Annotated in this window: 203 protein-coding genes, 9 tRNA genes, 3 pseudogenes and 1 riboswitch (2 of these 216 only partly in view); of the genes and pseudogenes, 91 read left to right on the top strand and 124 right to left on the bottom strand. The window is 60.5% G+C overall.

The genetic code is table 11. The annotated features are described in order from the left end of the window. Positions 1 to 1,053, bottom strand: the 5' portion of a protein-coding gene (locus GO014_RS03175; protein WP_157289090.1) for a D-alanyl-D-alanine carboxypeptidase family protein. Its footprint begins 105 nt before the window's first position; only the first 1,053 of its 1,158 coding nucleotides appear in the window; its start codon is at positions 1,051 to 1,053; the stop codon falls past the left edge of the window. 161 nt (positions 1,054 to 1,214) lie between these two features. Here GO014_RS03175 and GO014_RS03170 point away from each other — a divergent pair, with 161 nt between their 5' ends. Next, complete coding sequence (locus GO014_RS03170) at positions 1,215 to 1,805, top strand: DJ-1/PfpI family protein (RefSeq protein WP_157289089.1); 591 nt, start codon at positions 1,215 to 1,217, stop codon at positions 1,803 to 1,805. 34 nt (positions 1,806 to 1,839) lie between these two features. Here GO014_RS03170 and GO014_RS03165 read toward each other — a convergent pair whose 3' ends face one another. Beyond that, entirely contained in the window at positions 1,840 to 2,256 is a 417-nt protein-coding gene (locus tag GO014_RS03165) for a DoxX family protein (RefSeq protein ID WP_157289088.1), read from the bottom strand. Positions 2,257 to 2,349: 93 nt separating this feature from the next. On the opposite strand from GO014_RS03165, the gene GO014_RS03160 reads away from it, so the two are divergent. Continuing rightward, entirely contained in the window at positions 2,350 to 2,766 is a 417-nt protein-coding gene (locus GO014_RS03160; RefSeq protein WP_116590286.1) for a winged helix-turn-helix transcriptional regulator, read from the top strand. Positions 2,767 to 2,774: 8 nt separating this feature from the next. On the opposite strand, the gene GO014_RS03155 is transcribed toward GO014_RS03160, so the two are convergent. Beyond that, positions 2,775 to 3,674 carry a division plane positioning ATPase MipZ gene (locus GO014_RS03155; protein ID WP_157289087.1) on the bottom strand — a complete coding sequence of 300 codons (900 nt, stop codon included), beginning with the start codon at positions 3,672 to 3,674 and terminating at the stop codon, positions 2,775 to 2,777. Positions 3,675 to 4,287: 613 nt separating this feature from the next. On the opposite strand from GO014_RS03155, the gene GO014_RS03150 reads away from it, so the two are divergent. The 3 genes from GO014_RS03150 to GO014_RS03140 all read left to right on the top strand — a co-directional run bounded on the left by GO014_RS03150 (position 4,288) and on the right by GO014_RS03140 (position 6,410). After that, the gene (locus GO014_RS03150; RefSeq protein ID WP_104894474.1) at positions 4,288 to 4,437 is read left to right on the top strand and encodes a DUF1127 domain-containing protein; all 150 of its coding nucleotides are present in this window, start codon (positions 4,288 to 4,290) and stop codon (positions 4,435 to 4,437) included. A gap of 138 nt (positions 4,438 to 4,575) precedes the next feature. Further along, positions 4,576 to 5,958 carry a methylenetetrahydrofolate--tRNA-(uracil(54)-C(5))-methyltransferase (FADH(2)-oxidizing) TrmFO gene (gene trmFO, locus GO014_RS03145; protein ID WP_157289086.1) on the top strand — a complete coding sequence of 461 codons (1,383 nt, stop codon included), beginning with the start codon at positions 4,576 to 4,578 and terminating at the stop codon, positions 5,956 to 5,958. After that, positions 5,955 to 6,410: a YiiD C-terminal domain-containing protein gene (locus GO014_RS03140; RefSeq protein WP_157289085.1), complete on the top strand. Its 456-nt coding sequence runs from the start codon at positions 5,955 to 5,957 to the stop codon at positions 6,408 to 6,410. The genes trmFO and GO014_RS03140 overlap by 4 nt, the downstream gene beginning before the upstream one ends. Positions 6,411 to 6,423: 13 nt before the next feature. Here GO014_RS03140 and GO014_RS03135 read toward each other — a convergent pair whose 3' ends face one another. The 4 genes from GO014_RS03135 to yajC all read right to left on the bottom strand — a co-directional run bounded on the left by GO014_RS03135 (position 6,424) and on the right by yajC (position 10,643). Beyond that, positions 6,424 to 7,269, bottom strand: a complete 846-nt coding sequence (locus tag GO014_RS03135) for a phytoene/squalene synthase family protein (RefSeq protein ID WP_157289084.1) — start codon at positions 7,267 to 7,269, stop codon at positions 6,424 to 6,426. After that, complete coding sequence (locus GO014_RS03130; protein WP_157289083.1) at positions 7,269 to 7,658, bottom strand: Mth938-like domain-containing protein; 390 nt, start codon at positions 7,656 to 7,658, stop codon at positions 7,269 to 7,271. Before GO014_RS03130 ends, GO014_RS03135 begins: the two co-directional genes overlap by 1 nt. Before the next feature lie 6 nt (positions 7,659 to 7,664). Then, positions 7,665 to 10,232 carry a protein translocase subunit SecD gene (secD, locus tag GO014_RS03125; protein ID WP_116590280.1) on the bottom strand — a complete coding sequence of 856 codons (2,568 nt, stop codon included), beginning with the start codon at positions 10,230 to 10,232 and terminating at the stop codon, positions 7,665 to 7,667. 63 nt (positions 10,233 to 10,295) lie between these two features. Continuing rightward, positions 10,296 to 10,643 carry a preprotein translocase subunit YajC gene (gene yajC / locus GO014_RS03120; RefSeq protein WP_116590279.1) on the bottom strand — a complete coding sequence of 116 codons (348 nt, stop codon included), beginning with the start codon at positions 10,641 to 10,643 and terminating at the stop codon, positions 10,296 to 10,298. Between the two features lie 201 nt (positions 10,644 to 10,844). Between yajC and GO014_RS03115 the strand changes: the two genes are divergently transcribed. Next, complete coding sequence (locus GO014_RS03115; protein WP_343030738.1) at positions 10,845 to 11,708, top strand: ATP-binding protein; 864 nt, start codon at positions 10,845 to 10,847, stop codon at positions 11,706 to 11,708. A 79-nt stretch (positions 11,709 to 11,787) separates the two neighbouring features. Here the strand turns inward: GO014_RS03115 and GO014_RS03110 are convergent, their stop codons facing one another. From GO014_RS03110 to GO014_RS03060, 11 genes are all read right to left on the bottom strand, one after another. Beyond that, complete coding sequence (locus GO014_RS03110) at positions 11,788 to 13,071, bottom strand: peptidoglycan DD-metalloendopeptidase family protein (protein WP_157289082.1); 1,284 nt, start codon at positions 13,069 to 13,071, stop codon at positions 11,788 to 11,790. 175 nt (positions 13,072 to 13,246) lie between these two features. Continuing rightward, positions 13,247 to 14,020 carry a 5'/3'-nucleotidase SurE gene (surE, locus tag GO014_RS03105; protein ID WP_157289081.1) on the bottom strand — a complete coding sequence of 258 codons (774 nt, stop codon included), beginning with the start codon at positions 14,018 to 14,020 and terminating at the stop codon, positions 13,247 to 13,249. After that, positions 14,021 to 15,349, bottom strand: a complete 1,329-nt coding sequence (serS, locus tag GO014_RS03100; RefSeq protein ID WP_157289080.1) for a serine--tRNA ligase — start codon at positions 15,347 to 15,349, stop codon at positions 14,021 to 14,023. Positions 15,350 to 15,466: 117 nt separating this feature from the next. Further along, positions 15,467 to 16,300 carry a twin-arginine translocase subunit TatC gene (gene tatC, locus GO014_RS03095; RefSeq protein WP_116590275.1) on the bottom strand — a complete coding sequence of 278 codons (834 nt, stop codon included), beginning with the start codon at positions 16,298 to 16,300 and terminating at the stop codon, positions 15,467 to 15,469. Beyond that, positions 16,301 to 17,116: a twin-arginine translocase TatA/TatE family subunit gene (locus GO014_RS03090; protein WP_157289079.1), complete on the bottom strand. Its 816-nt coding sequence runs from the start codon at positions 17,114 to 17,116 to the stop codon at positions 16,301 to 16,303. It abuts the gene before it with no gap. Positions 17,117 to 17,177: 61 nt separating this feature from the next. Further along, complete coding sequence (locus tag GO014_RS03085; RefSeq protein ID WP_104894486.1) at positions 17,178 to 17,396, bottom strand: twin-arginine translocase TatA/TatE family subunit; 219 nt, start codon at positions 17,394 to 17,396, stop codon at positions 17,178 to 17,180. A gap of 120 nt (positions 17,397 to 17,516) precedes the next feature. Further along, positions 17,517 to 18,188 carry an SMC-Scp complex subunit ScpB gene (gene scpB, locus GO014_RS03080; protein ID WP_343030735.1) on the bottom strand — a complete coding sequence of 224 codons (672 nt, stop codon included), beginning with the start codon at positions 18,186 to 18,188 and terminating at the stop codon, positions 17,517 to 17,519. Continuing rightward, positions 18,181 to 18,972: a segregation and condensation protein A gene (locus GO014_RS03075; RefSeq protein ID WP_179952911.1), complete on the bottom strand. Its 792-nt coding sequence runs from the start codon at positions 18,970 to 18,972 to the stop codon at positions 18,181 to 18,183. The genes scpB and GO014_RS03075 overlap by 8 nt, the downstream gene beginning before the upstream one ends. Before the next feature lie 78 nt (positions 18,973 to 19,050). Beyond that, the gene (locus GO014_RS03070) at positions 19,051 to 21,105 is read right to left on the bottom strand and encodes an SPOR domain-containing protein (RefSeq protein WP_157289077.1); all 2,055 of its coding nucleotides are present in this window, start codon (positions 21,103 to 21,105) and stop codon (positions 19,051 to 19,053) included. 73 nt (positions 21,106 to 21,178) lie between these two features. Then, the gene (argS, locus tag GO014_RS03065; protein WP_157289076.1) at positions 21,179 to 22,924 is read right to left on the bottom strand and encodes an arginine--tRNA ligase; all 1,746 of its coding nucleotides are present in this window, start codon (positions 22,922 to 22,924) and stop codon (positions 21,179 to 21,181) included. Between the two features lie 89 nt (positions 22,925 to 23,013). Then, a complete protein-coding gene (locus GO014_RS03060; protein ID WP_157289075.1) occupies positions 23,014 to 24,162 on the bottom strand; it encodes a deoxyguanosinetriphosphate triphosphohydrolase in 1,149 nt (382 codons plus the stop codon). 87 nt (positions 24,163 to 24,249) lie between these two features. Here GO014_RS03060 and GO014_RS03055 point away from each other — a divergent pair, with 87 nt between their 5' ends. From GO014_RS03055 to xth, 3 genes are read left to right on the top strand one after another with little or no spacing between them, the layout of a single operon-like run. After that, positions 24,250 to 24,603, top strand: a complete 354-nt coding sequence (locus GO014_RS03055) for a HesB/IscA family protein (protein WP_104894492.1) — start codon at positions 24,250 to 24,252, stop codon at positions 24,601 to 24,603. 58 nt (positions 24,604 to 24,661) lie between these two features. Next, positions 24,662 to 25,759 carry a serine hydrolase domain-containing protein gene (locus tag GO014_RS03050; protein WP_157289074.1) on the top strand — a complete coding sequence of 366 codons (1,098 nt, stop codon included), beginning with the start codon at positions 24,662 to 24,664 and terminating at the stop codon, positions 25,757 to 25,759. A 17-nt stretch (positions 25,760 to 25,776) separates the two neighbouring features. Continuing rightward, positions 25,777 to 26,556: an exodeoxyribonuclease III gene (gene xth / locus GO014_RS03045; RefSeq protein ID WP_157289787.1), complete on the top strand. Its 780-nt coding sequence runs from the start codon at positions 25,777 to 25,779 to the stop codon at positions 26,554 to 26,556. A gap of 4 nt (positions 26,557 to 26,560) precedes the next feature. Here xth and GO014_RS03040 read toward each other — a convergent pair whose 3' ends face one another. Beyond that, on the bottom strand, positions 26,561 to 27,367 hold the full coding sequence (locus GO014_RS03040; RefSeq protein WP_165836930.1) for a tetratricopeptide repeat protein: 807 nt from the start codon (positions 27,365 to 27,367) through the stop codon (positions 26,561 to 26,563). 531 nt (positions 27,368 to 27,898) lie between these two features. Here GO014_RS03040 and GO014_RS03035 point away from each other — a divergent pair. Beyond that, positions 27,899 to 28,221 (top strand): annotated as a pseudogene (locus tag GO014_RS03035) (ATP-binding cassette domain-containing protein); the annotation flags it as partial. Between the two features lie 174 nt (positions 28,222 to 28,395). Here GO014_RS03035 and GO014_RS03030 read toward each other — a convergent pair. The 4 genes from GO014_RS03030 to GO014_RS03015 all read right to left on the bottom strand — a co-directional run bounded on the left by GO014_RS03030 (position 28,396) and on the right by GO014_RS03015 (position 34,727). Further along, positions 28,396 to 31,149, bottom strand: a complete 2,754-nt coding sequence (locus tag GO014_RS03030) for a valine--tRNA ligase (protein ID WP_157289072.1) — start codon at positions 31,147 to 31,149, stop codon at positions 28,396 to 28,398. Between the two features lie 456 nt (positions 31,150 to 31,605). After that, positions 31,606 to 32,397, bottom strand: coding sequence for a DUF2497 domain-containing protein (locus tag GO014_RS19335; protein WP_157289071.1), 792 nt, complete (start codon positions 32,395 to 32,397; stop codon positions 31,606 to 31,608). Between the two features lie 185 nt (positions 32,398 to 32,582). Then, entirely contained in the window at positions 32,583 to 33,947 is a 1,365-nt protein-coding gene (locus GO014_RS03020) for a TolC family outer membrane protein (protein WP_157289070.1), read from the bottom strand. 126 nt (positions 33,948 to 34,073) lie between these two features. Continuing rightward, positions 34,074 to 34,727 (bottom strand): protein-L-isoaspartate O-methyltransferase family protein, encoded by a 654-nt coding sequence (locus tag GO014_RS03015; RefSeq protein ID WP_157289069.1) that lies wholly within the window; start codon positions 34,725 to 34,727, stop codon positions 34,074 to 34,076. A 720-nt stretch (positions 34,728 to 35,447) separates the two neighbouring features. Between GO014_RS03015 and GO014_RS03005 the strand changes: the two genes are divergently transcribed. The 10 genes from GO014_RS03005 to GO014_RS02960 all read left to right on the top strand — a co-directional run bounded on the left by GO014_RS03005 (position 35,448) and on the right by GO014_RS02960 (position 44,302). Further along, positions 35,448 to 35,521: transfer RNA gene (locus GO014_RS03005), tRNA-Cys, on the top strand. Positions 35,522 to 35,615: 94 nt separating this feature from the next. After that, entirely contained in the window at positions 35,616 to 36,803 is a 1,188-nt protein-coding gene (locus tag GO014_RS03000) for a benzoate/H(+) symporter BenE family transporter (protein WP_246204360.1), read from the top strand. Beyond that, entirely contained in the window at positions 36,800 to 37,414 is a 615-nt protein-coding gene (gene mobA / locus GO014_RS02995; protein WP_157289068.1) for a molybdenum cofactor guanylyltransferase, read from the top strand. Before GO014_RS03000 ends, mobA begins: the two co-directional genes overlap by 4 nt. Positions 37,415 to 37,510: 96 nt before the next feature. Then, a tRNA-Asn gene (locus GO014_RS02990) sits at positions 37,511 to 37,586 on the top strand. A gap of 99 nt (positions 37,587 to 37,685) precedes the next feature. After that, positions 37,686 to 38,906 (top strand): MFS transporter, encoded by a 1,221-nt coding sequence (locus tag GO014_RS02985; RefSeq protein WP_157289067.1) that lies wholly within the window; start codon positions 37,686 to 37,688, stop codon positions 38,904 to 38,906. Next, complete coding sequence (locus tag GO014_RS02980) at positions 38,903 to 39,355, top strand: SRPBCC family protein (protein ID WP_157289066.1); 453 nt, start codon at positions 38,903 to 38,905, stop codon at positions 39,353 to 39,355. The genes GO014_RS02985 and GO014_RS02980 overlap by 4 nt, the downstream gene beginning before the upstream one ends. Positions 39,356 to 39,408: 53 nt before the next feature. Then, on the top strand, positions 39,409 to 40,824 hold the full coding sequence (locus tag GO014_RS02975; RefSeq protein ID WP_343030734.1) for a cryptochrome/photolyase family protein: 1,416 nt from the start codon (positions 39,409 to 39,411) through the stop codon (positions 40,822 to 40,824). A gap of 157 nt (positions 40,825 to 40,981) precedes the next feature. Beyond that, positions 40,982 to 42,031 (top strand): cysteine synthase A, encoded by a 1,050-nt coding sequence (locus GO014_RS02970; protein WP_157289064.1) that lies wholly within the window; start codon positions 40,982 to 40,984, stop codon positions 42,029 to 42,031. A gap of 95 nt (positions 42,032 to 42,126) precedes the next feature. Beyond that, complete coding sequence (gene cls, locus GO014_RS02965) at positions 42,127 to 43,578, top strand: cardiolipin synthase (protein ID WP_246204358.1); 1,452 nt, start codon at positions 42,127 to 42,129, stop codon at positions 43,576 to 43,578. 10 nt (positions 43,579 to 43,588) lie between these two features. Then, the gene (locus GO014_RS02960) at positions 43,589 to 44,302 is read left to right on the top strand and encodes an alanyl-tRNA editing protein (RefSeq protein ID WP_157289063.1); all 714 of its coding nucleotides are present in this window, start codon (positions 43,589 to 43,591) and stop codon (positions 44,300 to 44,302) included. A gap of 14 nt (positions 44,303 to 44,316) precedes the next feature. Here GO014_RS02960 and GO014_RS02955 read toward each other — a convergent pair whose 3' ends face one another. From GO014_RS02955 to GO014_RS02935, 5 genes are all read right to left on the bottom strand, one after another. After that, positions 44,317 to 45,342, bottom strand: coding sequence for a transporter substrate-binding domain-containing protein (locus GO014_RS02955; protein WP_157289062.1), 1,026 nt, complete (start codon positions 45,340 to 45,342; stop codon positions 44,317 to 44,319). Between the two features lie 107 nt (positions 45,343 to 45,449). Continuing rightward, on the bottom strand, positions 45,450 to 46,253 hold the full coding sequence (locus GO014_RS02950; protein WP_157289061.1) for an amino acid ABC transporter ATP-binding protein: 804 nt from the start codon (positions 46,251 to 46,253) through the stop codon (positions 45,450 to 45,452). A 5-nt stretch (positions 46,254 to 46,258) separates the two neighbouring features. Beyond that, positions 46,259 to 47,395 (bottom strand): amino acid ABC transporter permease, encoded by a 1,137-nt coding sequence (locus GO014_RS02945; protein WP_157289060.1) that lies wholly within the window; start codon positions 47,393 to 47,395, stop codon positions 46,259 to 46,261. Positions 47,396 to 47,405: 10 nt separating this feature from the next. Then, complete coding sequence (locus tag GO014_RS02940) at positions 47,406 to 48,941, bottom strand: amino acid ABC transporter permease (protein ID WP_157289059.1); 1,536 nt, start codon at positions 48,939 to 48,941, stop codon at positions 47,406 to 47,408. A gap of 175 nt (positions 48,942 to 49,116) precedes the next feature. Further along, positions 49,117 to 50,133: an amino acid ABC transporter substrate-binding protein gene (locus GO014_RS02935; RefSeq protein WP_157289058.1), complete on the bottom strand. Its 1,017-nt coding sequence runs from the start codon at positions 50,131 to 50,133 to the stop codon at positions 49,117 to 49,119. 220 nt (positions 50,134 to 50,353) lie between these two features. Between GO014_RS02935 and metC the strand changes: the two genes are divergently transcribed. Further along, positions 50,354 to 51,541 (top strand): cystathionine beta-lyase, encoded by a 1,188-nt coding sequence (gene metC / locus GO014_RS02930; RefSeq protein WP_157289057.1) that lies wholly within the window; start codon positions 50,354 to 50,356, stop codon positions 51,539 to 51,541. Here the strand turns inward: metC and GO014_RS02925 are convergent. After that, positions 51,523 to 52,260, bottom strand: a complete 738-nt coding sequence (locus tag GO014_RS02925; protein WP_157289056.1) for a phosphatase PAP2 family protein — start codon at positions 52,258 to 52,260, stop codon at positions 51,523 to 51,525. The genes metC and GO014_RS02925 overlap by 19 nt on opposite strands. A 104-nt stretch (positions 52,261 to 52,364) precedes the next feature. Here GO014_RS02925 and GO014_RS02920 point away from each other — a divergent pair. The 3 genes from GO014_RS02920 to GO014_RS02910 all read left to right on the top strand — a co-directional run bounded on the left by GO014_RS02920 (position 52,365) and on the right by GO014_RS02910 (position 53,744). Further along, positions 52,365 to 52,441: transfer RNA gene (locus tag GO014_RS02920), tRNA-Pro, on the top strand. Positions 52,442 to 52,468: 27 nt separating this feature from the next. Next, the gene (locus GO014_RS02915) at positions 52,469 to 52,774 is read left to right on the top strand and encodes an ETC complex I subunit (RefSeq protein ID WP_116590191.1); all 306 of its coding nucleotides are present in this window, start codon (positions 52,469 to 52,471) and stop codon (positions 52,772 to 52,774) included. 103 nt (positions 52,775 to 52,877) lie between these two features. Next, positions 52,878 to 53,744, top strand: coding sequence for a TraB/GumN family protein (locus tag GO014_RS02910; protein WP_157289055.1), 867 nt, complete (start codon positions 52,878 to 52,880; stop codon positions 53,742 to 53,744). Positions 53,745 to 53,796: 52 nt separating this feature from the next. Here the strand turns inward: GO014_RS02910 and GO014_RS02905 are convergent, their stop codons facing one another. The 8 genes from GO014_RS02905 to GO014_RS02870 form a co-directional block, all read right to left on the bottom strand. Continuing rightward, positions 53,797 to 54,948: a Gfo/Idh/MocA family protein gene (locus tag GO014_RS02905; protein ID WP_157289054.1), complete on the bottom strand. Its 1,152-nt coding sequence runs from the start codon at positions 54,946 to 54,948 to the stop codon at positions 53,797 to 53,799. A gap of 23 nt (positions 54,949 to 54,971) precedes the next feature. Next, positions 54,972 to 56,030 (bottom strand): sugar phosphate isomerase/epimerase family protein, encoded by a 1,059-nt coding sequence (locus tag GO014_RS02900; RefSeq protein ID WP_157289053.1) that lies wholly within the window; start codon positions 56,028 to 56,030, stop codon positions 54,972 to 54,974. A gap of 171 nt (positions 56,031 to 56,201) precedes the next feature. Next, on the bottom strand, positions 56,202 to 57,344 hold the full coding sequence (locus tag GO014_RS02895) for a Gfo/Idh/MocA family protein (protein WP_157289052.1): 1,143 nt from the start codon (positions 57,342 to 57,344) through the stop codon (positions 56,202 to 56,204). Positions 57,345 to 57,347: 3 nt separating this feature from the next. Beyond that, positions 57,348 to 58,097 (bottom strand): sugar phosphate isomerase/epimerase family protein, encoded by a 750-nt coding sequence (locus GO014_RS02890; RefSeq protein WP_157289051.1) that lies wholly within the window; start codon positions 58,095 to 58,097, stop codon positions 57,348 to 57,350. A 180-nt stretch (positions 58,098 to 58,277) separates the two neighbouring features. Further along, complete coding sequence (locus GO014_RS02885; RefSeq protein ID WP_157289050.1) at positions 58,278 to 59,360, bottom strand: ABC transporter ATP-binding protein; 1,083 nt, start codon at positions 59,358 to 59,360, stop codon at positions 58,278 to 58,280. Between the two features lie 6 nt (positions 59,361 to 59,366). Continuing rightward, positions 59,367 to 60,284: a carbohydrate ABC transporter permease gene (locus tag GO014_RS02880; RefSeq protein WP_246204447.1), complete on the bottom strand. Its 918-nt coding sequence runs from the start codon at positions 60,282 to 60,284 to the stop codon at positions 59,367 to 59,369. Between the two features lie 17 nt (positions 60,285 to 60,301). Continuing rightward, positions 60,302 to 61,240, bottom strand: coding sequence for a carbohydrate ABC transporter permease (locus GO014_RS02875; protein WP_157289048.1), 939 nt, complete (start codon positions 61,238 to 61,240; stop codon positions 60,302 to 60,304). A 97-nt stretch (positions 61,241 to 61,337) separates the two neighbouring features. Further along, complete coding sequence (locus GO014_RS02870; RefSeq protein WP_116590182.1) at positions 61,338 to 62,579, bottom strand: ABC transporter substrate-binding protein; 1,242 nt, start codon at positions 62,577 to 62,579, stop codon at positions 61,338 to 61,340. Positions 62,580 to 62,803: 224 nt separating this feature from the next. Here GO014_RS02870 and GO014_RS02865 point away from each other — a divergent pair, with 224 nt between their 5' ends. The 3 genes from GO014_RS02865 (at position 62,804) to GO014_RS02855 (ending at position 64,844) form a co-directional block, all read left to right on the top strand. Beyond that, a complete protein-coding gene (locus GO014_RS02865) occupies positions 62,804 to 63,850 on the top strand; it encodes a substrate-binding domain-containing protein (protein ID WP_157289047.1) in 1,047 nt (348 codons plus the stop codon). Between the two features lie 58 nt (positions 63,851 to 63,908). After that, a tRNA-Arg gene (locus tag GO014_RS02860) sits at positions 63,909 to 63,985 on the top strand. Between the two features lie 112 nt (positions 63,986 to 64,097). Further along, positions 64,098 to 64,844 carry an HAD hydrolase-like protein gene (locus GO014_RS02855; protein WP_179952910.1) on the top strand — a complete coding sequence of 249 codons (747 nt, stop codon included), beginning with the start codon at positions 64,098 to 64,100 and terminating at the stop codon, positions 64,842 to 64,844. 3 nt (positions 64,845 to 64,847) lie between these two features. Here GO014_RS02855 and GO014_RS02850 read toward each other — a convergent pair whose 3' ends face one another. Continuing rightward, positions 64,848 to 65,405 carry an ArsR/SmtB family transcription factor gene (locus tag GO014_RS02850; protein ID WP_157289045.1) on the bottom strand — a complete coding sequence of 186 codons (558 nt, stop codon included), beginning with the start codon at positions 65,403 to 65,405 and terminating at the stop codon, positions 64,848 to 64,850. A 130-nt stretch (positions 65,406 to 65,535) separates the two neighbouring features. Here GO014_RS02850 and trhA point away from each other — a divergent pair, with 130 nt between their 5' ends. Further along, a complete protein-coding gene (trhA, locus tag GO014_RS02845; RefSeq protein ID WP_246204356.1) occupies positions 65,536 to 66,222 on the top strand; it encodes a PAQR family membrane homeostasis protein TrhA in 687 nt (228 codons plus the stop codon). On the opposite strand, the gene GO014_RS02840 is transcribed toward trhA, so the two are convergent. Beyond that, on the bottom strand, positions 66,206 to 66,571 hold the full coding sequence (locus tag GO014_RS02840; RefSeq protein WP_343030729.1) for a DUF192 domain-containing protein: 366 nt from the start codon (positions 66,569 to 66,571) through the stop codon (positions 66,206 to 66,208). The two genes, trhA and GO014_RS02840, sit on opposite strands and share 17 nt — an antisense overlap. 161 nt (positions 66,572 to 66,732) lie before the next feature. Further along, positions 66,733 to 67,353, bottom strand: a complete 621-nt coding sequence (locus GO014_RS02835) for a cold-shock protein (protein ID WP_425482049.1) — start codon at positions 67,351 to 67,353, stop codon at positions 66,733 to 66,735. 189 nt (positions 67,354 to 67,542) lie between these two features. Between GO014_RS02835 and GO014_RS02830 the strand changes: the two genes are divergently transcribed. The 4 genes from GO014_RS02830 (at position 67,543) to GO014_RS02815 (ending at position 68,867) form a co-directional block, all read left to right on the top strand. Beyond that, positions 67,543 to 67,965 (top strand): VOC family protein, encoded by a 423-nt coding sequence (locus GO014_RS02830; RefSeq protein WP_116590356.1) that lies wholly within the window; start codon positions 67,543 to 67,545, stop codon positions 67,963 to 67,965. Positions 67,966 to 68,098: 133 nt separating this feature from the next. Further along, on the top strand, positions 68,099 to 68,575 hold the full coding sequence (locus GO014_RS02825) for a YcbK family protein (RefSeq protein ID WP_157289042.1): 477 nt from the start codon (positions 68,099 to 68,101) through the stop codon (positions 68,573 to 68,575). Between the two features lie 93 nt (positions 68,576 to 68,668). Then, a tRNA-Glu gene (locus tag GO014_RS02820) sits at positions 68,669 to 68,743 on the top strand. 49 nt (positions 68,744 to 68,792) lie between these two features. Further along, a tRNA-Glu gene (locus tag GO014_RS02815) sits at positions 68,793 to 68,867 on the top strand. Positions 68,868 to 69,518: 651 nt separating this feature from the next. Here GO014_RS02815 and GO014_RS02810 read toward each other — a convergent pair. From GO014_RS02810 to GO014_RS02785, 6 genes are all read right to left on the bottom strand, one after another. Next, on the bottom strand, positions 69,519 to 70,766 hold the full coding sequence (locus GO014_RS02810; RefSeq protein WP_157289041.1) for an SAM-dependent methyltransferase: 1,248 nt from the start codon (positions 70,764 to 70,766) through the stop codon (positions 69,519 to 69,521). Positions 70,767 to 70,994: 228 nt separating this feature from the next. Beyond that, entirely contained in the window at positions 70,995 to 72,785 is a 1,791-nt protein-coding gene (recJ, locus tag GO014_RS02805) for a single-stranded-DNA-specific exonuclease RecJ (RefSeq protein WP_157289040.1), read from the bottom strand. A gap of 117 nt (positions 72,786 to 72,902) precedes the next feature. Then, on the bottom strand, positions 72,903 to 73,889 hold the full coding sequence (gene glpX / locus GO014_RS02800) for a class II fructose-bisphosphatase (protein WP_157289039.1): 987 nt from the start codon (positions 73,887 to 73,889) through the stop codon (positions 72,903 to 72,905). 28 nt (positions 73,890 to 73,917) lie between these two features. Then, complete coding sequence (locus GO014_RS02795) at positions 73,918 to 75,258, bottom strand: homoserine dehydrogenase (RefSeq protein ID WP_246204445.1); 1,341 nt, start codon at positions 75,256 to 75,258, stop codon at positions 73,918 to 73,920. Between the two features lie 259 nt (positions 75,259 to 75,517). After that, positions 75,518 to 76,489, bottom strand: a complete 972-nt coding sequence (locus tag GO014_RS02790; protein ID WP_157289037.1) for an ABC transporter substrate-binding protein — start codon at positions 76,487 to 76,489, stop codon at positions 75,518 to 75,520. A gap of 68 nt (positions 76,490 to 76,557) precedes the next feature. Then, positions 76,558 to 77,769, bottom strand: coding sequence for an LL-diaminopimelate aminotransferase (locus tag GO014_RS02785; protein WP_157289036.1), 1,212 nt, complete (start codon positions 77,767 to 77,769; stop codon positions 76,558 to 76,560). Positions 77,770 to 78,196: 427 nt separating this feature from the next. On the opposite strand from GO014_RS02785, the gene GO014_RS02780 reads away from it, so the two are divergent. Further along, positions 78,197 to 79,486 carry a glycosyltransferase gene (locus tag GO014_RS02780; RefSeq protein ID WP_116590161.1) on the top strand — a complete coding sequence of 430 codons (1,290 nt, stop codon included), beginning with the start codon at positions 78,197 to 78,199 and terminating at the stop codon, positions 79,484 to 79,486. 62 nt (positions 79,487 to 79,548) lie between these two features. Then, positions 79,549 to 81,546, top strand: coding sequence for an NAD-dependent epimerase/dehydratase family protein (locus tag GO014_RS02775; RefSeq protein WP_157289035.1), 1,998 nt, complete (start codon positions 79,549 to 79,551; stop codon positions 81,544 to 81,546). 47 nt (positions 81,547 to 81,593) lie between these two features. Here GO014_RS02775 and lon read toward each other — a convergent pair whose 3' ends face one another. Beyond that, the gene (lon, locus tag GO014_RS02770; RefSeq protein WP_157289034.1) at positions 81,594 to 84,020 is read right to left on the bottom strand and encodes an endopeptidase La; all 2,427 of its coding nucleotides are present in this window, start codon (positions 84,018 to 84,020) and stop codon (positions 81,594 to 81,596) included. A gap of 289 nt (positions 84,021 to 84,309) precedes the next feature. On the opposite strand from lon, the gene rocF reads away from it, so the two are divergent. Then, on the top strand, positions 84,310 to 85,281 hold the full coding sequence (gene rocF / locus GO014_RS02765) for an arginase (protein ID WP_157289033.1): 972 nt from the start codon (positions 84,310 to 84,312) through the stop codon (positions 85,279 to 85,281). Between the two features lie 96 nt (positions 85,282 to 85,377). Here the strand turns inward: rocF and clpX are convergent, their stop codons facing one another. The 3 genes from clpX to GO014_RS02750 all read right to left on the bottom strand — a co-directional run bounded on the left by clpX (position 85,378) and on the right by GO014_RS02750 (position 87,954). Beyond that, positions 85,378 to 86,655, bottom strand: coding sequence for an ATP-dependent Clp protease ATP-binding subunit ClpX (gene clpX / locus GO014_RS02760; RefSeq protein WP_104894562.1), 1,278 nt, complete (start codon positions 86,653 to 86,655; stop codon positions 85,378 to 85,380). 174 nt (positions 86,656 to 86,829) lie between these two features. Continuing rightward, positions 86,830 to 87,459, bottom strand: a complete 630-nt coding sequence (locus GO014_RS02755; protein WP_104894563.1) for an ATP-dependent Clp protease proteolytic subunit — start codon at positions 87,457 to 87,459, stop codon at positions 86,830 to 86,832. A 267-nt stretch (positions 87,460 to 87,726) separates the two neighbouring features. Further along, positions 87,727 to 87,954, bottom strand: coding sequence for a hypothetical protein (locus tag GO014_RS02750; protein ID WP_343030726.1), 228 nt, complete (start codon positions 87,952 to 87,954; stop codon positions 87,727 to 87,729). Positions 87,955 to 88,091: 137 nt separating this feature from the next. Here GO014_RS02750 and GO014_RS02745 point away from each other — a divergent pair, with 137 nt between their 5' ends. After that, complete coding sequence (locus tag GO014_RS02745; protein WP_157289032.1) at positions 88,092 to 89,348, top strand: cytochrome P450; 1,257 nt, start codon at positions 88,092 to 88,094, stop codon at positions 89,346 to 89,348. On the opposite strand, the gene GO014_RS02740 is transcribed toward GO014_RS02745, so the two are convergent. The 5 genes from GO014_RS02740 to GO014_RS02720 all read right to left on the bottom strand — a co-directional run bounded on the left by GO014_RS02740 (position 89,345) and on the right by GO014_RS02720 (position 92,609). Beyond that, entirely contained in the window at positions 89,345 to 89,989 is a 645-nt protein-coding gene (locus GO014_RS02740; protein WP_157289031.1) for an SdpI family protein, read from the bottom strand. The two genes, GO014_RS02745 and GO014_RS02740, sit on opposite strands and share 4 nt — an antisense overlap. Positions 89,990 to 89,994: 5 nt before the next feature. After that, entirely contained in the window at positions 89,995 to 90,396 is a 402-nt protein-coding gene (locus tag GO014_RS02735; protein WP_157289030.1) for a VOC family protein, read from the bottom strand. A 62-nt stretch (positions 90,397 to 90,458) separates the two neighbouring features. After that, positions 90,459 to 90,941 (bottom strand): 30S ribosomal protein S9, encoded by a 483-nt coding sequence (rpsI, locus tag GO014_RS02730; RefSeq protein WP_157289029.1) that lies wholly within the window; start codon positions 90,939 to 90,941, stop codon positions 90,459 to 90,461. 1 nt (position 90,942) lies between these two features. Beyond that, complete coding sequence (rplM, locus tag GO014_RS02725; protein WP_104894569.1) at positions 90,943 to 91,407, bottom strand: 50S ribosomal protein L13; 465 nt, start codon at positions 91,405 to 91,407, stop codon at positions 90,943 to 90,945. Positions 91,408 to 91,547: 140 nt separating this feature from the next. Continuing rightward, positions 91,548 to 92,609: a COX15/CtaA family protein gene (locus GO014_RS02720; RefSeq protein WP_343030724.1), complete on the bottom strand. Its 1,062-nt coding sequence runs from the start codon at positions 92,607 to 92,609 to the stop codon at positions 91,548 to 91,550. A gap of 79 nt (positions 92,610 to 92,688) precedes the next feature. Between GO014_RS02720 and GO014_RS02715 the strand changes: the two genes are divergently transcribed. Further along, complete coding sequence (locus GO014_RS02715) at positions 92,689 to 92,913, top strand: DUF2842 domain-containing protein (RefSeq protein ID WP_157289028.1); 225 nt, start codon at positions 92,689 to 92,691, stop codon at positions 92,911 to 92,913. A 19-nt stretch (positions 92,914 to 92,932) separates the two neighbouring features. On the opposite strand, the gene GO014_RS02710 is transcribed toward GO014_RS02715, so the two are convergent. After that, entirely contained in the window at positions 92,933 to 93,973 is a 1,041-nt protein-coding gene (locus GO014_RS02710; RefSeq protein ID WP_157289027.1) for a polysaccharide deacetylase family protein, read from the bottom strand. Positions 93,974 to 93,989: 16 nt separating this feature from the next. Next, complete coding sequence (locus tag GO014_RS02705; protein WP_157289026.1) at positions 93,990 to 96,476, bottom strand: GumC family protein; 2,487 nt, start codon at positions 96,474 to 96,476, stop codon at positions 93,990 to 93,992. A 151-nt stretch (positions 96,477 to 96,627) separates the two neighbouring features. On the opposite strand from GO014_RS02705, the gene GO014_RS02700 reads away from it, so the two are divergent. The 5 genes from GO014_RS02700 (at position 96,628) to GO014_RS02680 (ending at position 100,812) form a co-directional block, all read left to right on the top strand. Then, positions 96,628 to 97,179, top strand: a complete 552-nt coding sequence (locus GO014_RS02700) for a polysaccharide biosynthesis/export family protein (protein ID WP_157289025.1) — start codon at positions 96,628 to 96,630, stop codon at positions 97,177 to 97,179. Continuing rightward, entirely contained in the window at positions 97,179 to 98,309 is a 1,131-nt protein-coding gene (locus GO014_RS02695) for a glycosyltransferase (RefSeq protein ID WP_157289024.1), read from the top strand. Before GO014_RS02700 ends, GO014_RS02695 begins: the two co-directional genes overlap by 1 nt. 101 nt (positions 98,310 to 98,410) lie before the next feature. Next, on the top strand, positions 98,411 to 99,925 hold the full coding sequence (locus GO014_RS02690; RefSeq protein WP_157289023.1) for an undecaprenyl-phosphate glucose phosphotransferase: 1,515 nt from the start codon (positions 98,411 to 98,413) through the stop codon (positions 99,923 to 99,925). A 234-nt stretch (positions 99,926 to 100,159) separates the two neighbouring features. Next, positions 100,160 to 100,564: a hypothetical protein gene (locus tag GO014_RS02685; protein WP_157289022.1), complete on the top strand. Its 405-nt coding sequence runs from the start codon at positions 100,160 to 100,162 to the stop codon at positions 100,562 to 100,564. Between the two features lie 59 nt (positions 100,565 to 100,623). After that, a complete protein-coding gene (locus GO014_RS02680) occupies positions 100,624 to 100,812 on the top strand; it encodes a hypothetical protein (protein ID WP_157289021.1) in 189 nt (62 codons plus the stop codon). Here the strand turns inward: GO014_RS02680 and GO014_RS02675 are convergent. The 4 genes from GO014_RS02675 to GO014_RS02660 form a co-directional block, all read right to left on the bottom strand. Next, positions 100,792 to 101,766, bottom strand: a complete 975-nt coding sequence (locus GO014_RS02675) for a phosphotransferase enzyme family protein (RefSeq protein ID WP_157289020.1) — start codon at positions 101,764 to 101,766, stop codon at positions 100,792 to 100,794. The two genes, GO014_RS02680 and GO014_RS02675, sit on opposite strands and share 21 nt — an antisense overlap. Before the next feature lie 61 nt (positions 101,767 to 101,827). Next, positions 101,828 to 101,904 (bottom strand) — tRNA-Pro (locus GO014_RS02670). 490 nt (positions 101,905 to 102,394) lie between these two features. Further along, positions 102,395 to 102,904 (bottom strand): hypothetical protein, encoded by a 510-nt coding sequence (locus GO014_RS02665; protein WP_157289019.1) that lies wholly within the window; start codon positions 102,902 to 102,904, stop codon positions 102,395 to 102,397. A 745-nt stretch (positions 102,905 to 103,649) separates the two neighbouring features. Continuing rightward, positions 103,650 to 104,417 carry a hypothetical protein gene (locus tag GO014_RS02660; RefSeq protein WP_157289018.1) on the bottom strand — a complete coding sequence of 256 codons (768 nt, stop codon included), beginning with the start codon at positions 104,415 to 104,417 and terminating at the stop codon, positions 103,650 to 103,652. Between the two features lie 179 nt (positions 104,418 to 104,596). Between GO014_RS02660 and GO014_RS02655 the strand changes: the two genes are divergently transcribed. Next, on the top strand, positions 104,597 to 106,714 hold the full coding sequence (locus GO014_RS02655) for a MobA/MobL family protein (protein WP_157289017.1): 2,118 nt from the start codon (positions 104,597 to 104,599) through the stop codon (positions 106,712 to 106,714). Between the two features lie 273 nt (positions 106,715 to 106,987). Here the strand turns inward: GO014_RS02655 and GO014_RS02650 are convergent, their stop codons facing one another. From GO014_RS02650 to rfbA, 3 genes are all read right to left on the bottom strand, one after another. Further along, on the bottom strand, positions 106,988 to 108,277 hold the full coding sequence (locus GO014_RS02650) for a sugar transferase (RefSeq protein ID WP_157289016.1): 1,290 nt from the start codon (positions 108,275 to 108,277) through the stop codon (positions 106,988 to 106,990). A gap of 61 nt (positions 108,278 to 108,338) precedes the next feature. Next, a complete protein-coding gene (rfbC, locus tag GO014_RS02645) occupies positions 108,339 to 108,893 on the bottom strand; it encodes a dTDP-4-dehydrorhamnose 3,5-epimerase (RefSeq protein WP_343030722.1) in 555 nt (184 codons plus the stop codon). Continuing rightward, positions 108,886 to 109,764 (bottom strand): glucose-1-phosphate thymidylyltransferase RfbA, encoded by an 879-nt coding sequence (gene rfbA / locus GO014_RS02640; RefSeq protein ID WP_343030721.1) that lies wholly within the window; start codon positions 109,762 to 109,764, stop codon positions 108,886 to 108,888. Before rfbA ends, rfbC begins: the two co-directional genes overlap by 8 nt. A 106-nt stretch (positions 109,765 to 109,870) precedes the next feature. Here rfbA and GO014_RS02635 point away from each other — a divergent pair, with 106 nt between their 5' ends. Both GO014_RS02635 and GO014_RS02630 read left to right on the top strand, forming a co-directional pair. Further along, positions 109,871 to 111,382, top strand: a complete 1,512-nt coding sequence (locus GO014_RS02635) for a hypothetical protein (protein WP_157289015.1) — start codon at positions 109,871 to 109,873, stop codon at positions 111,380 to 111,382. 798 nt (positions 111,383 to 112,180) lie between these two features. Further along, on the top strand, positions 112,181 to 112,897 hold the full coding sequence (locus GO014_RS02630; RefSeq protein ID WP_157289014.1) for a hypothetical protein: 717 nt from the start codon (positions 112,181 to 112,183) through the stop codon (positions 112,895 to 112,897). 5 nt (positions 112,898 to 112,902) lie between these two features. On the opposite strand, the gene GO014_RS02625 is transcribed toward GO014_RS02630, so the two are convergent. Genes GO014_RS02625 through GO014_RS02600 form a run of 6 tightly spaced genes read right to left on the bottom strand, consistent with a single transcriptional unit; the run spans position 112,903 to position 119,096 of the window. Further along, positions 112,903 to 113,298 (bottom strand): GtrA family protein, encoded by a 396-nt coding sequence (locus GO014_RS02625; protein ID WP_157289013.1) that lies wholly within the window; start codon positions 113,296 to 113,298, stop codon positions 112,903 to 112,905. Position 113,299: 1 nt separating this feature from the next. Further along, the gene (locus GO014_RS02620) at positions 113,300 to 114,610 is read right to left on the bottom strand and encodes an NAD(P)/FAD-dependent oxidoreductase (RefSeq protein WP_157289012.1); all 1,311 of its coding nucleotides are present in this window, start codon (positions 114,608 to 114,610) and stop codon (positions 113,300 to 113,302) included. 1 nt (position 114,611) lies between these two features. After that, complete coding sequence (locus tag GO014_RS02615) at positions 114,612 to 115,559, bottom strand: NAD-dependent epimerase/dehydratase family protein (protein ID WP_157289011.1); 948 nt, start codon at positions 115,557 to 115,559, stop codon at positions 114,612 to 114,614. Between the two features lie 5 nt (positions 115,560 to 115,564). Next, positions 115,565 to 116,317, bottom strand: a complete 753-nt coding sequence (locus GO014_RS02610) for an SDR family NAD(P)-dependent oxidoreductase (RefSeq protein ID WP_157289010.1) — start codon at positions 116,315 to 116,317, stop codon at positions 115,565 to 115,567. After that, entirely contained in the window at positions 116,314 to 117,636 is a 1,323-nt protein-coding gene (locus tag GO014_RS02605) for an FAD-binding oxidoreductase (protein ID WP_157289009.1), read from the bottom strand. Before GO014_RS02605 ends, GO014_RS02610 begins: the two co-directional genes overlap by 4 nt. Then, positions 117,633 to 119,096 (bottom strand): UbiA family prenyltransferase, encoded by a 1,464-nt coding sequence (locus GO014_RS02600; protein WP_157289008.1) that lies wholly within the window; start codon positions 119,094 to 119,096, stop codon positions 117,633 to 117,635. The genes GO014_RS02605 and GO014_RS02600 overlap by 4 nt, the downstream gene beginning before the upstream one ends. 1 nt (position 119,097) lies before the next feature. Here GO014_RS02600 and GO014_RS02595 point away from each other — a divergent pair, with 1 nt between their 5' ends. From GO014_RS02595 to GO014_RS02575, 5 genes are all read left to right on the top strand, one after another. Beyond that, on the top strand, positions 119,098 to 120,030 hold the full coding sequence (locus GO014_RS02595) for a glycosyltransferase family 2 protein (RefSeq protein WP_157289007.1): 933 nt from the start codon (positions 119,098 to 119,100) through the stop codon (positions 120,028 to 120,030). Positions 120,031 to 120,098: 68 nt separating this feature from the next. Further along, a complete protein-coding gene (locus tag GO014_RS02590) occupies positions 120,099 to 120,893 on the top strand; it encodes an ABC transporter permease (protein ID WP_157289006.1) in 795 nt (264 codons plus the stop codon). Next, positions 120,883 to 122,214, top strand: a complete 1,332-nt coding sequence (locus GO014_RS02585; RefSeq protein ID WP_157289005.1) for an ABC transporter ATP-binding protein — start codon at positions 120,883 to 120,885, stop codon at positions 122,212 to 122,214. Before GO014_RS02590 ends, GO014_RS02585 begins: the two co-directional genes overlap by 11 nt. 24 nt (positions 122,215 to 122,238) lie before the next feature. Then, positions 122,239 to 122,874 (top strand): class I SAM-dependent methyltransferase, encoded by a 636-nt coding sequence (locus tag GO014_RS02580; protein ID WP_157289004.1) that lies wholly within the window; start codon positions 122,239 to 122,241, stop codon positions 122,872 to 122,874. Positions 122,875 to 122,888: 14 nt separating this feature from the next. Continuing rightward, positions 122,889 to 124,049 (top strand): class I SAM-dependent methyltransferase, encoded by a 1,161-nt coding sequence (locus GO014_RS02575; RefSeq protein WP_157289003.1) that lies wholly within the window; start codon positions 122,889 to 122,891, stop codon positions 124,047 to 124,049. 112 nt (positions 124,050 to 124,161) lie between these two features. On the opposite strand, the pseudogene GO014_RS02570 reads toward GO014_RS02575, so the two are convergent. The 7 genes and pseudogenes from GO014_RS02570 to GO014_RS02540 all read right to left on the bottom strand — a co-directional run. Beyond that, a pseudogene (locus tag GO014_RS02570) lies at positions 124,162 to 124,284 on the bottom strand (integrase core domain-containing protein); the annotation flags it as partial. A gap of 32 nt (positions 124,285 to 124,316) precedes the next feature. Further along, positions 124,317 to 126,602: a glycosyltransferase family 2 protein gene (locus GO014_RS02565; protein WP_157289002.1), complete on the bottom strand. Its 2,286-nt coding sequence runs from the start codon at positions 126,600 to 126,602 to the stop codon at positions 124,317 to 124,319. Positions 126,603 to 126,614: 12 nt separating this feature from the next. Continuing rightward, positions 126,615 to 127,499 (bottom strand): dTDP-4-dehydrorhamnose reductase, encoded by an 885-nt coding sequence (gene rfbD / locus GO014_RS02560; RefSeq protein WP_157289001.1) that lies wholly within the window; start codon positions 127,497 to 127,499, stop codon positions 126,615 to 126,617. A 1-nt stretch (position 127,500) separates the two neighbouring features. After that, entirely contained in the window at positions 127,501 to 128,559 is a 1,059-nt protein-coding gene (gene rfbB / locus GO014_RS02555; RefSeq protein ID WP_157289782.1) for a dTDP-glucose 4,6-dehydratase, read from the bottom strand. Between the two features lie 403 nt (positions 128,560 to 128,962). Further along, complete coding sequence (locus GO014_RS02550) at positions 128,963 to 129,853, bottom strand: tyrosine-type recombinase/integrase (RefSeq protein ID WP_157289000.1); 891 nt, start codon at positions 129,851 to 129,853, stop codon at positions 128,963 to 128,965. Beyond that, complete coding sequence (locus GO014_RS02545) at positions 129,850 to 131,814, bottom strand: AAA family ATPase (RefSeq protein ID WP_157288999.1); 1,965 nt, start codon at positions 131,812 to 131,814, stop codon at positions 129,850 to 129,852. The genes GO014_RS02550 and GO014_RS02545 overlap by 4 nt, the downstream gene beginning before the upstream one ends. A 122-nt stretch (positions 131,815 to 131,936) precedes the next feature. Continuing rightward, positions 131,937 to 133,094 carry a DUF4357 domain-containing protein gene (locus GO014_RS02540; protein ID WP_157288998.1) on the bottom strand — a complete coding sequence of 386 codons (1,158 nt, stop codon included), beginning with the start codon at positions 133,092 to 133,094 and terminating at the stop codon, positions 131,937 to 131,939. Positions 133,095 to 133,629: 535 nt separating this feature from the next. On the opposite strand from GO014_RS02540, the gene GO014_RS02535 reads away from it, so the two are divergent. The 5 genes from GO014_RS02535 to GO014_RS02520 all read left to right on the top strand — a co-directional run bounded on the left by GO014_RS02535 (position 133,630) and on the right by GO014_RS02520 (position 138,246). After that, entirely contained in the window at positions 133,630 to 134,904 is a 1,275-nt protein-coding gene (locus tag GO014_RS02535; protein WP_157288997.1) for a hypothetical protein, read from the top strand. Between the two features lie 74 nt (positions 134,905 to 134,978). Beyond that, positions 134,979 to 136,910, top strand: a complete 1,932-nt coding sequence (locus GO014_RS02530) for an AAA family ATPase (RefSeq protein WP_179952909.1) — start codon at positions 134,979 to 134,981, stop codon at positions 136,908 to 136,910. A 2-nt stretch (positions 136,911 to 136,912) separates the two neighbouring features. Next, a complete protein-coding gene (locus GO014_RS19590) occupies positions 136,913 to 137,221 on the top strand; it encodes a DUF6634 family protein (protein WP_425482048.1) in 309 nt (102 codons plus the stop codon). Positions 137,222 to 137,392: 171 nt separating this feature from the next. Beyond that, the gene (locus tag GO014_RS02525; RefSeq protein WP_157288995.1) at positions 137,393 to 138,037 is read left to right on the top strand and encodes a nucleotide-binding protein; all 645 of its coding nucleotides are present in this window, start codon (positions 137,393 to 137,395) and stop codon (positions 138,035 to 138,037) included. Next, on the top strand, positions 138,037 to 138,246 hold the full coding sequence (locus tag GO014_RS02520) for a hypothetical protein (RefSeq protein ID WP_157288994.1): 210 nt from the start codon (positions 138,037 to 138,039) through the stop codon (positions 138,244 to 138,246). Before GO014_RS02525 ends, GO014_RS02520 begins: the two co-directional genes overlap by 1 nt. An 845-nt stretch (positions 138,247 to 139,091) precedes the next feature. Here the strand turns inward: GO014_RS02520 and GO014_RS02515 are convergent. The 3 genes from GO014_RS02515 to GO014_RS02505 all read right to left on the bottom strand — a co-directional run bounded on the left by GO014_RS02515 (position 139,092) and on the right by GO014_RS02505 (position 141,574). Continuing rightward, positions 139,092 to 139,904, bottom strand: a complete 813-nt coding sequence (locus tag GO014_RS02515) for a site-specific integrase (protein WP_157288993.1) — start codon at positions 139,902 to 139,904, stop codon at positions 139,092 to 139,094. Between the two features lie 310 nt (positions 139,905 to 140,214). Beyond that, a complete protein-coding gene (locus GO014_RS02510) occupies positions 140,215 to 141,369 on the bottom strand; it encodes a tyrosine-type recombinase/integrase (protein ID WP_157288992.1) in 1,155 nt (384 codons plus the stop codon). 131 nt (positions 141,370 to 141,500) lie between these two features. Continuing rightward, positions 141,501 to 141,574, bottom strand: a tRNA-Arg gene (locus GO014_RS02505). Between the two features lie 223 nt (positions 141,575 to 141,797). Here GO014_RS02505 and GO014_RS02500 point away from each other — a divergent pair. The 8 genes from GO014_RS02500 to GO014_RS02465 all read left to right on the top strand — a co-directional run bounded on the left by GO014_RS02500 (position 141,798) and on the right by GO014_RS02465 (position 149,385). Next, on the top strand, positions 141,798 to 142,961 hold the full coding sequence (locus tag GO014_RS02500) for an integrase (RefSeq protein WP_343030718.1): 1,164 nt from the start codon (positions 141,798 to 141,800) through the stop codon (positions 142,959 to 142,961). Between the two features lie 200 nt (positions 142,962 to 143,161). Next, positions 143,162 to 143,428 (top strand): MerR family transcriptional regulator, encoded by a 267-nt coding sequence (locus GO014_RS02495; protein ID WP_157288991.1) that lies wholly within the window; start codon positions 143,162 to 143,164, stop codon positions 143,426 to 143,428. Positions 143,429 to 143,433: 5 nt separating this feature from the next. Beyond that, on the top strand, positions 143,434 to 143,793 hold the full coding sequence (locus GO014_RS02490; protein ID WP_157288990.1) for a hypothetical protein: 360 nt from the start codon (positions 143,434 to 143,436) through the stop codon (positions 143,791 to 143,793). A gap of 31 nt (positions 143,794 to 143,824) precedes the next feature. Next, positions 143,825 to 144,409 (top strand): HNH endonuclease, encoded by a 585-nt coding sequence (locus tag GO014_RS02485; RefSeq protein ID WP_157288989.1) that lies wholly within the window; start codon positions 143,825 to 143,827, stop codon positions 144,407 to 144,409. Further along, the gene (locus GO014_RS02480; protein WP_157288988.1) at positions 144,406 to 145,197 is read left to right on the top strand and encodes a hypothetical protein; all 792 of its coding nucleotides are present in this window, start codon (positions 144,406 to 144,408) and stop codon (positions 145,195 to 145,197) included. The genes GO014_RS02485 and GO014_RS02480 overlap by 4 nt, the downstream gene beginning before the upstream one ends. A 450-nt stretch (positions 145,198 to 145,647) precedes the next feature. Beyond that, positions 145,648 to 148,095 carry an AAA family ATPase gene (locus GO014_RS02475; RefSeq protein ID WP_157288987.1) on the top strand — a complete coding sequence of 816 codons (2,448 nt, stop codon included), beginning with the start codon at positions 145,648 to 145,650 and terminating at the stop codon, positions 148,093 to 148,095. Positions 148,096 to 148,474: 379 nt separating this feature from the next. Next, positions 148,475 to 149,041 (top strand): hypothetical protein, encoded by a 567-nt coding sequence (locus tag GO014_RS02470; protein ID WP_157288986.1) that lies wholly within the window; start codon positions 148,475 to 148,477, stop codon positions 149,039 to 149,041. Then, positions 149,038 to 149,385 carry a hypothetical protein gene (locus GO014_RS02465; RefSeq protein WP_157288985.1) on the top strand — a complete coding sequence of 116 codons (348 nt, stop codon included), beginning with the start codon at positions 149,038 to 149,040 and terminating at the stop codon, positions 149,383 to 149,385. The genes GO014_RS02470 and GO014_RS02465 overlap by 4 nt, the downstream gene beginning before the upstream one ends. A 235-nt stretch (positions 149,386 to 149,620) precedes the next feature. On the opposite strand, the gene GO014_RS19475 is transcribed toward GO014_RS02465, so the two are convergent. Further along, on the bottom strand, positions 149,621 to 150,622 hold the full coding sequence (locus tag GO014_RS19475) for a tyrosine-type recombinase/integrase (protein ID WP_157288984.1): 1,002 nt from the start codon (positions 150,620 to 150,622) through the stop codon (positions 149,621 to 149,623). A gap of 350 nt (positions 150,623 to 150,972) precedes the next feature. Here GO014_RS19475 and GO014_RS02455 point away from each other — a divergent pair, with 350 nt between their 5' ends. The 7 genes from GO014_RS02455 (at position 150,973) to GO014_RS02425 (ending at position 159,819) form a co-directional block, all read left to right on the top strand. Further along, positions 150,973 to 151,299, top strand: coding sequence for a hypothetical protein (locus GO014_RS02455; RefSeq protein ID WP_157288983.1), 327 nt, complete (start codon positions 150,973 to 150,975; stop codon positions 151,297 to 151,299). A 480-nt stretch (positions 151,300 to 151,779) separates the two neighbouring features. Next, positions 151,780 to 152,361, top strand: coding sequence for a hypothetical protein (locus GO014_RS02450; protein ID WP_157288982.1), 582 nt, complete (start codon positions 151,780 to 151,782; stop codon positions 152,359 to 152,361). Positions 152,362 to 152,572: 211 nt separating this feature from the next. Further along, the gene (locus GO014_RS02445) at positions 152,573 to 153,193 is read left to right on the top strand and encodes a hypothetical protein (RefSeq protein ID WP_157288981.1); all 621 of its coding nucleotides are present in this window, start codon (positions 152,573 to 152,575) and stop codon (positions 153,191 to 153,193) included. Between the two features lie 12 nt (positions 153,194 to 153,205). Next, a complete protein-coding gene (locus GO014_RS02440) occupies positions 153,206 to 153,889 on the top strand; it encodes a hypothetical protein (RefSeq protein WP_157288980.1) in 684 nt (227 codons plus the stop codon). A 2-nt stretch (positions 153,890 to 153,891) separates the two neighbouring features. Further along, positions 153,892 to 155,328: a hypothetical protein gene (locus GO014_RS02435; protein WP_157288979.1), complete on the top strand. Its 1,437-nt coding sequence runs from the start codon at positions 153,892 to 153,894 to the stop codon at positions 155,326 to 155,328. Further along, positions 155,328 to 158,213 carry a hypothetical protein gene (locus GO014_RS02430; protein ID WP_157288978.1) on the top strand — a complete coding sequence of 962 codons (2,886 nt, stop codon included), beginning with the start codon at positions 155,328 to 155,330 and terminating at the stop codon, positions 158,211 to 158,213. Before GO014_RS02435 ends, GO014_RS02430 begins: the two co-directional genes overlap by 1 nt. Before the next feature lie 22 nt (positions 158,214 to 158,235). Continuing rightward, on the top strand, positions 158,236 to 159,819 hold the full coding sequence (locus GO014_RS02425) for a cell wall hydrolase (RefSeq protein WP_157288977.1): 1,584 nt from the start codon (positions 158,236 to 158,238) through the stop codon (positions 159,817 to 159,819). 79 nt (positions 159,820 to 159,898) lie between these two features. Here GO014_RS02425 and GO014_RS02420 read toward each other — a convergent pair whose 3' ends face one another. From GO014_RS02420 to GO014_RS02410, 3 genes are read right to left on the bottom strand one after another with little or no spacing between them, the layout of a single operon-like run. Continuing rightward, positions 159,899 to 160,525 (bottom strand): hypothetical protein, encoded by a 627-nt coding sequence (locus GO014_RS02420; RefSeq protein WP_157288976.1) that lies wholly within the window; start codon positions 160,523 to 160,525, stop codon positions 159,899 to 159,901. Further along, positions 160,522 to 160,935 (bottom strand): hypothetical protein, encoded by a 414-nt coding sequence (locus tag GO014_RS02415; protein ID WP_157288975.1) that lies wholly within the window; start codon positions 160,933 to 160,935, stop codon positions 160,522 to 160,524. Before GO014_RS02415 ends, GO014_RS02420 begins: the two co-directional genes overlap by 4 nt. 13 nt (positions 160,936 to 160,948) lie before the next feature. Further along, positions 160,949 to 162,010: a hypothetical protein gene (locus GO014_RS02410; RefSeq protein WP_157288974.1), complete on the bottom strand. Its 1,062-nt coding sequence runs from the start codon at positions 162,008 to 162,010 to the stop codon at positions 160,949 to 160,951. A gap of 220 nt (positions 162,011 to 162,230) precedes the next feature. Here GO014_RS02410 and GO014_RS02405 point away from each other — a divergent pair, with 220 nt between their 5' ends. Further along, a complete protein-coding gene (locus GO014_RS02405; RefSeq protein WP_157288973.1) occupies positions 162,231 to 162,653 on the top strand; it encodes a thermonuclease family protein in 423 nt (140 codons plus the stop codon). A 10-nt stretch (positions 162,654 to 162,663) separates the two neighbouring features. On the opposite strand, the gene GO014_RS02400 is transcribed toward GO014_RS02405, so the two are convergent. From GO014_RS02400 to GO014_RS02350, 11 genes are all read right to left on the bottom strand, one after another. Further along, positions 162,664 to 163,227 (bottom strand): hypothetical protein, encoded by a 564-nt coding sequence (locus GO014_RS02400; protein WP_157288972.1) that lies wholly within the window; start codon positions 163,225 to 163,227, stop codon positions 162,664 to 162,666. Between the two features lie 141 nt (positions 163,228 to 163,368). Further along, positions 163,369 to 163,445 (bottom strand) — tRNA-Arg (locus GO014_RS02395). Between the two features lie 741 nt (positions 163,446 to 164,186). Then, positions 164,187 to 165,848, bottom strand: coding sequence for a thiourocanate hydratase (locus GO014_RS02390; RefSeq protein WP_157288971.1), 1,662 nt, complete (start codon positions 165,846 to 165,848; stop codon positions 164,187 to 164,189). Positions 165,849 to 165,851: 3 nt separating this feature from the next. After that, positions 165,852 to 166,940, bottom strand: a complete 1,089-nt coding sequence (locus GO014_RS02385; RefSeq protein WP_157289780.1) for a thiohydantoin desulfurase — start codon at positions 166,938 to 166,940, stop codon at positions 165,852 to 165,854. Beyond that, positions 166,940 to 168,193, bottom strand: a complete 1,254-nt coding sequence (locus GO014_RS02380) for a Zn-dependent hydrolase (protein WP_157288970.1) — start codon at positions 168,191 to 168,193, stop codon at positions 166,940 to 166,942. Before GO014_RS02380 ends, GO014_RS02385 begins: the two co-directional genes overlap by 1 nt. Then, positions 168,190 to 169,551 (bottom strand): dihydroorotase, encoded by a 1,362-nt coding sequence (locus GO014_RS02375; protein WP_157288969.1) that lies wholly within the window; start codon positions 169,549 to 169,551, stop codon positions 168,190 to 168,192. Before GO014_RS02375 ends, GO014_RS02380 begins: the two co-directional genes overlap by 4 nt. Positions 169,552 to 169,571: 20 nt before the next feature. Then, complete coding sequence (locus tag GO014_RS02370; RefSeq protein WP_157288968.1) at positions 169,572 to 170,324, bottom strand: ABC transporter permease; 753 nt, start codon at positions 170,322 to 170,324, stop codon at positions 169,572 to 169,574. Beyond that, a complete protein-coding gene (locus GO014_RS02365; protein WP_157288967.1) occupies positions 170,321 to 171,253 on the bottom strand; it encodes an ABC transporter ATP-binding protein in 933 nt (310 codons plus the stop codon). The genes GO014_RS02370 and GO014_RS02365 overlap by 4 nt, the downstream gene beginning before the upstream one ends. After that, positions 171,250 to 172,440: an ABC transporter permease gene (locus GO014_RS02360; RefSeq protein ID WP_157288966.1), complete on the bottom strand. Its 1,191-nt coding sequence runs from the start codon at positions 172,438 to 172,440 to the stop codon at positions 171,250 to 171,252. The genes GO014_RS02365 and GO014_RS02360 overlap by 4 nt, the downstream gene beginning before the upstream one ends. A gap of 155 nt (positions 172,441 to 172,595) precedes the next feature. Then, the gene (osmF, locus tag GO014_RS02355) at positions 172,596 to 173,507 is read right to left on the bottom strand and encodes a glycine betaine ABC transporter substrate-binding protein OsmF (protein ID WP_157288965.1); all 912 of its coding nucleotides are present in this window, start codon (positions 173,505 to 173,507) and stop codon (positions 172,596 to 172,598) included. A 55-nt stretch (positions 173,508 to 173,562) separates the two neighbouring features. Next, positions 173,563 to 175,146: an aromatic amino acid lyase gene (locus GO014_RS02350; RefSeq protein ID WP_343030716.1), complete on the bottom strand. Its 1,584-nt coding sequence runs from the start codon at positions 175,144 to 175,146 to the stop codon at positions 173,563 to 173,565. Between the two features lie 128 nt (positions 175,147 to 175,274). Here GO014_RS02350 and GO014_RS02345 point away from each other — a divergent pair, with 128 nt between their 5' ends. Continuing rightward, positions 175,275 to 176,435 (top strand): LysR family transcriptional regulator, encoded by a 1,161-nt coding sequence (locus GO014_RS02345; RefSeq protein WP_179952908.1) that lies wholly within the window; start codon positions 175,275 to 175,277, stop codon positions 176,433 to 176,435. Between the two features lie 64 nt (positions 176,436 to 176,499). After that, the gene (locus tag GO014_RS02340) at positions 176,500 to 177,891 is read left to right on the top strand and encodes an FAD-containing oxidoreductase (protein WP_157288962.1); all 1,392 of its coding nucleotides are present in this window, start codon (positions 176,500 to 176,502) and stop codon (positions 177,889 to 177,891) included. Positions 177,892 to 177,959: 68 nt separating this feature from the next. Here GO014_RS02340 and GO014_RS02335 read toward each other — a convergent pair whose 3' ends face one another. The 15 genes from GO014_RS02335 to GO014_RS02265 all read right to left on the bottom strand — a co-directional run bounded on the left by GO014_RS02335 (position 177,960) and on the right by GO014_RS02265 (position 198,415). Continuing rightward, on the bottom strand, positions 177,960 to 178,967 hold the full coding sequence (locus GO014_RS02335; protein WP_157288961.1) for a LacI family DNA-binding transcriptional regulator: 1,008 nt from the start codon (positions 178,965 to 178,967) through the stop codon (positions 177,960 to 177,962). Positions 178,968 to 179,046: 79 nt separating this feature from the next. Beyond that, complete coding sequence (locus GO014_RS02330) at positions 179,047 to 181,164, bottom strand: beta-galactosidase (protein ID WP_157288960.1); 2,118 nt, start codon at positions 181,162 to 181,164, stop codon at positions 179,047 to 179,049. A 72-nt stretch (positions 181,165 to 181,236) separates the two neighbouring features. Further along, entirely contained in the window at positions 181,237 to 182,112 is an 876-nt protein-coding gene (locus tag GO014_RS02325; RefSeq protein ID WP_157288959.1) for a 2-hydroxy-3-oxopropionate reductase, read from the bottom strand. Positions 182,113 to 182,115: 3 nt separating this feature from the next. Beyond that, a complete protein-coding gene (hyi, locus tag GO014_RS02320) occupies positions 182,116 to 182,901 on the bottom strand; it encodes a hydroxypyruvate isomerase (protein WP_343030715.1) in 786 nt (261 codons plus the stop codon). A gap of 12 nt (positions 182,902 to 182,913) precedes the next feature. Next, on the bottom strand, positions 182,914 to 184,647 hold the full coding sequence (locus GO014_RS02315; RefSeq protein WP_246204355.1) for an ABC transporter ATP-binding protein: 1,734 nt from the start codon (positions 184,645 to 184,647) through the stop codon (positions 182,914 to 182,916). 3 nt (positions 184,648 to 184,650) lie between these two features. After that, positions 184,651 to 185,826 carry an ABC transporter permease gene (locus GO014_RS02310; RefSeq protein ID WP_157288958.1) on the bottom strand — a complete coding sequence of 392 codons (1,176 nt, stop codon included), beginning with the start codon at positions 185,824 to 185,826 and terminating at the stop codon, positions 184,651 to 184,653. Next, entirely contained in the window at positions 185,826 to 186,812 is a 987-nt protein-coding gene (locus tag GO014_RS02305; RefSeq protein WP_116590457.1) for an ABC transporter permease, read from the bottom strand. Before GO014_RS02305 ends, GO014_RS02310 begins: the two co-directional genes overlap by 1 nt. A gap of 21 nt (positions 186,813 to 186,833) precedes the next feature. After that, positions 186,834 to 188,942, bottom strand: coding sequence for an alpha-amylase family protein (locus tag GO014_RS02300; protein WP_157288957.1), 2,109 nt, complete (start codon positions 188,940 to 188,942; stop codon positions 186,834 to 186,836). 84 nt (positions 188,943 to 189,026) lie between these two features. Continuing rightward, a complete protein-coding gene (locus GO014_RS02295; protein ID WP_157288956.1) occupies positions 189,027 to 190,955 on the bottom strand; it encodes an ABC transporter substrate-binding protein in 1,929 nt (642 codons plus the stop codon). Positions 190,956 to 191,295: 340 nt separating this feature from the next. Then, positions 191,296 to 192,333 carry an osmoprotectant NAGGN system M42 family peptidase gene (locus GO014_RS02290; protein WP_157288955.1) on the bottom strand — a complete coding sequence of 346 codons (1,038 nt, stop codon included), beginning with the start codon at positions 192,331 to 192,333 and terminating at the stop codon, positions 191,296 to 191,298. Next, positions 192,330 to 193,133 (bottom strand): FadR/GntR family transcriptional regulator, encoded by an 804-nt coding sequence (locus tag GO014_RS02285; protein ID WP_157288954.1) that lies wholly within the window; start codon positions 193,131 to 193,133, stop codon positions 192,330 to 192,332. The genes GO014_RS02290 and GO014_RS02285 overlap by 4 nt, the downstream gene beginning before the upstream one ends. Continuing rightward, on the bottom strand, positions 193,130 to 193,936 hold the full coding sequence (locus GO014_RS02280; RefSeq protein WP_157288953.1) for an ATP-binding cassette domain-containing protein: 807 nt from the start codon (positions 193,934 to 193,936) through the stop codon (positions 193,130 to 193,132). Before GO014_RS02280 ends, GO014_RS02285 begins: the two co-directional genes overlap by 4 nt. Then, entirely contained in the window at positions 193,933 to 195,717 is a 1,785-nt protein-coding gene (locus GO014_RS02275) for a dipeptide/oligopeptide/nickel ABC transporter permease/ATP-binding protein (protein WP_157288952.1), read from the bottom strand. The genes GO014_RS02280 and GO014_RS02275 overlap by 4 nt, the downstream gene beginning before the upstream one ends. After that, positions 195,714 to 196,661, bottom strand: a complete 948-nt coding sequence (locus GO014_RS02270) for an ABC transporter permease (protein WP_157288951.1) — start codon at positions 196,659 to 196,661, stop codon at positions 195,714 to 195,716. Before GO014_RS02270 ends, GO014_RS02275 begins: the two co-directional genes overlap by 4 nt. A gap of 188 nt (positions 196,662 to 196,849) precedes the next feature. Further along, positions 196,850 to 198,415: an ABC transporter substrate-binding protein gene (locus GO014_RS02265; protein ID WP_157288950.1), complete on the bottom strand. Its 1,566-nt coding sequence runs from the start codon at positions 198,413 to 198,415 to the stop codon at positions 196,850 to 196,852. A 134-nt stretch (positions 198,416 to 198,549) separates the two neighbouring features. On the opposite strand from GO014_RS02265, the gene GO014_RS02260 reads away from it, so the two are divergent. Beyond that, positions 198,550 to 199,194, top strand: coding sequence for a DUF1028 domain-containing protein (locus GO014_RS02260; RefSeq protein ID WP_157288949.1), 645 nt, complete (start codon positions 198,550 to 198,552; stop codon positions 199,192 to 199,194). A gap of 35 nt (positions 199,195 to 199,229) precedes the next feature. Here the strand turns inward: GO014_RS02260 and GO014_RS02255 are convergent, their stop codons facing one another. Further along, positions 199,230 to 200,897 carry a Na/Pi cotransporter family protein gene (locus tag GO014_RS02255; protein WP_157288948.1) on the bottom strand — a complete coding sequence of 556 codons (1,668 nt, stop codon included), beginning with the start codon at positions 200,895 to 200,897 and terminating at the stop codon, positions 199,230 to 199,232. Between the two features lie 291 nt (positions 200,898 to 201,188). On the opposite strand from GO014_RS02255, the gene ugpB reads away from it, so the two are divergent. The 8 genes from ugpB to GO014_RS19330 all read left to right on the top strand — a co-directional run bounded on the left by ugpB (position 201,189) and on the right by GO014_RS19330 (position 208,160). Beyond that, positions 201,189 to 202,514, top strand: coding sequence for a sn-glycerol-3-phosphate ABC transporter substrate-binding protein UgpB (gene ugpB / locus GO014_RS02250; protein WP_157288947.1), 1,326 nt, complete (start codon positions 201,189 to 201,191; stop codon positions 202,512 to 202,514). Between the two features lie 104 nt (positions 202,515 to 202,618). Further along, positions 202,619 to 203,503, top strand: a complete 885-nt coding sequence (gene ugpA, locus GO014_RS02245; RefSeq protein WP_157288946.1) for a sn-glycerol-3-phosphate ABC transporter permease UgpA — start codon at positions 202,619 to 202,621, stop codon at positions 203,501 to 203,503. Between the two features lie 12 nt (positions 203,504 to 203,515). Next, positions 203,516 to 204,364, top strand: a complete 849-nt coding sequence (gene ugpE / locus GO014_RS02240; RefSeq protein WP_116590737.1) for a sn-glycerol-3-phosphate ABC transporter permease UgpE — start codon at positions 203,516 to 203,518, stop codon at positions 204,362 to 204,364. A gap of 3 nt (positions 204,365 to 204,367) precedes the next feature. Next, entirely contained in the window at positions 204,368 to 205,420 is a 1,053-nt protein-coding gene (locus GO014_RS02235) for a sn-glycerol-3-phosphate import ATP-binding protein UgpC (protein WP_157288945.1), read from the top strand. Positions 205,421 to 205,460: 40 nt separating this feature from the next. Continuing rightward, positions 205,461 to 206,210, top strand: coding sequence for a glycerophosphoryl diester phosphodiesterase (locus tag GO014_RS02230; protein ID WP_425482061.1), 750 nt, complete (start codon positions 205,461 to 205,463; stop codon positions 206,208 to 206,210). Positions 206,211 to 206,251: 41 nt separating this feature from the next. Next, complete coding sequence (locus tag GO014_RS02225; RefSeq protein ID WP_246204351.1) at positions 206,252 to 206,998, top strand: DeoR/GlpR family DNA-binding transcription regulator; 747 nt, start codon at positions 206,252 to 206,254, stop codon at positions 206,996 to 206,998. After that, positions 206,995 to 207,768 (top strand): HAD family hydrolase, encoded by a 774-nt coding sequence (locus tag GO014_RS02220; protein WP_157288943.1) that lies wholly within the window; start codon positions 206,995 to 206,997, stop codon positions 207,766 to 207,768. Before GO014_RS02225 ends, GO014_RS02220 begins: the two co-directional genes overlap by 4 nt. 266 nt (positions 207,769 to 208,034) lie before the next feature. Then, complete coding sequence (locus tag GO014_RS19330; RefSeq protein ID WP_281261859.1) at positions 208,035 to 208,160, top strand: hypothetical protein; 126 nt, start codon at positions 208,035 to 208,037, stop codon at positions 208,158 to 208,160. Here GO014_RS19330 and GO014_RS02215 read toward each other — a convergent pair. Both GO014_RS02215 and GO014_RS02210 read right to left on the bottom strand, forming a co-directional pair. Continuing rightward, positions 208,157 to 210,259 carry a CHASE2 domain-containing protein gene (locus GO014_RS02215; protein WP_157288942.1) on the bottom strand — a complete coding sequence of 701 codons (2,103 nt, stop codon included), beginning with the start codon at positions 210,257 to 210,259 and terminating at the stop codon, positions 208,157 to 208,159. The genes GO014_RS19330 and GO014_RS02215 overlap by 4 nt on opposite strands. 3 nt (positions 210,260 to 210,262) lie before the next feature. Beyond that, positions 210,263 to 211,156 carry a helix-turn-helix domain-containing protein gene (locus GO014_RS02210; RefSeq protein ID WP_157288941.1) on the bottom strand — a complete coding sequence of 298 codons (894 nt, stop codon included), beginning with the start codon at positions 211,154 to 211,156 and terminating at the stop codon, positions 210,263 to 210,265. A 214-nt stretch (positions 211,157 to 211,370) separates the two neighbouring features. Between GO014_RS02210 and GO014_RS02205 the strand changes: the two genes are divergently transcribed. Beyond that, a complete protein-coding gene (locus GO014_RS02205; protein ID WP_157288940.1) occupies positions 211,371 to 213,377 on the top strand; it encodes an aldo/keto reductase in 2,007 nt (668 codons plus the stop codon). Positions 213,378 to 213,415: 38 nt separating this feature from the next. Here GO014_RS02205 and GO014_RS02200 read toward each other — a convergent pair whose 3' ends face one another. Together GO014_RS02200 and trxC are read right to left on the bottom strand one after the other, a co-directional pair. Then, on the bottom strand, positions 213,416 to 214,834 hold the full coding sequence (locus tag GO014_RS02200; RefSeq protein WP_157288939.1) for an MFS transporter: 1,419 nt from the start codon (positions 214,832 to 214,834) through the stop codon (positions 213,416 to 213,418). An 80-nt stretch (positions 214,835 to 214,914) separates the two neighbouring features. Then, entirely contained in the window at positions 214,915 to 215,346 is a 432-nt protein-coding gene (gene trxC / locus GO014_RS02195; protein ID WP_157288938.1) for a thioredoxin TrxC, read from the bottom strand. Between the two features lie 266 nt (positions 215,347 to 215,612). Continuing rightward, positions 215,613 to 215,757: riboswitch (FMN riboswitch) on the top strand. A gap of 99 nt (positions 215,758 to 215,856) precedes the next feature. On the opposite strand from trxC, the gene GO014_RS02190 reads away from it, so the two are divergent. The 7 genes from GO014_RS02190 (at position 215,857) to iolB (ending at position 223,614) form a co-directional block, all read left to right on the top strand. After that, on the top strand, positions 215,857 to 216,828 hold the full coding sequence (locus tag GO014_RS02190; protein WP_157288937.1) for a DMT family transporter: 972 nt from the start codon (positions 215,857 to 215,859) through the stop codon (positions 216,826 to 216,828). Between the two features lie 108 nt (positions 216,829 to 216,936). Next, positions 216,937 to 217,767: a MurR/RpiR family transcriptional regulator gene (locus GO014_RS02185; protein ID WP_157288936.1), complete on the top strand. Its 831-nt coding sequence runs from the start codon at positions 216,937 to 216,939 to the stop codon at positions 217,765 to 217,767. A 102-nt stretch (positions 217,768 to 217,869) separates the two neighbouring features. Next, on the top strand, positions 217,870 to 219,789 hold the full coding sequence (locus GO014_RS02180; RefSeq protein ID WP_157288935.1) for a bifunctional 5-dehydro-2-deoxygluconokinase/5-dehydro-2-deoxyphosphogluconate aldolase: 1,920 nt from the start codon (positions 217,870 to 217,872) through the stop codon (positions 219,787 to 219,789). Further along, the gene (gene iolD, locus GO014_RS02175) at positions 219,786 to 221,633 is read left to right on the top strand and encodes a 3D-(3,5/4)-trihydroxycyclohexane-1,2-dione acylhydrolase (decyclizing) (RefSeq protein ID WP_157288934.1); all 1,848 of its coding nucleotides are present in this window, start codon (positions 219,786 to 219,788) and stop codon (positions 221,631 to 221,633) included. The genes GO014_RS02180 and iolD overlap by 4 nt, the downstream gene beginning before the upstream one ends. Positions 221,634 to 221,642: 9 nt before the next feature. Then, complete coding sequence (gene iolE, locus GO014_RS02170) at positions 221,643 to 222,560, top strand: myo-inosose-2 dehydratase (protein ID WP_157288933.1); 918 nt, start codon at positions 221,643 to 221,645, stop codon at positions 222,558 to 222,560. Between the two features lie 57 nt (positions 222,561 to 222,617). Next, complete coding sequence (locus GO014_RS02165) at positions 222,618 to 222,869, top strand: hypothetical protein (RefSeq protein WP_157288932.1); 252 nt, start codon at positions 222,618 to 222,620, stop codon at positions 222,867 to 222,869. Further along, complete coding sequence (iolB, locus tag GO014_RS02160) at positions 222,814 to 223,614, top strand: 5-deoxy-glucuronate isomerase (protein WP_157288931.1); 801 nt, start codon at positions 222,814 to 222,816, stop codon at positions 223,612 to 223,614. The genes GO014_RS02165 and iolB overlap by 56 nt, the downstream gene beginning before the upstream one ends. 6 nt (positions 223,615 to 223,620) lie before the next feature. Here iolB and GO014_RS02155 read toward each other — a convergent pair whose 3' ends face one another. From GO014_RS02155 to GO014_RS02120, 8 genes and pseudogenes are all read right to left on the bottom strand, one after another. Continuing rightward, complete coding sequence (locus GO014_RS02155) at positions 223,621 to 223,992, bottom strand: VOC family protein (RefSeq protein ID WP_157288930.1); 372 nt, start codon at positions 223,990 to 223,992, stop codon at positions 223,621 to 223,623. Between the two features lie 230 nt (positions 223,993 to 224,222). After that, positions 224,223 to 224,723: pseudogene (locus GO014_RS02150) on the bottom strand (Gfo/Idh/MocA family oxidoreductase); the annotation flags it as partial. Positions 224,724 to 224,824: 101 nt separating this feature from the next. Continuing rightward, entirely contained in the window at positions 224,825 to 225,280 is a 456-nt protein-coding gene (locus tag GO014_RS02145; protein ID WP_116590716.1) for a MerR family transcriptional regulator, read from the bottom strand. 105 nt (positions 225,281 to 225,385) lie between these two features. Further along, on the bottom strand, positions 225,386 to 225,697 hold the full coding sequence (locus GO014_RS02140; RefSeq protein WP_104894606.1) for an integration host factor subunit alpha: 312 nt from the start codon (positions 225,695 to 225,697) through the stop codon (positions 225,386 to 225,388). 223 nt (positions 225,698 to 225,920) lie between these two features. Then, a complete protein-coding gene (locus tag GO014_RS02135) occupies positions 225,921 to 226,901 on the bottom strand; it encodes a beta-ketoacyl-ACP synthase III (protein WP_343030713.1) in 981 nt (326 codons plus the stop codon). Then, positions 226,898 to 227,968 carry a phosphate acyltransferase PlsX gene (plsX, locus tag GO014_RS02130; protein ID WP_116590762.1) on the bottom strand — a complete coding sequence of 357 codons (1,071 nt, stop codon included), beginning with the start codon at positions 227,966 to 227,968 and terminating at the stop codon, positions 226,898 to 226,900. Before plsX ends, GO014_RS02135 begins: the two co-directional genes overlap by 4 nt. An 84-nt stretch (positions 227,969 to 228,052) precedes the next feature. Further along, entirely contained in the window at positions 228,053 to 228,604 is a 552-nt protein-coding gene (locus GO014_RS02125) for a YceD family protein (protein ID WP_157288928.1), read from the bottom strand. Beyond that, entirely contained in the window at positions 228,601 to 229,158 is a 558-nt protein-coding gene (locus GO014_RS02120) for a ubiquinol-cytochrome C chaperone family protein (protein WP_157288927.1), read from the bottom strand. Before GO014_RS02120 ends, GO014_RS02125 begins: the two co-directional genes overlap by 4 nt. 136 nt (positions 229,159 to 229,294) lie before the next feature. Between GO014_RS02120 and GO014_RS02115 the strand changes: the two genes are divergently transcribed. Then, positions 229,295 to 229,732: an outer membrane protein assembly factor BamE gene (locus tag GO014_RS02115; protein ID WP_116590712.1), complete on the top strand. Its 438-nt coding sequence runs from the start codon at positions 229,295 to 229,297 to the stop codon at positions 229,730 to 229,732. Positions 229,733 to 229,787: 55 nt separating this feature from the next. On the opposite strand, the gene GO014_RS02110 is transcribed toward GO014_RS02115, so the two are convergent. Then, positions 229,788 to 230,686 carry the 3' portion of an MFS transporter gene (locus GO014_RS02110; protein WP_157288926.1) on the bottom strand. Its footprint extends 292 nt past the window's final position, so 899 of the gene's 1,191 nt are visible here — the last part of the coding sequence; its start codon lies off the right edge, out of view; its stop codon occupies positions 229,788 to 229,790.

The raw sequence follows: 230,686 nt of genomic DNA, 5'->3' as shown, positions 1-230,686 counted from the left end.
CGTGCCGAAGATCGGCATGTGCGCCGGACGGGGCCGCGGCAGGGCAATGCCGGTGCGGATGCGGCCAAGATCGATGGCAGTGTATTCGACAACAGCGAGCTCTTCGGTCAAATAAGAGGGTTGGTCTTTCAGGCCCATCGGGAAGGCCGCTTCCTGGGCCGCCACATATTCCTTGGCGTCCTTGCCGCAGATCAGAGGTCGCATGTCGACAGGCGCGGCGCCGACGGCATTGGCAAGCGACAACACGCTCTGACCGGTCGGTTGCAATCGGCCGCCAAGGGCATTGAGAAACAGTTCGGCAGCTCGTTCATTGCGTTCGCGACCGGATGAGCCGCCCAGCACCACCGCCAGAAGCTGGCGCCCATTGCGATTGACCGTAGCGACGATATTGAGGCCGGACGCGCAGACATAGCCCGTTTTCATGCCGGTGGTCCCGGCAAAGCCTTCGAGAAGGCCGTTGTTGGATTCGTGGCGCGCCTTGCCCAGATTGACCACGCCAGTGCGGAACATGGGCATGTATTGCGGGAAACTCTGCTCGATATAGAGCGCGATAATGGCCATGTCGCGCGCCGAGGAGACCTGGCGCGGGTCATGCAGTCCGTGCGGATTGACAAAATTGGTAGCTGTCAGCCCCATGCGCCCGGCGGTCTCGTTCATCTTGGCGACGAAGTCTGACTCGCTGCCACCGACCGTTTCGGCGATGGCGACAGCAATGTCATTGGCCGATTTGACCACTAGAATGTAAAGCGCGTCCTTGAGGGATACGGTGCTGTCGATCTTGAGGCCGGATTTGCTCGGCGCCTGGTTATAGGCATTGCGCGAAATGGTCACCGGCGTATCAAGGGTTACCGTGCCCTTGGCCAGTTCCTCGAAGGTCACATAGGCCGTCATCAGCTTCGTCAGCGAGGCGGGATGCCAAGGCTGGCCGGCCTCTTCCGCATAGAGCACTTGTAAGGTCGCACGATCAACCAGCAGCATTGGATTGGCCCAGGCCTGGTTCAGGCCGGCAAAGGTCAGGACCAGGGCGAGCAGCAATCGACGGACAAGCAGCAAGGTGGAGCGACTCCATACGGCATTTCGGAAAGCGGGCCCCTCATACCAGCCGATCCAGGCAAGCTCAAGCGAGGCCCGGGCACCTGACAGCCATGTGAAGGTGCTGACACGGCCTGTCACACCACAGGTACACCGTTGCATCAACGAAATGGAGACAGATGATGACCACCTTGCTGACGATACTGACGCCCGGCTTCGCCGATTGGGAAACCGCATTGCTCAATGCCGGCGCACGAGAATATTACCGGCTCGACACCCGCTTTGCGACGCCCGGCGGCGAACCGGTCACGTCCGCAGGTGGACTAAGGCTGGCGCCCCAGCTTGCCATCGAAGAGATCAATCCCACCGACTACGACGCCCTGCTGGTCAATGGCGGTAGCATCTGGCAACAGCCGGACGGCCCCGACCTGACCAAATTGCTGCAATCTGCCCAGGCGGCGGGCGTGGTGATTGGCGGGATCTGCGACGGTGTCATTCCGCTGGCCCGTGCCGGACTGCTCGATGACAGGCGCCACACGGCGAATGGTCCCGAGAGCCTGCCACAGACTGGATATGGCGGGGGCGCGTTCTTTATCGGGTCCCCAAGGGCCATTCTTGATCGCGGCATCATCACCGCGCCGGGAACCGCACCCGTGAGTTTCATGGGGGCAGTTTTGGAAGCGCTGGGGCTGCGCACCGGAGACCTTGACTTCTATCTCGGCCTTTATGCTGCCGAGCACCACGCCGGAGCGCCATCGGTTGGACCGTCGTAAAGTCTCGGTGCCAATTGTCGGATTTGGCCGAGTGTTATGCGCTGCGAGCGGTGACTGGCGCCTTAAGCAAGCGCCCCCAAAGAACGAAAAGCGACAACGCCAGCAGGACAATGTTGACCGGCAGAACGCCGTATTCGCCACGCATTGTGTGCAGTCCAAATGCCAGAACCTGAATCACCGAAAAACCAACCGCTGCCAGGGGCGTCAGACCAGGCAGGGTACGGGTAGCAGCCGGCAGGATGATGCCGATGGCGCCCAGAATTTCAATGGTGCCGACAAATCTGGTCAGCAATTCGGGGTAGTCGCCGGCATAAGTGAGGCCCGACGCCACCAAGGCGTCGATGGGCTGGCTTACCTTCATGAACCCGGCCATCACATAGACGCCGGCCAGCAGGGCCTGGCCAACCCATAGCGCGATGTTCCAACCCTTCTTTGTATCTGATCCACTCATGGCATATCTCCTCCCGATTGCGTTGCACCCTGGTATAGACTAGTAACTGTGTCTATATTAGTGACTGGGTTACGCAGACAAGGAGGCACATAGATGTCACTTACCGATACTTCGCAGCACTCCAATTGCTCGGCCATGTCGGATGTGCTGAACCGCATTGGCGACAAGTGGAGCGTCCTGGTCGTCGGCATGTTGGGCCAGAACGAAATCCTGCGTTTCAACGAACTCAAGCGCCTGATCAATGGCGTTTCCCAACGCATGCTGACTCTGACGTTACGCAATCTGGAGCGTGACGGGTTGGTGACGCGCACCATCTATCCCGAGGTTCCGCCGCGGGTAGAATACAGTCTGACCGAACTGGGCAAGACCCTGCAGGTGCCGATCAGTGCCTTGTGGGACTGGTCAGCGGAAAACCATGGGGCCATTGTCGAGGCCCGGGCGATCTATGACGCCCGCGAGTCAACCGTGGCTGCGGACAATTCACGCAAGATTGCCTATGCGCGCGGCTAATCGCGGGTTCAGGAATCGTTGTGGGCCATATGGCTGAAGCGGTTCACGTCACGCGGCGGCCGTGCGAGAACTTCCCTGCGCGCCTCGGCACGCCGACTGGCCGGCAGGTTTAGCGCGTTGACCAGCGAACGATATTCCTGCCGCGCGCTCATATGCGACATGGATGGCACACCACCCAGCAGTTCATCGTCCAGGGGGTCGAACACGGTCATCCCCGTGGCGAAAAGTGAGCGGAAAATAACCCGCTCGGCAATACCATCGGCAACGCGGCAGCCAAGCCGCATGGCGATGCGCTCGAGCATGGTCTGCACTTGACGCATGTTTCTTGATGAGAGCATCGAGATGCGGTTGCGGACCAGAACCCAGTCGATATTACGACCATCAATGGCCAGGCGTTCGGACCGCGCGCGTTGCACCAGCCTTGCATAATGGCTCAATTCACGGGGCTCTCCAGTCACCGGGTCAACCTGGGCCATAACGCTGAGGTCGATCAGGCTGTCATTGACCGGTGTGATCAAGGTATCGGCGAGGGAATGGGCCAAACGCGCCAGATTGGTATCAAAGCCTGGGGTGTCGATAACGATGAAATCGGCCGTGCCCTCGACCTCGCCAATGGCCTGACGAAACAGGTCGAACTCGATACGATGGTTTTCGCGGGCCGAGTCACCGCGGGCCAGCGGAAGATGATAGTGCGTCGTGTGCGGCACGCTGAGGCCTTTGGCCCGCGCCCAGTCCCGTCGATTGCGCACATAGTGCGTCAGAGTCTGCTGGCGGCTGTCGACATCGATAGAGGCCACCTTGTGGCCCTGGTAGAGCAGGTACACGGCCAGATGGAAGGCGGTGGTCGACTTGCCCGAACCACCCTTCTCATTGCCCACAACAATGACATGCGCGCCTTGCCGCACCATCGAATCCTCAAATCAGTTGCCGGAGTGTGTTGATTTGGGGCCGATGACACAAGGGAAATCATGGTGGACGCATGGGGAATACCTCAATCCAACAGTCCCAGAATTGCGCATGGTCACCGCCCAGCACGGCTATTGCGTCATTTCTATGAACTTTCCATGCGCTTGACGCATGCAGGGGGTGTCCGCGCGACGCTAGCTGGGCCCGGACTAGACGTGCATCCTCCCCATGCATCGCGATCAACCAAAAGGGATTCGACCCATGTTTGTGCGAGCCGTCTGGCGCTTAAAGCGTCTGGTCGATGTCAAGCAAGCGTTGCGGGAAATGGACGTTCCTTCAACGCGAGACGCCGATCTGCTGGGGATTTCTGGCCCTGACTTCTCCAAAATGACGCGGTCCCTTTTCGACCGCTGACTTTCCGAACCACGCAAACCTATTTCAGGCGGCCGCCGGTTGACCATCCGGCGGCCTTCTTCTTGCCCGATCCATGAATGGCTACTTAACAGGCACTGCCCAAGCCTTGCACCAATTGCATAGCTAGTTTGACCATTCTCTATCTCCTCACTGGAGATAAGTGGACCTATATCTCTGTTCGTAAACAACAGGAGACATCCGATGGACATTCGTAAGACCTTCAAGAAATGGGCCGCCTACCAGCAGACCGTCCGTGAGCTTGCCGCTCTCGACAACCGCCAGCTCAATGACCTGGGCATCTCGCGCACCGACATCAGCCGCGTTGCTCGCAATCATGCCGACGCTCTATAACATCGACGGCTCAAACATCGTAAACCGAACGCTCGCCTCTCTTTGAGATGCGGGCGTTTTTGTTTTCGGAGCTCTCGTGCTCCGGACACGCGAAAACGCCGATTGCTCCAAGCCCGCGGGCTTGGTATCTGGCTCGCCATGTCACATGAACCCATTCACATTATCGGCGGTGGCCTGGCCGGATCCGAAGCCGCATGGCAGGCCGCAGAGTCCGGTGCCAAGGTCATACTCCACGAGATGCGGGGCGTGCGGGAGACCGACGCGCACCAAACCGACGAACTGGCGGAACTGGTCTGTTCCAACTCTTTCCGCTCGGATGACCATGAGCAGAACGCCGTCGGGTTGCTGCACGAAGAGATGCGGCGCTGCAACTCGGTCATCATGCACGCGGCTGACCAGCACAAATTGCCGGCAGGTGGTGCCCTTGCCGTCGACCGGCACGGGTTTTCGCGCGCGGTGACAGAGGTGATATCAAACCACCCTAATATCAGCATTGTGCGCGAGGAAATCGCCGGCTGGCCACCGAGCGAGTGGCAGCACGTAATCATTGCGACGGGTCCCTTGACCTCTCCGGCGCTGGCCGAGGCCGTCCTGGAAAAGACAGGCGAGGATTCGCTGGCCTTTTTCGACGCGATCGCGCCGATCGTGCACTATGACAGCATCAACCACGACATCGCCTGGAAACAATCGCGCTATGACAAGGTCGGGCCGGGCGGTACGGGAGCGGATTATCTGAACCTGCCAATGGACCAGGATCAGTACTTCGCCTTTGTCGAGGCTCTGAAGAGCGCGCCTCTGCACGAATTCAAGGATTGGGAAAAGGTCCCCTATTTCGATGGCTGCCTGCCGATTGAGGTGATGGCAGAGCGCGGGGTGGAAACCTTGCGCCACGGCCCGATGAAGCCGGTGGGCCTGACAAATCCGCGGAATCCGACGGTCAAACCCTATGCCATTGTGCAGCTACGGCAGGACAATGCGCTGGGTACGCTGTGGAACATGGTCGGGTTCCAGACCAAGATGCGCTACGGCATCCAGGCAGAAATCTTCCGCATGATTCCGGGGCTGGAGAACGCGCAGTTTGCGCGGCTTGGCGGGTTGCACCGGAATACATTCATCAATTCGCCCAAGGTGTTGGCGCCGGATCTCAAGCTGAAAGTTGATCCACGCATTCGCTTTGCCGGACAGGTGACGGGCGTCGAAGGTTATGTGGAAAGCGCCGCGGTCGGGTTGATCACTGGCCGGATGACAGCCGCCGAGGCGCTGGGGGGATCGCTTGCAATTCCGCCGGCCACGACGGCGCTGGGCGCCTTGATTGGCCACATTACCGGCGGGCACATCGAGGCAGAGAGCTATAGCGGCGCACGCAGCTTCCAACCGATGAACGTCAATTTTGGCCTGTTTCCGGAGGTGACGGTCAGCAAGCCCGAAGGCGTGAAGCGCTGGCGCGGCCCGGAAAGGACTATTGCCAAACGACGGGCCATCACGAGCCGGGCGCTTGATGACCTCAGGGCCTGGGCATGACGGCTTCGGCGCTGGCCGAGTACCTTTGCACCCACATGCCGCTTTCGCGGTCGATGGCTGTTTCAGTTGTCTCGGCCAGCAGCACAGAAGTCGTACTTGAAGCGCCCCTGCCCCCCAATCTCAATGTCCACGGCACCATGTTTGGCGGCAGCATTGCCACCCTTGCGCTGTTGGCGGCGTGGTCGGTCGTGCATCTTCGGCTCGAGGAGGAGCAGTTCGCCGGCGAACTCGTGGTCAGCCGTTCTGAAATAGACTATCTGAGACCCGTTTCTGGCTCGGCACGGGCGATCGCACGGCTCGACGGACTGGATTGGGATCGCTTTTCCCGCCAATTGGACCGGCACGGCAAGGCGCGGCTGACCGTCACCGCCCAGGTCCTGTCAAACGAGCAGATCGCGGCACGGATGGTTGGGACGTTTGCCGCAATCGCCGATAGTGAAGCGGAAATGTGAAGCCCGGCAGGCTCTATCGGTTCTGCAGCGTCCACCAGGCGAGGCGCGCAATCTTGCGCCAGTCGGCATCATCCTGTGGGGCCGCGTAGAGGTTGGTGCTTTGCTTTTGCCAAAGCTCGAGTTGCGCCTCAAGGACCGGTAGAACGGCAAAGGCCGGACGCAGTGGAGACGGCAATTGGGCTATGGCCAGCCGCGCCTTGTCCAGATGGTCGCGTGCCAGTTCAGCAATCTGACTCAGGGCCGCGTGCAGCCCCTCGCTCTCCTGACCGGCAAATATTTCTTCCTCTCGCACACCGTTGGCTTCCAGGATCGACCAGGGCAGCATGATGCGGCCTTGCGCCGAGACAAAGCCAAAGGCGCGAAGATGACCGATCATGGCCTGGCCGACCCCAAGATGACCGGCAGCATCACCCGGCTCGACCGGCTCGCCCTCGTTTAGGATCATGGCGGCGAGCTGGAACAGCGTCGAGGCGGTCTCCCCGGCGTAGCCTTCAAAGGTTTCCAGATCGGGCATGGGATCGTCATAGAGATCGAAGCGGCGCGCTCCGATCAGGCGCAGCAGGGTACCTGTCGGCAATTGGTAGCGCTCAAGCGTTTCAAGAAGGGAGGCGGCCAAGGGGTTCTGTTGCACGGCACCGTGCCCCTGCCCCGTTATGGCGTCGCTCCACCATTGCAGCCGGATTTCGCCCGGTTGTGGACCGGAAACGCGGTCCCGTACGGTGGCGATATCCGTATTGAAGGCGTAAAGCGCGGTGACACCCGGACGCGCCGCGGCAGGCAAGACGAGAGTTGCAAGATAGCGGTCGCGATCCCCCTGGCGCAAGGCTTGCGCGGCAAAGTCGAAGCTCTCGCCCGCCATCAGCGGGCCTTTTCCACGGCGATAAGCGCCGCACCGACTGCGCGTTCCTCGGCCAGCAGGACATTGTAAGTCCGCACGGCGCCGCCGGTCTGAGTTGCCTCGATAATGATCCTGTGATCGCGGAGCGCCTGACGAATTGCCGGATCGATGGCCACAATATCCGTCCCCAGACCGATCAGGAGGACATCAAGTTTTGACGCCTGAGCCAGAACGGGGCTCAGGCTCTCAAGCGTCAGTGCATCAGCCGAGGTCACGCCCCAGCTTTGCATACCCTCGGGCAGACAAAGCAGGGATCCCTTGTGGGACATTTCGGCAAAGCGGAAGCCGCCATTGCCATAGGCATCAATGCCCACTTGGCGCGGAAAGCGACCTTTTTCGAGGGCGCTCATGAACGATCAGCCTGCAGCACTGTCCGAGGATTCTTCGGCATCAGTCACGTCCTTGCCTCCATCTGCCTGATCGGCCCGAGAAGTCAGACCGAGATAGATCAGGATGGGTGCGGCGATAAAGATGGACGAATAGGTGCCAACCAGAACGCCCCAGGCCATGGAGATGGTGAAGCTGCGAATGACTTCTCCACCAAAAACCACCAGGGCCATGAGCGCCAGGAAAGTCGTAGTTCCAGTCAGGATGGTGCGCGGCAAGGTGGAGTTGATGGCGATATCAATGATCTCAGCCAGGGCCACCTTCTTGTACTTCATACGGTACTCGCGGATTCGATCGTAGACCACGACCGTATCGTTGAGAGAATAGCCAACAATGGTCAGGATCGCCGCGATGCTGGAGGCATTGAACTCGAGCCCTACAAAAGCAAACAGGCCGATGGTGAGGATGACGTCGTGCGCCGTCGAGATGATGGCGCCAACGGCAAATTGCCACTCAAAGCGGAACCAGAGATAAACCAGAATGCCCAGCAGGGCCACGCCAAGGCCAATAGCGCCTGTCATGGCCAGCTCACTCGAAACGGTCGGTCCAACCGTCTCGGTACCGCGCATGGTGTAGTCGAGTGCCTCGACAGCCAGTCGAACCTCTTCAACAGCGACTTGCTGTGCTGATGCGCCGCCATCCTGAGTCTGGACACGCACAAGCAGGCTGTCGGCCTCACCAAAGCCCTGCACCTGCACGTCGCCAAGGCCAAGCTGGGACAATGCTTCGCGAACATTGCCGGGCTCGGCGACGCCGTCATTGGCCTGGATTTCCATGGACGAACCGCCACGGAAATCGATGCCTAGGTTCAGCCCGTGAATGCCAAACCAGCCCAGCGACAGAATTGAGGCCACTATCGAAAAGGCGATGACACCTCTTCGAACAGCCATGAACGGTATTTTTGTACCGTCTGGAATGATGCGCAGCAACTGGATACGCAACGTCTTCGGACGCGCCCACTTGTACCAGCGGCCGACGATGAACAGGGTCACGAGATAGGCCGTGAACAGCGTAGTCAGAATACCGATGGCCAGCGTAACAGCAAAGCCCTGCACCGGGCCCGAGCCAAGATAGAACAGCACTACAGCCGCGATGAGCGTTGTGATGTTCGCGTCAAGAATTGTGGCCATGGCGCGCTGGAAGCCCGCCTCAATGGCAGCAATCTTGCTGCGGCCAGCCGCCATCTCCTCGCGAATGCGCTCAAAAATCAGCACATTGGAGTCCACCGCCATGCCGATGGTCAGAACGATACCGGCAATGCCAGGCAAGGTGAGTGTTGCCCCGAGCATGGACAGCACACCCAAAATAAGCGCCACATTGATGATCACCGCCAGATTGGCAAAGACACCAAACAGGCCATAGGCCAGCATCATGAAGACAACCACCGCAATGGCGCCGATGATGCCGGCCGTAACACCGGCGCGGATGGAGTCCGCACCAAGCCCGGCGCTGACCGAACGCTCCTCCACAATATCAAGGCTGGCAGGAAGCGCGCCCCCGCGCAGCAGCACGGCGAGGTCGTTGGCCGATGCGGTGGTGAAGCTCCCGCTGATTTGGCCAGAACCGCCGGTGATCGGTTGCTGAATTACGGGCGCGGTGATGACCTGATTGTCGAGCACGATGGCAAAGCGCTGGCCAACATTGTTGGAGGTAATCTCACCGAAGGTGATCGCTCCTCGGGTATCGAACCTGAAGCTGACAACCGGGATACTGCGCTGCTGGTCATAGGCCGGCTGTGCATCGACCAAGGATTCACCACCAAGCGCGATGTCTTCATAGAGCAATTCACGCGAGCCGTCCTGGCTGGGCAAGATCATGGTGCCCGGGGGCAGCCCCTGTGCTTCAGCCTGATCGGCGGTCATGCCTGGATAGACCATGTGAAATGTCAGGCGCGCCGTTTGGGAAATGATGTTCTTGAGGCGGGTAGAATCGCCAAAACCGGGAACCTGGACCAGAAGACGGTTGGTACCCTGGCGTTGAATGCTCGGCTCGGTTGTTCCCAATTCGTCGATACGGTTGCGCACGACCTCAATGGACTGCGCCACAAGGCTCGACATGCGCTGTTCGATACCCTCGGGGGTCAGCGTAACTGTGACGAGATTATCCCCACGGGGAGCGATGGCGATCTCATTGGTGCCACCGACGCCGGAAAACATCTGTCCGCCGACCGTGTTCTGCAAATTCTCTAGGGCCGTCAGGGCGGTAGCCTGCTGGCTGGCATCCATCAGTTCGATGGTGATCGAGTTGGTCGTCGGATCAGTGGTGATGATGTTCCCGATGCCGTTGTCATTGGCCAAGATGCTGCGTGCATCGCGGCGCAGATCGGCAAGGCGTTCTGTGACAATGCTTTCTTCGTTGACCTGCAACAGCAGGTGCGAGCCACCTTGCAGGTCCAGACCCAAAACCACGGTTTCGCTCGGCAACCAGTCGGGCAGCGCGTCGCGTGCCGCTTGCGGCAACATGCTGGGCAGCGCGAAGAGCACGCCCAACACGATGATGGCGAACATGACAATGGTACGAATGGGCGAAAACTGCATGGAAGAGCGTCCTGAAAGCAAAAGCCGGAGCCCTAAGGCTCCGGCGAGCAGACTGTGCCAGCCTTAGGCGGGCTTGTTGTCGTTGACCGGCTCGGACTTGGAGCGCACATCAGCAACCATGCCGCGCACGACCTTAACCTTGACACCCTGTGCAACCTCAACTTCGAGGTCTTCACCGTCGACGGCCTTGGTGACCTTCCCAACAATGCCACCAGTGGTCACGACGGTATCACCGCGACGGATGGCCGAGAGCATGGCTTGTTGCGCTTTCATGCGCTTCTGCTGCGGGCGGAAGATCAGAAGCCAGAAGATCAGCACCAGAAGGGCGATCGGCATAAGCTGGATGAAGATGTCAGCCATGCCACCAGGGGCCCCAACCGCGTCCTGAGCATAGGCGGGCGTTACAAACATCAAGCGAACTCCTTATTGATTCTTTTTTCGTGCGTTGGAGGAAGGGGCGGCCCGGTCCTGTGTCAACAGGCGGTGGACGCTATCGGGCTTGCCTGCACTTGCGCCCCGGCCAAAATCGCGCGGACTATACATTTGGGGTTGGCGTATTGCAAAGCCAATAAGGACGCGCAGATTGCCGCGTGAAAGCTGAAGGACCACAGGGTGAAGACCAAGGACTATCTGAGCCGGATTGCGGACGCGCTTGAGACCATCGCAATCGCCGTGTCTCAGGACGAGAGCGCCAAGCGTTTCGAATTGGGAGAAGCTAACGCCTATCATTGGCAGGGGGAAAGTGGCCAGTTGATGGCTATCCCCAAGGTTAGCCGGGTTCCCTTGTCGATGCTGCGCGGCATCGATCAGGTGCGCGATATTCTTCTTGCCAATACCGAGCAGTTTGCGCGCGGTCATGGCGCCAACAATGCCCTGCTATGGGGTGCGAGGGGCATGGGCAAATCCTCGCTCGTCAAGGCAATTCATGCCGATATCAGCGCCCGCGAGGAGTTTGAGCGGCTCGTGCTGGTGGAAATTGCCCGGGAGGACCTGGAGTCCCTGCCCCAATTGATGCGCGCGATCGCCTCCGGGCCGGCGCGGTTTATCGTCTTCTGTGACGATCTAAGCTTCGACAGTGGGGAAACCAGCTACAAATCCTTGAAGACGATCCTGGATGGCGGTCTGGAAGGCCGGCCTGACAATGTGCTGTTCTATGCCACCTCGAACCGCCGCCACCTGATGCCGCGTGACATGATCGAAAATGAGCGCTCGACTGCGATCAATCCAAGCGAGGCCGTCGAGGAGAAGGTTTCCTTGTCTGACCGATTCGGGTTGTGGCTTGGCTTTCACAATTCCGACCAGGAAAACTATCTCGCCATGGTCGCAGGCTATGCCGACTATTATCGCCTCTCAATTGATGCGGACACGCTGCGGGCACGGGCCATTGAATGGGCCGCCACTCGCGGCTCCCGCTCAGGCCGGGTCGCCATTCAGCTCGTGCGGACACTGGCGGGTGAAGAAGGCAAGGCCGTTTGATATTTGTCGACGCACGGCAAATCAAAAAAGGCCGGAGCACCACTTCCGGCCTTTTCCAATCTGGAGGTCTGGATTCGCCTCAGCTTGCCAGCAGTGGCACCGGATCAACCGGGGTAGCGCCTTTGCGCAGCTCGAAGTGGAGCTGTGGCCTGGATACCGAGCCGGTCTGACCCACAGCGCCGATTGTGTCGCCGCGACTGACCACGGCACCCTTGGCGACGCTCATCGAGGCCAGGTGAGCATAGGCTGAGACATAACCATTGGGGTGACGGATCAGAACGAGGTTGCCATAGCCCTCGACGCCAGAACCGACATAGATAACAGTGCCGTTTTCAGCGGCCTTCACAGAAGACCCCTCGGGCACATCGATGTTGATGCCGGTGCCGCGCGAGGCTGCGAAGTCGGTGATGACACGGCCGGACACGGGCCAATGGAATTTCTCGCCCGAGGCGGTGGGTTCAGCGGCCGGAACCGGCGTGGTCGGTACAGAGGCGACCTGGGTTACTTCGGCACCAGAAGGCGCAACTTCCGGCGCAGGCGGCGCGGACTTCGTGGTGGTCGCCTGCTGCAGGACATTGCCCCCGGACAGATTGGACGGTCGCGAGGCTGGCATGACCGGCGCGGACGTGTCCTGACTGGCGCTGGCCACTTCGACGCGCTGAGTATTCAACAGATCGGAGCGACCGGGAATGATGATCTTCTGGCCAACAATGATCTTGTCGGGCGAGCTCAGGCCATTGGCGTGCACGATGGCCTGAGTGGTCACATCATATTTGCGCGCGATGGTGTAGAGCGACTCGCCGCCCGCAATGGTGTGCGTGTAGGCATTGGCATTGGCGTCGGCCTGTACCGGCACGTTGGAATTGACCGGCAATGCGGCGCTGGAAGGATTGGTGCCCATGGCGACGGCGGCTGGAACGGCCGGCAGCGGGGCAAGATTTTGCTGAGCAGGCATGGCTTGCGTGTTTCCCATAGATGACGACGAACTCAATGCAGGCAGGGCCTGGGTCTGCACCGTGGCGGCAGATGCTCCGATCGGCGAAGTGGCACCGGAGGGCTGCATGAAGCCGCCATTGACCGGCGCCGTTGGCAGCGTATTGCCGCCGTTCCAGGCTGCGCCGACATTTGCCGGCGGCAGAAATTCCATGCTGGCAACCTGCACCGGCTGGGGCGCACCTATGGTCGGAGGCATGGGCTGATTGAGGGTTGCGGGGGCCGACTGCGCGACCGAGCCCGTGACGGTGTTGTCGCTAAAACTGCGACCCCCGAGGCTCGAACAGCCGGACAATCCAACGGCGGCGATCATTACACCGGCAACGGCGACCGCACTTCTATGGGTCCGCGGAAAAACGCGAATACTCATCGGCTTACTCGTACGCAGGTACTCAACAACTGAGCTTGACGCTACGCCGGTAAGGTAAAGACGAGTTTAAGGTCGATGCGATTTGAGCGAAATCGTATCGGGGTGATTCAGAGGTGGGTAAGGTTAAGGAGGCGGCCCTGGACCCCAAAGATGAACGGGAGGCGCAATGCTTCCCCTATGACCTTTTGAGGGAGAGGCCACCTAGCCGTTTGAGGGCGCCGTTATGAGTCTGCTGAAGCGCGAAAGGCGTCACGGTAATGGCATTACCCCGGCGCAGGACCTCGAAGTCCGCCGCGGGATCGAGCGGTTGGGGTGTTTCGGGGATGGCCATGAAAAACTGGCCTTCATTGTCGCTTGGATAATAGCGAATAGGTGAACGCGAGAAGCGCTGATGCGCGACTGCAGTAAGGCCGACGACTTCCTCGGTGGTGCAGAACGGGAAATTGACATTGTAAAAGACGTCGTCGCCGTCATGCGCCGCCAGGATGGCCGACACCACTTCGGCGCCGTAGCGGCGGGCATTGGCCCAGTCCGGCTTGTGGGAGACTTCGTAGTCCATGGACTGGCTCATGGCGATGCCGATGGCGCCTTGCAGCACACCTTCGCGCGCACCCGCTGCCGTCCCCGAGCAATTGACGATATCGCCCAGATTCTGGCCGGCGTTGACGCCCGAGAGCACGAGGTCCGCCGGCCTGTCACCCAATATATGGGTCATGCCGGCAACCACGCAGTCAGCGGGCGAGCCGCCAGTGACGGCGAACCGCCTGGGCCCCCTGGAGTCGAATGACAGTTCCCGGCCAAAGGTGAAGCGATGCCCAGCTCCGGACTGATTGCCGTCCGGGGCCACGATCCACACATCATCAGACATCGCGTGGGCGATATCGGCCATGATGGCGATGCCGGGCGCATCGACACCGTCGTCATTGGTAATGAGGATGCGCAGGCTCATCTATTTGCCGCCGATGGAGGTCAATCCGCCCATATAGGGCTGCAACGCCTCGGGGATGAGCACAGAGCCGTCTTCCTGCTGGTAGTTCTCCAGCACCGCAATCAGACAGCGCCCGACAGCGGTACCGGAGCCGTTGAGGGTGTGAACATAGCGCGGGGCCTGCTTTTCGCCGGATGGGCGATAGCGGGCATCCATGCGACGTGCCTGGAAATCACCGCAGACCGAAACCGAGGAAATTTCACGATAGGTGTCCTGCCCCGGAAGCCAGACTTCAAGGTCATAGGTCTTGCGGGCACCAAAGCCCATGTCGCCCGTGCACAGCGTCATCACCCGATAATGCAGGCCAAGGCGATGCAGCACGGTTTCGGCGCAGGCGAGCATGCGCTCGTGCTCGTTGATCGATTCTTCGGGCGTGGTGATGGAGACCAGCTCGACCTTGTCGAACTGGTGCTGGCGCAGCATGCCGCGCGTATCGCGCCCGGCGGAGCCGGCCTCGGAGCGGAAGCAGGGCGTAAGAGCCGTGAAGCGCAGGGGCAGTTCTTCTTCGGCAAGGATGGATTCGCGGACGAAGTTGGTCATCGGCACTTCGGCGGTGGGGATCAACGCCAAGCGACCCTCGCCATGGGGTGTGAAGAACAGATCTTCCTCAAACTTGGGAAGCTGCCCAGTGCCATAAAGGGCATCATCGCGGACCAGAACGGGCGGCTGGACTTCGAGATAGCCGTGCTCGGTGGTGTGCAGATCGAGCATGAACTGACCCAGGGCGCGCTCGAGCCGGGCGATCTGGCCCTTCAATACAACGAAGCGGCTGCCGGAGAGCTTGGCGGCGAGTTCGAAGTCCATGTCCTTTTCGGCGACGCCGATTTCGAAATGCTCCTTGGGCGCGAAGGCAAAGCTCGGCCTGGCCGGACGCGCCTTTGCAGCGGTTTCGGCGGTGCCATTGGCGCCGAAATATTCGACATTGTCGGCTTCATCCTCGCCAAAGGGCACATCGTCGAGCGCCATATTGGGGATGGCCGAGAGGGCGTCGCGCAGTTCCTTTTCCACGGCGCGTTCTTCGGCCTCGCCAGTGGGGATGTACTCCTTGAGCGCGGCAACCTCGGCCATCAGCGCCTGAGCCTTGGCCTCGTCCTTCTGGGCCTTGGCCTGGCCGATCTGCTTGGAGAGGCTGTTGCGCTTTTCCTGGGCTTCGTTGAGCTTGACGATGATGGCGCGGCGGCGTTCGTCGATCGCGATGAGATCGGAGGACCGCACGGACACGTTCTTGCGCTGGCTCATGGCCGCGTCGAAAGCGTCAGGGTTGTCTCTGATCCACTTGATATCGAACATTGCTTGCTACGGGCCCTGCCCGCCTCTTCATCGCTAGCGCAGGCCTTGGGTGACGAGCCCGGAACACGCCTGCGAGCGCTTCGGGCACAGAATAACTGCGCCCGAAATCGAGCGCAGCTAGTCGGAGGATGAGCCAGACAGCTCCGCATCCTGTGCGGCCAAAGCCGCCTCGCGGCGCTTCTGCACGTAGCGGACCGACAGGATAGCGAGTTCGTAGAGAGCATACATCGGCATGGCAAGACCGATCTGCGAGATCGGATCAGGCGGAGACACGAGGGCGGCCAGGGCCAGAATGCCCACGATCGCGTAACGGCGCCCCTTGCGAAGCATATTCACATTGACCAGATCGATCTGCGCCAGCAGCGTCAACACGACGGGCAACTGGAAACAGATGCCGAAGGCCAGGATGAGCGTAGTGGCGAGGCCAAGATATTCAGAGACCCTGGCGAGCAACTTGATTTCGTCGGTCTGCATACCAGCAAAAAAGCCAAGCGCAAGCGGCAGCACGACGAAGTAGACCATGGATGCGCCAAGCAGGAAAAACACCGGTGTGGCGACAAGGTACGGGATAAGTGCCTTGCGCTCGTGCTTGTATAGCCCCGGCGCCACAAAGCCGTATATCTGGGTAGCCACATAGGGAAAACCCAGGAAGACAGCGCCAAAAAGCGAGAGGTTTAGCTGGGTGAAGAAAAATTCCTGCGGGGCAGTATAGATCAACTCCATATCGCCCGGGTTGGGATATATGGAGCGGTATGGGTTCAGCAGAACGTCAAATATCTGACCTGCGAAAATGAAGCACACCATCATCAAGGCCACCACTGCGATGGCGCTGCGGATCAGGCGCTTGCGCAGTTCGGTCAGGTGCTCGAGCAGTGGCGCTTCGCTGCCGGCGAGCTCGTCAGCAATCTCGGGCTTGCTCTTGTCATCGATCTTGGGCTGCGTATCGGCCATTTATTCTGTCTTTCCGGCCGTTTCGGCAGTCTTCTTGCGCGGGGTGCGAGGCTTGGCCGGTTTTTTGGCCGGCTCAGCGGTCTTGACTGTCGCCTTGCGCGCGGGCTTCGCAGTTGCGCTGCGCGCGGGGCGCGCCTTAATGGGTTTTGCCGTTTCGGTGGTAGGCGTATCAGCAGCCTGAGCCTTTGCGGACGGTTTGCGGGCCGACCTGGATGCTGGTGACTTTCCGGATGCGGCTTTCGCCGTGCCAGACTTGGCACTAGCAGACTTGGCACTAGCAGACTTGGCAGTGGCAGACTTGGCAGTGGCAGACTTGGCAGTGGCAGACTTGGCCGCGGCTGGCTTTGCCGCGGTCGCTGTGCTGTCCGCCGCCCTGGATGTCCGCGCCGGCGCCTTCACCGGTTCGGGCTTGTTGGTCGTAAAGCCGTACTCTGCAGCCATTTCGTCCGCAGACTTCTTGGCAGGTGCCATACCGGCCTGTTGCTGGATGGCCTCGACCACGCTCTCCTGCCTGGGATCGGTCGGCTTCAAGGCGCCACTGGGGCTCTCCTGACCGTCCTTGCCCATGCTGTTGAAATCCTTGCGAATCTCGTCGGCAGTTTTCTTGAGCGGCGAGGTAATCGAGGTCCGCAGATTGCGCACCTCATCAAGCCCCGTGGTCCTGTTGATCTCGCGCTGGAACTCGCGTCCCATGCGCTGGACCTGACCAATCACCTTGCCAATCCTGCCCATGACAACGGGCAGGTCTTTGGGGCCGATAAAGATCAGCGCAAACACGCCGATCACCAGCATCTCTGTCCAGCCTAGGCCGAGCATTTATTCAGTCTCCGGACGACGGCCAGGCCGCCTCTCGTGAAATGGTTCAAGGTGGTGCCGCTCAGGCGTCCTTGCTCTTGTCCACTTCCTTGGCATCGACGGTGCTCGGCGCATCTGCATGTAGACGCTCGGCAGGTTTGTCGTCGTCCTTCATACCCTTCTGAAAGGCTTTAATGCCGGAGGCAACCTCACCCATCATGCCGGAAATCTTCCCGCGGCCGAACAGCAGGATAACGACGACGGCAACAACGAGAATGCCCCAAATAGACGGCGCGTGCATAATGGTCTCCCTAGAACTCTGTTACGCGTTACACGCGATAGATAGACCGAGAAATAGGTTCAAATGCACCTGAACACAAGAACGTGTTCCTTTTCACCCTCGGGAAAACCCGATTCACGGTCACGTTTCCTCATCTTCTGGCTCCAGATCGCCCAGATCGGCAGGATCGAGCGGATCTTCGTCGTCGCGCAGGGCGCCGTCGAGCGGCAGCGGAATCTGCATATCAGCCGGCAGGCGACCCGACAGGAGGCCCGCACCCTTGAGTTCGTCCAGTCCGGGCAGGTCGGACAGGCGTTCCAGACCAAAGTGATCGAGGAAGGCATCAGTGGTGCCGTAGGTGACTGGCCGACCCGGCGTACGGCGTCGGCCGCGCATGCGGACCCAGCCGGCCTCCATCAAGAGATCGAGCGTGCCCTTGCCGGTGGCGACGCCGCGCACCTCCTCGATTTCGGCCCGGGTCGCGGGTTGGTGGTAGGCGATGATGGAGAGCGTTTCGAGCGCTGCGCGCGACAGCGGGCGGGTCTCATGTTCTTCGCGCCTGAGCAGGAACCCAAGGTCCTCGGCAGTGCGAAATGCCCAGCCTTCGCCGCGCCGGACAAGGTTGACGCCACGCTCGGCATAGACTTCCTGCAGCCGCAGGAGCAGTCCCGGTATGTCGACCCCTTCACCCAGATAAGGCGCAAGGTCGGAGGGGCGCAAAGGCACGTCCGACGCGAAAAGCAGGGCCTCAAGAATACGCAGATGGCGGCGCAAGACTTCGCCGGACTGTTCACCAGCCTGTTGCTCACTCACTGGATTCACTCCGCCGGCGGCGCATGAACAAGGGGCCGAAGGTTTCGGTCTGACGGATGTCGATCTGCCCCTGCCGGACCAGTTCCAGGCTGGACGCGAAAGAAGACGCGCGAATGGTGGCCCGCTCGCCGGGCGTCGCCAGATAATCGACCAGGTAGGCGTCGAGCGATATCCACTCCTGGCTTTCGCCAATCAGCCGCTGGAGAATGTCGCGCGCGTCCTGCAAGGACCACACGGTGCGCAGGAGCGGGGCATAATCTGTGGCGATGCCGCGTTCGCGCTGGCTCGAATAGGCCTTGAGCAGATCGTAAAGGCTCGCTTCCCAAATCGAATGCCGGGCAATTTCCATGGGCTCGGGCGCGCCGCGCGGGTAGATCTGGAAGCCGAGGCGCGGCCTGTTCATCAATCTGTTGGCCGCCGTGCGCATGGCTTCCAGGCGCTTGAGCCGGAACTGCAGCATGGCGGCGAGCATTTCGCCGCTCGGCTCGTCGTCTCCGGCTGCCTGGGGCACCATCAGGCGGCTCTTGAGATAGGCCAGCCAAGCCGCCATGACGAGATAGTCGGCGGCGACCTCGATGCGACGCACGCGCACCTTGTCGATGAAGCTGAGATATTGCTCGGCAAGCGCCAGGATGGAAATGCCGGAGAGGTCGACCTTCTGACGCCTGGCCAGATCGAGAAGCAGATCCAGCGGCCCTTCATAGCCTCCCACATCAACACGCAAAACGTCTTCGACGGCCGGAGGCGCCGGTGGGTCGAACCAGTTGGTTTCTGCCTGTGTCATGGGCTGTCGATCAGGATGGCGATCATGCGTCATCCTTGTCCGCTGGCGCGGCACGCGTCAAGCAAGGCCATTCCGGCGTCAGAGCAAGATGCAGTCGCCGCCGGCAGCTTTTACGTTGGTGCAGATATTGGCTGCACTTTCGCGGGAATTGGCGGGCACCAGGACGCGGAAGTAGATGCCGCGTTCCCCCAGATCGACGCGCTGGATCTCCAGGCTCGCGCCACCGAACAGCACCCCGTAGCGGGTGGCGATAGCCTGCGCAGACTGGCGGGCGGCCTCTTCGCTGCGCTGTGAGGCCAATTGCACATAGGCCGAAGCCGATCCGCCGGAAGCGGTTGCGGCCGCCTGTTGCTGGGCAGGCGGTGTCGCCACGGGTTCAGACGCGACCGGCGCAGGGGCTGCATTTGCGGCAGCAATAGCTGCCGATGCCAGGGCGGCGAAATCGGACGGACGCTCCATCGGTACGCGAACCGTGCTGCCGGGAACGGCAGTTCCGGTGGCGTCGACGACGGCAATGTCCGAACCAGGTTCAGCAAAGCTTGCCGCCGGCACCGGCGTTTCCGGCGCCGTCTCTGTGGCGGCAGCAGGCGTGGGCGTTTCGGTCTGCGCGCTGGCGATCAGATCGGGGGTCGAGAAATCGGCGCCCGGCACCTCGGGGACATCAGGGCGGTCGACCGGCAGGATAGCCGAACCGGCCAGGCTGTCATCACCGCTGACAATGGTGCCGTCGGGCCGCACGGTGACAGTGCGCACCTTGCGATTGACAAGACCGTCCTGATTGGGATCGACCGTGGTTGCCCCGGAATCGTCGAGCACGCCGACGCTAGTGGGGGCGCTGTTGGCGGCAACGACCGCCTCGGTATCCGCCTGGTCACGCGAAACCAATTGCTCGTCATCGCCGGTATTGGCACCGGAAATCTCGTTGAACACCACAGATTGTGGCGCTTCTGTCGTTTCCTCTACCTGCGGAACTTCCTTGGTAGGGGTGGTATCAGCGACCAGCAATGGTGCCGGCCCGGTCGTGGTTCCGCCCTGCCCCAGGACCCAATACAGACCAAATCCGGCAACGGCCAGCAGGCCGACTGCCACCAGAGGTCCGACCACGGCGCGGTTGATGCGGCGCGGCTCACGCTGCGGCTCGGCCAGGGCTTCGGTTTCGTTCGCGGTGGCATCGGGATCGCCGCGGCCATTGCCGTTGACCCATTCCACATGAGCACCGGTGGCGGCGGCGGCGGCCAGGATGGCTTCGTCCACCGAACTCATATCATCGGTACGGATTGGCGGCGCCGACTCGGCGGGCTTTGGCGCCACGGACTTTGCTTCGACGGCCTTGGCAGCTGCCGGTGTGGCGACTGTCGGGGTCGCGAGGCTGCGCAGGGCGGGGCTTGCCGGAGCGGCTGCAGGCGGCGCCATACGAACGGCCGGGCCGACCAGACGCTCGATCTCATCGAGCGGGTCGACAGGCTCGTCGGCCTTTTTGGGTTGAACCGGTTCCGGTGATGCGGACACTGCAGGCTGCTGCCGTTCGACGGCCTGCGTCGGGGCCGGCGGCCTGGCCGAGCCGTCGCCAAGGCCGAATATGGGGGGCATGCCGAAATTGTCGTCGCTACGGGGGGGCGGCTCGGGTTTTGCTTCAGGCGCAGCTGGCGCTGCGATCGGCTCCGGGGCCGAGAGGTCTGTTGCGAGTTCAGCCGCGATCAGATCAGCCAGGCTGTCCTGGTCGAGTGGCGCCAGATTTGCTCCGGCCGGCTCGGTGGTGGTGTCGTCCGCCTGCTGCGGCGCGTGGGTGACGGCGGGCGCTGGGCTGGTGGCAGTACTGCCCTGCCCCGCACTGAGGCCGACATCGAACGAGAACGGCTCGGCTTTCGGCGTGGCGGGTGTCGTGTCAGCGCCGGGTATGCGCACTGGTGTCGGAGCGGGCCGGGGCGCCTGGCCTGTGGCGCTGGGAGACAGATCGGAACGGGGCGCGGGCTCTGCCCGGGGCTCCCCGGGAATGCGCACGGTCGATGGCTGTTCCTTGGCTTGCGGCTGGTCGCCACGCGCCTCATCGGCCATCAGGCGTGCCAGCTCGGCAATGAGATCGTCGGGTGCTTCAGTCTGTGCGGCCATCGATTGCGGTTTCGCTGACGTCATTTGGCAGCGCCCCTAGAATGCGGAATGTCCTGTCAAGGATTTTGCCGCGTATTTTCACACCAATGCGCCCGAATTATGAAAGCTCTTCGGGTGCAGAGACCCCCAAAATCCCTAAGCCGTTGCGGATTACCTGGCGAACGGCGTCGACGAGTGCGAGTCGCGCTAGGGTCAACTTCGGGCTCGAAGGGTTAACAAATCGTAACTGCGGATCATCCTTGCCCTTGGCCCAGAAGCCATGCAAGGCCCCGGCAAGCTCGTGAACATAGAAGGCAATCCGGTGCGGCTCATGGGCAATCGTGGCCGCGGCCACGGTGCGGGGCCAGGCGCCCAGCAGCCGAATCAGCTCGATATCTGCAGCGCTGCCAAGCAGTTCCAGCTCCGCGCCAGCGAGGGCAATAGGCGAAACGTCGAGCTCGGGCATGTCTCGTTCTGCTGTTCGGAAGATCGAGCAGGCGCGCGCATGGGCGTATTGGACATAAAAGACCGGATTGTCGCGCGTCTGTTCCTTGACCAGGGCGAAATCGAAATCCATGGACGCGTCATTGCGCCGGAACAGCAGCATGAAGCGGGTCGCATCGGCGCCGACTTCATCGACAACGTCGGCCAGCGTGACCAGGTCGCCGGAGCGCTTGGACATCTTGAATGGCTCGCCATTCTTGAGCAGCCGGACCAATTGGCAGATGCGCACGTCAATATCGGCTTCGCCTTTGGACACGGCTTTGACTGCGGCCTGTAGGCGTTTGACGTAGCCTGAGTGGTCGGCGCCGAGCACATTGATCATGTGCTTGAAGCCGCGCAGATATTTGTTGCGGTGATAGGCGATGTCAGCAGCGAAATAAGTGTAGGAGCCGTCGGACTTAATCAGGGCGCGATCAGTATCGTCGCCATAGTCGGTGGCGCGGAACAAGGTCTGTTCGCGATCTTCCCATTCCTCGGGCGTCTTTCCCTTGGGGGGCTCAAGGCGCCCTTCATAGACCATGCCTTCTTCACGCAACCAGTCCAACGTGGTCTGGATGTCGCCGCCCTGACCGTGCAGGGTGCGCTCAGAAAAGAACACTTCGTGATGGATGTTGAGCTGTGCGAGGTCGGCCTTCACCAAGTCCATCATGGCGGCAAGGGCCGCTTCGCGCGCGATCAGAACGGCCTCGTGCTCGGGCATATCCAGCAAAGACTTGCCGTATTCGGAGGCCAGCGCCTTGCCGACAGGCACCAGATAGTCGCCCGGATAAAAGCCGGGCGGAATCTCGATGGTTTCCCCAAGAGCCTCGCGATAGCGCAGCATGGCCGACTGGCCAAGGATGATGGTCTGCCCACCGGTGTCATTGATGTAGTATTCCCGGGTGACATCATAGCCCGACCAGGCCATCAGGGACGCCAAGGCATCGCCGAATACGGCGCCACGAGTGTGACCGACATGCATCGGGCCGGTGGGGTTTGCCGAAACAAATTCAACATTGACCCGTTCACCCTTGCCCAGATCGGAACGGCCGAAATTCTCGCCCTGTGCGCCGACGGCCTGGAGCACCTGATGCCAGATTGAATCTGCAAGCCGGAAATTGATGAAACCGGGGCCCGCAACGTCCACCGAAGTCACGTCTGGCGCCGATTTGAAGCGCTCCACCAGTCCGGAAGCCACTTCGCGCGGGTTCTTGCCCAGCGGCTTGGCCACGACCATTGCGGCATTGGTCGACAGGTCACCATGGGCGGGATCGCGCGGCGGCTCCACGACCACGCGCGCAAGCAACTCGTCCTCGAGCTGGGGATAGTCGGCACGCAGGGCCTCGATGACCCGGGTAGTGAAGAGGGCAAAAATGTCCATGTCAAACCTGTGGGGAGACTGTCCTGGTCACGTTCCCCCAATGTAAAGTGGAAACACTTTTTGCGGGTAACGCTCCTGTGGCGCCGGGGTTAACGGAAATCCGGTCGAGCGTCAAACAGACGCTGGTGTTCATCAAGGGCATAGGGATCGGTCATCCCGGCAATAAAATCGGCGACAATGCGCGCGCGGTCTGCCCCCTGCACTGCCCTGCCCGCGTCACCCCAGCGCCCCGGCATGTCCGCGTCGGACATGTAGGCTGCAAACAAGCGCTCAACGACAGCCTCACTCTCGCGGACCGGCACCATGACGTCCTCATGGCGATAGACGCGCGCAAACAGGAAGGATTTTAGCGCCTTTTCAGCGTCCGCCACTGCTGAAGAGAATTGCACCAGTGTCCGCCCCGCCAGCCGCACATCCTCGGGGGAATCGACTCCGGCTGCGGCAATATTTTCCGAGCCGGTGGCGATGACATTTTCGACCGCCCGGGTGATCATCCTCCGCTGGACTTCATGGGTCTGGCGTTTGACGGCGATACCGGGATAACGCTCCAGCACTTCCTCAACGATCGGCCCGGCCATTGGGACACCGATGAAATCATGTAAGGTCACAAGGTTGGCGCGCAGCGCGTCGTCAATGTCGTGCGCATTATAGGCGATATCGTCGGCAATGGCGGCGACCTGCGCTTCGAGGCTTGCATAGGTGGCGACCCGCAGATCGGCAGGCGCGGGAATTTCGGCGAGGTCCACCAAATGCGGCAGCGGCCCATTGTGCTTGAGGATGCCTTCGAGAGTTTCCCAGGTCAGATTGAGCCCGTCATGCTCGGCATAACGGTTTTCGAGGCGTGTAACGACGCGTAGCGCCTGGACGTTGTGATCGAACCCGCCAAAGGGCTCCATGGCCCGGTCGAGCGCCCGTTCTCCCGCATGGCCAAAAGGGGTGTGGCCCAGATCGTGGCTGAGAGCGATGGCTTCCGCCAGGTCCTCATCGAGACGCAACGCCCGGGCAATAGAGCGCGCAATCTGGCTGACTTCCAGTGTGTGGGTCAGGCGATTGCGAAAGTGGCGACCTTCATGGGCAAGAAATACCTGGGTCTTGTGTTGCAGCCGCCGGAAGGCAGTCGAATGGATAATCCGGTCGCGATCGCGCTGGAATTCAGAGCGCGTGGGGCTTGCGCCGGTGCCGAAAAGCCGCCCCAAGGACTGGGATGACTTGCTGGCATAGGATGCGATGTCTCTCATCTGGTCTCTTCCGGGCCTTTGCAACGGCGCATTGAACGCCTATCTTAGGACGAGCGTTATGACATTACGACTGACCCGGGATTTCCCATGACCGACGCCGCACTTGCCGATGCCCCTGCCGTAACCCTTTCAGACCGCGCCGCCAAGCGTGTGTCGCGCATCCTGTCCAAGGAAGCGCCTGGCACGGTGCTGCGCGTCTCGGTGGCCGGAGGCGGCTGCTCGGGCTTCCAATACGAATATAATCTGGTGCAGGAAACGCCCGGCGAAGATGACCTGGTTCTGCAAAAGGGCGACGCCACGGTGCTGATCGATTCCCTGAGCCTTGAATTCATGGGCGGAGCCGAAATCGACTTCGTTGACGACCTGATCGGCCAGTCGTTCCAGATCAAGAACCCCAACGCCGTCGCTTCCTGTGGCTGCGGAACCAGTTTCGCCGTCTAAGCTTCACCTCCTGTGCACCGGACGCAAAGGTCCGGGCGGATCAGGAGGAATCACGATCATGACCAGCCGCATCGACGCCGTGATGGATGCCGCCATCGCCAATCAGAAGATTGCCGGTGCGGAGGTGATTGTCACCCGTCATGGGGATATCGCCTACCAACGGAGCGCCGGATGGTTTGACCGTGAGGCGGATCGCCCGATGATCGACAATGCGATCTATCGGCTGGCTTCGCTCACCAAGCCCATTGTTGGCGCGACGGCCCTGGCCATGGTGGACAAGGGAATGATCGGGTTGGAAGACCAGGTGAGCCGGCATATTCCGTGGTTTGCGCCTCGCCTGAAGGACGGACGGGAAGCAGAGGTCACAATCCATCATCTGCTTACGCACACTGCCGGCCTCGCCTACAGCTATCCGCAGGACCCGACGATTTCGACGGGTCTGGGACCGACAGAACTGGACCTGGAAGAAAACTTTGCCCGTGTCGCAAGACACCCGCTCGATTACGAGCCAGGAACGGCGTGGCAATATTCCGTCGCCATAGATGTTCTTGGCGCTGTGCTGGCGCAGATTCATGGGGGCACGCTGGATGACGCGGTGAAGACGCACATCACTGGTCCGCTGGGCATGGCCGGGACAGGTTTTTTCGTGGCCGACGCGAAACGGCTGGCCAAGCCCTATGCCGATGGCATGCCGCCCGTGCCGATGTCGGATCCACAGACTGTTCAAGGCGACAACGGACCTTTGGTCTTCTCGCCATCACGCATATTCAGCAAATCGGCCTTCCAGTCCGGCGGGGCGGGCATGGCGGGCACGCCCGCAGACATGCTGCGATTCTTCGAAGCCATGCGCACTGGCGGCGGCGGGGTGGTGCGGCAAGAGACGGTTGCGCGCGCGTTCTCAAATCAGATCGGCAATGTCGAGCGCGACCCAGGGCAACGCTTCGGCTATCTTGGCGCTATTGTCGACGATCCGGTTGCTGCCAATTCACCATCCGCCGAAGGTGCGATCCAATGGGGCGGCGTGTACGGACACTCCTGGCTTGTCGACCCGGCCAACGGCCTTTGCATTCTTTCCATGAGCAATACCGCAGTTGAGGGGTGCACGGGGCGCTATCCAAAGGATATCATCGCCGCCGTCTATGCCGACCTGATCTAAGGCGAAATCCAATGACCCTGCGCGTTGCTACCTGGAACATCAACGGCATCAAGGCCCGGCTGGAGCTGGTGCTGCGCTGGCTGGAGGAGGAGAAACCTGACATTGTCGGCCTGCAGGAGATCAAGACCGTCGACGAGGGCTTTCCGAAAGCCGAGTTTGAGGCGCTCGGCTACAATGTCGAAACGCATGGGCAGAAAAGCTGGAACGGGGTGGCCCTGCTCTCCAAGCTGCCCTTTGACGAGGTGCATCGCGGCCTGCCTGGCAATGACGAGGATGAGCAAGCGCGGCTGATCGAGGGGGTGTATTCGGTCGCCGGAGGCATTGTGCGGGTATGCAATATCTATCTGCCAAATGGTAACCCGGTGGATACCGAAAAATTCCCCTACAAGCTGGCTTGGATGGATCGGCTCAATGCCTTTGTCGAGGGCCGGCTGGCGCTCGAGGAGCCGTTCATCCTGATGGGTGACTTCAATCTTATCCCTGCACCGATCGACGCCCACGACCCCGATGCCTGGTGGGGCGACGCGCTCTACCGGCCGGAGAGCCTCGAGAAGTTCCGTATTCTGAGGAATATGGGCATGACTGATGCCTTGCGAGCCATCACAGCCGAAGAGGCCTATACGTTCTGGGATTTCCAGGCGGGGGCATGGCGGCGCAATGCCGGCATCCGCATCGACCATGTGATGCTCTCCCCGCAGGCGGCGGACCGACTGGACGATGTAGTTGTGCATAAGGATGTGCGCGGCTGGGACAAGCCCAGTGACCACGTGCCCGTGGAAGGCGCCTTCAGCTTCTGAACAGTCAGAACTCGGCGCTGACCACCACGCCTGAATTGGCCATTTCAACTGCAGCGGCGCGCGTTTCGGGCGTCGCCACCGACATGGCGCGCTTGAGCAGTTCCTCGGCTGCTGCGAGGTCGCTGGTGCCCAGGCAGGTGGTTCGCGCGAAGTTGAGCCACATCAGTCCCTCGGCGGGACGCGGCGGATAGCTCTCCATGCCGTTGAACAGAAGGTTGCCCAATTGCGCCTGGGCCAGGCAGTGCCCCTTATGCGCAGCCGATTGCAGCCAGCGAGCAGACAGCATGGGGCTCAGGCCAAGCCCGTCTTCCTGCTGATAGAGCAGACCGATACGATATTGCGCCTCGGCATCACCGAAATAGGTAGCCGCATGCATCAGCATCCGATGATATTCGGCCGGGTTCTGGGAGACGCCGGCTTCGGGCACGCCCATGCGGAAATACTCGCCCAGCTTGACGAAGGAATTGGCGACGATATCGGCTTCGAGCCCGCGGGGCGCGGTATCGGCATGCTGATTGGCGATCTGTGCGAAGTAGCCGAAGGCCTTGACCGGGTCCTTGTCGACCCCTTCGCCATTCTCATACATCGTGCCCAATTGCCAGAGCGCCAGAGGCCGACCGGCGGCAGCGTCGCTCTCGAGCGCGGACAGATAGGTATCATTGGATACAAAGGCGCCCGTTCCATCGAGCGTGCGGGCGAAGTCAAGCGCCGCATCGGCCGCCGTCTGGGCGTACGCTGGGGCGGCCAGGCCAAAGGCCAGCATCGCTCCGGACACGGCGCAGGCAAGGGACTTGTCCCAAGTGGTGCGCATAACACTCCTTTCGCCCACAGTGCCGTGGGCGCTACCGACTGACGATCCCCGTAGCGGGCTCGTCGTTGCGGTGCCCCGGTCGGGCACACCGCATCTGATCAATAATAATATTGCCCGAATGAAGTGGCCGGACAAAGCAAAGTCTGAACAAGTCGTAAATGCGCTTTGTGACCGCATTCGGCCCATCCCATCACAACGATGTTCCATGCGCAGCGCACCGGTCTGGCGCGCGCTTGCCTGGGGAACCATTCTGGTTCGCAAATGGGTGTCCATTGCCACCGTTTCTGGCGCTTCGCGCCACTCGTCCTAACCTGCGTTCACGGGGAAGTTGACTCAACCCAGGCGCGCCTTCGACGCGTCAGGAGGAGTGATCGCATACGCCCCCGAATGCCATGCGTACTGCTTTAGGGTTAGATTGTGGCGGGAAACATCGCCAAATCGTTGATGTGAGATTTCCGTATTCTGAATCGGTATCGATGTTGCGAAATCGTCACAGATGCTGATGCCTGCTTCGCCGCACATTGTGCCAGGCAGCGCGGCGTGAAGTTGACGGGCGGGCAGAACAGCGGCTGACCATCGCCCGGGCGTTTCTCAAGAATCCGGCCGTCCTGATCTTTGACGAGGCCACCAGCGCGCTGGACAATGATAGTGAGCGGGCTATTCAGCAATCCCTGCTCTCACTAGCCAAGGGACGTACGACGCTGGTGATCGCCCACCGGCTGTCCACGATCCGCCACGCCGATCGTATCCTCGTGCTCACGCGCGAGGGGATCGTCGAGGAAGGTACGCATGACGCATTAATGGCCAAATCTGGCGTCTATGCCGATCTGCACAGCCTGCAGGGGCGCCTATAGGCTGGAAGCTCGGGCGCCACAGCGGTGACGCCCGCCGCCACCGGCAGGTGTTCTGGAAGACGGGCACAAGGTTCCTGAGCCACGATGCCTCCTATCCAATGTGGCCCCACTCCCTAAACGGGCTTTCGCGCCGAAACATCGGGAGTGGGTATCGACGGCATGGGTTTGCCTGGCTCAGCTCAGGCGGGTGAGTGCATCCTGAATCTTGGCGCGCCGCTCGACGGCGGCCTCGCGGCGCTGCTTTTGTTCTTCGATGACCTCTTCAGGCGCCTTGGCCACGAACTGCTCATTGCCCAGTTTCTTGTCGATCTGGGCGATTTCGCCGTCGAGCTTGGCCACTTCCTTTTCAAGACGCGCCTTTTCGACAGCAATGTCGATGACGCCCGCAAGGGGCAAGGCAAAGGTGGAGTCCCCGACAACAAATTGTGCTGACTCGCCCGGCACTTCATTCTGCGGAGAGATTTCGTCGAGGCGGGCCAGGCGGGAGATCAGCGAAGTGCCCGCCACCAGACGGGACAACGTCTGCTCCCCTGCCCCGGTGACGACCATTTGCAGCTTGGCCCCAGCCGGCACATTCATTTCGGCCCGCACCGAGCGGACATTGGAGATGACATCGATCAGCCAGGCCAGCTCGGCATCGGCGGCGGCATCTTCCAGACCCGACAGGTCTGGCCATTCGGTGGTGATGAGCATGCCGTCGCGCGCTGGTCCAAACTTTCCGGTTTCGGCCCAGAGTTCTTCGGTCACGAAGGGCATCATGGGATGGAGCATGATCAGGATCTGGTCGAGTGCCCAGGCGGCAGTGGCGCGGGTCTCGGCCTTGGCGACCTCGTCCTCGCCATTGAAGACAGGCTTGGCGAACTCGACGAACCAGTCGCAGAATGTGCCCCACACAAAATCATAGGCGCTGTTGGCCGCTTCGTTGAACTTGTAGTCCTCAATGCCGGCACGGACCGCCACTGCGCCGCGCGCGGTAGCGCCCACAATCCAACGGTTGAGCGCCAGCGTGTTGGCCTTGGGATCATAGCCCTCAACGCGGCGGCACTCATTCATCTCGAGGAAGCGCGCAGCGTTCCAGAGCTTGGTGACGAAGTTACGATAGCCTTCCACGCGGCTGATGGCGAGCTTGAGATCGCGGCCCTGTGCGGCCATGGCGGCGAGGGTGAAGCGCGTGGCGTCGGCACCATATTCGTCGACGAGCTTGAGGGGATCAATCACGTTCCCCTTGGTCTTGCTCATCTTCTGGCCCTTTTCGTCGCGGACCAGGGCGTGCATGTAAACCGTGTGGAACGGCTCCTTGTCGAGGAATTCGAGGCCCATCATCATCATGCGGGCGACCCAGAAGAAGATGATGTCGAAACCGGTGACCAGCACATCGGTGGGGTAGTAGCGCTTCAGCTCGGGCGTCACATCCGGCCAGCCCAAAGTGGAGAAGGGCCACAGAGCCGAGGAAAACCAGGTGTCGAGTACGTCCGGATCGCGGGTCAGTTCGACCGGATTGCCATAGTGCTTTTCGGCCAGGGCCTTGGCCTCGGCCTCATCATAGGCGACGAAAGCCTCGTTATCCGGGCCGTACCAGGCAGGGATCTGGTGACCCCACCAGAGCTGGCGCGAAATGCACCATGGCTTGATGTTTTCGAGCCAGGCGAAATAGGTGTTCTCGTATTGCTGCGGCACGAATTTGGTGCGGCCTTCGCGCACCGAGGCCAGCGCCGGCTCGGCCAGCACATCAGCCTTGACCCACCACTGGTCGGTCAGGAAGGGCTCGATGACGACGAGTTTGGACTTCTCGTCGTGGGGCACCATGATCTTCTTGTTTTCGATGTGATCGAGACCGCGAGTCGCATCCTCTTCGGCCAGAGCCGTCAGGTCCGCGACGATGGCCTTGCGCGCCTCGAAGCGATCAAGCCCCCGATAGGCTGCCGGAACGAACTCATCGCTGACGATAGTCCCGCGCGTCGTGAAGACATTGATGGGTTCCAGACCGGCGCGGGCGCCAACCTCGAAGTCGTTGAAATCGTGCGCCGGGGTGATCTTCACCGCGCCGGTGCCCAATGTGGGATCGGCATAGTCGTCGGCCACGACGGGGATACGGCGCCCCACCAGCGGCAGTTCGACGAACTTGCCGATCAGGCCCTGATAGCGCTCGTCTTCCGGATGCACGGCCACGGCGACGTCGCCCAGCATGGTTTCGGGACGGGTGGTTGCGACGATGATGTAGTCGCGGATTTCCGTGCCGGTGACATTGCCCTCTTCATCGGTCACCGGGCACTCGTAGGTCACGCCATCGGCAAGCGGATAGCGCAGGTGCCACATGTGGCCCTTGACTTCGATATTCTCAACTTCGAGGTCCGAAATCGCAGTCTCAAGGCCCGGATGCCAGTTAACCAGCCGCTTGGCGCGGTAAATGAGGCCACGCTTGTAGAGTTCGACAAACACCTTGGTCACGGCGCGAACCATTTGGTCGTCGGGTTGGCCACGATCGCCCATCGTGAATTTCTCGCGGCTGAAATCGGCCGAAGCACCAAGGCGCTTCAACTGATTCATGATCGTGCCGCCGCTCTCGGCCTTCCACTCCCAGACGCGATCGATAAAGGCGTCGCGGCCCATGGTGCGGCGGTCAAGCTGCTTTTCGGCAAGCTGGCGCTCGACGATCATCTGGGTGGCAATGCCGGCATGATCGGTGCCTGGCTGCCAGAGAACATCCTTCTTGAGCATGCGATTGAAGCGCACAAGAATGTCCTGAATGGTGTTGTTGAGCGCGTGACCGATATGCAGGGAACCAGTGACGTTGGGTGGCGGAATAACGATGGTGAAGGTTTCAGCACCCGGCTTGGCCCCTGCCCCGGCCGCAAAGGAATTTGTCTCCAGCCAGGCATCATAGATGCGGCTCTCAACGGCGGCGGGTTCGTAGGTCTTTTCTAGCATTGGGCTACTCGCAACAGCAGCGACCCGCCAGGTGAGACCTAGGCGGGCCGGAGAAAGGTTGGCAGACTTCAAGCAAATGCTGCGTGCGGGGTCAACAGCAACCAGCCCGGGTGCGACGGCGTTCCGTTCCCATACCCGCTATCGCCCATGGCGCCAGGATCAGCCATGAAAGACGCCGCCAAGCCAGGAACGATAATTGCGGGGCTGATCGCAGCAACGGCAATAGCTGCGGGCGCACGGACCATGGCAGGCGACACGGCCGCAGAAATCAGAGCCAATAGCGAGCGCCTTATCTGCATGCAAAAACGAGTTGGCTACGAGCTTGGCGCAGCGTCGACTGCAGATGCAACTAAACGCGATCAACAGGCGCTTGCGGGACTTGGACTTACAGCGGCGGCTCGACAGCCTGCCGCGGCCACCGACAAACATGGTCCAATCGACGAAAGGCCTCTAGGGTCACTCGCCGCGGGAGACGCGGGCGATTTCCTTTTCCACCATGCGCTCGACAACCGCTGGCAGGTTCTCGTCGAGCCACTCCTTGAGCATGGGGCGCAGCATGTCGCGCATCATCGCTTCGATGGTCAAGCCAGGATTGCCAATGCCAAGGGCGCTCAACTTGCCAATAGAGCCGCGGACTGCAGCACGCGTCGCAGGCTCGAGCAATTGATCGGCCATATCGGTAGTCAAAGTCGGATCCGGCAGGGACTCAGCCTGGGCAACAGGCTCTTCGATGACAGGCTCTGGCTCCGGCGCAGCCTCAAGCTCAGGATCAAAAGCCGGCTCCGGCTCGGGCTCGGGCTCGGGCTGGACTGCGGGCTCCGGCGCAGACTTGGCGGCGGGGGCCGGCGGATCGGCCGGCAGCTCACGCGCGGGCGCCGGCTCAAAGCTGGGCAAGTCGTCTTCGGCGTCGAAGGTCACATCCTCGGCTTCGACCAGTCTGGGCGCCTCGGTCTCAGCGCTCTCCGTGTCCGCCAGGATGGAATCGAAGCTGAAGCCATCAGCATCTTCGCCCTCTTCAATGATCTGGGAAGGCGACAAAGCCAGGGGTTCGATGTCGTCCAGCATATCGCTTAGATCGCGATCATCCTGATCCCCTAACGGTTTCGCGGGCGCCGCCTGCATGGGGGGCGGTGCAGATTGCGCGGAGGGACGGCGCGGTGCACCAGCGGCATCATCATCGGCAATGATCTGTCGGATGGACGACAAAATCTCGTCCATGGACGGTTCTTTATGTGCCGGCTTGTTCATCAGTGCCTCTTACTCATGCGCCCGACCGGGTCGACGTCCGCAGCCGACAACCCTGATTCGTAAGCATTAGCTTAACCATTTGGAGTCGACTTAGGAATCATCCCAAGGCTGTAAGTGATGGTCTTCCACGAAAAGTTGAGGCCGGGACATGCCCGGCCATAAGATCTTGCAGTGCCTTGGGCGATCTATTCGACGACCGTCCGCAATTCCTGCCAGACATCCTCGACCGCCTGAGTGTAGGGCACGGCCGTCTTGATCCGGACCGGCAACCCGAGGTCGCGCGCTGTCAGGCGCCCCATGGCGCTCAGCAGGGAGAAGGTCGCCACGGTCTTGCCGTTGGACGCATTGATCAGTGCTTCACGTGCGCTGGTCAGATCGGCTTGGGCGTTGAGCACGTCGAGCGTGGTTGCGGTACCCAGGTCACGCTCCTGAATGACACCATCGAGCACGGTGTTGCTGGAGGTGACCGCAGCCTGCGCCGCACTGATCTGCGCGTCAGCACTCTGGATGCCGGTCCAGGCAGAGATCACGGCCTCCCTGATCTGGTCATAGACACCCATGGCGTCCACTTCCGACTTGATTTGATTGAGATTGGCCTGGCGCACGCCAGAGCCGATAGCGCCACCCGCATAGATGGGAATGTTGATCTGGAAGCCAAGCGACCCGCGAATGCCGTCCTGTGCGCCGCCGGAGGGGCCCGTCCAGCTCGTGCCAACAGAACCGGTCACCGTCGCGGTCGGGCCAAAGGCGGCTTTCGCCGCGTCGCTGCTGGCCTGGGCCGCGCGAATGCTGGCCTTTGACAGCAGAATGGCCGGATGGCCGATTTCGGCCTCCGAAATGGCGGCGTCGATCGAGCGCGGAATGAGATTGGCATAGTCATGGCTGGTTGAGAGACCTTGCGGGCGCTGACCGACCAGACGCTGGAAGGTGGCTTCGCTTGTCTGCAGGGTGCTTAATGCGGCCTGATAGGCGGCCTGGCCCTGGGCAAGTCGAGCCTCCGCCTGCGCTACATCAATGCGGGTGCCTTCGCCGACATCGAGGCGGTCCTGCGCCGACTGCAACTGCGCCTGGAAGAAGCTGATGTTCTCCTGACGCAGGGACAGCAAGTCCCGGCCGCTCAGCACCGACATATAGGCTTGCACCACCTGGAGCAGAACATTCTGCTCGGTATTGCGGATCTGAAACTCGGCCACTTCGGCCGCGGCCCGGGCCGCTTCCACACGGGCGGCGGTACGATTGTTGTCGTAGATGGTCTGGTTGTACGAAAGGCCTGTCGAAAGCGATTGCCCACTGGTCCAGTTGCCGCCAACAAGGCTAGCACTCTGGCTGCCGCTGATCGAAGCGCCAATGGTGGGAAGGGCGCCCGCCTTTGCCTGAACGATGCCTTCAGACGAGGCTTTGGCGCTGAGCAAGGCAGATTGCAGGTCCGGTGCGTGATCATAGGCGGCGGCCAGCGCCTGGCTGATTGATTGCGCGTGCGCAGCGCCCAGCGATGCGCCGGTCAGCAGAAGCGCACAGGCAGTCGTCCGCAAAAAACCAAGACTATTCATAAACCCGTCTCCTGACCCATTCACCCATACGCGTAGCAAATGGGGTTCACAACCGACTCGGGCCAACCCTACCAAACATTAATTGCATCTTCATGCCCGTGCGTGACCCGATAGCAACAAAACGCGTCAAAAGACGAACTCTTCCGGAACATCGTTCGACAGTATTGGGGGCAGCATGGCGTTGAAATGCGTCCCTGAGATCACACCGTCTGCTTGCCGAATCCATACCGTTGCTACCCCCGTGCGACCGGCGCCGATCACCGCCACAAGCCGTCCACCCGGCGCCAGTCTTTGCAGATAGGTATCCTGAACATTACCTATCGCCCCTTCGAAGAGCATGGCGTCGTAAGGGCCTGCATCCAGAGCTTCGTGCTCCTGGGTGAGAACCGAGGCGTTCGCCACGCCGATCCGACTCAGATTGTGGACCGCAATCCTTGCCAGGTCTTTATCAGGTTCATAGGCGACAACCGAGGCGGCGATTTTACTCAGAACGGCCGACGAGTATCCCGTGCCGCAGGCGACATCGAGAACACGGTCAGCCGGATCGATGGCGGCCAGTTGAGCGATGCGGGCAAACTCAACCGGCGAGGCCAGCTTCCGTCCATGGCCAATGTCGTGCTGGGCATCACTATAGGCGAGCGCGGCGCGATGTTCGGGCACAAAGATTTCCCGAGGAACCGTCAACAACGCGGATAACAGGCGTGGCTCGACTACTGAACTCACGGCGACCTGGCCGTCGACCATAGCCTTGCGCGCCAATGAAAGATCGTTCCCGGCCATATCCGCCCCCCGCCTGCATATGCCGGACGTGAATATGCAAGGATGCTATCCGAGGCAAGTGTCTGCCGACTCGCGCGGCAATTTATTCGCTATCGGGCGCCGATTGGGCGTTAGCGGGTTTAGCTGGGCGCGGTTTGCCAGGATCGACAGGCTGATTGAGCCTGGTTCCGTCGGGGCGGCGGCCCAGATCATCTATATTGTCGTCCTTCTGCTGACCCGGTTCCGTTTTTTCGGGCGCGCTTTCGTTTTTCTGGTGGCTTTTCGTCATTTGCATTTCCCTCGTGGAATGGAGGGGCAACTGACATACAGGCCAAGCGTTCCATAAAAGCAGGCCTCAGGAACACTAGTTCAAGCATCGGCCCTATTCCCGTCGGCCGGAGGGGCTTGGCCGCTTGAACTGGTCGGTCAAAGCCAGGAGCACAACCATATGCAGGCGCTCCGGCGTAGTGGGGGGCTTGAGGCATTTGACTCGAGACGAGACGGTGTAGCGCGCGCCGTTTCGTTCCCCTGTCGCCGTGTAGACGAGGTACTTGCTCGCTTCGTCATAGTAGGACGCGGTGACCTTGAACTGCATAAACTGCCCGCCTGTCCCAACCGGCTAATTGGACACGCTTGAATAGTATGCACAGGCCGACCGCCGCCGTGCTGGCCAGAAAATTCACAGTGCAACACACAACCTATTGCATAAGCGATTATCGTCCAATAGGTACAGCGCCCAGAGGCCGCGTGGCGGAGTGGTTACGCAGCGGATTGCAAATCCGTGTACTCCGGTTCGATTCCGGACGCGGCCTCCATTTCCAAATATGACCAAAGCCAACCGAATCGCCCTGGGTGGTGCGAACCTTTGCAAGCGGGTAGTTTCCGCGCGACCAATTCCCAGGAACTGCCATGACCATCGGCGCGCCAACGATCACCCGGACAGATTATGCCCAACCGGTCATGGCCGGCGTATTGGCGGCAATTGTCGGCTATGCCAGCACCTTCACGCTCATTCTTGCAGCCCTCACGGCAGCTGGCGCTTCGCCACAGCAAGCTGGCTCCGGGTTGTTCTCGATCTGTATCGCCATCGGCATTCTCAATATCGTCGTGGCCTGGCGCATCCGCATTCCGGTGAGCTTTGCCTGGAGTACGCCCGGAGCGGCCTTTTTGCTGACCGTCGGCGAGCCGGTCGGTGGCTTCCCGGCCGTGGCCGGAGCGTTTCTAGTGTGTGCGGCTCTTGTTGTCCTGACAGGGCTCATCAAGCCGCTGGCCCAGGTCATTGCCGCGATTCCCGCGGCGATCGCCAACGCCATGCTGGCGGGGATGCTGCTGACGCTTTGCCTTGCGCCACTAAACGCGGTTGCCGAGATGCCCTGGCAAGCCCTGCCCGTCATAGTCGTCTGGGCCGTTAGCCTGCGTTTTGCACGGCGCTATGCGGTGCCGTTGGCGGTCGTCGCGGCTGGCATAATTCTGGCGACCACAACTCAGTTGCCTGAAGGGACATTCGGCAATGCCTGGCCGGCGCTGGTGCCGGTAATGCCCAGTTTCACCATCGACGCCATCGTGCGCATCGCCCTGCCGCTCTATGTCGTCACCATGGCATCGCAGAACCTGCCTGGCCTGGCCGTAATGCGCGCCAATGGATACGCGCTTCGCCCGTCGCCGCTCTTCACCCTGACCGGGGTCGCCAGTGCGGCAACGGCGGTTTTTGGCGGGGTGACCAGCAATCTGGCGGCGATCACTGCTGCAATATGCGCGGGCCCGGAGGCGCATCATGACCCTGACAGGCGTTGGCCGGCCCCGGTCGCGGCCGGTTTCACCTATCTCGTGCTTGGTCTTGCTGCCAGCCTAGCCGCAGCATTCATCGCCGCTGTGCCGCCGCTGCTGATTCAGGCCGTGGCCGGGCTGGCGCTGTTTTCCAGCCTGGCTGCCGCACTGGCGGGAGCTCTGGCCGTTGAGGAGGTGCGTCTGCCCGCAATCCTGACCTTCGTGACAACCGCATCGGGGATAACTGTTGCCGGAGTCGGGGCACCGTTCTGGGGATTGGTTGGCGGAATCCTTTTGCTGCTCCTGCTCCGTCAAAGGCAGACCCATTGAATACCCAATTCCTCATTCTGGCCGGCGGCAGCGGGAGCCGACTGGGTCAGGTTCGCAAGGCAGAAATCCGCCTAGGCGGATCGTCCCTGCTGGAAAGGGTCGCCAATCGGTTACGCATTGAGCGAAGCACACTTTTCATCTCCACGGGTGCTGGCCTGCCAATGCCCAGTGCAATTGGCACTGCCCTGCCCGACCTCGACACACCGCTTGGAGGCCCCTTGGCCGGCATCGTCGCGGCGGCGGCGCATTTGCGCCATCATGCACCAGGGGACAGTGTGCTGCTCTCGGTTGCAGTCGACACACCGTTTCTACCCGAGGACTTTGCTGCTCGGTTGCTGGCGGCGCTAGAGCACGGGGCACGGGCAGCCAAGGCGTGCTGGCGGGGCAATGCCTATCCAACCAACGCGGCCTGGCGGCTGGCCGACCTGCAGGACCTGCCTGAGCAAGCGGCGGCAGGGACGGTTGCACAAAGTCCCAGGGCGCTTCTGGCGCAATTGGGCGCTGTCTCTGTCGATTGGGAGACGACGCACGCCTGCGATCCCTTCGCAAATCTCAACACCATTTCCGACCTGCTAGCCCTCTCTCACCGCGTGCAGGGTTCATCAGACTGACAAGATATTCACATGAGATGAGATTTGGGGCTTGGCAAACCGGATCGGTTTGGTTACACGGACCTCGCTTCGCCAAGACGGCGTTGCAAAAAGTGTTCCGCGATAGCTCAGTTGGTAGAGCAAGCGACTGTTAATCGCTGGGTCGTAGGTTCGAGTCCTACTCGCGGAGCCATTTCTTCCCCTAATTCGACTGAATAGTGTGTCCGGGCGATTGCTCTTGCCGTGCTAGAGGCGTAGGACGGCAGCGTTTTCGACTGTCCAGCGATTTCCCATGACCACCATTACCGCGGCCCCCGCGCCCGACGCGCAGCGCGCTGCCCTGTCCATTATTCTTGCCGTCAGCGGCGCCCATTTCCTCAATGACCTGCTGCAGTTTCTGCTTCCGGCGCTTTATCCCTTGCTCAAGGAAAATTACGGCCTGAGCTACCTGCAGATCGGCCTACTGACGCTCGGGCAGCAAATTACTGCCTGCCTGCTGCAACCGGCCTTCGGACTGTCGGGCGACCTCAAGCCCAAGCCCTATTGGCTGGCCTTGTCGATGGTGATCGTGGCTGCAGGCGTTGCCATGCTGGCGGCGGCCAGCGGGTTCTGGCTGCTGTTCTTTGCCGCAGTGGTCCTCGGTACCGGCTCAGCACTTTTCCACCCCGAAGCATCGCGTGTGGCGCGCATGGCGTCAGGCGGGCGGCTGGGCTTTGCCCAGTCGCTGTTTCAGGTCGGTGGCAATGCGGGAACCGCCCTTGGCCCCCTGGCCGCTGCGTTGATCCTGCTGCCAATGGGCCAGAGTAGCGTCTTCTGGTTCCTGATCGTTGCGGCGCTCGGCCTGCTACTGATGACCCATGTGGGCCGCTGGTTTGTCGACCATCAGCGGCAATTGGCGTTGCGACCGACAATCCCAGTCAGTAAGCCGGCGCTGTCGCGCCAGCGCCTGACCGTCGCCTTCGTGGTGATCGGGGCCTTGCTGCTCAGCAAATTCATCTACATCGAGGGCCTGAAGAGCTATTACGCCTTCTTCCTGATCGAGAAGTTCGCCCTCTCCGCCCAGGAGGCGCAATTCTTTCTCTTCGCATTTTTGGGCTCGGTAGCGGCGGGCACATTTATTGGCGGTCCCGTGGGTGACCGCTATGGCCGGCTGACGGTGATCTGGGTGTCCATATTGGGCGCCCTTCCATTCACGCTGGCCCTGCCCTATCTCGACCTATTCTGGACCTGCGCCATGAGCATCATGGTGGGCCTTATTCTCTCATCGGCCTTTTCGGCGATGGTGGTCTATGCCCAAGAACTGGTACCGGGCAAAGTCGGGATGGTTGCGGGTTTTGTCTTTGGCTTCGCCTTTGGCATCGGCGCGCTGGGCGCTGCAGTCATGGGAGCCCTAGCGGATTGGATCGGCATGATCGCCGTGTTCCAGATTTGCGCCTTCCTGCCGGCACTTGGTATTCTGACCGTATTGCTACCCAAGACAGCCGAACTGCATCCGGAAAGGAAACAAGCATGAGCAATGGCATGGAAGCCGACAGCGAAAGCCAGATCACGCTGACCCGTACCATTGCAGCGCATGTCTCCGACGTGTTCGCAGCCTGGACAGACCCGGCCCTGATTGAGCAGTGGGAGGCCGATGAGGCCGAATTCGACGCATTCGAAGGCGGACAATACCGTTTCGTGACCTTTGCCGAGGATGAAGGCGAGGAGGACCATGAAGTCAGCGGCGAGGTGCTGACCTATGTAGAGGACGAGCGGCTCGTCCTCTCCTGGATCCACAAGGACGAGGACGAAGAAAGTGAGTTGATCTTCGTCCTCGACATCGTGTTCAAGGCGATAGCGGACGACAGCACCAGCATCACGCTGACCGAGCGCGGCCTGCCGCACGCAGACGCGCAGACGCGCATCTTTTCGATGGAAGCCTGGAGCGCCGCACTTGAGGAACTGGCTGAATTGATGGAATAGCACTGAACCGGATCGGCGTTGTGGGCGTATTGCCCAAGACAAAGAGGTTCGATGTGTCCACCGTTTTGGTCTGGCTGCGCAATGATCTGCGCCTTTCCGACAACCCCGCCCTGGATGCAGCACGGCGCTCTGGCGAGCGCGTGGTTGCGCTTTACGTGCACGAATCCGACGAGGCAATCCGCGCGCCTGGCGGTGCGGCACGGTGGTGGTTGCATCGGAGCCTGACGGCTTTGGGCGAGGACCTCGCCGACAAGGGTATCGCGCTGCGGGTCGAGAACGGTCGTGCCGCCGAGGTCGTTGAGCGGATTCGGAGTGACGACGAGGCGGGCGCGGTGCATTGGAACCGGCGCTATGCGCCCGGGCAGAGAGAGGTCGACGCGGCTGTCAAGGCCGGTCTGCGCAAGCAGGGCGTGGACGTCAGGTCGCACGCCGGGAATGTATTGCTGGAGCCCTGGGAGATCGTGACTGGGCAAGGCAAACCCTATTCGGTTTTCACGCCGTTCTGGAAGGCACTCAAGGAGCGCGATATTGCCCGCCCCCTGCCCCAGTCTGCGAAGGGAAAAAACGTCACCGCAGGCCAGATCGACAGCGACTACAGGCAGCCCGAATGGGCCGGAAAGCTCACACAATATTGGGACATTGGAGAAGCGGCGGCACAAGAACGGCTTGAGCAATTTCTCGAGGAATGCGTCGAGGACTATCCCAAGGGGCGGGACTATCCGGCGCGGGCGGTCACCTCACACCTCTCAGCGCATCTCCGATTTGGCGAGATCAGCCCGAGGCAGATCTGGCACACGGCATGGGCCTTTGCTCACGCCCATCCAGATAGCACGTCTGCGGTCGAGAAGTTCCTGTCCGAATTGGCATGGCGGGATTTCAGCTATCACCAGCTTTATCACCGCGACGACATTGCCAACAAACCGATGCAGGCCAAGTATGGCGACCTGAAATGGCGCCACGCGCCGGAGCAACTCAAAGCCTGGAAGACCGGACAGACTGGCATCCCAATCATCGACGCCGGGATGCGCGAACTATGGGAAACCGGCTATATGCACAACCGGGTGCGCATGTTGGTTGCCTCGTTCCTGACCAAGAACCTTCTTATCGACTGGCGCGAGGGCGAGCACTGGTTCTGGGATTGCCTAGTTGATGCCGATGATGCGAACAATCCGGCGAGTTGGCAGTGGGTGGCTGGCAGCGGCCTGGATGCCGCCCCCTATTTTCGCATTTTCAATCCGGTAACCCAAGGTGAACGGTTCGACCCGGATGGCGACTATGTGCGACGCTGGGTGCCAGAGGTGACAGCATTGCCCGACAAGTTCATCCATGACCCGAGCCAGGCGCCCGAAGGGGTGCTGGAGAAGGCCGGCATTGTGCTGGACGAAACCTATCCGCGCGCCATCGTGGATCTCAAGGAGACCCGCCGACGTGCGCTCGATGCCTTTGGGGCGCTATCCGCCGAGGCATGACCCGCGCAAATCTATGCTCCAATGGTCGTGTGCTGAGACCGGGCCTTGCGTATCATGGGAACTCAAGGAAAAGCGCTGCCGAATCCTGCGCTTGGCGCTTGCCGCGCCATGATCGCCACCCTACGATAAGTCTCTGTTCCTCCCAGAAAATAGAGTCATGGCCAAGCACGAAGACCTTATCTCCGCCATCGGCAATACGCCGCTGATCCGCCTCAATCGCGTCTCCACGCTGACGGGGTGCGAAATCTGGGGCAAGGCGGAGTTTCTGAACCCCGGCCAGTCGGTCAAGGATCGCGCGGCGTTGTTCATCATCCATGACGCGGTCAAGTCGGGTAAACTCAAGCCCGGCGGCACCATCGTGGAGGGCACGGCCGGCAATACGGGCATTGGCCTGACATTGGTGGCCAATTCGCTCGGCTTTAAATCGGTGATCGTCATTCCCGAAACGCAAAGCCAGGAGAAAAAGGACGCATTGCGCCTATATGGCGCCGAGCTGCTTGAGGTTCCGGCCAAACCCTATCGCAATTCCAACAACTACATCAAAGTGTCTGGACGCCTGGCCGAAAAGCTTAATGCGGAATTGCCAAACGGGGCGGTCTGGGCCAATCAGTTCGACAATGTCTCCAACCGCCGGGCTCACGTGGAAACCACGGGACCGGAAATCTGGCAGCAGACCAATGGCCGAATCGACGGCTTCATCTGCGCGGTGGGTTCTGGCGGCACGCTGGCCGGGGTGGCAGAAGCGCTGCGCGCGCGCAATCCTGACGTCAAGATTGGGCTGGCGGATCCCGAAGGGGCAGCGCTCTATGAGTACTATGCCCATGGCGAACTGAAATCATCGGGCGGGTCGATCACAGAAGGCATCGGCCAGGGGCGCATCACGGCAAATCTGGAGGGCCTCAAGGTCGATATGCCCTACCAGATATCAGACGCAGAAGCCCTGCCCTATATCTACGACCTGCTTGAACATGAGGGCCTGTGCCTGGGCGGTTCGAGCGCCATCAATATTGCTGGGGCCGTGCGCATGGCGCGCGATCTCGGGCCGGGCAACACTATTGTGACAGTGCTGTGCGACTACGGTAACCGCTATGCCAGCAAGATCTTCAATCCGGCATTCCTGCGCGACAAAAACCTGCCGGTTCCGGCCTGGATGGAAGAGCGTACACCCATCGACATTTCGAGCGTGATGGAGCCCGACCCAGCATAGTTTGTCACCGGCAAGACAGCGAACTTTCCGCAAGACACATTGCTGCCAACGGCTTGCCTGATAAGCTGCCAATCCATTCTAGCGAGTAGGCACGTTTGTTCGGCATAGACGACATACTCCGCGCCATCGTGGCGGACATGCATCTGGTGGCGCTGATCATGGGCGCCGTGTATCTTCTGGCCTTCGTGTGTGCGGTGCGGGAAATTCTGAACTCGCGCACCTCGCAGGGCTCGATTGCCTGGCTGCTGTCGCTGATGCTGCTGCCGATTCCGACAGTCTTCTTGTATCTGATCTTCGGCTGGAAGTTTTTCGACGACTACGCAACCGACCGCATGCAGAACGGCCGCGCAAACAGGCCGCTACGGGCCCGTGACCTTGCGCTGATCGACGGAGACACAGACGCCAAATGGCCGGTGCAGGTGCAGGTTTCAGAATTGCCGTTTCTCAAGGGCAATGATGTGGAGCTGCTGGTGGATGGGCAAGCAACATTTGATTCGATATTTGCCGGGATCGAGGCGGCCAATGAGTATCTTCTGGTCCAGTTCTACATAGTGCGGGACGACAGGCTCGGGCAGGAACTGGCCGAGCGGCTGATCGCCAAGGCAAAAGCCGGCGTCGCGGTCTATATGCTCTACGATGACATCGGCAGCACCGGCATGCCCAAGCGTTTTCGGCAAGAACTGCGAGACGCCGGCATCAAGGTCTCGAGCTTCAATCAGCGCCACAAGTTCCTGCGGCTGTTCGGTGCGACGCGGATCAATTATCGCAACCACCGCAAGATCGTTGTGGCCGATGGTCACCATGCCTGGGTGGGCGGGCACAATGTCGGCGTGGAATATCTTGGTGAAGACCCCAAGGTCGGCCATTGGCGCGATACTCATGTGCGCGTGTCGGGGCCGGCAGCGCTGGGCTGCGCCCTGCTGTTCCGCGAGGACTGGGAATGGGCCACGGGCGAGCGGCTGCCCAACCGCCCCCCCTCAGAGCTGAAAAGTTATGGCGATCAGTCCGTATTGGTGATGGGCAGCGGACCGGCGGACAAGCTCGAAGAATGCGCCATTGCCTTTACCGATCTGATCGGGCGCGCCCGAAAGCGGCTGTGGATCGTCAGTCCCTATTTCGTGCCGGACACAGATATTCGGACAGCATTGTTCGCGGCCCGACTACGAGGGGTCGATGTGCGGATCATGCTACCGGACAATCCGGACCATGCCCTGGTGTGGCTGGCCAGCATGGCGCATGCAGATGCCATGGTGCAGCATGACATTGCCGTCTATCGCTACACAGATGGATTCCTCCATCAGAAGGTGGTGCTGATGGACGAGGAAATGGCTACCGTGGGCAGCGTCAATTTCGACAACCGCTCCTTTGCCATAAATTTTGAGATCACCTTGTGGTTTACCGACGCCGAAACCATTGCCGGGGTCGATGCCATGTTGGCAAGGGACTTCGAATCCTGCCGCCGTGTCGGACTCTCAGAGGTAAACAGTCGCCTCTGGGCACTCCGCCTGGCCACGCAGGCCGCTCGCCTCTTGTCCCCCGTCTTATGAGGCTTTGTTGATGACCGAATTCCTGTTTCGCGACGACAGCTATCTGCAATCGACTTCTGCCCAGGTGGTGGAGGTCACGTCCGATGGCGGTGTCATTCTGGATCGGACGGTGTTTTACGCGACATCGGGCGGGCAACCCGGCGACAGCGGCCAGATCACACGAAGCGATGGCAGCCGGGTCGAAATTGCGACCGCTGTGCATCCCGATGGGGACAAAACCTGCATTGTGCATGTGATGGCCGACGGTTCGGCGCCCCCCCAGACCGGCGAGACGGTTTCCGTGGAGATTAATTGGGATCGCCGCTATCGCCTGATGCGCATGCATACGGCCTTGCATCTGTTGTCCGTCGTCTTTCCATTCCCGGTGACCGGCGGCTCGATTGGCGAAGACAAGGGGCGGCTGGATTTTGACATGCCGGAGGTGCCAGCTGATCTTGCGGCACTTGAGGCCCAGCTCAATTCCATGATTGAAGCCGATCACGCCGTCACTTCAGAGTGGATCAGTGATGCGGAGATGGCTGAGCAAACGGACCTGATCAAAACAATGAAGGTCAAGCCTCCCATGGGCCAGGGCAAGGTGCGGCTGGTGCGGATCGGAGACGTTGATTTGCAGCCCTGCGGAGGCACCCATGTGGCAGGCACGGCCGAAATTGGACGATTGGCGCTGGGAAAGATCGAGAAAAAGGGCAAGCAGAACCGGCGCGTCAGCCTGCTATTTGCCTGAGAAGCGACCTAACGTCAGCGAATGGGCGGCGCGTAGAGCAGGCCGCCATTGGCCCAGAGTGCGTTCTGGCCGCGTAGCATTGCCGCACCAGTCTGCGGTCCGAAATGACGGTCGTAAAGCTCGGAATAATTGCCAACTGCCCGAATGGCATCGGCCATGAAGGTTGGCCGCAGCTCCAGGGCGGCACCATAGTCGCCCTCAACGCCGAGTACCCGCCGGACGGCCGGAGTCCTGGCGGCCGACAGCGAGTCGATATTGAGGCTGGTCACCCCAACTTCCTCGGCCTCGATCAGGGCGAATATCGTCCAGCGCACAATCTGGAACCACTGATCGTCCTGATCGCGCACCACCGGTCCAAGGACTTCCTTGGAAATCCGTTCAGGCAGAATGCGATGCTGCGCGGGATCGGGCAGTTCGCGACGAATAGCCTGTAGCTGCCGCCCCGAGGCCGAAATTGCCTGACACAGCCCGCTGCGATAGGCCGTCGCCAGATCGGCGATCTCTTCATAGGCCACGGCGCGGTAGCCGGTCTGGTTGAGGAAGAAAAATTCATCGAGGGCGTCGATCTCGCCATAGCTGTCGGCCACGCAAATGCTGACATCGTCCAGCTCATAGGCGGACACGACACCCATGGCATTGGGCACGAGGAGTGCCTGACCGTCGAAGAAGGCCGGTGCTACATAGCGCGCGCCGTAGCGAATATCGCGTCCCATGGTCCAGGCACCGTTGCGCATGAACACATCCACCGCCCCGGTTTCGAGCGGGGCAAAGCGGGCTTCGCCCCGATAGGAGCGAAATTCGATCAGGTCGGGATTGCCAAAAATGGCCGCCGCCAGTGCACGGCACAGATCGACATCGAAGCCAGACCAACGGCCATCGATGTCCTGCTGGGAAAAGCCCGCAAGTGGATTGCTGGCGCCGCATATGAGAAAGCCCCGCTCCCGGACTGCCTCAAGGGTCTGTGCACCTGCGGGCGCGGAAAACACTGCAGCCGTCGCCATGGCGGTCAGAAACAGCAATGACTTGAACAACTTGCTCACCAGGATCGGCCTTCCACTTCCCGCTCAGCATATTGGACGGCACACCAGGGGGGTCAAGCCGCCCTCCGGCTCGACCCCCCGTTTTTTGGTCTCGAAAGCTTTGAGATCTAGTGCAGGATCTGGCTGAGGAACAGCTTGGTCCGCTCATGCTGCGGATTGGAGAAGAAGTTCTCCGGATCGTTCTGCTCGATGATCTGCCCCTGATCCATGAAGATCACCCTGTTGGCGACCTGACGTGCGAAGCCCATTTCGTGGGTCACGCAGATCATCGTCATGCCTTCTTCGGCCAAGCTGATCATCACCTCAAGCACTTCCTTGACCATTTCGGGGTCGAGTGCGGAGGTTGGTTCATCGAAGAGCATAATCTTGGGCTGCATGCACAGCGAGCGCGCGATGGCAACGCGTTGCTGCTGGCCACCGGAAAGCTGGCCGGGGAATTTGTTGGCCTGTTCCGGGATCTTGACCCGTTCCAGATAGTGCATCGCCGTTGCTTCGGCCTCGGCTTGTGGCGTGCCTCGCACCCAGATCGGTGCCAAGGTGAGGTTCTGCAGGATTGTCAGATGCGGGAACAGATTGAAATGCTGGAACACCATGCCGACCTCGCGTCGCACCTCGTCGATGCGCTTGAGGTCTGCAGTCAATTCTGTGCCGTTGACGATGATCTGTCCCTGCTGATGTTCTTCGAGACGGTTCATGCAGCGGATGAGCGTCGACTTGCCGGAGCCCGACGGACCGGCGACGACAATACGCTCACCCCTCATCACTTTGAGATCGATATCGCGCAACACATGGAAGTCGCCATACCATTTGTGCATGCCGACGACATCGATCGCCACATCGGTGTCGGACACCTTCATCTGGCTGGCATTGATGGCGCGCTCTTCGGCGCTGTTGGAGGAAATGTCGCTCATTGACGTTACCCTTTATGCCCGGTGTCCAGTCGCCGCTCCATCCAAATGGAGTAGCGGGACATGGCGAAACAGAAGACCCAGAAGACCATGCCGGCGAATAGATAGCCCGTTATGGCCTGGGTGGGAGATGACCAATCGATATCGGAACTGGCCGCCTGTACGGTGTTCAACAGGTCAAAAATACCGACGATAGACACCAGTGAGGTGTCCTTGAACAGCGCAATGAAGCTGTTGACGATGCCAGGAATTACATGTTTCAGAGCCTGGGGCAGGATGATGAACCACATGGACTTCCAGTAGCTTAATCCCAGTGACGAGGCCGCCTCATACTGCCCCCGCGGCAGGGCCTGCAGGCCTCCACGGACGACCTCGGCCAGATAGGCCGACGAGAACAGCGTCACACCGACGAGCGCACGCAGCAGTTTGTCGACCGTTGTGCCCTGCGGCATGAACAGCGGCAGCATCACCGACGCCATGAACAGCACCGTAATCAAGGGGACTGCGCGCCACAGCTCAATGAACATGATGCACAGCGTCTTTATGATCGGCAGTTTGGATTGCCGCCCAAGGGCCAGCAGGATGCCGATCGGGATCGAACAGATAATACCGACAAGCGAGATGATCAGGGTCACCAGCAGGCCACCCCACTGCTCGGTCGGCACAGGGCGCATGCCCAGGACACCGCCATTGAGCAGATAGAAGCAGATGACCGGGTAAACCACGAAGAACAGAATCGCATTGGTGCGCTTGAACGGCACCCGCGGGATTGCAAGCGGGACGATCAGCAAGGCGCCAAGGGCGAAGACCAGATTTGGCCGCCAATACTCTGCGGCAGGGTAGAAGCCGTAGATGAAGAAGGTCATGCGCGCCGAGATGTAGGCCCAGCATGCTCCAGCGGTTTCAACTCGACATTGCTCAACCGTGCCGCCGGGCGGCACGGCATCGCCCCCCAGGAAGTTGGGCATGACGAACCCGTAGATGGGCGGGATTGCCCAGATCAGCAGCACGATCGCCAAGATGGTCAGCAGACTATCGCTGGGCGTTGCGAAGAGGTTGCGGCGGGCCCAGGCGATCGGGCCGGCCGTGTTGACCGGCGCGGGGGCCGGATCAACCATTTGCTCTCGAACGAAGGAGAATGACATGCTGGACCTCCTAACGTTCCACAAGCGCGACACGCGCATTGTACCAGTTCATGAATGCCGACGTCGTTAGCGACAAGGTCAGATAGACCAGCATGGTGATGGCGATCACCTCGATGGCCTTGCCCGTCTGGTTGAGTGTGGTGCCCATAAAGACGTTGACCAGTTCAGGATAGCCGATGGCGGCACCAAGAGACGAGTTTTTGGTGAGGTTTAGATATTGGCTGGTGAGCGGCGGAATGATTACCCGCATGGCCTGCGGCACAACGACCAGACGCAGCCGGTCTCCTTCCCGCAATCCAAGCGAGGACGCCGCCTCGGTTTGCCCCTTGTTGACGGCCTGAATGCCGCTGCGCACGTTTTCAGCGATGAAGGCTGCCGTGTAGATGGTCAGCCCCAGGACCAAGGCGACCATTTCAGGGACAAGCTGCAGGCCGCCCGCGAAATTGAAGCGCTCCAGGACCGGGATCTCAAAGGCCAGGCTGGCGCCGGTCACCCAATAGACCAGTGCCGGCAAAGCGATGACGATGAGGACCGGCAAGGCCAAGGGCAGCTTGCCTTCGGTGGCCGCAGACCGCTGATCGGCGGACAGCATGGTCCAGGCTACGCCAAGCGCGACCAGCGCGGCGCCGAGAACAATCAGCCCTTCGCCAAGCCCGGCGAACATGCCACCAAGCAGGAAATTTGCCACTGCCCAGCCGATGGCGAACCCGATAAAGACCCGACCATAGCGGCCATAAGGGGAAAGGCCGATACCCGCAAGGACCAGTGCGCCGATCAACGGGAATACCGGACCCATGGACAGCGCCGGGACGACAGTTCCGAGCAGGCTGATGGCGAGATATCCGACCCCGAAGGTCACGATCAGACCGGCGATCCGGGACGCCCTAGAGACGACTACTGGATAGTGCCCCGTCTTGGTTCTGACACGCGTTGCCCAGACGACCATGGCAATGGCGGCCACGAGGGCCAGAACAGCCGTGACAGCGACCCAGAAGATTTCCGCATCAGGCAATGGACGCGGAATGATAATGCCGCGCTGGTTTACGAAAATGCTCAGCGGCAATTCGAAGGACTGGCGCACCGCAGGCATGGCCTTGAGCACGGCGAAATACCAGAAGAAAAGCTGCAGCAGCAGCGGGATATTGCGGATGACCTCGACATAAACAGTCGCACATCGGGCGATCAGCCAGTTTGAGGACAGACGCGCAACCCCGAGCACGAAGCCGAGCAGGGTCGCAAAGAAAATGCCGATTACTGCGACGAGCAAAGTATTGAGCAGGCCGACGACAAAGGCCTGCCAGTAATAGGAGGAGCGGTCGAACGGAATTAGGGTGAAGCTGATGCCAAAGCCAGAGGTCTCGAACAGGAAACCAAAGCCGGTCGACTTGTTCTGTGCGGCGAGATTCTGCGCTGTATTCAAAATGATCCAAGTCAGGAAGGCGATAACGAGGCCGGCCACTAACACCTGGTAGATGATGCCTCGAATTACCGGATCATTGTAGAAAGCTGTCCGCGGTGGTCCCGCGATATTGTCCTGGACGGCCATTGGGCGAAAGTCCCCTTAGCAGAGGGCAGCATGGCGTCAGCATGGCCTATTCCAGGGACGACTCGCCAACGCCTGACCGCCCCTGCGATCAGGTTGCCCCCGTCGGAATTCCAAGCTCTGCAACCTGCCCAATACGAACTGGCGCCCCATGAAGGGGCGCCAGCACTGTTTCGCCTTAGCGGATGGGCATGGAGTACTGCAGACCACCGTCGGTCCACAGTGCATTCAGGCCACGCTCAAGGCCAATGTCGGTCTCGGGACCAACATGCTTCGCATAGGATTCGCCGTAGTTACCGACATGCTTGATGATGCGGTAGGCCCAGTCGGCGGTAAGGCCGATCGGTGTACCGAAATCACCCTCCACGCCGAGCAGGCGCTTGATGGCCGGATTGTCGGAACCAAGCATTTCATCAACATTGGCCGAGGTCACGCCCAGCTCTTCAGCTTCGAGCAGCGCGTAGTAGGTCCAGCGGTTGATATAGAACCACTGCTCATCGCCCTGACGGACGGAGGGGCCAAGCGGCTCCTTGGAGATGATTTCCGGCAGAATGGCATAATCGTCCGGATTGCCGAACTTGGAGCGCTCAGCAGCCAAAGCCGAGGAATCCGTGGTGTAGACGTCGCAACGGCCATCTTCGAAGGCCTTCACCACTTCGTCCTGGTCGGTGAACACGACAGGCTGGTAGTCCATGCCGTTGGTTTCGAAGTAGTCAGCGGCGTTGAGCTCGGTGGTGGTGCCGGACTCGATGCAGATGGCCGCACCGGACAGATCCAGAGCGGACGCAATGCCGTCAGCCTTGCGGACCATGAAGCCCTGACCATCGTAGTACATCGTGCCTGCGAACATAATGCCCAGATCGGTATCGCGGCTCATGGTCCAGGTGGTCGTGCGCGACAGAATGTCGATTTCACCGGCGGAGAGAGCGGCAAAGCGCTCCTGGGATGTTAGCGGTGTGTAGCGGACGGCTTCTGCGTCATCAAAGATGGCAGCAGCAACGGCACGGCAGAAGTCGACTTCAAGCCCGGACCAGTTGTTGTTGGCATCGGGGGCCGAGAAGCCTGGCACACCACCAGTGACACCGCACTGGATATAACCCTTGGCCTTTACGTCATCGAGAGTAGCGGCTTGAGCTGCCGTCGCGCCGAGCCCCAGCGAGGCCGCGATTGCAATCGATACGAGCGCTTTTTGCATTTGCATTTTTGCCTTTTGTTTCCTGACCCTGTGTTTTCGAGGCCGACCAATGTTCCCGCGGCCCCGAGAGCACCACCGCTTTGAGTGCGGTTTGGATGCTGCTAAGCATGCAACCTTCTATTGTCCCTAACGTCAAGGGCCGATGGCACGTTGAGTCAGCAAGTCTGTCTCTTTTTTAGCCAGCCGCGTGACGTGAACCGTTTTTGAGCATTACCGAACCATGTCCGATAAATCCCCCGAAAAGTCCGGCAACCATTCGATCGAAACCATCCTGACCCATAGTGGACGGAATCCGGACAATCAGTTCGGCTTCGTCAATACCCCAGTCTATCGCGGCTCAACAGTTCTGTTCAAAACTCTGGCAGATCTCGACGTCCAGTCACAGGCCTATCTCTACGGGCGGGCCGGCAACCCGACCACCGAATCGGTCGAGCACGTAATTACAGAGCTCGAAGGCGCGTATCGTACCAAGCTGGTACCCTCGGGACTGGCCGCCATAACCATTGCGCTGATGGCTTGCCTCAAATCGGGTGACGATATCCTGATCACCGATAGCGCTTACGAGCCGGGCCGCAAGTTTGCAGCCGGTTTCCTTGAGCGAATGGGGGTCAGCGTTCGCTTCTACGACCCCAGGATCGGCTCAGGCCTTGCTGACTTGATGCGTCCGAATACCCGCGCCGTGCTGGCCGAAAGCCCCGGTTCCCTGACCTTCGAAATCCAGGATATCCCTGCCCTGGCTGCGGTCGCTCATGCCGGCGGTGCCCGACTGATCGTGGACAATAGTTGGGCGAGCCCGCTCTATTGCCAGCCCCTGTCCCTGGGAGCCGACATAGTCGTGCATGCGGCCACAAAGATGTTTGTTGGGCATTCAGATGCCTTCGCCGGAACGATCTCGACGACCCGGGAAGCCTGGGAAGACGTGGAGCGCGTTCGCACGCTATTGGGCTTCTTCACCTCGGGAGACGAGGCGTTCCTTGTTGCGCGGGGCCTGCGCACCCTCGCCATCCGGATGAAGGAACATCAGCAACGCGCCCTCGAAATTGCCCGATGGCTGGAGACGCAGGACGAGGTCGCAAGAGTGTTGCACCCCGGCCTGCCCAGTCATCCCGACCACGCGCTGTGGCAGCGGGACTTCTCCGGGTCGGGCAGCCTGTTCGGTTTCGTGTTGAAACCGGCCCCAAGGGCCGCTGTGGCCGCTTTTGTTGACCACATGCAGATCTTCTCCATGGGCTATTCCTGGGGTGGCTACGAAAGCCTCTGCCTGCCGGTATCGATCACCAAGGCCCGGACCGTGGTGCCGTGGACCGAAGAGGGCCAGCTTTTCCGGGTGCATATAGGCTTGGAAGGAGTCGAGGATATCAAGGCAGATCTGAGCGCCGCGCTCGAGCGCTATGCGCGATCGCGATGAATAAGTTGCAGCACCCCGTCCAGCGGCTTCAAAGTGATCCGGCCATCGGATGACTGGCTGAAGAGCCAGTTCTTGCTCGCAAAGAAGTTTCGGACGAGATAGGCGCCCAGCATGCCAACGATCAAGCCGGCAAAAACGTCGGTGGGATAGTGCGCACCCACCGGCACACGGGAGAGGGCCACGATCACGCCGATAACAAAGAGAACCGTAAACAGGCGCGGATAGATGAATCCGACCACAAAAGCCGTGGCTATCGCCGTAGTTGAATGTCCGCTTGGAAAGCTTTGAAACGTCCAGTCATTCATGAAGTTCTGGAACGAGAAGGCTCCAACGCTATCGAACTCTTCAGGCCTGCCGCGGCCAATAAGTCGCTTTAGGATAGTGGTGATGAGTCCCGGCACGCCGACACCGAGAAACACAAACGCGGAAACGGTGGCCAACTCCCCGGTGGCCCGACGCCAGACTCCCCGCAAGGGGAACATCGCGAGCCGCAGCAGAATCATCAGTGTCAGGCTGGGAATGAGAATCCAGTCCGACAGACCATAGTCGGTAATGAAGAAAAATGGTGCACGCCATGTGTCCGGCCACTCGATGGCGCCGCGGGATGAAAGGACGTCTATACTGGCCAGCAGACCCATAATGGCAACCATGGCGACCAGAAAGAGCGGCCACGTCTTGCGGTCTAGGCCGAGAGGCCAAGGTTTTTGGAGATCGATCATGGCTTTCTTGTCCACTGTCCCACAATGCTTCGTCAAGCATGTGAGCAGCGTCTCATGTGGCCTTGCCCTTTGCCTCCGAACACGGTATCGGAAAGCCGCGACGTCGGAGTGTAGCTCAGCCTGGTAGAGCACCGGTTTTGGGAACCGGGGGTCCAAAGTTCGAATCTTTGTACTCCGACCATTCGCCCGCATCGGTTGAGGACTTTGCATGACCGCCCGAATCTACCGCCCCGCCCGCAACGCCATGCAGTCTGGCAAGGGCAAATCCAAGCAATGGATTCTGGTCCACGAAGCCACCACGCCGCGCAGTATCGATCCGCTGATGGGCTATACCAGCAGTTCCGACATGAACCAGCAGGTTCGTCTGTCGTTCGAAACGCTGGAAGAGGCCGAAGCCTACGCCAAACGCAATGGTATCCCCTATTCGGTCCAGCCAGCCCATGAGCCTACTCCGAAGCGCGTGAGCTATCCCGATAATTTCCGGTCCGACCGCAAGACGCCCTGGACCCACTGAGCCCGCTGTTCAGATCTTGATTCGCTTTCGCGCCGCAAGAGATTGCGGCGCTTTGCTTTTTGGCGATAGCATTGCAGGGCCATTTCTCGTTTGTGGGTCCTTCATGCTGTTCCGCCTGCTGCTGACTTTGCCATTTATGCTCCTGGCGTCGGCCGGCCCGGCTCAAGCCGCCCCTGCCCTATGGCAGGTCAGCGATGAGGACAGCTCCATCTGGTTGTTTGGGTCTGTCCACCTGCTCAGGGCGGATACCAATTGGCGCAGCCCGGAGCTGGACAAGGTGCTGTCGAAGGCTGAGCGCGTCTATTTCGAGACAGATCTCAGCGTGGAGGCACAGATGGCTATGATGCCGCTGTCGTTCGAGCTGGGCTTCAACCGCGATGGCAGGCTCCTCAGCGACATCATAGGGGCAGAGCTTACTGATCGCGTGCGGGACGCTGCTGGCAGGTATGCCATACCAATGGCGACGCTGCTGACAATGAAGCCCTGGATGGCTGCTACGACCCTATCAACCGGACCATTGCTGGAGTCGGGTTATGAAGCCGCACATGGCGTCGAAGCCGTGCTTGCGGCAGAGCTCAACGAACACCGGCTGGGGTTTCTAGAAACGCCCGAGCAACAGCTCAACTTTCTCGCTGGTGGGAGCCTCGAAGAACAGATCGCCATGCTCGAAGGGACGTTGGATACGCTGGACGTCATGCAGTCCGATATCGACGAGATGGTGCGGGCCTGGTCCGAAGGCCAGCCCGAGCAATTGGGCGAGCTCTTCATGGCGCAAATGGGCAGCTTTGACCAGGGCATGGTTGAGCGCCTGATCGACTTGCGGAACGCCGATTGGGTCCAGCAGATCGAGGACATGCTGGGGCGCAATGAAAGCGCGCTGCTGGTGGTGGGCGCGGCGCATTTGGCTGGCGACGCCAGCGTGGTCAGGCTGCTGGAGGCGCGTGGATTTTATAGCGAGCGCCTGCAATAAAAAAGGCCGGCAGCGGAAGCTGCCGGCCAGATCTTCTAGCTGGCGGTGACAATCAGACGTCCGCGAAGCGGGTCCACTTGCTGTCGTCTTGGCTGGATTTCACCGACGCGGTAATGAACTGCATGCCTTCGATACCGTCCGCCATGGTGGGCAGCAGGCTCTCGAATTCAGCACCTTCACCACGGATAACCGCAGCAAACTGGCTATAGAGCGTCGCGAAGGCCTCAAGATAGCCTTCCGGATGGCCGGCAGGAATACGCACATTCATCGAGGCAGCCGGGGGCACGGAAATAGAGCCGCCGCGGGTCAGCAATTGCCGCGGCTTACCGAATTCGGTGAACCACATGTAGTTCGGGTTTTCCTGGCTCCATTCGAGACCGCCCTTGTCACCATAAATGCGAAGCTGCAGGCCGTTCTCCTTGCCAACCGCAACCTGGCTGGCCCAGAGCATGCCTTTGGCTCCACCCTCGAAGCGCAGCATGATGTGGACGTTGTCGTCCAACTGGCGGCCCGGCACGAACGCGGTCAGATCAGCCGAGACGGCTTCCGTCTTCAGGCCGGTGACAAAGCGAAGCAGATTGTAGGCATGGGTGCCGATATCGCCGATACAGCCACCAGCGCCGGAGCGCGCCGGATCAGTGCGCCAGGCGGCCTGCTTGTTGTCTTCGTCAGCCGGTTCGGTGAGCCAGTCCTGAGCATATTCGGCCTGAACGACGCGAATATTGCCCAACGCCCCCGAGGCAACCAGTTCACGCGCCTGACGGATCAGCGGATAGCCGGTGTAGTTGTGCGTCAGCAGAAACTTGGCACCATTCGCCGGCTTGATGTCAGCCAGCTTGCGAGCGTCGTCCAGGCTCGAGGTGATCGGCTTGTCGCAAATGACGTGGATGCCCGCCTCCAGAAATGCCTTGGTCGGGCCAAAATGCATGTGGTTTGGAGTCACGATGGACACCGCCTGGATCCCATCGGGGCGGGTGGACTCAGCCTTGGCCATCTCCTCATAAGAGGTGTAGATTCGATCCCCGGCCAGGCCGAGGTTCTTGCCAGACTCCTTGGCTACGTCCGGCCGCGACGACAGCGCGCCGGCAACCAGTTCGAAATCGCCATCTATGCGGGATGCTATGCGGTGGACCTGGCCGATAAAGGCCCCCGTACCGCCTCCGACCATACCCAGACGAATTGGCTTTGCACCATTTTCAGCCATTTTTCTCTCCCTGCTCCGCTGGCTTACGACAAGCCGAGCATCTTGCGATTGGCGGCCTGATCGGTACCGCCGCTGGCAAAATCGTCAAAAGCTTTTTCGGTGACACGAATGATATAGCTCTGGATCAGCTCAGCGCCTTCGCGCGCACCATCTTCCGGATGCTTGAGGGCGCATTCCCATTCGAGCACCGCCCAACCCTTAAAATTGTTGGCGGCCATTTTGGAGAAGATTGCCGGGAAATCGACCTGGCCATCGCCAATGGAGCGGAAGCGCCCTGCCCGATCCACCCAGGACTGGAAGCCGCCATAAACGCCCTGGCGACCGGTCGGGTTGAACTCGGCATCCTTCACGTGGAAGGCCCTGATGCGATCCTTGTAGATGTCGATGTAGTCGAGATAGTCGAGCTGCTGCAGCACAAAATGGCTCGGATCATAGAGCAGATTGGCGCGCGGGTGATTGTTCACGCGCTCGAGGAACATTTCGTAGGAAACGCCATCGTGCAGGTCCTCGCCAGGGTGGACTTCGTAGCAGACATCGACACCTGCATCATCGAAGGCATTGAGGATCGGCGTCCAGCGGCGAGCCAATTCGTCAAAAGCTTCCTCGACCAGGCCGGCCGGACGTTGCGGCCACGGATAGAGATAAGGCCAGGCCAGAGCGCCCGAGAAAGTAGCGTGGCCCGTCAGGCCGAGGTTTTGCGAAGCCTTGGCGGCGTGGAGCATTGTCTGCACCGCCCATTCCTGGCGGGCCTTGGGATTGCCGTGCACGGCGGCAGGCGCAAAGCCGTCAAAGGCGGTATCATAGGCGGGATGCACGGCGACGAGCTGGCCCTGCAGATGGGTCGAAAGCTCGGTGATCTCAAGGCCGTGGCTATTCACAATGCCCTTGATTTCTTCGGCATAAGTCTTTGAACTGGCGGCTTTTTCCAGATCGATGAAGCTCGACACCCAGGTCGGAATCTGCACGCCCTTATAGCCCAGGCCAGCGGCCCATTTGCAGATGTTGTCGAGATTGTCGAAGGGGGCGGCATCGCCCGCGAACTGCGCCAGGAAAATAGCCGGGCCCTTGATGGTGGTCGCCATGTGGTCTCTCCTCTTGTTGCCCCGCAAGCCGCGCGGATGGGGCCAGTCCTTTTACTTCTCTTTGCGGGTTTTGCGGCCCCGCATATATCATGGGCGGCGATCTCTCGCCGCCCTGACATGTTAGGTGATAGTTTTGACCCGTGTGCAACACCTGTCAATGAAGTACGTTCGTCAGGCCTTCAGCAGAGCTTGCGCTTCTGCAATGCCGAGTGCGCGCGGACGCTCGCAGGTGGTAGTCAGCGTGAGAACCTGACCAGTTTCACCGGCCTTGAGCAGACCTGTCATTACGTCGACCACGTGCAAGGCAACATCGAGGCCACAGCGGGCGGTCTCGCCATTCTCGATCGACAGCATCATGTCGGCCAGCCCGGCGCAACGGTAGTTGGCGCGCGGTGTGTCCTTCTCAAGGTCCTGGTTCGGCTTGCCAAACGGATGATCCCACGGCGTGACCGGGGTCCGCGTGCCTTCGATGCCCGTGGTGACCAGGTCACCGCCGAAGAAGTTCGGATCAGGCACGAAGATCGAGCCATCGGTGCCGTAGAGCTCGATATTGTGGTGGCCATGCGCCGCGACGTCCCAGCTCGCACCGATGGTGATGATCGCGCCAGAATGGAATTCGAGCACACCATGGATGGTCGTCGGGGTTCCAACCTTGATCATAGTGCCCTTGTAGGGACCATCGGCCGTCACTTCACGCTCAGCCCGGGCCATATTGGTGAAAGCCGAGAGGCGCTTCACCGGGCCGAGCAGATGCACGAGATTGGTGATGTAGTATGGACCAAGATCGAGGATCGGGCCACCGCCGGGCTGGAAGAAGAAGTCCGGATTGGGGTGCCAATGCTCCATGCCGCGGCTCATCACATGAGTCGTGCCGCTCATGATCTTGCCCAGCTTGCCCGAATCGATGATCTCGCGGGCCTGCTGGTGGGCTCCACCCAGGAAGGTGTCCGGAGCCGAACCAACCTTCAGACCGCGTTCGTCGGCCGCCTTCTTGAGGGCCAGACCCTCTTCGACAGTCAGCACGAAGGGTTTTTCCGAATAGGAATGTTTGCCGGCCGAAATTATGTCGTTGGACACCTGATAGTGGGTCGAGGGGATCGTCAGATTGACGATGACATCGAGCTCACTGTTCTTGAGCAACTCGTCCGGTGTCTGCGCTGCCACACCGAATTCGTCGGCCCGCAGCTTGGCGGCCTCAGGCCGGATATCGGCCACGGCGCGCACATCGAGCCCCTTGAACAGGGGCGCGAGGCGCAGATATGCGGCTGAGATGTTGCCGGCACCCATGATGCCGACGCCATAAGTCTTTGCCATGGATCAGACCCCGTAACTTTTGAGAGCGGCGGCAGTATTGCGTGCGAAGCGAATGGCATCGCTCGGCTTGTCGTGCTCAGCCACGAAATAACTTGCCTTGGTCTTGGCCTTGATCTGGTTGATGTAATTCGGCCAATCCAAGGTGCCAGTGCCGACGTCGGCCCAGCCATCTTCATCGGTCTTTTCACCGGCAGGCGCGATGTCCTTGACGTGAACCGCGGTGATGCGGCTGCCCAGCTTATCCATCCAGAAGATCGGATCTTCGTCGGCGCGGATGACCCAGGCCAAATCCATTTCCCACTGCGTGTCGGGAGAAGCCTCGAGAATAAGCTCGATCGGCGTCTTGTCGTTCGCGTCCCTGGTGAATTCCCAGTGGTGGTTGTGGTAGCCAAAGCCCTTGCCGGCAGCTTTGAAGGCTGTGGCAATCTTTGCCAGTCCCTCGGCAAATTCCTGCCAGTTTCCACCGCCAGTGCGGAAGGCTTCAGAGGGCGGCGCGGGGCAATAAACGGTCTGAATGCCGACCGTATCGGCAATCTTGAGTGCCGCGTCGGTGTTCTCGAGCTGGCCATAGCCCATATGGGCCGTCGGCATGGTGAGGCCTGCGTTTTTCAGGCTCTGGGCAAGAGCCGAAGGATCCTCGAACTGGCCGCCCCAGCCCTCGACCTGGGTATATCCCAGGCTGGAGAGAGTCTTGAGCGTATCGTCGAGAGACGCCTCGTTGCGGGCGCTATAAAGCTGGTACGAAAAGTCCATGATTGGCCTCGTCAGGATGTTTGAAACACGGTGTCGCGTCGAACCGGGAGATAGCCTGGCCAAGGGCTGGCGTCGCCTCGCCCGGACAGATCGACTGCCGCAAAAGTAAAGTGGATGCCGGAAGCCCGGCGGAGCAGCGCCCCTTGGGGCGCCACTCTGTGATTTGCTCTATACGGGCTGCTAGAGACGCGCTTCGGTTCCGGCGTCGAACAACGAGCCGCGAGCAATGTCGAAACCGACGGTGATCTTGTCACCTGCATTGATGTCGATGTCGGCGCTGCACCGGAAGGTCATCGGCAGGCCGGCGATCTTGGTCCAGGCCAGGGTCTCAGAACCCATGGGTTCGACAATCTCGATCTCAACTTCCGTCTTGAATGGCATATCCGCCGCTGCATCACCGACAAAGATATGCTCAGGCCGAATGCCCAGGACTACCTTGGTTTCACCAGTTGGTGCGGCGATGTATTCGTAGGCTCCTACCGGCATGGCGGTACCATCGTTGGAAGTGAAGGTATCGCCGTTCAACGTACCTTCGACGAAGTTCATCGAAGGAGAACCGATAAAGCCCGCCACATAGAGATTGACCGGCTTGTTGTAGATGGTGTGTGGATCCGCCAACTGCTGGATGACACCATTCTTCATGATGGCAATCCGATCAGCGAGGGTGAGCGCCTCGATCTGATCGTGGGTCACGTAGATCATGGTGTTCTTGAGACGCTGGTGGAGGCGCTTGATCTCCACGCGCAGATCGGAGCGGAGCTTGGCATCGAGATTGGACAGCGGCTCGTCGAACAAGAAGACATCGACATCGCGCACCAAGGCGCGGCCGATAGCGACGCGCTGACGCTGGCCGCCGGAGAGGTTGGCCGGCTTGCGCTGCAGCAACGGCTCAATCTGCAGGATTTCAGCGGCGCGCTTCACGCGCTGATCAATTTCCGCCTTTGGCATGCCAGAAACACGCAGACCAAAGCTCAGATTCCGTTCGACCGACATCTGCGGATAGAGCGCATAGGACTGGAACACCATTCCGATGCCGCGATCCTTGGGTTCTTCCCAGGTCACATTTTTACCGTTGATGAAGATCTGGCCGTCCGAAACATCGAGCAGGCCGGCAATGCAGTTCAGCAGAGTCGACTTGCCGCAGCCCGAAGGGCCAAGCAACACGATGAACTCGCCCTGCGCAATGTCGAGGTCGAGATGTTCGAGGACTTTGACGTGGCCGAAGTTGAGCGAGAGGTCTTTGATGGAAACACTTGCTTGCATAGGATCTTATCCCTTCACGGCGCCGGCGGCGACGCCGCGTACGAACAGCTTGCCGGACACAAAATAGATGATCAGCGGCACGAGCCCGGTCAGCACGGTCGCGGCCATGTTGACATTGTATTCAGGCGAGCCCTGAGCCGAGTTGACGATGTTGTTGAGCTGCACAGTCATGGGCAGGTTCTGCGTACCCGCAAAGACCACACCGAACAGGAAGTCGTTCCAAATTCCGGTGACCTGCAGGATGAGCGCCACGACGAAGATCGGCAGCGACATGGGCAGCATGATCTCAAAGAAGATACGCCAGAACCCTGCCCCGTCGACACGGGCGGCCTTGAACAGTTCCACGGGCAACGACGCAAAGTAATTGCGGAAGAGCAATGTCAGAATCGGCATGCCAAAGATGGTGTGAACGATAATGACAGCCTGCAGCGAACCGAAAATGCCCAATTCGCGGGTGATCATCACCAGCGGATACAGGAACACCTGATAGGGTATGAACGAACCGAAGATCAGGATGGAAAAGAAGATTTCCGACCCCTTGAACCGCCAGTTCACCAGCGCATAGCCGTTCACGGCGGCAATGAAGATCGATACCACCGTGGATGGAATGGTAATCTTCACCGAGTTCCAGAAACCTGGCGAGAGCCCTTCACACGTCAGGCCCGTACAGGCACTGGTCCAGGCCTTGAACCAGGCGTCCAAGGTGATCTGGTTGGGAAGGGCGAAGATGTTCCCAAACCGGATTTCCGGCATGGTTTTGAACGAAGTCACCACCATCACATAAAGGGGAAACAGAAAGTACAGGCTGAAGAAGACCAATGTCGCGTAGAGCATGATCTTTTTCGGCGTAAAGAACGGCTTAGGCCTTGGCCCGCGCGGCTCTGTGCCTGCAGTGGGGGTTGTCGTCGGTGCGGAGCCCGACATGGTAGCGGTCTGGCTCATCAGCGACGCCCTCTTCCACCGAATTCAAGATAGGCCCAAGGAACCATAATGATCAGCACGGTCACCAACATCATGGTTGCGGCAGCGAGGCCTTGACCGATATTGCCGCCACCAAACATGTAGTTGTAAACGTACTTGGCTGGCACTTCCGAGGAGATGCCAGGCCCGCCATTGGTCAGAGCCACGACAAGGTCATACAGACGGACAATGCCCGAGCCGATGAGCACCACGGCGGTCACCAGGACCCCACGCATCATGGGCAGAACAACCGACACATAGGTTCTCCAGGTCGGGATGCCGTCGACACGAGCGGCCTTCCAGATTTCCTCATCAACCCCGCGCAGCCCCGCCAGCATGAGCACCATGCAGAAACCCACACCCTGCCACAGGCCCGCTATCAGCAGAGCGAACAGCACCATGCGGGGATTGGCAATCCAGTCAAAGGTGAAGCTTTCCCAACCCAGATTGCGCATCGTGCCTTGCAGACCGAGCGTGGGATTCATGATCCACTGCCAAACCAAGCCTGTTACGATGAATGAGAGAGCGAAGGGATAGAGCATGATGGTACGGAAGGCGCTTTCAAAGCGGATCTTCTGATCCATCAAGACCGCAAGCAGGAAACCGATACCGAGGGTAAAAACCAGCGAGAACACACCATAGGTGACCAGATTGGTGACCGATACGTTCCAGCGCGATGTCGCAAACAGACGCTCATACTGGTCGAAACCGACAAACTTGCCAGTCGGCAGCAGCCTCGAGTTGGTGAAGGAAAAATAGATCGTCCAGACGGTACAGCCGATAAACACGATCAGCACCGTCGCCATCATGGGGATCGCTGCGATCTTGCCGGATAAATTGTGCAGGAAAATTCTATTGAGGAGACTAGGCCGAGCAGCTTGCTCCGCACCCTCCCTGGTGTGAACGGCTGTGTCCGCCATTACTTCTCTCTCCATAAGGAAGTGGTCGACCTTTTCGATCAAGGTCGACCACAGCTTTCATCGATGAGGCAACAGCCTCACCCAAACGGGCTGTTGATTAGTCAGCCTGTTCGATGATCGAGGCATAGCGCTCGATATAATCGTCAACAGTGATGTTGTCGTCATCGAGGAACTCGATGTTCAGATCCTGAAGCTGCTGCTGGGTGTCGCTGGAGAGCGCGAAGTCACCGGAAGGCAGCAGGCCGTTCTCAAGCAGGCCGAGTGCCTTCTGCATGCAGGGATTGGCAGCCGACAAATCGATGTCGGTGCGGATCGGCATGGAGCCCTTGACCAGGTTGAACTTGAGCTGGGCCTCTGGCGAGATCAGCAGGCGGGCAAGATCAGCCTGAGCCTGGATCACAGCCGGATCGGTACCTTCAGGCAGAACCGGGAAGTAGAAGGAGTCGCCGCCGCCGGTGAGCTGATCGCCCATACCGAGAGCCGGCAGACATTCATAATCTTCACCCGGGACGCCACCGGCCACCTGCAGGTCGCCCTGGAGCCAGTCGCCGTGGATGTTGCCAGCGGCTTCACCGGTCAGGAGCTGATTGCCCACGTCACCGAAGGACGGAACCATCATGTCCGGCGAGATCACCTTACGGAGAGAATCCATGGCTTCGGCAACTTCGCGGAATTCCGGACCCCGGACCGCATCTGCGCTCTTGTCGCGATTGACGGCCAGAACCAGGTCCGAGCCACCAATACCGGACATCAGCACGCCCGGGACACCCGAGATCGGCCAACCGGTCGCGAGACCGAACGGCAGAATGCCGGCTTCTTCCAGCGCAGGCCAGGAGGCCACATACTCATCCCAGTTGGTCGGCACCGGCTGACCAATTTCTTCATAGGCGGCGGTGGAGAGCCACAGCCAGTCCCACGAGTGGATGTTAATCGGCAGGCAATAGAGACCACCTTCATAGCGGCAGGCCTCAAGCAGGGACTGATCGACATAGAAGCTGTCGAGGTCCATATCGGCGACCACGTCGGTCAGGTCGCGCATCAGGCCGGCCTGGATCAGCTCTTCAGCGTCACGGCCAGTGTTCATCTGCGTGGCACCCATCGGGTCGCCGCCGATGATACGGCTGATGATCACAGGATTGGCGCCGGTGCCCGAACCGGCCAGAGCGCTATCCACCCAGTTATTGCCGGTTTCTTCTTCGAAGACCTTGGCGAATTCGGCGATTGCCGCGGCTTCACCAGCCGAGGTCCACCAGTGGGTCACTTCCAGATCCACAGCGTAAGCGGACGTGGAGCCAAGGAAAGCAGTTGCCATAGCGGCAACCACTGCGAACTTTTTCATAGGTTGTCCTCCCAACGAACACGAGGAGCTTATGCTCCAGCGATGCACCAATTGCATAGCTACCCTTCCAATCAGGCAACCCACAATTGTGTGTAATCGATTGCACTACAGCGTAAAAAACGGTTGTGCAATCGATTTCAGGAGTTTCATACAAGCCTTGCGGACCTGTCAAGTTCGTTTTAGATCGTTTCCATACCTGACAGCGAGAGGGGGCGCTGCCAGCAATGATGGAAACGAGAAAAACGCCGACGATTCAAGATGTTGCGCGTTCCGCGAATGTATCGACTGCCACCGTGAGCCGCGCCTTGTCGAGCCCCGAAAGGGTCAGCGAGAGTACACGGGCGCGTGTTTCGGAGGCCATTCGTGTAACCGGTTACACTTTGAACCAGGCGGCGCGGTCTTTACGCCAACGCACGGCAAAGACCATCCTGGTGGCCTTGCCCGACATCCGGAATTCCTTCTTCTCATCCATCCTGGATGCGGTGGAGCGCGAGGCCACCAACCGGGGCTATGGCGTGCTTGTGGCCAACCTGTTCAACGCCAGGGCACCAGCCCAACGATTGCAAGATTACATGCTGTCCAATCGAGCCGACGGATTGCTGCTGCTTGATGGCTCGCTGGATCTCTCGTCACTGCAAACCCTAGTCCGGCCGCCCAATTCAGTGCCGCTGGTCGTCGCCTGCGAGGAGATTCCGAACTCGGGATTTCATACCGTTCTGACTGACAATCTGTCGGCGGCCGAGCGCGCGACGCGTCATTTGATTGATCTGGGTCATCGCCGGGTCGCGCATCTCCTGGGGCCTGAGGGAAACGTGGTCGCACGTGACAGACTGGCCGGCTACACCAAGGCGCTGCCTCGTGCCGGTCTTGAGGTGCAACAGCAATGGCTGTTTCGCGGCAACTTCGACATGGAGAGCGGATTTGCCGCCGCCGCACATTTCATGTCACTGAGCGAGCGTCCGACCGCAGTCTTCGCCGCCAATGACGAATCGGCAATCGGCTTCTTGTCGGGGTTACGCCAGCATGGCCTGACTTGCCCTCGTGACATCTCCATGATCGGTTTCGACGACCTCGGGGTTGCCGCACATTATACGCCACCACTGACGACCATGCGGCAACCGCGAGAATTGCTGGGGCGGATGGCCGCCGAAATGCTGATCGACATTCTGGAGGACGCAGAGCACCGGCGCGGACCCATGCGCATCGTCCTCAATTCCGAACTCATCGTTCGCGAGAGCACGGCACATCTGCCACTGAGAGCTAGTGGCTGAGAGCATTTGCTTGAGGGGTATGGTCTTGGGGGAAAAATGGGTTAAACAGGCCCTGTTCGGTCCCGTAGCTCAGCTGGATAGAGCAGCAGCCTTCTAAGCTGTTGGTCACAGGTTCGAATCCTGTCGGGATCGCCAACCCTTTCCGCGATTGCGGCCGTCCGAGCTAGCGGGCGCAGGCGTCAGGGCTATTGAACGTCCCCAAAAAGGGTTGTCCGCGCTGCCGAATTGCGTCAACCTGCGGTCGCAATTGGGGGCAGATCCACTGGCAGACAACGTAAACCGACCCACCATCGTATTGTTCGATCTCGATGGGACATTGGTGCACCACATCAATCCACGTGTGCTTCAGATGCTGGAGTTCCTGGACGACTGCTCGCACCGGGGCGGTCGGCTCGTTGCGCGATTTCGGCTGGCGCGCCGAAATCTGACTGCCCCCAATCACAGCCCCAAACTGCTGGTCCATCGGGCAATTCATAAGGTTCGGCGCAAGAGCGTCGAGCAAATGCTCGAGCCGTGTGGAACCATGCGTAGCGTGCTGGAAACGCTTAAGGCCGAGGGCGTGACCCTGGGCGTTGTCAGCAACGGGCTGGGACGGGGCTACGGCCATGACGTCCTGCAGACTTTTGATCTACGGAAGTATTTTAGTGCAGCGATATTCCGCGAGGATGTGTCCCGCGGCAAGCCATGGCCCGATTCGATTGTTGCGGCGCTGCATGGACTGGGCCGCGATCTGCGGCGCAACGATGTCATCTGGTATGTCGGGGATCAGAGCAAGGATATCGGCGCGGCGCTGGCTGCCTCACAGGTGATTGGCCAGACCATCCGACCCATTGCATTGGGGGCGCGGGCCGCACTCGGAGCAGTGGAATCTCGCCTTTCACCCAGCCAGATCATGTGGACGCCGGCCGATTTCGAACGAACGGTTCAACAGACCTTTGACCTATATCCGGCTGATTCGCCGCTGATGCTGCACCTGTCGGCACCGCAACTCTAAAATCTAAAAATCAAACCCCATCTGGTTCACCTCTGTCGACCTGGCTGGGCGCGCAGCCTTGTCGGCTTTGGGGGCAAACAGCGGTGGTTCGGTCACGACATTGCCGTGCGCCTCAGTGGGTTCCGATTTTTTGCGTTGTGACCGATGAGGCGGTGCAGTCCTTTCGGTTGTGACCCCTGTGGCTGTCCCTGACACGCTGGGCACACTTGCTGGCGCCGCTCTTTCCTCGGCCGATTCAACCTCGGGATCCCGCGAGGCGATCGCATTGAGCCACTTCACCGCAGCGTTGAGTTTGCTTGCCTTGAGCGTGTAGAGGTTCTCGCGCCCCTTCTTTACCTCGACGACCAGACCGGCCGTCTTGAGAACGCGCAAATGACGTGAGATGGCCGGACGGCTGATCGAGAATCCGTCCGCCAAGGTGTGCACGGGGATAGGGCCCGACATCAGGATTTCAACGATGCGGCAGCGCGTGGCATCCGCCAGAGCGGAATAGATGGCAATAGGGGGCTTCGAGCGTCTGGTCATGCCAGCGGTTAAAGTAACGGCAGCGTTACCCGTCAAGCCACCTTGGCACCGGCAAGGGATTGTTCACCAGGAATCTGTGTCTTCCCTCGTATTTGCTTCAGGTAAACGGCACCGGAAAGAGATTGGTCACACCCGCGCCACACGATGCCGGCAAGGAGGACGGATGATGACCAAAACCGCCGATACTCAAGCCAGAATTGGCATGCGACTACGACGGGCCTATTCCAGGGCCGAACTTGTCGTGGATGCCATTGTCCATATACTCGGGCTTGTGGTTGCGGTGGCCGCAGGGTCCATCCTACTGACCCTGGCGCTGTTGCAGACGGCCCCAGAGGCTTTCCCGGCCCTGGTCGTCTATGTCGCGACCCTTGTGGTGGTGCTGGGCGTATCGCTGGCCTTCAACCTCTGGCCAAATTCGCCGGCCAAGAGTTTTCTGGCCCGGCTGGACCAAGCGGCGATCTTCCTGTTCATTGCCGGCTCGTATACCCCGTTCCTGGCTGTCCTTGGGCACACACCGAGTGGTGTGGTGATGATGAGCCTAGTGTGGGGTGCTTCGCTAGTGGGGGTGGCGCTCAAGCTAATTGTGCCGGAACGTTTTGGGCGAGTTGCAATTCTACTTTATCTTGCGATCGGCTGGAGCGGTGTGCTGGTGTTCCAGTCGCTTGGGCAGGCACTGCCCTCCTCCACATTGTGGCTGTTGCTGGCGGGCGGGGTGACCTACTCGGCCGGTATCATCTTCCACTTGTGGGAAAAGCTGAAATTCCAGAATGCCTTATGGCACGTATTCGTGGTGGCTGGCGCCAGCCTGCATCTTTGGGCCGTCATCGACTGCATGGTCATTGCTCGGCTGTAATCCTCGGGTGCTCCACCACATCGCCTGCCGCGATACCCAGTTCCTCCGAACGTCCGCCAGGGATTTCCAGCACGAATTGCACTGGCCCATCCGAGGGAATGGACGTGGTGTCGTGGGGGCGGGCATTGGCATGGATGTTCAGGATCGTGCCATCCGCTTCGATGAAGAGCATGTCGAGCGGAATGAAGGTGTTGCGCATCCAGAACGAAACCGGGCGCTCCTCCCGAAAGTCGAACAGCATCCCCGCATCGTCTGCCAGTTCCTGACGATACATCAGCCCTTGAGCGCGCGTCTCGGGGGTGTCTACAACCTCAACGGTGAACGCGTGGTTGCCACTTTCGGACTGCACGACCAGCCTTGTCTCATCGCTGCACGCGGCAAGCGGGAGACTGAACAACATTGCGGTTGTAAACGCTGCAACGACCCGCAGCGGTTGGGAGACCCGTTGGGTCGAAATCGGCGAGTTGTTCATTTTCGGGCAGCTATCCCTGCTGTGCGACTATGAGGCCCCTAGTGCGAGGACGGCGCCTCGCCCCAGCCATCGGGCCGAATTTCGGCAACCATCAGGCCCTTGGGGCCCTGACCGTAACGCACCAGCACGAATTGTCCCGGACGCAATTCCGTGATGCCAAAGCGACGCAGGGTCTCCATGTGGACGAACACGTCCGGCGTGCCGTCTCCGGCAGAAAGGAAGCCAAAACCACGAATGCGGTTAAACCACTTCACCTCCAGCCGCACCATGCCTGAGGTCGCTTCGACCACAACATGGGTCCGAGGCGCTGGCATCTGCGATGGATGGCGGGCTGTGGATTCGTCCATGGAGACAACCCGGAAGGCCTGCAGGCCACCGGGGCGGTTCAGGGCCTCGACGACAATGCGTGCGCCCTCATAGGCGGTCTGGTAGCCGTCGCGGCGCAGACAGGTCACGTGTAGCAGCACATCAGCCATGCCATTGTCAGGAACAATAAATCCAAAACCCTTGCCGGCATCGAACCACTTTATCGTCCCCGCAACCTCGATGGTATCGCTGGCTTGCTGATGGTCGCGCTGCATAGGGTCGTCACGCAAAGTTCCGCCCGACTGTGTCAGGTTGATGGCGTCACGGCCCTCACCACTGCCTTTGGCCCCCATATTCCAAACGCCTTTTCACTCGCCCGCAACAAGCGGGTACTCCTCACTAGATTTGCGCAGTGTCGCCGATTCAGCGGCAAAAGTTAAGAAGGTCTTGCGATTTTGTTGACAGGTGCCTGTGCCTGTTGTTGCGAGGCGTGGTTGGGCTTGGTAGGCCTTGGCCGCAATACACAGCCAAAGGAGACTGCCTTGAAATATCTGCACACCATGGTGCGCGTCACCGATGTCGAGGAAAGCCTGCGGTTCTATTGCCAGGGCCTGGGTCTCGAAGAGGTGCGACGCACCGACAATGAGAAGGGCCGCTTTACCCTGATTTTCCTGCGCGCCCCGGGCGATGAGGGCGGTGAAGTCGAGCTGACCTACAACTGGGATCCTGATCCCGAACCCTATGCCGGCGGCCGCAATTTCGGACATCTGGCCTATCGGGTGCAGGACATTTACGCCCTCTGCCAGCACCTTTCCGACATGGGTGTCACCATAAACCGGCCCCCGCGGGACGGACACATGGCCTTTGTGCGCTCGCCCGACGGGATTTCGGTCGAGTTGATTCAGGACGGTCATCTCGACCCCAAGGAGCCATGGGCCTCGATGCCCAATACCGGCACCTGGTAGCAATCTGCCAGAGTTAAGCTTTCGCTAACCGTGCCGCTTAGCGCGCGGTTAGCGAAACCGCTCTAATTTTAGCGACCGAACCCCAATGCCCATTGCCTGTTGCGCAATCGCGACACGCCTCGGGAAGGTCGCCATGTCTCGTCTGCTCCGTCTGCTCGCCGTCACTGTTGCCACCACCCTCTTGCTGGCCGGATGTCTGCCCATGGCCATGTTCGCCAGTGGCAGCGGCGCCGGATATTCGGGGCTGAAGCAAGATTGGGGCACCTATGTCAGCTCCAACAATGTCAATGCGCTGTGCATTTCGCCCAAGCTGCGATTCGTCATCTGGGAGTTCGAAGGGCGGTTCGGGCGCAAGGTGGTGATGAATTCGGGCTATCGGAACCCCTTCCACAATGCCTCGGTGGGCGGCGCCGACAGTTCCTATCATACCAAATGCATGGCTGCGGACTTCTACATTCCCGGTGTCTCCAAGCAGGAGCTGATCGCTTTCGCCATGACGGTGGACGGCGTGGGGGGCCTGGGCTGCTATCCGGGCCGGGCCTTCATTCATGTCGATGTGCGCGATCGGCCCCGCGGTTATCGGCGTCCGGTAACCTTTTCGGGCTGTTGATAAGTCGGCCCGGCGAAAAAAAGCGTACGGGATCAACGTAAACAGGGTTGCACAATCAAAAGCACCCCATTATACGACGCCCATCGCGCTGATGCGCCCTTCGTCTATCGGTTAGGACGGCACCCTTTCACGGTGCAGAGAGGGGTTCGATTCCCCTAGGGCGTACCACCTTCCCCCATGCTCTTCGAGCATGCGGCAAGGACAAAGCGATGACCGTGCGCCCATCGTCTAGCGGTCAGGACGACGCCCTCTCACGGCGTAAACAGGGGTTCGATTCCCCTTGGGCGTACCAAATAAATCAAGCTCTTAGCCTGAGCGTTGAAAAACCAGTATAATATCCGTGTAATATCCTCGAGCGAACAATGGCGAGCGTGCACGATCGTCGTGGGACACACTTGCTTATGGATCGCCAGCGGTGCAGACGGTCAAAGATTGTCGGGTACCCCCTACAGGGTCGACGAAGTGACGTATTCAAGCCGGGTGACCGAACCGGTCTCTCTTGAAGTAGACAATGCTTACGATCCACCGGTGTGAGCTCTTGATACACTGAGCTTGTTGGCCGGCTCGTCCGGCAATGAATGCTCGGGCTCCTAAACTCAAAGGACTTCGTTTCGGCACACCGTGGAAATTCTCGATTGGTTGCTCCCCTCAAAAATATGCCGTGCCGGTAGCCATCATCCGAAAGAGTGAGAACCAGCTAGAGGTTGACGCCTGAGGGGTCCACCTCACACACGGGGCACTTCTCGGCGGAAATCAACACCATAGTGGAGCGAAGCATGACGGACCTTGCGGGAGCGGGAAATTTGCCGTTCCCTAGACCTCATAAGATGACTGGTCAAGTCATGTTAATGCGCAGGCCGACAGGTTTTGACGCGTATGCCAAATCGATCGCCTGGCGAAGCCAGGCAATGAAATTCGACAGATGCAACAAGCCCTTTCCAGACTAGATCGCAGGTTCTACCGGGCGGCGATACTGATAGATACCGACGTCGATGGCGCTCTCGGTGAACCCGGCTTCGCAGTAAGAAAGGTAGTAAACCCATTTGCGCCTGAAGGTTTCGTCATAACCGAGCGGTGCGATCATCGGCCAGCGCTCAAGAAAACGCTCGCGCCATAGACGGAGGGTGCGGGCATAGGACTGGCCAAAGGTCTCTACCTGTTCGAGCACCAAGCCATAGCGAGTACCGAACTCCTGCATAACCGTCTTGGTCAGCAACATGCCACCGGGAAAGATGTAACGCTGGATAAAGTCCGGCCCTGCCTTGTAGTTATCGAAATCCCGCTCCTGGATGGTGATCGCCTGAATGGCGGCGGTGCCACCAGGCTTGAGGCGGTCATGCAGGGTCTGGAAGTAACTTGGCCAATTGTCTTCGCCGACTGCCTCGATCATTTCGATCGAGCCGATATGGTCGAATTGCCCCTGTGTATGGCGATAATCCTCAAAGACAAGGGTCGCAAACTGGTCGAGTCCCTGACGCTTCAGACGTTCGAGACCAAACTTCAACTGCTCGGCAGAGAGGGTGATACCGCGCAGATTAGCCTTGTAGTCGCGCGCAACGGTCTCGGCAAACCCGCCCCAGCCGCAGCCGATTTCGAGCACTGAGGCGCCTTCGGTAATACCGGCCATGTCGGCAACTCGATGATATTTCGCCAGTTGGGCCTCTTCCAGGCTTTGATCGCCGGACGTGAATACCGCCGACGAATAGGTCATGGAGGGATCAAGCCACTGGCCATAGAAATCGTTGCCGAGATCGTAGTGCTCGGCAATGTTCTTCTTTGAGCCTTCCAGCGTGTTGCGGCGCGAGAGATGGTAGTGCAGATCGGCGGCAGCGCGGCGGAAAAAGCCCTTGCCAGCCTGATCGAACATCTCCCGGTTCTGCAGGAAAAAGCGGAATAACGCTGTCAGGTCGTCCGATTCGATGTCGCCATTCATGTAGGCTGCCGCAAAGCCGACTGTGCCGCGGTGCATGGCCTCGGAAATGACCTTAAAATTGTTCAGCCGCAAGGTGGCATGCTCGCCAGCATTGCCCTGCCCCACCGTGCGTGTGCGCCCATTGGGAAAGACCACGGTCAGCGAGCCGTGCATAGGCCTGCCGATCAGGGAAACGCCAACTCGTTCTACCAGCCAGGACGTCAGGTGCGTCCAGAGCGAAGTGCCAGTCTGAGAGTGTTCGACGGCTGTTTTTGTCATGGTGCCGCTTGGTCCAACTTTAGCAATAAAATGGCGGCGCAACGCGTGCCCGTCGCCAAGCATGAGTGTCAGAATGACCCTGCAAGTGAGGCGTCGCCTCCCACAGGACACCAGGAGATAGTTTAGCCCTCGCAAGCGGATATGCAAGTCGCCTGACACTTTGAGGCGACCACATGGCCCATATGCCAGGACAATACGCATCCGATATGGGATCAGATCTGAACTGGATCAACGCGGGGGGCTGGCAATGTCAATCAGCCGGAATTGGGGCAGTTCGCGACCCTGGTAGTGATCGATCGACAGGCCACCGGCAAAATGCAGCGGGCCATCACCATCACGCATCAAGGTGTCTCCCAAGGCAGTGCCAGCAGCCCTGAAGGCAATGGCCTTGAGCTTTGCGCCGTCGTCTGAGGCCAGCGAAAAGCTGATATGGCCGCCCTTGCCCACAATTTGCGGGAAGCGCGCACGATGGGCGGGAAAAGCGAAAACCGGTGAAGGATTACCGGCGCCATAGGGCCCTGCACGCTCGAGATTGTGTAGCAGATCAATATTGGCACCGCGCGCAGTCAATGCTGCGTCGATCTTGAGTGCGGAAGCCGCGCGGGCTACCCCCACACTGGCGCTGAGCTTTTCAGCAAGAAACGCCCGGAACGGCCCCAGATCGCCGGGGCGCAGGCTGACACCGGCCGCCATGGCATGACCACCACCCTTGGGAATAATGCCAGTTTCAACGGCCTCGATGACGGCGCTGCCCAGATCGACGCCCGGCATGGATCGGCCCGAGCCGGTTCCGGTGCCGTCGGGATTAAGAGCAATGGCGAAACTGGGGCGCTCGTAGCGTTCGCGCAACCGCGCGGCAATCAGGCCGACCACGCCGGGATGCCAGTCGGCGGAGGCCAGAACCAGGACGGGCGGCCCTTCGCCGCTGCCGATTTCGGCTTCGGCGGTCGCGGCGGCCTGCTCCACGGCCTCGACTTCTATACGCTGCCGCTCTCCATTGAGTTCGTCGAGCTGGGCGGCGATGACCATGGCCTGATGCTCGTCGTCCAGCGCGAGGAGGCGTGTCCCCAAGGCCGCGTCGCCAATGCGCCCGCCGGCATTGATGCGCGGGCCGATGAGAAAGCCCAGATGGTAGGGATTGAGCGGGCCACTTGCGCGGGCCGCCAGGGCCAAGGCCGAAAGGCCAGGTTTTTCACCACGCCGTGCGACTTCCAGACCCCGGACCACAAAGGCGCGATTAAGGCCGGTCAGCGGGACAACGTCGCAGACGGTGGCAAGCGCCACCAGATCGAGCAGGTTCAGCAGATCGGGCAATCCAGTATTGCCACGGTTCCGCAGTGCACGATTGACCGCCACCAGAACCATAAAGGTGACGCCGGCCGCGCAAAGATAGCCCAGGCCGGAAATGTCATCGGGCCGATTGGGATTGACCAAGGCATTGGCGGGGGGCAGGTCGTGATCGACCAGGTGATGGTCGATGACCAGAACATCGGCGCCCTTTTCGCGGGCGTGGGCGATGGGTCCCTCACTGGTGGTGCCGCAATCGAGCGTGATAATCAGGCTGGCGCCGGCCTCGATCAGCTTATCCATGGCCGCGCTGTTGGGACCGTAGCCTTCAAAGATCCGATCGGGAATGTGGACCTGGGGCTCGATACCGAAATGCCTCAGGTATCGCGTCATCAAAGCGCAGGAACAGGCGCCGTCCACGTCATAATCGCCAAAGAGCGCAACGGATTCATTGTCTGTGATGGCCTTGGCCAGGCGCTCGGCGAGATCGTCCATGCCGGTCATGGTCGAAGGATCGGGCATCAGGGCCCTGATGGTCGGCTCAAGATAGCTTTCAGCGGCCTCAAGGCTCACGCCTCGGCCGGCCATTATCCGCGCCAGGATATCGGGGATACCGGTCCGCTGACCAATGGCCGTGGCATTGCGCGCCGCGCCCATGTCGAGCCGATCCACCCAGGCACGGCCGGAGACCGATTGGGTGATGTCCAGAAAAGGGCGCGGGGTTTCGGGCATAGGTGAGGGTTATGGGATTTTGAGTTGGGTGGGAAGGGGTTGACGGCGAAGAGCCCCCTCATCCGCCCTTCGGGCACCTTCTCCCACAAGGGGAGAAGGGTGGCACCGCGAGCGCCGCTACCGCGCGTGCCGCGCCTTGATCCAGCGCGTAGTCTGGCTCCAGCTGCGCATGACGACGGTCGAGGTCTCGACCCAGCCGCGCCGCAGGCGGACGCCGTCGGTGAGTGAGCCGTCGGTGACGCCGGTCGCCGAAAACAGCACATCGCCCGCGGCCAGTTCGGTCACGTCGTAGATGCGGTTGGGGTCGGTTATACCCATTTCCTTGGCGTGCATGCGCTTGTCGGGCGTATCGAGGATGAGCTTGCCTTGCATCTGCCCGCCAATGCAGCGCAGGGCCGCGGCGGCCAGTACGCCCTCGGGAGCGCCGCCGGAGCCGAGATAGATATCCACGCCGGTATCGGCCGTGTTGACGGCATGGATGACGCCGGCGATATCGCCGTCACTTAGCAGCTTGACAGAAACGCCAGCCGTTCGCAGTTCTTCGAGCAGGCCGCCATGGCGCGGGCGATCGAGCACGATGGCGGTGATTTCGGAGATCGGCACGCCCTTGGCCTTGGCCAGCGCCTTCACATTCTCGGTCGCCGACCATTCGATATGCACGGTTTCGGGGGGGTAATCGGCGCCGATGGCGATCTTGTGCATATAGACGTTGCGAGCGACGTTGAGCAGACCGCCGCGCTCGGCCATGGCGAGCACGACAAGCGAATCGGGCTGATTCTTGGCGCACAGGGTGACGCCTTCAAGCGGATCGACCGCAATGTCGACCTCGGGGCCCTGCCCCTGACCCACCGACTGACCGACAAAAAGGTCATCGCATTCGAACTGCTCGCCCTCGCCGATAACGATGCGACCGGAAATTGCGACTTCGTCCAGTTCAGCTTTCATGGCAGCGACGGCGGCCTCATCGGCAGCCTTTTCATTGCCCTTGCCGCGCCATTCAGCTGCCGCGATGGCGGCCCGCTCGGTGACCCGCACCATTTCTAGCGTCAAGGTGCGGTGCAGATTAGCAGGATCCCGACCGTCTTCGACCTTGCTGAGCTTCATGTTTCCCCCTGAAGCTCTTCCGGGCAGGTCAGAGCTTTTCGATGCGTATCAATTGTGGTTCGCCGACTATGAACCCATCATCGGCAATCTGCGCAAGCGCTTCGCGTACCGATGATTCCAAAGTCTGCTGGGTAATCATCACTACCGTCCGTGCTGGCGACCCATCGGGCGCTATGGCTTTGGCACTCAAATCGGACCGCTGGATGACAGAATCGATGGAGATCGACTTTTCCCCCATGCGCGTAGCGATGGCGGCGAGGGCGCCCGGCACATCCTTGGCGCTGAGGCGGATGTAGAAGCCACCTTCATGGGCGCGGTGCGGCGCTTCGCGGTAGGGCAAAAGTTCGGCGCTGGGCACGCCGAGCGGCGGTACGCGGGTGCCGCGGGCGATGTCCAGAATATCGGAAAGCACCGATGAGGCCGTGGGCGGGCCGCCAGCGCCCGGACCGGCCAGAAGCAGCTCGTGCACATGGTCGGTTTCGAGCGCGATCGCGTTCATTACCCCATCGACGCCGGCGATAGCGCTGCCCTTGGGCACGAAGGTAGGATGGACGCGCTGCTCAATGCCGCTTTCGGTGCGCTCGGCAATGCCCAGCAGCTTGATCTTGTAGCCGAGTTCGGCGGCCACCTGGATATCGTGCTGGGTGATGCTGGAAACGCCCTCCACCCGTATCTTTTCAGGGGCGATTTCATAGCCAAAACAGAGGGTTGAGAGGATCGAGAGCTTGTGGGCGGTATCGAAGCCTTCCACGTCAAAAGTCGGGTCGGCCTCGGCATAGCCAAGGGCCTGAGCGTCCTTGAGGCAGTCGGCAAAGGATATGCCTTCATTGCCCATGCGGGTGAGGATGTAGTTGCAGGTGCCATTCATGATGCCGAAGACCTTGGCGATACGGGCAGTGCCCAGGCCTTCGCGCAATGTCTTGATGACCGGTATGCCCCCGGCCACGGCGGCCTCGAAGCCGAGTTGGGCGCCAGATTCTTCGGCAAGGTGTGCCAGGGTGACGCCGTGCTTGGCCAACAGGGCCTTGTTGGCGGTCACCACCGGGCGGCCGATCTCCAGCGCGGCCTTGACCGATGCAAAGGCCGGACCATCTTCGCCACCGATCAGTTCGACAAACAGGTCGATGCCATCCCATTTGGCCAGGGCGACCGGATCGTCGAACCATTCCAGGCCGGAAATATCAATGCCGCGGTCGCGGGAACGCGAGCGCGCGGCAACAGCGACGACTTCCAATTGGCGGCCAAGTTTTCGCGTCAGTTCGGCGCTGTCCTTTTGCAGGATTCGCACCAGCGTGGCACCAACATTGCCCAAGCCGGCAACACCAACCCGCAGTGGCGCCTGCGTGTCGGTATCCCCCAATTCGGCCATGGCCTTGAGAATGCGCGTGCGCGTCTCGCTGCGCGGTTCGCGCCCTTCGCGCAGGTCGAACACGAACAACGGATCGCCGGCAACGATGCGGCCGAAACGCGTGGGCGTCCAACCCCTTGCAGAGATGAAGGATTCGACGGCTTGGCGGAAAGACTGGATATCACTCATGGTGGCGACATGTGCATAGGAAATCGCCTAGCCGTCAATAGGAGTTGCCAAAGGAAATGGACCGATCGCACGACCGGCCCGCTCTTCCTGCCTATTCGGTCTCACCGGCCTTCACCGCGTCGGCAATCAGCCCAATGTATTGCGGATAGCCCCATTTGAGCGACAGGGCGCTCGGCGGGGAGATGGCATTGATGAGCTCGGCTCCAATAACGTGGGCAACGGCCCCTTCCTGCACTTGGGGATGCAAAGCGATGACAGGATTGCCGAAGAAGGCGGCATCGTCCTCCGGCGTCTCAAAATAGGAGATCAGCGCGTCGGCGGTGAGCTGTTCAAAGCTCTCAAAGCTGAGGGAGAAAAAGAAGTTCTCACCCTGGGCCAGTTCGGTCACGCTGGGGGCCGAAATCAGGCCGGCATCGACCAGGAATTTCACCCGGCTGTCGAGATTGGCATAAACGGCCACTTCGCCGTTGTATTCGGCTACGGTGGCAAAGCTGGCGCCTTCGACTTCGGGGTATTTGGCCGTTTCGTCGATGATGAATTGCTCGAGTTCATCGACCAGCGCCTCGGCCTCGGTTTTCTTGCCCATAGCCTCGCCGGTGATGGTGATGGTCTGCTGCCAGGGGGTGCTCCACGCCGTTTCCGGAAATGCGACGACCGGTGCAATGCCGCTGAGCATTTGGTATTCTTCGGCAGTGAGGCCGGAATAGACCGCGACGATGAGGTCTGGTTGCAGCGCGGCGATGGCTTCAATTGGCGCGTCGAACCCATCCGGCAGGATGGTCGGGAAATCGGCGCCAAGCGCGTCGACCGCGTCCTTGGTCCAGGTCAGGGCGCCATCCTCATCGCCACCATAGCTGAAATAGGGGATACCAACCGGCACCTCGCCCAGTGCAATCACGGCATCCTGCGCGGCCCATCCCCAGGTGACGATACGCTGCGGCTTGGCGGGAATGGTCGTCTCGCCATAGGCATGGGAAATGGTGACGGGGAAGGCCTGCGCGTCGGCAGCAGCGGCCAAGCCAAGGGCTATGGCCAAGGACAGAAAGAGGGAGCGGAACGACATGGATCACCCTTTGGCTGGAGTTGGTCCTCCATACAAAAGGTGACCTGTTTTGTCATGTAAATTGTTGGCTAAGCTTTGAGCGGCACGACATTGCCCTGCCCGGCCTTGCCACCGAGCAGCTTCTTGACGTTGCGCGCGGCCTGGCGGATGCGCTGTTCGTTCTCGACAAAGGCCAGACGGATATATTGATCGCCATATTCACCAAAGCCGACACCCGGTGCGACGCCCACACCGGTTTCCTGGATCAGCAGCTTGGCGAATTCGAGAGACCCAAGATGAGCGAACTGATCGGGGATCGGCGCCCAGGCGAACATGGTGGCGCGCGGCACGGGAATGGTCCAGCCCGCGCGGCCAAAGCTTTCCACCATGACGTCTCGGCGGTGTTTGTAGATCTTGCGCACCTCATCGACAACTTCGTCGGAGCCGTTGAGGGCGGCGACCGCGGCGACCTGAATGGGCGTGAAAGCGCCATAGTCGAGATAGGACTTGACGCGCGCCAGGGCGGCAATCAGGCGTTCATTGCCAACAGCGAAGCCAACGCGCCAGCCAGGCATGGAATAGGTCTTGGACATCGAAGTGAACTCGACGGCGATGTCCATGGCACCGGGCACCTGCAAGACGGAAGGCGGCGGCACGTCATCGAAATAGATCTCAGAATAGGCCAGATCGGACAGGATGAAGATGTCGTTGGCCTTACAGTACCTGACAACCTCGGTGTAAAAATCGAGATCGGCGGTGTAAGCGGTCGGGTTGGCCGGGTAGTTCAGGACCAAGGCGATAGGCTTGGGGATTGAGTGCCGCACGGCCCGATCGAGCGAGCGCATGAAGTCTTCGTTCGGGTCGGCCGGCATGGAGCGCACGACGCCACCAGACATGATGAAGCCAAACGAGTGAATGGGATAGGTCGGATTGGGCACCAGGACCACATCACCCGGGGCGGTAATCGCCTGGGCCATGTTGGCAAAACCCTCCTTGGAGCCGAGCGTCGCCACGACCTGGGTCTCGGGATTGAGCTTCACGCCGAAGCGGCGGCCATAATAGCTCGCCTGGGCCTTGCGCAGGCCCGGAATGCCCTTGGAAGTCGAATAGCGATGGGTGCGCGGATCGGCCACCGTCTCCTTGAGCTTGTTGACGATGTGGTCCGGGGTCGGCAGATCGGGATTGCCCATACCCAGATCGATAATATCCACGCCCTCGGCGCGCGCCTTGGCCTTGATGGGGTTGATGTGCTCGAACACATAGGGGGGAAGGCGGCGGATGCGATGGAAGACTTCGCTCATTTGATCCTCGGATGGCCCTATGGGGCCTGAAACTGGCCGCGCCGCGCCAAAGCGCCACGCCTCTATCATGTTGAGGCTGATTATCGCGGAATTATGGTTGTCTACGGGTTAAGCGGCCCAAACGGACCGGAAACAAATCTATTCGGCTCTTCCCGGCCAGTTCCTGGCCATGTGGGAAGAGCTATCGGGCGCTTGCCGCCGCTGCCTCGAAGCGAGCCGCCACCGGATTGCCGGCGAGCAGTGCTCCAAACCATGCAACAGTGAACGGGGACGCCATGTCTCTTGCCCTTCAGAAATGACTTCTGATACCACCCAAGCGTGGTCAGCGCCTTTTTATGGCCTGAGACAAGTCTTGTAAATGCCAGCGAGCCTTTACATGTAATCACCTTGTCGGCCACAGCGCGGCCGGGGCTGTTCGGATAGGTGCATGGGAAAACGCGTCGCAATCGCAACAATCGGCACTTCTGGGGACGTTCGGCCCTATCTGGCGCTGGCCAAAGCGCTGCAGGACGACGGCCACGATGTCGTCCTGGGCACAAATGCCGATTTTGAAGAGATGGTTACCTCGCATGGGGTCGAATTCCACAGCCTGGGAACCAAGATTCAGGACTGGCTGCAGGAATCGCGATTCGACAACGCGATCAGTCAGATGAAGCTGCACCATTTCCCGCAATTGCTGCGCGAGGGCCAGGCCCTGGTGGAACGCGCCGCGCGCAATGCCTGGGCCATGTCGCAGGGTGCGGACGCGATTGTGGTCAACATCAATACCAGTTTCGGCATCGACATCGCCGAAGCGCTGGACATTCCCGTCATCATGACGGCGATGCAGCCGCTCAATCCGACACGAGAATTTCCCATCTGTGCCTATGAGGTTCCCGATCTGGGCCCGACCTTCAACAAGCTCAGCTATATCGCAATGAACCTGCAGCAGGCCTATTACGACATGCCGCGGGACCGGGTGCGCAAGCAATTGATGGGGCTTGGTCCCCGCAAGCGCGGCGGGCTGTTCAAGGATAGCAACGGTAACAACATACCGACGCTCTACAATTTTTCCGCGACGGTTTCGCCCCGCCCGCGCGACTGGCCGCAGACCGCCGTTGTAACCGGGTTCTGGTTTCTGGACGACAATAGCGGCTGGGAACCATCGCCCGAATTGCAGGCCTTTCTCGATGCAGGGCCACCGCCGGTCTATATCGGCTTCGGGTCGATGCCCTTCGGGGCGGAACGCAATACGCAATTGCTGCGCTCGGCGCTCGAACAATGGGGCGGACGCGCCATCGTGGCGCGTGGCTGGGGCGGCATCAATCCCGCCGATTTGCCAAACACCGTCTTTGCGGTTGCAGAGGCGCCGCATGACAAGCTGTTCCAACTGGTTTCGGCCGTGGTGCATCATGGCGGCGCCGGCACCACGGCAGCGGGCCTCAGAGCTGGCCGGCCGACCTTCACCGTGCCGCAGGCCTATGACCAGCGCTATTGGGGGCGCCGCGTCAGGGCGCTGGGGTGCGGGCCTGCCCCCGTGCGGCTGCGGGCGATCACGCCGGAAATTCTGGCAAGTGCGCTCTACGAGCTAACTAACAACAAGGCGATGGCCGCCAATGCAGCGACCATCGGCAAGGCGCTGTCGGAGGAAAAGGGCCTGGAGACGGCGGTCCGGTTCATCGAGACCACCATCGAAGCTGCAGAAGCTGGCGCTCGGCGCTATCCGGTAACCGGGTGAACCGCCGCGAGCACATCGATCCGACACAGGTTCCGGGGCCCTCGCCTGCGGTGGTGCAGCCGATGCAAATCTGCCTAGTTGGCGCGGGCGGCGGCATTGGCCAGCAACTGGCCAAGACGCTGGCGGTTCGGCACAAGGTCGCGGCGGTGTATCGTCGTCCGCCCGCGGGCGTGCCCAAGAGCGTTCATGCCGTGCAGTTCGACGACAAGATCGGGCTGACCGAGGCGGTTGGTGCTGCCGAGGTTGTCGTGCATGCGGCGCTAAACACCAAGGCACGCGGGCGGCAGTTCATTCCGGCCAATCAGGCGACGACCGAGCAGTTGCTGGCGCTGATTTCCCCGGAGCGGTGCAAGCTGTTTGTCTATTTCAGCTCCCAGGTGGTCTATGCAGCGCTTGATCCGAAAGAGCACCCGGTGCAGTCCGAGGATGCAGATCTGGCGGGCACCAAGCGGCTTGATGCCTATACGCGGCTAAAGCTGACGGAAGAGGCCCGGGTGATAGCGGCTTGCCGAGACAAAGGCATCAATTATCTCATCGTGCGGCCGACCATGGTGATGGGACCGGGCATGGCCTGGTCCAGCGGGATAGTCGACGCCATGCGCATGGCGCCTATCGGTCTGAAAAACCGAACCATAAACCTCATTCATGTGGCAGATCTGGCTGGACAATTGCTGGCGCTGATCGAGCGCGGGGTGGCCAACGAAGTGGTCAATCTCGGCGACCTCGATGTGCGCTCGGATGACTATTTCAGGCATGCGGCGGGGCTGGCACAACGGCCAATCCTGCTCGCGCCTGACTGGCTGGGCAAATTCGGGGGGCGATTTATCCCTTCGACGCTTTGGTTTCTGGGCCATGACGTGCAAGTCAGCTCGGACAAGGTGAAGGCATTGAGCGGGGTGGAGACCGGGCGCACGCTGGCCGACTTCTTCGAGCCCCCTGCCCGCGTTGTCGATGCGAGGAGCCTAGATGACATTCGTGACACGGTACGGAGCGGCAAGCCCTACCACGCCATAGGACGCGGCTATTTCCTCTGGTTCAACGACCGCAAGCAGACCGACCAATTGGTCATGGAGCATTATTCGGGCGTCATTGGCCTTGCCGACAATGCCCTGACGGTGAAGGCCGGCACGACGCTGCGCGCTATGCTCGGCCATCTGGTGCCGCGCGGGATGACGTTTGCTACGCTCCCCGAATTTGTCGATATTTCTGCGGGTGCTTGCTTTTTCGCTGAAGTGCATGGCAGCAGTGCCGAACACATCTCGATGTATGACCTGATCACCTCGATCCGCTATGTGGACGAGACTGGCGAGGAAAAAGTCTCTCTGCGCGACGATGCCCTCTGGGACCGGCTGCGGGGTGAGGGCGGGATCGTTGTCACCGAAGTGACCTTTGCGTGCCGACCCAGCCGACTTCTGGCCAATACCATCGAGTGGCAGAAGGAAAGCCGGCTCGAGGATTATGTAGCCGGCGAATATCGCGTCAATTTCAGCACGACAGTTCATTGGTATCCGCGCAGCCACGAATTGATGGTTTACAACGTCAATCCGGTCGACGGGCCAGAACCGGGTGACCGGCGCCCTTTTCCGCCGATGCGCGGTTCGCCGCACTGGATCCAGAAGCTGCTGCTCAATCTGCGAATGCGCGGGCGGCAGCGGATCGTTGGCTCCTCCGAACGTGTACTGGCGCCCTGGACCGGAGTGCCGGCCAAGCATTTTCTGGGGAAGTTCTTTCGCGAGACGCGGCGGCGGGTGCGCAATATGGAGGTGTGCGTGCCCGACACCCATGCGGCCGACTTCATTGCCAAGCTGCGGCGCCATCTCCCGGAGATGCAACTGATGCCCGGCCAGGGGATCGGGGTGCGGTTCACGCGCGACCCAGCCAGTGATCGCGGCTTTGTCTGGGTGGAAATGACCTCGCGGGACGCGTCGCAGATGCATGCCATGGTGGAGATGGCGCGCGCCGCCTGTGGCGAGCAATTCTGGCTGCACCGCGGAAAATATGTGCCCAACGGCATTGACGTGGAGCACCTCTACATTCCGCGGCACGTCTCCCCGAAATAGAAATGGCGGCCCGGAGGCCGCCATCACAGTTCTGAATATAGCCAATATCAGTGGGTGACGCTGGCACCCGCATCGTCGGCCGGGTCGACCTTAGCGGCCACGGCAGGTTCAGCGTCGAAGTCCCACTCGATCGGCTCGGGCTTGCGCACCAGCGCCCGCTCGATGACCTGATCCATGCGTGAGACCGGCACGATCTCCATGCCTTCCTTGACGATATCCGGAATCTCCTGGAGATCGCGGACATTTTCTTCAGGGATTAGCACGGTCTTGATGCCGCCACGCAGGGCCGCAAGGAGCTTTTCCTTGAGACCGCCGATCGGCAGAACGCGACCTCGCAGGGTGATTTCGCCGGTCATGGCGACATCATTGCGCACTGGAATGCCGGTCATCACCGAAACGATGGCGGTAGCCAGGCCAATACCAGCCGAGGGTCCATCCTTGGGGGTGGCGCCTTCGGGCAGGTGGACATGAATATCACGCGTATCGAACATGGGCGGTTTGATGCCGAAGTCGATGCAGCGGGACTTCACATAGGCCTGAGCTGCGGTGAGCGACTCCTTCATCACTTCCTTGATGTTGCCGGTGACCGACATGCGGCCCTTGCCCGGCGTCATCACGCCTTCGATGGTGAGCATTTCGCCGCCGACCGAGGTCCAGGCAAGGCCGGTGACCAGACCGACCTGGGCTTCGGCTTCGATCTCACCGTGCTTGAAGATCATCGGGCCGAGATACTCGGCCAGCCGTTCTTCGGTAATCTCAATCGACTTGACCTTGGTGCGGACGATGTCGGTGACCGCCTTGCGCATCAGCTTGGAGATTTCGCGCTTGAGATTGCGCACGCCGGCCTCGCGGGTATAGCCACGAACGACCTTCATCAGCATCTCGTCGGAGAGCACGAATTCGCCGTCGGCCAGCCCGTTTTCCTTGGCGGTTTCCGGGATCAGGTGCTGCTTGGCGATCGCGTGCTTTTCCTCTTCGGTGTAGCCGGAGAGGCGGATGATCTCCATGCGGTCCATCAGCGGGCCAGGGATGTTGAGCGTGTTCGAGGTGGTCACGAACATCACGTCCGAAAGGTCGAAATCGACTTCCAGATAGTGATCGTTGAAGGTGCTGTTCTGTTCGGGATCGAGCACTTCGAGCAGGGCCGATGACGGATCGCCGCGGAAGTCCTGACCCATCTTGTCGATCTCGTCGAGCAGGAAAAGCGGGTTGTTCTTGCCCACCTTCTTGAGCGACTGGATGATCTTGCCGGGCATGGAGCCGATATAGGTTCGGCGGTGCCCGCGGATTTCGGCTTCGTCGCGCACGCCGCCAAGGGCCATGCGGACAAATTCACGGCCGGTCGCCTTGGCAATGGACTTGCCGAGCGAGGTCTTGCCGACGCCCGGAGGACCGACCAGGCAGAGGATCGGGCCCTTGAGCGTACCGGTGCGAGCCTGCACGGCCAGATATTCCAGAATGCGTTCCTTGACCTTTTCGAGGCCATAGTGGTCCGCGTCCAGGACCTTTTCGGCCATGGACAGGTCGCGCTTGACCTTGGACTTCTTGCCCCAGGGCAGGCCCAGAAGCGTATCAAGGTAGTTACGAACGACCGTGGCTTCGGCCGACATCGGACTCATGCCCTTGAGCTTCTTGATCTCGCCTTCGGCCTTGGCGCGGGCTTCCTTGGAGAGCTTGGTCTTGGCGACGCGCTCTTCGAGTTCGGTGATTTCGTTGGCGCCATCTTCGCCATCGCCCAGTTCGCGCTGGATCGCCTTCATCTGCTCGTTCAGGTAATATTCGCGCTGGGTCTTTTCCATCTGTCGCTTGACGCGGGAGCGGATGCGCTTTTCCACCTGCAGGACGCCGATCTCGCCTTCCATAAGGCCGATGACCTTCTGCAGGCGCTCGATGACCGAAACGGTTTCGAGCAGATCTTCCTTTTCGGGGATCTTGATGACGAGATGGCTGGCGATGGTGTCGGCCAGCTTGCTGGCATTCTCGATCTGTCCGACGGCCGCGACGACCTCAGCCGAAATTTTCTTGTTGAGCTTGACGTAGTTCTCGAACTCGGACTGAGCGGAACGGGCCAGAGCCTCGACTTCGGTCGCATCTTCCTCAGGCTCGGGGAGCACGGAGGCCTCGGCCTCGAAATATTCCTCGGTCTGGAGATAATTGTCGATGGTGGCGCGATTAAGCCCTTCCACGAGAACCTTGACCGTACCATCAGGCAGCTTGAGGAGCTGCAAAACGGTGGCGATGGTACCGGTGGGGTAGATCTGGTCGGGCGCTGGATCATCGTCCTGCGCATTCTTCTGCGTCACGACGAGGATGTGCTTGTCGTCGCGCATCACTTCTTCAAGCGCCTTGACCGACTTCTCGCGCCCCACAAAGAGCGGCACGATCATGCCGGGGAAGACGACGATGTCGCGCAGCGGGAGGACCGGGTAAACCCGGTCCCGGCTTGTTTCGCCGGTGGAGGTAACTTCCGACATCACATATCCTTTCCGGGGCGCGCCGGAGGGAGGAATTGGTAGCGCGCCCGTATTGCGACTGCCCAATCGTTATGAGGCTGGGCGATTCAGGTTAATAAATAGGGTGGACCGCCCTGCCCGCAAGTCAAGCTTTGCGGTTTTGTGACCAATAGCGTTACTTCGCACAGGAGATATGTGCAAAAGGCCGGAACACGGGTGTGCCTTGGCTGCCGAAACGAATGTGGTGGCCTGCCTGCATATCGGCATGTCAGTCTGACCCTATATGATCCAGTCCGTCGAGGAACCAGACATGCCCCCCATTCGACCCAGACGAATTGACTTTATCGGCGTTGCCACCGCCTCGGGTGCGTCGGTGCGGGGCTGTGGCATGGGGCCGGAGGCCCTACGCGTAGCGGGTATGCTCGAGGCCCTGATCGATCTCGAGCTTGACGTTGCCGACCATGGCGACTTGCGCAATTCGCATGCGGGTTTATCCACGACCCCCTTGAGCTGGCGTACGGTGGAACAGCGAAAGGGCGATGTACTCGAGTTGGCGCAGCAGGTCAGCGACGCGGGACTAGGAATTTTGGACGCCGGTCATTTTCCTGTGTTCCTGGGCGGCGATCACTCTATCGCGATAGGCACAGTTTCTGCGGTGGCCAGGCATTGCCTGCCGAAACAGAGGCCGGTGCATGTGCTCTGGGTCGATGCCCATGCGGACTACAACACCCCCGAAACCTCCCCCTCAGGCAATCTGCATGGCATGCCGCTGGCGCTGCTGTGCGGGGAAAAAGAGTTCGATGCGAGCTATCGTGGCGACTGGCTGGGACGGATCGATCCGCGCAATGTGACCGTTTTCGGGGCCCGCTCGGTGGACCGCGAAGAGCGAAAGCTGGTGCAGGCGCGCGGTGTCGAGGTGATCGACATGCGCAAGCTTGACCAGCTCGGCATAGTCGCAACCATGCAGCATGTGATCGACAAGGCCAAAGCCGATGGGGCGCATCTGCATGTCAGTTTCGATGTCGATTCGGTCGATCCCAGTATTGCACCTGGCGGCGGTACGCTCGTGCCGGGAGGCCTCAGCTATCGCGAGGCGCATCTGGTGATGGAGATGCTGCATGACAGCGGGCTGGTCGGATCGCTCGACGTGGTGGAGCTCAATCCCTTCCTCGACCATGGCGGCAAGACGGCGACGCTGATGGTGGACCTGGTCGCGAGCCTGTTCGGTCGATCGATCATGGGTGAGGAAGCCGGTCCCGTGGAATTCGTGACGCAGGATTAGCATCCACACTCTGGACAGGGTTTCCTTCAGGGGGAAGGGAACAAAGAAAAACGCCGGGCACTGGGCCCGGCGTTTTCACTTTTCAGTGTCAGGACACTACGCCGTTGCCGGCGCCTCGTCCTTGTTGCGCTCGGAATAGATGTAGAGCGGACGCACGTCCTTGCCCCGCACCACATCCTCGCTGATCACCACTTCTTCGACGCCTTCAAGCGAGGGCAGGTCGTACATGGTGTCGAGCAGGATGCCTTCCATGATCGAGCGGAGGCCGCGGGCACCGGTCTTGCGCTCGATGGCCTTCTCGGCGATGGCCTTGAGGGCATCCTCGTGGAAGGTGAGTTCGATCTCTTCCATCTGGAACAGGCGCTGATACTGACGAACCAGGGCGTTCTTGGGCGCGGTGAGAATTTCGATGAGCGCAGGCACATCGAGATCTTCCAGCGTTGCCAGGACCGGCAGGCGACCGATGAATTCGGGGATGAGGCCGAACTTGACCAGATCCTCGGGCTCCACCTCGGCCAACATTTCACCAACGCGACGATCGTTCGGATCCTTGACGGTGGCGGCAAAGCCGATGCCCGAACCCTCGCCACGCGCGGAGATGATCTTTTCGAGGCCCGCAAATGCGCCGCCGCAGATGAACAGAATATTGGTCGTGTCCACCTGCAGGAATTCCTGCTGCGGGTGCTTTCGGCCGCCCTGCGGGGGCACGGAGGCAACGGTGCCTTCCATGATCTTGAGCAGGGCCTGCTGAACACCTTCGCCCGATACGTCTCGGGTGATCGAGGGGTTGTCCGACTTGCGGGAAATCTTGTCGACCTCGTCGATATAGACGATGCCGCGCTGGGCCTTCTCGACATTGTAGTCGGCAGACTGCAGCAATTTAAGAATGATGTTTTCCACGTCCTCGCCGACATAACCGGCTTCGGTGAGGGTGGTGGCATCGGCCATGGTGAAGGGCACATCGAGGATGCGCGCCATGGTCTGGGCCAACAGGGTCTTGCCTGAACCGGTGGGGCCGATCAGCATGATGTTGGACTTGGACAGTTCAACATCCTGGTTCTTGGCTGCGTGGTGCAGGCGCTTGTAGTGATTGTGGACAGCCACGGAGAGCACGCGCTTGGCGCGGAACTGGCCGATGACGTAGTCGTCAAGCACCTTGCAGATTTCTGCAGGTGTGGGCACGCCCTCGGAGGACTTGACCATGGAGGTCTTGTTCTCTTCGCGGATGATGTCCATGCACAGTTCGACGCATTCATCGCAGATGAATACGGTCGGACCGGCGATCAGCTTACGCACTTCGTGCTGCGACTTGCCGCAGAACGAGCAGTAAAGCGTGTTCTTGGAGGTTTCGCCGTTCGTCGTCTCTTTGGACATCCAGTCACTCCCGGGGGTTGAGCACCCCCAAAATCAAGCGTTAACAGGCAGGCTAACGCTCAAGGCATAAAGAAAGTCTAAGCCGAAACGACCTTAAAGGCCGTTCCGGCTCGGTGCAATTGCGCTTGGATCACAGTCCACGGCGCATCAGCATTGTGCTTAACGCGCGCCAAGTCAGGCGGATGCCTCCGGCACTGCGCGTTTTTCCATGACCGCATCGATCAGGCCGAAGGCCTTAGCCTCTTCGGGCGACAGGAAGCGGTCACGCTCCAGAGCGTTCTCGATTTCCTCATATGAACGGCCGGTGTGCTTCTCATAAATCTGATTAAGACGACGCTTCAAACCCTCGACTTCCTTAGCATGAATCAGGATGTCGGTGACCTGACCCTGGAAGCCGCCGGACGGCTGGTGGACCATGACGCGCGAATTGGGCAGCGAGGTGCGCATGCCCGATTCACCGGCTGCCAGCAGCAGCGAGCCCATCGAGGCGGCCTGGCCCATGACCATGGTGGCAACGGCCGGACGGATGAACTGCATGGTGTCGTAGATGGAAAGCCCAGCCGTCACCACGCCACCCGGCGAGTTGATATACATGGCGATTTCCTTCTTAGGGTTCTCTGATTCGAGAAACAGAAGCTGGGCGACGATGAGCGAGGCCATGTTGTCCTCGACCACGCCGGTCACAAAGATGATGCGTTCGCGCAGCAGGCGCGAATAAATGTCGAATGCGCGCTCGCCGCGGTTCGACTGCTCGACCACCATGGGAACGAGCGTATTCATGTAAAGATCGTGCGGATCCCGCATATGGTTTGCCCCTTGACCTTGCCCCGGGTCGCGGACCGGATAGCAGGCTTGGTTGGTTTGGACTTGCCCTGCACCATATCGCACCCTTGGCGAAACAGGCTGGGCGTGCCGGAAAATAGAATCAGCGCGACAGGCTGATTGCAGTCGACGCCGCCTTAACGGGCGGTAAAGGCAGAGATAGGCGGCAATGGGGCAGGCTTCAATAGTCCGACCGTTTCTCGCCCATTTCTTGTGGCTAAAAGGTGAATGAAGCCAAATTGTCTCAATTTAGCTGAAACCGACCGCGATGCCCTTTTTGCGGAAGTAGGCCTGCATCAGCTTGCGGCCCTGACGATTGCCCTGGGCCAGCTTGGCGGTTTCGAAGGTGGCTTCCTTGATCCCTTCGCGTGCCATGGCGCCCTTTAGCGCAGCGATATGGGTATCAAGGTCTTCGTTGTCGTTCTGGATCGAGGCGTAGATGGCGTCGATTGCCTCGGAATAGGTGATGTCACTCACAGGATTTATGCTCCTCGAAACTGTCGCCCTCTTCCCTAGCGATTTTTTCGACAGGAGCAAGGCGCGAGGGCATAGGCAGATCCAGCGTCACGTTCTAGATTTGACCAACCGATCAAAAAAACATCAGCCCCGAGACTATGGCCGCAATTACTCAAGTCAAGCCGATCACCGATGTTCCATCGCTGTTAAGCGCAAGCGCGGCGCCACAGGATCCTAAGTTCTACCAGGACCCTTACGCTTTCTACGCGCGGCAACATGCGAGCCACCCGGCCTTCTTCTGGGAAGAGTATGGGCATTGGTGCTTTGCCGATTTCAAATCGGTCAGCGCCCTGTTGCGCGACAAGCGGTTCGGGCGGGATATTCTGCATGTGGCGAGCCGTGAAGAGATCGGGCTGCCCGGGCCCAAGCCGCATGTGGCGGACTTCGATCTGACAGAGAAATTTTCGCTGTTGAACCTGGAGGCGCCGGCCCATACGCGGCTGCGGACGCTTGTGAACCGTGCTTTCGTGTCGCGGCAGGTGGAGCAATTGCGTCCGCGCATCCGGCAATTGGCGCACGAGATCATCGATGGGTTCGAGGGCGCGGAGAGTGTTGATCTGATCAAGGCCTTCGCCGCGCCGATCCCTGCGATAGTGATCGCCGAAATGATCGGATTGCCGGCCGAAATGGCGCCGCAATTGCTCAACTGGTCCAACCGTATGGTGACCATGTATATGTACAATGTCACCCACGAGACCGAACTGGATGCCAATCAGGCGGCGGCGGATTTCACGGCCTATCTGCGTGACGTGATCGCGGAACGGCGCAAGGCGCCGCGCGAAGACCTGCTCACCCATATGCTGACCACGGACCGCGACGGCGACGTGCTGAGCGAAGACGAGGTGATATCAACCGCCATTTTGCTGCTCAATGCCGGGCATGAGGCGACGGTGCATACGACTGGCAATGGGGTGAAGTCGATCCTGGACAGCGGGCTCGACCCGCAGAGCCTGTTCGCAACGCCGGAACAGGCGGAAAGAACCGTGGAGGAATGCCTGCGTTTCGATGCGCCCCTGCACCTGTTCACCCGCTATTCGCTGATGGACACGGACGTGGACGGCATTGCGCTGCGCAAGGGCGACGTGATCGGGCTAATGCTGGGGGCGGCCAATCGTGACCCGGCGCGGTTCGCCCATGCCGACCGGTTCGATCCGTTCCGCACGGATGGCGCCCATGTCAGCTTCGGCGCGGGCATCCACTTCTGCATCGGTGCGCCATTGGCGCGGATCGAGTTGCAGGAATCGATGCGTGTGTTGTTCGAGCGGCTCCCGACCCTCAGGATCGTCGAGACACCGCGCTATGGCGATGTCTACCACTTCCACGGGCTGGAGAGGTTGATGGTGGGGTGGCGCTAGTCCTGCATGAAGCGGGTCGCAAGCGTAACCAAGCCGGCCAACAGGGGCAGCGTGCCGAGGGTCCCCGCCATTGCAAGCACAAGCATGCCCGGGCCCGGATCGGTCCAGGCCAGCCAGGCCAATACGATGGCGGCAAGCCCCGAAGCGATTCCGCTGATGCGGTGGACCAATGTCCAGGCGCGATCGGATGGAATGGGCCAGGGCATGCGCAGGCCGGCATAGGAATGGCGCTCGGCCTCGTAGATAACGACGGCCAGCACCAGCAAAATGGCCGACAGGCCAAAAGCCGTGATGCGGAACATATCGATGTCCGAGCCGATGCCATTGAAAAGCAGTCCGAGCTGGCAGGCCGCGGCGACGGCCAGAAGCAGGCTCAGCGCCGGGTCCAAGATATGCCTGGTCTTGGCAAGGTGGTTCTTGGTCAGCGCATGTCCGAGAAGAAAGAAAGCTGCCAGAAGAAAAAGCTGTAGCGACGGCGCGATGGTCAGGGCGAGATTGCGCGGCCATAACCAATCTACAGTCGAACCGCGCCAATGTGCCGGGAACGCGTAACCCTCGGGGATGTTGAGGACAGCGACACCGGCAACGGCCAGGGTGACGATGAAAATCAGGATGTGAAAGCGCGTGACGAGACTGGGCATGGCAATCAGGTGAGCAGAGCCGCCCGAAATACAAGGTGGACTTTGTTGCCATCAGGATCGCGCAAATAGGCGCCGAAATAGTCTGGTGCATAGTGCGGTCTGAGGCCGGGCGCCCCCTCGTCCCGACCGCCGGCCGCCAAGCCTGCAGTATGGGCCTCGATCACGGCGTCCTTGCTTGGCGCGATGAAAGCCAGCATCGCGCCGTTCCCAGGTGCTGCCGCCTGCCCGTCGAACGGTGCATAGACATAGAAGCGCGGATATGGGGACTTTCCCACCCAGCAGAGCGCCTCCGGTCCGCCATCGGGCTCTACCACGCGCCGACGAAGGCCAAGCGGCAGAAGCACGGCATCGTAGAACTGACCAGCACGTTCGAGATCGTTGCTGCCGACGGTCACGTGGCTGAACATGACATCTCCCAAAGCAAAGGGGCCGGTTTCCCGGCCCCTCGCAATATTCGAAATTCCAGCGATTAACGCTTGGAGAACTGGAAGGACCGGCGGGCCTTGGCCTTGCCGTACTTCTTGCGTTCCACAACGCGGCTGTCGCGGGTCAGGAAGCCACCCTTCTTGAGAACCGGGCGCAGGGCCGGTTCGAAGTAGGTGAGGGCCTTGGAGATACCGTGACGAACGGCACCGGCCTGACCGGACAGACCACCACCGGCGACGGTGACATTCACGTCATACTGATCGAGGCGCTCGGATGCGACGATCGGCTGCTTGACGATGAGCTGCAGAACCGGGCGAGCGAAGTACTTGGCGAACTCGCGACCGTTCACGGTCAGGGTGCCCTTGCCTGGCTTGATCCAGACACGGGCGACGGCGTTCTTGCGCTTGCCGGTGGCATAGGCGCGGCCGAGGCTGTCGAGCTTCTGTTCGTGGACCGGAGCGGTGTTCACAGCCGGAGCGGCTGCGGATGTGCCGAGGTCTTCGAGGGAGTTGATGGTTTCAGCCATATTACTTCACCCGCGCATTCTTGGTGTTCATCGCAGCGACGTCGAGCTTGCTCGGATTCTGCGCTTCATGGGGATGCTCGGTACCGGCGTAAACGCGCAGGTTCTTGAGCTGGGCGCGGGTCAACGGACCACCAGGCATCATCCGGCGAACGGCGTTCTCGAGGACGCGGTTCGGGAAACGGCCTTCAAGCAACTCACGCGCGGTGCGGTCCTTGATGCCACCGGGGTAGCCGGTGTGCCAGTAGAAGCGATGCTGGTCCAACTTGCGACCGGTCAGCTTCACCTTGTCGGCATTGATGACGATGATGTTGTCACCCATGTCCATGTGGGGGGTGAAGGTCGGCTTGTGCTTGCCGCGCAGACGCGATGCGATGATCGAAGCCAGGCGACCCACGACCAGCCCTTCGGCGTCGATCAGGACCCACTGCTTTTCGATCTCGCTCGGTTTTGCCGAGTACGTGCTCATAAGCGAATTCCCTAAGATTCAAGCAGCCGGCCCACGCATGGACCGGCCAGTTCGAGCGGGTGTCTAAGGGAGATTCCGAGTATCGTCAACTCCCATTTATTTCTCCAAATAAATCAATAGCTTATGGAAGTGGTATTATTTTACCGCACCCGATGCATGTCGGCAATGTAGGCAATTGAGAGGCCGGCCAGCATGAAGGCAAGGGCCTGATGGCCCACGGCAAGACCGATGGGGACACTCATCAGCAAGGTTGCAATGCCCAGACCCACCTGCAGCAGCACGATGGCACCGATGCGCGGCAGCCAGCCATGAACACCGCCAAACCCGCCATCGCGATATCGGCGCCAGATCAGATAGCCGACGAAGGCCACGATCAAATAGGCGATGCCCCGGTGGATGAATTGCACGGTCAGCGCATTCTCGAACAGGTTACGCCAGGCCGGATCCATGGCGAACAGCCCACCTGGAATGATGGCACCGTCCATCAATGGCCAGGTCTGGTAGCCCATGCCAGCGTCAAGACCGGCCACAAAGGCCCCTGCCCCGATCTGCAGAATGAGTGAGACGAGCAGCAAGACCGCTGTAGTCATGTGAAAGCGGGTAACCCGCCCCAGGACCCGACCTGGGGAGAGCGAGCGGGCTACGTAGATCAGTGCGATGAATAGCAAAGAGGCGGCCGTCAGGTGGGCGGCTAGGCGGTATTGAGATACCGAGGTCAACTCGGTCAGGCCCGATGATACCATCCACCAGCCCAATGCGCCCTGGAAGCCGCCAAGTACAAACAGGCCAAAGAGCGGCCAGGCGAGTTTCCGCGGCAGGCGCTTCTGGAACAGGAAGATGGCAAAGGGTACGATGAAGAGCACGCCAAGGAAGCGCGCGACGAGGCGGTGGAACCATTCCCAAAAGAATATGAACTTGAAATCGTCCAGGCTCATCCACGAGTTAATCACCGTATACTGCGGGATCTGCTTATAGGCCTCGAACTCGGCCTCCCATTCGGTCTGGTTGAGCGGCGGAAGCACGCCTGAAATGGGCTTCCACGAGGTGATGGAAAGGCCGGAATCGGTCAGGCGGGTGATGCCCCCGACAACCACGATGAGCAGGACAAAGGCAGCCAGCCCGTAGAGCCAGATGCGGACAGGTCGCAATGGATCATTTGCATAGCTGACTTGGCCCGGTGCGGCATCTTGCTTGGGGGTCACGGCACGGTTTCCGGTTTCGATAAGCGTGCGGGAGTGGTAATCCCCTCATCCTTGCCTCGCAACAGCCCAGATGCCGCACATGAACCAGCGCAGCCGCAAATTGATAGGCGCCTTCCTTCTGGTGGGTTCGATCATCCTGTGGTCGATCCTGGCGACCTCGGTTTACCTGCTGCTTCCCGAGGGACTTCCCGGTCTGGTGCTGATCGGGTTCTTCATCGTCGCCGGGATGGGCTGGATGCTGCCTGCAATGCCGTTGATCAAGTGGATGGCAAAGCCCGACGAAACACAGGGTGACCGACGCTAAAGCGAGTTCATTCAGAGGATTAACCAGTTAATCTGCCAAGTTGGGTGAACAATCCGCCGCTGGCAAAGACATCGACATAACGTCGCGCCTGGAAGTACCCGTTGAGCGAGACGCGCGGCAATTGGCACAACTTGTGCAAATGGTAGGGATAAAGACCGCCCGGGCGCGTTGTAACCGCCGTGCGAAAACCAAGCTCAACTGCCAGATCAAATTCGCGTGGACCGCAAGAAAGCGGGCCACCCAATGGATAGGAAAAGTGCTTCGGCTGGATGCCGAACTGTGCTTCGATAATATCGACGGACTGGATCATTTCGTTGCGTGCCTGCTCAAGCGGAAGCTTGGCAAGCTCGTAGTGGTGCACAGTGTGCGCGCCAATGGTGCAGAGGGGGTCTCCGGCGAATTGGCGCAGCTCCTGCCAGTCCATAATCAGGTCGCGGCATTGCTGGTGCAGATCATAGCCATAGGCGGCGGTGAAATCGTTCAGAAGCGCAAGCCGCTCGGGTTCGGGCATTTTGCGCAAGCGCCAATAGAGACGGTCAAAGGCCTCTTGCTTTTGCGCCAGGGTTCGAGTCTCGACATATTCGGTCTCTCCGTCCTCACTGAAAGCGACGGCTTCCTGACGGGCGATGATGTCTTCAATGGCCTGCCACCAGAGCTGCCCGACGCCGTCGACGAAGGCCGTCGGGACATAAAGCGTGAACGGCGCCTCATGCGCCCGCAGGATGGGCAAGGCATGCTGGAGATTGTCGCGATACGCGTCGTCGAAGGTCAGGACGACAAAGGGGCGGCCTTTCCTGCTGCTCGCGAGACGCTCTAGCGCCTCATCGAGGCTGACAATATCGATGTCCAGCTCGCCCAATCGCTCGAGGCAGTAGTCCAGGAAGGCGGGCTGCACCTGCAGGATGGCGTTGGGCGAAAAGTCAGCCGGCGGCGCTGGTAGCACGCGATGGAGGGTGAAGATCACACCGCGCGAGCGCGACAATAGCCGAAACAGGCGCGGCATGCCGGTGAGCCAGAGCAGCTCAAAGCTGGCGCGAATTGCGGTGTATTTCAGCGACATTGTGGGGTCCGGGCGATCAGGCCGCCACCGGCTCGGCCAGGGCAGCGATCTCGACCTGGGCCAGACCTGCGTCTTCTAGCACCCGGCGCGCCGATTTCGCGCTGTCCAATTCGGCCTCGCTATCAGCAACCAGCACGACCCGGCCGCCGAGTTCAACAAACATGTCCAGCGTGGAGGCGCCGCCTACCCGGCCGGTCAGCACGATCACAACTTCATAGATGTCGCCAAGAGCTTCGACCAACGTGGCTGGCCGGCTTGACCGATGATTGACGCCGGTGCCAGTACCCCAAGTCACCTCTGCGAAACCATTGTCGGCGGATTTCTGGACCACATCGCCGAAGCCGGCATGCCCATTGCTCAGATCGCTGATCCCGGTTTCCGCTGTACGTTGGCCGGTGCCCGCATCAATCAGAGCGACGCTGAGCCCCCGGGAGATGGCATCGCCCACCAGGTTTTCTGCCAGCATCCGGCTCGCCTGGCCGGAAAGATGGTCGGCCAGCAGCAGCAGATGGGTGCGACCCAGGACCAAGTCAGACACCAAATCGGCGGAGCGGATGATCTCCGAAGTGGCAGGTGCCTTGTGCATCATCCCTCGTTCCGCCGCAGGGTCTTCTGGGGACCATACTTGCCGGGGGACCGGCGGCAATTCCGACTCGTTGTCCCAGGAAGCAGGTGGCACCGGACTGGCGGCGACTTCTTCGCGTTGCGGCACAGGCACATCTATGGACAAGTTGCGAATGTACTGGCTTGACGCGTCGACCCTTGGCTCGGCCAAACTTGAATGTTTAACTTCTTGCGGCTCGGGGGCAGAACGCGGCTGCTCCACGGCGCGGCCCGGCAGCTCAGCAACTTCCCGGGTGGGCTCAATTTCTGGAGGTGCGGCCACACCTGCCGTTAGGGCCGGCTCGTCCATCTCATCGAGTTCCGCGACAGCGTCGGCAAGTTCCACCTCGACCAACTGATGATCTTCAGTGGTGCCGGTATGGCCGGTCGCGACACCAACACTTGCCTCGACCTCATCGTCCCAGCGCTGTTCGGGCTCCAGCTCGTCAGCGTTGAAAGGCGATTCTTCAAGCGTGTCCGTGGCCACAGGCCTGCGGACCACCGGCGCCAGCGCGCGTCCGGACATCAGTTCGCCAAAAGCGACGGCGCCAACCTGCACGATGATCGACACGACACCGACTGCGAGCATTATGAAGGACGTTTTGGGGGAGGCCGGAGTGACCGAAGGGGCAGCCTCCGAAACCACACGGACATCGGGCAGTGCGGAATTGGAATCGACACGCGAGGAGGCCTCATTGAAGCGTAGAAGATAGGCTTCAAGCAAATCGCGCTGGGCCTTGGCCTCGCGCTCAAGGCCGTCAAGGGTCACGGTTTCCCGCGTTGCCAGCGAGGCGCTCGACTTGGCCCGTGCCAGATCAGCTTCCAGGGAAGCGGCAAGGTCCGCTTCAATCTGCGCTTCAGCTTCAAGAGCATCGGCAACGCGGGCCCCTTCAATGCGAAGCTGACTATCGAGTTCGGCGATCTGAGCATTGAGCGCGCGAATGGATGGATGATTCGAGAGCATGGTCGCCGAGCGCTGTGCCCGCTCACCCTGCAAGCGGGCCTTCTCTTCGCTGAGGCGTTGAATGACAACGGAATCGCGCACATCTGCCACGCCCTCAATTGGCTGGCCGCGTTCGATCAACCCGCGGATCAGCGCCGCGCGCGACGCGGCCGTGTTCTTGCGCTCCTGCGCAGCCGTGATCTGCGACGAGATATTGGACAATTGCTGGTCGAGGAGGCTGGTATTGTTCTGCCCGGTGAACAGGTCGTTCTCGACCCGGAAATTAGCTACCGCAGATTCAGCTTCCTGCACCGAAACGCGCAGTCGGTCTATTTCTGCGCGCAGCCAGCCAGATGCATCAGCGGTATCGGAAATGGAAAGCTGTGCGCGGCGGGCAACATGGGCCGAGGCGACGGCGTTGGCGACGCGCGCGGAAAGCTCCGGGTCGGTGGTGCTGACCGTCACCGAAATGATCCGAGAATCCCTCTCCTGGACAACATCAAGACGGTCGTACAATGCAGTGAGCACTTTCTCGTCGATGCTATTGGGCGTCACGGCACTGCGGCCCACGACCTGCATGATCACGGCAAGAGGCGAAAAACCGGACGCGGCGCCATTGAACTCGGCAACAGAGCGCAGATCCAATGCATCAATCACCCCGAGCAGGGTATCGCGTGATTTCAGCAGCTCGATCTGACTGGACACCACACCCACCTCATTTCCCGAGGAGGAAGGCGCCTGCTCATTTGAGGCTCGAACATAGGGGCTCGACCGTGGCTCGACGAGAATCGCCGAGGTCGACTCGTACATGCGCGGCTGGAACATCAGCACAACAAACGTCGCGACTAGCAAGCCAAGTGTGATCAGCAGAATGCGCGGCAATTTCCCCACAATTGCCGATAGCAGGGCCGCCACATCGATCCGCGTATCATCCATTGGTGGTTGTTCGTAGGTCATGGCGAGCCCTCAATACTGATTTAGAACTAAGCCAGCCATGGTCAACATTGAGTTAACCGACCTTGCAGCGCGCAAACCAAAGGAATGCCCATAAGCGAATTCTTAACCATGTCAGACCAGACTGCGGGCAACTCGAAGGCTCAGGATTCTTATGCGCTGGCTACCCCTTTTTGCCGTCATCATGTCACTGACGCTGGCTGGCTGCGCCACAACGCGACCCGCTAGCTATTTGGTGGACACCAAGGGACCGTACCAACTCGATACGGGTGATGTCGTACGGGTTTCCGTCTATGGCGATTCTGAACTGAGCAAGACCTACAAGGTCGACGACAAGGGCGCGATTGCCTTTCCGCTTGTCGGGCCAGTACTGGTGCGCGGCAGCACTACCGAGGTCGCCGCCCAGAGACTCGCCCGGGCCCTGGCAAATGGCTATATGCGCAATCCCGATGTTGCCGTGGAAATTGACCAGTACCGTCCTTTCTATATCCAGGGCGAGATCAAGACCGCCGGCCAGTTCCCCTATGTTTACGACATGACGGTGCGCGCCGCGATCAGCACCGCCGGCGGCTATACCGAGACAGCAGACCGCAACCGGGCGGTTGTCTATCGCCGTCAGGGCAATGAGATGGTGAAGGGGGCCGTCGATCTGGACTTCCCCATTTTCCCCGGCGATACGATCGTGGTGCAGGAGCGCTGGTTCTAGTGGCAGCGGCTGGTGGTTTGCGCATCCTGCAAATCCTGCGCGCGCCGGTCGGCGGGTTATTCCGGCATGTTGCGGACTTGACCCGCTATCTTGCCGCACAGGGCCATGACATCGGACTGATCGTCGACAGCGTCGCCAATGACGCACAGACGGAAACCTTGCTCAAGGCTCTCGAACAGCATGCGTCCCTTGGCATCCACCGACTGCCGATGCCGCGCCAGTTTGGACGTGGCGATCTTCGGACGCCGTTTGCCGTCACCGCCCTGGAACGTCGGCTCAATGTTGACATCTTGCATGGGCACGGGGCCAAGGGGGGCTTTTACGCTCGACTGGCGAGCTATGGCCGCCACAAGGCCAGGGTCTTCTACACCCCACATGGCGGCGTGCTGCATTTCCCGGCGAACCAGATGTCGGGGCGTCTGTTTCATGGCATTGAGCGCCATCTGATGAGCCGCACTGAGGCGATCATCTTTGAAAGCGCCTATGCCCAGCGGACCTATTCGGCGCTGATCGGCGCTCCGACATGTCAAAGCGCGGTCATCCATAATGGCTTGCGCGCCGAAGAGTTCGAGCCGGTGGTGCCGCAAGACGATGCTGCAGACTTCGTTTTTGTTGGCGAATTGCGGGAGCTCAAGGGGATTTTCCCCCTTGTGGAGGCGCTTGCCCTGGTTTCGCGTCCCGATGGCCAGCCTGCACGGCTGGTGATGGCCGGAGACGGACCCCAGCGCGCCGCGCTGGAAGCACGTGTCCGCGACCTTGGCATCGCGGATCGGGTCGACCTGGTCGGTTCGCAGCCCGCACGCAGCGTTTTCCAGCGGGGGCGATGCGCCGTCGTACCTTCCCTGGCAGAGTCCCTGCCCTATGTGGTCATGGAGGCTGCCGCAGCGCAGCTACCGGTGATCGCCACCCAGGTGGGCGGCATTGCCGAAATATTCGGACCTACCGCGGACAGCCTCATTAAGCCGAACAGCGCGCAGCATCTTGCCAGTTCGATGAAGCGGATTCTGGCCGATCCGGATGCCGCCAAAGTGGAAATGCACGCGCGGCTTGCACATGTCTCGGCCCAATTTTCTGTAGAGCGCATGGCAGGAGCAATTGAAGACCTCTATCATAGGGCAACCCGACGGTAACCTTTCGGAGATTTCACGATACCGTCCTGCGTGATTTCACCGAGTATAAAGGTCTGCCACGCCATCATGCCGGGCAAAACCAGAAAGCGCCGGTAAGCCTCATGTTTCGTGTCGACCCCAAGAAAGCCTTTGAGGACCATGCGTCCCGCAATCTTGCCGCGGGCGATACGCGGCTCTCAGACAGTGCCGAGCGCATCATTGCTGCTCCTGTCGAGCGCACGCTTTCTGGCGCGGTCGTTGCCGGGATTGCACAGATCATCGAGGCCGCGTTGCTGGCGCTGCTCGGCTATGGGATACACCTTGCCTATGTGGAGCCGCGCCAGGACGGGTTCTACATTCCGGTCATCCTCGCAAGCGTGCTGATTGCCAACATTGCGTTCAACGCCGTGCGTTCGCATCGCATTACCGCCTATCGTACGGTTCTCTCGCAGACGGGTCGTGTGCTGGGTGCCTGGGCGGGTGTCATGCTGATCCTGACCGTCGGCTTGTTCTTCTTCAAGGCGAGCGACATGGTCTCCCGGGTATGGCTGTTGAGCTGGTTCCTGGGCGGGGCCGCGCTCCTGGTGATCTACCGGCAAATCCTGCGTGGCTTGGTAACACGCTGGACGGGACAGGGACGCCTCAAGCGGCGCACGGTGATTGTCGGTGGCGGGGCTGATGCAGCGCTGCTCATCGATCAGATTCAGGCCGGAGCAGACAAGGACATCAACCTGCTCGGCCTGTTCGATGATCGCGAGGGCGAACGCTCGCCCGACATGGTTTCGGGTTATGAGAAGCTGGGCAGGGTTTCGGAGTTGATTGAGTTCGCGCGGCGCACGCCGGTGGACCTGGTGATCGTTTCCATGCCGCTCTCGGCCGAAAAACGGGTTCTCGACATGCTGACCCAGCTTTGGGTGCTGCCGGTGGATATTCGTCTGTCCGCGCATATGAGCAAGCTGCGCTTTACCGAGAAGGCCTATTCCTATGTCGGCGAACTGCCCGTGCTGGATATGGCCGATCGTCCGATTTCGGACTGGAACCTGATCTTCAAGTGGGTTTTCGACAAAGCGGTAGCTCTGAGCGCACTGATCCTGCTTTCTCCGATTATGCTCATCGCGGCCATCGCCATCAAGCTTGAAAGCAAGGGCCCCGTGTTCTTCGTGCAGAACCGGCACGGCTTTAACAATGAGCTGATCCGCATCTACAAGTTCCGCTCGATGCGGACAGACATGCTCGATGCGACGGCCGCCAAACTTGTGACCAAGGATGATCCAAGGGTCACACGCGTTGGAAAATTCATTCGCCGCACTTCCATCGACGAATTGCCGCAGCTCTTCAATGTGCTCAAGGGCGAACTGTCTGTCGTGGGGCCCAGACCCCATGCGTTGCAGGCCAAGGCGGCCAACCAACTCTATTACGAGGCAGTGGAAGGCTATTTTGCGCGGCATCGCGTCAAGCCGGGCATGACCGGCTGGGCGCAGATCAATGGATGGCGCGGCGAAACCGACACGATCGAGAAGATCATGCAGCGAGTGAACCATGACCTCTATTACATCGAACATTGGTCCATTTTGTTCGATCTCTACATTGTCCTGATGACGCCGCTGCGCTTGTTCGCATCGGAAAACGCCTATTAACCGGACGGCATCTGCATTGCGCGATACTGCACTACTTGCCCTGCCATCTCTCGCCGGGTTGGCGCCGATCCCTCCTGCCCTGGCCGACTAAACTATCTGCGTGGACTGCATCAGCCTGCGCGTCGCCCCCCCAAGGTAGTTCGCGGCCCATTCCTTGACGAGCTGGACGCCACTTCCTCGGCCATTGGGCTGGAGGATGGGACTATCGCAGCTTTACGGCCAATGGCGGCGCCCATGCAGTCGAGGGGGGAGCATTTCGGAGATGGGCGGGTCGCACCGGGCCATGCTCGGAGTGGTGAACCCGGCTGTATTAATGATGGCGGAAGCTGGCTGACCTCAACTGTTCGCACAGACGAAACACTTGTCGGCTTCGTGCATCAGGAACGGGTCTGCGACTACACTGTGGGTCGCACCGACAAGTCGATGGCTATTGCCACCTCAGGCGAAGACGGGCTGACCTGGGCCAATCGGGGTTCAGTCATAGCCGGCACCGATCACCCGCTGCGTGATCAGATCACTGGGGAAGGCGGCTTTTGGCTCCTGGATGGTCATGACGGCTTTCTCTATGCCGATTGCCTGAGAAATACCGACTGGCAGACCGTTGTCGCCCGGGCGGCGGCAGCACCTGACTGTGCCTAGTCATTGGCAGCGCAGTGGTATCGATACGCAATCATCGCCAGACCCGCAGCGAGGTCCCAATGGTGTTGCTGGCCTCGCTGGTCGGCATCGTGATGTACGCGACGCTGCATGAAGGCGAGCACTGGCGGCATATGTGGCTGTTTTACGGGCTGGTTTGGGGCGTGAACGTGTTTTGCCTTGGAATTGTTCCGGGGGCAGAAGCGGACACGGCAGCCGCCGGTGGTGCGTCAGGGCCAGATGGCGCCTGAAAGGTAGCGCCGGGCCAGATCCATAGTCCCTTCGGCAAAACCTTCGACATGAGTTTGCGCCAGGCCGGTTTCGCAGTGCGACCCTATCCAGGCCAGCAACGCCATGCGACGCAGCATGATCATGGAATCGAGCATTTCAATATCCTGGACGGAGAGCGGACGACGGGCCTGATAGGCTTCGAGCCAGGCGGCCTTGAGCGCCGGCACCGCCTTGTGCGTTTCATGGAAGGAAATGGCGGCGGCAAAGTCGTAGCCAAACCAGCACAGGCCGCAATCGTCAAAATCGATCAGGCAGACTTGGTTACCCTCCACGAGCAGATTGCCCAGCCGCATATCCGCATGGATCAGGCCATATCGGTCCGGCCCGGTACCGTAGTCCGCCAGACGCTGTCGCAGCAGCGTTTCTGTACGGTCGAGAACGTCGCGCACTTGGGTTGTTACACCTGGCGCCACGCGCCAGTCGCCCCAGTGACCGTCAGCATCCAGAATGGCGCCGGCTGTCCATGCCTGCCGCTCAAATCCGGCCGGCCGCTGCCAGTCGATCGCGTGTTTGTGCAGGCCCGCCGCATAGCCGCCCAACACCGAGAACAATTCCACCAGATTGCTTTCCGGCGTCGGCTCATGGCCGGGAATGAAGTGGAAAAGGACTGCGTGATGCGTATCGCCAGTCGCCGTCGTGAAGCGTTGCAGCAGCTTGCCATTCTTGCCAACGATGGGCTCGGGAATGACCAGTTCGGTCTGCCGGTGCAGCGCCTCGAGCCAGGCCAGCTCGCTCTCGATATTGGCCGTACTTTGATAATCAGGCCGATGCACGCGCAGGCAATAGGCCTCCCCGTGCGGCGCCGAGAACAGGAAGGTGTGGTTTTCCGAATGATTGATCAGCCGCCCTTGAGCGCCGACCAATTCGTCCCAATGCGGAATGGCATTATCCAGGTCGCTCACCTGCAGCGGCATGGTCGGCTCCGGCTTGGGCAAAGGGTTCGCTATCGGCCCCGAGAAGTCGCTTTAGAGTGAATGGTCGGAGCGGCCGGATTTGAACCGACGACCCTTTGTCCCCCAGACAAATGCGCTACCAGGCTGCGCTACGCCCCGACTGCGCGGAGACATAGAGATTCCGGGCCTTTAGCGCAACCCTGTTTTTGAGGTGGGTGTGAACAAACCAGAACAAAATGAGCCTGAATTGGCGGTCGTGGGACCAAAAGTCCCACGAAAGTCCCACGGATATAGGCGAGTCATTCACGTTTCGTTCCGCACGGTTGGAACAAGTGTCCGTTGCGGATGTGTGCGAAAGTTGGCGTGGCCTCGACCGCTCGGTATGTAGAGCAGCTATTCTGAACTCTGCTCTCCACCGATAGCGGAGAGACCCGGACGATGACCGGCAGCTTTGTCCCCTGCCCTGGCCACAACGACTGAACGTGTGGTGGGGCCCCGAGAATTCCCACTTCAATCAGGGGATATCCTACACATAGAATTTGCACCGCACGTTCAGGAGAGTTGCGGGCATTAGGGAGCGAATGAAGCGGGGCGCTACGGCGTCGTTGCAGCGCCTTTATAAACTGGGAGCTGAATCAGCCGCTCCTAATTATCCGCACAGACTTGCACCGGTGCACCAGCTGCGGACGGGCCATTCAGCGCCTCGTTCGGCCCCAAGAGTGAAGTGGAAGTTTTTCATACGCTTAGCGTCCAGCATCGGTATCAGGTCGGAGAACTGCGAGCGAGTAACGTCAAGCCCAACGCTAAGTGAAAGGCGGTGCGGGGCTTTGATCAGAAAACCGACGTCGTCGCTATTTGTCTTCCGCTGCGTAGGGACCATGATCATGACGACCGCTGGCCAAGAAAAGCGATCCTCCGGCATGGTCAACAGCGCCGGCGCGACAATATAGGTGAACTCGGTCAATTGTCGGATCGGACCGTTCTGTACACCTGCCCAAAATTGACTGAGCAGCTGCCAGCGACTTCGCCACGCCAGTCGCCGCTTTCCTAGGCGGGCAGCAGTAGTCGGCGCGACTGCTCTTGTTTGAACTTCATGGTTCTGCAGCACCCACAAATCGCTGAACCAGCCTGTGGCAAATGGACACAAAATCAACCGCATTCGCAACTAACCATCGGCTACCCTCGTCATCTACACATGACGTAAAGTGGGGGGCGGCGCTGACCGGCGACCGCCATCAGATGGAGGCGCCGATTGCCGACCACGGCGGAGCCCCCGCCGGACGCCAGATTCCCACCTAAGAAGACATGCGCAGTTGCCGCGCTTTAGGAGCGAGAATCAGCAAGCGGCGTCGTACCGCTCCACCAAACCTATTCGTGCTCTGCCATCGACCAGTTCGAAGTCGACGTCGGCGGAATCGATGAGTGGCACAATGCGAAATCCGGATTGTGAAAGGAGAGGATCACCCCCGGTAGGAGCGCTCGAATATGTTCGGAATTGGCAAGGCCAAGGGACCCCGAACTTGCGACCTCTGCCTTCGGAGTGCAAAAAGGCCTTATTTCACCATTTGGTTATGCTTTCTAACATCATGAAATATAACAGATGTTATTGTATAACGGAAGACGGTTTTGCCTCTCTTGGTACGCTGGTTTGTCCCAAAATTGTCCCAAAACGTGACCTCTGCCTTCCTGGCGAGGTTTTGACGTGTGGACTTGAGAGGTCCTCCAATCCTCCCAAAGTAGTGAGTTACGTGCGCCCATGACTAAGAAATTCGCTTCGCAAGGTGGAAAGTAAGTGGCGTTATCGATCATTTGCCCGAACCACACGTCCCTGCCCTGCCGTAACCGGCGCAAAGAAAAAGGCGGGCATTGCGCCCGCCTTTTGATGATGGCCGTTGGCCAAGACGTTAGTCGTCCTTTTCTTCCTCACCCGATGAGGCCGTCCCGGTTTCGACACCGGGTTTCCTCGTCATGTTCATGCCAAAAGGCTGCAACGTGCCAGCCGGCTTGCGCTCCGCCCTGGTCGAGCTCACCTCCATCACGGGATCGTCCTTGTTGGCATCGTCACCAAACAGGATGGCGCGCGCACCCTCGACTTCCTTACCCTTCTCGAGCGCCACGATATAGCTGTCTTTTCCCTTTCCTGACCGTCCGATCCTGACGCGCAAGGTGGCGTCCGTGCCACGCAGGGCGCTCAGGGCGGCGGCAATATCGATCGTGCCGTCATAGCTGTCATATCTGGGGGCATATTTGAGCCCGAGCGTCTTCATCTGCTCCAGCAGCGACTGGTCGTCGGACGGGACATTGAGGACAACGGCGCTGAAGTAGCCGGCGCGATCCTGCGGATTGTGTTCGAGGCGGAACGCCGCGCCGGATTTGATCCATTCCTCGATCTTGCCCGGATCCTTCTCGGCCATCGCCTTGGTCTCGAGCAGACGGCCGATCATCTCGTCGGTGCCGACGTCGCCGAGGCCGCACAGATTGACCAGCCGCAGCTGTTCGGCGCCCTTTTGGGCAAAGCTCCGATTATGGGTCCGAACCAGCTCGTTCTCCCTGATTTCCAGCTGCTGCTGGATCTCGTCAATGGCCTTACCCTTGCCCAGCCTAACGCTGGAAACATCCAGCTTTCGGGGCTTTTCGACGCCTGACCGCTTGTCGCTACTCTTCTCACTCAATTCAACAACCTCTTGTTTTGCCAGCCGCGAATCGGCTTGCAAAAGATTGTCACCCGAATCAACGTAAGCCGCAATCCAAAGCATCGATTCGGAAATCAAGCCTAAATAGACAGGTTTTGCACATGGCAATTTGCTTCGCGCGCTGCAGCTTCATTCAGCGCTCTCAAGGCCACTCAATCTTGCTGGCTGCCGCCTATATCGGGCGCGCCAGGCTCGCTGCACCCTATCCGACAACCGACTATTCGGACCGGGAGGATCTGCTCATTCCCATGCGCACTCTTCTGCCTCAAGACGCGCCGACCGAATTTGAAGATCCCTGGTTCCTCTGGTCGGAAATGGAGCGTGCCGCGCTGCGCAAAGATGCGAGTCTGGGTCTGCACCTCATTCTAGCCTTGCCGGCGCCGAACGAATTTCCGGCGCCATTGTATGAAGGCCTGGTGGAGAGCTTCATCACCGATCTCATCGCGCCCCATAGCCTGGCCGTGAGCTATGCTGTGCACCGACCCCATCTTGGGGGCCGAGGCAAATACATGGACTGGCTCGAGAACGGAGCATCGCCGCAGGCCTATGCCGCAGCGCTTTCAAGCAGGAACCAGCATGCTCATGTGCTGATCTCGGGCCGACGCCTGACAGCGGCCGGCATTGACCCTCGCCGGTATACCGCACTTGACCCCACTCATGGCGGCAAAGGCGGTGCGCGCGGCGGCGTCGACTGGCCAAGACTTTGGCACCACCACCAGAACGCCTTTTTTGCCCGTCACGGACTTGGTCTGCGCGTAAGGCCCTGGGCGAAGTATGCGGACACACATCTTGGACCTGATCGCGCCCGCGCCGCGCGGCACACAGATGCCGCCATTATCGAGCGGGCCAATCGTTCAGCGGTCTCGGATCCGGTCCAGTTGCTGAAGCTGGTGGCAACGCGGCCCTTCAATGAAAGAGACCTGCGCGAAATTGTGGATCGCTACGCACCAAGAGCTCACCCCTATGACCGGGACAGTGTTGATGCAACGCTCGAGTTGCCCAATGTCGCCCGGTTGGCCTATCCAAACAGCGAGATCCGATCGCCTTGGTATGCCACCGCGGAGCTGCAACGCGCGGAGCAGTCATGCAAGGCGCTTGCTGAAAAATTGGCGAACAAGCCCTTTACGCCTCAATCCTCCTACTCATCTGCGTCGGCGAGTTCGACTGGCTCCTTGACGATCGTCGAGGGGCTTGAGGCCTCGGGCTGGGTTGACGCGCCAGACGACAATTCCGCCGACACTATTGCTGAGGCCATTCATGGATGGCCCAGCCTTCTGGGCCTCGGCCACAAGATCGATATCCGCCGACAGACCTACAGCTTGCCTAAAGATGGAATTGTGGTCCTCGACCATGCTGATGCCGTCACCCCGTTCGACCTCGAACGGCTGCTTGATGCGACCAAGGCAAGCGAAAATTCCAAGTTGGTTCTGGTTCGGCGACCGAGCGTTCTGAGTCATCAGCGCAGTTCATTGCTGGACGCCCTGTTCCGAGCGGTTAGTCCTGGGGCTATGCCCAGCAGTTACTCCCCTAAAGAGTACCTTCTTGTGCGGGGTATGCTCGACGCCATGGCCCGCGAAGAGCGGATCGTCTTTTCCACGCATACTGACCTGCTCACGACGGCCAGAGAGCTCTTCAAGAAGAATAAGGCAGCGGGCAAGTCACCGGTCTTTATCTGTCCGGATCACGAGTTCGCGGCGATGCTGCGCCTTGAGCGACTGCCAGTCCGAGCTGTCGCACCTTCCACCGATACCATCGTGGTGCACTGCGAGCCCAGTTTTGGCAATCTGTCCCTTCTGGGCCTTTTGGCTTCGGCCAACGATCTCACTTTGCTGGTAGATCGCCGATATTGTCCGCATTTTTCTGCGCTTTGTGAACAAGCAGAGACTTTTGTGTCTTGGCCCAGCTCAATTGCAGTTCCGCGCTCGGGTGGCTCCAGTGATCGTTCACCGATCGATGCTTTGTTTGCCCAGCGGGACGCCAAGCCTTCGCCGACCGAGTCTCGAGCCGAGGCGACCGATGAACTGCACTCTGCGGCCGCACAGGATGTGGACTTCAAACGGTCAGCCAACGTTCACCAAAATCATACGACCATCGGCGAGGAGTCCGACTACCTCTCCGATGCCCCTGATGACCTGCCCGAAGATCTTCTCGACGAAGCCGAACCAGATCCCGGGTTCGAGACTGAAGATGACGTGGACGAGGACTTCGAAGATTGGGAGGGACAGGAAATGGACCTTGACGATATCGAGGATACCCATCGGGATGGTGGCGGATAACGTCCGTAGGCAAGAGAGGATTGAGCGCGTTCAAGAGGAGGGCGCAGGACCAACACATATTGCGCAGGTACCTGCCGACGGCCTGTTGGTACCTTGACATCTCGCCCCTGAGATTCAGGGCAAATGATGAGACCAAGTCGGCTTGATGCACGTCATTCAATCTCTATAATTTGGATGCCTGCCGTACCCGGTCGATTGTTGGTTGGGAAATTGCTTGCCTAATCGAATGGACCTGAATGACATCGAGGGAAACGAGCTTTCCTCAGCCCCTCATCAGCGAGCACCGATTCTGAGCAATACGGTCTTCACCGTGCGAAACAAGATAATAATGTCGAGGTCTAGAGAGACGTTCTTCAAATAATAAAGATCATAGGCAAGTTTCTCGACTTCTTCATCCGCCGTCTCCGCATAGCCTTGCGACACCTGCGCCCAGCCGGTCAATCCCGGCACCAATATTTGGCGGTTAACATAGAGCGGAATACGCGCCTCGAGGGCTTCGGCAACGGCAACCGATACCGGGCGCGGGCCGATGAAGCTCATGTCGCCTCGCAGGATGTTCAAGAGTTGGGGAAGTTCGTCCAGGCGCAACTGCCGCAGAATATGGCAGCCGGGTATGACCCTGCTGTCACCCTCAACGGTCGACCCGGCATGAGGACCCTTGTACATGGTTCGAAACTTGTAGAGGCGGAAGGTTGTCCCGGCATAGCCTCGCCGTTCCTGAACGAACATTGATGGACCACCATCCAGTATGCGGATGTAAATCCAAATCAGACCGCACAAGAGCGATGCAGGCAGTGCCAGCAGCAGGACACCACATATGTCTAGCGCTCGCTTCAGCCGATAGTAGAGGATCTGCGACGGCGAATAGGAAATGTCAGCGAGATCAAACGCTGCCAAATCGACCTTTCCGAGTGTGAGCTCGAGATAGCTTGGCCAGGCTTCTATTTCCATGCCGCGCAAGTACATTTTTGCAAGCTGTGCAGACCATTCGGGGCTGTGATGGGTTACCGGATCAATCAAAATCCTCCGGTATTGCTGGCTGACCTCATATGGCTCAATGACGGGTAGCTTCCATTTTGCGGCGTCAACGACGGCGCTGGCACCCGGAAAAGCCAGCAGCGCAACACTGCGGCGAAGCCGTCGAACCATGGCAACATTGCCGATGGTGACGAAAAATATGCTTGAAGGCATCGTCAACAAAAAGCCCAAATAGCTCACGGGCACCCGCAGCGCTGACAGGATGGCAATGGAGAAAGACGCAGCGAAGACCATCACGGCCAGAGACAAGGTAAACGGATGTGTTCGACGTGCCCCCGCCAAGAGCAAAGCGAAAGCAATCACCGGAATTGCGAGGGCAGCAAGGGCCCCCGTCAGAATATTGACCCAGTCGGACCGCCCTGCGGCCAGCATTGTCAGGACGTAGATGGCGAAGGCCGATGTTGCAGCAAGGATGATGAAGGGCGCCGCCGCCGCCAGCAGAGATAGATAGAACGGCTGCCGTCTTCTGGCGCCTAGGGAGATGACCCCCTCCAGACCTGACGGACGCTGATTATTCTCATGCATGAATTCGGCAGATCCGTTGAATGCTTACGCGCAACCGAATTGGCCCGGCGATCATGTCGGTTCAGTCAAACAAGTCAACCGAAGCAAAGCCGGGTGCAGCAGCGTCCTTGGCGGAAAGCTGAACCGCATCAACATCTACCGGCCACTCGATGCCGATTCTGGCATCGTCAAACCGGATGTTCCGATCACATTCAGGCGCATAAAGGTCGGTGACCTTATAGACCACTTCTGTGTCGGGCTCGAGCGTGACAAAGCCGTGAGCAAAGCCTCTGGGCACCAATATCTGATTCCACTTGGCCGCGGAGACCTCGAGCCCGACCCATTTGCCGAAAGTTGGTGATGAACGTCGGATATCGACGGCCACGTCGAATATCGCGCCCTTCACGACTCGGACCAGCTTGTCCTGTGCATGGGGCGGCAACTGATAGTGCAGTCCGCGCAACACGCCCTTGGCGGCCGAATAGGAATGGTTGTCTTGAACGAACACAAGATCGATCCCTGCGGCCGCGAACTTGTCGGCGTTGTATGTCTCGGAAAAAAATCCCCGGTCGTCGCCAAATTTCGCCGGAACTATCTCTAGCACATCGGGAATGTCGAGACGGCGCACTTTAACCACGGGGAATCTCCGTCAGCCGGCGGAGATAGGCCCCGTATTCGGTCTTTTTCAGGCTCTCAGCCCGGCGCAGGATGTGTGCATCGTCGACATAGCCGAGCTCGTAGGCGATTTCCTCTAGGCACATGACTTTGGCGCCCTGGCGATGCTCGATGGTACGCACGAACGCCGAGGCTTCATGCAGGCTGTCGTGAGTGCCGGTATCGAGCCAAGCATAGCCGCGCCCGAGCTTGGCTACGTTTAGCGTGCCTCTTTCGAGATAGGCGTTGTTGACGTCGGTAATCTCCAGCTCGCCCCGAGGCGAGGGTTTCACGTTAGCAGCGATGTCAAGCACGTCGTTGTCGTAGAAATAGAGCCCCGTCACCGCCCAGTTCGACTTGGGCTGCGCCGGTTTCTCCTCGATCGTCAGCGCCTGCTGTGTGGCAGGATCGAAGGAGACGACGCCATAGCGCTCGGGATCGGCCACCCAGTAGGCGAACACCGTGGCGCCGCTTTCCCGCATCCGCGCTTCCGCGCACAGCTCGGAAAGGCCCGCACCATAGAAAATGTTATCGCCGAGAATCAACGCGACCGGATCACTACCGACGAAGTCGCGTCCGATAATGAAGGCTTCCGCCAGCCCGTTGGGCTCGGGCTGCTCCGCATAGGACAGCGAGATCCCGAAGTCAGAGCCGTCACCGAGAAGCGCCTGGAACGAGGGCAGGTCGCGCGGCGTCGAAATGATCATGATTTCCCGGATCCCCGCCAGCATCAGCACGCCGAGCGGGTAATAGATCATCGGCTTGTCGTATATCGGCAGCAATTGCTTGGAAACCGGCAGTGTCACAGGATATAGCCGTGTACCACTACCACCGGCGAGAACGATGCCCTTCACGAAGTGGCTCCATTGCGATTTGTAATGTATCCGTTCTGATTGAGGAAGAATCGCCTGTCAACCGAAGTCTAGGGGCAGGCGAGAATACACGCAGGGGCGCCAAAAAGTGCAACGTTTAAAAGGTCTGTTCGCCGACCGCACCCTTCTGGTCCTGTCCCTGATTGGTATGGCCCTGACCATCTTGGGGGCCAAGCTGACGCTCGTGGACCAGTACGGCAGCAACGTACCGTTCTGGGACCAGTGGGACGCCGAAGCATTGCATCTCTACGCCCCCTACCTCAACGGCACGCTCACCCTCAGCGACCTATTCGCTGCGCACAACGAGCATCGCATCTTTGTCACGCGGGTGTTCAACATCGCCCTGCTCGAACTCAATGGGCTCTGGTTCCCGATGCTGCAGATGGTGGCGAACGCCGTCCTGCACGTCCTGATCCTCGTCGTCATGGTAGCCGTACTTGGCCGCGGCCTGGCGACGTGGATGAAAGTCGCACTGGCGCTCTTTACCGCGCTCGCCTTCGCGCTTCCGTTCGGGTGGGAGAATACGCTGGCGGGGTTTCAGTCCCAATTCTATTTCGTCTTCGGGTTCTCCTTCTTTGCCATCGCGCTGATGGCGGGCCAACGAGCATTTTCGCGGCTGTGGTGGCTGGGGTTCCTCTCCCTGCTACTCGCCAGTGTGAGTATGTCATCCGGTGTCCTTGCAATCGCCGCCCTGATTGCGACGGGGCTGCTCCAACTGGCCGCAGGCGTTCGTCCGCGCTCGATTTTCGAGATCGTAGGTATTCTGCTACTCACGCTCGCGTTCCTGCTCATTTATCAGACCGTGCCGGTGGTGGAGGCGCACAACGCGCTCCGTGCCGACTCCGTCACGGAATTTCTGATGAGCCTCGCCACGGTAGCGGCTTGGCCAACCCGCTTCTGGCTGGTCGCTGCCATCGTCATCAATCTGCCGATCACGATTCTGCTTGTGCGCACGCTCCTCCAGCGCCAGCCGCTCGGCAGCCACGCGTGGGTTTTGGTGGGAACAATGGCCTGGGTGGCGCTTCAGTGGGTCTCGTTCGCCTATGGCCGCGCCGACGGCGCAACTTCTTCCCGCTATGCCGATACGCTACTGGTTGGTCTTGTCGTCAACGTCGCGGCAGCCCTTCACCTGCTCAACCAGTTTCGAGCATTTGAGCGCTGGTTTGCCCTGCCCGCTTACGCCGTTGCCATCTTGGCTTCGGTGGTCACGTACGGCTCGGACACATTTGGCCACGTCAGCAGTCGTGGCCAAATGTATGAAATGCAGATCGCCAACATGCGGGTTTTCTTCGCTACCGGAGATGTTGAAACCCTCCGGGCGACCCCCGCGCCTGCCATCCCCTATCCGGATGCCGATCGCCTCGCGATGATCGCCACCGACCCCGCCATCCGCAGCGTGCTGCATCCGGAAGTGACCGGCGTTCAGCCGACCGCCAGTCTTGTACTGCCTTCCTTAGTGAATTGGATGTTTAGGGCGACACAACTAGTCCTGCTACGTGCGCATTGGCTCGTCGTGCTAGCCGGGCTAGTAATATTCGTTGTGGCGACTGGACTTGTATTGTTCAGACGCGCAATCAAGGCGCACAACAAAAAGTGCTAGATTGAGATGGATGGACTTCCGGTCGTAATAAACCTATTGATTGCCACCTGTTTTCAGGTTGCTCCGACAATATTCGCCGCTTGGGTTTCAGCTTCGTGGCTCGCGTCACGAAAAGTGCCCGCAATAAATTCAGTCGCTACTTTGATTGCCGGTTTGACTGTGCTCGGACTGGGGACGTTCTGGCTGGCGTTTGCTACGTCGCTTGCAGTTGGGCCGATCAATTGGGCGTTTTGGGTCGGCCTAGCGGTTACTGCGGTTGCTGGCGTTCGCAAACGGTCAACTCTCGATGCGGATATAGGATTGGCCTGCGCCCTTTGGGGGCTTTCGACAACAGCGTTACTCCTGTGGGCCTTCGGTCAGACTGGACTGACCGGTATGACAGAAGCCGCCCGCATCAGATTCAGCCACCCCTTGCCTGGCGATAACGTAATTCCCTTCGAATTCGCACAGCACCTGCGCGCCGGACACATCCCAACCCCAATGCATGGTGACTGGTTGAGCAGTGACCGCCCTCCCTTGCAGACAGGACTTTACCTCGCACTCGCGTTGCCTGTTGGACTTGCGGCAGAGGCAGCATACCAGATAGTGGCGACGCTTCTTCAGATGTTGGTCGTTCCTACAACGTATATAATTCTGCGCACTTTTGGAGTCGTAAGGACATCTGCCGTCTGCGGCGCGCTAGTTGTAGCGCTGTCACCCCTAGTCATAATTCATGCTACATTCGTATGGCCAAAGCTCTTGCCGGCAGCGATGCTTCTTTTGGCGTGGGCACTCCACTTTGGTCCTTCGTACCCCGCAATGAAACACGACTGGCGCGCGGGTGCGATCGTTGGGCTTCTGTCTGTTGGGGCCGCTCTATCGCATGGTGCATCGATATTTACACTGTTGGGTTTTGCGCTTGCGGCTCTCGCTACTTGGCGAATCTCGACAGTTCGGTACGCGATCGCAGCACTTGTAAGTTTTGTCGCTACGTATCTGACCTGGGCCGCCTACCAGACATTCGTCGACCCGCCCGGCGACCGCCTCATCAAGTGGCACTTGGCCGACGTAGTACCGGTCGAGGACTCCCGGTCTGCGCTCGAGGCGACACGCGATGCCTACTCCGATATGACATTCCCTGAATTCCTCGGTCGAACGTGGGAGAAGTTTGGTAACGCCACGGTGGGGGCTCTCGACTTCGTTACGCTTGGCCCGCAGGAAGCCTTCCGAAGCGCTGCGTTCTATCATTTCATGCCCGCCATGGGCGTGGTCGGAGTGCTCTCAGCATTTGCGGTATTGATATCGCTTGCCGGCCGCAGGCGCCCTCTCGCGGTCGCGGTCTTGCTATCATTTGCTGTTTGGATCGTATCGATTTTTAGTGTGTCCGGCGTTGTGGTGCACCAGTCAAGCTATTTTCCGATAGTTGCCAGTATGATCCTCTTAGTGGCGCTGGTCGGGCGTTGGCCATCTCTGGCAGCGGCGGTAGCGGGTGCTCAGCTAATGTTCGCTGTGGCGCTGTTCCCACCTATCGGGTAGTCGCTTCACGCCCTCCGGAACGAATAATACCGGTGCCCCAGAAAGCTCGTCACGGCCGGGGCGAGGACGCCAATAATGTGGGCGATGTCGTCAGCGTTCCAGGTGAAGTTGATCACGGGGAAGACGAAGCGGGCGAGGCAGACGCTGATGACCCAGGTCAACCCGAGTGCGAAGAGGTTGACGATCAGGAAGCGGGTGAATTCCGATCCGGTCGAGCGGCCCGAGGCGGTGAACACGAACAGCTTGGCCAAAACGAAGGCCGTCGCCATGCCGCACAGGTACGCGATCACCACTGCGTACTCGAAAGGCATCACGAAGTTCAGCAGATAGCGCGAGCCGATGTTGACGGCGGCTGCGAAGCCGCCGGTCAACAGGAAGCGGACGAACTGGTTCGATAGCATGTCAGGCCGCGCTGCGCGAGACGGCGTGGGCGGGAAGGACAGAAACCATCTCCTTCGCGAACCGCACGCTTTCCGAAATCCCCCGGTCCTCAGGATAATAGTAGCAGGTGTCCGCGATTTGCAGCCCTGCGATCGGGGTTTGCACCGGCGGGATCTTGGCGGCAAAGCCCGGCTCGCAGATCGGCTGGGCGTGCCGGAGCCGTCCGACTTTCACGTCGACAATATCCGCATCGGTAATCTCGGGGTTGATCATCTTGATGTACGACCGGGTCTCTGCCTCGAAGAACTCTGCGGGCTTGTCGAACTTCTCGTGGGTCTGCGGCATGTAGTACGGCACGTAGACCACGGTTTCCGGCAGGTGGCGCAAATTGGAGAATTCCACAATTCCCGGGATCTCGAAGCGCGCATCGTTGATGTTGAGCCAGAAGTTCTTCGTCACCGGCTTCTTGATCTTGAGCAGCACGCACACCACGCCGATATTGTGTATCGCGCGATACTTCTGCTTCCAGTCCTCCGGCAGCGCCGGCACCATCTCAGGGATATAGGGGGTGGGCGCGGTAGAGATCACATGGTCATGGGCGGTGAAGCCCCTGTCGCGCGCGGCGATGCCGGTGACCCGGCCGTTCTCGGACACGATCTCACGCACCGGATCGCCGAGCAGGATGGTCCCACCCAAGGCCTCAATCTTGCTCACCAGCGCGTCGACCAGCGTCTGGGACCCACCCTCGATGTAGCCCAGTTCTTCTTGGAGTAGCGATTTCCGCGAATTGCCGATCCGCTTGACGCGCGTCGCCAGCCAGGCCGCCGAAACGTTGTCGGCATACTCGAAGAACTTGAGGTCCAGCAGCGGCTTCCAAAGCAGCTCGTAGGTCCGCCGCCCCATGCTGTTGAGGAACCAGTCCTTGCCGCTGACGTGCTCGAGGCTGTCGAAATTCGGCCGCTTGGTCTGCCAGAAAGCGGTGAGCCCGTAGCGGAACTTGTCGATGAGGCCCATCTTCGGAAACGTCAGTAGGGAGATCGGGTCGCCCCAGCCATAGGTCTTGCCGTCAATAAAATAGCCCATGGACGTTTCGCGCCACACCATTTTGTCGCCGATGCCGAGCTCGCCCATTAGCGAGAACAGGGGTTGGTCGGGCTTGCATACGAAATGATAAAAGCGCTCGATCGACACGCCGCCGAAGTCGAAATGCGCCGCCATCCCCCCGGCCACCTTGTCGCCTTCGTAGACCGTGACCTGATGGCCGGCTTTCAGGGCATGAAAGGCCGCGGCCAGACCCATGGCGCCGGCGCCTACGATCGCTAGATTGGCCATCTCAGAACTCCAGAACGATTTGCGAATAGACGGGGTGGCGGTGTGTTTCTTCAAGCGCTGCCAACAGGGGGGTCGCGGGCACGCCGAAGATGCCCGGCCAGTCGATTATGTCGAACTCGTCCGGGGTCACGAGCGCTTCGAGCTGCTTGGTCGTGAAGGGCGGGTTCTTGTCGATGACTGCATAGGCGCGCAGCATCAGGTCGAACAGGCTATAGGGGATTTTCACGATCGGAGTCTTTGCGCCGGTCGCCGTTCGCAGCTGTCGGATGAGATCGACGTAGTAGAGCTTTTCGCGCCCCGAAATGTCGTAGGCCTCGCCAGGCCGCGGCGTCTGGATGGCCGAGATGATCACACTGCAGAAGTCGCCGGCATAAAGCGGCTGCCGGATGTATTTGCCGCTCCCCGGGATCGGGAAAACCGGCACCTTGGCCATGAACCGCGCCAGCCAGCCGAGATGCTTGCGGTCGAACCAGCCGAACATCAGGGTTGGCCGCAGAATGCAGGCTGGTATGCCGCTGTCGACGACCAGCTTTTCCTGGGCCTTCTTGCTCTCGGTGTAAAAGTCCACCGCGATCGAGTTCACGACAGACGACGAAATGTGGACGATATAGTCGATACCTGCGGCGCGCGTGGCTTCGAGGACGTTTCGCGTCGCCGTGACGTTATTGTCGATGAATGGCTGTTCCTCCAACGCGCCGATCTGCGCGTGGTTCAGGATCAGCGTGCCGCCACCCATGAAGGCCTGCTCCCAAGCGCCGCGCTGCGCCAGGTCGGTCTCGATGATGGTGATGTCGGGATGAAGCCGGCGCAGCGTCGCGACGTTCGCCAGATGCTTGTCGATGGCAATGATGTCGTAGTCGCCGCGGGCCTTGAGGCGCGTGATGAGGTTCTGGCCGACTAGTCCAGCGGCACCGGTGATGATCAATCGCGGCCTTGTTGTATCAGTCATAGCGGTCAAAGCTTGGTCCGGTGAAAAATGGCAGGGGGGACGAATCGGATGATCGACATGATCGGGCGCCAAATCCAGGGCAAATAGGGCTTGACTCCGCGGGGCCGATCAGCGAGCGCAACCAGCTTCTGGGCTATGCCGTCTGGCTTGGACCACAGCGCACCTTTTTTCTCGACATGGGCGGTCATGGGTGTGTCTACGAAGCCCATCCGGATCGCTAGCGCACGTGCCTTTCCCTTGGCCAAGCGATGCGCGATCCCTTCTACCAAAGTGGTAAGGCCGGCCTTGGCGGCGCCATAGATGTAGTTGGATTGGCGGCCACGATCGCCGGCAACAGAGGAGATGGCGATTAGCACACCACTGTTTTGACTTTCGATGACGTTGGCGACGGCCAGACACCACACAGCGGCACTGAGGAAATTGACCTGCATAGCGGATCGCGCCGCCGCCAAATCGCGCTCATCGGCATGCTGGTCACCCAGAACGCCATAGAACACATAGGCCACGTCAAGATTGCCGCCAGCCTGCCCAATCATTTCCGCCAGACGCCGATCCGGCGCCGGTTCGCTGGCGAGGTCGAGCACGATGGTCTCGCAGCGAGAAGCGCCGCGAGCGACAAGATCCGTCTGCAGCACAGCGAGCCGCTCGGGATGCCGGGCGACAAGCACAAGCCGGTCGCCGCGGGCCGCGTGGACCCGAGCGGTCGCCTCAGCGATCCCGGACAGAGCACCAAGGATAATTACAGTCTTTGCGCTCATGACTTCGACACACGCTCCCAGAAGCTGGATTGAATTTTCGGGTCTTTGAAAGTGGCGAATTCGCGCCACAGGGGATAGCCGGCCCGAAACATCCGGGCGGGCATACGCCCATCCTTGGCAGGATAGAGTCGACCGTCTGCCTGGGCGACAATGACATCAAGCTGCGCCATTAGGTGGAGCGTCTTGGCGCCGCGATTGGCGAAGTCGAGCGCCATGGTGGCGCCCTCCATCGGAAATGATAGCATACCGCCCGAACTCTTGCCGCCCAGCGTTTTCAGTACCGCCAGAAAGGAACCCTGCCCCGATGCCGATATGGTCTGTAGAAGGCGGGTAACCGCCTCCTTGGCCGCCTCCGTCGGGATGACGCATTGATATTGGTAAAAGCCGGCTGCCCCGTACATCCGGTTCCAGTTGCGAAGGGAGTCGAGGGGATAAAAGAACGGCTGGTAGTGCTCGCGCCGAACGGCCGAGCCTCGGGTCTGCATCCAGTTGTAGAAGTTGTTGAACACGCGGATCGAATGGCGATTGAGCGCCCATTGCGGAAAATCAAGCGGGAGCGAGGGCTCTGCCCCCTTTTTCGGGGCGGCGTACTCCCCATCGTTGCACCAGTTGGCCCGTTGGAACACGCCTCGTCCGAGCTTGGGGCCTTGTGCCGCACAATCGATCCAAGCCACGGTATGCTCGAATGCGGTGCTCTCATGGGCAAGCTTGAAAAAATCTCCCACCGAGCTAAATGCGATCCGCTCGTTTTCCAGCCAAGCACTACCGATGCGCGAAAGCTGTATTTCCGCATCGACGATAACGCCGGTTAGCCCCATGCCGCCGAGCGTTGCCAAGAAAAGGGGATCGCCGGATCGAATGGGCTGTAACGTCCCGTCACTTCGAGCGAGCGTAAGGGCGCGTACCGCACAGCCGATGCTGCCGGCGCTGTGATGGTTCTTGCCGTGAACATCGTTGGCGATGGCACCGCCTAGCGTAACGAAGCGCGTTCCCGGCGTGGTGGGCATGAACCAGCCCGAGGGAACAAGGATCTGGTTGAGCTGATGCAAGGAAATGCCAGCCTCACAGCGCAGTATACCGGTACTGCGATCAAATTCGATCAGCCGATCGAGGCCTGTCATGTCAATCAGGCGCTCGTTGGGATTTAGGTTGGAATCCCCATAGGATCGTCTCAGTCCAACCGGCAGAGTGGTGTGGCCGGAATTGTCGCTTAACAAGCCCGCTATTTCGTCGGGAAAGCGTGGTGACGCGACCTCATGCGGGACTGATATGGTGCGTCCCCAGGAATTGTAATCGAGGCGCGTCCAATATCCGGTCATATTACCGAGACCACGAATGCGGTGGCCGCGATCGCGCCGATCATCAGGCTGGAGCGATCGCGCAGTGCAAAAGTCACCGGATCATCGTTTAATTCGCCGCGGTGGCTCAGCAGCCATATCCGAGAGGCCCAGATCAGGACCATGGACACCACGCCCCAGAGCCATTCTGGTCGCGTGTAAGCGGTCTCGGGGTAGATATCGTTGACGATGTAGAGGCTAAGTATGAGCACCGCCACCATTTCGGTCGCCACACCTGTTGCCAGGGTCAGCGGCGCATCGCCGGTGCGATAACCTCGGCCCGATATGGGCACATCTCCGTCAGACTTCCTGGCCGCCTGCACGATCTCCACGTGCCGTTTGGCAAGCGACAGCGAGAAAAAGAAAAAGAAAGAAAACATTAGCAGCCAATGGGAAATCACCACTGGCAGCGCGACAACGCCGATGACGATGCGGAGTGTATAGAGACTAGCAAGAACAAATATGTCGACCATCACCAAGCGTTTAAGTATGACAGAATAGGATAACGTGATGGCTAGATACAGCACCAACAGCCCGGCTACCGGCATCGAAACAGCCATGCTGATTCCCAAGCCTGTCAGGATTAGCGCAACAGCGGCAATCAGCGCCACACCAGCATCAATATCACCGCTTGCGATGGGCCGAAAGCGTTTGGTCTTGTGATTTCGGTCAGCGACGATATCGAGGACGTCGTTGATGATGTAGGTACCAGATGCCATCAGGCTCATCGCCAGGAATGTCACCAACGCGGCCCTTACCGCTGCAAGGTCAAGATATAGGTGGGCCAAAATCAAAGGGGCGAAGATCAGAACATTCTTAGACCACTGGTGGACGCGCATCAGCCGCATCCATTGTTTGGCGGAGCGGTTTCGCCCCTCAAACTCTGCCTCGATTTCACAAGGCAGTCCCTCAACGGCACGGCGTGTCGAGGGGCTCACACCCACGATGATGGCGGCGTCGGCAACCGCCCAGATCGGAATGTCGGCAGAGCTGTCACCGGCATAGACAAAACCCCCAGGAAATGCCGAAAGCAGATAGTCACGCTTATGATTTCCTTTGAGATTGTGGTCGGAATTGGTGCCCACTACGCTGTCAAAAATCGGTAGATGTTTCGCGATCGAATTGGCTACCCGTTGATCCGCCGCGGTCACCAGATGCAGCGCACGTCCCAGGGCCTTCTGCTCGTGCAAATACGCGACAAATTCCTCGTTGAACGCGAGTGCCTGCACGTTTACGGGAGCGCCGTCGATGACCTGTCGCTTGAAAACCGCTTTCCCACTAGCGATAGATGCCAGGGCCACTAGGGCATCCATGGGCGAACGAAAAAGTAGCTGTACAAACTGTTCAATCAGCGTGTCGGTCTTTAGAAGTGTCCGATCCAGATCGACGATCAATGGAAGTGGCAAACCGGCCACCTCATTCAACGCAGGCGCCACAGTCACAATGCCCCCAGTCACAATCTCAAAGGTAGCCGTGCTATTGGCCACCTACAACGGTGAGAAGTTCCTAGACGAACAACTCGCTTCGATCCATACCCAAACTTACCCTGAAATCGATATCTTGGTCAGTGACGACGGGTCAACTGATGCTACCAAGAGCATCTTGCGGCAGTGGCGCCAGAGGTGGACCAAAGGCAAAATCTCCATCAAGGATGGCCCGCGCCAGGGATTTTCTGAGAACTTCCGCTCTCTCCTTGTGCGCACTCCGGGCAGCTACACTGCCTATTGTTTCGCCGATCAGGACGACATCTGGCTGCCCCACAAGATTGAACGCGCCCTGTCGATGCTGGACGCGGCGGCGCCTGGACCAGCGCTGTACGGATCGCGCACGCGTCTGGTCGACGAACGCGGCACACCTATCGGTCTGTCGCCACTGTTCACGCGCCCCAAGAGTTTCGAAAACGCGCTCGTGCAGAGCATGGCCGGCGGCAATACGATGATGCTTAACCCGCAGGCTTTCGCTCTCCTGGCCGAGAGTTCGCATCGCGCCAGTTTTGTGACTCATGACTGGTGGGCCTACATGCTTGTCACCGGCGCTGGTGGTACGGCCATATATGACCCCGAGCCGAGCCTGCTCTACCGTCAGCATGCCGCCAATATTGTGGGGAAGAACAGCGGAGTGATCGCCACCTTCCGCCGCCTTGGCGGTGTGATGAGTGGACAATTCCGAGACTGGGCCAGTGCCAACATCGCGGCTCTGGAGACCTGTGAGGATATGCTCTCGCCGCAAGCCCTATCCACGCTGATGCGATGGAAGCAGGTACACGAGGCCCGTCCGCCAGTGGGGCTCAGGGCGCTGCGCCAGGCGGGGGTCTACCGCCAGAACGTGCGGGGCAATATCATGCTGTATCTGGCCGCCCTGATGGGGTGGCTCTAGTTAGCGCCCCCTTGTCCAAGCCATGGCGTTCCAGTACAGACCCACCCAAACAGAACAGGCTGGCACGTGTGACTCCATTTTCAAGCAATCTCTCGCTGACCGTGAAGTTGGCCCAGCGTGAGTTTGACCAACGCTTTCGTGGCTCGATGCTCGGCTGGTTTTGGGCCCTTATTGCACCATTGGCCATGCTGGCGGTCTTCTCGCTGGTCTTTGGCGTCATCTTTCAATCGCGCTGGCAGCGGCCCGGCACCGAGGTCACGGCAGAGTATGCCTATCCGCTCTTGCTGTTCTCCGGCCTAATCATGTTCAACTTCTTTTCCGACCAGTTCAACCGAGCGCCCAACCTGGTGCTTGAGAACGTGTCCTACGTCAAGAAAGTGGTGTTCCCGCTCGACGTTTTGGTCGTAGTCAGCATGCTGACTTCGCTGGCCACGGTCGTGATTTCATTCGCCGCTTTCCTGGTCATCTACCTGGTCATGCATGGCCTGCCCCCGGCGACGATTCTTCTACTGCCGCTGGCCCTGCTGCCCTTGGCGATGATCACCATGGGGATAAGCTATCTTTTAGCATCCCTAGGGGTATTTCTGCGCGACCTAAAGCATATCACACCGCCCCTCTCGACGGCGATCCTGTTCATGTCTTCGGTCTTTTACGACCCGGCAAGCCTGCCTGAACCCTATAATTGGCTGATCACTCTGAACCCGATCACGCCCGCGGTTAACCTTATGCGCGACCTTGTGTTTTGGGGCCAGGGCCCAGACCTACTCACCTATTCGAGCTATCTGGCTTTCGCCGCAATCGTGCTGCTAGCTGGGCTCGTTTTTTTCAGACGTACAAAGAAGGCTTTTGCTGATGTCATCTGACGTGGTGATCGACGCGGCGGGCTTGGGCAAGGCATATCTGATTTATGCCAAGCCGCAGGATCGGCTCAAGCAGATGCTGTTTCGCCACAAGCGCTACTACACAGAGTATTGGGCGGTCCAGAATGTGGACATTCGCATCGGCCGCGGTGAGACCGTGGGCATTGTGGGCCGAAATGGATCCGGCAAATCGACGCTGCTGCAAATGATTGCGGGTACGCTTACCCCCAATTCGGGTACGCTGAACGTGACGGGCCGGGTGGCTCCGCTGCTTGAACTGGGGGCCGGGTTCAATCCCGAATTTACCGGCCGCGAAAATGTGCGTCTGTCTGCCGCCATACTGGGCCTATCCAACGCACAGATCGACGAACGTGAGCCCGCCATATTGGATTTCGCCGGCATTGGCGATTTCGTCGACCAGCCGGTCAAGACCTACTCATCGGGCATGTATGCCCGGCTGGCATTCGCCGTGGCAGCCCATGTTGACGCCGACATTCTGATCGTTGACGAGATCCTGGCTGTCGGCGATGCGGCCTTCACCCAGAAGTGCATGCGCTTCATTCACAGGTTCAAGGAACACGGCACGATCCTGTTCGTCTCCCACGACACCGGCTCGGTCAACGCCCTGTGCGACCGGGCGATCTGGATGGAAAATGGCCAGGTCCGCGCCGAAGGCGATGCGCGCGATATTTCGCTGGCCTATCAGGCGTCCCTGCATGGCGAGATCGATGGGCGCTCATTCTCGATCACCGGGCGTCGGCGCGACATGCCTCGGCAGCGCCAGGACGTCAGACATGAAATGATCAGCGGCTCGACCAAACGCAACGAAATCGAGGTGTTTGAGTTTGATCCCAACGCGCCCGCCTATGGAGCGGGCGGAGGGCAAATCGAAAGCGTCGAGATAGCAGACCTGGCTGGCCACAGACTGGGAGTGGTAGAAGGAGGAACGGAAGTTCGCCTTACAATAAGGGCCGTGGCCCGAGAACCCATGAAGCATCCGATCTTGGGGTTTCACCTCAAGAACAGGCTAGGGCAGGAAATATTCGGCGACAATACTTATCTCGACCATGCAGCCAATCCGCTAATGCTCGAGGCCTCGGAAATGGTAGAGGCGCAGTTTACCTTCCAGATGCCCTATTTGGCTGAAGGCGACTACTCGCTATCGGCGGCGTTTGCGAGCGGTTCACAGATTGATCACGTTCAACATCATTGGCTGGATGACGCGCTGTTGTTTCGGTGCGAAGGCGGCCACGTGAGGTTGGGGCAGATCGGGATTCCCATGCACTCAATCAATCTCCACAAGCTGAACGGTACACCGGCGTGATCGCGCAGAAAAAGGACACTGGAAATGCATGACACCGCATTGTTGTCGGGTGCGAAATTCTTCGAGGCTTACGCAAAAGACATGCAGAAACCCGGCTTGCGAATACTTGATCTCGGCGCGATGGACGTGAATGGCAGTCTTCGTTCTGCAGCACCGGCGGGAGCGGAATATGTCGGTATCGATATGGCGGCAGGCCCTGGCGTAGACATAGTCTACGACCCAGCGCAGGGTTTCCCGGCCGAGGTCAGCGGTTTCGATGTCTGTGTATCGACGTCGACCTTCGAACATGACGACTTTTTCTGGCAGACCTTCCTGGAAGTCTGCAGCGCGCTCAATGAGGGCGGGCTGTTTTATATCAACGCGCCATCGAATGGCCCTTATCACGCCTATCCTGGTGATAGCTGGAGGTTCTACCCTGATAGTGGGCTTTCGCTCGCTAAATGGGCTCGGCGTATGGGGCAACAAGTCACATTGCTGGAGAGTGGCGTACTGCGGCGAGATAGTGACGTCTGGAATGACTTTGTAGCCGTATTCCGGAAAGGGACACCCCTTTCGGGTGCCAGCGAGAACAGACTGCTGGACCTCTTTCCCGATGCCATGAATCTCCGGCACGGCGAAGTCAACGATATGAAAAACGTGGTTCCCGACTTTACCGCTTGATGGAGATAAACCGTTTGAAATGTGATCTGTTTTACTCGATACCAGAGTTGACATACGAGCCAGAAAGACTTGTGCCGCCATCGCCCTGGCTCGGACACGTACCGTTTGCATTCTGGATCATTGCCAATCTCAAGCCGCGCCGCGTGGTCGAACTTGGAACGCAGAGCGGCAACTCGTTCTGCGCGTTTATGCAGGCGGGTCACGCGCTCGGATCGACCCAGAACTATCACGCCGTGGACCACTGGCTGGGAGACGGACAAACCTGGGAGTATGAGGCCAAGGATTATGGAGATAGTATCTATCGTGAACTCGATCAGTACCTCACCGAGCGCTATAACGCTCCTGGACGATTGATACGCTCAAGCTTCGATGATGCACTGTCGCAATTCGAGGATGGCTCGATTGACTTGCTGCACATCGATGGGCTTCATACCTATGAAGCCGTGAAGCACGACTTCACTACCTGGTTCCCCAAATTGTCGTCGCGCGGGGTATGCCTGTTTCACGACACCCAGGAGCGCGAGAACGACTTTGGCGTCTATAAGCTCGTCAACGAATTGCGAGATCGCTTCGCCGTTCTGGACTTTGAGCACTCTCATGGTTTGGCTGTGGTTGCAGTCGGCGACGAGGTTCCCGACGCCGTGGTCGCGTTGTGCAATCGCAAGCGCGATTCACTTGGCTTCGACCCCATAGATTTTTTTGCTCATACGGGGCGCTCGGTCGTCCAGAGCTTCTCGCTACGACAATTTGTAGCGATTCAGGCGCAAAAGGATGCGCTCGAGGACCGTATTCGGCAACTCGATGCCGAGCTTAAGGCTGCACACAGCAAGCACGACCAGATGGGGTTTCTGTCTCATCAATTCAGAGACGAAATCATCGCACATACGCGGGCGGTCCGATCTTTCGCGCCGGACCTCGTTAATGCACGTGCGCTCCTGAACAGCGGGTTCTTCAATCCGACCTATTATCGCAATGCGAGCGGGTTCGTCGGCAGTGATCTTGAAGCGGCCTTGCACTACACCAACACCGGTGAGAAAGAGGGCCATAAGCCGTCCGACCGCTTTGACCCTACCTACTACCTCGACAACAATCCCGACGTGAAGGCGGATGGAGGATGCGCCCTTTTGCATTTTGTTTTGAATGGCCGCGCCGAGGGGCGTCGGCCCAGCTCATAAGTCGCAATTGACCTGAGCCCCAAGTCCCCTCCGGCCTTAGGGAAAGTCCTTGGCTTTGTTGACGTGGGACCCGATTTTGGACCACCCGGCTGGGGATTTCCCGGGGTAGCACTCACGGCGGACCGGATGCGCCGGAGGCATTCATGAGCGATATCGGTGGTTTGTTGCCGATGGCGCTGTGAGGTCGGACCTCGTTGTAGTCTCGACGCCATTCCTCCATTTTCTGGCGGGCGTCGTCAGGGGCATGTCACCCAACCGAGGGAGGATTTATATGTGGCCTGGCATTTTTTTGATCCTGGGCGGAAATGCTATCGAGTAATCCTCGTGAGCAATCGACAAATTGGGTGAATAATAAATGTCGAAGCCCAGTCGTGCGCCCCAGCGTTTTTTCATAAAATCTACCTCACGATTAAAGCGCTCGACTTTTTCTGGGCTATCCTCAGCACCGCGAGAAATACTTTCCAAGTGGTAGAGCTCTGCGTAGGGCGTCCAAACGTTGTGGTAGCCCAACGCTTCTACTTTCAGGCAAAAATCGACGTCGTTAAATGCAACCTCGAGGTCCACCTCGAGGCCACCCGCTTGTTCAAAAACGCTTTTACGCACGAGTAGACAGGCGGCCGTCACAGCCGAGACGCCACGGATAATTTTCAGCCTTGAGAAATATCCAAAGGATTGGGCAGGTGCATGCTTGTGATCGTGTCCGGCAACTCCGCCTATCCCTATTACTACGCCTGCGTGTTGAATGGTATCGTTCGCGTAGTATAGCTTGGCGCCAACACACCCGACGTCGTCCTGCACTGCAAGAGACACCATTTCTCCGAGCCACCCGGGTGAAATCACTTCAATGTCGTTATTGATCAGGCCAATGATGCTTCCTCTGGCGTGGCCTGCCGCGAAATTGTTGATCGCCGAATAGTTGAATGGCTTGTCGTAGGATAGCACTCGGACTTGGGAATGCTCTTCGAGCGTGTCAAACCACTGGATAGTCTCGGGTTCCACTGACCCATTGTCGACAACCAGAATCTCGAAATTGCGGAAATCGGTTCTATCTAGAATTGAATCGACGCACCCCTTGATAAGTGGCAGTCGATCACGTGTGGGAATGATGAGTGAAATCAGGGGGGGCGGGACGGGAATCGGATAGCAAAAGCGGTACACCGGAAGGTCGTCAATCGCTTTTGCTGTGGCGCCAGGGTTGCTGCGGCCTGCATGTTCCTCAAGCGCTCTTAGCCCTGCCAAATAGGCATAGCTCTTCGCACTGCCGGCGCTGGCCGTTGAGCCCACGGCGGCGCGCCAATGGTAGAGAACTTTGGGAATGTGCCGGATCTGCCCGGGCTCGAGCTTTTCGACGATGCGCAGGTTCAAATCATAATCTTGGCTGCCCTCAAAGCCTTTCCTCCACCCGCCCACGGCCCGAACCAGCTCGGTACGGTGCACAGTGAGATGGTTGAAATAGTTCTGAGAGCGGAGCTGATGGATAGAAAAATCAGGTTTGAAAAATGGATCGTAGCGGTTCCCCTTTCCGTCGATCTTGTCTTCGTCGGAATAGATCAGCCCGGCACCGGGATGCGCCGCGACCTCAATCGCAATTTCGAGCAGCGCATGGGGGCGCAACACATCATCATGGTCCAGAAGCGCGAACCAGTCACCGCGGACAATTTCGAGCGCGCTGTTGGAGGCTTCCGAAATATGTCCATTGCGCTCGCGAAAGACCACGTTGATCCGCGGGTCCTTCGCGGCATAGCTTTCCAGTACCGCCCGTACCTCTGGCTCGGTGGATGCATCGTCGGCGATGCAGAGCTGCCAGTTTTGGTAGACCTGGTTGACGACGCTCTCGATCGCTTCGATCAGTAGTTCCTTGGGCGCATTATAGACGGGCATCAGCACCGAGATCAGCGGCGGCGCCGACAGCTCCCGCGCCATGCCCTTCATCAATGCGATTTCGCCCTCGCTGAAGGTATCGTAGCGCCGCACCCATTCGGCATAACCGGCGCCCGTGAGGCCAAGGACCTCACGCGAAACCGAACGGCTGACTACGTGCTGGAGGCCAAAGATGCCGTCCTTTCGCAATATACGGTAGGATTTGGTCAGCAGCCTTACAGCGTCATCAAATGACCTCACCCGCGCCGCAGCAAGACGGGTCGCGCGTGCCGCACGATGCAGTGTGGTCGAGATTCGGGTCAACCGAAGCCCCTTGGCAGCAAGCGCTCCGGGCCCGTCATGCGGGTCAAGGCGCAGCCGGAGCACTTTCTGACCCAACTCGAAATACCCTGCGGGCTGGTTCTTGGTGATGGGAAAGCTGACTGCTAGACCTTCAGAAAAGTCACTGCCGGTGTCCAGATAAAGCTTCGCGTTCAGCCAGTCCGGTTCAAAACTGGCGTCGACAAATTCAAGCTTGTAGGTGCCCGGAGGCATGGGTTTGGACGGGGTCAACAGCAGGCGCGGGTCGGCGCCGGTAAACAGCCAGTTCGTGGCGGACTTTTCATTGACGAGTGTTTCGATGTCCCCAATTGGGGTCAGCCCGAACTTGATTGGCCTAGGCAGAATGGGCATCGATCGCGTCCCCTATGCCTTTGGCGCGCTTGAGAATCGCTTCACGGCGTCCCTCCAGTCACTCATGCGGTGGCCGAAGGTCCGGGTAAATCGACCCGTGTCCAACCGCGAATTGGCCGGCCGCCTGGCAGGGGTCGGATAATCTGCAGTCGTAATCGGCTCGACCCGCGCCGAGGGGCCACCGCGGGCGGCCGACTGGGCGAACACTTCCGACGCAAAACCCGCCCAGGTGGTCGCCCCTTCATTGGTCAGGTGAAACACCCCGCGCCAATCCTTCCCATCGGGGCTGGCCACAATGGTCCGGCACACCGCCAGCACGGCCTGGGCGATATCGGGGGCATAGGTCGGCGTGCCCTGCTGGTCCACCACCACCCGCACCACGTCGCGGTCCGCAGCCAGCCGCAGCATGGTGCGGGCAAAATTATGGCCCCACGGCGCGTAAACCCATGCCGTGCGCAGCACCACATGGGCCGGATTGACCGCCGCCACCGCGTGCTCACCGGCCAGCTTGGAAGCGCCATAGACGCCGGTGGGGCCGGTCGGGTCGCTTTCCAGATACGGCTCGGCCTTGTCGCCGCCAAACACATAATCGGTCGAAATGTGCACGATCGGCAAACCGGCCTCGGCGGCAGCCGCTGCGACGCCGGCGGCACCGTCGCGGTTGATCGCATAGGCCAGCTCGACTTCGCTCTCGGCCTTGTCGACCGCTGTATACGCCGCAGGATTAATCACAATGTCAGGCTTGTGGCGATCAATGGCGGCGCGAACCGAGGCAGGGTCGGTCAAATCGAGTTCGGGACGGCCAACGCATGTGACAATGTTGTCGGCCGACCCGACAAATGCCATGGCCCGTGCAACCTGGCCATCCTGGCCGATGACAAGAAGCTTGGTTGCCATGTCAGGCCACCTGACCCAAGCGCTCGCCAGCGTAGGTCTTCTCGCGGATAGGCCGCCACCAAGCTTCGTTAGCGAGATACCAGTCGATGGTCTTGGACAGGCCACTGTCGAAGGTCTCCACGGGGAGCCAGCCCAACTCGCGCTCGATTTTGCTGGCGTCGATGGCATAGCGTCGGTCATGGCCCGGGCGATCGGTAACGAACGTCATCAGGTCTCGATAGCTCTTGCCAGCCGCCCGTGGACGCTTGGCATCGAGCAAGTCGCAAATGGTCTGGACCACCGAAAGGTTGGTGCGCTCAGCGCGGCCACCGATATTGTAGCTCTCGCCAGGAACGCCACTGGTCGCAACCAGCGCCAAGGCACGGGCGTGGTCCTCGACGTAAAGCCAGTCGCGTACATTGGCGCCCTTGCCGTAGATGGGTAGGGGCTTTTCATGCAGGGCGTTCAGGATCACCAACGGGATCAGCTTCTCGGGGAAGTGGTAAGGGCCGTAGTTGTTCGAGCAGTTCGACAAGACCGCGGGCAGTCCATAGGTGTGGTGCCAGGCGCGCACCAGGTGATCGGACCCTGCCTTGGACGCCGAATAGGGCGACGATGGGGCATAGGGCGTTGTTTCGGTGAAGACACCGCTATCGAAGGGCAGGTCGCCGAACACTTCATCGGTGGAGATATGGTGGAATCGGAAAGCCTCCTGACGGTCACTAGACAAGCCCCGCCAATGGGTCAGCGCCGCGTCAAGCAGACGAAACGTTCCCACCACGTTGGTTTCGATAAATGCTGCCGGGCCGTCGATTGACCGGTCGACGTGACTTTCGGCCGCCAGATGCATCACATGGGTAATGTCTTCCTGCCGCATGATGTCGAGCATGGCATCGCGGTCGCAAATGTCGGCTTGATAAAATCGATATCGCCCCGAGGTTTGTGCGCTCGCGACCGAGCTCAGATTGCCTGCATAGGTGAGCTTATCCACATTGACGACAACTGCATCGTCACGTTCGGCAAGTAATCGCACGACAGCTGAACCAATAAAGCCGGCGCCACCAGTAACCAAAATCTGCAATGCCATATCTCCGGTCTGTCGATGTTTGATGATCTACCTCTGCGCAATCGCGAAGGCAAGCCAAGAGGTTATGAGGGCGGCCAGTGGAGGCAAAAAGGACAAGAAAATAAAGTTCGACGGACACCCGAATGTAGCGCCTAGCGAGAGGGCCCTGGATTTCCCGGTCACTTCATCACCAGCTAGAAACGTGCAGCCAAGCTGATCGATTGATCGAGTCCCGCCTCGGCTTGCCCCCGCCATCGAGTACGGACTTGACCATGTCATCCGGACCCGAACGCCGGGGATCATGCCAACCGGACGGACGCGAAACACAAGGTGCAAGTGATCCTCACAGACCAGGGGGCGTCCAAACTACGCTGCAGCCATGGACCACGGTGTCAATCTCGATGTTCATGAATATAGACTAACTCCAAACGTCCAGATCGACATTCTCTACATAGCGGGCCACGACGTTCATCGACCGCCATCCCCCCGCCCTCATGACCTGGAGGATGCCTCGCCCGTTCAGCACCAGTTGCTGCGCGGCTCCGACGCGGAGCGAATGGCCCGACACTTTGGATGGTCCGTCCATCTGTAACTCCGCCCGGTTCGACAGCTTCTTAAGTACGCGACCAATGGTGAGCGGTTCGAGATAGAGTGCCAGCGCCCGGTTCCGATAGACTGGGCGCAGCAGCGGCCCTCTGGTCGCACCGGTGGCGGCGAGCCATTCGTCCACGAGCTGGCTGCTGCGCGTCGAGAGTTGGGCAGTTCGGCCGGCACCTTCAGGATCGTTCTTGGCCCGGCGAATGAGGACGCTGTAGCGTCCATCATCGCGTTTGGTGAAATCGGTGACTGACAAGGCCACCAATTCGCCCCGGCGACACAAAGTATCGAAACCGACGCAGACTAGAACCTTATCTCGTAAACCAATGAGATCATCGGTGCATTGGGCGAGGAGGCGATCCCGCCTTTCGGCCGTGATGCCCAGCGCCTGCTGGGGACGGGATGGCTGGGCCCGGCTGGCGCGCCGTATGGCCAGATCAACATCGGCGTCCCGGGTAGGATCGCCCTCCTCTGCCAGGTGATGGAGCTTGCGGATGGCAGCAAGGCGACGTTTCAACGTCCCGGGCTTGAGGCGCATTCGCTCGGTCTCGATATAAGCGGCAACCGTCTCGCTGGTTGCTGGCAGGAAGGGCACCCGGCGCTTGCGGCACCAGGCGGCAAAGAGCCCGAAGTCGCTCCGATAGGACCGGAGCGTATGATCGGAAAAGGCGCCATCGAGCCGATCGATGTGCTTGAGCCAATGAGCGGTCATTTCGGGGCCACCTGCGCATTGGCTTCGGCCTTCCGTCCGCGCCTAGTGGACGGGCGTTCTGCGGTCTTGGTAGGTGCCGGGTCATCGGCGTGATGATCAAGGATAGGCTTGATCTCATGGCCTTTGAGAAAGCGGCGCGTCTGGAGCTCAGTGGCGAGGGCCAGGACCTGCGAACGGTTTTGGGTGATGAGCTTGATGGCCCGGTTCAGCAGACGCTTGATCGCCCTGTCGGCAAAATCGAAGGCCGCCTCGCTATTGGGGTCGAGATGCCCCAAACTTTCATAGAGCCCCCATTCGCAATAGCCCCGCGTCAGAAGGGATGTCGCCATTTCGATATCGATGGCCGCACCGGAGTGCGCACCCATATCGCCCAGGATCAGATCGGCCGCACGTCCGGCCATCATGATCGTGACGTGATCCTCGAGGTGTTGACGGCTGAGGATCCCGCCTGGCGGCACCGTCTGCGTGAACCCGCCGCTGGCACCACGCGCAATGATCGAGACATGCCTGACCCCGATGCCCAAACGCGTCGCAACAAAGGCATGGCCGGCTTCATGGATTGCGACGGCCCGAATTTCGTTGGGGGCACGGTCATCGGGCGGAGCAATCACATCGATCACATCTTCCACCGTCAGGACCCGCTGATCATGCCGGGCCAGGCCGCGCGCCTGTTTGACCCAGGCCTCAATAAGGGCGGGCGTGGCCCCGAGGGCGAGGCGGGCCACCGGTTCGAGTTCGCTTGCCGGAATATCAGGGGCCAGGTAGTGCGCGAAGATGGCTCGGAGCTCGTCCTCTGTTTGGGGGACGGGGATGTGGACACGCTGTTCCAGGCGCCCCGGGCGCACCATCGCTGCGTCGAGGCGCGAATAATAGTTCGTGGCGCCGATGAGCATGATCGGCCTGCCGGAGGTGCGAATTCGGTCGATCTGCTTGAGGAAAAGGTTGACGACCGGGGTCCACCATTGCCGGTCCCGCGCATCTAGACTGGCGCGATCGGGCAGGCCGTCGATCTCGTCGATAAAGCCGATTGTTTTGTCGTCCTCAAGCAGCGTGTCGAAAAAGCGGACGATGGCCTTGCTGACCCCTCCCAGATGCCCGTCGCTCCGGTTGAACCAGTCGCCCATGGTCGCCGAGACCGTGCGCCACCCGGCAGAGCGGGCCAGGGCCTCGGCCAAAAGCGTCTTACCGGTCCCCGGCGCCCCTTCGAGCACGGCAAAGCGCAATTGACTGGCCGGCAGAGACCCCTCGGCGACCAGATTAAGTTCGTCGAGGCAGGTCATGGCCCAGCTCCGAACCGGCATGGGCAGCGGAAGGTCCTCGACACGCGACCCAATCGTGCGATGCATGACGATCCTGGCCCTGCGCTGCTTCTCGGCCAGGGCCTTGATGCGCCTGACGCAATCGCGTGCCGAACTGCCGGGACGCATGGCCATGACCAGATCGAAGAAGTCGAGATGTTCGACATCTTCGTCCCCAAGCCCAACCGGACGTTGCCCGCAGAAGTCACGGATGGCGCGCTTGACGACGGCAGCATCGATCTCGGGCAGGTCGAGGCGCAGATCAGTCGTTCCCTCGATCTCGGCGGGCAGGATTTCGGGGGCATTGGTGGTGCAGAACACGCTGTGCACTCCAGAGATCAGCTGCGACAGCACTTGCGGCACGACCCAGTCATTCCGGTCCTTCTTGGTCTCAGTGAGGCTCAGAGTTTTCACCTCAGGATGGCTGCGCTGGATTTCCTTGCTGATGGCGCGCGCCCAGGCAGGCGTCGGCGCTATGATCTGGATGACCTGAGCCACGTCAGAGCGCAGTGCTTTGCGGATGGGTGCTGTCCTGCCCGAAAGGAGGGCGCGGACCAGAGCACGATCCGGTCGCATGGGCTTGGCCTCGGCCGCGTCAGCCGCCTCAGCAGTGTCGAACTCGTCGTCATCGAGGACGAGCGTCATATTGGCAAGATTGGACATGGGGGTTCCTTTCGCGGACGCGCTTCTCGCGCCGCGGTTTTGAATGGTGAAAAGGAGGATGCGGGTGGCCAATGCCACCCGTCAGAGCACGGGCTTCAGGTCTTGGACCTAAGTATTGAGGCCTATGCCCTGGGACCTATGCCCTGTGCCTCGGCCAATGGCCGCCAATGCTCGGGTTTGACCCTTGAGCCGGCCACGAAATTGGCGGCGCCCGATGGCGTGTCGAAACCGACATCCACGGTCAGGACCAGATGATCGCCCTTATGGACCAAGCCACCATCGTGGAGCAGGTCCTGACGATCCTTGAGCGCCGCGCTGCCGGCCGAGGGAACCGGATCGAGCCGGACCTGGCTGCCGGCCAAAACCCAGAACTTGCCGTCCTCAATCCTGGCCCTGGCGGTGACGCCGCAGCTTTCCATGGTAAGGAGCTGGTCCTCCTCCACTTCGTTTGGCGCCCCTTCGATCGGTTCGGTGGGCATGCAGTTGGGGGTGGTGGGCTCGAGAAGCCCGGCCCGTTCCACGCGTTCGAAAAAGGAGGTGACGAAGCGGTCCGTGGCCGCATAAGGACCGGAAGCGAGCCGATCGCCGGCCGGAAAGGCATTATTGAGGAGTGTAAGGCCGGGATGCTTATTGACCATGCGGGCGGCAAGACGCTCGGCCACGCGGGCCTGGGCGTCATCGAGGACCTGGTGCTTGTCGACCGCGGCGATGATGCGGTTGGGCAGGCCATTGCGCCTCAAATGCGCGCCCCAGGCAATGCGGCAGGCCGTGTCCCCGGAACGGCCGACATAGACCGCGCTGCCATAAAGGGCGAGGTAGATGCCCTTCTGCCGCAGCCGCGGCTCCTTGACGAAATAGGTGCGGTCGATGCCCGAAGCAAAGAAGATATCGGGCTCAGGCGCAATGACCTTGAGGTGCTGCACGCCCTTTTTGGGGGCCTCGGAGGTCGATGCCTTCTGGCGCAAGGGCGGATTGACCCGGCGCGCCACCTGGCTATGGGCATCGATGAGACCGGAAGAGGTGATGACGAGCGCGCCCTCGCGGATCAGCGCCATGATCGCCTGGCCGGGGCTGGGGTGATCGGGCAGCAGGGCCATGAGATCGCCCAGACTGGCCGAACCGGTCTCGTCGATCGCGGCCAGGATGGCGATCTGGCTGTCGAGATCAATATGCGGATCGGCGACGAGCCCTTCGAGGGCCATCATCTGACGGGTGTGGGGGAAATCGCTCGAAGCGAGCTTGCGGGCGGGCGCATCCGCGCCCAGAATGGCATCAGCCATTGGGTTTCTCCTGTTACGGCAGGTTGCCCCTTGGTTAGGCTGGCAGTGTGCTCCAACACACTGTCAGCCGCCTCTGGTTCGCCTGGGCGAACCAGCGTCTCATGCGGAGACGCGGCCTCGGGATCGGCCCGGAATGGAACCGACGCTGATCAGGAGAGCCGAAGTTCTTCTGGCTGTCAACGCCGATGTTGGCGCTTTGTTCTTCTTGGTTAACGCGCCTCGAGGATGGCCAGGCCAATTGCCTGGAACGGGCCCGGTTTTGCGCGATTCGGACGCTTTGAGAGGACCGGAAATCCGGCAAATGACCGATAACGCCGGAACCGTAAAACTTTGAATCCCTGCTGCCGAGATTCGTCCGACATTAACCACGCGATCGAGGATCACCTTGCAAGATCGGCGGGGATGCTCATCTTTGCAGCGTCGGTGCCAAATGGCCCGATATGGTCGGAACGTTCCCTGCAAGGAGCGGCCGACGGAGGTCTGCAAACCTTCCGTCGACCTGACCATGAAACCTCCTGCTCTAACAGGTGATGACATGGCTAATGCCTTTTCTACCGACGCAAACGCGTCGGGCAAGTCCTATTCCTCTTTCATGCCCTATTCCCCGCCGGCGCTGGTCGCCGGGTTGGTGCAGCACGAGCTCGTTGCGGGCCCTACGCAGCTGACTATCCTGCGCATTGTTGACGAGACCGGCAGTGCCAGTCTTGGGGATATTGCCGAAGGACTGGGCGATCATCCCGATCCTACCGGCGCCGTTTTGGTGATGGTCGACCTGGAAATCCTGGTGATCGACTATACCGACGTCATCGATCAGCATTCTGTGGTGCGTCGCGCGCCGGAAACGCCTGGCCCGGTTGACGCCGAGGCCGAGGCCCGCCGCCCGAGTACCTTTGGCTGCGAATCTCTTGAGGTGAACTCCATCTCCACAACGACAAGCGACGCCGCCCTGCCCACCGGTATCGAACAGTTGGCGACCTCGCCCCTTGTTCCCACGGTTGTTGTGGCTGCGGGTGAGGCGCGCCGCGGTCTTGGCAAGCTTAGTGCTCTCAATCGTCCCGGGATCTATGCCCTGATTGGGGAGCGTCAGGTCTATGTCGGCGCCAGCGCTTCCGTGGGAACCCGTGTCGCCTCCGGCCAGCAGCCGATCGGCGACATCAAGCATATCGTGGTCATTACTGACACGAACGATACACTTTGCGATGAGGACGCCCGCGCCGCCGAGCGGATGCTCTTCGCGCGCATTGAGGCGACCCGCGCATTCGCAGTGATGAACGAGCTGCCGATGGGCGCCGCTATCGATGCCCAGCGCTATAGTGAGCTTGACGGCTTTCTCGGCCGGGCCTGCCTGGCGTTGCGCCACCACGGCGTGATGTTCACCCATGGCGCGGCCCGTGCGGTACTGTCAGGTCCGCGCCAGGAAGCCGGTCGCGTCGCCCCACTGCGTCCATTCAACGAAATGCCGGACGGAACCTGCATGGAGCTCTGCTTCGATAACGGCCTTGTTGCTCTGGCCGCTCGTCAGAGCGACAATCGCTGGATTGTGCTCGAGGGCTCCGACATTCGCATAGAGACTGCGGCAAGCGCCAATTCGAGTGTCCGCTTCCTGCGCTCTGCCTGGCTGCACGCCGGCCTGCTCGAGCTCTCAGCTGATGGCCGCAGCTTTGTCACGACCCGCGACCTCGTCTTTAGCAGCGGCAGTGGGGCGGCCCAGTTCTGTGTCGGCTCCAAGGGCCGTACGCGCGACAGCTGGGTCGCTATCGACCCCGACGGCGGCATTGATCCTGCGACCCCCGCGCTGATCGCCGCTTAAGGCACTACCCAATCCATCCTTCACCAGACGGATCGCTCGCCGCGCGAGCCATCCGGTTCATGGAGCGTGCCCCTATGGCCGAAAATGACATTGACGACGAAGCCTTCACCCCCGCCGATCTCGAAGCCCTCGCCAAGTCCGCGCCCAACGCCCCGGACTGCCTTGCCAAGGAGGTGCTGACCAAGTCTCTCAGCGCCAAGGCCAAGGGCCTCATCACTCGCGGATCGAGTATCATCATCCTCAAGGTGCCTGACGCCGAATGGGTGGAAGTCATCGTGAGGCCGGCTGTCAAGCTGGCCAGCACGGTTACCGTCTACACCGCCACTGAACGGAACTCGGCCAAAAGGACCGAAGGTGACGTCGGCGCGAATGCGCTGCATGCGGTTCAACGGGGCCGCTGCCTCATCTTCATCTCGCAGGATCCTCAAGGCATCCTGGACGCTGCAGTGCTCACAGCGGCCGATATGGTGGTCACTATTGCTCCGCCCACGACCGCATTGCTGCGCAAGGTCATCAAGAGTGTGACCGGCGGCAGGGCTCGGGGTGTGACCCCTGACATGGCGGCTTTGCCCATAACCGCCATTGTCACCGCCATTCGACCCGGCATTTCCGCCAGGGAATGCGTCGCCAACCTTCAGCGCTCCATTCTGCCGCCGCAGGCAAAGACCACCTCCGCAGTGCCGCCTTTGGCCGATTTGCCACTGGCTGAGGATTTGCGTCAGTGGGCGGATTCGACGCTGGCCGAGCTGGAGGCGGTGAAGGCCAAGTACCTTGGGCCGGACGCACTCATCTTTGGCGTGCTTGAGGGCGAGCCCGGCTCAGGCAAGACGCTTCTGGCACGCTCTCTCGCTGAAAGCTCCGGCTGGACCTTCGTTTCGACGTCGGTTGGCGAGTGGTTCACGTCTGGAGATAGCAACCTTGGCAGCGTCGCCAAGAATCTCAAGGCTTTTATCGACCGTGCGATGGCCGCCGAACCGGCGGTCGCGTTTCTGGACGAACTCGATGCGCTGCCAAACCGCGCCACTATGGATGCCCGTGGCCGCGATTGGTGGGTGCCGATCATCACACTGTTTCTAACGGAGATCGACCGGTTGCGGGCGTCACGAACACGTGTCCTGTTGCTCGGCGCAACGAACTTTTTTGAACGTCTTGATGCGGCGCTGATCCGTCCAGGTCGGCTGCAGCAGCGCATCGCCGTACGAGCGCCCCACACTCGCGAGGAGATCCTGGACGTCTTCCGTTTCTACCTCGGATCAGACCTGGCCGAGGCCGATCTCCTCCCCCTGGCGCAGCTCGGCCTTGGCGCAACGCCCGCCATGGTCGAGGGCTGGGTGCGTGAAGCCCGCGCTGCGGCGCGCGGTGCGGGGCGGCCGTTGTCGATTGACGACGTCCTCGCGCGGATCATCCCGGAAGACAATCGCCTCCCATCCGATATCCAGGCCATAGCCCTCCACGAGGCCGGCCACGCACTGATCGCCCATCGCCTCGGTCATAAGGTCGACTTGATATCCATCGTCCCGCAGGGCACGACAGGTGGCCACATTCGCAGCGCCTTCCCCACCCTCGTTCCGACCTTGGCGCACATCCGGGATATGGCGACGATCATGCTTGGCGGTCGAGCGGCCGATCTTGTCCTGGGTCGTGGTGCCAATTCCGGGGCTGCAAGTGATCTTGAGGGTGCCACGCGGCTGCTGATTGACGCGCATGAGAAGCAGGGGCTGGGACAGAGCCTGCTCTTCGGCCCTGCCGCGACAGGAAAACCCAGCGCAGTCACGATTTCTGCAGTCGCAAACGAGCTGCCGATTCTCCTTCGCCGCGCGATGGGTATGGTGGAAGCGGAACGCGAACTCGCGATCATGCTGGCAGAACGGCTCGCCGAATTCAAAGTGCTGTCAGGCGCCGAGGTCATCAAACTTCTTGGAGCTGGACCGCTTGATGCAATGAAGCTGGAAACGAAGCGGATGTCCCGCCTTGTCGCCGAGCCCACGGTCGGTCAGCAGGTGTAGCGATGGCGAAATTGACAAAAGCAAGCTTGCAGAAAGGTCTGCGCGCCGCGATCCAAATCCAGAATGGAAAGCTCCCCACGCGGGCCCAGCTTGATGCAGCGCCCGTTCTATCTCAGTGGGTGCTGTCCGAGGTAGGCTCAGGCCTTCATTGTCTTGTGGGGAACGTCAGCGGGCATCCGCTTTTGGATCCAGGATGGTGCACGACCAGCGTCGTCCTCGTCATGGACCCGCATCATCGTTGGGCGCGCACGGTTAGTCGTCTCTATCGCCTGGCCGAGCCGCTGGCTCTGGAGATACCCGACAAAAGCTAGTGAGGGCGACCCGTGCCGCCGGTGCGCATGCTCCTTGATGCGGGCCTGGCGCTATCAAGCGAGCATTCGAGCTAGCTCGCTTGATAGCAATCGCGCTCCTTGCCTGCCTTCGCAGGCGCGATTTGTTCCTTGCCAGGCTTGCTTCGACAGTGCGGGGGAAAGGGATGCACTATGACCAAAACCGCCGCTTCTATCGTGCTTGCGCTCTGGGGTAAGGGCGGTGCCGGCAAGACGTCGACCGCAATTGCCCTCGCAGGCCTGGCGGCGGCCGAGGGCCGCCGCACCGTTGTCCTCGACGCCGACCCGCAGCGTTCGGCCAGTGAATTTCATACCATGAGCAGGAACCCGACGTTCAACGTTCACAGCACGGAAGTGGGCGCGGTTGCCACGCTTCTGGGTAGGGCCAAATTACGCTATGACGCGGTGATCATCGACAATCCGCCTGCCCCCTATCGCGGCTCACACGCCATAGCCCAGGCCGCCGGAATTTCGATCGTTTGTGCAAGACCTTTCAGGTTTGATCTCACGTTGGCTCTCGAGTGGGTCGACTTCTTGAAACACGCCCACGCGAAGCCTCTCGTGGCACTCATCGCAGCGCCGCCATTGCGTCATGGTATGGCGCCCCCGACCATTCGTCTCGCACGCGAGCGCTTGAAGGCCGCCGGCGCCACTCCCTGGCGCCACCAGATCACGCATCGGCTGATCTATCCGGAGCTCATATTCCGCGGAATGACCGTCGCCGACCTGCCAATCGATGCGCCGGCCCGCTCCGACTACGCACGTCTGTGGTCGGCGATTTGCGAAAGGAACAACTAGTGTCTCCACTGAAACCTCCCCTGCGCGCAACGGCCAGCGCCGCCGACTTGGCTGACGAAGGTGAAGCACGCGTCCAGATCTGCTATCGGCTCTCTCGGGAGAAACGCGACATGCTGCACCGCCTTGCGCTCGACCGCCGCACCAACCTGCAGGGCCTTCTCGATGAAGCCCTGGGAGACCTCCTCGCGAAGCTGCAGGTCGATAATTAATTGAGATCGCGTGCTAGCTTGCTGTCTAGCCAGCATGCGATCACTCTTGCTCGCTCGATTGCCAGCATGACCGCAAACCGTGGGGCGAGCGAGAATGAAATCTGGCCGATATACCAGGGCCAGTCTTTGTCATAGCGATCGTCGTGCTTTGTTGACTGATGGCTTGCAAATGGTGGGCAGTCCGTCATAGGCCCGTACATCCAGTTTTGGGCTCTGATAGGTATCGTTGCCAAGGGCGTTCCAAAACCATCACATTCTACAAAGCAAAACCGTTTGTGACTTTCGTCATCTGGCCGGATCGTAGGATCACCATTGACCGGATGACTAGCCGTGACCCAACTCTACCTCACCCGCCGCCAGGTGGCCGAGCGCTACCCAATTTCGGAGCACACTTTGGCCAAGTTGGCGTCGACAGGGCGGGGGCCGCGTTACTACAAGCCCACTGACAAGGCGTTGTACCGACCCGAAGACATTGAGGCCTGGATCCACGCATCCGCGGTTACGCCGTTGGTAGAGACTTCACCCGGAAACAACCGTTCCCACCAAAATCGCGCGATTTCCAAGAACGCCAGGGTCGGTCGTGGAACTCAAAAACGGATGCCAACATTCTCCGACCCGCTACCCACCGGTCGCGGTCGAAAATCGCTTACGCCCTCACCAAAATCGGCCCTGCGCAAGGCGGAGTGATCGACCAGCATCACACCCTTGGCGATCATCATAAGTGGCCCAGACGCGGTTGACCGTATCCAGGCCAAGCACATTGGAAACGTCATACAGTGTCTTGAGGGGCACAAGGGGCACGTGGTCACCTTCGCACCATCACTGGCAAAGCACAAATTGACCCGCTAGATTTTCGGAGACCACGGCCTTTGCGGCGTCGGTTGTACCTCGAATTTCGCCAGCATGGCGCTGGTGGCTTTTGCTGTCGGGACCGCTTTCCAGCCGGACCGGCGACCGGCATAGGCCTTGCCCGCCGTATAGAGTGACTTGTGTCCGGCGACTGCCGCAATTTCCGCCGCCGACTTGCCGGCCGCCTTAAGATTGGCAATCGCCTGGTGGCGCGTCGTATAGAGGGCAAATGGCGCCAGCCCGACATGATGACACGCCCGCCGCAAGCGTGCGCCAAGGCGATCGATCAGTCTCTCCAGGTCGCCAGAACTTGCCCTCGCAAAATCCACGATCAACTGATCAAGGGAGGCCGCTTCGCCAGGCGCAATATCGACAAGGTCAAGTTCCCTGAACGCACACAGACCGCGTCCGTTAGTCGTTTTACGGGTGCGCACGACCAACAAATCCCCCTGCCGATCGGCATCGGAGTATTCAGACGGTCGCAGGCCAAGGAAAACGCCATGCTTGATCAGGCGGACGAGCAGCTTGTCGTCGGGCTTTCCGCGTGTCCACAAATATCGGCAGACCGTTCTAACCTCTGTCATAGAGACGCTCTTCCGCTTTTTTGCGGACGTCCGGGATTCGGCGCTTCTAGCCCGCGGACGCGGCCGATCCTTGAGAGCGTCACGATACGCGGCTTCCTGCTTCGGAAGGATAGCGCCAGTCGCCAATGCCTCATCGACTGCCACTGCCAGTGCCGCGTAATATTTGCGGATGCTGGCTGGCCGGTATTCGTTGTGCCGCCCGCCGAGATAGCTGATCGCTTCCAACAGCGTCGCAGGGCGACCAATCGCCTCCCCGGCACGACGCATCAGCATGTCAACGCGTTGCAGATATTCGATTGCGGTACTGTCCTGCCGGGTCACCAGATTTCCCAGGCCATCCACTCTATCCATCTGTGTTTACCCGTTACTCGACGGAAATTTGTCGCCCAATTTCTCGTTCAAGGTCTGGCAAGGAACAATCGCTGTTGGCCTTCTGGTGGAGCGGGTAACGTCTCTTGCGCGCGCGGTAACACTTTTCCCGCACCGCCTCTCGGCTCGGGAAAAGTGTTACCTGCCAGACTCGGCGGTCCGGCCATCAGGATTTCGGGTCGTTCCCAACCACACTGGCTTCGATCACACCCGGCATCGGCAAGGTGCGCTGTCCGTTAGCCTTCATCGCACGCAGGCGCGCAACACTCTGGTCGACCTTGGGATGGCGGTATCGGAGCAGCGATTTGATATCGACATGGCCGGAAAAATCCATGACCTGTTCACTCGTCCAGCCGGCATCGAAGCAGCGTGAAATAGCCTCGTGACGGAAGTCATGCCAACGCAGCGTCCCCACCGACATCAGGTCCTCCCGGCCCATGCTCCGGGCCCGGCGAGCGGCGCGTGCGCGGGCATATTCGAAGGCTTTCTTGAGGGCATTGCCGGAGATCTTGAAGATCTTGCCGCCCGCTGCGCGACCGGGCAGCGCCTCCAGGATTTGAACCGCGCGCTCTGACAACAGAATGTGGCGACCCCTGCCGTTCTTCGCGTCTGCCAACCACACCGTGCCGCCGCGCCGGTCATAGTCCTTCCACTCGATGCGCAACTGCTCGCTCCGGCGGCAGCCTGTCTCGAGCGCAAACTCGGCCGCCAAGGGCACAATTGGATTTTCGGCCATGACCAGTTCGGCAAACAGCAAGGCCTCCTCATCTTCGCTGATACGCCGGATCCGCTCATCAATAGCCGAGGGGGCTCGAACCCGCTCGAGCGGCGAGCGCCTCAGGTCGTATTGCCAGGTGGCCGCCTCAAAGATTGGCTTGAGCAGGCGGAGATCGCGTTTCACCGTGTTGGGTTTCACCTCCTCGAGGCGTTCGACGATCCAGTCTTCGAAGTGGTCTTCTGTCACGTCTGAAAGGGCGGTCGAGCAGAGGACCAAATTATTTCGGCGAAAGGCCCGGAGCCGGTAAAGCTCACTTTGCGCGCCCTTGACACGACGCTTGCCTGCTTCGAGCGACTTTACTGCACCGTCGATCACATCGCCGACCGTGTTGCGATGGCCAGCCAGCCGATCGACCTTGTGGCCGCGATCCTGATCGCCCAGCACCTGCCGAACAAAACGGCGCGCCTCGTCCAGGTCATCGAAACTGGTATTGTGCTGCGGGAAGCCTTTGCGCCGGATTTTGACCTGGTAGGAGGTCAGGCGGCCATCGGCGGAAATGCGTTCATAGATGTAATTTTCGCCGTCGAGTTTGATGGTCGGCATGTGTCGGTCTTTCGCTTGGTGGCGAAAAGGTCCTCGACACTCTGGCAAGGCACAAACCGATTCGATGAGATGCGTTGTCCCAAAACCTGTCCCAAACTTAATGTTTTACATCAAGTACTTAGGGGAAGTGATGGCGCACCCGACAAGATTCGAACTTGTGGCCTCTGCCTTCGGAGTGCAGAGGAAACGTGCCTGCTCGATTTGCCTGACGTCTGTGACGCTAGCATTTTCAGCGCTCTGCTGATAGATACCTCATCAACGTCAGCAACGTCTCTGTGGGAACATCTGTGGGAAAGCAGCCAACCTCCCTTATCGACACTCCATCGAAGCGAGCCAAACTGGCGCCCCGGCGCAACCCATACTGGCAAGGTATTGGCGGCGGGCGCGGCGGCGTAAGCCTCGGTTACAGAAGAAGTGTCGGCCCCGGCGTGTGGATCGGCAAGATTGTCTTCGATGGCAAGCGCACGGAAGAGCGCCTAGCCGCTGCCGATGATGACGGCGCCGAGGCCGGAGCCCTGCCCTTCCGATCGGCAGTGACGTCGGCTCTGGAATGGGCAAAGCGGAAGCACGCCGAGATCGAAGATGCCGCGGGCGCACGCCAAAGCAAGGTGCCCACCGTCGAATCCGCCATCAGCGAATATGTCATTTACCGCACCGGCCGATCGGCGCGAGAAGGTGCGAACGCCTCTGGTCGACTTCGCAAACACGTTCTTGCCGATCGCGTGTTCAGCGCGCGGCCGCTGGCGAAGTTGAGAGAACCGCATTTTGATGCTTGGCGCGACAAGCTGCCCATCGAGGGCACCAGCGCCGCCGACGAGGCCGAGACGCCGATCATCAGCCGGGCAACATTCAACCGCCTGGCGTCAGACTTGCGCGCTGCGTTGAACCGTGCGGCCGAACGCTATCGACGCGAATTGCCCGCACATGTCGTTGCCGAGATCAAAATCGGCACGAGAGCTTTGCCGCTGGGCGAGACGGCCCGCAAACAGATCCTGAGCGATGCCCAGGTGCTCGCCATTGTCAGGGCCGCGCAAGATCCCGAGATCGATCCCGAAGGTGACTTCGGCCGCATGATCGCCGTCCTGGCGACTGGTCCTCGGTTCAACCAGGCTGCGGGGCTTAACGTGGTCGACCTACAGATCGGTGCCAAGCGCCTGATGGTGCCCGGCGCGAAGAAAGGCCGGCGCGCTCGACCGAAGCCGCCGGCAGCGGTTCCACTCGACCAAACCATTATCGACTTGCTGGCGCCGGCCGCCGCAGGCCGCGACCCGGACGCGCCTTTGCTTGAGCGCTGGGGCTTCAAACGCGGCAAGGGAATCGGCTGGGAACGCGACAAGCGCGTTCGCTGGACTGACCCGAACCAACTCGACGAGATGTGGGCGGCGACGGTCAAAAAGGCCGGCGCGCCAGCAGGAGCGATCCCGTACAGCCTACGCCACAGTTCGATCGTGCGAAGTCTGCGCAAAAACATTCCAATTCGAATAGTCGCCTCTCTTCACGACACAAGTACGGAGATGATCGAAGCGCACTATGGCAGGTATATCACTGAGTTCACGGACGAAATTGCGCGTCTCGGAGTATTATCGTTGTAGTTTGTATGTCGCTTTGCAATACAGCGACATACAAAACAACCAAGGTCAAATCCGGACAACTTGTCCGTCAAGTGCCTGATTTCGCAGGATTATTTTTCATCTGACGTCCGACAACATGCTGGACGACCACGATCGTTCGATAGTACCCAATTAGTCAGAGGCGAACAAATGTGCGCCGATGATTTCAGGAGACTATCGAAATGTCCGATATTGTTGACTGGCCGAGCCGGAAGTACTTGACCGTGCCGGTTATGGCCCAAGTCCTCGATCGAAGCCCGGCCACCATCTACAGCGCTGCAAAGGAAGGGCTGATCAAGCTCTACAGTTTCCGAGGCCGCACCGTAGCAAAGACCGAGGACTTTCAACGCTTCGCCGACGCTCAACTGGAAGACTGGACGCCCTCACCAAAAACCAAGAACGCAACTGCCGCCCGATCAGGGCGAGCGAATGCCGCTTGGGAGGGTTGAGCGCTATGCCGGTAATCGACCGTGGCGACCACTACCACGTTTTCGGCCAGTCCACCGACCTCTGGGCTGTAGGCGACGCTCTCTACTTCCCAAATGGCGTCACCGAGGAATGGCAGATGCGGCCGGCCCTCGACACGGACTTGCCCCACCCGCATCTGCAGCATCGCCCTGGCGCCATGAAGCTGGTGCGCCGGTGGCCCAACGGCATCATGTACTACCAGTTGATCGTGGTTCCACCCACCAGACGGAAGCTGAGCGCATCGAATTGCGCGTGGGCGGTCAAACGCGAACTTCGCCGAAACGCTGACTTCCGCCGAATCGTGACCGAGCTCGACGCAGGACGAACCCCCGACTTCGCGGCATGACGGCGAGCCAAATCAAAATGGAGATGGACTAATGGGGAAGCTCTTGCCAGGTCATCTGCCTCTGGACGTGATCAGGGAGATTTTTGTCCCTGACTATGAGGCCGGCACGGTCGTCTACGCTGAGCGCCCCCGTTCTCAATTCGACTCGGATCGGGGCTTCAACAACTACAATTCGAATTGGGTTGGGCGGGAAGCCTTAACCGTTCAGGTTCGGGGACGGTGCTCGGGGCGTATCACGGTCAATGGCATTCGGTATGGGCTAAGTCGCGCTCGGGTGATTTGGGCGCTCTACCACGGCGAATGGCCGAAAGCCGAGGTCGGGCACCGCAATGGCATAGTGTCAGACGATCGGATCGTGAACCTTAGAGAACAGACCCGCTCCGACACCATGATCACGCGACGCGCTGTCAACAAAACGGGTGTCGTCGGTGTGTACCAACTGCCCAATGGCAGGTTCTATGCCTGCGTCAGAAATCGAGGTCAGTATTTCTACGTCGGAAGCTTCGATACCCTTGAACAGGCTCGGGCGGCCCGTGAAGAGGCGGCTCTGAAAATACAGGGTGAATTTGCCCGCGTCACCGCAGCGACCAATTGCGCGGGGGGGGCAAGATCGTGACCCACTGGCGAGCCACAAGCCGCAATCCTCATGAGAAGAGCACGGCGGCCTTCTTGATGGCCGGGCATGAACGGCTTGCCCATCAGGAGGGGCCCGCCTTACCGCTCTGGATTCCACCCCAGGACCTCGAGAGCGTCGAACCCTCGGCCAAGCGATATTGGGCGCTGCAGAACCCGGCGCTGCGCCAGGCCGAGAACGTTCGGCGCGCCACAGCGACCGCCATGGTCGACAAGATCGTACGCCCGGAGTTGGCAGGAAGTTATGATCATCCGCACGTCGAAGCCGTGATCAATCATCTCATGCAGTTGCAGCGGGTCGCCTTGAAGTCCTTCTACGACGTGATCGACGAGATGCCCTCCCCTCCTGGCATTCAGCCAGCGAATGCAATCATCTATTTCACAAAGTCTGCTCTGCGCGCTCAGCACGCCGGCAAGACCGAGAACGCTCTCGACGAGCTAACTGCAAAGCTCCTTTCCCGCGGCATCCCCGTCGGCGAAGCGAACAACTACGGCGTGAACAGAAACCACGTTCGACGGGCGGAAAAGGCGTTTCTCAACAGCCTCCTGCGCATTGTTAATCGCTTTGATGAGGCTCACCAGAACGCAGTCCTGAAAGCGCATTTTGGCTATTGGCGTGAACGGGTCGCGGTGCTCTTGGAAATAGAGGCGAAGGCGAGTGTGGTGCAGCGCTTTCGTGGCCTATCGGGCAAAGCGCTGGTCGACGCCATTGATAGACACCCAGGCATGTTGACCACCTATCTCCGGCATACTGGGGCCGAGGCGGCCTGATCATGGACGATCACCAGCAAGGTAGTTGCTCGTTTTTCACGCCGTCTGGCAACGTATATTCGCGCAACCTGCCAGAGCAACATGGCCACCAGAACTCGGAGATCGTCATGAGGCTAGTTCAGAAAGAAGACGACGCGCCGCTCACAGTGGCGCAGGCCGCGGCTGCGTTGGGGCGCTCAAGCACATGGGTTCGCGACCAGATGACAATGCGGCGCCTCGAAAAGCACCCTTCATCCACACCGCGCCGGGCAATGGTGACAGCAAGGAGTGTGGCCGTGGCGAAGCGGTCGCTGCAGGACGTTGGGGCCACACCACGGCCAAGTCTTCGACTCATCGTCGACAACACAAGAATTTCGAAATGAGGCGGCAGCCGCGGTTCGCCCCCGCACAGCAAAAAGGCCGAGCACCCCGGCAAGGGTGACCCGGCCTCGAAAAGGTCATTGCACGAAAATGAACGTACCAGAACTCTTCACGGAAGCCAAGGTTTCCGGGGCTTCCGCAGCGGCGGCAGAGGTCCAATACACTATTGCGACAAGCGACCGGCCAATCGCGAAAAGGTTCGCCGCAATCGCGGGAAAGCCGACAAAGCGCAGCAGCGACGCGCCACTTTCTTCAGGGCACGCGACAACCTCTTTTCTCATCGGCAACGCCGCCGAAATGGCCTCGCAATTGGCAGCCACGCTGGAGACGCTGGATGTCAATCAGGTGCTGATCTGCGCGCCGCCGCCGGAGGGGCAAGTGACTTGGCGGCTGGTCGTTGATGATAAGGTAGATGAGGTTGAGGGCTCGATCTCGCGCACCAAACGGTTCTTCCAGGCGCCCGAGGGTCCAGGACTTTGCCCCCTGGACTTCGACACAAAGGAATTTCCGAGCAGCATAAAGGCTCGGCTGGACTCGCTGCGTACTCCGCTAGAAGCGATCTTTCCAGCTTTCGCAGAGGCGGCCGACGTCTCGCGCCCCTCGATGTCCACCGGCATCAGACACAAAGGAACTGGTACTGAGACGCCGAAACAGGGTGGGCTTCATCGGTATTTCATCGCCAAGGACGGGCAGGATGTACCCCGATTTGCCCGCGTGGTACGCGATCGGCTGGTCCTCAACGGCTGGGGCTGGCCCCATGTGACCGCTGCCGGCCGCGTCTTGATCAAGACGATCATAGATTTCAACGCCACAACCGACCAGTCGAGAGTTTGGTACGAGGGCAAAGCGATCCTGGAGTCCGACGAGCTCGAATTTGTCCCGGACGCTCGCAAGGCCGTAGTTCGGGCTGGCGGCTTTCTTGACACAAGCCTGTTGCCAGACCTTTCGGACGCAGAGCGCGCCGAGCTTAACCGGATCGAATTTGAGCTTCGCGCTGAGAAGGCCGACGAGGCTGAACGGGTGAGGCTCGACCACAAGCAACGTATGCGCGGTCGTGTCCCTAACATCCAGCCATCTGGCTTCGCGGATTTCAACGAAGACCACAATCAGGCAGTGGAGAAGGACATATTGCAGGGCGACTTCCCCATCCTTCTGGACGATGGGCGGCTCGTCACGGCACGGGAGATCAGCCAGGCGCCTGGCCGGTATGCCGGCCAAACGTGCCCGGATCCGCTCGAGCCAGAATACGGGGCGGGGAGAAACGTGGCGATCATCCTCAACGGTGGAGGGGACACACGGATTGAGAGCCAAGCTCACGGCGGCCAGACTTTTCATATCCGCATGAAGGTCAGCGACTTCTTCGAGGAAATCGAGGAAGAGCCGGCCACGCAGTCTGCCGAGCGGGTCATCGTGCCAACCCCGTTCGTCTGGGAGGACCCTGCTACAATACCGCCTCGCGAATGGCTGTACGGGGGCCACTATCTGCGCAAGTTCATCAGCGCCACAGTCGCGCCCGGCAGCTTGGGCAAGTCGAGCCTAGTCCTCGTAGAGAACATGGCAATGGCAACGCAACGCGCCCTCTTGGGTGTGATGCCTCATGGTCGCTATAATTGCTGGTACTGGAACGGTGAGGACCCGTTCGACGAGATCAAGCGACGTGTCCACGCGGTGATGCTCTACTACGGCATTGAGCGAAGTGAGATCGAGGGCCGCTTCTTTTACGACAGCGGGCGAAGCACGCCGTTGACCATCGCCAGACAGACTAAGGACGGTGTCACCATTCACGAGCCCGACTTCAAGGCGATAAAGGCCGCCATTCGTGCACGCTCGATCTCGGTATTGTCGATCGACCCATTCGTCAGTTCGCACCGTGTCACTGAGAACGACAACGACGCCATGGCCATGGTTGCCCGCAGTTGGGCTCAGATAGCCGACGAGCTCAACATCAGCATAGAGCTAGTGCATCACGCCAGGAAGCTCGGCGGCAGGGAAGTGACGGCCGAAGACGCCCGCGGCGGTGGCGCCCTAGTAGACGCCGCGCGCGATGTCCGCACCTTGACCCGGCCAGCGAGCGACAAAGAACTCCGGTCGATCAGCCCCGACGGCGACAGGCGCAGCTTCTTCCGCTTCGGCGACGGCAAATCGAACCTCACCGCGCCGGCCGGAAAAGACACCAAGTGGATGACGCTCAAGAGCCAGCACCTTGGCAACGCCACCCCCAACTATCCAGCCGGTGACAGCATCGGCGTAGTCGCCGAGCACAAGCCCTTGGCTGTAGTAAGCTACACCAGCGACGATGACACCGCCGCAATTCTCGACGAGCTCCGTAGCGGCGACTATCGGGACGACCCCCGCTCACCGGACTGGTCAGGAAATGCAGTGGCAAAGGTTCTAGGTCTGGAGCCCAAAGACGAAGACGACAAAGCGGTGATCGTCGCTCGGCTTCGCGAACTCAAGGCTGCGCGCCTCATAACAACCGTCAGACGCCCAGATGCCAAAAGAGTGCACCGAACCTTTGTAAAGGTCTGCGAGCAGTGAAAACCGTGCACTATCAAGGGCTTAACATGATTGCTCCAGTCGCGTCTGACTGGAGCAGACTTTGCACCGCTCCAGTCAGCCTGTTTCGGCCTATAGTGCGCTACGCACTGGAGCGGCTGAAACCCCTGCAAATCTGGGCTTTGCTCCAGTGCTCCAGTCGCAAAACAACTGGAGCAAAACCAACTGTAGCAGCTCCAGTGCTCCAGTGCTCCAGTCCTCCCTTTAGGGGGACTGAGCAACTGGAGTGGGCGACTGGGGCAAATGGCCTAGAGGGGGCAAAGGGAGGACCAACGCAACAAAGGACAGAACGTCTGGGCGGTCTCCCAGGAACCAGACCTTATAGGGCCATCCCCCGTTTCTGCCTTTTCGAGCGACCGGCATGATCACTCCGCAGCAAAATCCACTGCTGGCCTGGTCAATGTCAGAGGAAGGACAAAACATCCTTCGCCAGCGCGCCCTGGAGAATATCGAGTTGATCCGAGCAATGCCCCGGTGCGGGGCGAAAGCGAAGTCGACGGGGTTGCCGTGCCAGCAACCAGGATCAGGGCGTGGCGGGCGTTGCCACTACCATGGTGGCGCGAGTACGGCCGGCGAGACTTGGGGGCTCCGGCAGTGGTCTGATAACCCTTCGCCAGTTGTCGCACGGCGGCAGGCCGCCAAGGCCAAGTGGGTGGAACGCGCGGAAGCGGAGCGCGAGGCCCGCTTGGCTGCCATGACACCAGACGAGCGTGCTCGGTATGGCAAATGGTTGAGCGCCAGGCGCCCCGGATCCAAGGACGATCGAGTGGGTACCAAATTGCTTTCGGCGATCGACGGCGCTGCGCCCCGGCAGTTGTCCGATCTAAGCGTCACTGAACTGCAGGCCATGATCGACGCGCTCCAAGCCGAGAAGCGCGCATGGGAATCCCATCATGCGATGGAACAACGACTAGGAGTTTTTGGATGACCAACGAAGAACGCGCCCAACGCCTGCTCGCACTCGATGAAAAAAGCCTGGTGGCCGCCGAGATCGCCATGGATCAGCTTATAAAGGGGCTGGAAGACCCGAAGACCCCGCATACGGCGCGGTCAAATTTGATAGTCACGGCGTTGCGTGCGAGTGGACGGCTGGACGTCAAGGCGGGTGGCGACAAGCCGTTGGAGCCTTGGGAGATGTCTGCCGACGAACTGCAGCGGAACATTGATCGATTGCGCCGGGAAACCCTGGAGAGGTCGCGGCCCAAAATCGAGGGCGCCGCTCGCAGGATCGAGACCCCCGCGCCCGGAACCAGCGCCTCCGTTTTTGACTAGGCTTTCTTCGCTGGCAAAAACGAGTAAGGTGCTCCTGCAAAAGCGCCGCGACCACCGACCCCCATTGGAGGGACCATGGACGTGCTTTCACTTTTGGTAGCAGCTATCGCCATTGCGGTTTCGCTCCAGGCAGCCCTGATCCTTGCTGCCGTTGCCTGTATGTTGTTCGCTGCAATCCCGGCAACAGTCGGCTGGCTCGTTGGTCTCCTAGCCACCCCCATTCTGCGGTCAGCAGCTAATCAGCAGGGACGACAACAGACGCGGCTGACCCGGTGATGAAGTCAGTGGACTGAGAGGCTGGCACTGGCGCGTGTTTCGCGTAGTGCCGTTCGGCAGTTGCGGCGCTGATGCCCAGCACTTGGCCGATCGTGTAAAATGACACGCCGTTTCGGGCCATGAGCGTAGCCGCCGATCGCCTGAACGCATGCGGTGAGATGCCAGTGGCCTTTGGTTTCTTACCCCGGACGATTTGTTGGTCCGAAAATCCTGCCTTGATCGCCGCGACCTGCAAGCTACGCCAAAGACCCGAATTCGCGTTTCCCAATACCAGGTAGTTTTGTCGTTCTGAGTGAGCCCGCTCGAGCACCATGCGCAGGTTGCGCGACATCGGCACTGAAGCGCGACGCTTGTGTGTGCGGACTTGGCCTGGGATGTCCAAATGGACGACGCCGATTTCGAAGTCGACCTGGCCCCACGTTAGGTCGAGCAAAGCTTGTCGACGCCCGCCGGTTTCGATGCTCAGCCATAGAAATATTTCAAGTTTCGATAGCCGAGCGCCCCGGCGCATTGTGCGCGCCGCGTCAAGCAGGCTCTGGAACTCCGATAGCGTTACCCATCGCTCCCGCGGCGGGCTGGCCTTGGGCAACTCGAAAATCGGCAACATGGATCGGGGGAAAAGCTGTGCGTGGGGGCCGGAGGCGTACCGAAGAGCTGCGCGGAGGTACGAAAGCTCTCTCCTGGCGCTGGAAGGCTTACTAGGCCGGCCAATAGCCCCTTTGACCCGCGCGGCGACATACCGGTTCACCATTATCTGGTCGATCTCGCGAACGCTGACTTGACCGAAATGGCGTTCAAGGTTGTTCCAGCACCAGTCCGCTTGCTGCTTTGCGGCAAGATTTGGCTCGACGTGCTGCCATCGATATGTGTCCCAAGCAGCCGCAACGCATAAATCGACAGTGTCCCCGCCTAATTCGCTTAATAGTCCTGTCAGGTAGTTTATGGCTGTCTGTTTGCCCACGAAAGAATGACCCTCCTAAGTCGCCCCTCCGCAAAATGACAGATATCTATAAACAAGACTGGTATATATTCTGTAGTATTGTTCGTGTATCATTTGTAACAACTGGCACCATACAAATGATACAGCGAATTATGCTTGACGTATGCGCTTTAATCTCTTTAACTGATCTTAGGCCTGCAAAGCCTTTTGATGCCACAGAGTGACGATGCTTCATTTCTTTCCAGATGTCCGGGGTCCGTGTGCGAATGTCCAAGCCGCAAGGCTAAAGGCATGCGGGGCCGTCGCTGTGGCCGGCTTTGCAACCCCGGATAAGGACACTCGCCTGCAAAGCGAGTTCGGAGCCACAGACAATGAACAACGTTATCGACCTGGCCGCCGTGCGCGCGGCTCGCAGAGCATCTGCCTGCACCTTCACGATCTTCGGCGACCTGAGAAGACCGCTGCCGTCTGACATTGTTAGTGTCGGCGTTCTCGGCGATTTCGAAACCGCCGCCGATATGTTCCAGCACATAGCCGAGGCGCGCCGCGCCTCCGGCAACGAGATAAAGGCGCTTCCCGCGGAACTGGCCGAAGAACCCGACGGGCGGTATTGGGCAGAAGGCTATGTGACCTATGCCAGCGCACTTGCCCTCCGAGACCTTTGCAAGACCCTCGGCTTTGCGATCCAGGCAGCTTGATTAAATGGGGCGCTTCGGCGCCCCTTTTCGCGTCCTGACGTCCCACATAATCGTTGTTTTTGGCGGTTTGCGCTCAACATGCGCCCAACCGCCACGCTTAAACCCTTGGGCGCAATGGCAAAGCCACTGTATTACTAATCTAGTACGCGCCTTTTTCGACGCACTTTTGGTTCTGATCACTTCCGCAAGGCCGAGGCAATGAAGAGGCCTCTCAGCGGGCCTGGGCCGCCGAAGAGGAAGAGCGGGAACGGTGGGGCGGCGCAACCCCGCCACCCGCCCCCCGGATACTCCGAAACGCATCAAATGGGTGCGTGGGCCACCCCAAAACAAATTTGCAGTTCTCCCAACTTTTGGGGACATGTTGTCAGATCAGGCTCACAGCCCAATTTGCGCGTTTTGTCGTCGAAACTTTCCTGTTTTTTCGAGCAGCGGGCCCCTCTAATTTTGCTTGTGTACCAAGTCGTCAACAGATGCGAAGCGATGTACATCGGCAAGGAAGAGCAAGACGCCATTCACTCACCATCCTCCAATGGAGCGATGGGGCGAGACGACATGATTGGCTTTCTCGCGCATGAGTTGCAGCACGCCGGGCCGGACCAAGACAACATTGCCTTTCGTCTCGATAACGCGCTGGCCCTGCTTGAGCGAAACGCCCTTGGCAGGACAGCGCAGCAACTCAACACTGACGAGTATCGAGTGCTATCTTCCGCCCTTTCAACGGCAAGTGCGCGCGCCTATGCAAACCCGCCGGCCGGGCTTTCCAATGCGCAGGTCATGAGCGGGCTGCTGCTCGTTTCGCAGCTTTTGATTTTCTGGGCGCTGCCCGACGAGACCCGGGCCGCATCATCAACGATGGCCGGGCGCCTTCGCGATTTAGCCCGAGTGCTGCGCAACCACATGCACAACGCCAACCTGTTGAATCGGGTCCAGGAAGGCTTGGCCGCCGATATGATGACCGACGCGCCGCCTGTGAAGTCGCGCGGCCTGCCGGTGGATTCGACAGCGGCGATGAAGCTCTTTATCCGATCCATGACAGCGCCGGGGCACGTCGATGCAGCATAGCCCCGAAGTCCTGGACAGTTTGGCGTTTTCTGCTCGTGATCGGCAGGAAAATCGTCTATTCTCAAATCTCCACGCATTCCGCGGCATTCGTGAAGCCGCAATCACCGCCGCCCATTTGGTGGCAACGCAAACAGAATTGACCCCGAGTAGCGGCGTATAGCCCTCCAAGGTCTTCAAAGCGGCCCTCATGCGACGAGGGTATGGTGCGTGAATGTGGGGCGGTGGCGGAAACACCAATAACTACACCCAGCAGATCCGAGACGATGAAGCTGCACGCCAGGAGCGAGTTCGCACCGGCACCAAGCGCATCGAGGACATGTTTGGCGACCAGTTCGATGACGCCTTCTACGACAAGCAGGCGCAGAGCTATCTGGACTTTGCCAATCCGCAATTGGATGACCAGTTCAAGAACGCCGCCAAGCAGTTGACCTACTCACTGGATCGTCGTGGCGCGCTCGACAGCACATCGCGCTCGAGCCTCGAGGCCGACTTGGGCAAGAGAAAGGCCCTTCTGAGCACCGAGATCAAGGACAAGGCCAACCAGTTCAAGACCGACGCCATGGCCGGTGTTGAGGGCGCGCGGTCGGACCTGATCAACACACTCAACGCCACGGGCGATGTCGACGCCACTGTCAACAGCGCCAACGCCCGCGCCAAGGTTCTCTCCCAGCCAGTGGCCTACAGCCCCATCGCGCAGGCATTTTCCGACTTCACTACCGCCCTTGGCCAGCAGGCCGCAGCCGAAAAGGCCTTTGCTTACGGTGCGGGCCCACGCCCGGCGGTTTCCACCGGCCTCTTTGGCTCGCGCCCCGGCGCGGTCGTGAACACGTAGGAGGGTTGAGGATTGTGCACCCCCTTAATTGTCGCTGGCCTCGCCCTCACCGCCGGCAGCATGGTGGCCAATTCGGTCGCTCAGAGTCAGATCGACACAGCCCGAAATGACGTGCTCCACGCTGAGCTTTCCCGGCAGCAGGGCTATGACGCACAGATCAACGACCTGAACACGCAATCCCAGGACCGCTTTGTCGATTGGGAAGGCCAGCAGGACGCGCGGGCCGATGACCTGGCCAGCATGTTCGCCTCATCGGTTGATGACCCGAACATGTCGGCAATGCTGCCCACGTCGGCCAGCAATATCGTCAACAATGAAACTGCGAAGCGGAAAGCCGACGCCCAGGAGTTCGTCGATCAGCAGTCCGGCGCCCTTGCGAACATGCGGTCCTTCGGCGATCTGCTGGGCGAGACCTCACTGCTGCAGGGCCGCGATACGGCGAAGGTCGGGCAATTAGGCGGCTTCAAGATCGGCTCGCAGGGTCTGGTCCCATACGAACTCGATGAAGCCAATCGAGCCGGCGACGGTGCAAAATTCTTTGGCGATCTGCTGCGTCTCGGCGGCACGGTTGCGACCGGCGCCGGCATCGGCGGCGGCTCTATTGCGAGCATGTTCGGTCAGGGATCCACGGGCTTCGTTCCTGGCCTGACCGGGCCGTCCCTCGGTCTACCCGCCAACCTTTATTACGGGGTCTGACTATGACCATTCAGTCCAGCGGCGCATATAACAACCCAGCGCTCGGTCAGGCAGCACAGAACATCGCTGCGATGTTTGCGCCGCCGAGCGCTGGCGAACTCGCCGCCTATAGCACGGCCCGCGCCAACAATCAGAAGTCGAACATCGTCGCGCAACTGGCGGCCGATCCGAAATACCAAGGCTTCGACCACCAGGCCATCTTGGCCGATCTGTTCGACCCGACCCAGTCTTTCACGCGCGTTCAGATGGATGATGCCACCAACCGGCGCGGTCAGGACATCACGGCGGCCACATCACGGGCCAACAACGCCGACACCAACCGCACGACCCTGATCAGCAACATGTTCGACACGCTTGATCAGGGTCAGATTCGTCCCGCACTGCCCGGCGACATTGCCTCAGCGTTTGCGCTTCCGGAGCTGCCCCAAGTTGTAGGCGCGCCCAAGCCGCTCACTCAGGATCAGGTGCTCGGCGGTCAGACCCAGCGACTGATCGACGACGGTCAGCTCACTGATGCGAACCTAATTAGTACGGTTATGGGGGACGTGCCCGTCGAGAACATTGTCGGCCCCAATGGGCGACCGATGACCGTTCCACGCGATCAGGCGCATGGCGCCGAGCCCTACTTCAACCCCGGCGCCGAAGCCAAGCCGACAAATGGCGTTGCCGTGCTGCGGGATGGCTCACGCGTTCCAGCGGTTCAAGATCGTGACGGGCGCTGGAGACATGCTCAGACGGGCGAAGAATTGCCCTCCGACATCCAGATTTTCGCGACTCCGCAAGCGCAGGGCACCGCAGAAGAAATCGGGATGGTCTCTAAGCCCACCGGGTCGCAGATCGAACAGCAGCTTTTGGATATTGCGGTGGCCAAAGACACCGCGGTCGCCCTTCGAGACAAGATTGCGGAATCTCCCGCCTCGCAGGGCGCTGTCGGTTGGCTTCGTGGTACCGCACAGAACTTCATTCAAACCGGCGGCGAGCTCGGCCAGTACTTCGGTGGCGACGTTGAGGCGATCCAAGAGCGCATTAGCAGCGGCCTTGAGGATCAGAACCTGGCAGGCGCCTTCGACACCAACATTCCTGCGATCGAGCTTCTCGCGAACTTGCTGGCCTTCCAGTACGCCAAAACCACGACGGGCGAGCGGCTATCCAATGAGATGCTGCAGACAACCCGCGCGGCTCTTGGCCTCGATGGCTTGACGGCAAACCAAGCGAGTTCCCTTGCGCGACTTGATCAGGCGATCGCCCAGATCGAGAGCCAGGAGCGAATCCTTCGGGAGGCTCGGACAGATGGCGTTGATGCAATCGGTGGCGCCCGTCCGGCCCCATCCTCCGGCAACGTCCTGCCAACGCCCCAGACACAAGCTGATTTCGACGCATTGCCGCCGGGGGCGCTCTACATCGATCCCGACGACGGAAAGCAGTATAGGAAACCCTGATGGCCCCGCGCTTCAACGGCATCCCCGTCAGCACAGGCAATCGTTTCGGCGGCGTCCCTGTCCAGCAGGAGCCCGGCGCGTACGACGAATCCCTGGCCCGCGCGAGCGAGATGAGCCAAGTGTTCAATCGCGAGCCGGAAGCCGCCGAGCCGTCCTTCATGGACAATGTGCTCGGCGCGCTTGGCTATGCCGGCAAGACGGCCCAGATCGGCGCCGACCGCTTCGGCGAGGGTATGGCGAACGTGGCGGGGCTTCCTGTAGATGCCGCAAACCTTGCTATTGAGGGCATCTTCCGCGGAACTGACGCCGTGCTACCTGGTGATCAGTCCTGGCTCAAGACCAGCAGCAACCCGCTCGGCGGTAGCGAGAGCCTGAACCATATCCGTACCGGTGCGGGCCTAGTGGACTACAAAGCCCCCGAGGCGGAAGACTGGTTTCAGGCTATCTTTGGTCGAGTTGGGGAAGAACTTGGTGCTTCGGCGCTGCCGATCACGGGCCTGGCCGCTGCGGGCGGGCGTATCGGGGCGAAAGCAGCGCGCGATAGCTCCAACTGGTTCGTCCAGAATTTGGTTGCCCCCGCCGCAGCTTCGCCCAGCAAATTCATCGGCTCAGAAGCCGCGGGCGCGACCGCTGCCGGCATGGGTGCAGGCATCGCCAACATGTTCGCAGATCGAAATACAACGGGCGGCCAAGTCGCCGACATGTTGGGTGCCCTTGGTGGCGCTGGTCTCTACGGTGTTGGAGCCACCTTGAGCCGGGGTTTAGGTCAGGCGTTCAACGCCATTCGCCAGAACCCGAACTACATCGATCAGACCGTAAAGGACGCGGTAGTTGACCGACTCGGTACAGCCGCCGGTCTAGATGGGACCGACCGCCCGATCGACACAGACGAGCTCGTCGAACTGATCACGCGCGGCGGAACTCAGCGCCCATCCGACGTTATTCCAGGGTTCCAGGAGAGCGTCGCTGATGTCACCGCCAATCCTGGGCTCGCGGCATTTGAGTATGGCCGGCAGTCTGGCCCCAACGCTGGCATGTTCACCACACGCCGCAGCGCCAATAACGAAGCGGTTGACCAGGTCATGGAATTGCTTGCGCCCGAGCAGACGCCGGGCGCGTTCCGCTCCGAGCTTGAGGCCCAGCGTGACCTTCGTCTTGCCGCCGCTGCCGATCAGGTCAGCAGCGCGGAGAGCCAGTTCAACCAGATCATCCAGAACCTGCAGCCCCGCATGTTGGCCGAGGAACGCGGCGCAACGATCCGCTCCGGGCTCGAGAACGCCAACCGCAGCGCCCGTGAGCTTGAGAGCATGGCTTGGGAAGGGCTCGATGGCACTGTCGACCCCGGCCCGCTGGCCGATACTCTCGACAGCACGCGCGGTAATCTCACAACCGCCCGGCAGCAGGCCGTTTCTGATCTCAACCAGACCGTCGACATTCCGCGCAGCCTCGCCGGCACAGCCGACGAGCCCGTCACGGAAGTGCAGGTCCGCGAACTGATCGACATGCGCTCCAAGCTATTGGATGAGCAGCGCATCGCCCTGTCCGGCCAGCAGCCGGATCGGAACCGCGCCAATGCCATCGGCAGCCTGATCGACGACATCAATGCATATATGGACAGTGACGCGATCGACCCGGCCCTGCGTGCTCAGTTCGACGACGCCCGCACCGTGTCGCGCGACGTCAATGAGCAGTTCAACCGATCGAATGACCCGATCACCCAGACCCTGGCGCGAAGTGAGGGCCGCCCGGACCTGCCCGACAGCGCCGTTGGCCCGCGCTTCGTCCAGCCCGACAACAAGCAGGCGTCCAATATCGACCGGCTGTTGGCCACCACCGATCTGACCTCGCATGGCGGCTCGGTGCGCGAAGCCGTGAAGGATGAAATTCTGGCTGGTATTCGGCGTAATGGTGTAACGCCAGCCGGGCTTGAACACCATCTGAGCCAGTTCACCCGCGCCTTCGACCAGTTCCCCGATCTTCGGGATGAAATCGAAGGCGCGGTGCAGGCTGGGCGCGGCCTCGAGGATGCCAATGCAGCCGAGTCGGCGCTGGTGCGTGATCTTGGTTCGGCGGATAACGCCCAGGCTGGCAAGGGTACCGTCGGGCGGTATCTGCAATATTCCGACGCCAACTCCGAGCGCGCCATCTCCGAGGTCTTGAGCGCCAAGGATCCGGCAGCGGCCGCTGACGAGCTTCTGTCCTTTATCGGCGACAACCCCAGCGCCGTAGAGGGCGCTCGTGCGGCCTTCTGGCAGAAACTGCAGAGCGAAAGCCGAAGTGCCGAGAGGTCAGTTGGCGGGGAAAGAGTATGGCGCGGCGACTGGCTCAAGTCGTTTCTGGACAAGCCTGCGACGGCGGCTGTGGCCGAACGGCTCTACCGCGACAACCCTGAGCATCTGGCCAACATCCGCGACATCGCGAACGTCCTCGACAACACCGATCTACGGGTTCGGGCCCGTGCGCCGGCTTCGTCTGGCACGGCGCAAAGTGTCAATCCCGTGCTCACACCCGAGACACTGCAAAGCCGCTTCTACGCCTATATGCGGGGTCAGGTCAGCGGCACCTATTTGGCCACGTCCATCGCTGCGGTTGTGGCCCGCCGAGCGGTTCGCAACGCTCAGTCGGACGCTATTGAACGGCTGACCGATAAGGCGCTGCTCAATCCGGAGTTCGCCGCCGAACTGCTCAAGGAGAACAACCCGGCAAACCGCGCCGCGTTGGCGAGGAAAGCTCGTACATGGCTGGGCAATGAAGCGTCCACTTTCGTAAATCTGCTCGACCAGACCGACGAGGAAGACGGGCCGAATATCGAGGACAGGCGCGAACCGTTGCGCATCGTGGTTGAGGCCGACGAGGACAACATCATCGACGCGGTAGCAAGGTAGAGCGATGGCAGAAGATGTCTTGATGACGATAATCGCCGAAGCGCTGGGCGAAGGCCCCGAGGGCATGCGCCGCGTCGGTGAAACGATCCTGAACCGCGCCGCCATCCGGGGTTTGACACCCGAGCAGGTCGTACGCCAGCCGTACCAGTACACCGGCTTTTCGGCTCCTGGCCCCGCGGCTGTTGCCGCCCAGAAGGATCCGCGCGTGATCTCGGCCGCCGAGGCCGCGTGGGAACTTGCGCGCCGCCCTGGTGATCCGACGAACGGTGCCGATCACTATCACGCCGACAATGTGAGCCCGTATTGGGCTGCCGAGATGCCCAGCACCGGTAGTTTTGGCCGACACGACTTCTACGCATCTCAACCAGTGCCGGCAGAGGCCTTGGCGCGGCTTCTGGTGCCCGAGACCCGGAACGCCCCCTTGCCGCGCGCTCGGCCAGCGAGTCCGATGGACCAGATCGCCGCCATGTTCGCCGGCAGCTTCGACGGAAGTGGCCAACGCCAGGACACCGCTGCCGGCCTCGACGAATATGTCCAGCGCAGCCAGAGCGCGCCGCGCTCCATCGCCTCGAATGACATGGTCTTCGGGTCCGGCATTGTCGATTCCCACAATCGGGGCGCCAGCGCGGCGCCGAAGGGCCTGGCCGATTTGCTCGAGGCGTTCGTCCGGCCAAAGGCCCCGATGACCACCGGTGTGCGCCAGACCTACGCCGCCCAGGACGCAGCGGCGCCGCGCCCAGCCATGCACGCAATGAATGGCGACGACCGGGGCGAATGGGTGGAAGGGACAATCATTCCGCTGCGCCAGCCTTCCAGCGGCGTCGGCCAGCCGCCGGCCACACGCACCGTTCAGAGCGTCCCGGTTCCCCGGCAGGCCGCGCCTCAGATGACCACTGCCCAAATCCGTGCGGACAATGGGCAAACTCGACAGACTGCCGGCCGCCCCGTTGCTAATCCCCAATCGCGCGACTCGGTGGCCTTGCGCGAGGCCGCTGCCCGCACCGCCGCCATGTTCGGCTTTGGCGCCCCGACACTGGACGTCTATGGAGCGCCCATTCCCGCGAGCGGCGTTCCCTATGCGGCCAACTCGGTGAACAACGACAAGGATCAGCGGCGCCTGACCAACACGGCCATCATCGACCGCAACAGCCGCCAGGTCGCCGAAATGCACGGGATTGTCGAACACCCCCAGGTGGCGAACGTGACAATGCCCACACCGGTCAGTCAGCGGCCCCAGCAAACTCAGCAGAGCGCACGGGTTGCGGTCACGCAGCCGCCGCGGCGAGTGCCGTTTTCGATGCCCACGCCGCTGTCCCAGCGACCGGCCTCTTCGGCAATGTCTTATATCCAGCCCCGAGCTTCGGCGCCGGCCAATGCCGCCACATCTGCAATCGCCCGGAGCTTCGGCAGTGGTGGGCAATCGAGCGGTGGGGATGGCGGCGGGTCTTCGGGGGCTGGCAGCTTCCAGGGTGTTTCGTCGGGCCGGACCTACAACGCGGGCCAGCGCTACTCGATGGGCGGCGATACCTATGTCGCCAACGCCAACGGCAGCTTCACCAACGAGCGCACCGGGCGGACGCTGGTCGGCTCTTCGGGTCGACGATAGGGCGCTAGCAGCGGAATTCCTGCTTTAAACCCTCGACGGCGGCCATAACGAAGAGGGCAGGCGCATGATCATCTTCTGTTCAGAGGTCGCGGTCGACGGGCTTGAAATAGAGCGGGACGCAAATATGCCGAACCCGAAACGTCGCGCCAGTAAGCTCGTGCGTGTGAGTGGTGCGGAACATAAGCTTGGCGTCACCATCATGGAATTCGACGTCAGGCCTAGCTTCCTTAAGACGTTCCTTCCAACTGGCCATCCCCTGGTCAGCGCGCTGATTCCTTGAATATATGATCATTTCGCCAGCGTCTTGGCCCGGCAACCCGGTCGAGTATCGGGTATCCAACTGCGCGAAACCCTTGAGTAGCCAGTCGTAACTGCTATGAATCTTGCATTCGGCGATCCACAAGAACTGACCCTTCGCTTCCACCACAATGTCACAGTGCCCCCCGTATTGGGTATCATGTGAAGCTTGAAAGCCCATCGCCTTCAAAGAGGTGACCAAGTCGATCGACAGGGCGTCTTCGGAATGATCGAGTTTCACATGACGATTCTTGGTCATCTCGGAACCTGCCCAATCAACTGCAGCTTCGACTGCCGATAGTTGATCTGCGTGGCTCTTCGCCAGGATCATGCGTAGGTGAATTTGCCCGGCATCAGACCTGCCAAGCAACCCGTATACTTCTTCGAGACTGTATAGCTTCTCGGTCAATCGTCAGTCTTTTCCGCTAGGAACTCGGCGGTCGGGACGAAAAACGGAAACACATGGCGGGCGTAATCAGGAACCAGTTCTCCGGTTTCTGGATGCACAAATTCACCGGTACGCATGACCTCGGCGAACTCATCGTCCGTGAGTTCATGCTCTTCGCTGTCGTCATCTACGAACATGGCCTTGGAGTCCAAAATCGCCAATTTAGTGCTGGTCAGTATCTGAATGGCCGTCAGCACATCACTGTCGACTTCAGCACGTTGCGCTGCTTTGGCGAGCGTTTGGAACGTCAGCATCTTAAGCTGTTGGCTCGATCGGGCGGTCAGATAGTCGACGATCCGTAAGCAAAGCTCCGCCGCAGGCTGTCCGGCCCACTCTGTGGAGATCTTACGTTTCAAGTCGACGACTGACATGACCTTCTTCCAGCTATTCGGCTATCGCGGCCAAGTGCTTGTTAACGCGGGATCTGACGTGTTCGAAGTCTGCTAGGCCCATGCAGCGTCGAACAATGGCAGCAGTGATAATCGGATTGTCGGAAAGACCTATGCGAGAATTGCCGTGAATGCTCAATTCGGGCGTGGACGTCCGCTTGGGCCCGATGCTTCGGTCCCAAGCAACGCTGATCCTGAATGGTTCTATCTCGGTCTGAAGGTTACCTTTGCCGCCGATATGGTAGGGCTCCTTCCTCAAGTCCGAGTTGCGCCCCCGCATCTTTTCATCCTTTAAGGACTTCGTGGTGGTGCCGAACCCAAGCTCGACTACATGCCCCTCATCCTTGTCACGGTACATGCTGTTGATCAGCGGAAACAGATTTTCCGGCATGACAAGCGCTTCATATCCTACCGCGGCATTAAACGCCTCTCGCAGCCGATCGGCAGCAACATAGGCTACGTCGCTGTGCATGCCCTTGGGGTAATCCGTTCTGGTATCAACGGACGCACCCTCGTGTGGAATCCACACAACGTCTAGGGCTTGCAGTCTAATGTTTCGAACCCCAACAACCTCATCGAAGTCGGACAATGCATCGGCGGCCTCGTCACCCAGATCGCCCACGTTTAGCTCTTCGCGAACAGTTACAACCCGCACGGAGGCGAATATGAGGCCAACTCCGTCCTCACCATTCTCTCTGGCGACGAGCGTCGGAATATTCGGTGCTTTTCTCAAGTCCGCTTCGGCCAGCAGCGACGGGTATGCCTTTTGAAATTCGCTCTCTGGGATTGGGAGCGCGAGAGCAGCGGCTCTCAACGAAGCGACATCATCCCTGCTAAGGCTGAAGAACTGGACGAGCTTCTCACCACAAAGAATGTGCTCCTTCATGGCATTCGTAGCTAGAGCCTCCTGCTCGGCAGAAAGAGCGTTTTCAGCAATAGATTTCACCGTCCGGTCCCAGCCCATACTTCTGGGCAAGCCGTTTTCTGCCAAGATCTTCTGACCGACATGCCAGGGGACCCGGCGCCGCATTGCACTGATCATATTGTCGGACGCCAACATCTTCTCCCTTTTGTGCTGACGTTACACGCTAGTGCGCTAAGCTCAAGGTAGGCACGCTTACGGAAACGCCTTTTTCAGCAACCTAATAAACCTCCCGGCCCTATGCCGCCGCCACATCAGGATAATCCGACTTATGCCGAACAAGCCCAGCAATTCGGAAAAAGACGCCCTCCGGTTCGTTATTGACCGCGCGCTAAAGGCCAGGCAGGCCAAGAGAATGTTGATCCGCAGTCTCGCCGTCCTTTTCGCGATGGTCGCCTTGACCTTTCCGGCCACTGCCGCGCCGCTCGAAATGTGCGGAAACCGACCGAACACGGCGGACAAGACCTGCGTGGTCGACGGCGATACGCTCTGGCTCAACGGCGAGAACATTCGGCTCAAAGACTTCGACACGCCCGAGCCGCAGACCCAGATATGCGGTGGCGCCGCGGAAGTTGCTCTGTCCCATCAGGCCAGCGCCAGGCTGCTCGACCTGCTGAACGGCAATGAATGGACGATCGAGCGCTTTGGCTACGACAGCACCAGCAGCCGGCGCACTTTGGCGACAATCTGGATCAATGGGCGCGATGTTGGAGACATTTTGATTGCCGAGGGGCTGGCTAGACGCTGGCCAAATGGCCGGGAATTTTGGTGCAACTGACGGACCTCGCTTAGTTGCTGTTCTCGATACGCACCAGAATTCGCTCACACTCCCTAAGGATCGCCAAGCAATCCGAAAGAACGTCGCCGATTGGGGGCGCGTCGCGGTAGAAACCGTTGATTTTGGCGTCAATCCGTCCGAAAGACGCGGTTATTTCCGAGCCTATCTGAGCGGCCAGCTCCGGGTCATCGGCAATTAGAGCGGTCGAAAGCTTGTTCAGGTGCCCTAAGCCAATGGCCAGAACCTCGACCTTGGCGCTGTATTCGTGCAGCGCTAGTTTCGTCATGTAGAGTGAGGTTTGGCCATACGAGAAAGGGCGGACCAAAGGGTCAATTTCGCACCCCTCGAGTCGCGGTAGAAGACGAATAATCTTTTCTACATCGGAGATGGAATTCTCCAGTCCGTCTCTAAGGTGAGCCTTGACCGTTCTCAGTGGCGGCAACAAACGATCGGCTTTCCTTCGAACATTCCAATCGATCGCGATTTGAGCGTACTGCCCAATCATCGCTGCTGTCGCCACCACTAAGCTGGCGACAATCCACGGATCCGGATCGACTAACTCGTCTCGACTCATTTGTGCCCCCACTCGTCCTTGGAGCGAAAGCTAAGCCATTCCGGCCTTGCCGCAAGGGCCGGATGAGGCCCTGCGCGCACCACTGTGTGGGAAGGAATTGTGGGATAGCAAGGCTGAGCAGCCTTAAGTTATTGATTTTCTTGGCGCACCCGACAGGATTCGAACCTGTGACCTCTGCCTTCGGAGGGCAGCGCTCTATCCAGCTGAGCTACGGGTGCATACGCAACTGTCGGGGATCGCGCCCCGCCTGAACGCGCGCAAACTAGCCAAAGCTGGTTGGTCGCGCAACGGTGTCCGCGATAGTTTTTTTTCGACTGCGCACGACATCTACCGTTATTGAGTTGATCAGATCGACGATGTGACCGGCGGCTTCGCCGCAACGAGGCAATCTACACACGATCGAGGCATGTCAGACATCGGCTAAGCTGCTGCAGCTCAGCGTAGGACTTCTTCGAGATGTGCATCAACATTTGATCCCCAGCTTCTATCTAGCTGGTCGACATACCAGAGGCTTCTTGCCCTCCGACCATGAACAAATGACGCCTGACTTGTTAGTCACCCACTGCCGCCATGGCGACCGGGTGGGGGCGAGTGTAGGTGGCTTGAAGCGGCGTCAACCATCTGGTGGGCAGAATGGCTGCGAAGCACGAGATCTACCCACCGCGACCCAAACAGACAAAGAGGGTGGCCGAATTCTTGGGAGCGCTGTGTTCGGATTAGTCGACAGGCCGTCCCTGTCGGCCAGCCTCCGGTGGCAAAGCTATGCCGTGCGACAGCCTTTGCTGTTCTCCTTCAGTCAACATTCGCCGAACAGAGAACGATCAAGACAGGCGGTTCGGCAGTGGCGTCATAGCCATTCAGAACGGTTCTAGTGTCTGGGTCTCGGTTGCAGTCGTGACTGCGCCAAGGCGCGTGTCGCTCGGCCCAGCCGCTATTGGTCAAAGCCGAAATCCCATTTGTCAGGCCAAGTCGATATATCCAATTGACCGGCGGGCAATCTCATCCCGGCTTTCCTCGTAGCCGGCGTCAGCATAGCGCATGACGCCGAGTGCGGTGTCATTGGTGAGCGCATGAGAGAGCCGTTCGGAACCCGCTGCAGTGCCATCAGCAACGACAGTCACACCGGCCGAGGTCATGTAGCCGGCATAGCCACCACCGCCCGAATGGACGACAACCAGATCGGCCATTGAAGAACACAGCAGCATGGCGTCGAGGATTGGCCAGTCGGCAATGGCGTCCGAGCCGTCCTGCATGCGCTCGGTCATGATGTTGGGGTGCGCCATGGCCCCCGCGTCAAGATGATCGCGGCTGAAGGTGATCGGGCCGGCGAGTTCGCCCTTTTGCACCATATCATTGACCGCCAGCGCCAGTTCGGTGCGCTCGCCATGGCCAAGCCAGGCGATGCGCGATGGCAGCCCCTCAAACGGTACGTGGCGCCGGGCAAGCTGGATCCAGTTGGTGACGATGCGGTTGTCCGGGAACATCTGCAACAGGCGATCGTCGATCTTGCGGATATCCTCGGGATCACCGGATTGGGCCATCCAGCGGAAGGGGCCGATGGCGCGGGCAAAGAGCGGGCGCAGATAAGCCTCGGTGAAAATGCGGATATCAAAGGCGTTCTCGACTCCGCCGTCCTTGGCGTGGGTTCGGATCAGATTGCCATTGTCGAAAACCTCGGCGCCGCGCTCCTGGAAAGCGAGCATGGCGCGAACATGGTCGACAATGGAGGCTCGGCTGGCCGCCATCAGTTCGGCAGGATTGGACTTGCGCATCTCGCGCACCTGTTCGAGCGAATAGGCCTTGGGCACATAGCCATAGACCAGGTCATGGGCCGAGGTCTGGTCGGTGACGATGTCGGGCGTGATGCCGCGTCGCGCAATCTCGGGATAGATGTCGGCGGCATTGCCGACCAGGCCAATGGACGTCGCACGCTTTTCGCGGACCGCAGCCGCGATCATTTCGAGCGCTGCGTCGAGATCGGGCGCGATCTCTTCGAGATAGCCGATTTCCTTGCGCATGGCCGCGCGCTCGGGGTCGATATCGACGCAGAGGATCGCCGCGCCCGCCATGCGACCCGCCAGCGGCTGCGCGCCACCCATGCCACCCAAGCCTGCAGTCAGGACAAAACGCCCCGCCAGATCGCCGTCAAAGCGGTTCTCTGCAATGCGCATGAAGATTTCGTAGGTGCCCTGGATGACGCCCTGGCTGCCAATATATTGCCAGGCGCCGGCGGTCAGTCCGCCCCAGCAGATCAGGCCCTTGCGTTCCAGTTCGTAGAACACTTCGGCCTTTGCCCATTGCCCGACGATGTTGCAATTGGCCATGATGACCAGCGGCGCTTTGGCGTGGGTTTTGACCAAGCCAATCGGCTTGCCCGACTGGATGATGAGCGTTTGATCCTCGTCCATGGTCTTGAGCGCATGAACGATGGCGTCGTGGCTGGCCCAGTTGCGGGCCGCCTTGCCCAGGGCGGCATAGACGACGAGATTGTCCGGGTCCTCACCGACGCTGAGCACGTTTTCGAGCAGCCGCAACAGAGCTTCCTGGCGCCAGCCGCGCGCGCGGATTTCATTGCCACCGGGAATGGGGAAGCGCGGGTGACGGGGATTGGAGGTCGGCATGTCTCAGCCCTCCTTGGACAGGGCGTAGGACGCCAGATCTATGCCCATAGTCTTTTCGACATGCGGATAGACGGATGGATCGAGCACGCTCGAAGACAGTGGAATGATGGATTTGGGGACATGCAGCACAAAGATCTGCATGCCCTCCTCAAGCTGGCCGACGCTGAGCGGCTCACCCTCGCTCGAAAGCGTGGTGATGACGTCGGGGAAGGTCGCCTGGCGGGCGCCATCGCGGGTATCGACAGCCATATATTCATTCATGACATGCAGCACGGCGCCACTTTCGAGCGTGACAGTCCCGACGTCGAAGGCCTCGCTGGTATAGGTCACCGCCTTTTTGGTGATCTTGCCGTCGACCAAGATCGCCCCGCCCGTGGTCTTGACGATGGCTTCGATGATTGCGCTGCCGCCCTTGCCTTCGGCCGCGATGATCGCCTCGCCGAGCTTGAGCGCCAGCGAAATGCCACCCAGGGCTGCATGGTCGCGGACATAGCTGGCGCGCACCGGGTTGCGGCAGGAGGCAATAAACCCCCCGGACATGTCCGAGGCGGTGCGGAGGATCGGGGACACCTTGGCGGTGGCGCCGCGTGTGACCAGCTCGATATAGCGGTTTTCGTCGCGATTGCCGCCCACGGCGGTCTGGATCATCGGTTCGGGCGAACCGGCCAAGCCGATCGAGCCCATGTCACCTGTGGGATGCGCCCGGATGTCGCCAACGGCGTCAACCACCTTCAGCCCAAGCGCGGCCGAAGGCAGCCAGCCATTGAGTGTCGAGGACTTGCCATTCTGACCAACCATCAAGCCTGCCAGCTTCTCGCCCAGCGCGTCCTGGAGCAGCTGCACCGCCTTGATGTAGTCAACGCCGCGCATTTCCCAGGGCGTGGTCGAGGCCGGTGCGCCGATGGCAGCCGCGGTTGCGATCCAGTCGTTGTCGGCCATTTCCTCCACCGAGACCAGTTCGGGCTTGCCGATCGAGACCGCCGCATAGCCCAGCATACGGCCGTGATCGGCCCAGCCGCCGCCGCCTGCCGCATAGACCGAGCCGCCTTTGACGGCCGCTTCCACGTCATTCTCGGTAAGGATGCGTCCCATCATGCTGTCTCCTGCAAGTCTTTATCGAGCCGCTGCACCGCGTCGAGCAGCACGGCGGCACCAAGCGCGATGTCCTCGGCGCTGGCGGATTCTTCCGGTGCGTGGCTACGGCCCTCGACACAAGGCACGAAGATCATGGCGGCCTTGGTGATGCGCGCCATCCAGGCCGTGTCATGTCCGGCCCCGGAGGCCATGCGGCAATGGCGGGCGCCGTTGGCGTCGCAGGCGTTATCGAGCGCAGTGAGGACATCGGCATCGCAGGGCGTCGGCATATTGTCCGAAAGGACGCGCGGCTCCGGCACGGTGACGCCGGTCTGTGAGGCGATGCCCGCCACGCCTTCGCGCAGTTCAGCGAGAAAATGCTCCATGTCGGCGCGGCGCTCGGCGCGCACATCGATCAGCATAGTGACGCGCGAGGGCACTACATTGGCGGCATTGGGTTCCACGCGGAATTCGCCGACCGTGGCCGCGAAGTGGTATTCGCCCGCCGCCAGATCGGTGGCAAAGCGCTCGACCGCCAGCGCGATCCAGGCCGCTGCGGATAGAGCGTCCTTGCGGCTGCCCATGGGTGTGGTGCCGGCATGATCAGCGCGCCCCTCGACCACGATTTCGATGCGGGTGATCCCGGCGATGGCGGTGACGACACCGACGTCGAGCTCCTCGCTTTCCAGCACCGGTCCCTGTTCGATGTGGAGTTCCAGAAACGCGGCGATGTCGCTACGTGTTCGCTGAGCGGCCGCGTTGCCGCCGACTTCGGCTATGGCATCGGCAAGCGCAAGGCCAGCGCTTTCGCGGCTGAGCCATTCGTCGGGACGTGTCCCGGAGATGCCGCGACTGCCAACGCAGGACACGCCGAAAATGGAGACCTCCTCGGCGAGAAAGTCAACGATTTCAAGATTGTGGTCGAGTGCTATGCCCTGGTTCTCAAGGGCACGTGCCACCTCCAGGGCGGCGGATACCCCCGCGATGCCGTCATAGCGCCCACCGTCGGGAACCGTGTCGGTGTGCGAACCCAGCATGATAGTACCAAGGCCAGGTTTCCGGCCCTTTCGCGAGCCGATGAGGTTGCCGGCTGCGTCGATGTGAGTGGTGAGGCCGGCGGCCTGGAAGCGCTGCGCCAGCCAGTTGCGGCCCTTGAGGAACATTGGGGTGAAGGCGCGGCGGGTGTAAGGGCGGTCGGGTTCGGTGATTGCGGCGAGGGCCGAAATGTCTTCTTCGATCCGCGCGGAGCTGGTGGGCAAATTTCGGGTCATGCGCGTGTCTCGGGCCGCACGAAGCGGCCGGTTCCGGGCGCCGACAAAACATCTGTTCCATCAAACACCTGCTGGCCACGCAACCAGGTGCCGGCGACCGTCCAGGGCAGTTCGATGCCGTTATAGGGGCTCCAGCCGACGACATTGTAACCACTGCGGGCCGCGTCATAGACCTGGCGGCGGTCGACCAGAACGGTGATGTCGGCGTCCTTGCCGAGCTCGAGCGCGCCCTTGACGTGGTCGAGGCGGAAGTGGCGTGCGGGGTTTTCGGCCATCAGTTTGGCGGCCCAGGTCAGGGGCACGCCATGGTCCAGGGCCCCCTTGATGAACAGCGGCACCATGACTTCTAGGCCGGGGACGCCCGAAGCGTTGGCGAGCATGTCCGGATTGGTCTTGCGATCCTCGGACCAGCTGACGTGATCGGTCGAGACGAGAGTGACATTGCCGGCCGCGACATGCTGCCAGAGTTTTTCCACTTCGGCGCGCGGGCGGATTGGGGGATTGATCTTGGCCTTGCCGCCGAGCCGGGCGACGTCGTTTTCCTCATCCAGCGTCAGATAGTGAATGCAGCACTCGATGGTGGCGGCGAAACCCTGGTCGCGGTAGGTGCGGGCGATCTCGTAGCCGCGTGCCAGCGAACAATGGACGACATGGGCCGGGCAATTGGTCTGCGCGCCGGTCTCATAAATCTGCAGCGAGGCCAGAAGTTCGGTCAGCGGCGGGCGGCTGAGGCCATGTGCGCGATAATCGGTGATCCCGGCCGCCTTGACCTTGGCTATGGCCGCGCGGACCATTTCATCGTCTTCGTTGTGGACGCCGGCCGTCAGGCCGGTTTTGGCGACGGCAGCAAAGCATTGTTCCAACAGTGCAGGGGGGATGCGCGGAAAGCGGATCGGATCGGTGCCGAAGGTCGAGAATTTGAAGGCAGCAACGCCGGCTTCGGCCTGTTCGGCAATGCGCGAGGCTCCCTCCTCTGGATTGATCGTGCCGTAGAGAGCGAAATCGACACGCGCCTGCGGGCTCGCATGATCGACCTTGATACGCACCGCTTCGGCGGAGCAGACGAGATTGCCTTCATCATAGGGCATGTCGACAATGGTGGTGACGCCGCCGGCCGCCGCCGAGCGCGTGGACCAGATGAAGTCTTCCTGATCCTTCTGACTGAGCGAGTGGGTCTGGGCGTCGATGGCGCCAGGCAGGATCATGGCTTTGCCGAGATCATGTCGCTCGCGGGCCTCTGGGCCTATGCCTTCACCGACCAAAGCGACCTTGCCATCGCGCACGGCAACATGGCCACGCTCGATGACGCGGTCCGGGAGGATGACGGTGCCGGAGAGGCTGAGGTCGAAGTCGGACATGCTCTGTAGTCTTTCCCTAGTCAGGCGTTGGCGCGAGCGCCCTGGCCGGTGCGGCGGGTCAGCGCCCGCTCGATGGCCGAGAGGCCGTCGTAAATCAGCACGGCGAGCGTGCCCACGATGAGCCCGCCCTGCAGCACGAAGGCGGTATTGCTGGACAGGAGCCCGGCGATGATGACTTCACCGAGCGTGCGCGCCGCGACGGTGGATCCGATGGTGGCTGTGGCCAGTGAAATCACCGTGGAAAGGCGTATGCCGGCAAGAATAACCGGCAGGGCCAAGGGCAGTTCGACGCGGACCAGGCGCTGCCTGCCGGTCATGCCCATGCCCCGGGCGGCCTCGGTGACCGTGGGTGGAAGGCCCGTGAGGCCGGTCAGGGTGTTTTCGAAGATCGGCAGGAGGCCATAGAGAAAGAGTGCCACGAGAGTGGGCGCGGTACCGAAACCGAGCATGGGGACGGCCAGCGCCAATACGGCCACCGGCGGAAAGGTTTGTCCGACATTGGCGAGACTGCGTGACAATGGCAGGAATTCAGCGCCAAAGGGACGCGTTACCAGAATGGCGAGGCCGACGGCGACCGTGGTCGCCAGTGCTGTCGCAATGGCAACGATCAAAAGGTGATTGAGTGTCAGGTCGAGCAGGCTGCCCTGATTGTAGATGACCGGCTGATTGTTCTTGGTCAGCGGCTCGAAGACAAAGGCGAAGCTCTCCGGGCTGACCAGGAAAGCCACCAGCAAGGCCAGGACGAGGAGGCGGATGACGAGGCCAATGCTCATGACGGCCTCGCGGCGCACTTGGCCAGCTCGTTTCGGCTGATGCGACCAATCAGCTTGCCGTCTTCGATGACCGGCAAGGCTTCCCGCCCCGTCCAGAGGCATTCGGCATAGGCTTCGCGGAGGCTGGCGCCAGCGGAGATCGGATCGCCCGCAGCTTCGCCAGGTTCAACCAGGGAAAGCACTTTCGCCAGCGAGAGCATGCGGAAGGGCCTGTCCCCACCAATGAGTTCGGCGACGAAATCGGTGGCCGGATTGGCAATGATTTCTTCGGGAGCCGCGTATTGCAGCAGCTTGCCGCCATCCATGACAGCAATGCGAGAGCCTAAATGGATGGCCTCTTCCATGTCGTGCGTCACCAGCACCACAGTGGTTTTGAACCGCTTCTGGATGGCGAGAAGATCGTCCTGAGCCTTGGAGCGGATGACCGGGTCGAGCGCGCCGAAGGGTTCATCCATCAGCAGGATATTGGGCTCGGCGGCCAGGGCACGCGCCACGCCGACGCGCTGCTGCTGCCCGCCCGAGAGTTCATTGGGCATGCGGTCACGGAATTGACCCGGGTCGAGTTGAAACAGCGAAAGCAGTTCGTCTACCCGATTGGCAATGCGGGACTTGTCCCAGCCGAGCAGATGCGGAACCGTGCCGATATTCTGTCCCACGGTGCGGTGGGGAAACAGGCCATGGCCCTGAATGGCGTAGCCGATGCGGCGGCGCAGTTCATAGGCGGGAACCTCGCGCGTGTCCTGCCCGTCAATCAGCACCGTGCCAGAGGTCGGCTCGACCAGCCGGTTGACCATGCGCATCAGCGTGGTCTTGCCCGAACCGGAGGTGCCCACAATGGCGCAGAGTTCACCCGCGCCGATGGTCAGGGAAACCCTGTCGACCACCGTTGTCTCGCCATAGACCTTGGTCAGCTCTTGGATTTCGATCATTGGGCACGCTCCCTGGTGCTGACCATTTCAACAAAGGCATCGAGGACCACTGCGGCGGCGAAGGCCAGGGCCACGGTAGGGACGGCGCCGAGCAGCACCAGATCCATGGCCGTCTGGCCGATGCCCTGGAAGACGAAGACGCCAAAGCCGCCGCCGCCGATCAGCGCGGCGATGGTGGCAAGGCCGATATTCTGGACCAGCACGATGCGAATACCGGTGAGGATCACGGGAAAGGCCAGCGGCAGTTCCACGGAGAACAGGCGCTGGCGATTGGTCATGCCCATGCCCCGCGCCGCGTCATTGGCAGCCTCGGGCACGTTGACGAGGCCCACCACGGTATTGGAGACGATGGGCAGCAGCGAATAGGCAAAGAGCGCAACCATGGCGGGAGCGACGCCTATGCCCGAGATGCCGATGGCCGCCGCACCCGGCACATTGGCAGCGACCCAGGCCAGCGGCGCGATCAGCAGCCCGAAAAGGGCGATCGATGGGATGGTCTGGACGATATTGAGGGTGTTGAGCACGGCGGCGCGCAGCGGCTTGACCCGGTAGAGCAGGATGCCCAGTGGCACACCGGCAAAAATGGCGATAGCGACTGACCCGAAAGCCAGAAGCAGATGGGTGCGGGCCTCGGCCCAGAAAGCCGGCGCGCGAGTGGCGAATTCCTTGAGAATCGATAGATCGTTCCAGGCGCCACTCCAGAGCAGCGCTGCCATCGCCACCCCAACCGCTGCGAGGATACCGATGCGCTGCCATGGCCCGAATTTGAGCCGCGTAAGAGCGTCGGTGACCATCAGCGCAAAGGCAAAGGTCAACAGCCAGAACCCGGCGCCGGGCGACACTCGAGAAAAGGTGTTGTCAGGGGGTGTTAGAAACGTCGCCGACTGGCCGATCAGGACGAAGAGCGTGGCCAGCACCACGAAGCCGACACCGAGCTTGGCGAGAGGATTGACGCGCAGGAGCATCATCCCGACGCCAACAAGCAGGACCAGGCCGAGCAGGATTGCCCAGGGCGCATTGAGGGCGGATGAAATCAGCACTCCCTCGCCCAGGACAATGCGATTGGCGCGGTAAACAGCGAAGGGAAGGAACACCCCGGCTGCAGCGATAAGTGCGATCAGCACGCCGAGCTTGTCAAATGCCAGCCATGCGGTGCGGCTTTGGCTCGTGATATCGGCGGTCGTCATAAGGCCCCCTCGCTGCTGGTGGAAGGCAAAACGTCACTTGGACGCTGTCTGGATCGCCCCGGCATATCGAGGCTGTCCGCGACCGGCGGGGTGGCGCGCATCTGGCATCGCCACCCCGGCGGGCATGGCCTCCGCCAGCGGCGAAGGCCGACGGCTCAGCTCAGAAAGCCGTTGGTTGTCAGGAAATCGGTGGCCACGCTGGACGCTGCCTCGCCGCCAACCTGCACCCGACCATTGAGCTCCTGCAGGGTTTCGAGCGTCAGGGCCTCGAAGACCGGCGCCAGAAGTTCCTCAATCTGCGGGTATTGGTTGAGCACTTCCTCACGAATGATCGGGGCGGGCTGATAAACCGGCTGCACGCCCTTATCGTCCTCGAGAACCTTGAGGCCCGAAGGGGCGATACCGCCATCGGTGCCGTAGACCATGGCGGCGTTGGCGCCATTGGTGCCCTGGGCCGCTGCCGCGATGGTGGCCGCGGTGTCGCCACCCGAAAGGGTGATCAACTGGTCGGGCGAGAGGGTGAAGCCATAGACTTCCTGGAATTTGGGCAAGGCGGCAGGCGAGTTCACGAACTCGGCAGAAGCTGCCAGCACCACTTCGCCATCACTGGCAACATATTCGCCGAACTGGGTGAAGGTATCCAGGCCATTGGCCTCGGCTACATCCTGTCGGATGGCCACGGCCCAAGTGTTGTTGGCGGGCGACGGGGTCAGCCAGACGATCTGGTTGGCGTCGTAATCGAGCTTCTTGGCTTCCTCGTAAGCCGACTGGGCATTGTTCCAGAGCGGATCGTCGGCCCGTTCGAAGAAGAAGGCCGCGTTGCCGGTGTATTCGGGATAAATGTCGATTTCGCCCGCGGTGATGGCTTCGCGCACGATCGGCGTGCCGCCGAGCTGGATCCGGTCTTCGACCGGAATTTCGTTGGCTTCGAGCATCTGCTTGATGATGTTACCAAGGACACCGCCCTCAGTGTCGATCTTGGACGATACGACCACCTGTGCCTGCGCGGCCGTCATGGTCAATGCGAGCGCGGTGGCCGCACCCATCAGCGTTTTCGTTAGGCGCATGACTCTCTCCTTTGTGAGCCGGAAGCTTCCGGCTGTCCCTACCCTGTGAGCACTGTCAGTTCATGACAGTGGTTGTTTCAGTCCCCGTCTGTGGGCCGAGTGCAAAATACTCGTCCAACTCCATAATGGCGGAATGTGAAATCAGTTCGCCAACAAAGTCATCGGACGCCAGAGCGGCTTCCACCGCCTCGACTTCGGCCGAGAGGGGGCGGTCCTCGCGGTAGAAGGCCGCGTGCCGGCGCACCAGCTCATAGACCATACCCGGCACATTGCCCGGATTGTCCCCCGAAATATCCATCGCCTGGGCAGCGAGCAGGCCCTCAAGGGCTGCAAGGCGGCGCAGCGCCCCGGCCTGACGTTCGAACCGCTCGACGACCAACGGGAGAAAGGCCGCCTCATCCTCAAGACCATTGGCAACAACGAGAGACTGCGCGGAGATCGCGTTGGAAAGCGACAGGCAGCGCACGAACAGTTCGCCCGCCAGCTTGATGACCGGTCCGAACCCGGTTGCGATTGCCCCCGGCGTTACAAGGTTGACCGGCAGATCGCGCCGGCCGCCATTGCCCAGCAGTACGCAACGATTGAAGGAATTGCGGGCGACATGGGCCAGCGCCAGTTGGGCGGTCTGCAGGAACACCGTGACATCGAGCGGCAGCGAGCCGCCTGAGGTAAGCACCTGACCGCCAGCGACCACCGGATTGTCATCAGTGCGGCCTGTGGCCGCCAGAACCGTGCGGCCGGCGACCGTAAGACTCTCGAAGGCGGTGGCGAAGACCTGGCTCATCATGCGGATCGAGAGCGGGTCCTGGACATGGGTGCCCGTGGGCCAGTCCCAGCCCATGGCGTTGAAATAGAGCCAGGCCCCGACGCCGGCTTCCCGCTCGGTCCCGACATGGGCCACCGCTTTCCAGGGGTCGCGGGAGGCGCCCAGCGCTCCGGCCGTGGTCAGGCCGGTGGCCAGCAGAACGCGCACCGTGGTAGCGGCCTGACGGATGGCTCGGATGGCGGCCGCGTAGCCGACGGCATTGGTGGAGACCGAGGCGAGGCTGTCGCGCGGGGCCAGCTTGAACGGCTTGAGGCCGGCGCGCGCCATGGCTTCGGCAGCGGGCAGGCGTTCGCCTGAATGATAGGCCTCGCCGACCCCGGTCAAGACGGCGCCGATCTGACCCATCAATCCAATATCGGCGCAACCGATGGAGCCGGTGCGGCGCACGACCGGGATGACGTCCGCCTCAAGCAGCCTTTGAAAGGCCGAAACCAGCTCCGGTGTGCAACCGACGCGTCCGGTCAGGGCCATATTGATCCGGATCGCCAAGGCGTTGCGGACGACTTCAAGCGGAAAGGCATTGCCCGTGCCGAAGTGGTGGGCGCGTACCAGGCCGGTACTGAAGGCATCAAGATCGTCGTCTGACCAGGAAACATCTTTCATTGCCCCCACGCCAGTGGTGGCCCCATAGACCGGCTGCCCGGAATTGATGGCTTCTTCCATGACCTGGCGGGCCTTGTGCACACGCTCAAGCGCTGCGGCATCCGGCACGATCAACGCGCTGCGCGAACCAATCCGGACAAAATCAGCAAAGCTGAGCGGCTTGCCTTCAAGCCGGATTGTTTCGGTCGGTATGGCGATTTGCGCGTTCACGTCGTCCGGGTCTCCTTGCAAGGACGACGCTATTGGAAAATCTTGAACCATGGGATATCCCAAAAGCTGAACAGGCTATGTTCTATCTGTGGGCACGTCGACTATGTGCTCAACAAAGAGGCATCGAGATGGACACTTCGACCTTGCTTCTGGTCGATATTGTTCTGCACCAGCGTAGTCTGCGCGGCGCAGCGCGGCATTCGGGACGCCCGGCAGCGAGCATCGCCGCCGCTTTGGCGCGCTGCGAAAGCGCGCTTTCGATCAGTCTCTGCCAACGGGCCGGCTCGGGACTGGCTTTTACCCTTGAGGCCAATCGTCTCGCCCCGTCAATCGCCGAAGCGGCCCGCCTGGCACGTTGCCTCTACGCCGCCGGGACCGATCCTTTCCCATCTCCGGTGAGACTGCAAGCGCTGGGACGATTTGTCGAGGTGGCCGAACGGGGCAGCATCCGGCAGGCAGCGCGGGCCTTGATGCTGGGACAGCCGCAATTGTCCAGGCAGTTGGCTCATCTCGAAACCGCCCTTGGGCACAAGCTGCTCGAGCGGGGCCCCGGCGGCACGGTGTTGACGGAAACGGGCCGCCGGGTCTGGGACGATTGCAGCCGGTTGTTGCAGCTCTGGGGTCAGATATCGAGAACCTCAGAGGATCGGTTTCGTCGCGCCCAGACGACCGTGAGGCTGGGCTCGATCATGCCGCTTGGCTACGAAAGCGAGATCGCCCGGCAATTGGCAAAGTTGACGGCGGGTTGGGCGGCCTCCCACCCCCGGCAACCGCTGTTCATCAGTTCCACCACGGCCGAGGAGCTGCTGCGGGGACTTAAAAGCGGTGCTTTCGACGTCGTCCTCCTGGATACCGAGACATTGCCCGAGGATCTCGAAGGCGCGCCCATAGCGGCGTCGGGACTGGCGGTCGTGGGAGCCAAGGGCAACGATATTGCGGCCGCGTTGCAGGACCGGCCGATTGCCTTGCCCAGTCCACGGAGCGGGCTGCGACTGCGCATCGACACGCTGCTGGACATGACGTTCGACGACACCGAAAGGAACCGGCTGACCTTGGTTGAGATCGACTCGATCCCGGTCATTCTCAACCTGGTGCTGCATTACGGCTTCGCGTCCGTGCTGCCCTTGGCGTCAGTCGCCTCGATCCGCCCGGACTTGCACAGCATCCCTCTGCCGTCGACATTTGACATGCAATACTGGCTTTGCTGGCTCAGATCTGCGGGGCGTTCAGCCGCCGGAATAGCGGTTCTTGATACGATCAGGCGTGCAACCATGCATGCGCCCCCCTGATTGTGCCTGCAATGACAACGCAGCGCGGCTCTGTAAGAGCCGCCGGATAAGGGGACCATGTGCCATGACGAAGACCTTTGACGCGATCATCATCGGAGCGGGTCAAGCCGGTCCGCCCTTGGCCGCGCGATTGACGGCGGCGGGCCAAACCGTGGCGCTGATCGAGCGCGAACAGGTGGATGGCACCTGCGTCAACACGGGTTGCACGCCAACCAAGGCCTTGGTGGCCAGCGCAAAGATCGCGCATTCGGTTGCCCATGCGAAAGAATACGGGGTCAGCATCGGTGCGACCCCAGAAGTTGACTTCAATGCGGTGCTGCGCCGGGCCATGGCGATCAGCGAAAAGTCCCGCAGCAGCGTGGAAAGCTGGCTCGATGGCATGGTCGGGTTGACGCTTGTGCGCGGTCATGCGCGCTTTACGGGACCCAAGCGCATCAGCGTGGGCGGCGACAGCTATGAGGCCGATCAGATCTTTCTCAATGTCGGCGCGCGTGCCGCCATTCCCGATATCCCCGGTCTCGATCAGGTCGAGGCGCTAACCAATTCGGACCTGTTCTGGCTGAAGGAACGTCCTCAGCATCTGGCGATTGTCGGCGGTGGCTATATCGGGCTCGAGTTTGCGCAAATGTTCCGGCGCTTCGGATCTCGCGTGACCATCATCGAGCGCGGCCCGCATCTGGCCGGCAAGGAGGATCCGGAAATCTCTGAGGCGATCCGCGACGTTCTGGAAGCAGAAGGCATTGCGGTGCGGACCAATGCCGAGTGTATCCACTTTTCGCGCTCGGAGACCGGGCCCGTGGTGGGGGTGGATTGCACCACCGGCGAACCCGAAATCGCCTGTTCCCACATCCTGCTCGCGGTCGGCCGCCAGCCAAATACCGACGATCTGGGTCTCGAGCAAACGCGGGTGGAAAGCGACAAGCGCGGCTTTGTTCGGGTCAATGATCGCTTGGAAACCAACATCCCCGGCATATGGGCCCTGGGAGACTGCAACGGGAAAGGCGCCTTCACCCACACCTCGTATAATGACTTTGAAATTGTCGCGTCCAACCTGCTCGATGGCGGCGACCGCAAGGTCTCGGACCGCGTCATGAGCTACGGTCTCTACATTGATCCGCCATTGGGCCGGACCGGGCTGTCGGAAGCCCAGGCCCTTGCGAATGGCCACAAGGTCCTGATCGGCAAACGCCCGATGACGCGGGTGGGCCGCGCCGTCGAAAAGGGTGAAACGCAGGGCCTGATGAAGATTGTCGTCGACGCTGAAACCCGCGCAATCCTGGGTGGCGCAATATTCGGGCCGGGGGGAGATGAAGCGATCCATTCCATCCTGGACATGATCCAGATGGGGGCGAAGGTGGATGCGCTCACCAACACAATGCACATCCATCCAACGGTCGCAGAATTGGTCCCAACCATTGCGGGCGAACTGGCACCCGCTGCAATGCACGAACCGTGAGAGCTTCCAGCGGCCGATTGGCGCGACGCGAACTTCAGTCGCCACCAGGCCCAGCTAAAGCCCCGCGCCTACCGCCCGGAGGCTCCGTCAACCGCACGGATAGGCGCCGGTCCGGATGAATGGCGTTCTACCAAATGTCCGGTGACCATGATTCGCAGCGGAACCGCAGGATTGCTGCGGTCGTGAACCCTGTCGTCTAGTAGTCGCGCGAGCCCTGCCCCGATCTCCTGCCCAAGCGTCTTTACCGTCGTCAGGTTGGGGGTGATCTGCGTTGCAGCAGAGAAGTCACCGAATCCGATGACGGTGACATCCTGCGGGATGCGGTAGCCCAGATGCATCAATTGTGACATGGCGGTCAGCGCCAGCCCGTCATGCGCACAGAAATAAGCGGTGGGTTCAAACCCCTCTTCCTGAATCTCGCGCAAGCGGTCGAGGAACTGATATTCCGCATCGAATGTCATCTGCCGCAGCTGCACGTCCGGGTGCATTTCCAGCACCTCGCGCAGTCCGTAGAACCGCTCCCGGCGGCCCCGATAATGCGGCGCGCCATGCACATAGGCGATCCTGCGATGACCAAGATCTAGAAGGTATTTGGCAACCGCCGCACCGGCTTCGTGGTCGGTCCCGTGTACCATGTCAAAGGTCTCAAGCGGTTCTATCCAACCATTGCGCACCAGTGGAATGCCCAGCCCCTTCACCTTGTACATGCTCTCGCGCATATGCGGTCCAACCATGGCGACTCCGGCGCAGTTGAGCGCAAATGCTTCAATCTCGTCGACCAGATGGGTCCAGATCATGCGCGCCTGATAGCCGCGGCGCTGGGCCTCGGCCTGAAAGCCGGTCTGTATCAATAGATGCAGCTCGGAGTTCACAAGGTCGGCATCGTGGAAAACAATGCCCAGCAGATTGGGTGTCTCCGCGCTGACTGGACGCAGATAGCCCAGATCAGCCGCAGCCTGTTGCACAATCACGCGTGTTTCTTCGCTGACACCGCTCTTGCCCGAAAGCGCCCTGGATACGGCGAACTTGGAAAAGCCAGTCTGCTTCGCTATCGTGGCGAGTGTGACACGTGCCAAAAGTGCTCTCCTGAAAACCTAACTGCTGATAGACATCCTTTCATCATAACGCAACATAACTCACACTGATCGCGTTAGGTTACATCTGTGAGCAAGAAGCAATTATGCAGTCCCGTGGCGGCAGGCTAATCTGGCCGCCCAGACCGGCTTCGCTTGGTTGGCCCCAATAGATCCGCCCAGGTGAAAACTGCCTGCCATCGACCAGAACACTGACTGGCAAGGCCTGGCGCGTGGGATTGAGCAGCCAGAGAACCTTTCGCCCATTCTCGTCCTGGTGCAGGCGGGCTTGCAGCCGGTTGTCCGATAGCTTGACCCGCTGCGCGCGTCCCGCCCATCCCAGCACCTCAGCGAAGTAGCTCAGATTGCCCGCCTCGCTCTTGGTGAAATAGCCGACACCCGGATGCGTGCCGACCAGCAAACTCCGGCCGGAACCGAAGCTGTTTTCAACAATGGCGGCGCGACCATCGGAGAAATTGCCCAGAACACGTCCGCTCGTTGGTACGTAAGACTGCAGGAATCCGCCGCCCCGAACAGTCACCCCGGCAAAGGAGAAGGTGATGCGATCGCCGATATCGGGCATGAACTCGACCTCGGCCTCCCGCGCGCCGAACACGGCATCCAGCCCATTATTGGGCTGAACCGTGCCGACCTTGCCGCGGTCGCCGAAATAGCCTGGCGTCGCTTCCGATATCAGGGTCCCGCCCGCTGCGACCCAATCGGCAAGAGCCTTGGCCGTCTGGCTGGTCATGCTGATTGGATAAGGCGCATAGAGCACGTCATAGTCGGCAATGTCGTCGACATGCACCCAATCGGCCTGCACACCATTGTCGAAAAAGCCGCGATAGGCGCCCCACATGGCTTGTCGATAGGTTTCCGGGCAGTGCTTGTGATTGAGCAGGTAGTCCCAGGCCTGCGCCTCGGGAATAACGAGGATCCCGATATCTCCTTTGACCGGCCGGGCCGAAAACAGGTCCTGTTGCTCCGGTGCGTTAGACCACTTGGCGATGGTGCTGGCCATGTCGGAGCGTTTTGTGCGGCTGCCATCCATGCCATAGGACCCGAAGGCGCCGAATAGCGGACCGTCCAGCAGAGGGCGATAGCGCAGATTGAGCACCCCGGTCGCCCCGGCGGCGAAGGAGGTCATGGTCAACAGCCGGATGTCTTCGGGTTCCATGACCCGCGCGTCATCCTTGTCCCGGCCAAGTACCTGGGGCTGCATCCACAGCGGACCGCCGGGACGCTCGGCATGCCACCATTTCTTGCCCCGCGCCGCCGCGCGAGTCAGATCGGGACCGAAGAAGTTCTGCCACGGCTTGAAGCCACGGCGACCCGGCACCCATGTGAGCCCGTAAAGCTCAACCTTGGACGCGGCCAACCAGTCGTCGGCACCGTTCGAGGCCATATTGGGAATGGCCCCGCCCACGCCATGCGCCGCAATCAGGCAATCCTGATCGACTGACCGGATCGTATCGATGCGCCACTGCATCTGGCCATAGTAATTGTCGCGCTTGAATTCGAGCCAATCCAGGTTCTGCGGATAGGCAGCCACTTCCCGCGGCGCCTCGATGTCGTCCCAGTCGGCATAGGAATAGCGATACCAAGCCTCCGCCAGGGATTCGAGATCACCATATTTTTCCTTCAGCCACAGGCGGAAATCGGCCTGCATGTAATCTGAGAAATCGACATCGGCCGAATAGTTGACCTCGTTCCAGACATCGTAACCCAGAAGTCCGGGATGCCCCTTGTATCGGGTCGCCAATGCCGTCAGGAATGCGCCGGCCGCTTCTTTGACCTCCGGGCAGTTCATTGTGAGCGACCCTGCCCCGCCGCCATTGTGCGCAAACCCTCCGACCGCGGCACTGACCCCCATGGAAGCCTCCAACGGGCGCCCGTCGGACCGGATCTGTCTGGCGTGCGCGAACTTGCGATAGGCCCAGTCTGGAACCGTATGGGTCAGCTCGGCAATAATGGTCTTCATGCCGCTCTTGGCGGCCAGATCCATCTGACGGTCATAATCCTCCCAGTCATACTGACCCGGCTTGCGTTCGATCGCCGACCACATGAACCAGTGGCGGAAGACATTGAGGCCGTCCTCCGAGGCCACGCCATAGTCCCTGTCCCAATCTTCGCGCGGCGGGTTGGACTTGCGGAAATAGACCGCACCAAATGGCGTCTGGGGAAGCTTATCAAGCGGCATTATTCTGTCTCCAGGCAATAGGATACCGTCCGGCGTGAGAACGCCGATGCTGGCTCCAGTGATGTGAATGGCTCAGCCCTTGGCGCCGGCCAGCGCCTCAAGAGTGCGGATGAGTCCCGAGTGATCCTTATCGCCGTCACCCAATGCGAGTGCGGCATTCATCAGTTGAGCGGTCGAGGCAGTATTGGGCAGCGCCACCTCCAGCGTTCTGGCAGCGTCAAGTGCCAGGGCAAGGTCCTTACGATGCAGGCGGATGCGGAACCCAGGGTCGAATGTGCGCTGGATCATGCGCTCGCCATGCAGTTCGAGTATGCGAGAGGAGGCAAACCCACCCATCAGCGCCTCGCGCACCTTGGCCGGATCGGCGCCGGCCTGCTTGGCAAAGGTCAGCGCTTCGGCGACTGCCTCGATGGTCAGAGCCACAATAATCTGGTTCGCAACCTTGGCCGTCTGCCCATCGCCGACACCGCCGACACGATTTATGTTTTTGCCCATGAGCTGGAACAGGGGCAGCGCGCGGTCAAAGATCTCCTCCTTGCCACCCACCATGATCGTGAGCGCGGCGTTCCTGGCGCCCACCTCTCCTCCTGAGACAGGAGCATCAAGATAATCCACGCCAATTGCCGCCAGTCTTGCCGCAAAGTCTTTCGTCGCCACCGGGGATATCGAGCTCATGTCAATGACAAGATCGCCCTTGGAAAGACCCTCCGCGACGCCCTCGGGGCCAAACAGCACCGCTTCGACGTCGGGCGTGTCCGGCACCATGAGGATAACCACGTCAGCGGCCTCTGCCACTGCCCGCGGACTTTCCTTGGCCACAGCACCGGCGTCGACCAGATGTTGTGACGCCGGCTTGACGCGATGTACAAGCAGTTCGTGTCCAGCGGCCAGCAAATGACCGGCCATGGGGCGCCCCATGACGCCCAGTCCGATAAAGCCGATCTTCATCGATCAACCCTCCTTCCGATAGGGAGCCATCCAGTCCAGGCCCGCACTTGTGGTTGTCGCCGGTTTGTATTCGCAGCCCACCCAACCGGCGTATCCCAGCCGGTCGAGCGCAGCGAGCACAAAGCCATAATTGATTTCACCGGTGCCAGGCTCGTTGCGGCCCGGGTTGTCAGCGATCTGCACATGACCGATCCGGTCGAACAGGCGTTCGAATGTGGGGACCAGATCCCCCTGCGAAATCTGCATGTGGTAGAAATCATACTGAATCTTGAGGTTATCCACGCCGGCCATGGCCATGATCGTCTCGGCATGATTTGTCGTGGACACATGATAACGCGGCATGTCGCGGCGATTGATCGGTTCAAAAACCAGCGCGATGCCTGCATCGGCGAGACGCGGTGCCGCATAAGCAAGATTATCCGCCAACGTCCGGTCCAGCAGTGCTGCATCCGCTCCTTCCGGAGCAAGCCCGGCCAGGCAATTGACCATCGGGCAATTCAACGTCCGGGCATAGCTCACGGCCTTATCCAGACCGGCCCGGAATTCTTCGATGCGATCGGGAAGGCAGGCAATGCCACGTTCACCCGCAGCCCAATCCCCGGCAGGAAGGTTGAATAGGGCCTGGCCGACACCGGCCTGGCCCAGAGCGTCCGCGATTTCGTGCTTGTCCAGTTCGTATGGCGAAACATATTCGACGGCTCCGAAGCCGTCTGCGGCGGCTTTGGCGATGCGTTCGATAAGGGGGACTTCCTGGTACAAAAACGATAGATTGGCGGCAAATCTTGGCACGAGATAATCCTTCTAGGCACGGAACCGGGTGCGATGCATCATCCGCTTGTTGCGCGGATCAGGGTTGGGCACCGCCGAGATCAGGCTCTTGGTGTAGGCCTCACGAGGTGCGGTACAGATCTGTTCGGCCGTTCCCAGCTCAACCAGTTTGCCGCGATGCATCACCGCGACCCGGTCACAGAAATAACGGACTACTGAGATATCGTGGGAGATGAAGATGAAGCTGAGGTCGAGCCGCTTCTGGATCGACAACAGCAGGTCCAGAATTTGCGCGCGGATCGAGACGTCGAGCGCCGCCGTGGCTTCATCGGCGATGATAATCCGTGGATCCAGCGCCAGCGCCCGCGCAATGCCGATGCGTTGCCGCTGTCCCCCAGAGAACGCATGCGGATATCGCTCGCGCATTGCGGGGTCCAGACCCACAAGCTCAAGCAATTCGGCCACCCGGTCGTCCAGCGCCTTGCCACTTAGTGTGCTGGCCACCACGAGGGGGTCACCAACTATGTCGCGAACGGTCATGCGCGGGTTGAGCGAAGCGAACGGATCCTGAAAAACGAGCCGAACCTGGCGATGAAAATCGCGCAGTCCCCGCTTGCTCAGTCCAGTGACCTCAACCGGGGCCTCCTGCCCAAAGAAGGTGACATCGCCTGAGGTCGGCTCAACCGTGCGCAGCAGCATCCGCCCCAGCGTAGTCTTGCCCGACCCGCTTTCGCCCACAATACCCAGATTTTCTCCGGCGCGTAGATCGAAGCTGACATCGTCGACAGCCTTGAGCGCGAAACTTTTGCCTCCGAGCCAGCCCTTTGTCGCACCATACACCTTGGTCAAATTGCGAGCAGAAAGGATAATCTCTTGGCCCACAGGCGTTTCCACTCGCGTCGCCGCGCGGCGGTTCTGTTCCAGCTTTACGGTCGAATCCAGCAGGCGCTGGGTATAGGCGTGCTTGGGCGTGTAGAAGATCTCATCGACACTGCCGAACTCGACAATGCGCCCGAAATGCATGACCGCCACTTCATCCGCGACCTCGGCGACCACCCCCATGTCATGGGTGATTAGCAGCATGGCCATGCTGCGGCTTTCCTGCAGCCTCTTGATGAGGTCGAGTATTTCAGCCTGCGTCGTGACATCGAGCGCGGTCGTCGGTTCGTCGGCGATCAGAATGTCAGGGTCAGAAGCAAGAGCCATCGCGATCATGGCACGCTGACGCATACCGCCGGAAAACTCGAACGTGTAGCGGTCCACCATCTTGTCGGGATTTGGGATTTCCACCTGCCGCAGCAAGTCGATGGTGCGCTCGCGCGCCTCGGACTTGTTCATCCTGCTGTGCAGCCGAACCGCCTCGATGATCTGGCTGCCAATGGTGTGAACCGGTGACAGCGAGCTCATCGGTTCCTGAAAGATCAGTCCTATGCGGCCGCCACGGATCGAGAGCAGCTCTTTGCCGCGTTCATCCAGTGTGGCGATGTCGATGTCGCCCTTCTGGTCCTTGAGCAGGATGCGGCCACCGGCAATCGCGCCGTTGCGGTCGATAATATGCATGAGCGCCCGCGCCGTGACGCTCTTGCCCGAGCCGCTCTCGCCGACCAGGCACAGCGTCTTGCCCCGGCGCAGCTTGAGGTTAACGTTGCGGGCAGCGTGCAAGACTTCGGTGCGCAAGCGGAAGTCGAGACTGAGATCCTGGACCTCAAGGACAACATCCTCGTCGAGATCAGCGGTTCTGGCGGTCATTTCCGGACTGGTCAGCATGGATCAGGCCTCATAGGGGTCGGCGGCATCGCGGAGACCGTCACCAAGAAAGTTATAGGCCAACACGGTCACGACAACGGCCCCTGCCGGCCAGACGAGTTGCCAGGACGCATTGGCGATGGTGCGCACGTTCTGCGCTTCCTGCAGCAGGACGCCCCAAGACACGATTGGCGCCTTGAGGCCGATGCCAAGGAAACTCAGCGCCGTTTCGGCCACGATCATGGTTGGCAGCGCCAGCGTCACGACTGCCAGGATGTGGCTGGTGAGCGATGGCAGGATGTGTCGGAATATGACGCGCCGCTCGCTCGATCCGTCAAGCTTGGCTGCGGTGACAAAGTCTTCTCCGCGCAGTGCGAAGAACCGGCCGCGCACCTCGCGCGCCAGGCCCGTCCAGCCAAAAAGCGACACGATCAGAGTAATAATGAAATAGACCATTAATGGCGACCAGGTGAGGGGGATGGCCGCCGCCAGACCGAGCCAGAGGGGAATGGTGGGCATTGAGGAAATGACCTCGATGACGCGCTGGATCACGGTGTCGACCACCCCGCCATAGAAGCCGGACAGCGCCCCCAATATCACTCCGAGCACGAGGCTTATGCTGACCCCGACCAGACCGATCGACATGGAGATGCGGGTGCCATGGATCAGCCGGCTCAGCAGATCGCGCCCGAGCCGGTCGGTGCCAAGCAGATACATCGTGTCGTCGTGGTTGACGGGCCCCAACAGATGAATATTGGCGTCAAACAGCCCCCACATTTTGTAGGGTGCGCCTTGGACGAACAGCCCGACCGGAACGATCTGCTCAGGATCGACAACGTAGCTGCGGCGCAGGGAGGCGGGATCGACTTCCATGGTGTAGCCGGTCACATGAAGCTGAAAGCGGCTGGAGCCGTCCGCATCGGTGACGAAAAAGCCCAGGTTCTGCGGCGGTGCATTGGTGAATTGCGGACGCGACGCATCCGGCACGGACGGCGCCAGCACTTCTGCAAACAGCCCCACGAGGCAGAAGAACAGGATAACGAAACCGGAAACCACCGCCAGCTTGTTGCGCGAGAATTTGTACCAGATCAGCGTCCACTGGTTTGCATCGCCCATATCGCTTGTCGCCTTGCTGGGCTTGAGCGGCGTGGTCGATGGCCCGGTTTCGGGCTCCTCGTCGATGAAGGTATGAACTGTCATCATGTGAACCGGATTCGAGGATCGAGAAGGGCGAGCAGCAGGTCGGACACCAGCATGCCGATCAGGGTGAGCACCCCCATGAGCAGGATGAAACTGCCTGCCAAGTACATGTCCTGGCTAATCAGGGAGCGCAGCAGTAGCGGCCCGGCGGTGGGCAGGTTGAGTACAATGGCGGTGATGGTCACGCCTGAAATCAGTTCCGGTAGCACCCAGCCGATAGCTGACACGAATGGATTCAGCGCGATCCGCACCGGATACTTCAGCACCACCTTGTAGCCCGGCAGACCTTTTGCCTTGGCGGTGATCACGTAGGGCTTGTGCAACTCGTCCGACAGGTTAGCGCGCAACACCCGGATCAGGGCAGCCGTTCCCGATGTGCCGATGACAATGATCGGTATCCACAGATGGCCCAGAAGGTCCACGAATTTGCCCCAGCTCCAGGGCGCTTCGACATATTCGGGCGAGAACAAGCCACCCACGCTCTGGCCGAAATAACGGTAGCTGAAGTACATCAGCGCCAGCGCCAAGATGAAATTGGGCACGGCGAGGCCGACGAAGCCCACCAAGGTAAAGAAATAATCGCCGACGGTGTGACGGCGCACCGCCGAATAGATGCCGATTGGCAGGGCCACCGCCCAGACGAAAAGCAGCGAGGCGATGGAAATCGCCAGCGTCGAGCCCATGCGCTCCCAGATCAGCTCGGCAACCGGCCGGTTCCACTCAAAGGAATAGCCAAAATCGCCGCGCAGCAGAATGCCGCTGATCCACTTGAAATACTGCACCCAGATCGGGTCATTAAAGCCGTATATCTCGCGCAGCCGCTCGACCTGACGGGGGTCAACATTGGCCCCCGAGTCCTGCATGGACGCGATCATTGAGGTCACATAGTCGCCAGGCGGCAGCTGGATAATCATGAACGCGATCAGCGACAGCCCGAACAATGTCGGGATCATGTACAGGATCCGTTTGATGACATAGCGCAACATGAGCGTCTCCTCCCGCCCGCATCAGCTCCAGTCGAACTGAATCGCGTCCAGGCTCGACAATTGTGCGATGCTGACACGAACGCGGCCTTCGGCAAGCGTGAATTCAAGCTCGTCCCCACTCGCGGCGCGACGAGCCCGACGAAGGGAACGGCCTTCAGGGACGCGAACTGAGACCGTGAGCGGCCCGATCGGATAGACCTCGCGGATCGGTCCCTTCATCATCATCGGATTTGTAAGGTTGTTGATAAGGACCAGCAGTGTCCCCTCGCCTTCACGCACCGACAGGTCGACCACGCCCCTGCCCTCGAGTTCGACATCGGGTCTCTTGCCGAGCGCCCAATGAACGCTGTTGGCGATCAGCCGCGCATGATCGCCCGCCAGGACTTCCCAGAAGATCGCCCCGATATTCCACGGAATATAGACTGTGCGCCCGCCGCCTTCATGCTCGCGCGCAATCACGGCTGCACCTTGGGGCGCCTGGCGCGGATAGACCTCCTCCATTGGCAGATCAGGGAAGTCCGGTACATAAAGAAAGGGATGGACGGTGTCTGGTGCGGCGTCCACGCCGATCAGTTGCGTTCCGCCCATGATACGGGCCGCCCCATCAAAGCCCCGGGTGATCGGATGCTCGCCATTGAGTGCTACATAGGTGTTCTTGACCGGTCCGCGCACGGGGCGAGTGACCGTGTAACCCAGCAGGTCAGCCAGCAGCGGATTTTGGCGTGCCTCATTGCCTGGCGTCCGTGTGCCCGTTTCATGCGCCACGACCAGCGACCCGCCACGCGACACATAGGCCTTGATCGCCTCTGCCTGCTCTTGGGAAAGGCAGGTCGAGTTGGCCAGGATCAGAACCTTGTACTGGTCCATCCGCTCCGGTGTCATAGCGGCATCAGAAAGCATTTCGAATGGCAGCCGCGCCTCGACCAGCGCCTGGTAGAATCCAAGGTCATGGGCCTCGGCCTCACGGCGCGAGGCGTGATCGTAATGTCTGAGAGTGGTCGTGGGATCTAGAATGGCGATCTCCGCCGTCGGGACTGTTTCGGCCAATGCGGGCTCGAGCCGGGCGTGCAGGGCGAAACTGTCGGCCACTGGCGCAATCCAGCGCTCATCGGGGACGACGCCATTAAATTTGGTGAACCAGGACAACAGGCCCTGTGTGGTGCCGCTATCGATCCAGGCCTGGATCTCGGGACCGAGCGTGACCGCATCCTTCCAGCGATGAGCCTCCTCCGGGCCGATAGACGTGATGAGAATGGCCGGACGATCGCGGAAAGTGGCGCGCATGCGCTTGCCGTTCCGGCCGCTCATCCAGACCGGTTCGGTCCCCTGTCTGCCCTGATCGTCCACGCAGAGGAACGGACAGTATTTCTCGATTATCGGCAGGTCGAATTCCATCAGCGAAACCGAACCCATGTTCGGAATGAAGCTGGTATGGGGCTTGATGGCCTTCATCGCCTCGTCCCATTCAACCACGAGCCGGCTGAGCTTGCTGCGGCGCCATGCACCCCAAGCCAGCCAGGCCGGGTCATCGAGACTATTGGTCAATGGTAGCTCATGCCCCGATGCAGCCCTGAAATCGGTGCGGCAAGCGTCGCAATAGCACACCCCGTGGCCCTGCCAGCGGTTGGCGAAAATGGCGTCGATGTCGTAGTTCGCGGTGATCTCCCGCAGCACCTCGGGCATGAACTTGAAGTTGTAATCCGAATAGGCGCAGGTAACCCACACATCCGGAAAAGCCCAGTGCCGCATGCGATTGCCGGCCCGATCCACCATCACCCACTCTGGATGGGCATCTGCGGCATCCTGATGGATGGCGTGCGGATCGACGCGAGCCATAACGTGCATATCGAGCTGCCGTGCGCCCTCGACAAGTGCCCCAAACGGGTCGGTATCGCCGAGGAATTTGCTGACATAGTGCAGCGGGACCTTGCTTGGATAATAGGCCACATAGCCGCCCGCACTGATACACGTGGCGTTGGATTGCGTCCGCTTGAACACGTCCACCCAAAAGGCCGGGTCGAAACGGATTGGATCGTCTTCCGCCAGCGTCAACTGGGTCCAGCGCGTAGCCGTCCGGTACCAGTCCGGAGTGCGCAGGTGATCGGTCGATTTGGGTGCAGCGTCGAGCATGGCAATCTTTTGGGTGCGAGTTTAGAGGAGCGCCGACCCCGTGAGGTCGGCGCCAGCGTCGAGAGGACGCGGAGTAACGGCTGGCTAGCCCTTGAAGAACTGCTCGGGTCGAGCAGGTCCGGGCGTCGGCCAGCCGAACGAGTTCGGCATGGACTGCATCACGTTGACCATGTCGTTCTTGACGATGCCGTAGCCATCGGCCGGCAGGCTGACGCCGAAGGTCATGAACAGATCCGCAGCATTTTCAAGGATTTGCGCCATGATCTCTTGCTGCCGGGCCGCATCGCCTGTGCCGGTCAGTTCACGGTAGAGATCTTGTTGCGCCTTGACGGCAGGTGGTGGCTCAATTGAGTCAGGATTATCCGGCTGGGTGAAGTAGAGCGACCACCCGGGAGCATAGAGGGAATTGGCGTTTAACGGCACAAAGTACCGCGCGTCCAGCATGGCCGCGAGACCAGAATTGGCGCCGAACTGGTGCGCCGTGGCGTCGAAGGCACGACCGCGCCGCACCCGTTCTTCCCAGAGCGATCGATCCATTGTGCGCATTTGCACATCCAGCCCCACCTGGCGGAACATGGGAATGGCCAGCTCGAACATGTCCAGGAAGGTTGTCCGGCTCTGATCGATCTCGAAGATGATCGACAGGCGGCGACCTTCCTTGTCGAGGCGGTAGCCCTCCCCGTCCTTTTCCGGCACGATGGCATCGAGCATCTCATTGGCCCGTGCCGGATCGAACTCGGTGAAGTCCTTGGCAAGGCGCTCATTGTAAAGCGGATCGCCTTCAATGATCGAGGCCTGTGCCGGGCTGCCCTGCCCGATAAACACTGCGTCAATCAGTGCCTGGCGATCTACCGCAAGCGACATCGCCTGGCGGAATTCGACCGTATTGAACAACTCGTTCTTGGTTGCATCGGTATGGTTGAGATTGAGCTGGAACACCATGACGTTCGCAGCCGTCTCCCTGAGGGTGTAGAAGCCGTAATCGCCGCTTTCCATGCCATCAAACAGGGTCGGCCTATTGGCAGGCGTCGCGATGTACTGATCCATCAAGTCGATTTCGCCCTGCAAAGTCTTGAGCAGCAGCACTTCGGGGTCTGCGACCATCTGATAGACCACGCGATCGAAGTAAGGCAGTTGTGTGCCTTGCGTGTCGACCTTGAAGTAGAATGGATTGCGCACAGCCACCGATATTTCGGTGTTCTGCCCTGGCGCCTCGGTGAAATACCAGGCGTTCAGGGTTGGACGATTGGCGTTCTGGAAGAAGGTATTGTCATCCTGGAAGCCGACCTCGCGCTGGAAAAGCGCGATCCAGCTTTCCATCCCGGCCTCCTGCGCCAGCTTGTCGGCATCCGGATTGTAACGGATATGGAACTGCTCGAGATAATGCTTGGGGCAGCGGGTGAGTTGATCGTTCTGAGCCCATGCAAGCTGCTGCAGGAAGAAGCCGTTCGGGCCAGCGAAGCGGACCTTGAAGGTCGTCTCGTCGATCACTTCAAGAACGGCCTTTTCGCCGTCCACCGCCCAGAATGACTGGGGCCCAAGATTGGTCTGCTCATCGGTGAAATAGGCATCGTACCAGAACTGGATATCGGCAGTTGTATAGGGCTGGCCATCGGACCATTTATGCCCCTCGCGCAGCTTGATGGTGTATTCTGTTGAATCCGCGCTCACTTCGTAGCTTTCGGCCACATTGGGAATGACTCCGGTCCATTCCGGATCAAAGCGGACCAACGGTTCATAACCCTGGTATCGCACCAGCATCGAGAGCGATCCCCCGCCCACCAGCGCATGCTGCCAGTCGCCGCCTTGCTGCCCTGCCCGCTCCAGCGGAGTAATCACCAGCGGGTTAACCGGCAGGCGCTCGGCGACAGGCGGCAATGCCCCGGAATCGACCTCGGCCTGCAGAAAAGCGGACTCCGGCGTGGACTGACCACGCGCCAGTCCTGACATCAGGAGCGACCCAGCAAACGCGGTCGACGCCGCGATGAATGCCCTGCGGCTAATATGACTCATCTTCCCCTCCGTTAGCTAACTTCTTTGTTTTCTAGCTAACCAAAGGCTACTCTAATGAAAATTGTTAGGTAAAGTGTTATGTTTAAGACGCGTGGGTTCTTCAGGGAGGCGCATATCCTGGCCCTGCAGGCTGGCTAAGCGGCCTGGCGCTGCGAAGGCCCGAGATTGTGGCTAAACACCAGACAAGTAACGCCGCCTTGCTCTGACAAACTCGAAACGGGGCTGCGCTGTCTCCGACATCGCGGTCGGTCGGAATATTCGGCTTAGTGTGCAACTATTGCATGGTCGTAGGCGCGAAGACGCGAGCCCGAAAGAAAAAGCGTGTGCTGATTGCGGGCGTTCAGCGGCGATCTATCCTCGATCCGACATAGGCCCGCAACAATTGCGCCAAGGCCTCCAGTGATTCCATATGCGTGCGCTCCCAGCCATGCGAACTGTCGAGCGAAAAGCACACCAGCCCCACCCGGATGTCCCATCCCGCCTCGACCGCCGCGGCGCTATCGGAGCGATAGTGGCGGAAGGTATCGCGGACATGGGGGATGTCATGCTCGGCGCAGAGCGCCAGCATCCGTCGGGTCATCCGCTCATCGAACGGGCCTTGCCGGTCGCGCATGGCGATGGTCACCGCATCATCACGGCTGGCCTGGTTCGGCGCGGTGACCGCATTGTCGATGGCGAGCAATTCCTCCACCTCGGGGCCGAACCCGTGGGTGCCTCCAATACCGGTCTCCTCGGCAATGGTGAACATGGCCTGGAATGGCGTTGCCACCCTGGTGTGACCATCGGCAATGGATTTGAGCACGGCGAGCAGCGTGGCACAGCCCGCCTTGTCGTCGAGATGGCGGGAGACGATGAACCCGTCGACGATCTCAGGCTGGGCATCGATGGCGACCATGTCGCCGATATTGAACCCGGCAGCGACAAGCGCGGCCTTGTCGGGCAACACGGCATCGATGCGGATTTCGAGATTGTCCCAATCGGCCGGCTGGGTGTCGACTGCAGTATTGAAGCGATGCCCCGAGGCCTTGAGCGGCAGAATGGTGCCGCGATGGGTTGCGTGGTCGGAGAACACTGTGACCCGCGCGCCTTCGGCAAAGCGGGCCGCCCAAGTGCCGGTATTGCGCAGGGCCAGCCGGCCATTGGGCTTGAGTTCGGTGACCATGGCGCCGAGCGTATCGAGATGGGCTGCCAGCGCCCGGCGCGGCGCACCGTCGCCAACCTCGACATAGAGCACGCCGCGGCGGGTGTATTTCGGTACGAACCCCAGCTCGCGCAGCCAGCCATCGACCAGCGACACGGCCCGGCCTGTCATGCCGACGGGGCTGGGGGTCTGTAGCAGTTCGAGCAGGCAATCGCGCAGATGATCGGTATCGATCATGGGATACGGCGCCTTTTCACCCGGCGCGGGGTGGCATCTTCGCTCAGGAACCGATCCATCAGCCTGGCCTGCAAACCCAGCATGTGCTGTTCGGCCTCGGCCATGTGCTCGGCCAGGATCGCAGCGGCGGCATCGGCATCGCGGCGGCGCATGGCCGCGATCAGATCGCGCTGATGCTCGATGCCGGACTGGCGCAGCACCGGTTCGGGCTGGACATAGATATCCTGGGCAATCGCCAGATCCTTGAGCAGGCGCTGCAGGAACCGGCAGGTGAAGGCAAGGATGGGATTGTCGGCATATTCGGCCACCACGCCATGGAAATCGAGCTCGGCCATGCGCTGGTTCCAACGTTCGGTCGCATCGGCGGGTTCATGGTCATAGACCGAGATGATGGCTTCGAGCCGTTTCAATCCGGCTTCGTCGATATGCGGGGTGGCGCTGGCGGCCACCAGCGGTTCGAGCGCCTTGCGCATCTCATAGATATTGGCAATCGAGAGGTTCTTGGCGAACAGGAAATTGGACAGCAGGCTCATAGCCCGCCCTTCCGACATCCGCTCGATAAAGGCGCCGCCGCCTGGCCCCGTGCGCACCGAGATCAGCCCCTGCACCTCGAGCGCCTTGAGCGCTTCACGAACCGTGCCCTTGCTGGCGGCGAACTGGGTGATGAGGTCGCGTTCCTGCGGCAGGCGGTCGCCGGGGGCCAGCCCGTGCTCGACAATCATGCGCTTGATGGCATCGACAATCTCGTCGGTCCGCTTGCGGCGGGGCAGGTCGGTCAGCGCCGGGTCGATCTCGTTCATGCCATATCCGGTGAAGTCAGGCGCGGGGCGCTGGCGATGAGCGCCCGCGTGTAATCATGCTGCGGGGCGGCAAAGAGGCGGGCAGCGGGGCCAACCTCCACCACCTCACCCAGATACATGACCGCGACACGATCGGAAATCGATTCGACCACCGCAAGGTCGTGGCTGATGAACAGGTAGGACAACCCCAGATCGTCGCGCAATTGCTGGAGCAGGAGTAGAACCTGGGCCTGAACCGACACATCGAGCGCGCTAACCGGTTCGTCCAGCACCAGGATCCGCGCCTCGGCCGCGAGGGCCCGGGCAATGGCAATGCGCTGGGCCTGACCGCCGGAAAACTCGTGCGGGAAGCGCTCAAGCGTATCGAGCGGCATCTGCACCGCGTCGACAAGATCCTTCTTGCGGCTGGCGCGCTTGCCGGCGTCATAGCCGCAAAGCAGGCGCAACGGCACGTCGAGAATCTCGCCGATGGTCTTGCGCGGATTGAGCGAGGCCACCGGGTCCTGAAACACATACTGAATGGTGCGGCCAAAGGCGCGGGAGCCGGTAGCGGCCAGCTCGGCCCAAGGTTTGCCGTCGATCTGCATGGTGCCCGAGGTGGGGGCTTCCAGCCCCACCAGCATGCGGGCCAGGGTGGACTTTCCCGAGCCGCTTTCCCCGACAATGCCCAGGGTCTCGCCGCGTTGCAGATCGAGGGAAATGCCCTTTACGGCGTGGACCTCACTGGCCTTGCGCCCGAACAGGCGGCGCCCGCCGCCAAAGGTCTTGACCAGGTCGCGCATTTCGACAGCATTGTCGCTCATGTCCGGGCCTCCACAAAGAGAGGGCGCACGCGGTCGAGGAAGGCCTGCCCTTCCCCTAGTTCGGGTACGCAGGCGATCAGGCGCTTGGTGTAGTCATGTTGCGGATCGCGCAGCACAGCGCCGGTCTCGCCCTGCTCGACAATTTCGCCATTCTTCATCACCGCGACGCGGTCGCAGACCTGGGCGACGACGCCGAAATCATGGGTGATGAGCAGGAGCGCCAAGCCCCGTTCCCGGCGCAGGTTCTGCAGCAGTTCGAGAATGCGGGCCTGGACCGTGACGTCGAGCGCGGTCGTGGGTTCGTCGGCAATGATGATGTCGGGGTCGTTGGCCAGCGCCATGGCAATACCAATGCGCTGGCGCTGGCCGCCCGAGAGTTCATGCGGATAGGCGCTGGCGCGGCTTCGGGCGTCACGAATACCCACGGTGTCCATCAATTCGATGGCGCGGCGATGCGCTTCGGACTTGCCCACGCTTTCATGCACCAGAATGGCCTCGGCGATCTGTTCGCCGACGCGGAACAGAGGATGGAGCGTGGTCAGCGGGTCCTGGAAGACATAGGCGACGCGGCCGCCACGCAGGCCGATCAATTCCTGTTCGCGCAGGCAGAGCACTTCCCTGCCCCCGACATAGACGCCGCCAGCGGTGATGACGCCGGGGGGCGAGGCCACCAGGCCCATCAGTGAAAGCGCAGTCACCGATTTGCCCGAGCCACTTTCCCCGATCAATCCGAGGCATTCGCCCTTGCCGAGGCGGAAGCTGATATCGCGCACGGCAGGCGTGATGGCCTTGCCGTCATCAAAGCCGGTCGAGAGGTTGTCGACGACCAGCGCCGGCGCGTCTTCGAGCGTGGCGGCGGGTTTGGTCCTGCGCGCGATCTTGGTCACCGGCATGGGGCGATCCAGCGCCCCGGAGCGCAGGCGCGGGTCGAGCACGTCCCGAATGCCATCGCCAAGCAGGTTGATGCTCATCACCAACAGGAAGATCATGATACCGGGGATGATCGAAGCATGGGGGGCGGTGAAGAGCTGTGCGCGGGCCTGACCGAGCATCGAGCCGAGATCCGAAGTCGGGGGCTGGGCGCCCAGGCCAAGGAAGGAGAGGCCCGCGGTCTCGAGGATCATCCAGCCCACTGTGGTGGACATGGTGATAACGATCACCGGCAGCACATTGGGCAGCACTTCGGTGAAGAGAATTGCCGGATGGCTCTTGCCGGAGAGGCGCGCCGCATCGACGAATTCACGATTGCGGATCGAGACCGTTACGCCGCGGATATTGCGGGCGAAGAACGGGATATTGACGATGGCAATGGCGTAGAGCGCATTGAGCAGGCCCGGCCCCAGCGCCGCCACGATTGCGATGGCAAGCAGGATATAGGGGAAGGCCATGAGCATATCGACAAAGCGCATCAAGATGCTGTCGGTCGCTCCGCGTGCATAGCCGGCCACCAGCCCGATCAACGATCCGAAAATGGCCGCAAGCGCCGTGGCGCTGACCCCCACGATCAGCGACACCTGCGTGCCCCAGATCAACCGGGAGAGGATATCGCGGCCCAGATGGTCGGTGCCGAGCAGATGCCCGTCGGCGAGGGGCGGCAGCAGACGATTGGGCTGGTCGGTGATGTCGGGATTGGGCAGCGGCAGCACCGGCGCCAGCACGGCCAAAATGACGATGAAACCGAACAGGAAGAGGCCCGCCGCCGCGAGGCGATTGGCCATCAGCAACTGCCAGTTGCTGCGGCGCTTGCGGGGTTCGGGCGTGGACAGGGTCATATCGGTCATGCCTTGAGCCTCGGATCGAGCATGGCCTGGGCGACGTCGGCCAGAAGGTTGATGAGCACATAGAGGGTGGCGGCAACAAGCACGCCGCCCTGCACCAGCAGCAGGTCGCGGGTGGAGACCGCCTTGACCAGCATCTGCCCCAGACCCGGCCACTGGAACACAGTTTCGATATAGACGGCGCCGCCGAGCACGAAGCCGGTCTGAATGCCGATCACCGGAATGATCGAGACCAGCGCAGCCCGGAAGGCGTGGCGGTAGATCACCGCGTTTTCGCTCAGCCCCTTGGCGCGGGCGGTGCGGATGAAATCCTGGCGCAGCACTTCGAGCATGGCCGCGCGGGTGAGGCGCGCCACGACGCCAGTGGCGACAATGGCCAGTGTACCGGCGGGAAGAATGAGATGGCGCAGCAGGTCGGGCAGGTCGCCGCCGCCATAGACGGCATACATGCCCGAGGCGGGCAGCAGCCGCCAATGCACGGCGAAGAGCAGGATCAGCACCAGCCCGAGAAAAAAGGCCGGCATGGAAATGCCGATCAGCACGAAAAAGGTGACGATGCGGTCGGTCCAGCCAAACTGGCGGACTGCCGAGACGATGCCGGCCAGAATGCCCAGCACCGAACAGATGAGCAGCGAAGCCCCGGCCAGAATGAGCGTGGCGGCGAAGCGGTCCAGCACTTCGTCCAGGACCGGACGGTTGAGAATGTAGGAACGGCCGAAGTCACCCTGCAGCAGATTGCCGACCCAGATCAGATATTGCTCGGGCCAGGAGCGATCCAGGCCCAGGACCCGATTGATGCGTTCGACATTTTCCGGCGTGGCATAGGCGCCGAGCAGCGCCTGAGCCGGATCGCCGGGGATGAGCTTCATCACCAGAAAGACGATGATCGACAATCCCAGGATCACCGGGATCGCGGCCAATAGGCGCTTGCCGATATAGGCGGTCATCTCTGGTCCTCCTCGCGCTGCGGGGCGTCGTGGCATCCCCCTCACCGACCTGCGCCAGGTTCCGGCCACCTCTCCCCGATCGGGAGAGGCATAAATGCCAGGCGCTGAGCCTGTCCTTCTCCCTCCCGGGGAGAGGGGCCCAAAGAGCCGGATGAGGAGGGCGCCCCATCCGGCACGGATCTAAGGCTCTAAGGCTTGGAGACGTCGTGCAATTGCAGCAGGAAGCTGGGCTGCAACGAGAAGCCCTGCACGGCCTGGGTGGTCACCGCGTTCTGCTGCCAGTTGGCGACAAATATCCAGGGCGCGTCTTCATAGACGATTTCCTGCATCTGTTTGTAGAGATCGCCGCGTGCTTCGATGTCGGTTTCCACCCGCGCCGCTTCGAGCAGTTCATCCACTTCTTCGTTGGAATAGTACGAAGAATTGAATCCGCCCTCTTCCGGCCAAGCACCCGTGCGCAGAGTCAGGAAAGGCAGAACGTCGGGATCGTTGGTCATCCAGGCCATTTCTGCCATGTCGACATCCTCGCCGAGACCCGGATTCACGATCCCCAGGAACGTATTCCATTCATAGGTCTCGATCGTGACGTCGAACCCAACGGCCTCGAGATCGGCCTGGATGGCCGTGCCCATGGTAACCGGATCGAGCATGCCCGAACCGCCCTCGGTGACATAGAAGGTGACTTCGGGGCTATCGACCCCAGCTTGGCTCAGCAATTGCCCGGCCATGTCAGGGTCGTACGGATAGGGCTCGAGATTTTCGTTATAAGCCCAGTTGAACGCCGGTGCGATCGGGCTGTCCGAGACCGTGGCCGTGCCCTGCAGAACCTCGTTGACCAGAGCCTCCTTGTTGACGGCATAGTTCGCGGCCTGGCGGACCAGCTTATCGGCGAATGGACCGTACCGGGCGTTGAGCATCACATACCAGACATGCGGCCCGGCCTGCTCATAGACCTCGAACGCGGAATCCTCCTCGAACTGGCTGACATTGTCGGGCGGAACTTCGACCATGACGTCGATGCCGCCTGAAAGCATTTCGGCAACCCGCGTGTTGGCATCGGTAATCGGCCGGAAGACCACGGCCTCGAGCGCTGGCGCGCCGTCCCAATAGTCGGCATTGGCCTCGACCACGACACGGGTGTTCGACTGCCATTCGACAAACCGGTACGGACCTGTCCCTGACGGATTGCGCCCGTAATCGTCCACATTGTCCATCACGCCCTGTGGCGACACGATGAGCCCGGTGGGGTAGGCGAGATTGGACAGAAACGGTGCGAAGGGTTCGGTGAGAACAAACTCGACGGTGTGCTCGTCGATCACGTTGACGCTCTCGACGGCCGAAAAGTTGAACGAGAGCGGGAACGGACCGGTATCGTAGTATGGATGGTCCTCATCGAGCATGCGGTCGAAGTTGAACTTCACCGCTTCGGCGTTGAACGGCGTGCCGTCGTGAAACGTGACACCTTCACGCAGATTGAAGGTATAGCTCAGCCCATCGTCGGAGATCGTCCAGTCCGTGGCCAGGGCGGGTTCGACTTCCAGGGTGCCATCGGCATAGCGGACCAGTCCGTCATAGATATTGACCAGGATGCGGAAATCATTGACCGCAGTGGAAACCTGCGGGTCGAGCGACTGTGGCTCGGCAATCTGGCCGACGATCAGCACATTGGGTGGCGTCTGGGCGGCGGCTGGCGAAACCAGCGCCAATGCGGTGGCGGCGAGCAGCGGCGCCAGTCCGTACCATTTGGATGTCATTGAAACCTCCTTGCGTTCCCTCAACCATTGCCTCCCAGCCCTCACCGTGAGACAAGGCATAGGTAATTTATCATCATAAATAACGCCTGTCGTCAATTTATGCTGATAAATATCGAGAGGAGGATTTTGCCAGCATGACCTTTTCCATCGTTGCGCGAGATTCACAAACCGGCGAGCTGGGCGTTGCCACTGCCACGGCCGGGCCGGCCGTTGGCGCGCTGGTGCCCCATGTGCGCGCCGGCCAGGCCGCCATGGCGACGCAGGCGATGACCAATCCCTATCTGGCCGTCGACACCCTTGCCGCCATGCCCGCTGCCGATGCCGAGAACGCCTTGCAGGGGGCGCTGGCCCAGGACCCGGAAAGCGATCGGCGGCAGGCCATCGTCATCGACGCGCAAGGCCGCATTGGCGCCTGGACCGGCGCCCGATGCGAAGAATATGCCGGCCACGCCATGGACGAAAACGTCGCGGTGGCCGGAAACATCATTGCAGGCCGCGCAGTGCTGGACGCGATGCTCGAAGCCATCAAGGGGCCCGGCGATCTGGCCGAACGCCTGTTTGCCGCGCTCCAGGCTGGCAATCTTGCTGGTGGCGACAGGCGCACCATCACCTCCGCAGCGCTCAAGGTGGCGCGCAACCAGGCCTATCCCGAGGTCGATCTGCGCGTCGACTGGTCGTCAGACCCGATTGCGGACTTGTCCGACCTGATGTCCCGCACCCGGCACGGCAGCTATGCGGAGTTCTTTGCAGCCGTGCTGCGCCGCGGCTCGGGCAGTTGAGAGCTGACGTCGGGCACAGTATCACGTGCAGACCGCTATCGCACCGCCGGGCGCCTGGCCAGTCGGGAGCCGAGCAGTTCGCCGTGTTCGCTCAGGATCGAATAGGCGATGCCGCAGATCAGCGAATTGATGCGGCGTAGCGAGCGGACGGTCTCGAGGTGCAACTCGCTGGTTTCAAAACTGTTGGTATTGCCTGATCGCAGGCGGGAGAAATGCCCGCCCATGCTCTGACGCTCCATGACGCCGACCGCATCCTTTTCGGCCACCAATTGGCGCGCCGATTCCAGATCTTCGGAGATCAGCACGTTGAGGGCAAGTTGGAGATTGCTCAAAACGCGGGCGTGGAGATCGATGAGTTCGCCCCAGCCTTCTTCGGAAAAGGTCAGGCGTCGTTCCACCAACTGGTCGGCAACCCGCAGGATAGGACGGGCGATGATATCGGCCGCCTGTTCGAGACTAACGGCATAATTGCTCAGGTCTGAGGCGCGAGCGGTCTGGCTCTCGTCCATCGCTTCCCATTCGAGTTGGGCCAGGAAGAGTTTGATTGACGAATTGGACTGATCCACCTCGGGCTCCAGGGCCTTGACGCGGCGGATGGCAACTTTGTCGCCGGATTTTAGGATTTCGATGACAGGTTGCAGCATCACCTCGACCATTTCGCTCATACGCAGCAATTCCCGGGTGGCGCTGGCGAGCGCCATGTCGACACTGCCCTTGTGGCCACCCGACAGCGCCGTCTGGCGGAAACGGGAGACGTCGCCGCCCTCCCCGGCTTGCGCATCGCGCACGAGCCGGTTCAGCAGGTCGGATACGGGCGCCGAAAGCGGCAAGCCGATGACCATGACGACAAAGTTGAAGGCGATATGGAGCAGGCTGGCCTGCTGACCGACATTGCCCGGCAGGCCGATGGCCGCAAGCGGCCAGATTTGCATGAGAACAAGACACGCCAGCGCCGCACCACCGCGCAGCATGATCGCCCCAATTGCAATGCGACGCGCCCTCACATCACCACCGCGAGTCATGCCATAGGCGATTAGTGTGCCGCCAAGATTAGCGCCCAGCACCAAGGCCGTGGCGATCTCCAACGGAATGATGCCGGCTGCCCCGAAGGTGATGATGACCAGCACGCTGGCCACCGACGAATAGGACAGCCAGGTTATCAAGGCCGCAACCAGAAACCCCGTCCATGGATCACCCTTGAGATAGTTCACCACCGAGCCGAGTAACTCACTGTCGCGCCAAGGCGCCGTGGCCTCGGAGACCATCTGCAGGGACAACAGGACGAAGGCGATGCCCAGCACCATACGCCCCAATTGCTTCGTACGGCGCTCAGCGCCGCGCAGAAACAGCACGCCCCCTACGATAATCAGAGGCGCGATGAGGAGCGACAGGTCGAACGAAAGAATGCTGGCAACGATGGCGGAGCCGAAATAGGCGCCGAGCACCAGGGCGAGACCAGTGGCACCCGCCAGCAAGCCACCCGAGGCGAAGCCCGAAGCCAGCGCAGCCACGGCCGTCGAGCTTTGCAGTGCGATCGCCATCACCGCGCCGACGGACGCCGCCGCCAGGGCGCTTTGTTCTGCCCGGGCCAGCGTGCGCTTCAATTGAGCGGAATAGGCCCGCTCAACCGCGGTGCGCACCATGCGAACGGCCCAGAGCAGCAGGACAATGGCCGCCACCAGGTGCACAACGATGAAATACATTCGGTCTCCTCACCCTCCGACTCTGCGATCTCAGCCCGCCACCTCATCATGTTCAGATGAACATATCTAGGGCAATGCGCTGCAGCCATCATTGTGAACATGTGGCGCGAGCACGATAGATGCCACACAACATACTGATATTTCATGGGCTTCTCGAACGAGGAACGAGCAAAACACAATTTGAATGTTCAAATGAACATTTTTTGGTTGCAAAAGTGACATGGCTCGGCTCCAATTCGGCCTCGTCCTGAGGCAGGGAGGCCTCAGCGAAACACATAAATGGGAGAGAGCATGTTCAAGAACGCATTGTTCCTGTCAGCGGGACTGGCTGCGATGATGACCGCAACGCCAGGCTTTGCTCAGACAGAAATCGCCTGGTGGCACGCAATGGACGCCGAACTCGGTCAGCGGCTGGAAGCCATTGCCCTGGGTTTCAATGACAGCCAGGACGACTTTGTCGTGGTCCCCAGCTACAAGGGCACCTATCCCGAAACATTGACCGCCGCCATTGCGGCGTTCCGGGCTAATGAACAGCCGGCCATTGTGCAGGTCTTTGAAGTGGGCACCGGCACAATGATGGCCGCCGAAGGCGCCGTCAATCCGGTCTATAAGCTGATGGCCGACAATGGCGAGCCATGGGATCCGAGCGCGTTCCTCGCGCCGGTCACTGGCTATTACTCGGATACCGATGGCAACATCCTGTCCATGCCGTTCAATTCGTCCACGCCCATCATGTACTACAACAAGGACGTGTTTGAGGCAGCGGGCCTCGATCCCGAAATGCCTCCCAAAACCTGGGCCGAGCTGGAAACGATGAGCCGGCAGATCATGGAATCGGGCGCGGCGCCCTGCGGCTTCACCTCGGGCTGGATTTCCTGGGTGCAGCTCGAAAACCTCTCTGCCATCCATGACCAGCCCTATGGCACGATGGAAAACGGCTTTGGCGGATTGGGCACCGAGTTCACGTTCAATGGTCCGGTGCAGGTCAAACATTGGGAGAACCTCAAGAACTGGGCCGATGAAGGCCTGTTCGAATATGGCGGCCCAGTGGGTGGCGGCGATGCACCGCCGAAATTCTACTCGCAGGAATGCGCCATCTACATGAACTCCTCGGCCTCACGCGCCGGCGTGATCAACAATTCGGGCGACTTCGAGGTCGGCTTCGCACCCCTGCCCTATTACGACGACGAGATAGACGAACCGAAAAACTCGATTATCGGTGGCGCTACGCTGTGGGCGCTCAATGGCAAGGACCCGGCGGTCTATGAAGGTGTCGCCCAGTTCTTTACCTATCTCTCAAGCCCTGAAGTCCAGGCCGAGTGGCACCAGGCAACCGGTTACCTGCCAATCACCAATGCCGCCTACGAGCTGGGTAAGGAACAGAGCTATTACGAGGCCAATCCGGGTTCGGAAATCGCCATCAACCAGATCACGCGAGGAACGCCCTCCGCCAATTCCAAGGGTCTCCGCTTCGGCAATCTGACCCAGGCCCGCACCGTGGTGGATGAAGAGTTCGAAGCCCTGCTTTCGGGCAGCAAGACCGCCCAGGAGGCACTCGACGCTGCCGTTGAACGCGGCAACCAGATCCTGCGCGACTTCGAAGCCGCCAATAGCTGATCCTCCCCGGATTGTCCCGCTGAGTGCATGCGGGACAATCCACCCGGGCGGCATGGACACCGCCCGGACCTTCCAGTCGTGACCATCGGGGGAGCTCTCGGCCCATGCAAACCAAGCGCACAATTTTTCCCAACAAGCTGTTGCCCTATGCGCTTCTGGCGCCGCAACTGGCCGTGACGCTGATCTTCTTCATCTGGCCTGCCGCGCAGGCGGTCAAATCGTCCTTCGAGCGCGAGGACCCGTTCGGGTTTCGCACCACCTTCATCTGGTTTGAGAATTACACGCGACTGTTTTCTGAGCCCGGCTATCTCAACTCGCTCACCAAGACGGCGATCTTTGCAGTTTCGGTAACGCTGCTGTCGATGAGCCTGGCGCTGTTGCTGGCGGTGGCGGTCAACCGTGTTCTGAAATCCAATCGCACCTACACGACGCTGCTGGTGTGGCCCTATGCGGTGGCGCCGGTGGTCGTCGGCATTTTGTGGTGGTTCATGTTCAACCCCACCATCGGCATCGCGCCCTATATGTTGCGGGGCCTTGGGATCGACTGGAACCATCGCGTCGATGGCAATCAGGCGATGATCCTCGTCGTGATTGCGGCGAGCTGGAAGCAGATTTCCTACAATTTTCTGTTCTTCGTGGCCGGGCTGCAATCGGTGCCGCAATCGCTCAATGAAGCAGCGGCCATTGATGGCGCCGGTCCCTTCAAGCGGTTCTGGACCATTGTCTTTCCGCTTCTCTCGCCGACGACGTTCTTCCTGCTCATCGTCAATATCAATTACGCCATGTTCGACACATTCGGCCTGATCGACGCCACCACCAATGGCGGTCCGAACCAGGCCACGAACATCCTGGTCTACAAGGTTTATGCCGACGGTTTCCTCGGCCTCAATATCGGATCCTCGGCCGCCCAGTCGGTCGTGCTGATGCTGATCGTCATCGCCCTTACTGCAATCCAGTTCCGCTATATCGAGCGGCGCGTCCAATATTAAGGAGCCAAGAGAATGGTCGAAAATCGCCCCTGGCTCAGCTTTCTCACCCATCTGGTGCTGATTGTCGGCGTCGTTGTTGTCGTTTTCCCGGTCTACCTAGCCTTCATTGCCTCGACGCATGGCAGCGGGGACTTCATGCGCGGGCTCGTGCCCCTGCTGCCCGGCCCGCACATGCTGGAAAACTATGGCCGCATGCTCACTCAGGGCATCTCCACGGCCGGAGCGCCACCGGTGTCGATCATGCTGATGAATTCGACGATCATCGCCATTGTCATTGCCGTGGGCAAGATCGCCATCTCGCTGCTTTCGGCCTATGCGATCGTGTTCTTCAAGTTCCCGTTCCGGCTGCTGGCGTTCTGGATCATCTTCATCACCCTGATGCTGCCGGTCGAAGTGCGCATCATCCCCACTTTTGCGGTGGTGGCCAATCTGGGGCTACTCAATTCTTACGTGGGGCTAACGCTGCCACTGATCGCCTCAGCGACCGCCACGTTCCTGTTTCGCCAGTTCTTTTTGACCGTACCGGATGAGCTGATGGAGGCGGCGCGGGTAGATGGGGCGGGGCCCATGAAGTTCTTCCGAGACATCCTGTTGCCGCTCTCCCGCACCAATATCGCGGCTCTGTTCGTCATCCTCTTCATCTATGGCTGGGTGCAGTATCTCTGGCCGCTGCTGGTGACCACTGACAGCCGCTATTACACGGTGGTCATGGGCATCAAGCGCCTGGCGGCGACCGCTGATTCCGAACCCCTGTGGAACCTCGTCATGGCCTCCGTGATCCTGGCCATGCTGCCCCCCGTCCTTGTCGTCATTTTCATGCAGCGCCTGTTCGTCAAAGGCCTCGTGGATACGGAGAAATAAGCCATGGCCACGATCGACCTCATCGACCTCAAAAAGAACTACGGCAACGTCCAGGCCGTCAAAGGCGTCAATCTCACGGTTGCCGATGGCGAGCTAATCGTGCTCGTTGGCCCCTCAGGCTGCGGCAAGTCCACACTGCTGCGCATGGTGGCAGGCCTTGAAACCGTTACCTCGGGCCGCATCGAGATTGGCGGCAAGGATGTTGTGCGGGCCGAGCCGGCCGAGCGCGATATCGCAATGGTATTCCAGAACTACGCGCTTTATCCGCATATGAGCGTGCGCGGAAACCTCGAATATGGCCTGAAGAACCGCGGGACGCCGCGCGCGGAAATCGACCGTCGGGTGCAGGACGCTGCCGACATTCTCGAAATCGGACCGCTGCTCGAACGCAAGCCGCGCCAGCTTTCAGGCGGCCAGCGACAGCGCGTCGCCATGGGCCGCGCGATTGTGCGCGAACCGGCTGCGTTTCTGTTCGATGAACCCCTGTCCAATCTCGACGCCAAGCTGCGCGTGCAGATGCGGGTGGAAATCCGGCGCCTGCAACGCCGCCTCAAGACGACCAGCCTCTATGTGACGCACGACCAGCTCGAGGCCATGACCCTGGCCGACCGGTTGGTGGTGATGAATGGCGGCCTGGTCGAGCAGATCGGCACACCAATCGAGGTCTATGACCGACCGGCCACTCTGTTTGTCGCCGGCTTCATTGGCTCACCGCCTATGAACCTGATCCCGGCAGCCTCCCTCTCCGGCGGAGAGAATGCGGAGGCGCTGCAACTGGGTGCGGACACCGACATTGTCGGGTTACGGCCGGACCAACTCCATCTCGAGCGCCCTGAGGGGAACGCCCTGACACTCGCGGGCACGGTGGAATTGCTTGAGCCAGTCGGCGGCGAGAGCCATCTGCATGTGCAGATCCCCGGCACCGAGCAACCGATTATTCTCACGGTGCAGGGACGGCCGAAACTGGAGGAAGGCGACACCATCACGATCTATGCCCGCCCCGAGAATATCCACCCCTTCAACCAGCAAACGGGCTGGCGGACAGACGCCAGCTAGACCGCTGCAAGTAGAGGCACACTTGGACGCTCCAACACGCATCATGACAGTCGAAACCATGCCAGGCCCCAGACCAGACGCGGTGCAGGCCCATCGCGGCGCCTCGGCCCTCGCGCCGGAAAACACCATTGCTGCGTTCCGCAAGGCGGCCGAACAGGGGGCAAGATGGGTCGAGCTGGACGTTGCCCTATTGGGTGACGGAACCCTGGTGGTGATCCATGACGTTACGATCGACCGCACAACGTCAGGAAGCGGCTCTCTGAGTGACATGCGGCGCTCGGATCTGGATGGGCTGGATGCCGGAAGCTGGTTCGATGGCAGGTTTGCCGGAGAGCCGCTGCCAACCCTTGATGCGGTCATCGCGGAACTGGGCGCTCTTGGACTCAATGCCAATGTCGAGATCAAGCAGCACGCCCATCATCGTTCGCTGGATCAATTGGTGCAGACGGTGCAGACCGCGATCGCCCAGCGCGCGCCCCAGACCGAGATCATGATTTCCAGTTTCGATCCGGAGGCCCTCCGGGCCATGCACACGCTGGAACCGGAGCTGGAAATGGCCATGCTGTGGGGGCGTCCGCCCGAGGACTGGGAGGCGCAGCTGGCCACCATTCCGGCCCGCACAATTCACATGCATTTCAAGGCGCTGAGCATTGGCCTGCTGGAGGAGACCAGCAAGCGCGGCATCCAGGTGCGCGCCTGGACCTGCAACAATCCGGTGCAACTGGTTTCGTTCTGGGATGCCGGGCTGGCTGGCGTCATTACGGATGATCCGAGCCTGTTCCTCCCATAGCAAAGGGCGCCCCGGTCATGCTTTCGGACCGACAACGAGATATGTTGACGTTGATCGAGGCGGAAGGCGCTCAATATATTGAGCAACTCGCGGCGCGGTACGCGCTGACGACGCAGACGATCAGACGCGACATCAATGCCCTCTGCGACCTTGGCTATGCACGCCGGTTTCACGGCGGAGTAGATGTGCCGGTTGGGGCCCGCAATATCTCGGTCAACGCGCGCGCGGCCCTCAACAGCGATGCAAAGCAGCGCATTGCGCGCCGCGTTGCCGAGGCTATTCCGAATGGCTCCACCGTGTTTCTGGGTATTGGCACCACGGTGCAATTTGTGGCGACTGCCCTGCGTGACCATCAGAGCTTGCGGGTCGTCACCAATAACATGGACGTCGCCCTGACCTTGAGTGACACACCACAGATCGAGGTGCACATGACCGGGGGCATCATGCGCCACAATGACCGTGACGTCGTGGGCGCTGATGTGCTGCACTATTTCGACAAGTTTTACGCGTCGCACGCTGTGATCGGCGCGGGCGCGCTGAATGCCAGCAAGGGCATATTGGACTACAGCTACTCGGAAGCGCAAGTGACCATGAAGCTGGTGGAAAATGCCCGCCAGCAGTTTCTGGTTGCGGATATGAGCAAATGGTCGCGGGATGCGTCGGTGCGGGTGGTGCCGTTTTCGGACGTTTCGCATTTCTTTACCGACGCCCTGCCCGATCAGGATCGCGTGCACAAAAGTCTAGAGACGTCCGGCATCCGCGTCGAAATCTGCGGGGGCGATTTATGAGTTTTCGCGGCCCCTCCCCGCAGCCTGCCGAATTACGCGGCGTGCGCTACTTGTTCACTGATGTCGACGACACGCTGACAACCGGTGGACGCCTGCTGCCGCAAACCTTCCAGGCGCTGTGGGACCTGCACAATGCGGGGGTTTCCGTGATCCCGGTGACTGGTGGCTCTGCTGGCTGGTGCGAACATATGGTACGGGCCTGGCCGGTTGCCGCGGCGATCGGAGAGAGCGGCGCTTTCCTGATGACCACCAAAGGCAATACGGCGCAGATACAGTTCTGGGAGGACGAGGTGCTGCAGGCGCGGCGGCAGCAGCACCATCTCGAAGCCGTGCGTCCCCTATTGGGCGGGTTCCGCTTCGCCCACGACCAGAGGCTCAGGGTCGCCGATGTGGCCATAGACATTGTGGGCAAGGCACGATCGGACGTCGAAGAGCTGGCGCAGCGGATCCGGGAGATCGGCGGTACCGTGGCCGTAAGCTCGGTGCACATCAACACCTGGATTGGCGAGTACAATAAGCAGACCATGAGCGAGCGCCTGTTGGCCGAATGGGGCATTAGGGGCCAAGCGATCACGGACACGGTGAGCTTTGTGGGGGACTCGCGCAATGACGCGCCCATGTTCGCCATGGTGACCAAGTCCTTTGGCGTCGCCAACATCATCCCGGTTCTCGAATATCTCCCCGCCGCGCCGCGCTGGGTTTCCACCGGGGAGGCGGGCCTCGGCTTCGTAGACATAGCGCGAATAATCATTGCCTCCCGAAAGGCGTAGACACCCCGGCAGGAGTGCATGGGCCACACGCTCCCATGGCTTCGGCAGAATGTACGGGGTTACGGCAAAATTGAAGTTGCTCTTCTAACCGCCGTCCGTCAGCGGCCAGTACGGAGCGCAACTGACCGGGAAAAGTGCCCGTATTGTGCTTCGGTAAAATTCTGCACCCAAACGTTGGGGATCGACGCGGGCGCGGAATGCACTACACTTCCCTCGGAGGATGGGCGGCCACGGTTCTCGTTGGCCGGACAAGGAGGAAGAAAAGCATGGATCACGAAGAAGACCCCGGGCTCGATTTCATTGAGGGCTTTTCGCTGCTGGCCGGCGCCATATGGATTATTGGCGCACTGGTGCTTGGCGCGATGGTGATGATGGGGCTGGGTCGCGTCTAGACGCCGGGGGCCGGGCCGATTGCTCTGAAATCGTCGCTGCGCTCAAGACAGGCCGCGTAAAAGGCACCCAGGCGCGTATCGACTGCCAGCGCAGCGCGGCGACAGGAATCAAGGCTGCGGGCCGGATCGGCGCCTGCTCCTAGGGTGGCTATCAAGTCCCGATGGGCGGTTTCGAGGACGGCGAACGCCTCGCTCTGGCGCATAGTGCTGTCGCCGACCAGAATATGGACCGGTTCGCGGCCAGTCATGCCTTTGAGTTCGACAGCGCCTGCGGGCAATAGCGCCAGTTCGGCTGCCGCCGAGGCGGTGGTTTCGGTGACCAGTATGTCATAGCCGACCGCGCGGCAGCTGCCTTCGATGCGGCTGGCAACATTGACCGTGTCGCCGATGCAGGAATAGTCGAAGCGACGCTCAAACCCCATATTGCCGACCAGCGCGGGACCGGTGGCGATGCCAATGCCGATGGCAATGGGCTCGTTGCTCGCGGCGTTGAGCCGCTCTAGAGCCTCGCGCATGGACAAGGCTGCCAGGCAGGCGCGCGATGCATGGCGCTCGACATCGACCGGCGCATTCCAGAAGGCCATGATCGCATCGCCCATGAACTTGTCGATCGTTCCCTGTTCATTGACGATCGCCTGGCCCAGCGCCGCAAAGAGCCTGTTGAGGATCGCCACCAGCCTGGCTGGCGTGGTGCGTTCGGCCAGCGCCGAGAAGTTGCGCACATCAGAGAACATCACGGTCAATTCGCGCAAATCCCCGCCGAGTTTGAGCAGCCGTGCATCGGCCTCGATGCGGGTCAGCAAAGATGGCTCGACATAATGGGCGAAAGCCCTCCGGATGCGGCGGCGGTCGGCATCGGTGACGGCAAAGCGGAAAAAGGCCATGGCGGCATAGAGCAGCAGCGCGCCCAAGAGAGCAAAGCTGGGATCGATCAGCAGGCGCGGTTGGGCAAAGGCCCACCAGCTTGCAGCCAACAGCAGTCCGGCAATCAACAGCGAGACAACGAGGCCAACGACCGGACCCGTGATGATGACCGCCAGGACAATTAGCAGGCCCGCCACGGCAAAGACGATCATTTCCAGCCCGCCGACCCAATCGGCCCGGTCAAGGAAGGAGCCGGTCAGCATCTGCTCGATTATCTGGGCATGGATGGACACGCCCGGTACGGCCGTTCCCAATGCACTGGCGCGAATGTCGAGCAGGCCGCTGGCGGATGTGCCGACAAGAACAATGTGTCCGGCAATCTGTGGCGCAAGGTCACGATAGCCATCGACCAACAGTTCATGGGCTGGAACATAGATGTCTTCCGGCAGATGGCGATAATAGATCCAGATGTCACCGCTCGGCCCCGTTGGGACGGCGAAATCGCCGATGCGCAATTGCTCGACCGTTCCAGCCCCCGCGCTGTCGCCGATCACGACGAGCGTCGACACGCCCAGAGCCACCCGCAAGGCTTCGGCGGAAAGCGATGGCAGCACCGCGTCACCATTGCGCCAGAGCATGGGAAGGCGGCGCGCCACCCCTGCCCCGTCCCGGTCGAGGCTGGCCACGCCAAGACCACGCGCTGCTTCGGCCAGGATCGGCAAAGGCTGGGCCGCGCCGCCCAATTGCGGCACCTGCGCCAGAGGGTCATCGCCAGTCATCGCCAGCCCGGATTTCGGCTCCAGACCGGTAACCGTCGCGCGACCACTTTGGGCAAGGCTGAGAACAGTCGGGCCGGCGGAGAGCGCCACGGCAAATGTCGCGTCATAATCTTGGCTGCCCTCCACCCTGCCGGAGGGTGACAGGCGGTCCGGCTCGCTGAACAGCAGGTCGAACACGACAGCGGCTGCGCCCAGTTCAGTCAGGCGGTCGGATATATCCGCCATGGTTGATCTCGGCCAAGGCCATTGCCCTTGCGCGGCCAGAGAGGTCTCGTCAATGTCGATGATGCGAATGGGCAGGTCGGGCGGGGCCTCGCGCGGCCGCAATTGCTGGAACAGATCGAAGGTGGTCTCGCGCGCCACCTGTACTGGATATGGATCGGCAGCGCGCAACAGCGTCAGTCCGGCAATGACCAACAGGCCAAAGAATAGCGCCAGCCAGCCGCGCCTACCCATGCGCTAGTTGTACCCGCCGTCGGCCACGATGGGGCGGCCACGCACCTCGCGGCGGAAGTCACTGGGGGACGTTCCCGATATCTTGCGGAAAGCCTTGTTGAAGGCACTCAGCGAGCCAAAGCCACTGTCCATGGCGACCGCGAGCACGCTGGTCTCGTCGCGCATCAGCAGCGCCTGCGCATAGGAGAGGCGCATGAGATTGATGTAGTCGTTCAACGTCATGCCGGTGGATTTCTTGAATACGGTCATGGCGTATTTGGGATGAATGTCGGCCGCCACAGCGATATCAACCGAATCGATCTCTTCGCGGAAATTGTCCGCGATAAAATCGCAGATGCGCACCACGATGGGGGACGTATGCTGATCCAGTCCGCCATCGTCAGACACCGGCCCGGTTTCGGGCAGCAGGCGATAGGGCGAGAAGCGCAGCCGCTCGATGCGCAAAAGGAGTTCGTCGACGGCCAGGCTGGCCTTCATCGGATCGCCGGAGCGGGCATAGTTGACCCAGCGCTCAAAGTTGACGGGGTCAGCTGCGTCGGTCGCATTGGACAACAGCGTCGCCCCCTGCATCAGCCGCGCCTGAACGTCCGCTGGCAGACGGAGCCGAAAAAAATGTACCAGCGGCAGATGCCCACCGGCATAGACAAGATCCTCAGAGGCATCATCGAGCCGATGGGGTTGCCCACCCCAGAACAGGGCAAAATCCCCCGCCTCGAAGCGCGCTTCATGCCCGGCCATGTGGTAGTGCGCCCAGCCGCGCACGACATAGTTGACCTCGACCTGCGCGTGCCAATGGTCCGCCCGCATCAGGCGTGGCGTGGTATGAAACATCTGAAGCGCCGTCGGCAGGCGTTCGACGCCATTGGGACGAGGCTCGTAAAAAAGGCCAGTATCCATCTTACTTTCCGCCCGGTCCGCCTACCCGAAATCGGGGTATGCCACTTGCGGGCGCGCTAACTTAGAAATCACTTGGCGCAAGAGCAATTGAAAAGCTTGTCTTTGGACAGGCCGTTCGCGCCTGCCGGGCAACGAGCCGGCAAGAATTTTTGGATTGAGCATCGGGACCCTCCGAAAATGGCGATTTAGCTGATGCTCTGGTGAGGAAGACTACATGACCGACAAGAAAATCCGCTGGGGCATCATTGGTCCGGGCAGCATTGCAAAGGCCTTTCGTGGCGGCCTGAACGACAGCCAGCACGGCGTGCTGGCGGCCATTGCGACGCGCAATCCGGACCGGCCGGGCCTGCAGGAGTCCTTCCCCGAGGCGCGCATCGTGCACGGGTATGAGGCGCTGCTGGCGGACAAGGAGATCGACGCGGTCTATATCGCTGTGCCCCATACCGGCCACGCCGAATGGGCGGTCAAGGCAGCCCAGGCCGGCAAGCATGTGCTGGTTGAGAAGCCGCTTGCGCTGTCCGCTCATGAGGCAGACGCGGTGTTCCATGCCCACCGCAAGGCCGGCACCTTCGCGGGCGAGGCTTTCATGTATCGCGTCCACCCGCAGGCGGCAAAGCTGATCGAATTGATCCAGTCCGGAGTCATCGGCGAGGTGCGGATGATCCAGTCGAGCTTTGGCTTTTCGATGGGCAAGTTTCAGCCCGAGCATCGGTTGTTTGCTTCCGCGCTGGCCGGTGGCGGCATCATGGATGTCGGCTGCTACCCGGTCTCGATGGCGCGGCTGATTGCCGGAGCGGCGATGGGCAAGCCCTTTGCCGACCCGGTAAAGGTCTCCGGCGCTGCCACGCTCAATGCCGAAGGCACGGACGACTGGGCCGCGGCGATGCTCAGCTTCGAGAACGGCATCGTGGCGCAGGTCAGTTGTGCGGTGATGGCTAATCTCGACAATGTCCTGCGGATTCACGGCTCGGATGGGCGCATCGAGGTCCCCGATTTCTGGTTCGCCAATGGCGACCGCGACCAGGGACTTGGCCGCATCGACATCATCAAAGGTGGCCAGACCGACACCTTCAGCGTCGCGGCAGAACCGCATCTCTATTCCTATGAGGCGGAAGCCGCCTCGCTGGCCATTCTCGCAGGCAAGACCGAATTCGATGCGCCCGGAATGAGCTGGAACGACACGCTGGGCAATCTTCGGGTGCTGGACAAATGGCGGTCCGATGCCGGTATCGAATTTTCGGTCGAGAAGTCCGTCAATCGCGTCCACACACTGGACAACCGCCCGCTTGGCGCCAATCAGGGCATCATCCCCAAGCGTAGCATTCCGGGTCTGGAGAAGCAGGCTTCGGCCGTGGCGCTGGGTTTTGAGGACTTCAAGACTTTTTCGTCTGGCGCGATCCTGCTGGACGCCTTCTGGGAGAAGGGCGGCAATATCTTCGATACCGCCTTCATCTATGGCGGTGGATACACAGAAAAACTCTGGGGCGAGTGGCAGAGGCGGAGCGGCGTGCGTGAGCAGGCGGCGCTGATCGGCAAGGGCGCACATTCCCCGCTCGTCTATCCAGATGTAATCGCCAAACAGCTTACCCAGTCGCTCGACCGGCTGCAGACCGATTATGTCGACATCTATTTCATGCACCGCGACAATCTCGATGTGCCGGTGGGCGAATTCGTCGATGCCATGGATGCAGAGGTGAAGGCCGGCCGCATTCGCGGGCCCTATGGCGGGTCGAACTGGACTAAGGAGCGTATGGACGAGGCGATCGCCTATGCCAGGGCCAATGGCAAGACGGCCCCGCAGGCGCTGAGCAACAACTTTGCCCTGGCCGAAATGCTCGACCCGATCTGGGCTGGATGCGTCACCGCGGCGACACCGGACTTCAAAGAGTGGCTGATCGACAGGCAGGTGACCAATTTCTCCTGGTCAAGCCAGGCGCGCGGCTTCTTCACCGACTTTGCCGGCCGGGACAAGCGCGACAATGAGGAACTGGTGCGCTGCTGGTACAATGACCAGAATTTCGGCCGCCGCGACCGGGCGATCGCATTGGGCAAGGAGCTCGGCCATTCGCCGATCCATATCGCGCTGGCCTATGTGCTGGCGCAACCCTTCCCCAGCGTGCCGCTGATCGGACCGCGCCGGTTGATCGAGCTGGAAGACAGCCTCAAGGCCTTCGAAATCAAGCTGACGCCCGAGCAGGTGCGCTGGCTGGAACAAGGCTGAGAAACGAGAAAGGCCCCGGAACGATCCGGGGCCTTTGTTCAGCCGTCGGCGAATTGGGCAATGGGCGTGGTTTTGGCGAGGTGGACCATGCGCAATGCGGCCAGCCAGGCCAGCACGGCAAAGCCAACGGCCATGAAAAACAAGGGAACGATGGCGACAAGGATTTCGGCTTCGCCACTGGCCTGGGCATAGCCTGCCGCGTTGGCGGCGACACCGGCCAGAGCCGCGCCCAGCGCATTTCCTGCGGACTGGGTGGTCGGCAGCAGGGCCGATGTGCGATCCCGCTCTGCGTCGGTGCAGGCTTCCATGATGGTGAGCATGATGTAGCCGTTGGAGATGCCAAACCCCATGCCGATGGCGAACTGGCCGGCGACCAGAACCGGTAGCTGACTGGTTTCCAATGCGAAAAGGACCGCGAGCAGGCCGAGCGCCAAAAGGACTGGACCAGTGCGGATCAGGATGCGCCGTGTCGCGCGCTTGCGCACATTCGCGACGGTGACGGACGAGCAGCTCCAGCCAATGGCCATGACCGCGCCAAGGGCCGAAGCCAGGGTCGGGCCATATCCCCAAAGCTGCTGCAACAGCAAAACCAGGTAAACCGCCGTGGCCGCTCCGGCGATTGGCATCAGCAGGAAGAGCCAGAGGCCCGAACCAACGGCGGTCCGGAGCGAAAACGCGTCTGGCGGCATCAGGCGCTCTGTGCTGCGCCGGTCCATCCATACGGCGGCCACCAGGGCAATGGCCGCGCCCAGCAGGAGCAGAGCCGCTGGTGCAGGCGGAGCGATGGCCGCGAGGGCCACCAGCATGGTGCCAGCGCCAATGGCGGCCAAACGCAAGCCGGGAAAGCCCGATGACCCGGCGATTCTTTGACTGGCAGGCACCACCAGGAGCACCATGACCCCGAAAATCAGCACCAGCGGCACGTTGACGAGAAAGGCGGCACGCCAGGAAACCAACTCTGTCAGCGCTCCTGCTCCGGCGGGACCACCAAAGGCGGCAACGGCCCAGACAACGGCCTGCATGCCGAAGACCTTGGGCACCAGGCGGCTGGGAAACAGTTCGGGAATAAGCGCAAAGCAGATGGCCGCAACGACACCTTCGCCAAAACCCTGGACGGCGCGTCCTACCAGCACTTGTGGCATTGCTCCGGAGCTTGCTGCGATCAGCGTGCCCACCAGAAAGACGCTGGCCAGCCCGATAAGCGCCACGCGGGAACCGAGTCGCCGCTTTATAAGTGCCGCGGCGGCACCGCCGACAATGGCAAAGACCAGATAGAGCGTGGTGGCCCAGGAAATCACCTCGATGCCGCCCAGCTCTTGGACCGCAGAGGGCAATGCTGTGGCCGAGAGGAAGACGTTGAAGGCAAAGAGCGAGACGCCTAGTGCCAGGATCGTGGTGACCGAGAGGTAGCGAGGCCCAAAAATCTCGGCCCACCGGCCGTCGACTGTGTCGGACATGACGGGATTCCAATTAAACAAGATTTCTCTTGTTTAATTTGATTTTTGGCGGTTGCCAACAGCATTGTGGGCCGCGTCGGTCAGGCGGGGAATTGCGCGCGCGCCCAGGCGAGAATGTCAGCGCTGGACATGGCGCCCGACACACGGCCCACCTCCATGCCCTTGTCGAACAGGATCATGGTTGGGATGCCGCGAATGCCGATGCGGCTGGAGAATTCCTGGTTCTGATCTGAGTTGAGCTTGAGGAAGCGCATTTCAGGCTGGGCCTGTTTCGCGGCGGCCTCGAACTGTGGTCCCATGATCCGGCACGGGCCGCACCAGGGCGCCCAGACATCGACCAATATTGGCAGTGAGGAACGCTTGATCTGCCGATTCAGGTTCTGCCCTGTCACCTCGGCTGGTCCATCCCCGAACAGAGGCTGGCCGCAACTACCGCATTTTCCGGCAAGCGCATTGCGGCCGTCAGGCAATCGGTTTGTGGCCCCGCACTGGGCGCAGACAATGTGTTGCATCTTAAGACCTGCTATCGATCGGCGGATTTGCCGGTATCGAGCTCATCACCATCGCCCTACCCCGCCAATATCATATAGGAGGGGAGCCAGCGAATTCACGCTGTTTACCGCAGCGCCAAAGGCGACACCTTGATAAGCGTCATTCGGCAGACAGATTCTTGCGAACAAATTTTTCCTGTTGTTCGGGAAATGCGCACAGTTACACCCTTGTGCTTACTTGCGCCCGGCGCCCCCTTGCCCTAGATGTGGCGATGCAGGTTCGCCTGCATTGTTCTCAGGGCGGGGTGTAATTCCCCACCGGCGGTAAAGGCAGCGATGCCAAGCCCGCGAGCGCTCCCAAGGAACGGGAGGTCAGCAGATCCGGTGTAACTCCGGAGCCGACGGTCATAGTCCGGATGAAAGAGAACGGGACCAAACGCCTTTGCCGGCGTGCGCGGTTATTTGGCCGCGCCCATTCTGGCATGTCGTTTCCCGTAACCCTGAGGAAACTGGTTACGGAAAGGACGACAGATGAGCCAGATTTCCTCTGCTTCACATAGCGCCGCAACGTCGGGTGCCCTCTTCATGCTGGTGGCGAGTATCGCCTTTGCCGGCACCAATACGCTGCAATCGATTTTGCCCACGCCGCTCGAGTATGGCGGCTTCGGCATGAGTTCTACCGGCATGGCCTTCTGGCAATATCTGATTGCCTCGGTTCTGGCCTTGCCGCTGATCCTGAGGATCGGTCTCTCCAACCTCAAGACCCGCCACCCGTTTGCCCATGAAGTTCGCGCCTTTGTCTCGGCGCTGGGCGTGCATGTGTTTGTCTACGGCTTCGCCTCGGGCGTGCCGATCTGGCAAATGGTGACATTGCTGGCGACCGGACCGCTTTTCATTGTCCTGGGCTCTACCCTGTTTCTTGGTGAGCGCGCCTCGAGCGCGCGGATCGCGGCCGCGCTGGCTGGATTTGTCGGTGCCATTATCGTTTCGGGCGTTGGTACCGAAAGCCTTGGCTGGCAGGCCCTGATTCCGATCACTGCCGCCGCACTTTGGGCCGGCACCGACGTTCTGACCAAATATCTGACACGTCAGGGCGAGAGCCCGGAAACGCTGACAGTTTCCCTTCTGGTGCTGATGACACCCAACCATCTGGCGATCCTGCTGGTGGCCAATGCGCTCTCCGGCGTTCTGCCCACGGCCATGGCGCCCGGCTTCCCGTTCGCCCTGCCCGACATGACCGGCATTTGGCTGTTGCTGCTGCTCGGCGCCCTCACCGCGGCGGCGCAATATGTGCTGGCCTTCGCCTACCGGGCTGCCGATGCGGTCTATCTGCAGCCCTTCGGCGATCTGAAAGTGCCATTAAGCGGCCTGGTCGGCTGGGTTGCCCTTGGCCAGGTGCCTTCGGTCTGGTTCTGGCCCGGCGCCGCCTTGATCGTGGGCGCTTCGGTGTTCATCTACTGGATCGAAAACCGCCAGGAACCTGCCACGCTGCAACCAGCATAGGTGCTTTCAAGACGACCAAAGGGGCAGGACGGACGACCGTCCTGCCCTTTCTATTGCAGGGCGCGGCAATTTGTTCCAAAAGTGGAATGGGCATTCCATGAGGATCAGATGACCGGCCAGCTTCCGCCACGCGACTTCGACAGCCTGCGTGCCGCCATTGTCGAGATGCGCGCAACCTTGCCCAAGCGGTTGATGCAGGTGGCCAGCTATGCCCTGGAGCGCCCCGACGACATGGCCTTTGGGACAACAGCCAGTATCGCGCAGGCCGCTCAGGTTCAGCCCTCAACCCTGGTGCGCTTTGCACAGAATTTTGGATTTGACGGCTTTTCGGGCCTGCAGCAATTGTTCCGGGAGCGGCTGAAAGAGCGCAACGGCAGTTATGAGGACCGGTTGCGCCATCTCGAAGCGGGTGGCATGGCGGAAACCGAAGGTGTTGCCATTCTTAACGGCTTTGTGGCAGCCGGCCATGACAGCCTGGACGCGCTGGCCGACACAATTGACGCTGCAGCGCTAGAGCGGGCCATCAGCATCCTGGCGCGCGCCGAGACCATCTACCTGATTGCACGGCGCCGCAGTTTTCCCATCGTCACATATATGTCCTATGCCTTTGGCAAGCTGAAAGTGCCCTGCCGCTTGGTCAGCACGGCCATCGGCAATGACGATGATCTGTTGGCTCAGGCCACCGCGGCTGACGCCGCTTTTGCAGTCAGCTTTTCGCCCTATGCCGCCGAAAGCGCCGCCCAGGCACGGGCGCTGAACGAAAGGGGCATTGCAGTGGTTGGCTTAACCGACTCGGCGCTTTCCCCGCTCGCAGCAAGTGCTGAAGTCTGGTTTGAACTGATCGAGTCTGACCATGCCGGCTTTCGCTCGCTTTCGGCCAGCATGGCCTTGGCCATGGCGCTGACCGTGGGCGTTGCAGAGCGGCGCCGGCAAGCCTGACGCAGTCGAGGCCGACATTTCATGAATAGAACAAACATTCCATCTTGAGATTTTGCGGAACTTGTGTTTCATTGACAGGGTCACCGCAACGGAGTTCTCGCCTTGTCGCTCGCCACTGACCAGATCCTGAATCGTCCGCTCGATGTCATCACCATTGGGCGCGCTTCGGTAGACCTCTATGGGCAGCAGATCGGGACACGACTTGAGGACATTGGGAGCTTTGCCAAATCCGTCGGTGGATGCCCCACAAACATCGCGGTCGGCACGGCCCGCCTGGGTCTCAGGTCAGCGCTGATTACCCGGGTTGGCAATGAACAAATGGGGCGTTTCATACGCGAACAGCTCGTGCGAGAAGGGGTGGAAACAAGCGGGATTGTGACCGACTCCGAACGCCTGACGGCACTCGTTCTGCTGTCGGTAGAGAACGACAATTCCTTTCCCTTGATCTTTTATCGCGACAATTGCGCCGATGCGGCGCTCGACGAGAGCGATGTCGACCCCGACTTCATCCGCTCGGCGCGCGCCGTGCTGGTAACGGGCACCCATTTTGCCCAGCCGCACAGCGACAAGGCGCAGCGTAAGGCCATGCGCATCGCGCGGGAGAGTGGCGCCAAGGTCGTTTTTGATATCGATTATCGTCCAAACCTCTGGGGTCTTGCCGGGCATGACGCGGGGGACAGTCGCTACATCGCCTCCGATACGGTGTCGGCCCATCTTAAGACTGTGCTGCCCGAATGCGATTTGATCGTGGGTACCGAAGAGGAGGTCCTCATTGCCTCCGGTGCCGACGATCTTAAAACTGCGCTCAGGACGATCCGGGCCCTGTCCTCCGCCGTGATCGTCCTGAAGCGCGGCCCTATGGGCTGTATTGTCTATGACGGGGCCATTCCCAACGATCTCGAAGAGGGGATCGTGGGCAAAGGGTTTCCCATCGAGGTCTACAATGTGCTCGGCGCGGGGGACGCCTTCATGAGCGGATTCTTGCGCGGATGGCTGCGTGGCGAGAGCCACCAGACCAGTGCAACATGGGCCAATGCCTGCGGAGCCTTTGCGGTCAGCCGCCTGCTCTGCGCGCCGGAGATCCCCACCTGGGACGAGCTGCAGTATTTTCTGGAGCGGGGCAGCCCCGAAAAAGCCCTGCGCAAGGATGAAGCAATCAACCACGTGCACTGGGCCACGACCCGTCGACGGGATATCCCCCAATTGATGGCGCTGGCCATTGACCATCGTAGTCAGCTCGAAGACATGGCAGGGGGAGATGCGCAGAAGCTGGCGCGCCTGCCAGACTTCAAGGTCTTGGCGGTCAAGGCGGCAGAACAGGTCGCCAATGGGCGCGATGGTTTTGGTATGCTGCTCGATGACAAATATGGACGAGATGCGCTCTATGCCGCAGGTGCGCTGCCCAGTTTCTGGATCGCCAAGCCCATCGAGTTGCCGGGGTCGCGGCCACTACAGTTCGAGTTTACGCAGGATCTCGGATCTCGGCTGGTGGAATGGCCGGTGGATCATTGCATCAAGGTGCTATGCTTTTTCCACCCCGATGACCCCAAGGACCTCCGAGATGAACAGATCGCCAAGTTGCGCTCGGCCTTCGATGCGGCGCGCAAAGTGGGGCGGGAGCTGCTGGTTGAGATCATTGCCAGCAAGCATGGTGAGTTGCGAGATGACACGCTGGCGCGGGCACTGACCGAGATTTACGATGCCGGTATCAAGCCAGACTGGTGGAAGCTTGAGCCGCAAAAGACTGAGGTGGCCTGGGGAGCCATTGATGGTGTCATCGAAACGCGCGACCCTTACTGTCGTGGCGTGGTGATGCTGGGCCTCGACGCACCGCAGGATGAACTGGCCGCTGGCTTCGCAGCCGCCAAGACGTCGAGGAGCGTCAAGGGATTTGCCGTGGGACGGACGATCTTCGGTGAGGTCGCGCGTGACTGGCTGGATAACAAGATGAGCGACGAAGAGGCCGTAGCCGAGATGGCGAAACGGTTCGGCGCGCTGGTGGAGATTTGGGAGCGGCCATGAGCCAGAATACAGTTCGATTGACGATGGCCCAGGCCGTGGCGCGTTTCCTGAGCGTGCAGAAGACGGTTATCGATGGCGAGACCGTGCCGATCTTCGGCGGCGTCTGGGCCATTTTCGGGCACGGCAATGTGGCCGGGGTCGGCGAAGCGCTGCATGGCATCAAGGACGCGTTGCCGACCTATCGTGGCCAGAATGAACAGAGCATGGCACACGCTGCCATCGCCTATGCCAAGGCCAATTTCCGGCGCCGCTTCATGGCCTGCACCAGTTCCATCGGGCCCGGCGCGCTCAATATGGTAACGGCGGCCGCGCTGGCGCATGTCAACCGCATCCCAGTGCTGCTGCTGCCCGGCGACGTTTTCGCCAATCGCCTGCCGGACCCGGTGTTGCAGCAGGTGGAGAATTTCGGCGATGGCACGATATCGGCCAATGACTGCTTCAAGCCGGTGAGCCGCTATTTCGACCGCATCACGCGGCCCGAACAGATCATGCCGGCGCTGCGGCGGGCCATGCAGATTCTGACTGACCCTGCCGAATGCGGGCCGGTGACACTGAGCCTCTGCCAGGACGTGCAGGCGGAGGCCTACGACTATCCGGAGAGTTTTTTTGCCGAGAAGGTCTGGGTGCCGCGCCGCATCATGCCGGATGCCGACGAGTTCGCGACGGCAGCGGCCGCGCTGAAACTGGCGAAGAAGCCAGTGATCATCGCCGGTGGCGGCGTGCTCTACTCACAGGCCAGCGAGAGTCTGGCGGCCTTTGCCGAGGAACACGGCATTCCCGTGATGGAAACACAGGCGGGAAAAAGCGCCCTGCCCCATGACCACCAACTCAATATGGGCAGCGTTGGCGTGACCGGCACATCGGCGTCCAATGCGCTGGCAGAAGAGGCCGACGTGGTGCTGGCCGTGGGCACGCGGCTGCAGGACTTCACAACCGGGTCGTGGGCGCTGTTCAAGAACGAGGACCTCAAAATCATCGGCCTTAACGTCCAGGCGTTCGACGCCATGAAACACAATGCGCTACCCATGGTAGCTGACGCGCGTGTGGGGCTGGAAGCTTTGGACGCGGCCCTTTTGGGTTGGCAGGTTGATTCCGCCTGGACCAGCAAAGCCTTGCGTGAAAAGGAAGATTGGCTGGGCGCGGCAGACGCGGCGCTAGCGGCATCGAATGTGGAACTGCCCTCGGATGCCCAGGTCATCGGCGCAGTACAGCGGGGCCGGGACAGGGCCACCCTGGTGTGTGCTGCCGGCGGCCTGCCGGGCGAGCTGCACAAGCTGTGGCGGGCCGATGCGCCGGGCAGCTACCATCTCGAATATGGCTTTTCGACCATGGGGTACGAGATTGCTGCCGGGCTTGGCGTGGCGCTGGCAAAGCCGGATGCGGACACCATCGTGATGGTGGGCGACGGCTCCTATCTGATGATGAATTCGGAAATCGTCAGCGCCGTGATGCTGGGCGTCAAACTGACCATCGTGGTGCTCGACAATTCCGGCTATGGCTGCATCAACAGGCTGCAAATGGCCACCGGCGGGGCAAACTTCAACAATCTGTTCCGCGACACCCGCCACCAGACCATGCCCAATGTCGACTTTGCCGCCCATTCTGCATCGATGGGGGCCAATGCGAAGAAAGTCGCTTCGCTGGCCGAACTGGAAACCGCGCTCAAAGAGAGCAAGGACCATGCAGGCGTGTCAGTTTTCGTGATCGACACCGACCCGCTGATCACCACCGATGAGGGTGGCCACTGGTGGGATGTGGCAGTGCCCGAAGTCAGCACGCGCCCCCAGGTCAATGCGGCGCGGGACGCCTATGTGAAGGCGCTCAAGGCGCAGCGGGCCGGGTAGGAGAACAAAATGAAAGCCAAGCTTGGCATGTCGCCCATTGCGTGGTGGAACGACGATCTGGTCGAACTGAGCGACGATGTTTCGCTCGAAGAGTGCCTGCGGCAGTCCCGTTCGGCCGGGTTTACCGGTATGGAAAAGGGGCGTCGCTTTCCCGATGATCCCGAGGTGATGCTGCCCATCCTCAAGGCGGCCGACGTGACGCTGTGCGGCGGTTGGTTCTCCGGCACGCTGGTGGACGAAGACCTGTCCGTCAACAAGGACCGCATCGCGCCAATGATCGAGTTGTTCAAGGCGGTCGATGCGCCCTGCATTGTCTATGGTGAGGTGGGCCGCTCGATCCAGGGCAAGCGCAACGTGCCGCTGGCGCAGAAGCCAAGGCTTTCGGATGACGAAATGATGGCCTATGCGCGCAAGGTCACCACGTTTGGCGAATGGTGCGCCGAGCAGGGCATGCCGCTGAGCTATCACCACCATATGGGCGCCGTGGTCGAGACCGAAACCGAACTTGACGCCTTCATGGCCGCGTCCGGCCCAGGCATTCCGTTGCTGCTTGATGCTGGGCATCTGGTCTTTGCCGGCGGCGATGTCCTACGGGCCATCGACAGGCACCACGCACGCATCAACCATGTGCATGTCAAGGACATCCGGCAGGATGTGGTCGACAAGTTAGATCGGACGCGGCAGAGTTTTCTTGATGCGGTCGCGCTCGGTGCGTTCACCGTGCCAGGAGACGGATCTCTCGACTTTGGAGCCATAGTGCAGCGATTGGCCGATCATGGCTATGAAGGCTGGTTCGTGGTCGAGGCCGAACAGGACCCAGTACAAAACCCGCCGCTGAAAATGGCGCAGGTGGGGCATGCCGAATTGATGCGCGTGATGAGCGCCGCCGGTTATACCGTCGACACCCAAGGCTTCCCAAAAGAGTGAGTCTTTTGAAGGGGCTGTGCTAAGGCCTTGCCGAACTGAATCAAATCGGAGACAGGCATGGCCCTCAAAGAAAACGATCTCAAATGGTTCCGCCCTATGTGGCGGCGCGCGGCGGTCGCAGTGTTCCTGGCGATTTGGCTTGGCTGGGAACTGCTGTTTACTCAGGATATGTTCTGGGCCGTACTCGTTGGCGCGGCGCTGGCCTATGTGGGTTGGAACTTCTTCTACAAGTTCCCCAAGGAGGAGAATGAAAATGAGCAAGTCCCCCCTCCTCGTCCGGCCGACGAGCAAGACCGGCAGGATCCATGACGTAACGCCGGATACGGCGGGCTGGAACCATGTCGGTTTTGGTCTGCACCGGATGGCGCCGGGCCAAGCCTATGGTGAAGAGACCGGCGAGCGCGAGGTTTGCCTGGTTCTTGTCAGTGGCAAGGGCCGCTTTGCCGTCGATGGCGAGGATTTCGGCGAACTGGGCGAGCGCATGAGCCCCTTCGATGGTGCGCCGCACGCGCTTTATGTGCCTGCGGGGCGGCATTGGGCGGTGGATGCGACGACCGATCTGGAACTGGCTGTCTGCTCGGCGCCGGGTGGCGGAGACTATCATGCCAGGGTCATTCCACCCGGCACCCATCCGCGTGTCACGCGCGGTACCGGCGCCAATGTGCGGCATGTCTATAATATCATGCCCGAGGATGATGGGGCGGCCAATGCGCTGCTGGTGGTCGAGGTCATCACGCCACAGGGGAACACCTCCTCTTACCCGCCGCACAAGCACGACCAGGACAATCTTCCGCATGAAAGCCAGTTGGAAGAGACCTATTATCACCGCATGAACCCGCCGCAGGGCTTCGCCTTTCAACGCGTTTACACCGATGACCGGAGCCTGGACGAAGCCATGGCGATCGAGGATGGCGACGTGACCCTGGTGCCGCGCGGCTATCATCCGGTGGCGACGACAGCAGGTTATGACCTCTATTATCTCAACGTCATGGCGGGGCCCAAGCGCGTATGGAAGTTCCACAATGCGCCCGAGCATGAGTGGATGCTGAAATAGCGTCGCTCAGACGTGCTGGTCGAACAGGATGACATTGCCATCCGGGTCGGTGACCGAGAAATTCGCCGGCCCGGAGGATTGCGGGTCAACCTCGGTGCCGACTTCAATCCCAACTGACTTGAGCGACTGCTGGATTTTACGGATGTCGGTGAAATCCGGCAATTGCTCGGAATCGGCGTTCCAGCCCGGATTGAAGGTCAGGATGTTCTTGTCGAACATGCCCTGAAACAGGCCGATTACATGGTCACCGTTTTTCATGATGAGCCAGTTCTGGGCCTCCTCGCCCATGATCGCGGAGAAACCAAGCTTCTCATAGAAGCTGCGCGAGGCTGCAATATCCTTGACGGCGAGGCTGACAGAAAAGGCACCGAGTTCCATTGGACGCTCCCTTGTCTTGTTCGCAAAGACTAAGGAGGTCGGCAGGTGGTCGCAAGGCCGTCGGCCTAGCGACCCTGAAACACGGACCGGTCAGCCAGTGGGCCGGTTACTTCGCTAACCTTGACCGCCCGACCTTCGGCCACCGACTTCAATGCCGCCTCGGCCAGGGCGAGGGCGATGAACCCGTCGGCACCGCTCGGTGCGGCCGGAGCTCTTGATTCTACACAGTCAATGCCGCCGGAGCACTTCACATAGTCGGCCGGCGGCGCGCCGGAATCGCGGGAGATGATGGTGACTATCTCGACCTCATCGATCTGGCCTTCGACAATGGCCTGCTTCACCGCCTGGAAATGCGGAACGAAGTGGCGATTAAAGCTAAACATCACCGTGGCACCCGCCTCATCGACAACGCGGAGACAGGTCTTGACCCGCTCCACGTCGAGATCAATGGGCTTTTCGCAGAAGATGGCCTTGCCGGCCCGGGCGAAGCGTTCGATCAGGTCGGCATGGGTATCGGTCGGTGTACAGACAATGACCGCGTCAATATCAGACGCCTCCTCAATCGCATCGATGGTGCGCACCTGGGCGCCGTATTGCCCGACCAGTGCCGAGGCAGCATCGGGCATGGCGTCGGCAACGGCGATTAGTTCGGCCCGCGCGTTCGAAGAAACGGCCCTAGCGTGTACTGTTCCAATGCGACTTGTCCCGAGCAGGCCAAAACGAATAGTCATCGCGAACAGACTCCAGCAAGCAACGAGCCGATCAGGGGCCCAATGGTGCGGAACAGATAGTCCAATTTTTTCGAGTCAGCGAAACAGAACTTCCAGAGCCTTCAATGCTCTCTCGCGCGCTCCAGCAGGCGCTTGCATTCGAGCAGTTCGCGCAGCACTTCGGAGAGCTTGTCGCGCGAGTCCTGATCCAGCAAAGGGCTGGCCAGCATCTGGGCGTCTTCCAGTTCCGCCTCATCGCCTGCCGCTTCGGCCTGTTCGATCATGGGCAGGATTTCGTCCAGCCCCTTGCCCTCGCCAACCGCGATGACGTAGCGCGCACCCTGATCCTTGAGTATCTTCTGCACGCCCTTGATGGTGAAACCCTGATCGTAAAGCAAATGGCGGATGCCGCGGAGCAGCATCACGTCTTCGGGGCGATAATAGCGCCGCCCACCGCCGCGCTTGAGCGGCTTGATGGTACTGAAACGGGTTTCCCAGAATCGCAAAACGTGCTGCGGGAGATCGAGCTCTTCAGCAGCCTCAGAGATGGTACGGAACGCGTCTGGCGACTTGTCCAAACCGCGATTCTCCCTGCCCACGGCAACGCGCTTGTTGCAGTTTCGCCCTTACCAGCCGGGCCTTTCGGAGAACTAGAACGCTCTTCGACCAGGCGCGTAAAAGCCTTACTTTCCAGCGCTGACCATAGACTTGTTGATCTTGGACTTCAACACATTGGAGGGTTTGAACACAAGAACCTGCCGGGGCAGGATTGGGACCTCCTCGCCGGTCTTGGGGTTGCGGCCAATCCGTTCGTTCTTGGAGCGGACCTGGAAGGAGCCGAAGGAGGAGAGCTTGACGTTGGAGCCCGTCACAAGAGCGTCCGATATCAGTTCTAGGACACGCTCTACCAGTTCCGCTGACTCCGTTCGTGAGAGCCCGACCGAACCATAGACCGCTTCGGCAAGATCTGCCCGCGTCACCGTCTTCTGCGTCATTCGCGCCCCCAAGTTGCAACGGATTCAGACTTCCCTGCAGGCATCATGGCAAACCCCATGTCACCATACATCAATGCAACCGCCAGAGCCGCATCGCCGTAGGGGATTCCTTCCTCAGAATGACGCCGCCGCACGATCTTGTCGTTTGCGTCGGCGTCGGCTTCCTCCACCCGAGAGGAACACTAACGCCTTGAAACGCTTAAGGTCAATGCGGTTAACCTGCCTACCAGCGAATGAGCGAAGCACCCCAGGTGAAGCCACCGCCCATAGCCTCGAGCATGACTAGATCGCCCTGCTTGATGCGCCCGTCGGCTACCGCCACGCTCAGAGCCAAAGGCACGGACGCAGCGGACGTGTTGGCGTGCACATCGACAGTGGTAACGACCTTTTCGGGAGGAAGGCCAAGCTTGGCCCCTGCCCCGTCGATAATGCGCTTGTTGGCCTGGTGAGGCACGAACCAGTCGAGATCGGCCACCGTGTAGCCCGTTTGTTCAAGCGTTGCATAGACCACGTCGGTGATCTTTCCCACGGCGTGGCGGAAGACTTCCGGCCCCTGCATATGCACGTGGCCCGTGGTGCCGGTGGTCGAGGGCCCGCCATCGACATAGAGCTTGTCCCAGTGACGGCCGTCGGAGCGCAGGGCGGAGGTGAGCACGCCGCGTTCGGGCTCACCCTCGGCCAGATCGACGCGTTCCATGACCACGGCGCCGGCGCCATCGCCGAACAGCACGCAGGTGGTGCGGTCGGTCCAGTCAAGCAGGCGGGAAAAGGTCTCTGCACCGATCACCAGCACCCGGCGGGCCATGCCGTTCTTGATGTAGCTGTCGGCCGTGGCGACCGCGTAGACGAACCCCGAACACACTGCCTGAATGTCGAAGGCAAAGCCGTGATGCATGCCCAGCTTCATCTGCACCAGGGTGGCGGCGCTGGGGAAGGTATAGTCAGGTGTCGTGGTTGCCACGATGATGAGGTCGATGTCCTCGATGGCAAATCCGGCATTGTCGAGCGCTGCCCGCGCTGCCGCCGCAGCAAGGTCTGAGGTGAACTCGCCCTCGGCGGCTATGTGCCTTTCCTTGATACCGACGCGTTGCTGAATCCATTCGTCGGACGTATCGACGGTTTTGGCCAATTCTTCATTGGTGACGGTCCTGGCTGGCAAGTAGCTGCCAACCCCACGAATGACGGAACGGATTGAGCTGGTCACGCCGATTTGGCCTCGGTCTCGGTTGGCAGGTTGGGGTCTGCCTTGTGGATGGGAAAACGATGCATGGTGTCGCCAATCTTGTCCATCAGGCGGCTGCGCGCCATCTCGTAGGACAGGCCCAGCGCACTTTTGTAGCCGATCTCGTCGGTGCCGCCATGGGACTTGATGACAATGCCATTAAGACCCATGAACACGCCACCATTGACGGTGCGCGGATCCATCTTGCGGCGCAAAGCATTGAGGGCGGACGACGCAAAAAGGGCGCCGATTCGGCTCATCAAGGTCGCCTTGAGCGACTGGCGCAGATAACTTGCAACCTGGCGCGCGGTGCCTTCGGCGGTCTTGAGGGCAATATTGCCGACAAAGCCCTCGGTGACCACGACGTCCACCGTGCCCTTACCGATGTCGTCGCCCTCGACAAAACCGTGATAGGTAAAGCCGGCGCCGCTCGCTTCGGAAAGAATTTTGCCGGCTTCCTTGATGTAGTCGAGCCCCTTCACTTCTTCGGTGCCGACATTTAGCAGGCCGACCGTGGGCGATTCGGAATCGAAAAGGGCACGGGCGAGTGCGGATCCCAGGATGGTGTAATCCACCAATTGCTGGGCGTCTGCGCCGATAGTAGCGCCCATATCGAGCACGATGATATCGGAACGCAGGGTGGGCCAGATCGCCGCAATGCCGGGGCGCGAAATGCCCTTCATGGGCCGCAGGCAGAACGTGGCCATAGCCATCAGTGCGCCGGTATTGCCACCGGAAATGGCGACATCGGCTTCCTTGTCCTTGACCGCCTGAATTGCCATCCACATGGAGGAAGTGCCTTTGCCCTTGCGCAGGGCCTGGCTCGGCTTCTCGTCCATGGCGATCACGGTCTCACAATGCCGGACGGTGGAAACCGGCTTGAGGGCCGGGAATTCTTCAAGCAGAGGGTCGATCTGCTCCTTCAGGCCATGAAAGATAAAGCGCGTGTTCTTGCGCTCCTTGAGCGCCAAGTGAGCGCCATGAATAACGGCACGCGGAGCGTGATCGCCGCCCATGGCATCCACGGAAATCGTAATAGAATCGGTCATTTCAGCCCGTTTTTCGGCCCGCTTTGGCGGGCAAGCAAACATATCCCATCAACGGGTCGGCGCAAGCCCTGGAAGGGCAAGGCTTCATTTCTTGTCCCCGCTCTCACCCTTGAGGCGAGCCAGCTTCGCAAAAGGCCCCTCTTCCTCATCTGTAGCGGAAACCCCGACAGACTCTAGAGTTTCATCCGGAAGTCGCGGATAGGGATCGAGCGCCAGCGCCAGGGTTTCGAGCAGCAGCGCACTCAGGTCGACCTCTGGCCCGTCGATGTGATCGGGAAAGTCGTCATTTTCAAGGTCGACGTATATTTCGGCACCGGCCGCGGGCGCCTGCTTTTCGCGCGGCGCCGGCAGGAATACGCGATCGATGTCTTCGGAAATGGTCTCGGCAACGGGCTCGAAACTGACGACCGACGCTTGCGTCGCGTCTGCTTCCAGATGGCCCAGTGCGCGCAGGCCGCCCCGCAGCGGGGTGACCGTCAGGGTCGCCTTGAACCGCTCCACAGAGAGAATGTTCATGGCCTCGGCAATGGCCTGACGCTCAGTTTCATCTGCGTCAACGGCAATCGAGCGGCCGCCGGCGGGCAATTTGTCAATCCTGACAACGGCGTCGAAAATGGGCTCGGCTGGGCGGGTCATGCGGTGGCCTCGAACCGAACCGAGCCTGCCGTGATCGCGTCTACGGGCTGGGTCGCCAGTTCCGCATCGCAAGCAAAGACATAATCGGCCAAGGCTCGCAGCTCCGGCGTATCCTGGCCATCAAATACATTGCGCGCCAGAACGCTCGCAAGCGCATCGGCGTCATTGCGATCCATTGCGTCGTTCATTGCGGCGAGCAGACCAAAGAAGATATTGCCCATCTTCTGAATCTTCTTTGGTACACCGAGATCCGAAACACCCATTTCGCGCAGCGAGCGATCCATATCCTTGAAAAACAGATCGAATACCGACTGGCTGAATTCTCGCGATCCGTCAGGCCCGTTGCGCAGGCGACGGAACAACAGCGCCATATGCAGGCTGATCATGTCGAACCGCCCTGTCACGGTATCGGGAACGCCCCACTGGGCGTAGAGGACCGGTCGCCGGGATTGCGCCACAATGGAATTGTACACGGCGTAAACCGGCTCGGTAGCAGTCTTCTTGCGGAACAAGGACATGATCATGGGATTGCGCTCGGCGTCGGTATCGGTCAAACACGGGGCAGATCGGGGTGCCGGATCATTGCCAGCTTGCCAGACGGCCAAGTTGACAGCTACACATTCCGGCGGCCAATGGGCACGCGCCCAAGTGTCACGCCTATAGTCGACAGCCATTGGGAAAGTCAAATTCATGCCTCTGCGAATTGCAAAAGCCTCCGTTGCCGCGGCCGTACTGGCCGTTGCGCTCGCCGGCTGCACCAGCAGCACCTCGCTGATCTCCAAGCGGACCCAGGGCTATGAAATTCCAGACTCGGCACTGCAACAGATCCGTCCGGGCCAGAGCCAGCAATTGGTCACATTGGTGCTCGGGTCGCCCCAGACCACCAATACCTTTGGTGATCGCACAGCTTGGTACTATGTGGAAACCAAGGTCAACCAGACCTCATTCGGCATGACCATGATTCAGGAACGCACGGTTCTGGCGATCTATTTCGACCGCAACAAGAAGGTCATTGAACGCGCCGTTTATGCGCTTGAGGACGGCAAGGCGGTTAATATCGAAACACGCCGCACGCCTTCGTTCGGCGAGGATGCGACCTTTATCGACACTATCCTGTCCTCGTTCTAAGACAGGCAGAGTCGAAACATCGGAAGCCCCGGTTCACCGGGGCTTTTTCTTTGCTTCAGGCGCGCGCCTGGCGGAGAGAGCCGAAACCCAACAGCAGGATGGTCAGCGTCGCCACAGGGATCGCCAGCAAGTTGATGGCTTCCCAACCTACGAATTGCAGCAGAAAGCCCGAGCTGAGCGACGCGATGGCGCTGGAGCCGAACACCACTTGTTCATTGACCGCCTGGACACGACCGGCCTCCTGCGGCCGATAGCTGGTTGCCAGCATGGCTGTCGACCCGATGAAGCCGAAGTTCCAGCCTACGCCCAGTAGAATGAGCGTAGTGGTGAAATGGGCAACAGTGATGCCATTAAGAGCGATCACCGCGCAGGCGATAATCAGCAGCAGGCCTAAGGCAGTGACCAAACTGGCGCCGATGCGCTTGATAATGGCGCCAGTAACAAAACTTGGCGCGAACATGGCCACTACATGCCATTGAATTGCCCCGGCCGCGTCGGTGGGAGAGTGACCGCAAAGATGCACCATGGCCAATGGGGCAGCGACCATGATCAGCGTCATGAGCGCATAGCTGAGCGCGCCGCCGAGCATGGGCAGGACGATTTCCGGCTGACGCAGCAACACCGAAAGCGGGCGCCCCTTGTCTTCTGTCGCGCCGGGGGCATGGGTCGGTGCCAGGCGGGTACCGGCGAGCACCAGCACCGAAAGCAACGAGATCACGCCGATCACAATGAAGCTGGCGGCATATTCTGCCCCCGGAATCCAGCCTATGCTCAGGGCGCTCAATTGCGGCCCAAGGAAGCCTGCGGCAACGCCGCCAAACATGACCCAGGAAATCGCCTGGCTCTTTAATTCGGGGGCAACGCTGTCAGCGGCGGCAAAGCGCACCTGCTGCATGAAGGCACCCGACATGCCCACAAGGAAGAGGCCGGCTGCAAACAGATAGAACTGCCCGA

The sequence above is a fragment of the Devosia marina genome, assembly GCF_009758415.1.
GTDB classification, from domain to species: Bacteria; Pseudomonadota; Alphaproteobacteria; order Rhizobiales; family Devosiaceae; genus Devosia; species Devosia marina.
The sequence above is the reverse complement of the archived record's forward strand: the minus strand, read 5'-3'. Positions and strand labels throughout refer to the sequence as shown.

Bases quoted from the DNA above. Each gene is read 5' to 3' on its own strand.
- GO014_RS02475 (WP_157288987.1), top strand. From the start codon at position 145,648: ATGAACGTACCAGAACTCTTCACGGAAGCCAAGGTTTCCGGGGCTTCC.
- tatC (WP_116590275.1), bottom strand. From the start codon at position 16,300: ATGGCCGATACGCAGCCCAAGATCGATGACAAGAGCAAGCCCGAGATT.
- GO014_RS02825 (WP_157289042.1), top strand. From the start codon at position 68,099: ATGTCTCGTCTGCTCCGTCTGCTCGCCGTCACTGTTGCCACCACCCTC.
- GO014_RS03135 (WP_157289084.1), bottom strand. From the start codon at position 7,269: ATGGCGGGCGAGAGCTTCGACTTTGCCGCGCAAGCCTTGCGCCAGGGG.
- GO014_RS02450 (WP_157288982.1), top strand. From the start codon at position 151,780: ATGTACATCGGCAAGGAAGAGCAAGACGCCATTCACTCACCATCCTCC.
- GO014_RS02700 (WP_157289025.1), top strand. From the start codon at position 96,628: ATGCGCTGGCTACCCCTTTTTGCCGTCATCATGTCACTGACGCTGGCT.
- GO014_RS03160 (WP_116590286.1), top strand. From the start codon at position 2,350: ATGTCACTTACCGATACTTCGCAGCACTCCAATTGCTCGGCCATGTCG.
- GO014_RS02470 (WP_157288986.1), top strand. From the start codon at position 148,475: ATGATCACTCCGCAGCAAAATCCACTGCTGGCCTGGTCAATGTCAGAG.
- GO014_RS02200 (WP_157288939.1), bottom strand. From the start codon at position 214,834: ATGTCCGACACAGTCGACGGCCGGTGGGCCGAGATTTTTGGGCCTCGC.
- GO014_RS02705 (WP_157289026.1), bottom strand. From the start codon at position 96,476: ATGACCTACGAACAACCACCAATGGATGATACGCGGATCGATGTGGCG.
- GO014_RS02205 (WP_157288940.1), top strand. From the start codon at position 211,371: ATGACCGACAAGAAAATCCGCTGGGGCATCATTGGTCCGGGCAGCATT.
- GO014_RS02340 (WP_157288962.1), top strand. From the start codon at position 176,500: ATGACGAAGACCTTTGACGCGATCATCATCGGAGCGGGTCAAGCCGGT.
- rfbD (WP_157289001.1), bottom strand. From the start codon at position 127,499: ATGGCAACCAAGCTTCTTGTCATCGGCCAGGATGGCCAGGTTGCACGG.
- trmFO (WP_157289086.1), top strand. From the start codon at position 4,576: ATGTCACATGAACCCATTCACATTATCGGCGGTGGCCTGGCCGGATCC.
- ugpB (WP_157288947.1), top strand. From the start codon at position 201,189: ATGTTCAAGAACGCATTGTTCCTGTCAGCGGGACTGGCTGCGATGATG.
- trhA (WP_246204356.1), top strand. From the start codon at position 65,536: ATGACCAAAACCGCCGATACTCAAGCCAGAATTGGCATGCGACTACGA.
- GO014_RS02495 (WP_157288991.1), top strand. From the start codon at position 143,162: ATGTCCGATATTGTTGACTGGCCGAGCCGGAAGTACTTGACCGTGCCG.
- GO014_RS02210 (WP_157288941.1), bottom strand. From the start codon at position 211,156: ATGGATACTGGCCTTTTTTACGAGCCTCGTCCCAATGGCGTCGAACGC.
- GO014_RS02940 (WP_157289059.1), bottom strand. From the start codon at position 48,941: ATGGCCGTCCAGGACAATATCGCGGGACCACCGCGGACAGCTTTCTAC.
- GO014_RS02540 (WP_157288998.1), bottom strand. From the start codon at position 133,094: ATGGCTGATGCCATTCTGGGCGCGGATGCGCCCGCCCGCAAGCTCGCT.
- GO014_RS02310 (WP_157288958.1), bottom strand. From the start codon at position 185,826: ATGACAGTTCATACCTTCATCGACGAGGAGCCCGAAACCGGGCCATCG.
- GO014_RS02890 (WP_157289051.1), bottom strand. From the start codon at position 58,097: ATGGACTTTTCGTACCAGCTTTATAGCGCCCGCAACGAGGCGTCTCTC.
- yajC (WP_116590279.1), bottom strand. From the start codon at position 10,643: ATGTTTGTAACGCCCGCCTATGCTCAGGACGCGGTTGGGGCCCCTGGT.
- GO014_RS02980 (WP_157289066.1), top strand. From the start codon at position 38,903: ATGAGCAATGGCATGGAAGCCGACAGCGAAAGCCAGATCACGCTGACC.
- GO014_RS02690 (WP_157289023.1), top strand. From the start codon at position 98,411: ATGTTTCGTGTCGACCCCAAGAAAGCCTTTGAGGACCATGCGTCCCGC.
- GO014_RS02665 (WP_157289019.1), bottom strand. From the start codon at position 102,904: ATGCGGTTGATTTTGTGTCCATTTGCCACAGGCTGGTTCAGCGATTTG.
- GO014_RS02415 (WP_157288975.1), bottom strand. From the start codon at position 160,935: ATGTCAGTCGTCGACTTGAAACGTAAGATCTCCACAGAGTGGGCCGGA.
- serS (WP_157289080.1), bottom strand. From the start codon at position 15,349: ATGTTCGATATCAAGTGGATCAGAGACAACCCTGACGCTTTCGACGCG.
- GO014_RS03085 (WP_104894486.1), bottom strand. From the start codon at position 17,396: ATGCACGCGCCGTCTATTTGGGGCATTCTCGTTGTTGCCGTCGTCGTT.
- GO014_RS02400 (WP_157288972.1), bottom strand. From the start codon at position 163,227: ATGAGTCGAGACGAGTTAGTCGATCCGGATCCGTGGATTGTCGCCAGC.
- GO014_RS02785 (WP_157289036.1), bottom strand. From the start codon at position 77,769: ATGAGCGAAGTCTTCCATCGCATCCGCCGCCTTCCCCCCTATGTGTTC.
- GO014_RS02895 (WP_157289052.1), bottom strand. From the start codon at position 57,344: ATGGCAAAGACTTATGGCGTCGGCATCATGGGTGCCGGCAACATCTCA.
- GO014_RS02305 (WP_116590457.1), bottom strand. From the start codon at position 186,812: ATGTTGCGCTATGTCATCAAACGGATCCTGTACATGATCCCGACATTG.
- GO014_RS02745 (WP_157289032.1), top strand. From the start codon at position 88,092: ATGGCCGCAATTACTCAAGTCAAGCCGATCACCGATGTTCCATCGCTG.
- GO014_RS02380 (WP_157288970.1), bottom strand. From the start codon at position 168,193: ATGACCCGAAATTTGCCCACCAGCTCCGCGCGGATCGAAGAAGACATT.
- GO014_RS02970 (WP_157289064.1), top strand. From the start codon at position 40,982: ATGGCCAAGCACGAAGACCTTATCTCCGCCATCGGCAATACGCCGCTG.
- GO014_RS03165 (WP_157289088.1), bottom strand. From the start codon at position 2,256: ATGAGTGGATCAGATACAAAGAAGGGTTGGAACATCGCGCTATGGGTT.
- GO014_RS02870 (WP_116590182.1), bottom strand. From the start codon at position 62,579: ATGAAAAAGTTCGCAGTGGTTGCCGCTATGGCAACTGCTTTCCTTGGC.
- secD (WP_116590280.1), bottom strand. From the start codon at position 10,232: ATGCAGTTTTCGCCCATTCGTACCATTGTCATGTTCGCCATCATCGTG.
- GO014_RS02650 (WP_157289016.1), bottom strand. From the start codon at position 108,277: ATGCATGAGAATAATCAGCGTCCGTCAGGTCTGGAGGGGGTCATCTCC.
- GO014_RS02605 (WP_157289009.1), bottom strand. From the start codon at position 117,636: ATGACCGGATATTGGACGCGCCTCGATTACAATTCCTGGGGACGCACC.
- GO014_RS02225 (WP_246204351.1), top strand. From the start codon at position 206,252: ATGTTGACGTTGATCGAGGCGGAAGGCGCTCAATATATTGAGCAACTC.
- GO014_RS02580 (WP_157289004.1), top strand. From the start codon at position 122,239: ATGCATGACACCGCATTGTTGTCGGGTGCGAAATTCTTCGAGGCTTAC.
- GO014_RS02620 (WP_157289012.1), bottom strand. From the start codon at position 114,610: ATGGCCAATCTAGCGATCGTAGGCGCCGGCGCCATGGGTCTGGCCGCG.
- GO014_RS02810 (WP_157289041.1), bottom strand. From the start codon at position 70,766: ATGACAAAAACAGCCGTCGAACACTCTCAGACTGGCACTTCGCTCTGG.
- GO014_RS02430 (WP_157288978.1), top strand. From the start codon at position 155,328: ATGGCCCCGCGCTTCAACGGCATCCCCGTCAGCACAGGCAATCGTTTC.
- GO014_RS02630 (WP_157289014.1), top strand. From the start codon at position 112,181: ATGAAACACGACTGGCGCGCGGGTGCGATCGTTGGGCTTCTGTCTGTT.
- GO014_RS03155 (WP_157289087.1), bottom strand. From the start codon at position 3,674: ATGGTGCGGCAAGGCGCGCATGTCATTGTTGTGGGCAATGAGAAGGGT.
- GO014_RS02740 (WP_157289031.1), bottom strand. From the start codon at position 89,989: ATGCCCAGTCTCGTCACGCGCTTTCACATCCTGATTTTCATCGTCACC.
- GO014_RS02865 (WP_157289047.1), top strand. From the start codon at position 62,804: ATGATGGAAACGAGAAAAACGCCGACGATTCAAGATGTTGCGCGTTCC.
- GO014_RS02790 (WP_157289037.1), bottom strand. From the start codon at position 76,489: ATGTCGTTCCGCTCCCTCTTTCTGTCCTTGGCCATAGCCCTTGGCTTG.
- GO014_RS02140 (WP_104894606.1), bottom strand. From the start codon at position 225,697: ATGACGCAGAAGACGGTGACGCGGGCAGATCTTGCCGAAGCGGTCTAT.
- GO014_RS19590 (WP_425482048.1), top strand. From the start codon at position 136,913: ATGGCGAAATTGACAAAAGCAAGCTTGCAGAAAGGTCTGCGCGCCGCG.
- GO014_RS02885 (WP_157289050.1), bottom strand. From the start codon at position 59,360: ATGCAAGCAAGTGTTTCCATCAAAGACCTCTCGCTCAACTTCGGCCAC.
- GO014_RS02405 (WP_157288973.1), top strand. From the start codon at position 162,231: ATGTTGATCCGCAGTCTCGCCGTCCTTTTCGCGATGGTCGCCTTGACC.
- GO014_RS02285 (WP_157288954.1), bottom strand. From the start codon at position 193,133: ATGAACGAGATCGACCCGGCGCTGACCGACCTGCCCCGCCGCAAGCGG.
- GO014_RS02215 (WP_157288942.1), bottom strand. From the start codon at position 210,259: ATGGGTAGGCGCGGCTGGCTGGCGCTATTCTTTGGCCTGTTGGTCATT.
- surE (WP_157289081.1), bottom strand. From the start codon at position 14,020: ATGAGCCTGCGCATCCTCATTACCAATGACGACGGTGTCGATGCGCCC.
- GO014_RS02185 (WP_157288936.1), top strand. From the start codon at position 216,937: ATGACCGGCCAGCTTCCGCCACGCGACTTCGACAGCCTGCGTGCCGCC.
- GO014_RS03170 (WP_157289089.1), top strand. From the start codon at position 1,215: ATGACCACCTTGCTGACGATACTGACGCCCGGCTTCGCCGATTGGGAA.
- GO014_RS02375 (WP_157288969.1), bottom strand. From the start codon at position 169,551: ATGTCCGACTTCGACCTCAGCCTCTCCGGCACCGTCATCCTCCCGGAC.
- clpX (WP_104894562.1), bottom strand. From the start codon at position 86,655: ATGTCCAAAGAGACGACGAACGGCGAAACCTCCAAGAACACGCTTTAC.
- GO014_RS02385 (WP_157289780.1), bottom strand. From the start codon at position 166,940: ATGGGACGCATCCTTACCGAGAATGACGTGGAAGCGGCCGTCAAAGGC.
- GO014_RS02875 (WP_157289048.1), bottom strand. From the start codon at position 61,240: ATGGCGGACACAGCCGTTCACACCAGGGAGGGTGCGGAGCAAGCTGCT.
- GO014_RS02370 (WP_157288968.1), bottom strand. From the start codon at position 170,324: ATGAGCATTGGCCTCGTCATCCGCCTCCTCGTCCTGGCCTTGCTGGTG.
- GO014_RS02525 (WP_157288995.1), top strand. From the start codon at position 137,393: ATGACCAAAACCGCCGCTTCTATCGTGCTTGCGCTCTGGGGTAAGGGC.
- GO014_RS02155 (WP_157288930.1), bottom strand. From the start codon at position 223,992: ATGGAACTCGGTGCCTTTTCTGTCAGCCTCGCCGTCAAGGATATTGCA.
- ugpA (WP_157288946.1), top strand. From the start codon at position 202,619: ATGCAAACCAAGCGCACAATTTTTCCCAACAAGCTGTTGCCCTATGCG.
- argS (WP_157289076.1), bottom strand. From the start codon at position 22,924: ATGGACATTTTTGCCCTCTTCACTACCCGGGTCATCGAGGCCCTGCGT.
- GO014_RS03030 (WP_157289072.1), bottom strand. From the start codon at position 31,149: ATGCTAGAAAAGACCTACGAACCCGCCGCCGTTGAGAGCCGCATCTAT.
- GO014_RS02300 (WP_157288957.1), bottom strand. From the start codon at position 188,942: ATGCTCGACGCTGCACCCAAATCGACCGATCACCTGCGCACTCCGGAC.
- GO014_RS02835 (WP_425482049.1), bottom strand. From the start codon at position 67,353: ATGGGGGCCAAAGGCAGTGGTGAGGGCCGTGACGCCATCAACCTGACA.
- GO014_RS02390 (WP_157288971.1), bottom strand. From the start codon at position 165,848: ATGCCGACCTCCAATCCCCGTCACCCGCGCTTCCCCATTCCCGGTGGC.
- osmF (WP_157288965.1), bottom strand. From the start codon at position 173,507: ATGCGCCTAACGAAAACGCTGATGGGTGCGGCCACCGCGCTCGCATTG.
- iolB (WP_157288931.1), top strand. From the start codon at position 222,814: ATGAGCAAGTCCCCCCTCCTCGTCCGGCCGACGAGCAAGACCGGCAGG.
- GO014_RS03070 (WP_157289077.1), bottom strand. From the start codon at position 21,105: ATGACGTCAGCGAAACCGCAATCGATGGCCGCACAGACTGAAGCACCC.
- GO014_RS02490 (WP_157288990.1), top strand. From the start codon at position 143,434: ATGCCGGTAATCGACCGTGGCGACCACTACCACGTTTTCGGCCAGTCC.
- lon (WP_157289034.1), bottom strand. From the start codon at position 84,020: ATGTCGGAAGTTACCTCCACCGGCGAAACAAGCCGGGACCGGGTTTAC.
- GO014_RS02465 (WP_157288985.1), top strand. From the start codon at position 149,038: ATGACCAACGAAGAACGCGCCCAACGCCTGCTCGCACTCGATGAAAAA.
- GO014_RS02445 (WP_157288981.1), top strand. From the start codon at position 152,573: ATGTGGGGCGGTGGCGGAAACACCAATAACTACACCCAGCAGATCCGA.
- GO014_RS03130 (WP_157289083.1), bottom strand. From the start codon at position 7,658: ATGAGCGCCCTCGAAAAAGGTCGCTTTCCGCGCCAAGTGGGCATTGAT.
- GO014_RS02220 (WP_157288943.1), top strand. From the start codon at position 206,995: ATGAGTTTTCGCGGCCCCTCCCCGCAGCCTGCCGAATTACGCGGCGTG.
- GO014_RS02545 (WP_157288999.1), bottom strand. From the start codon at position 131,814: ATGTCCAATCTTGCCAATATGACGCTCGTCCTCGATGACGACGAGTTC.
- GO014_RS02550 (WP_157289000.1), bottom strand. From the start codon at position 129,853: ATGACCGCTCATTGGCTCAAGCACATCGATCGGCTCGATGGCGCCTTT.
- GO014_RS02330 (WP_157288960.1), bottom strand. From the start codon at position 181,164: ATGCCGCTTGATAAGCTTCCCCAGACGCCATTTGGTGCGGTCTATTTC.
- GO014_RS02530 (WP_179952909.1), top strand. From the start codon at position 134,979: ATGGCCGAAAATGACATTGACGACGAAGCCTTCACCCCCGCCGATCTC.
- GO014_RS02710 (WP_157289027.1), bottom strand. From the start codon at position 93,973: ATGTCGCTGAAATACACCGCAATTCGCGCCAGCTTTGAGCTGCTCTGG.
- GO014_RS03040 (WP_165836930.1), bottom strand. From the start codon at position 27,367: ATGCGCACCACTTGGGACAAGTCCCTTGCCTGCGCCGTGTCCGGAGCG.
- GO014_RS02165 (WP_157288932.1), top strand. From the start codon at position 222,618: ATGGCCCTCAAAGAAAACGATCTCAAATGGTTCCGCCCTATGTGGCGG.
- GO014_RS02365 (WP_157288967.1), bottom strand. From the start codon at position 171,253: ATGATCGAAATCCAAGAGCTGACCAAGGTCTATGGCGAGACAACGGTG.
- GO014_RS03090 (WP_157289079.1), bottom strand. From the start codon at position 17,116: ATGCTCGGCCTAGGCTGGACAGAGATGCTGGTGATCGGCGTGTTTGCG.
- ugpE (WP_116590737.1), top strand. From the start codon at position 203,516: ATGGTCGAAAATCGCCCCTGGCTCAGCTTTCTCACCCATCTGGTGCTG.
- GO014_RS02535 (WP_157288997.1), top strand. From the start codon at position 133,630: ATGGCTAATGCCTTTTCTACCGACGCAAACGCGTCGGGCAAGTCCTAT.
- GO014_RS02190 (WP_157288937.1), top strand. From the start codon at position 215,857: ATGAGCCAGATTTCCTCTGCTTCACATAGCGCCGCAACGTCGGGTGCC.
- rplM (WP_104894569.1), bottom strand. From the start codon at position 91,407: ATGAGCACGTACTCGGCAAAACCGAGCGAGATCGAAAAGCAGTGGGTC.
- GO014_RS02315 (WP_246204355.1), bottom strand. From the start codon at position 184,647: ATGCTGACCAGTCCGGAAATGACCGCCAGAACCGCTGATCTCGACGAG.
- GO014_RS02755 (WP_104894563.1), bottom strand. From the start codon at position 87,459: ATGCGGGATCCGCACGATCTTTACATGAATACGCTCGTTCCCATGGTG.
- GO014_RS02270 (WP_157288951.1), bottom strand. From the start codon at position 196,661: ATGACCGCCTATATCGGCAAGCGCCTATTGGCCGCGATCCCGGTGATC.
- rocF (WP_157289033.1), top strand. From the start codon at position 84,310: ATGCCCCCCATTCGACCCAGACGAATTGACTTTATCGGCGTTGCCACC.
- GO014_RS03020 (WP_157289070.1), bottom strand. From the start codon at position 33,947: ATGAATAGTCTTGGTTTTTTGCGGACGACTGCCTGTGCGCTTCTGCTG.
- GO014_RS02235 (WP_157288945.1), top strand. From the start codon at position 204,368: ATGGCCACGATCGACCTCATCGACCTCAAAAAGAACTACGGCAACGTC.
- GO014_RS02280 (WP_157288953.1), bottom strand. From the start codon at position 193,936: ATGAGCGACAATGCTGTCGAAATGCGCGACCTGGTCAAGACCTTTGGC.
- GO014_RS02265 (WP_157288950.1), bottom strand. From the start codon at position 198,415: ATGACATCCAAATGGTACGGACTGGCGCCGCTGCTCGCCGCCACCGCA.
- GO014_RS02295 (WP_157288956.1), bottom strand. From the start codon at position 190,955: ATGAGTCATATTAGCCGCAGGGCATTCATCGCGGCGTCGACCGCGTTT.
- GO014_RS03015 (WP_157289069.1), bottom strand. From the start codon at position 34,727: ATGGCCGGGAACGATCTTTCATTGGCGCGCAAGGCTATGGTCGACGGC.
- GO014_RS02685 (WP_157289022.1), top strand. From the start codon at position 100,160: ATGCAGTCGAGGGGGGAGCATTTCGGAGATGGGCGGGTCGCACCGGGC.
- GO014_RS02675 (WP_157289020.1), bottom strand. From the start codon at position 101,766: ATGCCGCTGCAGGTGAGCGACCTGGATAATGCCATTCCGCATTGGGAC.
- GO014_RS02735 (WP_157289030.1), bottom strand. From the start codon at position 90,396: ATGTTCAGCCACGTGACCGTCGGCAGCAACGATCTCGAACGTGCTGGT.
- GO014_RS02275 (WP_157288952.1), bottom strand. From the start codon at position 195,717: ATGACCGATATGACCCTGTCCACGCCCGAACCCCGCAAGCGCCGCAGC.
- GO014_RS02945 (WP_157289060.1), bottom strand. From the start codon at position 47,395: ATGTCATTCTCCTTCGTTCGAGAGCAAATGGTTGATCCGGCCCCCGCG.
- GO014_RS02485 (WP_157288989.1), top strand. From the start codon at position 143,825: ATGGGGAAGCTCTTGCCAGGTCATCTGCCTCTGGACGTGATCAGGGAG.
- GO014_RS02255 (WP_157288948.1), bottom strand. From the start codon at position 200,897: ATGTATTTCATCGTTGTGCACCTGGTGGCGGCCATTGTCCTGCTGCTC.
- GO014_RS02900 (WP_157289053.1), bottom strand. From the start codon at position 56,030: ATGGCGACCACCATCAAGGGCCCGGCTATTTTCCTGGCGCAGTTCGCG.
- GO014_RS02260 (WP_157288949.1), top strand. From the start codon at position 198,550: ATGACCTTTTCCATCGTTGCGCGAGATTCACAAACCGGCGAGCTGGGC.
- GO014_RS02595 (WP_157289007.1), top strand. From the start codon at position 119,098: ATGCCCCCAGTCACAATCTCAAAGGTAGCCGTGCTATTGGCCACCTAC.
- GO014_RS02880 (WP_246204447.1), bottom strand. From the start codon at position 60,284: ATGTCGGGCTCCGCACCGACGACAACCCCCACTGCAGGCACAGAGCCG.
- GO014_RS03150 (WP_104894474.1), top strand. From the start codon at position 4,288: ATGGACATTCGTAAGACCTTCAAGAAATGGGCCGCCTACCAGCAGACC.
- GO014_RS03000 (WP_246204360.1), top strand. From the start codon at position 35,616: ATGACCATCGGCGCGCCAACGATCACCCGGACAGATTATGCCCAACCG.
- iolE (WP_157288933.1), top strand. From the start codon at position 221,643: ATGAAAGCCAAGCTTGGCATGTCGCCCATTGCGTGGTGGAACGACGAT.
- glpX (WP_157289039.1), bottom strand. From the start codon at position 73,889: ATGAAGCTCAGCAAGGTCGAAGACGGTCGGGATCCTGCTAATCTGCAC.
- GO014_RS02780 (WP_116590161.1), top strand. From the start codon at position 78,197: ATGGGAAAACGCGTCGCAATCGCAACAATCGGCACTTCTGGGGACGTT.
- GO014_RS02985 (WP_157289067.1), top strand. From the start codon at position 37,686: ATGACCACCATTACCGCGGCCCCCGCGCCCGACGCGCAGCGCGCTGCC.
- GO014_RS02360 (WP_157288966.1), bottom strand. From the start codon at position 172,440: ATGACGACCGCCGATATCACGAGCCAAAGCCGCACCGCATGGCTGGCA.
- GO014_RS02510 (WP_157288992.1), bottom strand. From the start codon at position 141,369: ATGCCGACCATCAAACTCGACGGCGAAAATTACATCTATGAACGCATT.
- trxC (WP_157288938.1), bottom strand. From the start codon at position 215,346: ATGCAACACATTGTCTGCGCCCAGTGCGGGGCCACAAACCGATTGCCT.
- metC (WP_157289057.1), top strand. From the start codon at position 50,354: ATGTCCGATAAATCCCCCGAAAAGTCCGGCAACCATTCGATCGAAACC.
- iolD (WP_157288934.1), top strand. From the start codon at position 219,786: ATGAGCCAGAATACAGTTCGATTGACGATGGCCCAGGCCGTGGCGCGT.
- GO014_RS02910 (WP_157289055.1), top strand. From the start codon at position 52,878: ATGCTGTTCCGCCTGCTGCTGACTTTGCCATTTATGCTCCTGGCGTCG.
- GO014_RS02455 (WP_157288983.1), top strand. From the start codon at position 150,973: ATGAACAACGTTATCGACCTGGCCGCCGTGCGCGCGGCTCGCAGAGCA.
- GO014_RS02915 (WP_116590191.1), top strand. From the start codon at position 52,469: ATGACCGCCCGAATCTACCGCCCCGCCCGCAACGCCATGCAGTCTGGC.
- GO014_RS19330 (WP_281261859.1), top strand. From the start codon at position 208,035: ATGGATCACGAAGAAGACCCCGGGCTCGATTTCATTGAGGGCTTTTCG.
- GO014_RS02425 (WP_157288977.1), top strand. From the start codon at position 158,236: ATGACGATAATCGCCGAAGCGCTGGGCGAAGGCCCCGAGGGCATGCGC.
- GO014_RS02960 (WP_157289063.1), top strand. From the start codon at position 43,589: ATGACCGAATTCCTGTTTCGCGACGACAGCTATCTGCAATCGACTTCT.
- GO014_RS02615 (WP_157289011.1), bottom strand. From the start codon at position 115,559: ATGACTGATACAACAAGGCCGCGATTGATCATCACCGGTGCCGCTGGA.
- GO014_RS02775 (WP_157289035.1), top strand. From the start codon at position 79,549: ATGCAAATCTGCCTAGTTGGCGCGGGCGGCGGCATTGGCCAGCAACTG.
- GO014_RS03060 (WP_157289075.1), bottom strand. From the start codon at position 24,162: ATGAGAGACATCGCATCCTATGCCAGCAAGTCATCCCAGTCCTTGGGG.
- GO014_RS02795 (WP_246204445.1), bottom strand. From the start codon at position 75,258: ATGGCCGAATTGGGGGATACCGACACGCAGGCGCCACTGCGGGTTGGT.
- GO014_RS02435 (WP_157288979.1), top strand. From the start codon at position 153,892: ATGACCATTCAGTCCAGCGGCGCATATAACAACCCAGCGCTCGGTCAG.
- GO014_RS02625 (WP_157289013.1), bottom strand. From the start codon at position 113,298: ATGCTATCGAACCAGTTCGTCCGCTTCCTGTTGACCGGCGGCTTCGCA.
- GO014_RS02325 (WP_157288959.1), bottom strand. From the start codon at position 182,112: ATGAAGATCGGCTTTATCGGACTGGGCGTCATGGGGCGCCCCATGGCC.
- GO014_RS03050 (WP_157289074.1), top strand. From the start codon at position 24,662: ATGACCAGCCGCATCGACGCCGTGATGGATGCCGCCATCGCCAATCAG.
- GO014_RS02935 (WP_157289058.1), bottom strand. From the start codon at position 50,133: ATGCAAAAAGCGCTCGTATCGATTGCAATCGCGGCCTCGCTGGGGCTC.
- GO014_RS02290 (WP_157288955.1), bottom strand. From the start codon at position 192,333: ATGATCGATACCGATCATCTGCGCGATTGCCTGCTCGAACTGCTACAG.
- recJ (WP_157289040.1), bottom strand. From the start codon at position 72,785: ATGCCCGAAACCCCGCGCCCTTTTCTGGACATCACCCAATCGGTCTCC.
- rpsI (WP_157289029.1), bottom strand. From the start codon at position 90,941: ATGGCTGAAACCATCAACTCCCTCGAAGACCTCGGCACATCCGCAGCC.
- GO014_RS02680 (WP_157289021.1), top strand. From the start codon at position 100,624: ATGGTGTTGCTGGCCTCGCTGGTCGGCATCGTGATGTACGCGACGCTG.
- GO014_RS02905 (WP_157289054.1), bottom strand. From the start codon at position 54,948: ATGGCTGAAAATGGTGCAAAGCCAATTCGTCTGGGTATGGTCGGAGGC.
- GO014_RS02115 (WP_116590712.1), top strand. From the start codon at position 229,295: ATGCCTCTGCGAATTGCAAAAGCCTCCGTTGCCGCGGCCGTACTGGCC.
- GO014_RS02925 (WP_157289056.1), bottom strand. From the start codon at position 52,260: ATGATCGATCTCCAAAAACCTTGGCCTCTCGGCCTAGACCGCAAGACG.
- GO014_RS02715 (WP_157289028.1), top strand. From the start codon at position 92,689: ATGAACCAGCGCAGCCGCAAATTGATAGGCGCCTTCCTTCTGGTGGGT.
- GO014_RS02610 (WP_157289010.1), bottom strand. From the start codon at position 116,317: ATGAGCGCAAAGACTGTAATTATCCTTGGTGCTCTGTCCGGGATCGCT.
- GO014_RS02345 (WP_179952908.1), top strand. From the start codon at position 175,275: ATGGACACTTCGACCTTGCTTCTGGTCGATATTGTTCTGCACCAGCGT.
- GO014_RS03110 (WP_157289082.1), bottom strand. From the start codon at position 13,071: ATGAGTATTCGCGTTTTTCCGCGGACCCATAGAAGTGCGGTCGCCGTT.
- GO014_RS03140 (WP_157289085.1), top strand. From the start codon at position 5,955: ATGACGGCTTCGGCGCTGGCCGAGTACCTTTGCACCCACATGCCGCTT.
- GO014_RS19335 (WP_157289071.1), bottom strand. From the start codon at position 32,397: ATGAACAAGCCGGCACATAAAGAACCGTCCATGGACGAGATTTTGTCG.
- GO014_RS02585 (WP_157289005.1), top strand. From the start codon at position 120,883: ATGTCATCTGACGTGGTGATCGACGCGGCGGGCTTGGGCAAGGCATAT.
- GO014_RS02950 (WP_157289061.1), bottom strand. From the start codon at position 46,253: ATGAGCGACATTTCCTCCAACAGCGCCGAAGAGCGCGCCATCAATGCC.
- GO014_RS03075 (WP_179952911.1), bottom strand. From the start codon at position 18,972: ATGACACAGGCAGAAACCAACTGGTTCGACCCACCGGCGCCTCCGGCC.
- GO014_RS02125 (WP_157288928.1), bottom strand. From the start codon at position 228,604: ATGACCCGCCCAGCCGAGCCCATTTTCGACGCCGTTGTCAGGATTGAC.
- GO014_RS02565 (WP_157289002.1), bottom strand. From the start codon at position 126,602: ATGCCCATTCTGCCTAGGCCAATCAAGTTCGGGCTGACCCCAATTGGG.
- GO014_RS03055 (WP_104894492.1), top strand. From the start codon at position 24,250: ATGACCGACGCCGCACTTGCCGATGCCCCTGCCGTAACCCTTTCAGAC.
- plsX (WP_116590762.1), bottom strand. From the start codon at position 227,968: ATGACCGATTCTATTACGATTTCCGTGGATGCCATGGGCGGCGATCAC.